Raw genomic sequence first — 162,450 nt, 5'->3', positions numbered from 1 at the left:
ATGTGCTCGGCCAGCCAGCCCTCGTCGCGGCCCATGGCCGAGGCGATGCGCAGGGCGAAGCACTTCTTGCCCAGCAACGCGTTCCCGCCGTAGCCGGAGCCGAAGGAGAAGATCTCCCGGCTCTCGGGGAAGTGGGCGATGTACTTCAGGTCGTTGCACGGCCAGTGCAGGTCCTCCCGCGTCGTCCCCTGGTCGTCGACGAGCGGGTAGCCCACGGAGTGGACGGCGGGGACCCACGCCGTCCCCGGCGTGATGGCCGCGAGGGCCTCAGCGCCCATGTGCGTCATGATCCGCATCGAGACCACCGCGTACGGGGAGTCGGTGACCTGCACCCCGAGCTGGGAGATCGGCCCGCCCACCGGTCCCATCGAGAACGGGACCACGTACATCGTGCGGCCCCGCATCGACCCGGCGAACACCCCCGCGAGTTCCTCGCGCAGCGCGGTGGGTTCGCGCCAGTTGTTCGTCGGACCTGCGTCCTCGCGGCGGTGCGAGGCGATGAACGTGCGCGACTCCACCCGGGCGACGTCGGTCGTCGAGGAGCGGGCCAGGAACGAGCCGGGCCGCAGGTCCTCGTTGAGCCGGATCAGCGTGCCGGCCTCCACCATCTCCGAGGTCAGCCGGTCGAACTCCTCCTGGGACCCGTCGCACCAGACCACGGCGTCCGGTTCGGTGAGGGCCGCGACCTTGCGGACCCACGCCACGACGGAGGCGTCGGCGTGCGGGTGGTGGGCGCGGAGCCGCCCCGGTCGCTGCGGCTGCGTCGGCAGCAGCACGGGCGTGCCGGTCGGGCGCAGGGCCTCCGTCGGCTGGACGGGGACGTCACGCGTCAACTCGATGGTCACGTCGGCGTGCCTCCTTCGGGAGCGGTGTCGGGTGCGGTTCGTCTTCCGAGCATGTGGTCGACGCAACCCCCGGACAACGGTCGGAGGGGGTGAAGATCGGGCGTTCTTCACCTACCGTGAACCGCATGGCTCCGCTGCGCGTCGCTGCGCTCGAACCGCTGACCGATCCGGCGCTCGCCCCGCCGGTCCCGGAGACGGGTCTGGACGCCCTCACGGTGGGACGCCGGATCCGGCACCACCGGCAGGCCAAGGGGTGGACGCTGGCCCAGCTCGGGGAGGAGGTCGGCGCCGCGCAGAGCCAGCTCTCGCAGGTGGAGAACGGCAAGCGCGAACCCCGGTTGTCCCTCATCACGGCCGTCGCGCGGGCGCTCGGGGTGACGCCCTCGGACCTGCTCGACCCGGCCCCGCCGCCCAGCCGCCGCGCCGCGCTGGAGATCGAGCTCGACCACGCCCAGCGGTCCCCGCTCGCCCGCACGCTCGGACTGCCGGAGGTGCGGTCCAGCCGCAAGCTGCCGACCGACGCCCTCGAGGCGCTCGTCGAGCTGCACCGGGAACTCGCCCGCCGGCACGACGCGTCCAACGCCACCCCGGAGGAGGCGCGGCGCGCGAACACCGAGATCCGGATGCTCATGCGGGCCGTCGACAACCACCTGCCCGAGATCGAGGAACTCGCCGAGGACCTCGTCCGCGCGGCCGGGTACACCGTCGGCGCCCTCACCCACCGGCAGGTGGCGCGGATGGCGGGTGACCTGGGGTTCAGCATCATCCACGTCGAGGACCTGCCGCACTCCACGCGCACCGTCACCGACCTCGCGCACGGGCGCATCTACCTGCCGCCCGCCTCGATCCCGGGCGGTCACGGGCTGCGGTCCCTGGCGCTGCAGGCGATCGCCCACCGGGTGCTGGAGCACGAACGGCCCGCGAGCTACACGCAGTTCCTGCGCCAGCGGCTCGAGATCAACTACTTCGCGGCCTGCTGCCTGCTGCCCCGCAGCGCGGCCGTGGAGTTCCTGTCGGCGGCCAAGGCCGACAAGGACCTCGCCGTGGAGGACTTCCGCGACGCGTTCGGCGTCACGCACGAGGCGGCCGCGCACCGGCTGACGAACCTGCTCACGTCCCACCTGGGCATCCCCGTGCACTTCCTGCGCGTCGGCGACGACGGCGCCCTGTACCGCGGCTACGAGAACGACGGCGTGCCGTTCCCCGAGGACTCCTCCGGGGCCATCGAGGGACAACCCGTGTGCCGCCGGTGGACCGCCCGCACGGTGTTCGACGTCCGGAACCGGACGACCGAGAACTACCAGTACACCGACACCCCGGCGGGCACGTTCTGGTGCTCGAGCCAGACGGGCTCGAGCGACGACGGGGGTTTCTCCATCACCGTCGGCGTCCCCTACGCGCACGCGAAGTGGTTCCGCGGCCGCGACACCCGGGTCCGGACCAAGAGCACGTGCCCCGAGGCGGCGTGCTGCCGCCGGCCTCCGGAGGGTGTCGCGGAACGGTGGGCGGACCAGGCCTGGCCCAGCGCGCGCCTGCACGCCCAGACGCTGGCGCCGCTGCCGTCCGGGCGGTTCCCCGGCGTCGACGACCTCGAGGTGTACTCCTTCCTCGACTCCCACGCGCCGCGGACGCAAGGCCCCCCGGACGCCTGAGCTCCCGCGCGTGCGGGGGTCAGGGGTGCGTGCGAGGGTGCTGGGGAGGCCAGTTCCTGGCCCCACGCCGACCCGCGGTCCACCAGGACCGGTCCGGACCTGGAAGGGGCTCGCACCACCGTGTCGCTCACCGTCCCGCACACCCCCGCACCCGTCGTCACCGTCACACCGTCGGCGGGCACCGAACCCGCCTCGCCCGACGCCCTGCGCGCCCACGTCGCCGCGGCCGCTCTGCGTCCCTCCGGGACCGGGACGGTCGGCCTGGAACTCGAACGCCACGTGGTCGACCTGGCCGCCCCGCGACGCCGGGTGGGCTGGGACCGGCTCACCTCCCTCGTCGCCGGGTTCACCCCGCCCGCCGGTTCGCGCCTGACCCTGGAACCCGGCGGGCAGGTGGAGCTGTCCACCCCGCCCGGCGACCTCGTCGGCACCGTCGGCGCGCTCGAACGGGACGTCGCGGCCACGGACGCCCTGCTCGCCTCCGACGGCCTCGTCGCGCTCGCCGTCGGTCTGGACCCCGTCCGCCCGCCGGCCCGCGTGCACCCCGGGTCGCGCTACCGGGCCATGGAGGCGCACTTCGACGCCGTCGGCCACGGCCTCGACGGCGCGGCGATGATGGCGTCGACGGCGTCGCTGCAGGTCAACCTCGACGCCGGGCCCGCGGCGGGCTGGGCCGCGCGGCTGCAGCACGTGCGGCGGCTCACGCCGGTCCTCGTCGCCCTCGCCGCGACCTCCCCGCTGCGGGCAGGGGCGGCGACCGGCGCGGTGTGCGGGCGGCAGGACGTCTGGGGCCGGCTGGAACCGGGACGCTGCCGGGCCCCCGGCGCCGGCACGGACCCCGTCGAGGACTGGACGGAGTTCACGGTCGCCGCCCCCGTCATGTTCGTCCGGGCGCGGGCGACGGGGGAGTTCGTCCCCGTCCGCGGCACCGTCGCGTTCCGGGACTGGGCGGACGGGACCGTGCTCCTCGACGGCCGGCGGCCCGGCACCGACGACGTCGAGACCCACCTCACGACGCTGTGGCCGCCCGTCCGGCTGCGCGGTTTCGCGGAACTGCGCTTCCTCGACGCCGTCCCCGCCGCGTGGCGACCGGGGCTGGCGGCCGTCGTCGCGACGGTCGTCGACGACCCCGCCGCGGCGGACGCGGCAGCGGCAGCGGCCGACCCGGTGGCCGGTCGCGGCGCCGAGGCCGTCCGGCTCGGGCTGGGTGATCCCGCCCTGCGGCGGGCCGCGCTCGGCGTGGTCGAGGTGGCCGCCGCCCGGGTCGACCCCGCGCTCCGGCCCGCCGTGGAGGCGTGGGCCGACCTGCTCCGCGCGGGTCGCAGCCCCGTCGACCTCGTCCTGGACCGCTACCGCGCCGACGGCCCGGACGCCTGCCTGACCGCGGAGGAGCTCCGGTGAACACCCTCGACACGACCGACACGACCGACGCCACGCTCGCGGCCGCCGTCGCCGGGCTGGAGACCGCGCGGCGCACCACGACGCGGCTGACGGACGCCGTGGACGGCGAGCTCACCGTCCAGCACTCCCCGCTCATGAGCCCCCTCGTCTGGGACCTCGCGCACATCGGGCAGCAGGAGGAGCTGTGGCTCCTGCAGCAGGGGACCGGCGCCGCGCGGACGCCCGTCTTCCACCCGACGATCGCGTGCCTCTACGACGCCGCCGAGCACCCCCGGTCGATGCGGACGCAGCTGCCGCTGCTGGACCCGCGGGAGTCCCGCCGGGCCGTCGCCGACGTCCGCAACCGCGTGCTCGACCGGATCGCGCGCGTCCGCGCCGACGACCCCCGCGAGGCCGCGTTCGCGGTGGCGATGGTCGCGCAGCACGAGCACCAGCACGACGAGACGATGTTCGCGACGCACAGCCTGCGCTCGGGCGACCCCCTGCTCGCGCCCGCCGCGACCCCGCGGGGGCGGATCGTCCCGGCCGAGCCGGTCCTCGTCCCCGCGGGGGAGTTCCTGCTCGGCGTCGACCCCGCCGAGGAACCCTGGGCGCTCGACAACGAGCACCCGCAGCACCGCGTGCACGTGCCGGCCTTCCGGATCGGTCGCGTCCCGGTGACGAACGGGGAGTGGGCCGCGTTCGTCGACGACGGCGGCTACGACGACCCGCGGCACTGGACGCGCGAGGGCTGGGCCCACCGGCGGGCCGAGGGGATCACGACACCCCTGGGCTGGGCGCGGGACGGGGCGGGCGGCTGGACGCAGCGCCGGTTCGCGGTCGAGACGGCCCTGGACCCCACGACGCCCGTGCAGCACGTCGACGCCCACGAGGCGGAGGCCTACGCGCGGTGGGCGGGCGCGCGCCTACCGACCGAGGTCGAGTGGGAGAAGGCCTGCGCCTGGGACCCGGCGCTCGGGCGGCGCCGCCGCTGGCCCTGGGGGGAGCAGGCCCCCACCCCGGAGCACGCGAACCTCGGCGGGGACGCGCTGGGACCGGCACCGGTCGGCGCGTACCCGGCGGGGGCCAGCGCCTACGGCGTCGAGCAGACGATCGGTGACGTCTGGGAGTGGACGTCGTCGGAGTTCGCGCCGTGGCCGGGGTTCTCGCCCATGCTCTACGCCACGTACTCGGCGCCGTTCTTCGGCGGCGGTTACCGGGTGCTGCGGGGCGGGTCGTGGGCCAGCACCGCGCTGTCGGTGCGGCCGTCCTTCCGGAACTGGGACTGGCCCGTGCGGCGGCAGATCTTCACGGGCCTGCGCCTGGCCTGGGACGCCTGAGGTGTGCCGGCACACGGCGTGGCTCGGGACGCCCGCGAGCCTGGCCGGGCTGCTGCTCGACCGGCCGCACGGTCTGCTGCAGCAGAGCTGGGCCCCGCGACGGCAGCGGCACGGCACGGTCAACGCCGACGGCTGGGGCGCCGCCTGGTGGACGGGGGCGCGGGCCGAACCCGCCCGCTGGCGCCGCGCGGCCCCGCTGTGGGCCGACGCGTCGCTGGCCTCCGTGGCCCCGCACGTCGCCGCGGGGTGCGTCCTGGCGGCCGTGCGGGACGCGACCGTCGGGATGCCCGCGGACGAGACCGCCTGCGCGCCCTTCGTCCGCGGGGGCTGGGCCCTGTCGCACAACGGGCGCGTCGACCGGTCCGTCCTGCCCGCGAGCGCCTGGCCGGACGCCGAGTCGGTGTGCGACTCCGCCGTCCTCGCGTCCTGGCTGCTCGCGGCCCCCGACGAGATCGGCCCGCGCGTGCGGGTCGCGGGGGAGGCCGACCCCTCGGCCCGGCTCAACGTCCTGGCCGCGGACGGTGCGCGCCTCGTCGCGACGGTGTGGGGGGACACCCTCAGCGTCCTGCGGACCGGGGACGGGGTCGTCGTGGCGAGCGAACCCCACGACGACGACCCGCGGTGGGAGGACGTCCCGGACCGCTCGCTCGTCGAGGTCGACGCGGCGGGGGTCCGCGTCAGCCCGCTGTAGGGGACCTCAGGCGAAGCGGACGACGTCCTTGGGGGCCAGTCGCGGCATCCGGGGACGGAACGCGTCCTGCGCCGCCGGGTAGCCGATGTTGACCACGAGCTCGGACTTCCACGGCGTCCCCGCGAAGAACTCCGCGTCGACCCCGGCCTTGTCGAACCCGGCCATCGGGCCGGCGGCCAGACCCAGCGCGCGGACGGCGAGGATGAGGTACCCCGCCTGCAGCGCAGCGCTGTAGCCGCCCATCTCCGCCCGCATCCCGTCGTTCTCCTCCAGCACCGGCTGCAGCCCGGACAGGTAGGGCGCCACGTGCGGGATGGCGTCGTGGAAGCGGTCGTCACGGGCCAGGACGGCGGTGACGGGGGCCGTCGCGGCGCGGTCGCGGTTCTGCTCGGCGAGCAGGGGCAGCAGGCGCTCGCGGCCCTGCGCGGAGCGGACGAACAGCAGGCGCAGGGGCTGCAGGTTCGCCGCGGTCGGCGCCCAGCGCGCGAGGTCCCAGAGTTCGGTGAGCTGGGCGTCGGTCACGGGGGTGGGGGCGAAGCGTTGCACGGTGTGCGCGTCGGTGAACAGGGCGGCGCGGGCGTCGGCGTCCAGCACCAGGGGGCGGTCGTCCAGAGCGGTCATGCTCGTCTCCTCGAATCCACTACGGTCAGCGGGGCTGCTTCGAAAAAAAGAGTAGCAGCGGTACGTGAAGCGTCAAGGGGTAGACTCGAGGTCGTGGAGCACAGCGCGAAGTCCTGCGACGGAGCCCTCGCGCGCGCCTTCGGCTTCCTCGGCAAGCGCTGGAACGGGATCCTGCTCGCCACCCTCGGCAACGGCCCGGCCGGCTTCTCCGACCTGCGCCGCAGCGTCGGCGGGATCAGCGACTCGGTGCTGTCCGACCGGCTCGCCGAACTCGCCCGTGCCGGCCTCGTCCAGCGCACCGTCCACGAGGGACCGCCCGTCGCGGTCGTCTACGACCTCACCGACGCGGGGCGGGCCCTCGCTCCGGCGCTGGCCGAACTCACGTCCTGGGCACGGGACAACCTGCCCGAGGAGGAGTGCCGACGCGGGGCGTGACGCCCCCGGGCTCAGTCCTCGAACGTGTTGAGCATGCTGTGCGCCGCGCGGTCGAGGTAGTCCCACAGGACACCTTCCTGCGCGGGCGGCAGCGCGAGGGACTCCACCGCCGCGCGCATGTGCGTCAGCCACCGGTCGCGGGCGTCCGGGTTGACCTTGAACGGGGCGTGCCGCATCCGCAGCCGCGGGTGACCGCGCTGCTCGGAGTAGGTCGTCGGGCCGCCCCAGTACTGCTCGAGGAACAGCAGCAACCGCTCCTTGGCGGGCCCGAGGTCGGCCTCGGGGTACATCGGGCGCAGCACCTCGTCGGCCGCGACTCCGTCGTAGAACGCGTCGACGAGGCGGACGAACGTCGCGTGCCCGCCCACCTCGTCGAAGAACGTCCGGGGGCCGCCGTCCGGTCCCGCGGGCGTGCGCCCGATGAGGTTCTGCGGGCGGACGAACGGCAGGTCGGGGCTCACCGCACCAGTGTCGCCTCCGGACGGACGTCGACCGACGCGGGGGCGTCGCCGGTGCTCCGGGCCTCCTCGCGGGCCATCGACTCCGCGGCCTTCTTGACGTTCTCCTGCATCCCGCCGAAGACGACGCCGTGGAACGGGCTGATCGCCGCCCAGTACGCCTGGCCCGCGAGCCCCCGGGGGTGGAACAGTGCCCGCTGCTGGAAGAGCGTGCGGCCCACCGGGTCCCGGCTCACCCGCAGGTCCAGCCAGGCCAGTCCGGGCAGCTTCATCTCCGCCCGCAGGCGCAGCAGCTCGTCCTCCTGCCGCTCCTCCACGCGCCACCAGTCGACGGCGTCGCCGACCATGAGGTGCCGCGGGTCCCGGCGGCCCCGGCGCAGGCCCGGCCCACCCGAGAAGCGGTCCATGACCCCGCGCACGGCCCACGCCATGGGCCAGGAGTACCAGCCCTGCTCGCCGCCGATGCCCTCCAGCACGCGCCACAGCTCGTGCGGGGAGGCGTCGACGACCGTCGTCCGCTCGTCGACGTAGAGGTTCCCGCCCGCCCAGTCCGGATCGGTCGGGAGCGGGTCGCTCGGGGCTCCCGGCACCGACGCCGAGCTCCAGCGCGTCGTGACGTCGGCCTCCTGGATGCGCTTGAGGGCCAGCTCCACCGCGCGGCGGAACGGCGTCAGACCCTCCGGCGGGTCCGGGACGTACCGTTCGACGTCCTTCTCCTTGCACACGACCTCGTGCACGAGGCTCTCCACGAGGGGGCGGGCGATGGACCCGGGGACGGGCGTGATCGTGCCGACCCAGTGGCTCGACAGTCGCGGCGACATGACCTTCACCGGGAGCACGTGGCGCTTGGGCAGCCCCGCGGCGTCGGCGTAGCCACGCATCATGTCCAGGTAGGTCATGACGTCCGGACCGCCCACGTCGAACGTGCGGTTCACGTCGTCGGGCATCGAGGCGGAGCCGACGAGGTAGCGCAGGACGTCCCGCACCGCGATGGGCTGGATGCGGTTGTAGACCCAGGCGGGGCAGACCATGACGGGCAGCCGCTCGGTGAGGTACCGCATCATCTCGAAGCTCGCCGACCCCGACCCGAGGATGACCGCGGCCTGCAGCACCGTCGCCGGCACGGGGGCGTCGAGCAGGATCTCCCCGACCTCCCGGCGCGACTCCAGGTGCGTCGACAGCTCCTCGTCCTCCGGGTGCAGGCCCCCGAGGTAGACGATGCGCCGCACCCCCTGGTCCGCCGCGGCGCGGGCGAACGTCCGGGCCGTGCGGCGGTCCTTGGCCGCGAACGACGAGCCCCCGCTCATGGCGTGGATGAGGTAGTAGGCGACGTCCACGCCCTCCAGAGCCGCGGTCACCTGGTCGCGGTCGGAGGCGTCGGCGCCGACGACCTCGACCTGGTCGATCCACGGGCGGTCGCGCAACTGCTCGGGCCGCCGGGCCAGCGCCCGCACCCGGAACCCCGCCTCGAGCAGTTCGGGCACGAGGCGGCCCCCGATGTACCCCGTCACCCCCGTGACGAGGGCGAGCCGGCCGTTCCCGGCCAGGACTTCGTCGAGGGCCCCGTGGGGGGCGTCGGTCGTGGACTCGCTCATGCCGTCCAGTCTCGGAGCGGGCACGCCGCCGCGCGAGCCGACCGCTCACAGCCCCCGGTTGACGCGGGACGGGTCGGCGGCCGCGGCGTCCTGCGCGGCGACGTCGGCCTCGCTCGGCGGCGGCGGTTGCGGGGCGACGACGGCGTTGGGGTCCCGCAGCGGACGAGCCTGCCGGGGTCCGTCGTCGTGCCGCAGGAACACCCGCTGCGCGAGCGGGAACTCGATGCCCTCGGCGTCGAACGCCGCCTTGATGCGCCGCCGCAGTTCGCGCTGGACCGCCCACTGCTGCATCGGCGCCGTCTTGACGACGAGCCGCAGGACGATGCCGTCGGTCGTCATCTGCTCCACGCCCCACACCTCGGGCTCGTCCAGGACGAGGGGTTTCCACTCCTCCTCCGCGACGAGGTGGTCGGCGAGGCGCTGCAGCACCTCCTGCGCCCGGGACAGGTTCTCCCCGTAGGCCACCGACACGTCGACGACCGCCCGGGCCCAGCCCTGGCTCTGGTTCCCCACGCGCAGGATCTCGCCGTTGCGCACGTACCAGACCGTGCCCTTGACGTCCCGCAACCGCGTGACCCGCAGTCCCACGGCCTCCACGGTGCCGGACGCGTCCCCGAGGTCGACCGAGTCACCGACGCCGTACTGGTCCTCGGCGAGCATGAAGATGCCGGACAGGAAGTCCTTGACGAGGGCCTGCGCCCCGAACCCCAGCGCCACCCCGGCGATCCCGGCCGAGGCCAGGAAGGGGGCGATGGCGATGCCGACGGTGTCGAGCACCATGAGGATCGCGAGCATCCCCAGCACGAACGTCACCGTGCTCTTGAGCACCGAGGCCAGCGTCTCGGCCCGCTGCTGACGGCGTTCGTTGAGCAGGGGGGAGGACTCCAGCAAGCCGCCCCGCCGGCCGCCGCCGAGCTTGCCCGCCCCCGTGGAGATGCCCGTCGCGATCCGGCCGATGAGCCGCATCGCCAGGTACCGGGCGATCCAGCACACGAGCAGGATGACGACGACCTTGAGGGGTTTGTCGAGCAGGAAGCCCACGACGTCCTGGGCGCCGGCCTGAGCCTGCGCCGAGTCCACGCCGTCGAGGGCCTGCGTGATCGAGTCGAGCACGGTGTGGGGTGTCTCCTTGTTCCGTCAGGGCCGGTCGTCTCGATCCGTCAGGACCGGTCGTCGAGGTGGTCCAGCGACAGTCCCGTCGCCCGCGCCGCGAACGCCAGGGTGTCGCGGACCAGCCCTGCGCTGCGCGACACCGACCGCGCGCCGTGGCCGACGTCCTTCTCCCGCCGCAGCAGCACGGGGCGCTGCGCCGGGTCGCTGGACGTCGCGTGCTGCAGGGCGGCGCAGAGCTTGCGCGCGTGGAGGGGGTCGACGCGGCTGTCGCCGTCGAAGACGGTGAAGAGCACCGCGGGGTAGGCCGTCCCCTCCACGACCCGGTGGTAGGGGGAGTAGGCGTGCAGCCAGCCGAACTCCTCGGCGTCGGCCGCCGTCCCGTACTCGTCGTTCCACGTCGCGCCCAGGCCGTGCAGCTCGTAGCGCACCATGTCCAGCAGCGGCGCCGAGCACACCACCCCGGCGAAGAGCGAGGGTTCCTGGGTGGCGGCCGCGCCCACGAGGAGGCCCCCGTTCGACCCGCCGTGCACGCACAGCTGCGCCGGGGTCGTCCAGCCGCCGGCGACGAGGAAGCGGGCCGCGGCGTGGAAGTCGTCGAAGACGTTCTGCTTGCGTCCCCGCATCCCGGCCCGGTGCCAGTCCTCGCCCTCCTCGCCGCCGCCGCGCAGGTTCGCCACGGCGTACACGCCGCCGGCCTCCACCCACGCGAGGGCGTCGGGGGCGTAATGCGGGGACAGGCTGATGCCGAACCCGCCGTAGCCGTACAGGACGGTCGGCGCCGGGGTGCGCGGGACCCCGTCCCCGTCCAGCAGGTCGGCGCGCGCCGTCACCTGCAGCCGGACGACGGTGCCGTCCAGGCTCGGGTACTCCAGCAGCCGGCTCACCACGGCGGGCACCTCGACGGCCCCCGGCGGCGCGGCCTCGACGGTCAGCGCGCGGGTCCGGGCGTCGAGGTGCCACACGTGCGACGGCGTCGTGGTGTCGGTGTAGCCGAACCACAGCTCGTGCCCGCCCTCGGGACGGCCGACGAGCCCGCCGATGGCACCCGTCCCCGGCAGGTCGATGCGACCCGCCGCGCCCTCGAGCCGCCGGCCCGTCGCGAGGTCGTGCACCGTCACGGAGCTGACGGCGTGCTCGGTCCAGCCGACGACGAGCAGCGGGTCGGGCAGCTCGGGGCCGTCGAGGACGGCGACGTCGTCGAGCAGGGCGTCGGCCTGCGGGACGAGGTCCGTCCAGTGCTCCACCTCCGGCGTCGCCGGGTCGGTGACGGCGAGGCGGCCGCGCGGGGCGTCGAGGTCGGTGAACACGTACAGCCGGCCGTCGCGGCCGACCCAGGCGCTCGTGCTCGCGTCGCGCCCCTCGACCACGGTCCGGAACCGCGGCCGGGCCGGGTCGCCGTCGGCGAGGTCGGCGATCCACACGTCGTTGCGGGGGGCGGTGCCCGCGGCGGCCGTCACGACGAGCCAGCGGCCGTCGCGGGAGGTCCAGACCCCGTAGTAGTTCGTCATCGCGCGGCCGGCCCCGAAGACCTCCACGTCGGTGTCGGGGTCGGTGCCGACGACGTGCAGGTGGACGCGGCGGTGGTACTGCTGCTCGTCCTCGGGCACGGACTCCGGGGGCTCGCGGCGCACGTAGTAGAAGGAGCGGCGGCCCTCACGGGCCGGCAGCCACGCGACGGGGGAGTAGCGGGCCCGGTCGATCGGTCCGTCGACGACCTCGCCCGTCGTCGCGTCCAGGACGCGCAGGACGCTCTCCTCGCTGCCGCCCTCCGACAGCTGGTAGGCGACGAGGTCGCCCTCGACGTCCGGGCGCCACGCGTCGAGCGTCGTCGTCCCCGAGGGGTCCAGGGCGACCGGGTCGACGAGCACGCGCGGCGGCGCTCCCGGGTCGGTGACGGTGAGCACGCCGTGCTCGGCGTCGGGGTCGCGGTGGGTGCGGAAGACCCGGTCGCCCCGGTGGACGGGGGTGCCCACCGACCCGGTCGCCATGAGCTCACGGACCCGACGCTCCAGGCCCGCGCGCCCGGGCAGCTGCGCGGCCCAGCGCTCCCACGCCTCGTCCTGCCACGCCGACCACGCCTCGGTCCGCGGGTCGGAGGCGTCCTCCAGCCAGCGGTACGGGTCGGCGACCCGGACGCCGTGCAGCTCCTCGACGAGGTCGAGGCGGGGGGCGACGTCGGTGCCCGGCCCCGCGGCGGGACGGTCCGGGGACGGCTGGGTGTCCATGGACGACCACCCTAGGTCGGGGCCCCGACACGGCGGGCGCGCCCCGCCACGCTCCGCCGCCGGCCCGCCCGGACCCTCCACGGCTCCCGCGCGGTGCCCGCGCGAGGTCCCCGTGTGACGTCCACGTGAACCCTGCGTCTCGGACGCGCCAGGGGGCAGCGGGTCTGGCAGAGTCGCCGGGTGGCCACCGATTCCTCGACCGCCGAGCTCGGCGCCGAGCTCACCGACCTCGCGACGGCCTGCGGGGTCGCCACCACCTTCACGGACTGGCAGGGCCGGGCCACCACCGTCCCGGCTTCGACCGTGACGGCCGTCCTGACGGCGATGGGGCTGGACGTCTCCTCGCGCGAGGCCGTCCGGGACGCGCTGCACGAGGTGAAGCAGCGGCCCTGGCGACGCGTGCTGCCCCCCGTCGTCGTGGCCCGCGAGGGGCGCCTGCACCCCGTGCCGGTGCACGTCGCCCACGGCGACCCCGTCGACGTGACCGTCGAGCTCGAGGACGACCAGGGCTGGGCGCCGCTGCGCCAGCTGGACCGCTGGGTCGACCCCGTCCGCATCGACGGCCGGCTCACCGGCCGCGCCACCTTCGAGCTGCCCGACGACCTCCCGCTGGGTTGGCACGTGCTGACGGCCCGCACCCCGGACGGGGTGACCCGGTGCCCCGTCGTCGTCACCCCCGACGTGCTGGAACTGCCGACGACGTTGCGCACGGGCCGCAGCTGGGGCTACCAGGCCCAGCTCTACTCGGTCCGATCGTCCCGGTCGTGGGGGGTGGGCGACCTGGCCGACCTCGCCGAGCTCGCCGCCGTCGCCGCTGGTCAGGGGGCCGGCTGGGTCCTGGTGAACCCGCTCGCCGCGGCGCAGCCCGTGGCGCCCATGGAGCCGTCGCCCTACCTGCCGACGACGCGCCGCTTCGTCAACCCGGTCTACCTGCGCGTCGAGGACGTGCACGAGGTCGCGTACCTGTCCCCGGGCGACCGCGCCCTCGTCGAGCGCTTCGCCGACCAGGTCCGGCCCGCCGACCACGACAGCTCCGAGATCGACCGCGACGCCGCGTGGGCGGCCAAGCGGCAGGCCCTCGAGGTCGTGTACGCCCACGGCCGCACCCTGTCCCGCGAGGCCGCCTTCCGCCGGTACGTCGCCGACGAGGACCCCGGCCTGACGGGGTTCGCCACGTGGTGCGCGCTCGCCGAACGCTTCGGGCTGCCCGCGGCCGACTGGCCCGCCGCGGCCGCGGACCCCGAGGCCGCACGCGCCAGCGGGCTCGTGGAAGAGCTCGCCGACCGCATCGAGTTCCACCGCTGGCTGCAGTGGCAGTGCGACGAGCAGCTGCGCACGGCACAGGACGCCGCGACGGCGCCCGGCACGGGGCCGGGCATCGTCCACGACCTCGCCGTCGGCGTGCACCCCGACGGCGCCGACGTCTGGTCGCTCGGCGACGCCCTCGCCCACGGCGTGACCGTCGGCGCCCCGCCGGACGCGTTCAACCAGCAGGGCCAGGACTGGAGCCAGCCGCCGTGGCGGCCCGACCAGCTCGCGGAGGTCGCCTACGCCCCGTTCCGCGACATGGTCCGCACGATCCTGCGGCACGCCGGCGGCCTGCGGATCGACCACGTCATCGGGTTGTTCCGGCTCTGGTGGATCCCTCAGGACGCGGCGCCGTCGGCGGGGACCTACGTCCGGTACGACCACGACGCCCTCATCGGGATCCTGGCCCTGGAGGCCCAGCGCGCCGGAGCCGTCCTCGTCGGCGAGGACCTCGGCACCGTCGAGCCGTGGGTGCGGGACTACCTCGCCGACCGCGGCATCCTCGGCAGCGCGGTCCTGTGGTTCGAGTACGACGGGGAGCGGCCGAAGGCCCCCGAGGCCTACCGCGAGCTGGCCCTGGCGAGCGTCACGGTCCACGACCTGCCGCCCACCGCGGGCTACCTCGCCCAGGAGCACGTCGCGCTGCGCGACCGGCTCGGACTGCTCACGCGACCCGTCGCCGAGGAGCGCGCCCAGGACGCGGCCGAGCAGGAACGCATCCTCGGTCTCGTCCGCGACCGCGGGCTGCTGGCCGAGGGTGCCGACGAGCAGGCGACCGTCGAGGCGCTGCACCGCTACCTGGCGCTCTCGCCCTCGCTCATGGTCGGCGTCTCCCTCGTCGACGCCGTCGGCGACCGCCGCACCCAGAACCAGCCCGGCACGTCCGACGAGTACCCGAACTGGCGGATGCCGTTGACGGGGCCGGACGGCAAGGTCGTCCTGCTCGACGACCTCGCGGACGACGTGCGGGCGCAGTCGCTGGCCCGGGCCGTCGACGAGGCCCTGCGCTCCTGAACCGGGGACGTCTCCTCGTCGCCGTGACCTCCCAGCGCGAGATCACCCGCGGTAGAGGGGGTTCGTGGTAGGCGTCCGTGGCCGACGCGACGGCCGGTCGGCGTTCTCGCGCGCAGGCTCGTGCCAGGCCGAGATCGACGCCGGGTGGGTCACGTGAGGCGCACCGCCACCGAGGCCCGCGTCGTTCCCGCCCCGCCCCGGGAGGTCACCGGGCACCCCGCAGCAGGCGATGACCGCGTGCGGCAGGCCGCGAACGCCGACGATCACGAAGGGGACAGCAGTCGGTGGTGCACCTGCTCCCGCAGAGCGGTCGGGAGGCGGGCGAGGGTGCTCATCGGGCACGGGTGGCTGCGCAGCGCCTGGGACACCACCTCGATCAGGACGTCGAGGTGGACGGCGTCGGCGTAGACGAGGAACCCGTGGGCGCGCCCTTCCTGGTCGTCGGCAGCCAGCGCGTCCTGCGTCAAGGTCAGCCAGGGGTCGGGGCTGGGTGGGAGCTCGTCACCCCACACGTCGCCCAGGAAGGCGCGGACCGCCAACGCACGATTGGCCGGCGGGGCCCCACGGGTGCTGGGGGCGGGGCGTGAGAGGTCAGGTGTCTCGGGGACGGTGGCGCGACGTGAGGCGCACGTCTCGCGAACCCTCTGGGCCTGACGGCGGACGAGCCGAGCGTGTTCTCGGGCGAGCTGGGCCCTGACGATCGTCTCCACCGCCGGGGAGGCCCCGCTCGATGCACTGGCGCCAGTGCGAGCGGTGGTGTCCGAGGTGGGGGGTGCGGGAGGGGCGGGGCGCTGAGTCATGACGGCTCCGGTGGGACGCGGTCTGTTCAGGTCTGCCCCGAGGAGGGGCAGGTGGTGCGAGTCGGTGCTGGCCCGCGCCCCTGTGCAGCTCTGCTGCGGGGGAGGGCCGCCTGCCCTGACCTGGACCGGCGAGAGGTGTCGTCACCGGCTGGCGCACCGGTGTCCTCCACCACCTGACTACACAGTCGACGGCGCAGAGGCAACGTGAACGGCGTCGTCGGCGGCGGGCTGCCTCGATCCTCGGTGGAAAGGATGACGTCCCCTGGAGTGGTGTAACTCCTCGCGCGTGAAGCGCTGCGTTTCGGACTATGCCGTGAGCGCGGTAGTCGTGTCGAGCGTGGCAGTCATGTCGGGGTTCGTGGCGCCCGCAGTGGCGGGCAGGGCAGTTGGCTCTGGCGGGCTCAGCGGCGCCATCGAGGCCTCGGAGAGGTAGCGCCGTTCCCCGGACTGCCACTCGTCGTGGGCTTCGATCAGGACGCAGCCGGCGAGGCGGAGCAGGGCCTTCGCGTTGGGGAAGATGCCCACCACGTCGGTGCGGCGCTTGACCTCCCGGTTCAACCGTTCCAGCGGATTCGTCGACCAGATCTTGCGCCAATGCGCCTCGGGGAACACCGCGAAGGCCGTGACGTCGGGGCCGGCCTCATCGAGCATGTCGGCGACGACCGGGAACTTGCTGCGCAGGCTGTCGGCGACGACGCGGACCTGCTCGGTGACAGCGGTCGGGGACGGTTGGACGAAGATGGTGCGGACCATCGCCGCGACCGCATCCGCCTGCCCCTTGGTGACTTTCGCGAGGACGTTGCGCATGAAGTGGACCCGGCATCTCTGCCAGCTGGCGCCGGCCATGGACTGTTCGATTGCCGAGACCAGGCCGCGGTGCTGGTCGGAGATCACCAACTGGACCCCGTGCAGGCCGCGGTCGCGCAGCCTTCCAGAAGTCGAGGGTCTCAGCGTCACCAACGTTGCAGCCCAGCACCTCGCGGTGACCGTCGGCGGTCACCCCGGTGGCGATGACGACCGCCTGAGACACCACCCGACCGCCGATGCGGGCCTTGCAGTACGTCGCGTCCAGGAACACGTAAGGCGTGGCCTGGGCGTCCAGCGGCCGGGTGCGGAACGCCTCGACCTCGGTGTCGAGGTCGACGCAGATCCGGGAGACCTCCGACTTGCTGATGCCGGACTCGACGCCCAGAGCCTCGACGAGGTCGTCGACCTTCCGCGTCGAGACGCCATGGATGTAGGCCTCCATGACCACTGCGTGCAGGGCGCGGTCGATGCGTCGACGCGGGTGCAGCAGGGTCGGGAAGAACGAGCCGGTGCGGGTCTTGGGGATCTTCACCGCCAGGTCCCCGGCGGCGGTGGCGACGAGGCGGTCACGGGCGCCGTTGCGCTGGGTCGTGCGCGTTGCTGAGCGCTCGTGCGGGGCGGCGCCGATGTGGTGCTCGGCTTCGGCGTCGATGAGGGCTTGCAGGGCGCCTTGCAGGATCCGACGCATGAGCTGGCCGTCGTCGGCCGTAGTGAGTGAGTCGGTGAGGGTGGACAGGGCAGACTGGGCCTCGAGGGCCATCGCGTTGATCTCCTTCTACGGGTTCCTTGGCGGGTACTCGCAGAGCTTCACGCGGTGGTCCTCACCTGCTGTCCGGGACACGCCGGTCCGGTCAGGCTGGTGGGGCCGAAATACACCACTCCAGGGGACTCACCCGTGGAAAGGCTCGCGCAGCAGAGCTGCATTCCCCGTCCGACCCCTGGAGGGCGGGCCCGGAACCCGATGCGCCACCCGAAGCGGTCCTGCCGCGGAGCAGGACGCGGGATTCCCGGTGCCGCGGGAGCCGAGGAACGCCGTGGTGCGCCGGCCGTTGACGGACTGACGGCCCGGTTCCCAGACATGGTGAGGCGTTGTCCACGCACTCCTGGGGAGTCGCTGGCCTGCGGCGAAGGTGGTGGACGGCAAGCGGTGGGGTGTCTGCGGTCGTGCAGGTCTGCCGCGTCGAAGCCGGTCTACCCGGTCGTCTCGGGTTTCGTCCCGCCCAGGAGGACGCTGATGGCGCCCGTCGGTTGAGGACGGCCCAGGTGGTAGCCCTGCAGCAGGTGCACCCCTGCCCCGGTCAGGTACGCGCGTTGCTCCTCGGTCTCCACCCCCTCACCGATGACGCGGAGGTCCAGACCGGCGGCGACGACGAGGACCGCGTCGACCAGGGCCCTGGACCGGGTGTCCTCCGGCAGGCCCGCGACGAAGCTGCGGTCGATCTTCGCGTAGGCCACAGGGAACCCCACGAGACGGGACAGCGAGGAGTACCCGGTGCCGAAGTCGTCCACAGCGATGGGGTGCCCCTGGGCGGAGTAGGTTCCCAGGGCCGACAACAGCAGGGGATCGGAGAAGGCCTCCTCCAGGATCTCCAACCCCAGGTCCCCCGGCTGAAGACCGTGGACGGCGAGGCTGGCGGTCAGAGCGGTGAGGGTGTCGGGGTCGGAGAGTTCGCGCGGGCGCACGTTGCAGAACACCCGCTGCGGCGCGCGCCCGTCGAGGTCACGTCGCCACACCGCGAGCTGGGCGCAGGCGGTCTCCACGACCCAGTGCCCGAGGCGCGGCAGCAGACCGCTGGCTTCGGCGCGGTCGATGAAGTCGATGGCCGGCAACAGGCCGAACTCGGGGTGTTGCCAGCGCAGGAGGGCCTCTACCGCCTCGATGCGTCCGGTGCGGGCGTCGATGATCGGCTGGTAGTGCAGGCGCAGCTGTCGCCCTTCGAGGGCGGAGGCGAGGTCACGTTCCAGGCGGCGGCCGAAACCGTGGACGTCGCCGAAGACGTGGTCACGGATGATCACTCGCCCCCGCCCGGCCTCCTTCGCCGCGTACATCGCGGTGTCGGCGTCGTGGAGCAACGCGTCGGCGTCGGGGGCGTCGTGGGCGGTGGTGACTCCGATGCTGGCCGAGACGAGGAGGTCGATGCCGTCGACTCGCACAGGCTGTGCGAGGGCGGCGCGCAGGCGGGAGGTGATGAGGGTGAGGGTGCGGTGCAGTTGCGTCGCGTCGCTGGGGAGCTCCTCGCACAGCAGGACGAACTCGTCCCCGGCCAGACGCCCCAGGGTGTCCCCGGAGCGCAGCGTGGCGTACATCCGGCGGGTCACCTCGGTCAAGACCTGGTCCCCGGCGCCGTGGCCGAACGTGTCGTTGATGTTCTTGAAGCGGTCCAGGTCGATGAACACCAGGGCGATCGTGGCGGAGCGGCGTCGGGCGGTGAGCAGGGCGTGCTCGATGCGGTCGTAGAGGAGGCCCCGGTTGGGCAGCCCGGTGAGCTGATCGTGCATCGAGCGGTGCTCCAGCTCCCGCTGGGAGGCGCGGGCCTGATCTCGGTCGTGCGCCATCACCAAGTAGGAGACCGCCACGTCGGCCAGGAGCGAGGCGGCGGTGAGGATGGACTGCTCCCACTCCCCGGGTTCGCGACGGTAGAGGTCCAGACTGCCCCAGGAGACGCCGCGGCTGCGGAGCGGCAACGCCACCACCGCCGCCATCTGCGAGGCCAACGCGGCGACGGTGAAGTCGTCCCAACGACCCCGCTGGATGCGCAGGTCGGTGATCACCACGGGAGCGCCGGAGTCCATCGCGTCCCGGCACGGGCCTAGCTGCAGGGTGTCCTGCAGCATCTCGACCTCGAAGGTGGAGGTGTCGGAGTGCACGAAACGGCCCCGGCGTCGCAAGCCGTCCCCATCGCTCACGCCCATCACCCCGACGCTGTCCACGGCCAAGGCGGCACCGGCGGCCTCGCACAGTTCCCGCAGCATGGCGTCCACGGTGAATTCGCCCGTGGCTGCCCGTGCCAGGCGCGCCACCGCGTGGACGAGGGCCTCGGGAACGGTTCCGGGGTGGTGGGAGACATCGTGGTCGGATCCATCGTGCTCGGTCATGGTGCGTCCCGTCCGCGACGCACGACGACCTGACCCTGCCCACGACGCCCACCCTCTTCCGGCGAGGAGGGACGGACGGCGGTGGGTCGTCCGCCAGCCGGATCGACGTGGAGGAGAACCATCCGAGGCTTAGACGCGGGTTGCGGTCGTTCGGGCGTCGCCGTCCATCAGCGCGTCCAGAAGACGTCAACCGGGAACGGCGCTTCCTCGGGGAGTGACAGCGCGCGAGTAGCCCTCGGTGAACTGCACACTACGCCGATGGACCCTCCGCCACCCGACGGACGCTTCGTGGTCCTCTCCACGCTCTTCCGCGGGAGCATCGTGGGCAGCTGCACGGCACCTCCACCACCGGGTAGGACGTGGCGGGAGTGGCGGCGGACATGAACCAGCTGGCGGCAGGCATCCGTTGGTGCTCAGTCCGCGTCCGGCCACGGGGACACCCTCCGCGTCTCGGACTGAACTCGCGCTGGCGTCCTGCACGCGTCAGCGAGTCGGTGCGAGTTCCGAGGTGGCGGCGGTCCGTCGAGCGTCGGGCTGCTCAGGCGGTCACGCGACTCGTCGGGTTGCGTCCCGCAGCGTCCCGTGGGGCACCGGCTCCTCTCCGAGGCGATCGGCAAGGTGGCCGCTCCCACTGCAGACGGGGCCGTCACGACGAAGGGGATGGCGGTGGCGCCTGTGCGCCCGCTCACCAGGTCGCCGGTCCAACGCACCAGCTGACGAGTCGGGATCCGTGGTGTCGTCGGCCGAGCCGACAGAGGCGAACGGTCCTGCTGCAACGGGCTGGGACGCCGTCCCGGGTGGGATGCCCCCCGGGACGGCGTCGCGGACCGCACCTACTGCTGCGCGTCGCGCTCCTGCGCCCGCAGCGCGCGGGCGACCCCGTCGCGGTTCTCCAGCACGAGCCGGCGCAGCGCGGGCGGCGCGTCCGGTTCGGCCTCGAGCCAGGCGTCGGTGCGCTCGACGAGGGCGTGGTCGGCGAGCTCCAGCGGGTAGAGGCCGGTGACGATCTGCTGGGCCATCTCGTGGGTCCGCTCGGTCCACACCGTGCGCAGGGCGGCGAAGTACGGCTCGACGAACGGCCGCAGCAGTTCCTCGTCGTGGGCGCGGGAGAACCCGCCGATGACGGAGGCCTGCACCGCGTTCGGCAGGTCGCCGCGCTCGACGACGTCCGCCCACGCCTGCTGCTTGGCCTGCGGGGTGGGGATCGCGGCGCGGGCCGCGGCCGCCGAGCGCTGACCCGTCGCCGTCGCGTCCCGCGCGACCTCGGCGTCGATGGCCGCGGCGTCCCGGACGCTGCCGGCCACGAGCGCGGTGAGCAGCGCCCACCGCATGTCCGCGTCGACCTCGAGGCCCTCGATCACCTCGGACCCGTCGTACAGGCCCGCGACGACCTCCAGGTGCTCCTCGCTGCGGGCCGCCGAGGCGAACGCCCGCGCGAACTGCAGCTGCGTGTCGCTGCCGGGGGCGGCCGCGCGCAGGAGCTCCAGCAGGGTGGTCGCGGTGCGGGCCCGCACCTCCTCGCGGTGCCCGGGCGCGGTGTACAGCTCCACCGTCGTCGTCAGCTGCCGCAGCAGCACCAGGGCGACCGTCGAGTCGGCCCGCGCCGCGTCGCCGGGCAGCAGCGTCGTCAGCAGCAGGTCGGCGTAGGCGCGGGCGGGGGACTCCCCGTCGCGCGTCATGTCCCACAGCGCCGCGGCGACGAGGGACCGCGGCAGGGAGTCGCGGAACGCGTCCAGGTGCTGCAGCGCCGTGGCGAGGGAGACGTCGTCGAGCCGGATCTTGGCGTACGCGAGGTCGTCGTCGTTCACCAGCAGCAGGTCCGGGCGCTTGCGGCCGACGAGCTGGGGCAGGTCGGTGCTCGCGCCCGCGGCGTCCAGCTCGACGCGGTGGGTGCGCTCGAAGCTGCCGTCGACGAGGTCGTAGCAGCCCAGGGCGATGCGGTGGGCCCGCAGGTGCGGGTGCGCCGCCGGGGCCTCCTGCAGCAGTCGGGCCGCGGTGATGGTGCCGTCCGCGTCGGTCTCCAGGACCGGGCGCAGGGTGGCGACGCCGGCGGTCTCCAGCCACTCGCGCGACCAGGCGGACAGGTCGCGGCCCGACGTCGCCTCCAGCTCGCGGAGCAGGTCGACGAGTTCGGTGTTCCCGAAGGCGTGGCGCGCGAAGTAGGCCCGCACCCCGGACAGGAACTCCTCGCGGCCGACGTACGCCACGAGCTGCTTGAGGACGCTGGCGCCCTTGGCGTAGGTGATGCCGTCGAAGTTGACGGCGACGTCCTCGAGGTCGTTGATCTCGGCGACGATGGGGTGGGTCGTCGGGAGCTGGTCCTGCCGGTAGGCCCACGACTTCTCGAGGGAGTTGAAGGTGGTCCAGGACCCCTTCCACTCGGTGGCCTCGGCGGCCGCCAGGGTCGAGGCGAACTCCGCGAAGGACTCGTTCAGCCAGAGGTCGTTCCACCAGCGCATGGTCACGAGGTCGCCGAACCACATGTGCGCCAGCTCGTGCAGCACCGTGACGACGCGCCGCTCGACGGTCGCCTGGGGGACCTTGGAGCGGAAGACGTAGCTCTCGACGAACGTGACCGCCCCGGCGTTCTCCATGGCCCCGGCGTTGAACTCCGGCACGAAGACCTGGTCGTACTTGGCGAACGGGTAGGCCCGGTCGAACTCGCGCTCGAAGAACTCGAAGCCCTGCTGGGTGGCGCGGACGACGTTGTGGGCGTCGAGGTGCTCGACGAGGGACTTGCGGCAGTAGACGCCCAGGGGGATCGTCCGCCCGTCGGCGGAGACGAGGGAGTCCTCGGACCCCTCGTAGGGCCCGGCGATGACCGCCGTGACGTAGGACGACAGCCGCGGTGTGCGCTCGAACGTCCAACGCGTCCCCGCCTCGACCGGGTGGCGGTGCTCGACGGGGGAGTTCGAGATGACCCGCCAGTGCTCGGGCGCGGTGATGGTGAACGTGAACTCGGCCTTGAGGTCGGGCTGCTCGAACACCGCGTAGACGCGGCGGGAGTCGGCGACCTCGAACTGGGAGTAGAGGTAGACCTCGTCGTCGACGGGGTCGACGAAGCGGTGCAGGCCCTCGCCGGTGTTCATGTACCGGCAGTCGGCGACGACGAGGAGTTCGTTCTCGGCGGCCAGGCCGTCGAGCTGGACGCGGGCCCCGTCGGCGACCACGGCCGCGTCCAGGACGGTGCCGTTGAGGACGACCTCGTGCACGGCGGCGCTGACGAGGTCGATGAACGTCGAGGCGCCGGGGGTGGCCGTGAAGTGCACCGTCGTGGTCGACCGGAACGTCTCCGCCCCCGTCGTCAGGTCCAGGTCCACGTCGTAGTGCTCGACCTGCACCAGACCGGCCCGGGTGCGGGCCTCCTCGCGCGTCAGGTTCTCGCCAGGCACTGCACGTCCTCTCCTCGAGCCACCCAGGGCACTCGCTCCGTCCCGGCCGCCCGCGGCGGCCGGTGTCGCGGACGACTCTGCCACGGCGCTCCGACACGGACCCCCGCAGCCGGGTGTCGGACCCCGGGCGCACCATGAGGGCATGACCGAGCAGACCAGCCCGCAGACCACCCCGCAGGACGGCAGCCCCCAGGACGCGCCCCGCAGCGGGGCCCAGGCCGACTTCTGGTTCGACCCGCTGTGCCCCTGGGCCTGGATGACCTCGCGCTGGATGCTCGAGGTCGAGGAGGTGCGCGACATCTCGGTGCGCTGGCACGTCATGAGCCTGTCGGTCCTCAACGAGGGCCGGGACCTGCCCGAGGAGTACCGCGAGCTCATGACCAAGGGCTGGGGTCCCGTGCGCGTCGTGACGGCCGCCCGCGTCCTGCACGGCGAGGACGTCGTCCTGCCGCTCTACACGGCGATGGGCACCCGCATCCACCCCGGCGGGAACAAGGACTTCGACGCGGTCATCGCCGAGTCACTGGCCGAGGTCGGCCTGCCCGCCGACCTGGCCGCGGCCGCCCACTCCTCGACCTACGACGCGGAGCTGCGGGCCTCGCACACCGAGGGCATCACCAAGGTCGGTGAGGACGTCGGGACGCCGGTCGTGGCCTTCGACGACGTCGCCTTCTTCGGGCCCGTCGTGACGCCCACGCCCCGGGGCGAGGCCGCGGGCCGGCTGTGGGACGGTTGCCTGCTCGTGGCGGGCGTGCCCGGGTTCTTCGAGCTCAAGCGCACCCGCACGCAGGGCCCCGTCTTCGACTGAGCCCCCCGGGGCCCGTCGCGTCAGACGACGATGCGCATCGGCAGCCCGCGCTCGTCCTCGTCCCCGCCGAGGACGGTCGCGGGCCCTGCCGGCCGGCCCTGCCCCGACCAGCGCAGCGCGGACCACGCGCACGCGGCCGCGTCGAGGTGGTCGTCGCCGGGTGGCGCGGGCGGTCCGTCCAGCCACGCGGCGAGCGCCCGCACGCGCGCCGCCCGGCCTTCGGGCGTCTTCTTCGACGGCAGGACACCGCCGGTCATCGCGGCGAAGGACAACTCCGGGTGCGTCTCCACGACGAGCCCGCGGGCGGGCGGGTGCTCCGCCAGGGCGTCGTCGACGGCCAGCACGGGACCGCGCAGACCCCACGTCTGGGCCGACAGGCCGCGCCCGCCCAGCAGGTGCCGGCACCTCGCCCGGGCGCCGGCGTAGTCCGGGGCGCGCAGGACCTCGCGCGGCGGGACGAGGAAGACGCGCGGGTGGGCGCGGCCGAGGGTGCGCTTGGCCAGCAGGTCGACGGGCCGCCAGTCGTGCGCCGGCAGACCCACCGGCACGTCGAGCCCCACCACGCGGGCGCCGTACCGGTGCGCGAGGTCGAGGACGGGGCCGGCGTCCTGCCCGGGCAGCGTGAGCCAGGTGAGCACGCGGGCGCGGTCCGGTCGGCCCTCCACGACGGCGACGGCCCAGCCCCCGCGGCGGCCGTCGACGCCGAGCACCACGGGGCCCGGACCGGTGACCGACGACGCGCGTGACCCCACGGCGCGATCGTCGCACCGGGCTGCCAAGCTGAGGCCATGCGCGTCCACATCGGCACCGACCACGCCGGTTTCGAGCTCAAGGAGCACCTCGTCGCCCACCTGCGCGAGCAGGGGCACGACGTCGTCGACCACGGGGCTCCCACCTACGACGGGCAGGACGACTACCCGCCGTTCATCCTGCGCGCGGCCCAGGGGGTCGCCGGCGACCCCGGCAGCCTCGGCATCGTCATCGGCGGTTCGGGCAACGGCGAGCAGATCGCCGCGAACTTCGTGCCCGGCATCCGCTGCGCGCTGGCCTGGTCGGTCGAGACGGCGCGACTGGCGCGTGAGCACAACGACGCGCAGTGCGTCGGCATCGGGGCCCGGATGCACACGCTCGAGGAGGCGACGGTGCTCGCCGACACGTTCCTCGCGACGCCGTTCTCCCAGGACCCGCGCCACGTGCGGCGCATCGAGATGCTCGACGAGTACGCGCGCACGGGCGAGCTCCCGCCGCTGCCCGGCGCCTGAGCCCGGGCGGTGCCCGAGGGTCACACCGTCCGGCGCGACGCCCGCCGCCTGGGGGAGCGCTTCGCGGGCTCGCCCGTCGTCGTGAGCAGCCCGCAGGGGCGCTTCGAGGAAGGGGCGGCCCTGCTCGACGGCCGGACGATGGTCGCGACGGACGCGCACGGCAAGCACCTGCTGGCCGACTTCGACGACGGCCGCACGCTGCACGTGCACCTCGGCCTCTACGGCAAGTGGACGACGGGCGACGGCGTGCCCGAGGCGCCCCGGGGCCAGGTCCGCCTCCGGCTCGAGGGGGAGCGCGGCTGGGCCGACCTGCGCGGGCCGACGGCCTGCGAGGTGCTCGACCCCGAGGGGGTCGACGCGCTGCACGCCCGCCTCGGCGAGGACCCGCTGCGCGCGGACGCCGACCCGGCGGTCGCCTGGGCCCGTGTCCACCGCAGCCGGTCGAGCACGGCCGGGCTGCTCATGCAGCAGGAGGTCGTGGCCGGCGTCGGCGTCGTGTACCGGGCGGAGGTCCTCTTCCGTGCGGGCATCAACCCCTACCGGCCCGGCCGCGAGCTGCAGGAGGGCGAGTGGGACGCGCTCTGGTCCGACCTCGTGACGCTCATGGCGGCCGGGGTCAGGGCGGGGCGGATCGTCACCACCCGGCCCGAGCACCGGACCCGCCGCAGCGGGCGTCCGACGCGGGCGGACGCGTTCTACGTGTACCGGCGCCAGGGGCAGCCGTGCCGGGTGTGCGGGACGGAGATCGCCTACGCGCAGCTGGCGGCGCGCAACCTCACGTGGTGCCCGTCCTGCCAGCCCGAGTGACCTCACGCGATGTGATTGGTCCAATACGGTCCGTCACTCGTAGGATGCGGGGGTGCAGCGGTCCGTCCCGCGCCGACCGCTCCGGTCCCGGGCGTTCGGCCTGAGCCCCGGTCGTCGGGCCGCGGTCCGACGGCTGTTGGCACGCCCTCCGCAGCGCGCAACGGCGACCGTCCTCGTCGTGCTCGTCCTCGCGGTCGGGCTCACCTCGGCGCGCACGGGCAGCGTCCCGCTCACCTCGGTCGTCCCGCTGGTGCTCGTCGGGGCTCTGCTCCTGCGCCTCGCGCCGATGCTCGTGCTGGCCGTCGCCACGGTCCTCGCCCTCGTCGCCTCGATGGTCCTGCGCGCCGAGCAGCGCTCGCCCGTGACCCCCAGCCTCGTCGTCGTCATCGTGCTCACGACGCTCATGGCGGTGCAGTTCGCCCGGGGCCGCGAGCGGCTCGGGCTGACCGGCTACCTCGGGGAGGCGATGCTCGTCGACCTGCGCGACCGGCTGCTCGACCAGGGCCGGCTCCCGCAGCTGCCACCGGGCTGGCACGCCGAAGGGCTCGTCCGCCCCGCCCACGGCGACGCCTTCTCCGGTGACGTCCTGCTGTCCTGCCTGAGCGGGCAGCGGCTCGAGGTCGCGCTCGTCGACGTCTCGGGGAAGGGACAGGACGCAGGCAGCCGCGGTCTGCTGCTGTCCGGCGCCTTCGGCGGTCTGCTCGGGGCCGTGGCCCCGCACGAGTTCCTGGCCGCGGCCAACCGCCACGTCCTGCGCCTGGGCTGGTACGAGGGCTTCGCCACCGCCGTGCACGTGGCCGTCGACCTCTCCTCGGGCAAGGTCGCGGTCTCCTCCGCCGGGCACCCGCCCGCCGTGCACGCCCACGGCGCCGCCGAGGCCGAGCTCCTGGAGACGACCACGGGACCGCCGCTGGGGCTGGTCCCCGACGCCGAGTTCCCCGCCGTGACGGCGACGCTCGAGCGGGGTGACGCCCTGCTCGTGTACTCCGACGGCGTCGTGGAGCAGCGCGACGTCGACCTCGGCGAGGGGATCGGCGCGCTCGTCGCACGGCTGCTCTCCCTCGCCCCGGGAGCGCGGGCGGGAGCCCTGGCCGGGCTCGTCGACGACGTCGCGCCGGGGGAGGCCGACGACCGGACCGCGCTGCTGCTGTGGCGGGACGCCTGAGCGCTGCGGGACGCCACCGGAGTCAGGTGCGGGCCGGACCCTGCGCGGTCCAGGACGCCGCGACCCGGGCCCCGTGCTCGGCGCCGAGGGCGGTGGCCAGCTCGGCCAGCAGCCTCCGGGCGTCGCGGACGCACACCCGCGGGTCCGGCTCGAGGTCGGTGAGCGCCCTCGCGTCGGCGAAACCCGCTGCGCGCCAGCGGTCCTCCGGCAGCGTCCGGCGGCCGCTGACGACGACCACGGGAGCGGGGACGCGCGCTGCGGCGGCGGCGACCCCGACGGGCGTCTTCCCGCCGAGGGTCTGCTCGTCGAAGCTGCCCTCGCCCGTGATGACCAGCGAGGCGTCCTGCGTCCGGTGCTCCCACCCCGCGAGGTCCAGCACCACCTCCACCCCCGGCCGGCGCCGCGCCCCGAGCAGTCCCAGGGCGAGGAACCCGACGCCGCCGGCCGCGCCCGCGCCGGGCTGGTCGCGCGCGTCGGTGCCCGTGGCCTCGGCCAGCGCGTCGGCGAAGCGGGCGAGGGCCCGGTCCAGCAGCTCGACGTCGTCGGCGGTCGCCCCCTTCTGCGGCCCGAAGACGGCCGCGGCACCACGGGGCCCGAGCAGCGGGTTGTCGACGTCGGCCGCGAGGGTCCAGAACCGGCGGCGCACCAGCGGGTCCAGCCCGGACAGGTCGACGCGGTCCAGGTCGAGCAGGGCCGCCCCGCCGTCGGGCAGGTCGTTCCCGGCGGCGTCCAGCAGTCGTCCGCCCAGGGCTGTGAGGATCCCGGCCCCGCCGTCGGTGCTCGCGCTGCCGCCGACGGCGAGGACGACGTCGCGGACCCCGGCGTCCAGGGCGTGGCGCACGAGCTCGCCCGTGCCGCGGCTGGTGGCGGTCAGCGGGGCGCGGACGCCACCGGGCAGCCGGTCCAGCCCGGAGGCCTGCGCCATCTCGACGATCGCGGTGTCCCCGTCGCGGGCGTACGTCGCCTCCACGCGGTCGCCGGTGGGGCCGGTGACGTCGACGGTCACGGCACCGAAGCCCGCCGAGCGGATCGCGGCCTCGACGGTGCCCTCCCCGCCGTCGGCGACGGGCAGTTCAGTGGCGACAACCGCCCAGCCGGTGGTGTCGAACCCGCGGTCCCGTGCACCGGCCGACAGGACGCGGAGGAAGCTCTCGCGGAAGGGCCCGGCGATCGTGTGGGCCACCTCGGTGGCCGTCAGCGAGCCCTTGAACTTGTCCGGCGCCACGACGACGTGGAAGGCCACCTTCTCGGGCATGCGCGGACCCTACCGGGGGAGAGCCCCGCAACGACGCAGCGGCCGGCCCCCTCGGGGGACCGGCCGCTGCGGTGGAGCGGGCGACGGGAATCGAACCCGCGTAGCTAGTTTGGAAGACTAGGGCTCTACCATTGAGCTACGCCCGCACGTGCTTTCACCGACGAGCCACCCGCTGCGGGGTGGCTCGGGGAACAGCGTAGCGGGTCGTGAGCGGTAGCCTGCTGCCTGTGCCACCCGTGCGGTGGTGCGCGGGGTGTGGCGCAGCTTGGTAGCGCGTCCGCTTTGGGAGCGGAAGGCCCCCGGTTCGAATCCGGGTACCCCGACGGACACGCGTCCGTCCGCAGTGCGGACGGTCGCGCAGTGATGGGCTCCGACGCGGACGGCTAGGCTTTCGCGGTGCGTCGGGGCTGACCCGGCGTGCCGCACGCCTGACCACGACCTCCGCCCCGCGTGGAGAGACCCCAGGAGACCCCTGCTGTGAAGAGCGACGTCGAGACCCTCAACGCGACCCGGGTGAAGTTCACCGTCGAGGTCGGCTACGACGAGCTGAAGCCCAGTCTCGACAAGGCGTACAAGTCCATCGCGGGTCAGGTGCAGGTGCCGGGCTTCCGCAAGGGCAAGGTCCCCGCGCGCGTCATCGACCAGCGCTTCGGCCGGGCCGTCGTGCTCGAGGAGGCCGTCAACGACGCGCTGCCGAAGTTCTACCAGCAGGCCGTCGAGGCCTCGGACTTCCTGCCCCTGGGCCAGCCGACGGTCGACGTCTCCCAGGCGCCCGACCCGGCCACCGGTGGCGACCTGAAGTTCTCCGTCGAGGTGGACGTCCGCCCGACCCTCGAGCTGCCCGACCTGTCGACCATCGAGGTCACGGTCGACGACCTGCAGGTCCCCGAGGAGGAGGTCGAGACCCGCCTCACCGCGCTGCGCGAGCGCTTCGGCACCCTCACCGGCGTCGACCGCGCCGCCGCGGACGGCGACTTCGTCTCCATCGACCTGCTCGCCGAGATCGACGGCGAGGAGATCGAGAGCGCCAAGGGGATCAGCTACCGCATCGGCCAGGGCAACATGATCGACGGCCTGGACGAGGCGCTCACCGGTGTCGCCGCCGAGGGCACCACCACCTTCACCGCGCCGCTGGCCGGCGGGGACCGCAAGGGCGAGGACGCCAGCATCACCGTCACCGTGCAGTCGGTGAAGAAGCGCGTCCTGCCCGAGGCCGACGACGACTTCGCCCAGCTGGCGAGCGAGTTCGACACCCTCGAGGAGCTCAAGGCCGACCTGCTCCAGCAGGTCGAGCAGTCCAAGAAGTTCGAGCAGGGCCTGCAGGCGCGCGACAAGGTCCTCGAGAAGCTCCTCGAGGTCGTCGACGTGCCGGTCCCGGCCTCCCTCGTCGAGGCCGAGATCCACGCCCACCTCGAGCGCGAGAACCGCCTCGAGGACGCCGAGCACCGCGCCGAGATCACCGAGTCCACCGAGCAGGCCATCCGCAGCCAGCTCCTGCTGGACGCGCTCGCCGAGCGCGAGGAGATCGGCGTCGAGCAGGGCGAGCTCATCGAGTACCTGGTCGGCCAGGCCCAGCAGTACGGCATGGACCCGAACCAGTTCGTCCAGATGGTCGACGGCGCCGGCCAGGTGCCCTCGATGGTCTCCGAGGTCCGCCGCCGCAAGGCGCTCGCGGTCGCCATGGAGAAGGCCACCGTGACCGACGCGTCCGGCAACACGGTCGACCTCGAGGAGCTCGTGGGCGGCGACGACGAGGACGAGACCACCGAGGCGAGCGGGGACGAGACCGTCGAGAGCCCCGCCACCGAGGCCGGCGAGACCGTCGACCCCACGGGTGAGGACGAGCAGGCCGCGGCCGAGCAGGTCGCGTCGCCGGACTCCGCCGAGGACTCCGCCAAGAGCTGATCCCCGCCGCTGTGGGCGCACCGGTGACGGTGCGCCCACAGCGAAAAGGGCCCGGTCCCGACATGGTCGTCGGAGCCTGCGCGTTAGGGTCGAACGAGATCGGCGGAGCATCCGCCGGACCCTCCCGGACACGTCCGGGGTGGGTGGTCGACGCCAGGAGAGGGCCAGGGAACAGCGTGAGCGAGATCTTGAGCGCACCGGGACTGGTGACGCCGCAGCAGGCCCGGACGGGCCAGCCGGGCATGGGCCTGGACGACAACGTCTACCAGCGGCTGCTGCAGCAGCGGATCATCTGGCTCGGGACCGAGGTCCGGGACGACATGGCCAACGCCATCTGCGCGCAGCTGCTGCTGCTGGCGGCGGAGGACCCGGACGCGGACATCTTCATGTACATCAACTCGCCGGGCGGCTCCGTGTCCGCCGGCATGTCGATCTACGACACCATGCAGTACATCAAGCCGGACGTGGCCACGATCGCCACGGGCATGGCGGCCTCGATGGGCCAGTTCCTGCTGTGCGCGGGGGCCGCGGGCAAGCGCTCGGCGCTGCCGCACGCGAAGATCATGATGCACCAGCCGCTCGGCGGCCTGGGTGGTTCGGCCTCGGACATCAAGATCCTGGCCGAGCAGATCATCGCCACGAAGAAGCAGATGGCCGAGCTCATCGCGCAGCACTCCGGCCAGACCTTCGAGACCATCACCCGCGACTCCGACCGGGACCGCTGGTTCTCGGCGCAGGAGGCGAAGGACTACGGCCTCATCGACCACGTCGTCGGCCACACCAGCGAGGTCGAGGGCGGGGGCGGCACCGGTGCCTGAGCTGTTCCGCCCGCCGTTCACGACCGCCTCGAGGGGAGACCGCCCGATGAACCCGCACACGAACCCGCGCACCAACCCGGTGGGCCGGCTGAACCCGGCGTACGACCAGTCCGCCCGCTACGTGCTGCCGCAGTTCGAGGAGCGCACGTCCTACGGGATGAAGCGCTCGGACCCGTACACCAAGCTCTTCGAGGACCGCATCATCTTCCTCGGCGTCCAGGTGGACGACGCCTCGGCCGACGACATCATCGCCCAGCTCATCGTGCTGGAGTCCCAGGACACCGAGCGCGACATCATCATGTACATCAACTCCCCGGGCGGGTCCTTCACGGCCCTCACGGCGATCTACGACACGATGATGTACATCCGCCCGGACATCCAGACGTACTGCATGGGCCAGGCGGCCTCGGCCGCCGCCGTCCTGCTGGCCGCCGGTGCCCCGGGCAAGCGCTTCGCGCTGCCGAACTCGCGCATCCTCATCCACCAGCCGGCCATGGCCGGCGGCGACTACGGTCAGGCCTCCGACCTGGAGATCCAGGCCAACGAGATCCTGCGCATGCGCTCCTGGCTGGAGAGCACGCTCGCGTTCCACTCGAACCGGACGGCCGACCAGGTCCGCGAGGACATCGAGCGCGACAAGTTCCTCACGGCGAAGGAGGCCGTCGAGTACGGCCTCATCGACGAGGTGCTGGAGAGCCGGAAGGCGTCCGCCCCCTCTCTGTGAGCACCCAAAGTCACTCACGTGCAGCAGTGAGTGACATGACGCCGAGCTTCCGGGGGGCCGGTCTGGCACCGTGTCCCCCGGGAGCGTCTAATGAGTCGGGCGCGGTGGACCCGGCAGGTACCGTGGGTCCGACCGGCGGGACGCACGGTCCCGGGCGACCGGACCCTGTGCCGGCCGTCGGGACACCCCGCACGTCGAGGAGAGGAATCGTCGGTGGCACGCATCGGTGACGGTGGCGATCTGCTGAAGTGCTCGTTCTGCGGCAAGAGCCAGAAGCAGGTCAAGAAGCTCATCGCGGGCCCAGGTGTCTACATCTGCGACGAGTGCATCGACCTCTGCAACGAGATCATCGAGGAGGAGCTCGCCGAGGCCAACGACCTGGGCCTGGTGGAGCTGCCGAAGCCGAAGGAGATCTTCGACTTCCTCGACCAGTACGTCATCGGCCAGTCCTCGGCGAAGAAGTCCCTCGCCGTGGCCGTCTACAACCACTACAAGCGCATCCAGGTCGGCGAGGCCGCGGGCAGCGGGAAGACGCGCGGCGAGGACGCCGTCGAGATCTCCAAGTCCAACATCCTGCTCATCGGGCCGACGGGCTGCGGCAAGACCTACCTCGCGCAGACGCTCGCCAAGATGCTCAACGTCCCCTTCGCCATCGCCGACGCGACGGCCCTGACCGAGGCCGGCTACGTCGGCGAGGACGTCGAGAACATCCTCCTCAAGCTCATCCAGGCCGCCGACTACGACGTCAAGAAGGCCGAGACGGGCATCATCTACATCGACGAGGTCGACAAGATCGCCCGCAAGTCCGAGAACCCCTCGATCACGCGGGACGTCTCCGGTGAGGGCGTGCAGCAGGCGCTGCTGAAGATCCTCGAGGGGACGACGGCCTCCGTGCCGCCGCAGGGCGGGCGCAAGCACCCCCACCAGGAGTTCATCCAGATCGACACGACGAACGTCCTGTTCATCGTGGGTGGTGCCTTCGCCGGGCTGGACCGCATCATCGAGGCCCGTTCGGGCAAGCAGGGCCTCGGCTTCGGCGCCCAGCTGCGCTCGACGACGGAGAAGAAGGCCGAGCCGTCCTTCGCGGACGTCATGCCCGAGGACCTCATGAAGTTCGGGCTCATCCCCGAGTTCATCGGGCGCCTGCCCGTCATCACGAGCGTCGAGAACCTCGACCAGGAAGCCCTGATCCAGATCCTCACGAAGCCTCGCAACGCCCTGGCCAAGCAGTACCAACGGATGTTCGAACTGGACGGCGTGGAGCTGGAGTTCACCGACGACGCGCTCGAGGCCGTCGCCGACCAGGCCATCCTCCGCGGCACGGGCGCCCGCGGGCTGCGCGCCATCATCGAGGAGGTCCTCCTCCCCGTGATGTTCGACGTGCCCAGCCGCGACGACATCGCGCGCGTCGTGGTGACCCGTGAGGTCGTCCTCAAGAACGTCAACCCGACGCTCGTCCCGCGCGAGGCCCCGGCCCGCAAGACGCCGCGCGAGCGCCGCGACAAGTCGGCCTGACCCACCCGCCCGACCCGCCCCACCCGACCCGAGAGCCCCGCCCCGACCCCGGCGCGGGGCTCTCGTGCGTTCCGACGCCGCCCCTCCCGCGGGGGCGGACTCGGGGCCGGGAGCACGCCGTCCGCCCGCTCGCCGGGACCGGGCCGGACGCAGCAGAGCCCCGCACCGTCCGGTGCGGGGCTCTGCTGCCAGGGGTCGCGACGCCTACTGCTGCAGGACGGCCTCGACGTCGATCTGGACCTTCAGCGTGGTGCCGAAGACGGCCACGCCGATGCCGACGGCCTGGTTCCAGTTCATCTTGAAGTCGTCGCGGTGCAGTTCGGTCGTCGCGGAGAACGCCGCGCGGGTGCCACCCCACGGGTCCGGGCCCGACCCCGCGTAGGACAGCTGCAGCTGCACCGGGCGGGTGGTGGCCAGGAGCGTCAGGTCGCCGGCCAGGACCCACCCGTCGGCACCGCGCTGGACACCCGTCGCCGTGAAGCTGAGCGTCGGGTAGCGGTCGGTGTCGAGGAAGTCCGCGGAGCGCAGGTGCTCGTCGCGCATGGCGTTGCCGGTGTCGATCGAGCGGGCGTCGATCTCGACCTGCACGCTGGCCCGCGAGACGTCCTCGGGGACGGTGATGACCCCGGAGAAGTCCAGGAAGCGGCCGTGCACCGCGGCCAGGCCCAGGTGGTGGGCCCGCGCCGAGATGGTCGAGTGCGTGACGTCGATCGCCCAGACGCCGGGGGGCGGCACGTCGCTGCCGCCCTGCCGACGCAAACGGACCTCGCCGATGCGCCAGGCCCCGTCGGCGGGGGCGACGACGCTCGTGGCGCGCGGTTCGTGGGCGGCGGCCGCGACGAGCATGGTCGCCGCCCCCGCGGGCACGCCCAGGAGCGCGAAGCCGCCGTCGCCGCCGGTGACCGCGCGGGCGACCTGGGAGCCGTCGGCCCCCAGCAGGGTCACCGAAGCGCCCGTGACGGGCCACCCCTCCCGGTCCAGGACACGGCCCTCACCGGTCACCCCCGACACGGTGCCGGCCGGGGCGCCCGCGAGGTGCGAGGGCGCCGGCTCCGGGCTCACCGCTGCTCCGAGCGCGACTCGAACCGGGTCAGGTCCAGCGTGGCGCCGGCGTCGTGGACGCCGAGCGTGATCTGGGCGGCGGACACGGTGTCCTCCTCGACGTCGACGGACGTGGCGACCGGGGCGTACCCGGCGGCGGTCAGCGTGTAGTGACCCCCGGCGAGGTCCTCGAAGGAGTAGCTGCCGTCGGACCCGGTGAGGACCGAACCGACGACCTCGCCGTCGGCGTCCACCAGCGTGACCGAGGCCTCCCGCAGGACGCGGCCGTCGCTCGCGGCGACGACGGTGCCCGTGAGCCGGCCGCCGCCGGTGAGGACGAGGTCGCAGGCGAGGGCCCCGGAGTCGGGGACCTCGATGCTGCGGGCCAGCGGCCGGTGCGCCTCGCTCTGGGCCGTGAGCACGTAGGTGCCGCCCATGAGCTGGTCGAAGGAGTAGCCGCCGCCGCCGTCGCTGCGGGTGGAGCCGACGACCTCACCCGTGACGTCGGTGAGGGTCACGAGGGCCCCGTCGACGCCGGTGGTCCGGCCGTCGTGCCCCGAGGGCCCGTCGAGGGCGTCGGGCAGCGCGTGGGTCAGGACGCGGCCGGTGATGGCCGAGCGGCCGGACAGGACGACGTCGCGGGTGACGGAGGAGTCCCCGACACCGACGAGGGTGGCCGAGGGCGCCACGTGCGCGGCGGCGACGATGAGCAGGTAGGTGCCGCCGGTGGGCAGCGCCAGGGCGTAGGCGCCGTCCTGGTCGGTGCTGGTGCGGGCGACCTGCTGCCCGGACTGGTCGGCGAGGGTCACCACCGCGCCCGCCAGCGGACGGCGGTCGTGGTGGCGGACCCGGCCGGACACCGTGAGGCCGGCGTCGGTGCGCGGGGACTGGGCGGGCACGCTGGGGATCTCCTCCCGGACGGGGTGCGGCTGGCCGTTCGACGGGCCGGCGGCGGGGTCGTGGGCGGTCGTGCCGATCTTCGCACTGCCCACGCCCTCCTGGCCCGTCGTGGCGACGACGGCGGTCGCGGCGGTGCGGGTCGTGGCGTCCGGCGTGGCGTCCGTCGTGTCGTCGCCGGTGCGCAGCGCGCGCTCCTTGAAGAAGAGCGTGATGACGAACGCGACGAGCGCGAACGGCGCGGCGACGAGGAAGACGTCCGCGATCGAGGACCCGTAGGCCGACTGCACGATCGAGCGCACCGGCTCGGGGATCGCGGACAGGTTCGGCACCCCGGTCGAGGAGCCCATCGAGGCGAGCGCCTTGGCCGGGTCGATGCGGGCCGCCGTCAGACCCTCCTGGAGGTGGTGGGTGACGCGGTTGCCGAGGAGGGCGCCGAGCGCGGAGACGCCGATGGCCCCACCGAGGCTGCGGCAGAAGGCGACGAAGGAGCTGGCCGAGCCGAGGTCACGCGGTTCGACGACGTTCTGCACCGCCAGCACGAGGTTCTGCATCGTCATGCCGACGCCCAGGCCGATGAGGGCCATGAACGGGGCGATGACCCAGTAGTTCGTGTCGTACTCGATGGTGCTCATGAGGCCGAGGCCGGCGGTCAGCAGGACGCCGCCGGTGACGAGCCAGCCCTTCCAGCGGCCGGTGCGGGTGATGAACTGCCCGGCGACCGTGGAGGCGATGAACAGACCGAGGATCATCGGGATGGTCATGACCCCGGCCATGGTCGGGGTCTCGCCGCGGGCCAGCTGGAAGTACTGGCCGAGGAAGATGGTGGCGCCGAACAGGGCCACGCCGACGAAGAGGCTGGCGGCGGCGGACAGGGCGATCGTCGGGTTGCGGAAGAACTTCAGCGGGACGATCGGCTCCTTGGCGCGGTGCTCGGCGAGCACGGCCAGGGCCAGCAGGACGACACCGGCGGCGACGAGGCCGACGGTCCACCAGGACGCCCAGTCGAACTGCGTGCCGGCCAGGGAGACCCACACGAGCAGGGCGGAGATGCCGCCGGCCAGCAGGATGGCGCCGAGGTAGTCGATGGAGACCTCGCGCTTGGGCTGCTCGGGCAGCTTCAGCCGGGTCTGCAGGACGATGAACGCCAGGACGGCGAAGGGGATGCCGACGTAGAAGCACCAGTGCCAGGACAGGTGCTGGGTGAGGACCCCGCCGATGAGCGGGCCGCCGACGGTCGCGAGCGCGAACGTCGCACCGAGGTAGCCGGAGTACCGGCCGCGCTCCCGCGGGCTGACCATCGAGGCGAGGATGACCTGCGCGAGGGCGAGCAGACCGCCACCGCCGATCCCCTGGAAGACGCGCAGCGTGATGAGCATTCCCATGCTCGTCGACAGCCCGGCGATGGCCGAGGCGATGACGAAGATGACGAGCGCGATCTGGACGAGCAGCTTCTTGGAGAAGAGGTCGGACAGCTTGCCCCAGATGGGCGTCGAGATCGTCGTGGCCAGCAGGGCCGCGGTGACGACCCACGTGTAGCCCGACTCGGTCCCCTTGAGGTCGCTCACGATCCTCGGCAGCGCGTTCGAGACGACCGTCGAGGACAGGATGGCGACGAACATGCCCAGCAGCAGCCCCGAGAGCGCCTCGAGGATCTGGGCGTGGGTCATCTGGGGGGTGCCACCGGGTCCGGTGGCCGTGCTGGACGTCGCGTGGACGTCGGTCGTGGTGCTCATGCGTTCCCCTGCAACTGCAAATCGTGGCTGGACGGGCTGGACGGGTGCTGGGTCAGGTCGACGGTCCCCGCGGCGCGGGCGGCGGCGACCTCGGTGGTGCCGACGAGGCGACCGAGGAGGTGCGTGAGGGTCTCGACCTCGTCGTCCCCCCAGTCGTCGAGGTGGTCGACGAGGCGGCCGACGACGGCGCGGCGGACCCTCCGCAGCTCCTCCACCCCGGCCGGGGTGACGTTCAGCCGCTGGGAGCGGCCGTCGACGGGGTCGGGGGAGGAGGCGAGGAGTCCGCGCTGCTTGAGGTGGCTGATCTGCCGGCTCACGGTCGACAGGTCCAGCGACAGGTGTTCGGCGACCTCGCTGATGCGCAGCGGGCCGTGCTGGACCACCACGGCGAGCGCGGCGATCGCGGGCACGTGGTGGGTGCCCACCAGCGCCCGACGGGCCCGGAGGAGGTCCGGGAAGACGTCGACGAGCGCGGAGCACGCGTGGGGTGTGGCCATGACGACCTCTGACTAGCTCGGTTGGTGTGCGCAAGCAACCATAAGAGAATTGGTTGCTCCATGCAACCCGAGAGTCGTCCACGCAGGGCGAGCCCGCACCCGGAGGTCGGGGCGGGCTCGCGGCGGGGGTCTCAGATGACGGAGTTGAGGCGGTGCAGGAGCTCGGCCAGGGCACCCATGTCGCCCTCGGGCCAGCCTTCGAGGCGCGTGTGCAACCGCTGCCGGCGCGCCGACCGCGCGGCGTGGACCTTCTCGAGCCCGTCGGGGGACAGGGTCAGCTTCACGGCACGACCGTCCGTGGGGTCGGCCTCCCGGCTCACCAGGCCGAGGCGCTCGAGCAGCTGGACCTGGCGGGACAGGGTCGGTTTGCCGATGCCGAAGAACGTCGCCAGGTCCGACGGTCGCGACTCGCCGACGTCGTCGAGGCGCACCAGCAGGCTGTACGCCTCCGGTTCGAGGTCGGGGTGCACGCTGCGCGCGGTCTCCCGGTTGATCGCGCGAGAGCGTCGCAACAGCACGGCGAGTTCGCGTTCCAGCGCTTCAGCGGGGCCACTGACCATCCCCGGAACCTACCGGCCCCCGCGCCCGGCGGACGAACGCCCCGCGACACGCCGGTCCGACCCGGTTGTCGGGATCCGGCCGGACCCCCTACTGTCCCGAACTGATGCATCGAACCGATGCATCGAAGGATCAATTCGAACCGACGGGGGACGGGACGTGGTCCGCAAGCGCGGTGACGTGGTGCTGCTGGCGGTCCTGGCGCTGCTGGCCGACGGTCCGCTGCACGGCTACGAGGTGCGCAAGCGCCTCGACCAGCGGCTGGGGGTCTTCCGCGCCCTCAGCTACGGGACGCTCTACCCCGCGCTGCGCGCCCTGCAGGCCGGCGGGTGCATCACCGAGACGACGCAGGAGCGGCTCCCCGGCACCATCAGCCCCAAGCGGGCCCGGGTCGTGTACGAGATCACGGCGCACGGCCGCGACCGCCTCGGCGCGCTGCTCGAGGAGTCCGGGCCGGAGGCGTGGGAGGACGACGCGTTCGGCGTCCACTTCGCCCTCTTCGGCAAGGTCGCCCCGCGCACCCGGCTGCGCATCCTCGAGGGCCGCCGCGCGCGGCTCCTCGAACGGCTCGAGCAGATGAACCGCTCCATCGAGCGCACCCAGGCCCAGCTCGACGTCTACGCCCTGGAGGCCCAGCGGCACGGGGTGGAGACCGTGCGCAGCGAGGTCGACTGGCTCGAACGCCTCATCACCGCCGAACACCACCCCACCACCTCACCCACCCCCACCCCCACCCCGAAGGAGACCCCCTGATGGCCGGTCCCATCCGTGTCGCGATCGTCGGCGTCGGCAACTGCGCCGCCTCGCTCGTCCAGGGCGTGCACTACTACCGCGACGCCGACCCGACGCAGTCCGTCCCCGGGCTCATGCACGTGCAGTTCGGCGAGTACCACGTGCGCGACGTGGAGTTCGTCGCCGCCTTCGACGTCGACGACAAGAAGGTCGGTCTCGACCTCGCCGACGCCATCGGTGCGTCGGAGAACAACACGATCAAGATCTGCGACGTCCCCGCCACGGGCGTGACGGTGCAGCGGGGCCACACCCTCGACGGCCTCGGCAAGTACTACCGCGAGACCATCAGCGAGTCGGCCGCCGACCCGGTCGACGTCGTCGCCGCCCTGCGCGAGGCGCGGGCCGACGTCCTCGTCTGCTACCTGCCCGTGGGCTCCGAGGACGCCGCGATGTTCTACGCGCAGTGCGCGATCGACGCCAAGGTCGCCTTCGTCAACGCGCTGCCGGTCTTCATCGCGGGCACCCCCGAGTGGGCGCAGAAGTTCACCGACGCAGGTGTCCCGATCGTCGGTGACGACATCAAGTCCCAGGTCGGCGCGACCATCACCCACCGGGTCCTGGCCAAGCTGCTCGAGGACCGCGGGATCAAGCTGGAGCGGACGTACCAGCTGAACGTCGGCGGGAACATGGACTTCAAGAACATGCTCGAGCGCGACCGCCTGGAGTCCAAGAAGATCTCCAAGACCCAGGCCGTCACCTCGAACGTCGAGGCCGACTTCGGCACCCGCAACGTCCACATCGGCCCGAGCGACTACGTCCAGTGGCTCGACGACCGCAAGTGGGCCTACGTCCGCCTGGAGGGCAAGGCCTTCGGGGACGTCCCGCTGAACCTGGAGTACAAGCTCGAGGTCTGGGACTCCCCGAACTCCGCCGGCGTCATCATCGACGCCGTGCGCGCCGCCAAGATCGGCCTGGACCGCGGCATCGGCGGCCCGCTGCTGTCCCCGTCGGCGTACTTCATGAAGTCCCCGCCGGAGCAGCGCGACGACGAGCGCGGTCGGGCCGAGCTCGAGGCGTTCATCGCGGGCACCGTGGAGCGCTGACCGCACACCGGACCGCGGCCCCGCCCTCCTGCCGGGAGGGCGGGGCCGCGGTGCCTCAGCCCTCGGTCGGGGCGATCTGCGCGACGGCGGTGAGGCCCTCGGCCCCCTCGACGACGACCCACTCGATGGACGCGGCGCGCGACGCGGCCTGGATGTCCGCCTCCGCGCGCCGCCCCGCCTCGACGAGGTGGGCCGGGCCGGAGACCGTGGCCGCCGTGAGCGGCGTCTTCTGGGAGACCTTCGCCTCGCTCTTGACCTTGCGCAGCGCCGAGAGCGCCTGCCCCGCAGCGGGGAGCACGAGCGTCGTGCCCGCGTCCACCGCACCCAGCTCACCCGTCGTGGGCCACGGCGCGGTGTGGACGGACCCGTCCTGCCACCACGACCAGACCTCCTCGGCCGCGTAGGGCAGGAACGGCGCGAAGAGGCGGAGCAGGGTCCGCAGGGCCAGCGCCGCCGTCGCCCGCGCCGACGCGGCCGGACCCTCACCGCGCGAACCGTAGGCGCGGTCCTTGACCAGTTCCACCCAGTCGTCGCAGAAGTTCCAGAAGAACTTCTCCGTGACGTCGAGGGCGGTGGCGTGGTCGTACCGCCCGAAGGCCTCCGTCGCCTGGCCGACGACGGTCACCAGCTGGGCCAGGACGCCCGCGTCGATCGGTTCGGTCACCGCGGCGGGGTCGGCCGCCGTGCCGCGCTCGACGCCGAGGCCCAGGACGAACTTCGAGGCGTTGAGCAGCTTCATGGCCAGCCGGCGGCCGATCTTCATCTGACCCGTGTCGAAGGTGGCGTCCGTGCCGAGCCGCGACGAGGCGGCCCAGTACCGCACCGCGTCGGAGCCGAACTCCTCCAGCAGCGCCAGCGGCGTGACGACGTTGCCCTTGGACTTCGACATCTTCTTGCGGTCGGGGTCGAGGATCCAGCCCGACAGCGCGGTCCGCTTCCACGGCAGCCCGTCGAACTCCAGGTGCGAGCGCACGACGGTCGAGAACAGCCAGGTGCGGATGATGTCCTGGCCCTGCGGGCGCAGGTCCATCGGGTAGACGCGGGAGAACAGGTCCTCGTCACGTTCCCAGCCGCCGGCCAGCAGCGGGGTCAGCGACGACGTCGCCCACGTGTCCATGACGTCGGGGTCGGCCGCGAAACCGCCGGGCACCCCGCGCTGGTCCTCGGTGTACCCCGGGGCCGGCTCGGCCGCCGGGTCGACGGGCAGCGCGGCCTCGTCGGGCACGACGGGGGAGTCGTAGACGGGTTCGCCGTCGGCGTCCAACGGGTACCAGACGGGGAACGGCACACCGAAGAACCGCTGCCGGGAGATGAGCCAGTCGCCGTTGAGGCCGGAGACCCAGTGGTCGTACCGGTGCTTCATGTGCTCGGGGTGCCAGGCGAGTTCGCCGCCGCGGGCGAGCAGCGCGGAGCGCAGCTGGGAGTCGCGGCCGCCGTTGCGCAGGTACCACTGGCGCGTGGAGACGATCTCGAGCGGCCGGTCGCCCTTCTCGTAGAACTTCACCGGGTGCGTGATCTTCTTCGGCTCCCCGACCATGTCGCCGGAGGCCTGCAGGGCCTCGACGACCGCCTTCTGCGCCGAGAACACCGTCTGGCCGGCCAGCGTCGCGTAGAACTCCGCCCCCGCGCCGGACAGCCACGCCGGCGTCTCGCGCAGCAGCCGCCCGTCGCGGCCGATGACGGCGCGGTTGGGCAGGTCCAGCTCGCGCCACCACGTGATGTCGGTCGTGTCGCCGAAGGTGCAGATCATCGCGATGCCGGACCCCTTCTCGGGGTCGGCCAGCTTGTGGGCCACGACCGGCACCTCGACGCCGAACAGCGGCGTGCGCACCGTCGTGCCGAACAGCGGCTGGTACCGCTCGTCGTCCGGGTGCGCCACGAGCGCCACGCAGGCCGGCAGCAGGACGGGCCGGGTCGTCTCGATGAAGACGGGCTCCCCGCCGGCGGTCGGTGCGAAGCCGAGGCGGTGGTAGGCGCCCTCGGTGTCCTTGTCCTCCAGCTCGGCCTGCGCGACGGCGGTGCGGAACGTGGTGTCCCAGAGCGTCGGCGCCTGCTGGGAGTAGGCCTCACCGCGTGCGAGGTTGCGCAGGAAGGCGCGCTGGGCCGTGGCCCGCGAGGTCGCCGAGATCGTCGAGTAGGTGTGGGACCAGTCGACCGACAGGCCCAGGCGGCGCCACAGCGACTCGAAGACCTGCTCGTCCTCGGCCGTCAGCCGGTCGCACAGCTCGACGAAGTTGCGGCGCGAGACCTGCACGAAGTCGCGGTCGTTCTTCGGCGCCTTCTCCGGCGGCACGAACGACGCGTCGTAGGGCAGCGTCGGGTCGCACCGCACGCCGTAGTAGTTCTGCACCCGGCGCTCGGTGGGCAGGCCGTTGTCGTCCCAGCCCATCGGGTAGAAGACCGACTTGCCGCGCATCCGCTGGAAGCGGGCGACGACATCGGTGTGGGTGTAGCTGAAGACGTGCCCCACGTGCAGCGACCCGGACACGGTCGGCGGCGGGGTGTCGATGGAGAAGACGTCGTCGCGTCGCGCGGAGCGGTCGAAGGCGTAGGTGCCCTGGTCCTGCCACGCGGGCGCCCAGCGCTCCTCCAGGCCGTCGACCGTCGGACGGTCGGGTACCTCGACGCCGGGAGCGGTGGTCGCGCGGAACGGCGCCGGTGCGGGGGCGGCGCCGTCGGTGGTCGGGGTGCTGGCGTCGGACATGCCCCCATCATCCCGCACCCGAGCAGGCACTCCGCAGGCCGTCCTCGGGCCGTCCGGTGACCCCCGGACGGCCCAGTCAGGCCCACCCCCGTGACAGCCGATGTTCCCTCGGTGAGCCACCGCCTGCGCCGTCCGCCCCTGTGGGTGGGCTTCCTCCTGCTCGGCGGGGCGGTGGCGGTGGCCTGCCTGCTGGCGAGCGGCACCCTGCACGACGCGCTCCTGGCCGTCGTGTCCTGCAGCTGCGCCGTCGCCATCGCCGTCGGCGTCCGCGTCCACCGGCCCGTCCAGCCGCGGGCCTGGTGGGCCATGGCGGCGGGGATGGGGTGCTGGGGCGTCGGCGACGCCTCGTACGTCCTCGTCTACGACGTCCTGGGCTCCCAGGCCTACCCGGCCCCGCCGGACGTGGCGTACCTGCTGGCGTACCCGCTGCTGGGCCTGTCGCTGCTCGGGCTGGCCCGCAAGGCCCGGCCCGGCCGGGACGTCGAGGGCGTCATCGACGCGACGATCCTGGCCGTCGGTGCAGGGCTGCTGAGCTGGGTCTTCCTGCTCGCCCCCGCGCTGCGGGTGCTGTCCGAAGACCCGCTCGGCGGGGCCGTGTCGGCGGCCTACCCCGTCGCGGACGTGTTCGTGCTCGCGATGCTCGTCCGCCTCACGTCGGCGGCGGGCGCCCGCTCGCCGAGCTTCGCGATGCTGTGCGCCGCGGCCGTCAGCATGCTGGTGGCCGACGGGTCCTACCAGGCCGCCTACGCGGCGTCCGGGTACGCGGGCAACGCCTTCGACCCCGCCTGGCTCGTGGCGTACCTGCTCTGGGGCGCCAGCGCCCTGCACCCGTCGATGCGCCGGCTGTCGGACCCCGCCCCGGGTGACACCCGCCGCGACCTCGGCGGCGGCCGGCTCCTGCTGCTGGCCGGGGCCAGCCTCCTGGCCCCGGCGACGCTCACGCTGCAGCTGCTCCTGCAGCAGCACCCCGCCTCGTGGGCCGTGGCGATCACGTCGGCGGTGCTGTTCCTGCTCGTCGTGGCCCGCATGTGGACGCTGCTGCGCCGGTTGCGGGTGCAGGCCGAGCAGCTGAGCGCGCTCGCCCGCACTGACCCCCTCACGGGTCTGCTGAACCGCCGCAGCGCCGACGCCGTCCTGCAGCGCACGTGGACCCGTTGCGCCCAGGACGGTCTCGGCCTCGTCGTCGTGCTCCTCGACCTCGACCACTTCAAGGCCTACAACGACACCCACGGCCACCCCGCGGGGGACCAGCTGCTCGTGGGGGCCGCCCGCGGCTGGGGCGAGGTCCTCGCGGGCACCGGCGCGCACCTGGCCCGCTGGGGCGGGGAGGAGTTCCTCGTCGTGCTCTCCGGGGTGGACCCGTCGACCGTCGACGCGCTCCTGGAGCGGATGCGCGCGGTCGTGCCCGACGGCCGCACGTTCTCGGCCGGTGCGGCCGCGTGGAACCCCCGCACGGGTGCCGACGGGGACCCCGCCGCCGTCGTCGCGGCCGCGGACGAGGCCCTCTACGCCGCCAAGGCCGGCGGCCGGGACCGCACCTGCTGGGCCCCGCAGGCGCCCGGTCCGCAGCTCGCCCCGCCGGTCTCGGCAGCTCTCGCGGTCCCCGCCGTCCCCGCCGTTCCCGCCGCACCGGTGCGCCGATCGGCGGAACCTGCCCCGAGGAGCTGAAGCCGCTCCCCGCGGACGCCGATCGCTGACCGTGGAGTGGTGGCGGCGGAGCGTGCGGGGACTGCGGTCGCCCTGGCGCGCCTACGCGGTCCTCGGCGGGCTCGTCGCCCTCGTCGTGCAGGTCTTTCCGCAGGGCCCCGTCCACGACGGCCTCTTCGTCGTGCTGAGCTGCGGAGCACCGGTCGCCACGGCCGTCGGCGCCCGGCTGCACCGACCGCAGCGCGCCTCGGCGTGGTGGCTGCTCGCCGCCGGCCTGGCGGCGTGGGCGCTCGGCGACGTCAGCTACTGGCTGTGCTGGTGGGTCCTGGACCTGCGGGGCTTCCCCGCGCCCCCCGACGCCTTCTACGTCCTCGCCTACCCCCTGCTGGCCGCGGCGCTGCTGCGGCTGGCCCGGCAGGCCCGTCCCGACCGGGACGTGGAGGGCAGCATCGACGCCGCCATCCTCGTCGTCGGCTGCGGCCTGCTCTCCTGGACGTTCCTCATCGCCCCGACCCTCGCCGGTTTCGGCGCGGACCCCGCGGGCGCCGCGGTCTCCCTCGCCTACCCCCTCGGCGACATCGTGGTCCTCGGCGCCCTCGTCCGGGTCTTCGCCGCCGCCGGCCACCGCTCCGCCGCGTTCCGGCTGCTGGCCGGGGCGGCCGTCGTCATGCTCGTGGCCGACTCCTTCTACCAGTACGCCACCTCCTTCGGGTCCTACGACGGCTCCGGGTTCGACTGGCTCTGGCAGGTGTCCTACGTCCTGTGGGGCTGCGCCGCGCTGCACCCCTCGATGCGGCGCCTGTCCGACCCCGCCCCGACGTCCGGGTCCACGGAGTTCTCCGCCGGACGGCTGCTCGTCCTCACGGGGGCCAGCCTGCTGGCGCCCGCCACGCTCGCGCTGCAGCTGCTGCTCGGCCAGACCCCGCAGGGCTGGGCCGTCGTCGCCGGTTCGACCGTCCTGTTCCTGCTCGTGGTCCTGCGGATGCACGCCCTGGTCCGCCGCGTCCGCGCCCAGGCCGTCCTGCTCGAGGACCTCGCGCGCACGGACCCGCTGACCGGCCTGCTCAACCGGCGCAGCGCCGACGCCGAGCTGCGCCGCCTGCGCGACCGGGCCGAGCTCGACGGGACGGACCTCGTCGTCGCCCTGCTCGACCTCGACCGGTTCAAGGTCTACAACGACACCCACGGCCACCCCGCGGGGGACCGCCTGCTCGTGGGGGCGGCCACGGCCTGGCGGACGGCGCTCGCCGGCACGGGCGCCGCGCTGGCCCGGTGGGGAGGGGAGGAGTTCGCCGTCCTGGCGGCCGGCCTCCCGCCCGCCGCGGTGGTCGACCTGCTCGCGGACCTGCGCGCCGTCGTCCCCGCGGGGCAGTCGTTCTCGGCGGGTCTGGCGGTGTGGGACGGCGTCGAGACGCCGGACGCGCTGCTGGCCCGCGCCGACACCGCCCTCTACGCGGCCAAGCACGCCGGCCGCGCGTGCACCCGGACGGCCGACCGCGGCGCGGGGTCGGTGCACCCCACCGCCTGACGTGTGCGAAGCTGCACGAAACCAGCGACGACGACGTCCGCAGGAGTCCAGATGCACAGCTTCGCCAGCGTCCTCACCGAGCACGCACGGTCCCGCCCCGACGAGGTCGCCGTCCGCCTCGACGACCACGTCCTCACCTGGCGCGCCCTCGACGACGCCACCGCCCGCGTCGCAGCCCTGCTGCGCGCCCAGGGTGTCCAGCGGGGGGACCGGGTGGCCCTCATCGCCCCCAACGTCCCGCACTTCCCGGTGCTGTACCACGGCATCCTGCGCGCCGGCGGGGTCGTGGTGCCGATGAACCCGCTCCTGCGGGGCCGGGAGGTGAACCACCACTTCACCGACTCCGGGGCCGTCCTGGCCCTCGTCTGGCACGCCGTCTCCGAGGCCGCGCACGCCGGGGCGGTGGGCACCCCGACGCGGGTCGTGGAGGTCGAACCGTCGGCGACGTCGGCGCTGCTCGCCGGGGTGGAACCCGACCCCGCCGCCGACGTCGACCCCGACCCGCAGGACACCGCGGTCATCCTCTACACCTCGGGGACGACGGGGGCTCCCAAGGGCGCCGAGCTGACCCACCACAACCTCCTCAGCAACGCGGTGACGTCGCAGGAGTCCCTCGTGAAGATGGGGGAGGGCGACGTCATCCTCGGCGCGCTCCCGCTGTTCCACGCCTTCGGCCAGACGTGCGCCATGAACACCGCGCTCGTGGCGGGGCGGACCATGACCCTGCTGCCGCGGTTCACCGCCGAGGCGGCGCTCGCCGTCGTCGAACGCGACCGCGTCACCCACTTCGCGGGCGTCCCGACCATGTACGTGGCGATGCTCAACGAACCCACCGCGGCGCAGCGGGACCTGTCCTCGTGGCGGTCCAGCGTCTCCGGCGGGGCGTCGCTGCCCGTGGAGGTGCTGCGGGGTTTCGAGGAGAAGTACGGCGTGGTCATCCTCGAGGGCTACGGGCTGAGCGAGACCTCACCCGTCGCCTCCTTCAACCTCCCGGACGTGCCGCGCAAACCCGGCACGATCGGCGTCCCCGTCCGCGGGTGCGAGATGGACCTGCGCTCCGCCGACGGTTCCCCCGTCGCGCCGGGGGAGGTCGGCGAGATCGTCATCAAGGGCGAGAACGTCATGAAGGGCTACTGGCGCAACGAGGCCGCGACGGCGCAGGCGATCACCGACGGCTGGTTCCGCAGCGGCGACCTCGCCACCCGCGACGCCGACGGCTACTACACGATCGTCGACCGCGCCAAGGACATGATCGACCGCGGCGGGTACAACGTGTACCCCCGCGAGGTCGAGGAGGTCCTCTACGAGCACCCGGCCGTCGAGCAGGCGGCCGTCGTGGGTTTCCCCGACCCCCTCGTGGGCGAGGAGATCGGGGCGGCGGTGGTCCTCAAGCAGGGGGCGAGCGCCACTCCGGAGGAACTGCAGCAGCACGTCAAGGCACAGCTCGCCGCGTACAAGTACCCGCGGCGGGTCTGGATCGTGTCGGAACTCCCCAAGGGTCCCACCGGCAAGATCCTCAAACGAGAGATCACACCCCCTGCACGGACGGAGGACACCCCGGCATGAGCACCCCCCAGCACGCGAGCACGAGCACGAGCAGCGACAAGGTCCCCACGGGCGTCGACTACTACGAGATCGCCGCGGACCTGACCGACGCCGAACGCGAGGTGTGGGCCACCGTCCGCTCCTTCGTCGACGAGAAGGTGATCCCCGTCGCCGGCGGCTACTGGGAACGCGCCGAGATGCCCATGGAACTGCTCAAGGAGTACGGGCAGCTCAACCTCGTGGGCGACGGCCTGGAGGGTCCCGGCGTCCCGCGCCTGAGCCACACCGCCGCCGGCCTCGTGACCATGGAGCTGTCCCGCGGCGACGGCAGCTTCGCCACCATGCTGGGGGTCCAGGCCGGTCTGGCCATGCGCTCCATCGAGTTCCTGGGGTCGCAGGAGCAGAAGGAGCGGTGGCTGCCGCCGATGGCTCGCCTGGAGGTCCTCGGCGCGTTCGGGCTCACAGAACCCGACCACGGCTCCGACGCCGTCGCGCTGGGCACGACGGCCCGCAAGGACGGCGACGAGTACGTCCTGGACGGCGCCAAGCGCTGGATCGGCTTCGGGACCGTCTGCGACGTGTGCGTGGTCTGGGCCCGCGGCGAGGACGGTCAGGTGCAGGGGTTCCTCGTCGAACGCGGCACCCCCGGGTACGAGGCCACCGTCATCGAGGGCAAGGCGTCCCTGCGCGCCATCCACAACGCCGCCATCACGCTGACCGGCGTCCGGGTGCCCGCGGAGAACAAGCTGCCCGCTGCGCGCAGCTTCCGTGACACCGGCCGCGTCCTGTCCGCGACCCGCGCCGGCATCGCCTGGGGCGCGCTCGGGCACGCGACGGCCGCCTACGAGACGGCGCTGGCCTACTCCCTGGAGCGCAAGCAGTTCGGGCAGCCGCTGGCGAGCTTCCAGCTCGTCCAGGACAAGCTCGTCCAGATGCTCGCCGAGGTCACGGCCATGCAGCTGTTCTGCCTGCGGGTGGGCAAGCTCGCCGACGCCGGCCGCCTCACCGACACCCAGGCCTCCCTGGCCAAGGTCAACGCGACCCGCAAGGCTCGCGCCGTGACGGCGATGGCCCGCGACCTGCTGGGCGGCAACGGGATCCTGCTGGAGCACCGCGTCGCGCGGCACATGGCCGACGTCGAGGCGCTGCACACCTACGAGGGCACGGAGTCGATCCAGACCCTCATCGTGGGACGCCACCTCACCGGGGTCTCCAGCTTCACCTGACCCCCTCCCGGGCCGCCCGCACCCCGCGCGGAAAACACTCTTTCCGCCCTCGGAACACGTGTTCCGAGGGCGGAAAGAGTGTTTTCCGCCCCGGGGGAGGGGCGGCAGGAACGGGCGGGACCGGCTGCGCGGGAGAGGTGCCACCGCGCAGCCGGCCGTCGGGGGTCGGGCCCGGTGGGGCCTCAGTGGAAGCGGCGTCCGGTGACCCGCTCGCTCGCGCCGACCCGGTCCAGGTACGGCGTGACCCCGCCCGTGAACAGCGGGTGCCCGGTCCCCAGGACGAGGCACACGTCGACGTCCTCCGGACCGGCGACGACGCCCTCGTCCAGCACGCGGCGGATCTCGTCGGCCAAGGCGTCCTGCACGCGGTGCAGGACCTCCTCGCGCGTCAGGGGGGAGTTCCCCCCCTGGAACAGGCCCTCGTGGGCGCCGGTCAGCGCGACCGGCCCCTTGGGGGTGACGAGTTCCGGTCCGCTCGCCTCGACCCAGCGCCGCAGGTTGTCCGAGACCGTGTAGCGGTCGGGGAACGCGGCGGCCAGCGTCTCGTGCACGTGGAGCATGACGGCCGGGCCGACGAAGTGCCCGAGGCGGAACGGCGTCATCGGCAGACCGAGCTCGTCGAGGCTGTGCTCGACGTCCAGCAGCGGGGTGCCCGCGTCGACGGCCTTGACGACCTCGTCGAACATCCGCGTCGAGATCCGGTTCACGACGAACGCCGGCGCGTCCTGCACCAGGACGCAGGTCTTCTTCAGCTTGCGGCCCACCGCGAACGCCGTCGCCAGCGCGACGTCGTCCGTCGTCGGGGTCCGCACCACCTCGACGAGGGGCAGGACGGCGACGGGGTTGAAGAAGTGGAACCCGACGAACCGCTCGGGGTTCTTCAGCACCGACGCCATCTCGGTGACCGACAGGGAACTGGTGTTCGTCGCGACGACGGCGTCCTCGCGCAGCAGGGGTTCCAGCTCCCGGAGCACCTCCTGCTTGACCGACAGCTCCTCGAAGACGGCCTCGATGACGAAGTCGCAGTCGGCCAGCGCGGACTTCTCCACCGACCCCGACACCGACGCCGACAGGCGGTTGGCCGTGTCGGAGGTGATGCGGCCCTTGGCGAGGAGGTCCTGGACGCCCTGGCGGACGACAGCGACGCCCTTCTCGACCCGCTCGGCCGAGACGTCGGTGAGGACGACGGGCACCTGCAGGCGGTGCAGGAACAGCAGGGCCAGCTGGGAGGCCATGAGCCCTGCGCCGACGACCCCGACGGAGGTGACCTTGCGCGGGTCCACCTGCGGGGCGCCGGTCGGCTTGCGGCCGTAGCGCTGCACGAGGTCGAAGGCGTACAGCCCGGCCTTGAGCTCGGGGGAGATCCCGAGGTCGGCCAGCGCCTGGTCCTCGGCGGTGAAGTGGGTGTCCCGGTCGTTCGTCCGCGCGGCCTCGAGGAGGTCGAGCGTCCGGTACGGCGCGGGGGCGGCCCCGTGCACGCGGGCGTCGGCCACGGCCCGGCCCCGGGCGACGGCCGCGGTCCAGGTGGCCTCGTCGGCCGGTTCGGCGCGGTCCACGCTCGCCTCACCCGCGAGGACCGTCCCGGCCCAGCGCAGCGACTGCACGAGGAAGTCGGCCGGGGCGAAGAGGGCGTCGGCGATCCCGGCCTCGAAGGCCTGCGGACCGGACAGCGTCTTGTTGCTCGCCAGCGCGTTCTCGATCGCGACCTTCACCGCGACGTCCGGACCGGCGAGCCGGGGGAGCAGGTAGGTGCCGCCCCAGCCGGGGACCAGGCCGAGGTAGGCCTCGGGCAGGCCGATGCCGCGCACGGCGACGGAGATCGTCCGGTACGAGCAGTGCAGCGCCGTCTCCAGCCCGCCGCCGAGGGCGAGGCCGTTGACGAACGCGAACGTCGGGACGCCCACGTCGGCGAACCGGCGCAGGACGCGGTGGCCGAGGGCACCGACGGCGCGGCTGTCCTCGAGGTCGCCGATGTTCGCGACGGCCTTGAGGTCGGCGCCGGCGCAGAACACGTGGTTCACCCCGGTGACGCCGATCGCGACGACACCCTCCTCGCGGACGAGGCGCTCGGCGACGTCGAGCGCCGCGTCGAGGTCGCCCAGCCCGGGCTGGCCGAGGACGAACGGCCGGCGCGGGTCACCGGAGTCGAGCGTGAGCAGCGCCATCGTGCCGGGCTTCGTGCCACCGGGGGTGCGGGGCAGGTCCAGGGTGCGGACGTGGACGGTCATCGGGCAGCCGTCCCCTCGTGCGCGAAACCTTCCCAGGCCGGGTTCTCCCAGACGACCGAACCGCCCTGGCCCAGCCCCACGCACATCGCGGTGAGGCCGTAGCGGACCTCGGGGTGCTCGGAGAACTGGCGCGCGAGCTGCGTCATGAGGCGCACCCCCGACGCCGCGAGCGGGTGGCCGATCGCGATGGCGCCGCCGTAGAGGTTCACGCGCGGGTCGTCGTCGGCGATGCCGAAGTGGTCCAGGAAGCTGAGGACCTGGACGGCGAACGCCTCGTTGAGCTCGAACAGGCCGATGTCGTCGATGGTCAACCCGCTGCGCTGCAGCACCTTCTCGGTGGAGGGGATCGGGCCCAGGCCCATGACCTCCGGTTCGACACCGGCGAAGCCGAAGCCGACGAGCCGCATCTTCGGGGTGAGCCCGAGCTCGGCGGCGACGTCCTCGGCGGCCAGGACGCACGCGGTGGCGCCGTCGGTCAGCGGCGAGGCGTTGCCGGCCGTGACGCGCCCGTGCGGGCGGAACGGCGTGCGCAGGTTCGCCAGCCCCTCCAGCGTCGTACCGGGCCGGGCGAGCTCGTCCGCCGTCGCCAGGCCCCAGCCGAGCTCGGCGCTCGCGGACGCCACGGGGACCAGGTCGGCCTCGACCTGCCCGTTCGCGACGGCCTTGGCGAACTTCTCCTGGCTCGCGACGGCGAACGCGTCGGCGCGTTCCTTCGTCAGCTCCGGGAACCGGTCGTGCAGGGCCTCGGCCGTCTTGCCCATGTCGAGGGCGTCGGGGGAGACGATGCGCTCGGTGAGGAAGCGCGGGTTGGGGTCCATGCCGGCCCCGAGCGGGTGGTGGCCCATGTGCTCGACCCCGCCCGCCAGGGCGACGTCGAGGGCTCCGACGGCGATGGAGGCGGCGCTCGTCGTCACGGCCGTCATCGCGCCGGCGCACCAGCGGTCGATGGCGTACCCGGGCGTCGTCACCGGCAGGCCGGCGAGCAGGGCTGCGCTGCGGCCGAGGACCAGGCCCTGGTCGCCGGACTGGGTGGCCGCCGCGACGGCGACCTCCTCGATCCGCTCCGGCGGCAGGGACGGGTTGCGGCGCAGCAGCTCGCGCAGGCAGGCGACCACGAGGTCGTCGGCCCGGGTCTGGGCGTGGATGCCGTCGGGACGGGCCTTGCCGAACGGGGTGCGGACGCCGTCGGCGAAGACGACGCTCCGTCCGGGGGCGGGCGTGTGGACCACAGGACCTCCTCGTCGCGGGTGTGTACGACGACACCGTACGCGCCACCGGAGGTAAGCGGTACCGCCGGTGCCGGGTACTCACCCGCAGGGGTCACCGCGGCCCGCCCCGCCCGGGTGGACCACCCGGGCGGGGGAGGGCTCCGTCGGCGAGTCGATCAGGAGGGGTCGCCGAAGTCCGGCACGGGCAGCCGGACCCCGCCCTGCTTCGCCGACTCGTTCGCGACGATCCCCGGGACGGTGAAGCGGGCCGCGACCCAGGCGTTGACCGGCGGGTGGACGCCGTCCCGGACCGCCACGACGAAGTCGTCGGCCAGGAAGTGGTGCGCGCCCTCGTGACCGTTGGGCGCCCCCTCGAACTCCTTCGGCAGCCGGCTGCGGTCGTGCACCTTGGCGGTGCCGGAGCGGAAGCTGCTCAGCAGGCCGGGGTCGATGTCCGAGAGGTCCTCGGCCGCCTCGGCGAGCTCCCCGGCCCGGACCTCGTCGCTGATGTCGACGGTCCGGCCCTTGTGGTAGTCCTCGCCGTCGGTCTTGAGCGTGACGACCGTGCTCGTCACGGACTGCTCCATGACCTGCTCGGTGCCGTAGAACCGGAACCGCGACTCCGGCCCGCTCCAGTACCCGACCCGGCGGAACTCGTTCGTCCGCATGACGCCGCCGTCGGCCAGTTCGAACAACGCCGACATGTTGGAGAAGTCGTTGCCCCAGCGGGAGACGGCCGTGTCGAAGACCCCGTCGCCACGGGTGTCGCTGATCCCGGTGCAGCTCACGCTCACGGCGTGCGTCGGCCAGGCGCCCAGCACGCCGCCGATGGCGTGGGTCGGGTAGAGCATGGGCGGGTAGCTGGCGGTCTCCTTCCAGTCCTCCCCGCCGCTGTACTGGTAGGCGGCGTAGAACCCGTTGTCCATGTCGTGGACGTAGTCGCCCTCGCCGTAGAACACGCGGCCGAACTCACCCGTGGCGATGTGGTCGCGGGCCCAGACGGTGACGGGGTTGTAGTAGCTCGTCTCGCCCATCATGTAGGTGAGCCCGGTCTCGCGGACCTTCGCGACGATGGCCTCGACCTCGTCGACGGCGCTCGCCATCGGGACGGCGGAGTACACGTGCTTGCCGGCCTCGAGCGCCTGCAGCACCAGGGGGCCGTGCGACCAGCGCTGCGTCATGATCGCGACGGCGTCCACGTCGGAGGCCAGGGCGTCCTCGAAGCTGTCGAAGGACCCCGCCAGGCCGTGGTTCTCGACGTGCTGCCGGGCCCGTTCGGGGACGAGGTCGGTGACCCAGACCTCCTCGACGTCGGGGTGCAGCTGCCACAGGGTGATGAAGCTGCGGGCGAACTGGCCGGTGCCGATGACAGCGATCTTCACGGGACTCTCCTGCGAGTCGAGGGTGCGACGGGGGGACTTCACCAGAAATCTACACGAGTCAACTCGTCCGCGCCGGGTCCACCGGGCCCGGGACGCAGGACGGCCCGGACCTCGCGGGAGGTCCGGGCCGTCGTGTGTCGTGCGGTGTGTCGTGCGGTGTGTCGTGCGGTGGGTCAGGCGGTGGGTCAGGCGGTGGGTCAGGCGGTGGGTCAGGCGGTGAGCCCGCGGGTCGGGCGGAGCAGCTTGATGACGAGCAGGGCGCTCGCGACGATCGTCATGAAGGCGAGCGAGCGCCAGCCGACGGTGAGCACGACGCGCTGGAACTCGACACTGGCCTGCGTCAGCCAGTACCAGGCGCCGACCGAGGAGACGACGACCGAACCGACGATCGTGCCGAGCAGGGCGCCGGCGCCGCCGCCGGAACGCTTGCCCGCCTCGGCCGCGGCCTGGGCGGCCCACAGGTCGCGACGGGTGCCGAGCAGGTGCGTCACCCAGGACTTGGCGGTGTTCCAGCCCGAGAACCACAGCCACGCCTCACCCGGCAGCCAGAGCGCGGCGAACAGGTAGTCGGCGCCGCGGCGGTGGGGGGACAGGTGCGCCATCTTCAGCTGGTAGAGCGCCGCGAGGGCGGTCGGGGTGATCCACCACCAGGACCACACGAACTGGTGGGTGGAGACCGAGGCGGCGAGCAGGGCGACGAAGGCCAGGCGCATGAAGACGTTCAGGCCCAGGCCGAGGTGCTGCAGCCAGAACGGCAGCGTGCGCTTGGACAGCGGCATGCTCGTCATGAGGGCGATGAGGCCGGCGTTCCACTTGGCGCGCTGACCGGACAGGGCGCGCACGGTCGGCATGGCGCCGACCTGGGCGCGGGCGGTGGCCGACATGACCGTCGTCCAGCCCATCTCCTGCAGCTCCAGGCCGAGCTGGGCGTCCTCGGTCGCGGTCTCGTTCGTCCAGGGGGCCGCACGGCGGTGGCGGCGGGTCACCTCGTCGATGGCCGAGAACCGGAACGCCGAGCACTGGCCGCCGACGATCGTGGTCCGGCGGGCGCGCTCGTTGGCGCGGACCTGGAACTGGGTGAAGTCCATCTTCTGCGCCCGGACGAGCTGGCGGTTGAACCAGCCGCCCTGGCCCTCGGCGAAGTGGTACTTGGCCGAGACGGCCGCGGCGCTGGGGGTCTTGAGCAGCTCGGCCTCGAGGTCGGCGAGGCAGTCGGGGTCCAGGACGACGTCGGCGTCCATGCTCACCATGACGTCGAACGCGCCGCCGGCGAGGAACTCTGCGTAGCCGGTGGCGAGGGCGCCGACCTTGGCGTCGGTGTTGCCCTCGGTCTCGATGACCTTGACCCCGCGGTAGCGACGGGCGATCTTCACGGTGTCGTCGGTGCAGTTGTCCGCGACCACGACGATGAGGTCGGGGGTGCGGGTCTGGGCCATGAGGGAGTCGAGGCAGGCCTCGATGTCCGACTCCTCGTTGTGCGCCGGCAGGAGGACGGCCATCTTCGCGATGCGTCGGGTGGCGGGGCGGTACCGCAGGCGGTGGATCGTGACCTCGAGCGCGCGGCGGGCGTTCACGGCCGTGTCGGCGAGCCGCTCGGCGAAGCCGGAGCGGGGGGCGGGGATGCTCGTCCGGGGCAGGACGGTCCCCTCGACGATGCGCGGCTCGGGCTGGACGAGGAGCGGGGCGAGGTCTTGAACGGCCATGGGGCTGCCTCCGTGGGCGGGGCTCGGGCTGGGCGGTGCGGTGCGGTGGGGCTTGTCAGTGACGTTAGGTAGCCGATTGCTCCCCCAACAGCTCCGTTCCGCCGCTAGGGGTAACGCTGTGCTCATCTACCGACCGAGTGGACCCGCCCTCATCACTCCCGGTGACGAAAGGTCACGGGGTTCGTCGCTCCCTGTCACGCAGCGTCGTCGTCCCTGACCGGGGCGCGTCGGGGTGCGGCGAACGGGGAAGCCCGGCGGGACGACGCCGGTTACCATGGGCGCACAGGCGTCGATCCGGCCATCACCGGTGAGCCTCCGGAAGAACGGGTGCCCCCGGGCGCCTCACTAGAACCGGACGGGTGCGGCCCGTGACAGCCGGACGAGAGCGGTCGCTCCGCTCTCCCCCGCGGGGGAGGGTGCGGGCGGCAAGCGGGGTGGTACCGCGGCACCGCCGGCCCCGGCGGGCGTCGTCCTCGCGGCTGGAGCAGTTCAGTCGAGGAGACACGGTGTCCGAGGACGTGACGGAAGCCCCCCAGACCGGCGAGGTCGCCGCAACCGCCGAGACGGCGAGCGGCCCCAGCTTCCCCGAGATCGAGCGCACCGTCCTCGACTCCTGGGCCCGCGACGACACCTTCCGCGCCAGCGTCGAGGCCCGCAAGGGCTCCGCGGCCGGGGAGTTCGTCTTCTACGACGGCCCGCCGTTCGCCAACGGCCTGCCGCACTACGGCCACCTGCTGACGGGGTACGTCAAGGACCTCGTGCCGCGCTACAAGACGATGCGCGGTCACCAGGTCGAGCGCCGCTTCGGCTGGGACACCCACGGCCTGCCCGCCGAGGTCGAGGCCGAGAAGCAGCTCGGCATCACCCACAAGTCCGAGATCGACGCCCTCGGCGTCGCGGCCTTCAACGACGCCTGCCGCACCTCCGTGCTCAAGTACACGAAGGAGTGGGAGGAGTACGTGACCCGGCAGGCGCGCTGGGTCGACTTCGACAACGACTACAAGACCCTCGACACCGACTACATGGAGTCGGTCATGTGGGCCTTCAAGACCTTGTGGGACAAGGGTCTGGTCTACGAGGGGTTCCGCGTCCTGGCGTACTGCTGGCGTTGCGAGACGCCGCTCAGCAACTCCGAGACGCGCCTGGACGACGTCTACCGCAACCGCCAGGACCCCGCCGTGACCGTCGGGTTCCGGTTCGCGGACGCCGGTGACGACCTCGACGGCGTCCTCGGGCTCGTCTGGACGACGACGCCGTGGACGCTGCCCAGCAACCTCGCGATGGCCGTCCACCCGGACCTGGAGTACGTCGTCGTCACGGGCACGGGCGACCACAAGGGCCGCAAGTTCCTGCTCGCCGCCGAGCGGCTGGGCCACTACGCCCGCGAACTGGGCGAGGACGCCGCCGACCGCGTCGTCGCCCGCCACCGCGGGGCCGACCTGCTCGGCCGGCGCTACGTCCCGCCGTTCGACTACTTCGAGGGCCGGGAGAACGCCCACCAGGTCCTCGCCGCCGACTACGTCACGACCGACTCCGGCACGGGGATGGTCCACATCGCCCCCGCGTTCGGTGAGGACGACAAGCTCGTCACCGACGCGGCCGGGATCGTCCCCGTCGTCCCCGTCGCCTCGAACGGGACGTTCACGAGCGAGGTCCGCGACTTCGCCGGGATGCACGTGTTCGACGCCAACAAGGAGATCAACCGCGCCCTGCGCGACGGCGTGCCCTCCGGTGCCCTGCTGCTGCGGCTGGAGACGTACGACCACTCCTACCCGCACTGCTGGCGGTGCGGGAACGCGCTCATCTACCGCGCCGTGTCGAGCTGGTTCGTCAAGGTCACGGCGATCCGCGACCGCATGGTCGAGCTCAACGAGCAGATCACGTGGGTTCCCGAGCACGTGCAGCACGGGTCCTTCGGCAAGTGGCTCGAAGGCGCCCGGGACTGGTCGATCAGCCGCAACCGCTACTGGGGCAGCCCGATCCCGGTGTGGACGTCGGACGACCCGGCGTACCCGCGCGTCGACGTCTACGGCTCCCTCGACGACCTCGAACGCGACTTCGGCGTGCGGCCGGCGGACCTGCACCGCCCGTTCGTCGACGAGCTGACGCGGCCCAACCCCGACGACCCGACGGGGCGCTCCACGATGCGCCGCGTCCCGGAGGTCCTCGACTGCTGGTTCGAGTCCGGCTCGATGCCGTTCGCGCAGGTGCACTACCCGTTCGAGAACACCGACTGGTTCGAGAGCCACTACCCGGGCGACTTCATCGTCGAGTACATCGGGCAGACGCGCGGCTGGTTCTACACGCTCCACGTCCTGGCCACGGCGCTGTTCGACCGGCCGGCGTTCCGCACGTGCGTCTCGCACGGGATCCTGCTCGGCGACGACGGCCGCAAGATGAGCAAGTCGCTGCGGAACTACCCGGACGTGTCCGAGGTGCTCGACCGCGACGGCTCGGACGCCATGCGCTGGTTCCTCATGAGTTCCCCCGTGCTGCGTGGCGGGAACCTCATCGTCACCGAGCAGGGCATCCGCGACTCGGTGCGCCAGGTGCTGCTGCCGCTGTGGAACACGTTCCAGTTCTTCCAGCTGTACTCCGGCACGTCCACCCACACCCCGCGGTGGCGCACGACGTCCACCGACGTCCTGGACCGGTACGTGCTGGCCAAGCTGCACGACACCGTCGTGCAGGTGACGGCGCAGCTCGACGGCTACGACATCGCCGGGGCGTGCGAGACCGCGCGGCAGTTCCTGGACTCCCTGACGAACTGGTACGTCCGCCGGTCCCGGTCGGCGTTCTGGGACGGGGAGTCCGACCGGGCCCGCGACGCCTTCGACACCCTCTACACGGTGCTGGAGACGACGACGCGGATGCTCGCGCCGCTGCTGCCGCTGTTCACCGAGGAGATCTGGCGGACGCTCACCGGGGGCCGCTCGGTGCACCTCACCGACTGGCCGGACCCGGTGGACCTGCCGAGCGACCCCGCGCTCGTGGCCGCCATGGACGAGGTGCGCGCCACGTGCTCCAGCGCCCTGGCGCTGCGCAAGGCCAACGGTCTGCGCGTCCGGCTGCCGCTGGAGAAGCTCGAGGTCCTCGTCGCCGACCCGGCCGCGCTGGAACCCTTCGCCCAGCTCGTCGCGGACGAGGTGAACGTGCGGCGGGTCGCCCTGGCGCCGATCGAGCGCGCCACCGAGTACGGCGTCGTCGCCAAGCTGACGGTCAACGCCCGCGCGGCCGGTCCTCGACTGGGCAAGCAGGTCCAGCAGGCCATCAAGGGGTCCAAGAGCGGGGACTGGAGCGAACGCCCCGACGGCACGGTCGTCGCGGGCGGGATCGAACTCGTCGAGGGCGAGTACGAGCTCACGACGACGGTCGAGGGGGCCGACACCGGCGTGGCGACGTCCGCGCTCGACGGCGGGGGTTTCGTCGTCCTCGACACCACGGTGACCCCGGAACTGGCGGCCGAGGGCATCGCCCGCGACGTCGTCCGCCTCGTCCAGCAGGCCCGTCGCGACGCGGGGCTGCACGTCAGCGACCGCATCCGGCTGACGGTGGCCGCGGACGGCCCCGTCTGGGAGGCGATCGTGACGCACCAGAACCTCGTCGTGACCGAGACGCTGGCCCAGCAGTTCGGGTCCAGCGGGTCGGCTTCGGCGGTGAGCCAGGAGGAGGCGACGCTCGTGGGGTCGGTCGAAGGGCACGAGGTGCGCATCGCTGTGCAGCGCGCCGACGAGGTCGGGGGTCAGCGGTGAACCTCCCCGGGGACGACCGGGACCGTGAGCTCGAGGAGCTCATGGGTCCCCTCGGCGACGGCGAGCGGGACGACGGGGACGACACGGGGGAGGCGTTCGGCACCGACGGGATGCGCCGCGGGCGCGTCCCGCAGGACCACCGCGTCCCCCGCGTCACCACCGAGGGTCGCCTGCTGCCGGCCGGGCCGGTCGAGGAGGACGACGAGCGGTTCGAGGCCGTCGTCGAGCTGATCCTCGACCGCAACCCCGAGCACCGGATCCACCCGACCCTGGACCGGGTGCGCGAGGCGTGCGGACTGCTGGGCGACCCGCAGCTGGCCTACCGCGTCGTGCACCTGGCCGGCACGAACGGCAAGACGTCGACGGCGCGCATGGTGGAACGGCTGGTCCGCGAGCACGACCTGCGGACCGGCCGGTTCACGAGCCCGCACCTCGTCGACATCACCGAACGCATCTCGATCGACGGCGACCCGATCTCGCACGCCGCGTTCGTGCGGGCGTGGGACGACGTCGAACCCGTCGTGAGCATCGTCGACGAACGGGCCGCCGAGCGCGGCGACCCGCGCTTGAGCTTCTTCGAGGTGCTGACGCTCATGGCGTTCGCGGCCTTCGCGGACGCCCCCGTCGACGTCGCCGTCATCGAGACCGGGCTCGGCGGGACGTGGGACACGACGAACGTCGTCCAGCCCGACGTCGCCGTCGTCACCCCGGTGTCGATGGACCACGAGACGTGGCTCGGCTCGACGCTGGAGGAGATCGCCGGTCAGAAGGCCGGGATCATCAAGCACGGCTCGACGGTCGTGCTCGGCAAGCAGGAGGAGGAGGCCGGCGCCGTGCTGCTGGCCAAGGCCGCCGCCGAACGCGTCACCGTCGTGCGCGAGGGGTTCGACTTCGGGGTCGAGGAGCGGACCCTCGCCGTCGGGGGGCAGCAGGTCTCGCTGCGCACCCGCGGTGGGGTCTACACGGACGTGTTCCTGCCGTTGCACGGCGCGCACCAGGCGGAGAACGCCGCCGTCGCGTTGCAGACGGCCGAGGCGCTCCTGGCGCTGCCGGGCGGAACGCTGACGCCCGGGCTCGTCGAGACCGCGTTCGGGGACGTCACCTCGCCCGGCCGGCTGGAGGTCCTGCGCACCTCGCCGCTCGTCCTGGCCGACGCCGCGCACAACCCGGCGGGGGCGCAGGCCCTGGCCGCGGCCATCGCCGAGGCGTTCACGCTGAGCCGGCTGGTCGGCGTCGTGGCCGTCATGGGGGACAAGGACGTCGAGGGCGTCCTGCTCGCCCTCGAACCCGTCCTCGCGGAGGTCGTCGTCACCCGCTCGAGCTCCTCGCGCGGGATGGAACCCGGTGAACTGGCCGAGGTGGCCGAGGACGTGTTCGGCGAGGACCGCGTGCACGTCGTCGAACGGCTCGACGAGGCCATCGCCACGGCCGTCGACCTCGCCGAGGCCGAGGCGGGCACGGGCGGTGGCATCGGGGGGTCCGGCGCCGGGGTGGTCATCGCGGGATCGGTCGTCCTCGCCGGCGACGCCCGCGCGTTGCTGGGGAAGGGCAAGCAGTGAGGAACCCGAAGCGGCTCATGGCCGCCACGACCCTCGGCAGCGAGGCGCTGGTCGTGTTCTTCGCGACGCTCGTGGCCTACGGGCTCGTGCCGATGGAGCAGCGCAGTTCCACCTACCTCGTCGTGGGCGGCGTGCTGGTCCTGCTGTGCCTGCTCGCGGCGGGGATGCTGCGTCGCCGCGGCGGGTACGCCCTCGGCTGGGTCCTGCAGGTGGTCATCGTGGCCGGGGGTTTCGTCGTGCCCCTGATGTTCGCCGTCGGCGGGGTGTTCGCCGTCATCTGGATCTGCTCGATCGTCATCGGGACGCGCATCGAGCGGGAGCAGGCCGAGGTGGCCCGGAGGATGGCCCAGGAGTGAGGGGCCGCCCGTGATCGTCCGGGACGTCGTGCCGGCGGACGTCGTCGCCGTGGCCGAGTTCCAGACCCGGACGTGGGACGAGTGCTACGCAGGGCTCGTCCCGGACGCGTACCTGCAGTCCCGACGGGTGCCCGAGCGGGTGGCGGCCTGGACGCAGACGCTGCGGACGGGCGCCCGGGGGTGCGCGCTCGCGCAGGACCCCGGGTCCGGGGAGGTCGTCGGGGTCGTGAGCTGGGTCCCGGGCGACCCGCGCTGGGAACTGCGCAGCCTCTACGTGGCGGCCGAGCACCGCGGCACGGGCGTCGCGGACGCCCTGCTGCTGCGGGCGGTGGGGGACCGGCCCGCCGAGTTGCGGGTGTTCCGCGACAACCTCCGGGCCCGCAGGTTCTACGCTCGGCACGGGTTCACCGTCGTGCCCGGCAGCGATGAGGTCGACGCCGGGACGGGGGTTCCCGAGGTCCGGATGTCCCGGTTCTGACGACGTCCTGGAGGAACCCGCCGTGCGCATCGCCGTCGACCCCACCGCGGCCCAGCCCGCCGAACTCCTCGACCACGACGTGTTCACGTCCTTCGACGTGGCGGTCCCCGCCGGCACGTCCGTGCGCGACCTGGCCGCCGTCCTCGGCCCGGTGGGGGAGCTGGACGCCCCGGGGGACGACGTCGCCGCCGCGCACGTCCGCGTGTCCGTGGCGTGGCTGCGCCGAACCGCGCACGCCGAGGGTGCGGACGCCGGCTGGGACGCGCAGTTCCAGGGGATGCTCGCGTTCGCGCAGAAGCAGGGGTGGGTCGCCGGGGACGGCCCGGACCGGACGGTCAGGGCGCACGTCGTCGTGGAGTAGAAGCCCTCAGCGAAGGACGGGGAACGCCTCGCGGAGTCCTGGGTGCCGCAAGGCCTCGGTGCCGGTGAGCTCGACGCGCCCGGTCCCGGCGAGGACGACCGTTGCGTCGTCCCAGTCCGCGGGAACCGTTGCGGCCGTGAGGTCCTCGACCGTGCGCCGGGCCAGGCGGAGCGCGCTCGCCGCGGGCGGGTCGGCGATGAGCTCGAGGTCGAGGTGGTGCACGGCGAGTTCGACGGCCCAGCTGCCGAGGAAGTCGCCGGTCGAGAACGTCATGTCCTGGAACGCGATGCGCCCATCGGGGACACGTTCGACGCCGCGGATCAGGCCACGGACGGTCGCGGCGACGTGCCCCGTGAGCGCGTCGGGCCGCGAGTACGCGTCGGCGACGGCCGCCAGCAACCGCGCCTCCCGTTCCCGAGTTCGGTCGTCCGCTTCGAGCCCGGGGTAGCGGGTCCAGTAGCCGGCGGCGTCCACCGTGACGGGACCAGGCCCGTCCGGCGCGAGCAGATCCAGAGCCATGGACTGCAGACCCCAGTGCACGTGCACCAAGACCTGCCCGCACGTCCATCCGGAGCACCGGCTCGGCGCGTCGAGCTCGTCGAACGCGTCCAGCAGCCGGTCCCACTCCGCCAGTTCGTCGAGGAGGGCCTCCCGGCCCTCCTCGAACGTGAGGTGGAGAGTCATCCCCACGTCACCGGACGGTGGCCGCGGGTGCTTCCTCGTCCATGTCCTCGAGTTCGCGTCCCTTGGTCTCCCGGACGGCCTTGCGGACGAAGACGAACGACAGCAGCGCGATGAGTGCGTAGAGGCCGTAGGCGAACTGCAGCCCGAGCCCGGCCAGGGCGGGGAAGCTCGTGGAGATGGCGAAGTTCGCCAGCCACTGCGCGGCCGCCGCGACGGCGAGCCCGGCGGCGCGGATCTTGTTGGGGAACATCTCCCCGAGCAGGACCCATACCACGGGACCCCAGGTGGCGCCGAAGGAGATGACGTAGACGTTCGCCGCGATGACGGCGATCGTCCCCCACGGGTCGGGGAGGCTCGGTTCCTTGACCGAGCCGGTCGCCTGCGCGAACGCGATCGCCATGACGGTGAGCGAGACGAACATGCCGGCCGACCCCACGGTCAGCAGCGGTTTGCGGCCGATCTTGTCGACGAGGGCGATGGCGATGAACGTCACGACGACGTTCGTGACGGCCGTGATGACCGACGTCGTGAAGGCGTCGGACTCGTCGAAACCGACGGCCTGCCACAGGGTCGTGGAGTAGTAGAAGATCACGTTGATCCCGACGCCCTGCTGGAGGACGGACAGGAGGATGCCGACCCACACGACGGGTTGGAGTCCGAGCCGGGGACCCCGCAGGTCCCGCAGGCTCGGGTCGTGTTCGCGGCGCATCGACATCTTGATCTCGGAGACCTTGCGCTGCACCGCCGCCATGTTCCGGGTGCCGAGCACCTGGCGGAGGACTTCGCCGGCCCGCTCGGTCTGGTTCTTGGCGATGAGGTAGCGAGGGGACTCCGGGACGCCCAGGGCGAGCACGGCCCAGACCACCGACGGGATGACGCCGACGAGGAACATCCACCGCCAGGCCTCCCAGCCCAGCCAGGTGGAGTTCTCCGCACCCCCGGCCGAGTCCGCGATGACCTTGTCGGACAGCAGGGCGACGAAGATGCCGACGGTGATGGCGAGCTGCTGCAGCGAGGCGAGACGCCCCCGGATGCGTGCGGGGGCGACCTCGGCGATGTAGGTCGGCGCGATCACCGAGGCGACCCCCACCCCGAGCCCGCCGACGACGCGCCAGAGGATGAGGTCCCAGACGGCGAACGCGAACGCCGATCCGATGGCGCTGACGGCGAAGAGCAAGCCGCCGACGACCATGACGGACTTGCGTCCGAACCGGTCGGCGATGCGTCCTGCGAACCAGGCGCCGACGGCCGCGCCGAGGAGGGCGCAGGACACCGCGAACCCGGACAGCCCGTCGGACAGCGAGAACTGGTTGGTGACGGCCTTGACGGCCCCGTTGATGACGGAGGTGTCGAACCCGAAGAGGAAGCCGCCGATGGCCGCCACGATCGAGATCATCACCACCTTGATGGTGGTGTGGCGTTCGTCGTCCTCGGCGTCGTTGGTGCGCCCCGGCGCGCTGTCCGAACTCATGCGGTTCTCCCTCGGTGCACGGACCCCGAGCCCGGAGCCCGCCCACGATGGTCCGCCCAGGACACGATCACCGCACGTCGAAGCCTCACAGCCGCCACCCAGCCCGCGCGGAAAACACTCTTTCCGCCCTTCCAGGCCACTCTCCGGGGCCGAGAGCACACCTTCCGCCCCGACGCGGTGGGCTGCCAGGGTGGTCGCCATGGGCGGCGACGTGGTGGTGCGAGCAGCATCGGTGGACGACGTGGCCGAGGTGGCACGGCTCTTCGCCGCGTACCTCGTCTTCTACGAGTGCCCCCGTGAGCCCGCCGAGGTGACCGCGTACCTGACGGCGCGCCTCGCGAACGGCGAGAGCGTCGTCCTGCTCGCCGAGGTCGAGGGGACCGCCGTCGGGTTCGCGCAGTGCTACCCCACCTGGGCCTCCCTGGAGCTGGCCCCTGCCTGGGTGCTCTACGACCTCTTCGTCGACCCGTCCGCCCGGGGTCGCGGCGTCGGTCGGACGCTGTTGCGCGCCGTCGCCGACCGCGCGCGGGCCGCGGGCGCGACGACGGCCGTCCTGGAGACGGCGCACACGAACACCACCGCGCAGGCCCTCTACGAGAGCGAGGGCTGGGTGCTCGACACCACCTACCGGACGTACGCCCTCACGCTCTGAACCGCCCACGTCGGGGCGGACGTCGTGCTCCGCGCCCCCGAACTCCCCGTCGGAGGGCGGAAGGAGTGTCCTCCGCCCCCGGGAGGGGGAGCGCGTCAGGCGTCCTCGCCGCGCGCGGTGGCGAGGTCGAGGGCGGCGATGTCGACGGCCTCCTCGGCGCGGCGGGCCGCGTCGACGAGCCCCGCGAGCGCGGAACCGTCGGGCACGCGGGCGGTGCGGCCCGCGTAGGCCTTGGACAGCGACCTCGCCTCGGCGGCGAGCTCGGCGAGGACCTGCGCGGCCTCGTCGCGGGCGGCGCGCAGCGCCTGTTCCTGGGCGGTGGTGTCCTCGCGGTCGTGACGCACCCGCACATCCTGGCGCACCGCGCCCGCGGGGTGTCCGATGCGTGCAAGACGTGGGGCCTCCGGTCACGGCACCCTCGGACGCATGACCGACCCCACGCCCTCACCCCGCCTCGACCTCGTCGGCCTCGTCGTCGCCGACATGGCCGCCTCGCTGGCCTTCTACCGCCGCCTCGGACTCGACCTGCCCCCCGACGCCGACGGCGCCCCGCACGTCGAGACGACCCTGCCCGGCGGACTGCGCCTGGCCTGGGACACCGAGGAGACGATCCGGTCCTTCGACCCCTCGTACACGCGGGAGGCCGCCGGCAACCGGACGAGCCTCGCGTTCCTCTGCGCGGGGCCGGCGCACGTCGACGCCCTCTTCACCGAGCTCACGGACGCCGGGGCGCGCGTCCACCTCGCCCCGTTCGACGCCGTGTGGGGGCAGCGCTACGCGACGGTGCTCGACCCCGACGGCGGTGCCGTCGACCTCTTCGCGCCGCTGCCGAGCTGAACCGCACCGGGGGTCGTCCCGCCGAACCGGCGCACCTCCCGCGTCAGGTGCGCCTGGTCGGTGAAACCGAGCCCGGCGGCCACCTCGACGGGCGGGCGGCCGGCCCGCAAGGCCGCCAGGGCGCGCCGGAAGCGCAGGACCCGCGCGAGCAGCTGGGGTGAGTACCCGAACGCGGCCAGGCTGCGCCGGTGCAGCGTCCGTTCGCTGACGTCGAGGTCGGCCGCGACGGCGGACACCGGACGGCCCGCGGCGAGGGCGCGGACGACGTGGTCCAGGGCCGCGTCGGGGGCGGGCCCCGTCCCGGCGACCGCTTCCAGGACGGTCCCCGGGGCGGCGCTCGCGGCCACCCGCGCGGTGAGCCGACGGACGCGGGTGGCGTCCCAGAGGTCGGCCAGGTCGACGCGGCGGTCCCGCAGCTCCTCGGCCCGCACACCGAGGACGGTGGGGGCGTGGCCGGGGGACAGGCGCAGTCCCGTCCAGCGGACCCCCGGCTCGCCCTCGGTCGACTGCGGGGCGGTGTCGGGCCCGGCGACGAGCAGGCGTTCGGTGTCGCTGCGCCACAACAGGTCCATGCAACCGTCGGGCAGCACGGGCCCGGTGTCGGCGCCGGTCGACGTGCTCGCCCACACGACGGCCCCGGGCACGACGGACGCGCGTTCGGTGTACGTCGTGGGGTGCGGGGCCGGGGGCACGCTCCCAGTCCACACCCGGACGCGATGCCGCGTCCCGCTAGGGTCGACGCCGTGACCGAGACCCCAGCCCAGCGCACCCTCGTCCTCGTCAAGCCCGACGGCGTTCGGCGCAACCTCTCGGGGGAGGTCCTGCGCCGCATCGAGGCCAAGGGCTACACCCTCGTCGCCGTCGAGCTGCGCACCGCCTCGCGCGAGCTGCTCGCCGGCCACTACGCCGAGCACGAGGGGAAGCCGTTCTACGAGCCCCTCGTCGAGTTCATGCTGTCCGGGCCGATCCTGGCGGCCGTCGTCGAGGGTCACCGCGTCATCGAGGGCTTCCGCTCGCTCGCCGGCACCACCGACCCGACGACGGCGGCGCCGGGCACGATCCGTGGCGACCTCGGCCGCGACTGGGGCCTGAAGGTCCAGCAGAACCTCGTCCACGGTTCGGACTCCGAGGAGTCCGCGGCCCGCGAGATCGGCCTGTGGTTCCCGAACCTCTGACCGACCGATGAGTTCTGCGGCAGGCTGAGGTCGAGAAGGGCAGGAGGGCCGGACCGCCGGCCCCGGACGCTGGGGAGCTCACCGTGCGCATGGTCTTCGTCAACCTGCCGGTCGCCGACAAGGAGGTCTCCAAGGCCTTCTTCACCGCGCTCGGCTTCAGCCTGAACCCGCAGTTCGAGGACGAGACAACGGCGTGCGTCGTGGTCGAGGAGAACATCATCGTCCTCGTCCACGAGCCGGTGAAGTGGAAGCAGTTCCTCCTCACCGAGGCCGCCCCGTCGGGGTCCAACGAGGTCATGGTCGCGCTGTCCTGCGCCGACCGCGCCGAGTGCGACGACCTGAAGGCGAAGGCCCTGGCGAACGGCGGTGCGGAGTACGCGCCGACGATGGACTTCGGCTGGATGTACGGCACGAGCTTCCTCGACCCGGACGGCCACATCTGGGAGACCAGCTGGATGGACGTCGCCGCGGCCGCCGAGGCCGGCGGGATCAACCCCGCCTGAACGCAGCGCGACGGCGGTGCAACGGTGGCTCCCCGGTGACGGTCGTCGTCAGCGGGGAGTCACCGTCGCGTCGGGCGCGAGGTCGGCGGGACTGCCGGCGGGACTGCCGGCGGGACTGTCAGCGGGACTGCACGTACTGCGCCCACGCCGCCTCGACGGCGGCGAGGGCCGTCTCGTCCTGCAGGGACGTGACGTCGCCACCGCCGCGACCGGCGGTCATGTCGGCCATGAGGCGGCGCATGATCTTCCCCGACCGCGTCTTCGGCAGGTCCGGCACGACGACGACGTCACGGGGTTTGGCGACGGGGCCGATCTGCTGGGCGACGTGCTCGCGCAGCTCGGCCGAGACGTCGTCGGGCCCCTGGCCGCGCAGGATGACGAACGCCACGATCCGCTGACCCGTCGTCGCGTCGGGGGCGCCGACGACGGCCGCCTCCGCGACCCGGGGGTGCGAGACGAGGGCGGACTCGAGTTCGATGCTCGACAACCGGTGCCCGGACACGTTGAGGACGTCGTCGATGCGCCCGCCGATCCAGACGTACCCGTCGGCGTCCTTCGTCGCGGCGTCACCGGCGAGGTAGTACCCCTGCGCCGCGTACGGTTCCCAGTAGCTCTTGACGAACCGCGCGTGGTCGCGCCACACCGTCCGCGCCATCCCGGGCCAGGGCCTCGTGATGACGAGGACGCCCTGCTCACCGGGCGCGACCTCGTTCCCGGCCTCGTCGACGACGGTGGCCGACAACCCCGGCAGCGGGACCGTGCCCGACCCGGGTTTCAGCGGCGTGACGCCCGGCAGGGGAGCGACGACGGCGGCGCCCGTCTCGGACTGCCACCACGTGTCGACGATGGGGCAGCGGCCGCCTCCCACGTTGCGGTGCAACCAGAGCCACGCCTCGGGGTTGATGGCCTCACCGACCGACCCGAGCAGCCGCAGCGACGACAGGTCGAAACCCGCGGGCAGTTCGGGCCCGTGCTTCATGAACGTCCGCACGAGGGTGGGGGCGGTGTAGTAGATCGTCACGCCGTACTTCTCGATGACCTCGAAGTGCCGGCCCGGGTGCGGCGTCAGCGGCGACCCCTCGTAGATCACCTGCGTCACACCGTTCGACAGCGGCCCGTACATCTCGTACGAGTGCGCCGTCACCCACGCCAGGTCCGCCTGGCACCAGTAGACGTCGTCGTCCTTGACGTCGAACACCGCCCAGTGCGACCACGACGTGTGGGTCAGGTACCCGCCGGAGGTGTGGACGAGACCCTTCGGCTTCCCCGTGGTCCCCGACGTGTAGATGATGAAGAGCGGGTTCTCGGCGTCGAAGCTCGGCGCGACGTGCTCGACCGGCTGCCGGTCGACGAGGTCGTGCCACCACACGTCGCGGCCCGGCGTCCACGGCACGTCCGGCGTCCGGTCCCCGGTGCGGCGCAGGACGAGGACGTGCTCGACGTGGTCCAGACCCTCGACCGCGGCGTCGGCCGCACCCTTGACGGCCACGGCCGTCCCGCGCCGGAACTGCCCGTCCGTGCAGACGAGGAGCTTGGCACCGGTGTCCTCGACGCGGAACCGCAGCGCCTCGGCCGAGAAACCCCCGAACACCAGCGAGACGACGGCGCCGATGCGGGCGCACGCCATCGTCGTGACGATCGTCTCCGGCAGGACCGGCAGGTACAGCACGACGCGGTCGCCGTGGCCCACGCCGAGTTCCTCGAGGGCGTTGGCGAGGCGGCACACCTCGTCCTGCAGCTGCGCGTAGGTGATCGCCCGGGAGTCGCCCGGTTCGCCCTCCCAGTGCAGCGCGACCTTGTCCCCGCGCCCGGCCGCCACGTGCCGGTCGACGCAGTTGACGGCCACGTTGAGCTTCCCGCCCGTGAACCACTGCGCCGTCGGCAGCGTCGAGCCGTCGAACACCGTGGTGAACGGCTCGTCCCACTGCAGGCGCCGGGCCTGCTCGGCCCACCACGCCTCCGAGTCGGCGGCGGCCCGTGCGTACTCGTCGGCGCCGACGTTGGCCTGGGCGGCGAAGTCCGCCGGGGGCGGGACGACGAGCTCGTCGGGCATGCAGGTGTCCTCCGGGATCGCAGGGGTGTCGCAGGTGGTGACGCACGGGTGAGCACGTCGGGGTGGCTTGGTCGTCAGCCTAGCCGCGCCGTACCGTGGAGCCGTGGAGCGGACCGGGAGCCAGGAGGTCGCCCGAGCGCGCCCCTTCGTGGCCGTCCAGCGGCGCCACGTGGACCTCTGCCGGACCCGCTCCGCGGTCTGTCGCTGACCCGCCCCGCCGCCCTCGGGACCCCGAGGCGGCCGCCGGCGCCCTCCCCGGGCCGACCGGCAGGTCACGACCACCCCAGGAGACCGCCGTGCCCTCCCGTCCCCCCGCCGCCCTGCGCTGGGCCGTCGAACTCGACGGCGCCGGCCGCCACCCGGCCGCCTGGCGCCTGCCCGGAGCCCGCCCGGAGGAGCTGTTCACCGCGGCGCACTGGCGCCGGCTCGCGGCGACCGTCGACGCCGCCGACGTCGACCTGCTCGTCGTCCCCGACGCCTACCGCCTGCAGTCGGCCGCCGAACGCGACCAGCGGGGCCGCCTCGACGCCGTCGCCGTCGCCGCCCACCTGGCCCCGCTGACCCGCCGCCCGGGGCTCGTGCCGGTCGTCACGACGACGCACACCGAGCCCTTCCACACGCAGAAGGCCATCGCCACGCTCGACCTCACGAGCCGCGGTCGCGCGGGCTGGCAGGTCGAGGTGTCGACGACGGCGCAGGAGGCGGACCTGTTCGGGCGCAAGGCCGCCGCCCCGGCCGAGGAGCTGTGGCGCGAGGCGGCCGAGACGGTCGACGTCGCCCGCCGCCTCTGGGACTCCTGGGAGGACGACGCGGTCGTGCGGGACGTCGCGACGGGCCGCTACGTCGACCGCGACAAGCTGCACCACGTCGACTTCTCCGGTGAGTTCTTCGCCGTGAAGGGACCCTCCATCACGCCCCGCTCCCCGCAGGGGCAGCCCCTCGTCGTCGTGCCCGTCCGCGACCAGCCCTCGCTCGAGCTGGCCGTCGCGCAGGCCGACGTCGCCCGTCTCGAGACGGCCGACGCCGGGCAGGCCGCCGGGTGGGCCGCGGCGCTGCCGACCGCGACGGTCCTGCTCGACGTGGAGGTGCTGCTGCGGCGGGACGCCGCCGAGGCGGCCGACGTCGCGGCGCAGCTGGACGCGTGGAGCCCCGGCCCCCCGCCGCGGTCGGTCCGGCACGTCGGGACGCCGGAGTCGTTCCTCGACCTCCTGACCGCGCTGCCCGCGGGTGTCGACGGCGTGGCGGTCGTCCCGCTCGACCTGCCGGTCACCCTCGACCTCCTCGCCTCCGACGTCCTGCCCCGAGTCACCCGTCCCGTCGTCCACGGCACGACCCTGCGGGAGCGCTTCGGGCTGCCCCGACCCGTCAGCCGCTACGTCGAGGAGGTGTCCGCGTGAGGACCCAGCCCCGCTCTCCCCGTCAGGTCCACCTGGGCGCCCACTTCCCGGGGGTCAACCAGACCACCGTGTGGCGCGACCCGCGGGCGGGCAGCCAGACCGACCCCTCCTCCTTCGAGCACCTCGCCCGCACGGCCGAGCGCGGGTTCATGGACTTCTTCTTCCTCGCCGAGGGGCTGCGCCTGCGGGAGCAGCGCGGACGGATCTACGACCTCGACGTCGTCGGCCGGCCCGACACCCTCACGGTGCTGAACTCCCTCGCGGCCGTGACGACGCACCTCGGTCTGGCCGGCACCATCAACGCGACCTTCAACGAGGCCGCGGAGGTCGCGCGGCAGTTCGCCTCCCTCGACCACCTCTCCGGCGGCCGGGCGGCCTGGAACGTCGTCACGAGCTCGGACGCGTTCACGGGTGAGAACTTCCGCCGCGGCGGGTACCTGGCCCACGCCGACCGCTACGTCCGGGCCCGCGAGGTCCTCGACGTGGCCCGGGAGTTCTGGGACTCCTGGGGCCCGGACGCCCTCGTCGCGGACCCCGTGAGCGGGGTGTTCGTGCGGGACGTCCACGAGGTCGAGCACCACGGACCCCAGTTCGACGTCCGCGGGCCCGGGCTGCTGCCGCGGAGCCCGCAGGGGCACCCGGTCCTCTTCCAGGCCGGCGACTCCGACGGGGGCCGCGACTTCGGCGCGGCCTACGCCGACGCGATCTTCACGATGCACGGCACGCTGGAGGCGGGGCAGCGGTTCACCGCCGACCTGCGCGCCCGTGCCGTGCGGCACGGCCGCGCGGGCGAGGACCTCCGGATCCTGCCCGGGGCGTCCTTCGTGCTGGGGGACACCGAAGCCGAGGCGCGGGAGAACGCGCGGGAGGTCCGGTTCCAGCAGGTCGGTCCCGAGCAGGCCGTCGCGTTCCTCGAACAGGCCTGGGGCCGTGACCTCACGGGGTTCGACCCCGAGGGACCGCTGCCGGCGCAGGAACCCGACCTCACCTCGACCATCGTGCAGGGACGGGCCCGGTCGGTCCAGGACCGGGCCGAGACCGTCCGGCAGTGGCGCGAGCTCGCGGCCGCCCACGGCTGGAGCGCCCGCGAACTCGTCGTCGAGGTCTCCGGCCGGCAGCAGTTCGTCGGCACCCCGGACCAGGTCGCCGCGGAGATCGACGCCTACGTCCAGGCCGACGCGTGCGACGGGTTCATCCTCGTCCCGCACCTGACGCCCACGGGCCTCGACGAGTTCGTCGACCGCGTCGTCCCGCTGCTGCAGGAGCGCGGGGTGTACCGCACGGAGTACACCGGGACGACGTTGCGCGAGCACCTCGGCCTGCGCCACCCGCACGACACGGCCCGCCGCACCGACGCACACCCTGCTCGACACCCTGCTCGACACCCTGCTCGACACACCGCTTGAGGAGCGACAGATGACCACCACGACGATCGACGCGGGGACCCTCGCGCACGCCCGCACCGCGTGGGAGGCCTGGCGCGCCGAGCGCACCGCGACCCTGTCGGCTCCGCACGGCTGGTTGAGCCTCACCGGCCTGCACTGGCTGGGCACCGACGTCGCGGAGGTCGACGGGCTGCCGGGTCGTTGGGCCTCGGTGGACGGCGCGGTCGAGGTCACGGCCACCGCGGCCGACGGGATCGTCCTCGACGGGGTGACCGTCGAGGGCACCGTCCGCGTCGAGACCCCCGAGGGGGCGCCGGGAACCCTCGTGGAGATCGGTGAACGGCGGGTGGAGGTCATGCAGCGCAGCGGGAACCACGCGCTGCGCGTGCGCGACCCGCAGGCCCCGACGCTCGCCGCGTTCACCGGCGTCCCGGTGTTCGAGTTCTCGCAGCGGTACGTGCTGCCCGCGGAGTTCGTCCCGCACGAGCAGGTCCAGGACGTCGTCGTCGGCGCCGTCGTGGAGGGTTTGCAGCACCACCACCGCGCGGTCGGCGTCGTCCGCTTCGAGCTGGACGGTCCGCAGCAGCTCACGGTGTTCGACGGCGGGACGGCCCTGTTCACCGACGCCACCTCCGGCGTGACGACGACGGGGACGACCCGCTCGGTCCCCGTCCCCACGACGCCCGGTCCGGTCGTGCTGGACCTCAACCGCGCCCAGAACCTGCCGTGCGCGTTCACCGACCACGCCACCTGCCCCTTGCCGCCGGCCGAGAACCGCCTCACCGTCCCCGTCGCGGCGGGGGAGAAGGACCCGCGGTGACGACGCTGCTCGAGGGTTTCTCCCCGGCGGAACTCTCCGCCCTGCGCGCGGACTTCCCGATCCTGTCGCGCACGACCCGGTCGGGCAAACCGCTGGTGTACCTGGACTCCGGGGCGACGTCGCAGAAACCGCGGTCCGTCCTGGACGCCGAACGCCGGTTCTACGAGACGCACAACGCGGCCGTGCACCGCGGCGCGCACCAGCTCGCCGAGGAGGCCACCGACGACTTCGAGGCGGCCCGTTCCGCGATCGCGGCGTTCGTCGGCGCCCCCGCCGACGAGGTCGTGTTCACGAAGAACGCCACGGAGTCGCTGAACCTCGTCGCCCACGCGTTCAGCACCACGACGGCCTACGCCGCCCGCGGTTCCGCACCGGCGGGGCAGGCCGTCGACCCGCGGTTCGTCCTCGCCGAGGGGGACGAGCTCCTCGTCACCGAAGCCGAGCACCACGCCAACCTCGTGCCGTGGCAGGAGCTCTGCGCGCGCACGGGTGCGGTCCTGCGGTGGATCCCCGTGACCGACGACGGCGTCCTCGACCTCTCCGGGCTCGACGCGCTCGTCACCGACCGGACGAAGGTCGTCGCGTTCGCGCACGCCTCCAACGTCCTCGGTGCGGTCGCGCCGGTCGCCGAGCTCGTCGCGGCCGCCCGCCGGGTGGGGGCCCTCGTCGTGCTCGACGCCTGCCAGTCCGTGCCGCACCTGCCCGTCGACCTGCCGTCCCTCGGCGTCGACCTCGCGGCGTTCTCCGGCCACAAGATGCTCGGCCCGTCGGGCGTCGGGGTCCTGTGGGGGCGCGCGGAAGTGCTCGCCGCCATGCCGCCGTTCCTCACCGGCGGGTCGATGATCGAACTCGTCCGGATGGAGCGGTCGACGTTCGCCCCCGCCCCGCAGAAGTTCGAGGCCGGCGTCCCGATGACGGCCCAGGCCGTCGGCCTGCACGCCGCGGTGGACTACCTGCGCGACCTCGGACCCGACGGGACCGGCATCGCGCGCGTCGAGGCCCACGAACGCTCCCTCACCGCGCTCCTCCTCGGGGAACTGGCGGAACTGCCGTGGGTCCGCGTGCTGGGGCCGCTGGACGCCGCCGCGCGGGTGGGTCTCGTCTCGTTCGTCGTCGAGGGACCCGACCTGCAGGTCCACGCCCACGACGTCGGCCAGCTCCTGGACGACGAGGGCGTCGCCGTCCGCGTCGGGCACCACTGCGCCTGGCCGCTGCACCGCCGGTTCGGGGTCGCGGCGACGACGCGCGTCAGCTTCGGGCCCTACAACCAGCCCTCCGACGTCGACGCCGTGCTCCGGGGCCTGCACCGGGTCCGCGACCTCTTCGGCTGAGCTCCCCGTGAGAACCTGACGCGCGTGGACCTGTACCAGCAGCTGATCATCGAGCACTCCAAGCGCCCCCACGGCGAGGGGTTGCGCGAGCCGTTCGCGGCGGAGGCTCACCACGTGAACCCGACGTGCGGGGACGAGATCACGCTGCGGGTGCAGGTCGAGGACGGCGCGGACGGGCCCCTCGTGCGGGACGTCTCCTACGACGCCCTCGGCTGCTCCATCAGCCGGGCCTCGGCCTCGGTGCTGCACGAGCTCGTCGTCGGCCGCCCCGTCACCGAGGTGGGGCAGGTCCGCGACGCCGTGCAGCACATGCTCACCAGCCGCGGCGAGGACCCCGGCGACGAGGAGGTCCTCGGCGACGCCATCGCGTTCGCAGGGGTGGCGAGGTACCCGGCGCGGGTGAAGTGCGCGCTGCTCAGCTGGTCGGCGCTCGCCGACGCGCTGCTGCGCGCCTGAGGCTCAGCGCCTGGCCGTCAGGAGCCAGAACCGTCCGGTCCGCCGGAAGGGCTCCCGGTCGCACAGGGCCAGTTCGAGCGCCAGCAGTCGAGCGAAGAACTCGGGGTCGCGCTTGCGGTCGTCGTCGGTGACGAGGTCCGTCACGCACCGCACCCCGTACCGCCCCGTCACCGTGAGACCACTGCGCTGCAGCGCCTCCTCGACCGTGGCGGACTCCAGCCGGTTCATCGGGTGGTCGAAGGTCTGGCCGTGGACCGTGCGCGCGTCGAGCAGCGCGAGGGCCTCGGCCGGGTCGAGGCGGCGGACGGCGGCCGCGAGCACGTCCATGGCAGGGGTGGGTGCCATGAGGGAGACCACGCCGCCGGGCGCGAGGAACGCGGTGAGACGGTCCACGGCCCCCGCCACGTCGTCGAGGTAGTGCAGGACGTTGTGGCACAGCACGACGTCGAAGGCGCCCTGCAGGTCGGCCGGCTCGTCGTCCAGGTCGGCGACGCGGGTGGCGAACCCGTGCTCCGCGGCCCGGCCCAGCAGGTCGGGTGAGCGGTCGAGCACGGTGACGCTGTGCCCGGCGGCCGCGAGGGGCACCCCGTCCTGTCCGTCGCCCCCGCCGACGTCGAGGACCCGCAGGCCCGTGCCGGTGACCGTGCGCCGCAGCACCTCGGCGACGACGGCGTAGCGCACCCGGCCCCACGGCTCGGCCTGCCACTGCGCCCACTGCGCCGACCGGTCCCCGAAGACGTCCGTCACTCTCCGCACGCTAGCCGCCGTTAGCCTGCCCGCCGTGGAGATCCGCGACTACGCCGACGCCGACTGGGCCGGCATCTGGCCCTTCTTCGACGAGATCGTCGCCGACGGGGAGACGTACGCGCTGCCGCAGGGGCTCACGTCGGACCGGGCCCGGGCAGAGTGGGTCGGCGCGCCGCCGTGGGGGACGTTCGTCGCCGTGGACGAGGAGGGGACGGTCCTCGGGACCGCCAAGTGCGGGCCGAACCGGCCCGGCGCCGGGTCGCACGTCTCGACCGCCAGCTTCATGGTGTCCCCGGCCGCGCGGGGACGCGGGGTGGGCCGGGCCCTCGGTGAGCACGTCCTGGTGTGGGCGCGAGACCGTGGCTTCCTGGCGATGCAGTTCAACGCCGTCGTGGAGACCAACGCCGCCGCCGTCGCCCTGTGGCAGTCCCTCGGCTTCGCGGTCCTCGGCACCGTGCCGCAGGCCTTCGACCACCCCGAGCACGGGTACGTCGGCCTGCACGTCATGCACCGCTTCCTCTGACCCGCGCCGACGGGGCCGGTAGCGTCCGGGGATGAGTGGTGCGCGGCCGGGCGCCGGTCCCGACGAAGCTGCCGAGGGCCGGTGCGGGACGTGGTTCCCGCCGCCGCCGTTCATCGACTCCTTCGTCCTGCCCCGGGTGGTCCTGCGGCGGACCGGTGCGGGGGAGGGGGACAGGGCCGGCGTCCTGGCCGCTCTCGTGGCCGCGTTGCCGGCGACGGGACCGGTGCAGGTGTGGACGGAACTGCCCCACGACCCCGCCGGCGCGTCGGAGGACCGGCTCGTCGCGGAGTTCACCCGGCTGCGGGACGGGATCGGGCCGCAGCACCACCAGAGCGTGCAGACCCGGCCCGACCCCGACGGCCGCAGCACGACGGTCGTCGTCGAGCACGACCCGTCGCCACGCCTGCTCGCCCGGCTCGCGGACAGCCCCGCCGTCGCGGCGGGAACGCTCCGGACGTGCCTGACCGACGAACGCTGCACGGTCTTCCTGCGACCGGTCGCCACCGGCGTCGAGGTGCTGGGCGCCGACGCCGCGCTTGTCGACCGCGTCGCCGCCGCGGCACCGCCCCCGTCGGTCGATGCCCTAGGCTGACCGGACCATCCAGAGCGGCCGAGAGACCTGGCTCGTCGACGCCGCAGCAACCCCGGGGACGGACCGCCGTCCCGGAGGGTGCTCATGCCAGGACCGATGGGAGGAACAGTGGGTTACGCCGGTGACCTCACCCCGCGTGAGGCCTTCGACCTGGTGCAGGACGACCCGGACGCCGTCCTCGTGGACGTGCGCACCGAGGCGGAGTGGCGGTTCGTGGGGGTTCCCAGCGGGCTCGAGCGCGAGCCCGTCCTCGTCTCCTGGTTGCCGGTCGACCCCGGCCGGTTCCTGGGCGAGCTCGCGGAGGCGGGCATCGTCCCCGGGACCGACCGGAAGGTCGTCTTCCTCTGCCGCTCGGGTCAGCGGTCCGTGGCGGCGGCCGAGACGGCGACCGCGGCGGGGATCGCGGTCAGCTACAACGTGCTCGAGGGGTTCGAGGGTCCGCTCGACGGCGAGGGCCACCGGGGCGGTTCCGGCTGGCGGGCGGCCGGTCTGCCCTGGCGGCAGTCGTGAACGACCCGCAGTGGCGGCCGGACACCACCGCCGTCCGCGGCGGCCTCGCCCGGTCGGGGTTCGAGGAGACGGCCGAGGCGCTGTACCTCACGTCCGGGTACGTGTACGAGAGCGCCGCCGCCGCGGAGGCCGCGTTCGCCGGTGACGTCGACCGGTACGTCTACTCGCGGTACGGCAACCCCACGGTGTCGGTGTTCACGGAGCGGCTGCGGCAGCTGGAGGGGGCGGAGGCCTGCTACGGCCTCGCCAGCGGCATGTCGGCGGTGTTCTACGCCCTCGCCGCGCTCCTCGGCGCGGGCGACCGGGTCGTGGCGGCCCGCAGCCTCTTCGGGTCCTGCTTCGTCGTGCTCGACGAGATCCTGCCCCGCTGGGGGGTCGAGACGGTGTTCGTCGACGGCGAGGACCTCGCGCAGTGGGAACAGGCCCTGGCCGACGGTGCGCAGGCCGTGTTCTTCGAGACCCCGGCCAACCCCATGCAGACCCTCGTCGACATCGCGGCCGTCACGGAACTCGCGCACGCCGCGGGCGCGACCGTCGTCGTCGACAACGCGTTCGCCTCGCCCGTCGGGCAGCGGCCGCTGCGGTTCGGTGCCGACGTCGTCGTGTACTCCGCGACCAAGCACATCGACGGTCAGGGCCGCGTGATGGGCGGAGCGGTCCTGGGCACCGAGGAGTTCCTCGGCGGCCGGTTCAAGGAACTCACCCGGCACACCGGGCCCACCCTCAGCCCGTTCAACGCCTGGACCCTGGCGAAGGGTCTGGAGACCCTGAGCCTGCGGGTCCGCCACTCCGCCGCGAACGCCCTGCGCATCGCCGAGCACCTCGAGGCGCAACCGGGCATCCGCTGGGTCCGGTACCCGTTGCTGGCCAGCCACCCGCAGGCCGAGCTCGCCCGGCGGCAGATGGACCTCGGCGGCACCGTCGTCACGTTCGCGCTCGACGCCCCCGAGGGGCGCGGCAAGGACCGTGCCTTCGAGGTGCTCGACGCGCTGCAGGTCGTCGACATCTCCAACAACCTCGGCGACGCCAAGTCCCTCGCCACCCACCCGGCCACGACGACGCACCGCCGGCTGGGGCCGGACGGTCGCGCCGCCATCGGCCTCACCGACGCCGTCCTGCGCCTGTCCGTCGGACTCGAGGACGTCGAGGACCTCCTCGAGGACCTCGACCGTGCCCTCGCCCGCGCCTGAACTCCCCCCGAACGGAGCACCACCCGTGACCAGGTCCGTCCCCGTCTCCCACGCCGGCAGCCTGCCGCGCACCCCCGAACTCATCGCCGCCAACGACGCGCGCACGATCGGCGCCGACGGTTTCACCCTCGAACGCACACCCGAGTTCGAGGCCCTGCTCACCGACGCCGTCGTCGACCTCGTGCGCCGCCAGCGCGACCTCGGGGTGACGATCGTCGGCGACGGCGAGTACGGCAAGGCCATGACGAGCGCCGTCGACTACGGCGCCTGGTGGTCGTACTCGTTCCAGCGCGTCGCCGGGCTCGAGGTCACGGGCGAGGACCTGTTCACCCAGCCCGTGGTCCGGTCCGAACCGGGGAACGTCCGGCTCACGAGCTTCCCCGACCGCCGCGACTGGACGATCTTCCGCGACGCCTACACCGACCCGACGTCGGGCATCTCCACGGGCAAGAACGCGACGGCGTTCCCCGCGACCACGGGGCCGCTCTCGTACACCGGTCACGCGGCGATCGCCTCCGACATCGCGAACCTCAAGGCCGGTCTCGCGGCGGCCGGCGTCGGGGAGGGTTTCATCACCTCGCTGTCCCCGGGCAGTGGTGCGCGCATCTCCAACCGGTACTACGCGACCGAGGAGGAGCACATCTGGGCGTGGGCGGACGTCCTGCGCGAGGAGTACCGCGCGATCGTCGACGCCGGGCTCACCGTCCAGGTCGACGACCCGTCGATCGCCGAGAACTGGGACCAGATCAACCCCGAACCCTCGGTGGAGGACTACCGCGCGTTCACGCGCATCCGCGTCGAGGCCCTCAACCACGCCCTGCGCGGCCTGCCGCCGGAGCAGGTGCGGTTCCACCTCTGCTGGGGCAGCTGGCACGGTCCGCACACCACCGACGTCGAGTTCCGCCACATCGTCGACCTCATGCTCGAGATCGACGCCGGTTCCTACTCCTTCGAGGCCGCCAACGTGCGGCACGAGCACGAGTGGAAGGTGTGGCGCGACGTGCAGCTGCCGGCGGGGAAGAAGATCGTGCCGGGCATCGTCAGCCACGCCACGAACGTCGTGGAGCACCCCGAACTCGTCGCCGACCGGATCGAACGGTTCGCCTCCGTCGTCGGGGCGGAGAACGTCGTCGCCTCGACCGACTGCGGTCTCGGCGGTCGCATCCACCCGCAGATCGCGGTGGCCAAGCTCGCGGCCCTGGGCGAAGGCGCCCGGATCGCCGGGTCCCGCCTCTTCGGGTGATCCGGGTGGACACGAGGTGAGGCCCACGAACGGGCCCGCGGGGGACGCGGCCTGGGCGTTGTGGCAGGACTCGCCGTGGGGACGGTTGCGGTACCACGTCGTCGCCCGGCTGTTGCGGGACTGGACCGCCGACCTCGGCGACGGGTTGCGCGTGCTGGACGCGGGAGGCGGGGACGGTCGCGACGCGTTGCCCTTCGCCCTCGCCGGGCACGACGTCACCGTCCTGGACCGCTCGCCGGAGATGCTGGCGCTGGCCCGGGCTGCGGCCGCGGCGGCGGGTGTCGCCGACCGGGTGCACACGGTGGCGGCCGACCTGGAGGACCTGACGGCACTGGCCGCGCTGACCCGGCACCGCGCGGGCGGGTCGGGGTCCTTCGACGTCGTCTTCTGCCACGACGTGCTGCAGCACAGGGCCTCGCACGCGCAGGTGCGGGCCGACGTCGCGACGCTCGTGTCGTCGGTCCGCCCCGGCGGCCTCGTGTCGCTGCTCGCCCCGAACCCGCCCGCGGACGTCCTCGCGACGGTGCTGGGGCAGGGGCCGGCGGCCGCGTGGGTGTCGCTCGACGCCGAGCGCGCGACCGATCCCGCGACGGGTCACACCGCGTTGCGGTTGTCCCCGGAGTTCGTGGAGGACGCCCTCGCCGACGCCGGCTGCGACGTCGTCGGCCGTGCGGGCGTGCTCGCCGTCACCGCCCTGCTGGAGGACGCCGAACGCGTCGACGACCGCGTCGCGGCCGACCTGGAGGAGCTCGAGGTGGACCTCAGCGGGCGGCCGGCGTTCGCCGGGACGGCGCGGTACTGGCTGCGCGCGGCGCGACGACGCTGACCTCCGGCGCCCGGGCGGGAGCCAGCGCGAGGAGCGCCCGCGCGACGCGGTCGTTGAGGCGGAAGAACCCCGCGTCCAGCCCGGGGCGCGCGAACGCGGCCGCCCAGCCGCCCCCGGCCACCCAGGGCCCGACGGCGAAACGCCGGGGGTGGACCGTGCCGTCGGCGTGCACGAGGCGCTGCTCGGGGTCGACGACGAGCTTCCCGCCACCGAGCTCCCGGAGTTCCTCGCGGTCGGACAGGTTGCGCAGCAAGGGGTCCGCGCTGGCGGTGACCCGGGCTTCGGGCAACCGGGCGTCGACGAGGACGGTGGCGCTCACGGCGTCGGGGGAGTTCGCCGGGCGCGCTGTCCAGCACCCGCCGACCTCGTCCGCCGTGAACCGCACGTCGCCGCCGAGGAAGCGCACGACCCCGGCGTCGGCGAGGGCGAGCAGTTCGGCCAGCCGCCGCGGCGGCGGTCCGGAGGCCAGGTAGCTGAACAGCCCGTGCCACCAGCCGTCGACCTCGGCGACCGAGACGTCGTCGAGCCGGCCGTCGTGGGCGAGACCGGCGACCGCGACGTAGGACGACAGCAGGGCGTGGAACACCGCCGCGTCCATGCTGAACCCGGCGTCGCCGCGGCGGGCCACGTCGGCGGCCACGTGCGCGCGCACGCGTTCGTGCACGCCCGCGCCGGACGGTGCCCACCACCCGTCGAGGGGCCGGTCCAGCCGGTGCAGGTCGAAGCGGTCCCCGGCGGCCGGGACGGCCTGCGCCACGAGGGTGTCGAGTTCCGGCGACCCCCACGCGGCGGCGGCGAACCGGGCGTCGAACTCCTCGCGGTCCAGCGACGTCCGCCCGGCGTGCGCGCGGAACAGTTCCGCGTAGTGCGCCCCGGCGAGTTCCTTGGCCACCAGGGGCCACACGTCGCGCCGCAGGTTCAGCACCCGGTCGGCGGGCAGCGAGTCCGCGGTGAGGAAGCGCGGCAGCGGCGGGCGCTCGTCCAGCACGTAGGTGATCTTCGACCGGTAGGGCACCCCGCGCCGGGACCCGACGTGCAGCACGGGTTCACGGCCGCTCGGGTGGTAGACCGGTCCGTCCGCGGTGTCCTCGAAGCGTCCGCCGCGGCCCTGGGTGAGCAGCACGAGCAGGTCGACGAAGGCGAGGCCCATGCCCGCGACGAGGACGTCCCGTCCCGGGGGCAGCGTGTCCTCGTCGTCGGTGAGGCCGAGGTCGCTCGTGTAGCCGGGGGCGACGTACCCCAGCCCGTGCCGGTCGGCGAACTCGCGCGCCGACCGTTCCCGCGGCCCCGGGACGACGTCGGGGTGCCCCTGGGCGAGCACGATCCCGTCGACGAGGAGCTCCGTCCCGTCCTCCAGGACGACGACCTGGAGCTCGGCGCCCCGCACGTCGGTGACCCGGGTGCGGTGCACGTGCAGGCGGACGGAGGGTGGGAGCTGTGCCACCACGCGGTCCCACGCCCAGCTGAGGTAGCGGCTGCCGAGGGCCCGGGAGACGAACGTCCCCTCCCGGACCGCGAGCACCTCGCGACGCAGTGCCTCCTCGCCGGTGCGGGCGAACCCGTCGGCGAGCTCGTCGCGGTGCGCGTCGATCCAGGCGAAGAGCGTCGGCCCCGTGCGGACCGGCCCGGCCAGGCGTGAGGAGGCGTCCGGGAGGACGGTGACGTCGGCCGCGCGGGAGTTCATCCAGAGCAACGGGTGCTGGTCGGCCCGCCAGATGCGTCCCGCGCCGGCGGGGTGCGGGTCGACGACGTGCACGTCCACGACGGCACCGGTCGCGGACGCGTGCGCGGACAACCGGTCGAGCACGCCCAGGGTGCGCGGACCGGCGCCGACGAAGAGCAGGGTGAGGCTCACGGGGGCTCCTGAGGAGGGGGCGGAGAGGGACTCCGGGGACGCTCCTCAGCGACACGTGGCGGTGTGCGTGCGGCACAGGTCGACGTGACGGCGGCGCACGAGCCGGCCGTTCGTCGTCCCAGGGATCCGCACGGACCCAGCGTAGGCGAGAGCGCGCCGCCCCACCCCCGCGCGCGACCGCCCACACCGCCTGGCGGATAGCACGCCTCCCGCCCTCACCCACCCCCGTCCCGCGCGGAAAACACTCTTTCCGCCCCTCGCGGGCGCTCCGGAGGGCGGAAAGAGTGTTTTCCGCGCGAGGGTCAGGAGGCGGTGGCGCGCCGGTTGCCGAGGACGAAGGTCTGGATCGCGGTGACGGCGGCGCCACGGGCCCACTCGGTGAACCCGGTCGGCTGCACCTCGAGGTCGAGGGGGCTCGCGTACCGGCTGCGGTGCTCCCGCAGGCCGCGGTGCAGGGCGTCCTCGCCGACGACGGCGAGCCGGATGCCCTCGCCCGAGAGGATGACCTTCTCGGGCATGGTCAGGTTGCCGATGGCGGCGACGAGCACGCCGAGGCCGTAGGCGGAGTCGTCGACGACGCGGCGCGCCAGCGGGTCACCGGCCGCGGCGAGGTCGAGGACCTCCTCGTACCGCACGGGCCGGCGCAGGGCCGAGGACGCGCGCGCCTCCACGGCCGCGACGGTGAGCAGCGCGTCGGCGCAGCCCTGGTGCCCGTCCGGGCACAGCGGGCCGCCGGGCAGCAGGGGGAAGTGGCCCAGCAGGCCGACACCGGCGTCGGGGCGGTCGAGCACCTCGTCGCGCACGACGAGGCCGTAGCCCAGGCCCTCGCCGATCGTGACGACGGCGAAGTGCCCGCAGCGCCGGGCCGACCCGAACCACTGCTCGGCGCGGGTGAAGGACAGGAGGTCGTTGTCGACGACGACGGGCAACCCCAGGTCCGCCTCGAGGTCGCGGCCGAGCGGCACGTCCTGCCAGCCGAGGAAGCTGGCGTTGAGCACGTGCCCGCCCTCGCCCACCAGCCCCCCGAGCGCGACGCCCACGGCCCGGACGTTCCCGGGGCCGGCCAGGCCGTGCTCGGCGACGACCGTGCGGACGAGCCCGGCGACGGTCTCGCGGACGGTGTCGGGGGAGGGGTCCGGCAGGACGGCCTCGGAGACGCCGAGGACGTTGGCGCGCAACGAGGTCAGCACGACGTGCACCGTCGTGGCGGTGAGCTTGACGCCGACGAACAGGTGCGAGTTCTCGTCGACGTCCATGGGGCGGGTCGGCCGTCCCGTCACGGGGTCGGGCGCCTCGCCGATCTCCTGCAGGAGACCGGAGTCGAGCAGCGGCCGGGACAACCGGGTGAGCGTGCCCGCGGACAGGTCCAGCCGGCGGGCGAGCTCGCTGCGCGGCAGGGGCCCGTCGAGCAGGACCTCCAGGGCGATGCTGTGGGCCGTGCCCGTCAGGGGTGTCCAGGCCACGGCCGTCGGTGCCGCGGGGCCGGATGCGAGAGCGTCGATGGTCCGCCTCCTTCGTCGAAGCCAGAGAGTACGCCTGGGAGTGTTGGTCCGGAACCTACTTGTGGAAGTTGGCCCCTCTGGAACCGTGACTCGGCCGTGATTGACGCCGTGGGAGTTTCAGCGTAGAACTCTCCCTGTCCCGTACATCGACGTGCCGACGGAGCCACCGTGATCCAGCACGACCCCACCCCCCTCGCCTCGCCCGACGGCCCCGTGGCCGCCGGCGCCGGCGCCGTGGAGGGGCGGACCCTGCACCTGCGGGCCGCGGGCGTGAGCCTCGTCGTCGACGTCCCCGCCACCTCGGTCCCCGTCGTCGTCCACTGGGGCGCCGACCTCGGCGACCTGTCCGCCCGGCACCTCGCCGACCTCGTGACGGCCGGCCGCACGGCACGCGCCAACAACGACCTCGACGAGCCGCAGCCCGTCCGCCTCCTGCCCGAGGCGTCCTGGGGCTGGAGCGGGCGGCCGGGCTTGTCCGGGCACCGCGCGGGCGCCGCCTGGTCGAGCCGCTTCGTGCCCACCGCGGTGGAGGTCGAGGAGGGGTCCGCCGGGGGTCGGCTGCTGGTGGAGTGCGCCGACGACGTCGCCGGGCTGAGGCTGGGGATCGAGCTGGAGCTGCTGCCGTCCGGTCTCCTGCGCCACCGCGCCACCCTGACCAACGCGGGGTCCGACACCTACGAGCTCGCCGACCTCGCCCTGAGCCTGCCCGTCCCCGAGGTGACCACCGAGGTCTTCGACCTCGCCGGTCGCTGGGCCAAGGAACGCATCCCGCAGCGACGTCCGCTGACCTTCGGGTCGCACGTGCGCGAGAACCGCCGCGGCCGCACCGGCCCGGACGCCCCGCTCGTCCTCGCCGTCGGGACCGCCGGTTTCGGCTTCCGTCAGGGGGAGGTGTGGGCCCAGCACACGGCCTTCAGCGGGAACCACCGTTCCGTCGTGGAACGCCTGAACAACGGCAGCACGACGTTGTCCGGCGGCGAACTGCTGCTGCCCGGCGAGGTCCGGCTGGCGGCGGGGGAGAGCTACCGCACCCCGTGGGTGTTCGGCGCCTGGTCCGACCGCGGTCTGGACGGGATCGCCGCGCGGTTCCACGAGCACCTGCGCTCCCGGCCCCACCACCCGAGTTCGCCGCGACCCGTCGTCGTGAACACCTGGGAGGCCGTGTACTTCGACCTCGACCTCGACAAGCTGCTGGAACTCGCGCGGGCCGCCGCCGAGGTCGGGGCCGAACGGTACGTCCTGGACGACGGGTGGTTCCGCCACCGCCGCTCCGACGACGCCGGCCTCGGTGACTGGTACGTCGACGAAGGGGTCTGGCCGCAGGGTCTGCATCCGCTCGTCGACGGTGTCCGGGCCCTCGGTCTGCAGTTCGGCCTGTGGGTCGAACCGGAGATGGTGAACCCCGACTCCGACCTCGCGCGGGCGCACCCCGACTGGATCCTGCGCGGCGGGGACCGGTTGCCGTTGCCGTCGCGGCAGCAGCAGGTCCTCGACCTCGGGAACCCGGACGCCTTCTCGCACGTGCTGGAACGCCTCGACGCGATCCTGTCGGAGTACGAGATCTCCTACCTCAAGTGGGACCACAACCGGGACCTCGTCGAGGCCGGGTCGGGTCCCGTGCGGGCCCCCGGGGTCCACGAGCAGACCCTCGCCGTCTACCGCCTGTTCGACGAGCTGCGGCGACGGCACCCCGGTGTGGAGATCGAGTCGTGCTCCTCGGGCGGGTTGCGGATCGACCTCGAGGTCCTCGAGCACACCGACCGCGTGTGGGCCAGCGACTGCATCGATCCCCTGGAGCGCCAGGACATCCAGCGCTGGACGATGCAACTGCTGCCGCCCGAACTCATCGGTTCGCACGTCGGCGCGTCCCCGTCGCACACGACGCACCGTTCGAGCGACCTGTCGTTCCGGGCCGGGACGGCGTTGTTCGCCTCCTTCGGCATCGAGACCGACCTCACCAGACTGTCCGCGGACGACCGTGAGGAACTGGCCCGCTGGGTCTCCCTCTACAAGGACGTCCGCGGTCTGCTGCACACCGGGACCCTCGTGCGGGCCGACGACGTCGACCCCTCGTTCCGGGTCCACGGCACCGTCGCGACCGACGGGTCCGACGCGTTGTTCGCGGTCGTGCAGACGGGAACCCCCGATGGTTCCGTTCCCGGCCGGGTGCGCCTGCCCGGCCTGCTGCCCCAGGTGGAGTACGAGGTCACCGCGCAGGAACCGGGGCACGACCCGGCCGTGCGCGGAGGACGGGACCTGCCGTGGCTCGTCTCGGGGGTGCGCCTCACCGGTCGCGCCCTCGGGGCGGTCGGGGTCGTCGCACCGGCGATGCAACCGCAGCAACTCCTGCTGCTGCGGGTGCGTCGTGTCTGACCCACCCGCCCCCGCGGGTGACCGAACCCACTGCGCGGCAGTCTTCCTACCGCGCGCAGGGTGAGTTCCACCAGTTCGTCCCCGGGGTTTCCCGGAACCGCTTGACAGTCGATGAACCCCCAGCACACGCTTGCAGGAACTGACCACCGTGATCACGGTCGGCAGCACTGCGCGCCGCGTCCCGGTCAGATCCGGACGCCGACGAAGGAGTCGCGATGAACCGCCCCGCCAACGAATCCGAGTACCTCGCCGGCCTCGTGCCCGCGTCCGCCGGCCGGCACGGCTTCAGCCGTCGCTCGATGCTGCGCGGTTCGCTCCTCGCCGCCGGGATCCCCGCCCTGCTCGCCGCCTGCGGCAACGGCGGCGGGTCCGGCAACGGCGGCGGCGGGGGAGGGGGCCAGGTCACCCTGGGCTCCAACTTCTCCGACGCGGTCCCGCTCAAGACCATGAACGCCATGGTCGCGGATGCCCAGAAGAAGAAGGGCATCTCGATCAAGCTCAACACGGTCGACCACACGACGTTCCAGAACAACATCAACAACTACCTCCAGGGCAGCCCGGACGACGTCTTCGCGTGGTTCGCTGGGTACCGCATGCAGTTCTTCGCGGCCCAGGGCCTGGCCTCGGACATCTCCGACGTCTGGAGCACGATCGGCGCCGACTACACGGACGCCTTCAAGAAGGCCTCCACCGGTGAGGACGGCAAGCAGTACTTCGTCCCCACCACGTACGGTCCGTGGGCGGTCTTCTACCGCAAGTCGCTGTGGCAGGAGAAGGGCTACCAGGCCCCCAAGACCCTCGACGAGATGAAGACCCTCTCGACGCAGATGCAGAAGGACGGCCTCGTCCCGCTCGCCTTCGCCGACAAGGAGGGCTGGCCGGCGATGGGCACCTTCGACCAGCTCAACATGCGCATCAACGGGTACCAGTTCCACATCGACCTCATGGCCGGCAAGGAGTCCTGGACCGACCAGAAGGTCAAGACGGTCTTCGACACCTGGAAGGGCCTGCTGCCGTTCCACCAGACCGACTCCCTCGGGCGCACCTGGCAGGAGGCGGCCACGGGCGTCGTCAACAAGACCTCCGGCATGATGGTCATCGGCTCCTTCATCGGCCAGCAGTTCGAGGCGGCCGACCAGGAGGACATCGACTTCTTCAACTTCCCCGAGGTCGACTCCGCCATCGGCGCCGACGCGGTCGAGGCCCCCATCGACGGCTTCATGATGTCCAAGCGCCCCCGCAACGAGGACGGCGCCAAGAAGCTGCTGGAGTACCTCGGCTCGCCCGACGACGGTGTCGTCCAGACGACCAACGACCCCTCGGGCATCGCGGCCAACACCAAGTCCGACAAGTCGCACTACACCGAGCTGCAGAAGAAGTGCGCCGACTTCGTCGCGAGCGCCAAGTCGATCTCGCAGTTCATGGACCGCGACACCCGTCCCGACTTCGCCTCGACGGTCATGATCCCCTCGCTGCAGTCGTTCATCCAGAACCCGAACGACATCGACGGGCTCTGCACCCAGATCGAGAACCAGAAGAAGAGCATCTTCACCTCCTGAAGGAGCGCCCGTGTCGTCCCCCGACCTGCCGCTCGTGGCCCCGCAGACGGCGCACCCCGCGCCGTCCGCGGGTTCCCACAAGGGCTCCGGCAAGAAGCAACGCGTCCGTCGGCTGACAGGCCGGGACCGCGTGGCCGTCATCCTCATGGTCGCCGTCCCGACCCTCGTGGTCGTCGGCCTCATCTGGCTGCCGGCCATCGCGTCCGTCCTGCTGTCGTTCACCAACTGGAACGGCGTCGGATCGCTGGCCGACGTGAAGGTCGTCGGTGTGGAGAACTACACCAACGTCTTCACGAACTACCCGCCCTTCAAACCGGCCGTCGAGCACAACCTGCTGTGGCTCGTCGTGATGTTCGTGGTGGCGACACCGCTCGGCATCCTCTTCGCGGTCCTCATCGACAAGGAGCTGAAGGGCAGCCGGTTCTACCAGACCGCGCTGTACCTGCCCGTCGTCCTGTCGCTGGCCCTCGTCGGCTTCATCTGGCAGCTCATGTACTCCCGCGACCAGGGCCTCATCAACGCGGTCCTCGGCACCCAGATCGACTTCTACGGCGACCCGAAGTGGAACATCTGGGCGGCGCTGTTCGCGACCTGCTGGAAGCAGGTCGGGTACGTCATGCTGCTGTACTTGGCCGGCCTCAAGGGCGTCGACGGCTCGCTCAAGGAAGCCGCCCAGATGGACGGCGCCAACCAGGTCCAGACGTTCTTCCGGATCGTCTTCCCGGTCATGCGCCCCATCAACATCATCGTCCTGGTCATCACGGTCATCGAGTCGCTGCGCGCCTTCGACCTGGTCTGGGTCATCAACCAGGGCCGCAACGGCCTCGAGCTCATCGCGACCCTGGTGACCGCGAACATCGTGGGTGAGGCCAGCCGCATCGGCTTCGGCTCCGCCCTGGCGACGATCATGCTCGTGATCTCGCTGGTGTTCATCAGCATCTACCTGTGGGTCGTCATGCGGGAGGACGAACGATGAGCACGAGCACCATCGGAGGCGTCGGGGGCCGCACGGCCTCCGGCGTCCCGCAGGCGGAGCGCCACACGTCGCCCGCCCGGATCGTCCTGTACGTCTTCCTCATCGGCGCGTCGATCCTGTGGCTCTTCCCGCTGCTGTGGGCGCTGTTCAACAGCTTCCGCGACTACGGGTACACCCAGGCCCACGGGTACGCCTCGTTCGGCGGCTTCACGCTGAAGAACTACTCGAACGCGTGGGAGCAGGGCGACTTCGGCCGCCACTTCCTCAACTCCGTCATCATCACGGTGCCGTCGGTCGTGCTCGCGCTGCTGCTGGCCTCGATGGTCGCGTTCGTCGTGGCCCGGTTCAACTTCAAGTTCAACCTGGCCCTCCTGGGCCTGTTCACGGCGGCCAACCTGCTGCCGCCGCAGGCCCTGCTCATCCCGCTGTACCGCCTCTTCCGCGCCATCGAGGTGCCCTACTGGTTCAGCTACTCCGGGACGCTGCTCGACAGCTACTGGGCGCTGATCATCGTCAACACGGCCTTCCAGACGGGCTTCTGCGCCTTCGTCCTCAGCAACTACATGAAGACGCTGCCGTACGAGCTGTACGAAGCCGCCCAGGTCGACGGCCTGAGCGTCTTCAAGCAGTACTGGAAGATCACGCTGCCGCTGTGCCGGCCGGCCCTGGCCGCGCTCGCGGTGCTCGAGATCACCTGGATCTACAACGAGTTCTTCTGGGCGACCGTCCTGCTGCAGTCGGGGGACAAGTTCCCGATCACGAGCTCGCTGAACAACCTCAAGGGCCAGTTCTTCACGGACTACAACCTGCTGTCCGCCGGTTCGGTGCTCGTCGCCCTCCCGGTGCTGGTCGTCTTCTTCGCACTGCAGAAGCAGTTCGTCTCCGGTCTGACGCTGGGAGCCACCAAGGGATGAACCACTGGTTCGAGGACTTCACGCCCGCGCGGGGTTCGCTCCCCGCGCGGGCGTGGGTGCGTTCGGACGCACCCACGCTCTCCCTCAACGGGGGCTGGCGCTTCCGGTACGCCGAGCACGCCGACACCCCCACCGACCTCACGGACCCGGGCCTGGACGACTCCGCCTGGGACCGCATCGAGGTCCCCGGGCACTGGCAGCTGCAGGGCTGGGGCGCCCCCGCCTACACCAACATCACCTACCCCTTCCCGGTCGAGCCGCCGTTCGTCCCGGACGAGAACCCGACGGGTGACCACCGCCGGAGCTTCGTGCTGCCGGACGGGTTCCTCGACGGCGGTGCCCGCGCGGTGCTGCGCTTCGAGGGGGTCGACTCCGCCTTCACGGCGTGGGTCGACGGCACCGAGGTCGGCCGCTCGGTCGGCTCCCGGCTGCCCGCGGAGTTCGACGTGACCGACGCGCTGCAGACGGACCGCGAGGAGCACGTGCTCGCCGTCCGCGTCCACCAGTGGTCGGCCGCGAGCTACCTCGAGGACCAGGACATGTGGTGGCTGTCGGGGATCTTCCGCGACGTCACCCTGCTGTCCCGGCCCGCCGGCGCCGTCGAGGACGTCTTCGTCCACGCCGGCTACGACCACACGACGGGGGCCGGGTCGCTGCGCGTCGACACCCCGTCCGCCGCGCGGCTGCTGGTCCCCGAACTGGGGATCGACGTCCCGTGCGGCCAGGACGTCGACGTGCCGGGTGTCGAGCCCTGGTCGGCCGAGGTCCCGCGCCTGTACGACGCGGAGGTCGTGAGCGGTGGCGAGCACCTCCGGCTGCGCATCGGCTTCCGGACGGTGGCGATCGTCGACGGCGTGTTCACCGTCAACGGGGTCCCCGTCAAGCTGCGCGGGGTCAACCGGCACGAGGTGTCCGCCGACCGCGGCCGCGCCGTGACCGACGCCGAGATGCTCGCTGACGTGCTGCTCATGAAGCGGCACAACGTCAACGCCGTCCGCACGAGCCACTACCCGCCGCACCCGCGCTTCCTCGACCTGTGCGACGAGCACGGCCTCTGGGTCGTCGACGAGTGCGACCTGGAGACGCACGGGTTCTGGCTGCTGGACTGGCGCGACAACCCCTCGGACGACCCGCGCTGGCGCGAGGCGTACCTGGACCGCGTGCGGCGCACGGTGGAGCGGGACAAGAACCACCCCAGCATCGTCCTGTGGTCCCTCGGGAACGAGAGCGGCACCGGGGAGAACCTCGCGGCCATGTCGGCGTGGGTCAAGGAGCGCGACTCCTCCCGCCCCGTGCACTACGAGCACGACTGGGCGGTGCCGTACGCCGACGTCTACTCGCGGATGTACGCCAGCCACGCCGAGGTCGAGGCCATCGGCGGACGGACCGAGGAACCCCTGGAGGACCCGGCCGCCGACGCGCGGCGGCGGGCCATGCCGTTCGTGCAGTGCGAGTACGCCCACGCCATGGGCAACGGACCGGGCGGCCTGGTCGAGTACCAGGACCTCTTCGAGTCCTCCGAGCGCTGCATGGGCGGGTTCGTCTGGGAGTGGATCGACCACGGGCTGCGCCAGACCGGCCCCGACGGCGTCGAGCGCTACGCCTACGGCGGGGACTTCGGTGAACCCGTGCACGACGGCGCCTTCGTCGCCGACGGCCTCGTGTTCCCCGACCGCACGCCCTCGCCGGGGCTGCTCGACTACGCGGCCGTCATCGCCCAGGTGCGGTTGCGCCCGGAGGAGACCCCGTCCGGTGGCCTGCTGCGGCTGACCAACCACTTCGACGTCGTCGACCTCGGCCACGTCGCGCTGCGCTGGTCCGTCGAGGACGACGGGGTCGAGGTGGCCGGCGGAACCCTGCCGACACCGGACCTCGCACCGCGGGCCTCGACCCTGCTCGACCTGCCCGACGAGGTCGCGGCGCTCGGTGCGGCCACGGGAGAGCGGTGGTTCACCGTGACCGCCCACCTCGCGGGGAGCACCTCGTGGGCCGAGACGGGCCACGTGCTCGGCCGCGGCCAGGTGCAGCTCGACCCGGGCACCGCTGCGGACCCTGCCCCCGAGGGGTCGCCGGTGCTGCGCGGGCCGGACCTGCTCGTCTCCTCCGCGGTCCTCGACGGCCGGACCGGTCGGGTGCGGCAGCTGGGGACCGTGCCGGTCGCGGTGGCCGAGCTCTCCCTGTGGCGCGCTCCCACCGACAACGACCGCGGCGACTTCGGCGAACCCCTCGCCCCGACGTGGCGTTCCCTCGGGTTGCAGCGGTTGCGCCACCGCACGGGGCACGTGGAGCGCACCGACACCGCGGTCGTCGTGGGCGGGCGCAGTGCACCGGCGGGGACCGACACCGGGTTCGCCACGACGTGGCGCTGGACGCCGCTGGCGGACGGGGCCGTGCACCTGCAGGTCGACGTCGCCCCCGAGACGCCCGGTGGTCTGGAGGTCCCGTTGCCGCGCATCGGGATCCGGCTGGCCCTCCCGCGCGAGCTGCGTCACCTGGCGTGGTTCGGGCAGGGACCGGGGGAGGCCTACCCCGACACGGGGTCGGCGACCTGGACGAGCCGGTTCGCGGCCTCCGTCGAGGACCTGCAGACGCCGTACGTCCGCCCGCAGGAGAACGGGCAGCGGGCCGGGGTCCGCTGGGCCGAACTCACCGACGGCTCCGGCCGGGGGCTGCGCGTGCGCAGCACGACCCCGTTCGGGGTGACGGTGCGGCCGTGGAGCACCGAGGCGCTGGACGCTGCGACGCACACGTCCGCGCTGCACGACGAGGGACGGGTCTGGCTGCACCTGGACCACGCCCAGCAGGGCATCGGGACCGGGTCGTGCGGGCCGGGCGCGCTGCCGCAGTACCGGCTCGAGGCGGGGCCGGTCAGCTTCGGGTTCGTCCTGGAACCCGTGGGCTGACGGACCAGCTGAGGGGACCGGCGGTCCGGGCGGACGTCAGCGGCGGGAGCCGAGGACGAACGTCCGGATCGCCGTCACCGCGGCCCCCCGGGCCCACTCCGAGAAACCGGTGAGCTGCACGTCCACGGGCAGGTCCGTGGCCAGGGGGTTGCGGCCGGCGCGAATCCCCGCCTCCAGCGCTGCCCGGCCGACCTCGGCCAGGCGTGCGTTCTCGCCCGAGACGACCACCCGTTCGGGCATCGTGAAGTTCCCGACGGCCGCGACCAGGGTGCCGAGCGCCAACGCGGCGTCGTCGACCACCCTGCGGGCCAACGGTTCCCCCTGCTCCGCGAGGTCCAGGACCTCCGCGACGGTGACCGGGCGGCGCAGAGCCAGTCCGGCCCGCGCCGTGAGCGCCCCCGTCGTGAGCACGGCGTCGGCGCACCCGACGTGCCCGGCCGGGCAGAGGGGGCCGTGCGGGTCCACGGGGTGGTGGCCCAGCAACCCGACGGCGGAGTCGGGCTGGTCGACGACCTGGTCGTGGACGACGAGGCCGTAGCCGATCCCCATGCCGACGACGACGACGGCGAAGTGCCCGCAGCGGCGCGCCGACCCGAACCACTGCTCGGCGCGCGTGAGCGAGAGGACGTCGTTGTCGACGACGACGGGGACGCCGAGCAGGTCCTCCATCGGACCCCCGAACGGAACGTCCTCCCAGCCGAGGTAGCGCGCGCTGTCGACGACGCCGCCGGCTCCCACCCTGCCGCCCAGGCCGACGCCCACGGCCCGCACCGGTCGGGGGTCGAGCGCGTCCAGTTCGCCGACGAGCGCCGCAACGGTCCGGCTCACGTGCCCGGGGGAGCGGTCGGCGAGGGGGACCTCGCGCTCGGCGACGACCTCGGCCCGCAGGGTCGTCAGCACCGCGTGGGCGGTGTCGGCCGTGAGCTTGACGCCGACGAAGGCGTCGCGGGTGTCGTCGACGTCGAGGGGGCGCGTGATGCGCCCGGACGCCGGGTCGCAGACCCCACGGGTCTCGACGAGGAGCCCGGAGTCCAGCAGGGGCTTCGACAACCGCGTGAGGCTGCCGGCCGACAGGTCCAGCCGGCGCGCCAGTTCGCTGCGGGGCAGCGGGCCGTCGAGCAGCACCTCGACCGCGATGCTGTGCGCCGCACCGGTCAGCGGCGTCCACGTCGACCGCTGCCGGGTCGCCGAGTCCAGGCTCACCCACGACCTCCCCGCCGGCGACGACCCCGTCGCTCCCTGCCCCGGAACGGTAGCCGACTTCCGTCCCGAAAGTCGTTGGTGCGGCAGATGCCCGGTCTCGAGCAGATCACGATGCGGTACTGGGTCCCGTGAGGCCGTTGACGACTCGCTGTGTATTGGCGTAGAACTCGGGGCACACGAAGAGCCCGGCCCACGACGACGTGACCACGGAGATCCAGTGCACCCCACCCTTGCCACGCCAGCCCGCCCCCGGACGGCCTGAGCCATGGCGCTCACGAGCAGGAACGCGCGGACGGGCAGGGTGTCGCTGTCCGGTCAGGAACTGCGCCCGGACGTCAACGGGTCGCGCCGCGAACGCCTGACGGCCATCGCCTTCATCGCGCCCGCGCTGCTGGGCTTCACCGTCTTCTACTTCTGGCCCACCCTGCGGGGGCTGTACTTCAGCTTCACGGAGTACGACGTCTTCAACCGGCCGGTCTTCGTCGGGCTGGACAACTACTCGAAGCTGCTGCAGGACGAGACCTTCTGGAACGCCATGAAGGTGACGGTCCAGTACGTCCTCATCAACATCGGCACTCAGACCGTGCTCGCCCTGCTGCTCGCCGTCCTGCTGCACCGGCTCACGCGCTCGATCGTGGTCCGCAGCATCATCGTGCTGCCCTACCTCATCTCCAACGTCGTCGTGGCCCTCGTCTTCTACTGGATGCTGGACGCCCAGATCGGCATCACCAACCAGGCGCTGCAGTTCCTGGGCCTGGACGCCATCCCGTTCTTCGGCGACCAGAACTGGGCCATCCCGACCATCGCCTTCGTCAACACGTGGCGGCACCTGGGGTACACGGCGCTGTTGCTGTTCGCCGGGATGCTCATGATCCCCGGCGACGTCTACGAGGCCGGCCGGGTCGACGGCGCGTCGGAGTGGAAGATGTTCTGGCGCATCACGTTGCCGTTGCTGCGACCGATCCTGGCGCTCGTCCTCGTCATCACCGTCATCGGCTCCTTCCAGGCCTTCGACACGGTCGCGGTGACGACGTCGGGCGGACCGGGTGACGCGACCCGGGTGATCCAGTACTACATCTTCGACCTCGCCTTCCAGCGCTACCAGTTCGGGTACGCCTCGGCGGTCTCGGTCGTCCTCTTCCTCATCCTCGCCGTCGTCGCCTTCGTCCAGCTCCGGCTGATGCGGGCCGACGAGTCCGACGTCGCCTGAGCGACCAGAGCGTTCTGAGAGACCAGGAGTCGTCATGGCCACCACCGCCACCACCTTCGACGAGGCCGTCGCGGTCTCGAACCCCGCGGGTCGAGCCCGCCGGGGACGGCCCGGGATCGGGCGGGTCCTCGCCTGGACCACCCTCGGGCTCATCATGCTCGTGACCCTCTTCCCCTTCTACTGGATGCTGCGGACGGCGTTCTCCAACGGCGCGTTCCTGGCGACCGAACCGACGAACCTGCTGCCGGTCGAACCCACCCTCGGGGCCTTCGAGCGTGTGCTGGGACTCGCGACCACGGCCGAGGCCCAGGCGCAGGCCGGGTCGGGGGCCTCGGTGAGCCTCTTCCGCTCGCTGCTCAACTCCGTCCTGACGGCCACGTTCATCACGTTCGGTCAGGTGTTCTTCGGGGCGATGGCCGCCTACGCCTTCTCGCGGTTGAAGTGGCCGGGCCGCAACGCGGTCTTCTTCCTCTTCCTCACCGCGCTCATGGTCCCGCCGATCTTCACCCAGCTGCCGAACTTCCTCCTGATGCGCGACCTCGGCCTGCTGAACAGCTACGCGGCGATCATCCTCCCGTTCTTCTTCATGACGCCGTTCGCCATCTTCTTCCTGCGCCAGTTCTTCCTCGGCATCCCGCGCGAGGTGGAGGAGGCCGCACGGCTCGACGGCGCCGGTGCGGTCGGACGGTTCTTCCGGGTCATCCTGCCGATGGCGTCGGGGCCGCTCGTGACCCTGACGATCCTGCAGTACATCCAGGCCTGGGGTGAGTACTTCTGGCCGCTGCTGGTCGCCTCCGACCGTGCCCACCGGACGCTGCAGGTGTCCCTCGGCATCTTCCGGTCGCAGACCCCCCAGGGCGCGCCGGACTGGGCCGGGCTCATGGCGGCGACGCTCCTGGCTGCCCTGCCCGTCATCGTCCTGTTCGCGGTGTTCAGCCGCAAGGTCGTGAACTCCATCGGTTTCTCCGGGATCAAGTGAGGTCGGCTGTGAAGCTCTCCAGAAGACTGCGCACGGCCGTGGCCGCCGCCGGCACCGCGGCGATGCTGACGGGCTGCGGCACCTACGGCGTCGACCCCGGCGCGGACGGCCAGACGGGCACCGTCACCTACTGGCTGTGGGAGTCGGCCCAGCTGCCGGCCTACCAGCAGTGCGCCAACACCTTCGAGACCGAGAACCCGGACATCGAGATCCAGATCGAGCAGTTCGGCTGGGACGACTACTGGAACAAGCTGTTCACGGGGTTCGTCGCCAACTCCGCCCCGGACGTCTTCGCCGACCACACCCAGCGCTACGGCGAGTTCGCCGAACGCGGCCTCATCGTGCCCATCGACCAGCAGGTGCAGGACGCGGGCATCGACCTCGACGCCTACGTCCCCGGCACGACCGACCTGTGGATCGGCCCGGACGGCAAGCGCTACGGCCTGCCCAAGGACTTCGACACGATCGGGCTCTTCTACAACGAGACCATGGCCAAGGACGCGGGCATCTCGGTCGAGGACATGAAGAACCTCACCTGGAACCCGCAGGACGGTGGCACCTACGAGAAGGTCATCGCCCACCTGACCGTGGACGAGAACGGCGTCCGCGGTGACGAACCGGGCTTCGACAAGTCGAAGGTGAAGACGTACGGGCTGGGTCTGGGCTCCTCCGGGGCACCCTTCGGCCAAGTCGAGTGGAGCTACCTCGCCATGACCACGGGGTGGACCTACGCCGACAAGGAGATGTGGGGCACGAAGTTCAACTACGACGACCCCCGGTTCCAGGAGACGTACTCCTGGTGGCGCGGGCTCATCGAGAAGGGCTACATGCCGCCGCTGGCCTTCACCGAGGGCGGGTCGCCGGACCAGCAGATGCAGGCGGGCCGGTACGCCATCGTCAGCGAGGGGTCCTGGCAGACGGCCAACTACGGCAAGCTCAAGGGTGTCGACCTGGCACTGGCACCGACCCCGATCGGGCCGTCGGGCAAGCGCTCGGCCATGCAGAACTCCCTCGCGGACTCGATCTCGACGTCGTCGAAGGTCAAGGGTGCGGCGTGGAAGTGGGTGAAGTACCTCGCCTCGGAGGAGTGCCAGTCCGAAGTGGCGAAGGCCGGGGTCGTCATGCCAGCCATCGCGAGCACCGTCGAGACGTCGAAGGCCTCGCTGGGCAAGACCGGCTTCGACATCAGCGCCTTCACCGACCAGGTCGAGCAGGGGACGACGTTCCCCTACCCGGCCGTCCTCAACGGGGCGGAGTTCCAGTCGATCATGTCGTCGGCCATGGACAACGTCATGGCCTTCAACGCCGACGTCGACAGCCTCACCGCGGCGAACGACAAGGTGAACGCCCTGTTCACCGCCCCGAAGCGGTGACCGCCGAGCCGACGGTCCGGGTGGCGCGGTAGGCGCCGGGGGAGCAGCCGCACGCCTTCGAGAAGTGGGCGTAGAGGCTGCTCCCCGACCCGAACCCGGCTGCATGGGCGACAGCCGCCGTCGTCATCGACGTCGTCAGCAGCAGGCGCTGCGCCTCGGCGATCCGGTGCCGCAGGAGCTGCTCGCCGAGGGTCACCCCGACGGTGGAGCGGAAGAGGGTCGTGGCGTAGTTCGGGTTGAGGTTCGCCGCCCGGGCGATGTCGGCCGGGGAGATCGCGGACCGGAAGTTCTCGGCCGTGAAACGGGCCATCCGCGCGACGGGCCGCAGGTCGGTGCGGGGCGCTGCGGGGGCCTCCGCCTCGACTTGCCCGTGTGCCAGGATCCTCAGCACCAGGGCGTGACCCTCCAGCAGGACCGTCCCCGGGTCCGCCCCCGACGCCAGGTCCCGTTGCCACGTGCCGAACTGGGGGACGACGTGGTCCCCGACGGCGCCCGTGGGGACGACCAGCACCCCGTGGGACAGGATGCGCGCCGCGGCGCCCTCGGGCAGCGTCCAGCGCAGCACCGCGGCCAACGGCAGGTGGATCCAGCAGATGTCGCTGTCCTGCGGCTCGCGCGGCGGGACGAGGCGGTGCGGGACGGCGGCCCAGAACATGGCCGTGTGCCCCTCGGGCACCGTGACTCGACGGCCCCCCAGCAGGTACTCCAGCGAACCCCGCACCGCCACGTTGACCTCGACGTCGTCGTGGCGGTGGAACTCGCGCATGGGGGGCGCGGATCCCCGGTGCACCCACAGGGCCGGCTCGGCGACGTCCATGGGGCCACGGTACCTGAGGATGCTGGAACTTCTCGTGGGCGCCACGGAGGCCCTGAGTGCGGTTCCGCACCTAGCCTGGGGACATGACGCAGAGCCCCAAGATCACCATCATCGGCGCCGGTGGTTTCGTCTTCCCGTTCCGCCTCATCGGCGACATCCTCAGCTTCCCGGCCCTGCAGTCGGCCCGGCTGTGCCTCATGGACGTCCGTCCCGACAAGCTCGGCCCGGTCGCCGACGCGGCCCGCAAGCTCGTCGCCCACCACGGGTTCGACGCCCAGGTCGAGGAGACGACCGACCGCCGGACCGCCCTCGACGGGGCGGACTTCGTCATCATCACGTTCCAGGTCGGCGGCGTGGAGGCGTACAAGGACGACGTCCTCATCCCGCGCCGGTACGGCATCGACCAGACCGTCGGCGACACGCTCGGCCCCGGAGGGGTCTTCCGGTTCCTGCGGTCCGTCCCGGCCTACGAGGCCATCGCGGCCGACGCGCTCGAGGTCTGCCCGGACGCCGTGTTCATCAACTACGCGAACCCGATGGCCATGGCCACGGCGTTCCTCAACGCCAAGGGTCTGAAGACCGTGGGGCTGTGCCACAGCGTGCAGGGGACCACCCGCATGCTGGCCCGCACGCTGGACGTCCCCTACGACGAGGTGAACTACCTGTCGGCCGGCATCAACCACCAGGCGTGGATCCTGAAGTTCCGCCGTGGCCAGGAGGACCTCTACCCGCGGCTGCGCGAGGTGATGAACGAGAAGCACGTCGCCGGTCGTGGCGCCCAGGAGCTGGCCGGCGACGACGGCGACCACAGCGAGGCCGCGCAGGCCGCCAGCACCTACGAGGGCGGCAACGAGCAGGTCCGCACGACGCTGATGAACGCCTTCGGGTACTTCGAGACCGAGTCGAGCCACCACGCCTCGGAGTACCTGCCGTACTTCCGCAAGACCCCCGAGATGGTCGAGCACTACATCCCCGAGCGCTGGGACTACTACGAGATCTGCGTGGGTCACGACGACCAGGGCGACATCGACACCCAGCTGGCCAAGCTCAAGGAGGAGCTCGCGCCGAGCGTGGAGTACGGCGCGTCCATCGTGAATTCCGTCGTGACGGGCGTCCCGAGCGTCGTCTACGGCAACGTGCCCAACGGCCCCGGTGTCATCGCCAACCTCCCGGCCGACGCGTGCGTCGAGGTGCCGTGCCTCGTCGACGAGAACGGGGTGCAGCCGACGTCGATCGGGGAGCTGCCGCTGCAGCTCGCCGCGCTGAACCGCACCAACGTCAACGTCCAGACGCTGGCCGTGCAGGCCGCGCTGACCGGGAACCGCGAGAACGTGTTCCACGCCGTGGCCCTGGACCCGCTGACGGCGGCCCTGCTCACCCTCGAGCAGATCCGGGCCATGACGGAGGAACTGCTCACCGCGCACGCCGAGCGGCTGCCGGAGGCTCTGCGCGCATGACCAGACCGCCGATGGGCTGGAACAGCTGGGACTGCTACGGCACCACGGTGACCGAGGCGGAGGTGCTCGCCAACGCGCGGTTCCTGGCCGAGCACCTCCTGCCGTTCGGGTGGGACACCGTCGTCGTGGACATCGACTGGTCCGACCCGACGGCCAAGGCCCACGGCTACAACGAGGGTGCACCCCTGTGCCTGGACGCCGCGGGCCGGCTCGTCCCCGACCCCGGCCGGTTCCCCAGCGCGGCCGGGGGCGCGGGGTTCGGCCCGCTCGCCGCGCAGGTGCACGCCCTGGGGTTGAAGTTCGGCATCCACGTCATGCGCGGCGTGCCCCGGCTCGCGGTGGACGCCCGGACCCCGTTCGCGGACCGCACCAACGTCTGCGAGTGGAACCCCGACATGCTCGGGCTCGACCACTCCCACCCCGGGGCGCAGGCGTACTACGACTCGGTGCTGGAGCTCTACGCCTCCTGGGGCGTCGACTTCGTCAAGGTCGACGACATGCTGTGGCCGTACCAGGCCGCCGAGGTCGAGGCGTTCGCGCGGGCCGTGCGCCGGTGCGGGCGGGACATCGCCGTGAGCCTGTCGCCGGGGCGGGACCTGTCGCTGTCCCGGCTCCCGCACCTGCGCCGGAACGCGACCATGTGGCGCATCTGCGACGACCTGTGGGACCGGTGGGAGGACGTCGAGGCGAACTTCGCGCGCTTCGCCCGGTGGGCCCCGCACGCCGGTCCCGAGGGCTGGCCGGACGGGGACATGCTGCCGCTCGGCCGGATCGGGTTGCGCGCCGAACGCGGGGAAGCGCGCGACGACCGCCTGACCCCGGCCGAGCGCCGGACCCTGCTGACGTTGTGGGTCGTGGCGCGCTCACCGCTGATGATCGGTGGCGACCTGCCCTCCTCCGACCCCGCGACCGTGGCGCTGTTCACGAACCCCGACGTGCTCGCGGTCCTGGAGGCCACCGGGAACCGCGAGGTGTTCCGCGAGGACCCGCTCGTCCTGTGGTCGGCGCAGGGCCCGGACGGGAAGGGTTTCGTGGCCGCCTTCAACCTCGGCTCCGAACCCCTCGACGTCGCCCTGGACAGCCAGGACGTCGACCTGCCGGCCCGGCTCGGAACGGTCCACGACGTCTGGACGGGTGAGGTCGTGCCGACCGTGGCCGTGACGGTCCAGGAGGACGCCACCCGCGGTGTCGCCCCCGGCAGCACGGCGGTCCCCGTCCACCTCGAGCCCCACGGCTGCGTCCTCCTCCGCCACGACCCTCGGTGATCCGAGGGGGCGGGTCGTCGGCGCGCAGGGACGGGCTCCCGGACCCGCGGATACCATCCGCCCATGGGGCACGCTGACGTGGTCGAGGGCGGCGGCTCGACCGTCGCCGGCGTGCTGGACGCCGCCGCGCGGGTGCCCGGGGTGAGGATCGACCGCGCCGGCTACCTCCGGTCCGCCCTCAAGCGGTACTGCACCGACGAGCAGATCGAGCGAGCGGTCGTCGTCGGGCCGGCGGCCGCAGGCGTTCCCCCCGAGGTCGTCGACGCCGCCGCCAGGACCTCCATCGCCTTCGAGACGACCAGGGTCACGGGCCTGTCGACCCTCGCGGGGCTGCCCGGTGGGCTGGCGGTGGTCGGAGCCGTTCCCGCGGACCTCGCCCAGTACGTGGGGCACATGCTGCGGGTCGCGCAGAAGCTCGCCTACCTCCACAGCTGGCCGGAACTCTTCGACGAGGACGCCGACGAGGTCGACGAGGCGACGCAGGGCATGCTGATCCTCTTCGTGGGGGTCATGGTCGGTGTGCACGTGGCGCAGAACGGCGTGGTCAGGGTCGCGGGGATGGTCGCGGCCAACGCGACGAAGCGGCTCCCGCGGCAGGCGCTCGCGCGGGGGGTCGTCTACCCCGTCGTCAAGAAGGTCGCCCGGCAGCTCGGCGTGCGGATGAGCAAGACCCTGTTCGCCCACGGCGTCGCCAAGGTCGTCCCGGTGGTCGGGGCCGTGCTGTCCGGGGGCCTGACCCTGGGGACCTTCCTGCCCATGTCGAGGAGGTTGCAGAAGCACCTCGCGAGCCTGGAGTTGACGAGGCCAGGCCCCCGCGGCCCGGGCGCAGGGGCCCCCGGCCCGGTGGCGGTGGCGGTCACGACGGATCGGGCAGCGCTGGACGCGGCCCCCCGTCACGGTGAGCCGCGCGTCGACGGCGACCTCCGCCCCACCTCCTAGCCCGCCCCACCCCAAATCGTCACGCCCCGTCGCCACCCGTCACAGGCCCGCGCGGAAAACACTCTCTCCGCCCTCCGAAAAGCATTTCGAAGGGCGGAAAGAGTGTTTTCCGCGCGGGGTGGGGGGCGGGGCGGGGCGGGGCGGGGTGGGGGCGTCGGGGTGGGGGTCAGGCGGGGAGGGCGCGCCAGGCGGTGCGGCGGCGGTGTTGCTCGTCGGGGTCGGTGACGGGGGCGGCGGCGACGAGGCGGCGCGTGTAGGGGTGCATCGGGCGGGTCAGCACGGCCTCGGCAGGACCCTCCTCGACGACGCGGCCGCGGTGCAGCACGGCGATGCGGTCGGCGACCTGGCCGACCACGGCGAGGTCGTGCGTGATGAAGAGGCACGCGAAGCCGAACCGCCCCCGCAGGTCGGCCAGCAGGTCCAGGACCCGCGCCTGCACCGACACGTCGAGCGCGCTCGTGGGTTCGTCGGCGATGAGCAGGTCCGGACCGAGGGCGATGGCGCGGGCGATGGCGACGCGCTGGCGCTGGCCGCCGGACAGCTCGTGCGGGAACCGGTCGCCGCTGCCCGCGGGCAGGGCGACGGCGTCGAGCAACCCCGCCACCCGGTCGCGGACCTCGCGGGGCGGGGCGTCGGTGTGCAGGAGGAGGGGTTCGGCGACGGAGTCGGCCACGCTCGCCCGCGGGTCCAGCGAGGAGTACGGGTTCTGGAAGACCACCCCGACACGGGCCCGCACCGCTCGCAACGCCTTGCCGCGCAGCGTTGTCGGGTCGACGCCGCTGATGCGCACCGACCCCTGGGTGGGTCGGACGAGTCCGTTGACGACCCCGGCGAGCGTGCTCTTGCCGGACCCCGACTCCCCGACGAGGCCCAGCACCCGGCCGGCGCCGATCCGCAGGTCCACACCGTCGAGGGCGCGCAGCCCCTCCTGCCGCCACCGACCGCCGTACGTCACGGAGACGCCCCGGACGTCCAGGACCGGGACCTCGATCCCGGGGTCGGTGCCGGGCAGGGAGGAGCGCGCCGGGTCGTCCGGGACCGCCCGGTGGTCGCGTTCTCCGGACACCACCTCCGTGTCGAGGTGAGCGGCGGGCAGCTGCGGCACGGCGGCCAGCAGTTCCCGCGTGTACTCCGCTCGCGGGGACCGGAGCACCTCGCGCACGGTCCCGGTCTCCACGACCTCGCCGTGGCGCAGGACGACGACGCGGTCGGCGAGGTCGGCCACCACCCCCATGTCGTGCGTGATGAGCACGACGGACGTCCCGCGCCTCACCGTGAGGTCCCGCAGCAGGTCGAGGACGTCGGCCTGCACCGTCACGTCGAGCGCCGTCGTGGGCTCGTCCGCGACGACCACAGCGGGTTCGTCGGCCAGCGCCATGGCGATCACGACGCGTTGCAGCTGCCCGCCGGACAGCTGGTGCGGGTAGGCGCGCACCCGCGACGCGGGGTCGGGCAGCCGCACGGTCTCGAGGAGGTCCAGGGCCCGGGCCCGCGCCGCCGCCCGGCTCGTGCCGGGCCGGTGGACGCGGACCGCTTCGGCGAGCTGGTCGCCGATCGTCAGGACCGGGTTGAGCGTGCTGCCGGGGTCCTGGAACACCATGGAGACCACCGCGCCGCGCAGTCGGCGCAACGGTTCACCCGACAGGGCGAAGAGGTCGCCGTGCCCGGCGAGGTCGGCGTGACCGGTGACGTGCGCCGAACGGGGCAACAACCCCAGCAGGGACAGCGCCGTGACGCTCTTGCCGGAGCCGGACTCGCCGACGACCGCCAGCACCTCGCCCCGGCCGAGGTCCCACGAGGCGCCGTCGACGGCGGTCGTCGCCGACGGACCCGCACCGAAGACGATCCGCAGGTCCCGGACCGAGAGCAGAGGTCCTCCCGCGGTGGGCGTCACGAGCTCACACCCACCGCCAGGTAGTTCGGGTACGCCGGGAAGGCGCCGATGAAGAAGTTCGTCACCTTCGACCCGCGCAGGAACGAGTTGCGGGTGTAGATGAGCGGCACGACGGGGGAGTCCGCCATGACGGCCTTGTCGACGGCCACCCAGGCCTTCGCCGCGGCGTCGGTGTCGACGGTCGCCTGCGCCGTCGCGATCGCGGCGTCGACGGACGGGCTGGAGTACCGGGCGGAGTTGTAGCCGCCGTTGCCGATGGCCGAGGTCGCGAACAGGGGCTGCAGGTTGGCGTTCGGGCTCGGGAAATCAGGCTGCCACGACGCCAGCGCCAGGTCGTACTCGTCGGCGTTCACCGTGTTGATCGCCGCGTAGTACGCGTCCTCGTCCAGGACCTGCAGGTCCACGCCGATGCCGGCCTTGGCCAGGGACGCCTGGACCGCCTGGGCCTGCGCGGGGCCGTTGTTGGACTGGCTGACGAGCAGCTTGAGCCCGGACAGGCCCTGCGGGTGGCCGGCCGCGGCGAGCAGTTCCTTCGCCTTGGCCGGGTCGCCCGACGGGTCGGTCGGGTAGAGGTCGAACTCCTCCCGGCCGGCGATGCCGTCGGTGATGAGCGTCGTCGCGACCTCGCCGGCCAGCGCGGCCGTGCCGGCCGTCGCCACCTGGAACGCCGCCTTGTCGACGGCGTACTGGAAGGCCTTGCGCACCTGCACGTCCTGCAGGGGCCCGCGCCGGGTGTTGAGCGCGAGGAACGCCAGCGCGCCGGACTCCGACGTGACGAGCCGACCCTTGGCCGAGGGGTTGCTGCTCACCTGGACCAGCTGGGCGGGGGAGACGAAACCCGCACCGAACGCGGTCTGGTCGGCGCTGGAGTCGGCGGCCAGGCGCTGCGAGACCACGTCGGTGGCCTGGCCGAGGGAGAACACCACCGAGTCCGGGTAGGCGGGACGCACGTCGTCGGTCGAGGCGCTCCAGTGCTCGTTGCGGGACATCTCGATCTTCACGCCCTGCTGCACGGCCGAGACGACGTAGGGCCCCGAGGCGAGGGGCTTCAGGCCGTAGTCGGCCTCGGCGCCCTTGCCCTCGGGGACGGGGGCGAACGCCGGGGTGCTCGCGACCCAGCCCCAGTCCCCGTACGGCCGGGCGAGGGTGAAGACGAGGGTCTTCTCGTCGGGGGTGGCGATCGAGGCGAGCCGTGCGCCCTCGAACGGTCCGGTGTAGCCGGCGGCCCCCGCCAGCAGGTCCTTGTGGTAGGTCAGGCCGCCGCTGAACGACGCCGCGAACGAGCGTTCCAGACCCCACTTCACGTCGGCCGCCCGGATCGGGGAGCCGTCGGAGAACATCAGCCCGTCCTTGAGCGTGAAGGTCCACGTCGTGCCGTCGTCGCTCGTCGTGCCGACGTCGGTGGCGAGGTCCGGGACGAGTTCGGCGGGTTTGCCGGACTCGACCTTCCAGGTCGTGAGGCGGCGGTGCACGAGCCCCAGGGAGGTGATGGCCAGGCTCTGGCTCTTGGCCGGGTCGAAGTTCGTGCTCGTCGAGGAGACGAGCACGGTCAGGGTCCCGCCCTTGGTCGGCGTCGATCCCGAGGACTGCCCGGAACCGGAACCCTGCCGCTCGTTGGCACCGCACGCGGCGAGGAAGGACGTCGCGCCGAGCCCGGCGAGGACGAGACGGCGGCTGGGGGAGGAGTGGGTGTTCACGGGAGACCTTCCAGGGGACGAGCGGTGGGTTCAGGTGAGGCGGGCGCGGGGGTCGAGGAACCCGTAGACGAGGTCGACGACGATGTTCGCGACGACGATGAGGAACGCCGCGAAGAGCGTCGTCCCCAGCAGCAGGGGGAGGTCGAGCTGGCCGACGGCGTCCAGGAGCAGGCTCCCGACGCCGGGCATGCCGAACGTCTTCTCGGTGATGACGGCGCCCCCGAGCAGCCCGCCGAGGTCGAGGCCGAAGAGCGTCACGAGCGGCAGCGTGACGTTGCGCAGGGCGTGCTTGCCGACGACCGTGCGCTCGCGCAGGCCCTTGGCCCGCGCGGTGCGGATGTAGTCCTCCGACAGCACCTCGAGCATCTGCCCGCGGGCCAGCCGCACGTAGACCGCCCCGTTGATGAGCGCGAGGACGATCCACGGCAGCACGAGGTGCCAGGCCCAGTCGAGCGGCGACTGCGTGAGCGCGACGTACCCGCTGACGGGGACGACGTCGAGGGTGAACCCCAGCAGGAGGATGCCGAGCAGCCCGAGCAGGTAGACGGGCGCCGAGACGCCGACGACCGACAGGCCGCCCAGCAGGTGGTCGACGGCCGTTCCGCGGCGCAGCGCCGCGACGACGCCGAGCGCGACGCCGACGACGAGCCACAGGACGGCCGCGCCCAGGGCCAGCGACACCGTCACCGGCAGCCGGTCGGCGATGAGCTGGACGACGGGCGCGGTCTCCTGGAACGAGTAGCCGAAGCACGGGGCCGGGCAGACGACGGCCGTCGCCCCGGTGCCGAACGTGCGGCCCGTGACGATGCCGGCGAGGAACTGCCCGAACTGCTGGTACCAGGGGTGGTCCAGCCCCATGAACCCCTTGGCCAGGGCGAGGTTCTCCGGCGTGCAGGGCCGGCCGCAGGACAGCTGCGCCGGGTCCGAGGGCAGCAGGTTGAAGACGGCGAACGTCACGAACGCCACGACGAGCAGGACACCGGCGCCGCTGGCGAGCCGGAGGAGGACGTACCGGGCGGAGGCCATCAGTGCGCCCCCTCCCGCGCGGTGCGCGGGTCCAGCGCGTCGCGCAGGCCGTCGCCGAGGAGGTTGAACGCCAGGGTCGCGCCGAACAGGGCCAGCCCCGGGAAGACCAGGAGCATCGGGTCGGTCTGCACCCAGGCGATGGCGTCGGAGATCGACCGTCCCCAGCTCGGGGTGGGTGGGCGCACGCCGACGCCGAGGAAGGACAGGGCCGCCTCGAGACCGATGCGCTCGGGGATCGACAGCGTCGCGACGACGACGACCGGCCCCCACAGGTTCGGCACGACGCGTCGCGTCAGCGTCCGCCAGGTCGGCGACCCCATGACCTGCGAGGCGCGGACGAAGTCGCGACGGGCCACGCCCAGCGTCGCCGACCGGACGACGCGGGCCACGCGGGGCCAGCCGAAGAACCCGATGGCGACGACCAGGAGCAGCGTCCGTGGCACCTGCGGGGGTGCGACGGCGCTGAGGGCGATCATGAACACGAGGTAGGGGAAACCGAAGATCACGTCACCGGTCCAGCCGACCACCCGGTCCCACCAGCCGCCCAGGTAGCCCGCGCTCGCGCCGATGACGACCCCGAGCACGACGGCGAGGGCCGTGGCGAGGACCCCGATGAGGAACGACGTCCTCGCCCCGTGCGCCACCATCGCGAACACGTCGCGGCCCGTGAGGGGTTCGACCCCGAACCAGTGCTCGGAACTGATCCCGCCCAGGGGCCCGGCCGGCAACCCGGTCGCGGGGTCGAGGGCGAACTTGTCGTAGGTGTACGGGTCCTGCCCGGTGATCCGCGAGATGAGCGGCGCCGCGAGCGCGAGCAGCACGAACCCCGCGATGAGCACGGCACCGACCGTCGCGGGCCGGCGTTCGACGACGGCCCGCACGAGCGCGGAACGTCGCCACCGGCCGCGCCGGGGGTCGGGGCCGGCCACGGCGCGGACCGGTGGGGGTGGGGGAGCGGTCACAGGTCACCTGGGGGGAGGCACGGGTCGGACGGTCGGGACCAGTGTGACTCAGGTGTAGAGCGTGAACTCCGGGTGGGCACCGGTGAGGAAGTGGTTGCCGACCTCGCGCGCCTTGTACTGCACCGGGTCGTGCAGCGTGTGGGTGCGGACGTTGCGCCAGAACCGGTCGAACCCGTACCTGTTCGACGACGCCCGCGCGCCGGTCACCTCGTAGATCGCCGACGTCGCCTCGACGGCCAGGTCGGAGGAGACGACCTTGAGGGCCGCGATCTCCTCGGCCACCTCGCCGCGTTCGGCCCACGTGAGGTCGGCGCCGCGCGCGTGGGCCTGCGAGAGGGACTCCCCGACGCTGCGACCGAGGGCCTCCGCCGCCCGCAACCGCGCGACGAGGCGGCCGTAGGTGGCGAGGACGTACGGGTCCTCGACGGCGTCCTGGACGTCCGACAGCAGCCACGGCCGGGACGTCGTGCGGGTGTACTCCGCCGCCGTCTCCAGCGCCCCGCGGGTCACCCCGAGGTAGAAGTGCCCGAACGCCGCCTGGATGGCCGGGGTGACGAGGGACCCGAAGGCCCCGCTCGTCGACGCCGAGCCCAGCACGGCGTCCGGGGCGATCCGCACGTCCTCGAACCGCACCGACCCCGACGCCGACAACCGCTGGCCGAGGTTGTCCCAGTCGCCGCCCTTGACGAACCCCGGCGTCTCGCGCGGGACCACGACGAGGAGGTCGCGGCCGTCGTCGGTCAGGCCGCCGACGACGGTGACGTCACCGACGCTCGCCCCGGTGGAGAAGTTCTTGGTGCCGGACAGGATCCAGCCGCCGTCGACCTCGGGGTCCGGCCGCAGCTGCAGGTCCGGGTCGACGGGGTTCACCGAGTCGCCCCACAGCCACTGCTGCTCGGCGGTCGGGACCCCCCACCGCTGCCGGCCCGCGTCGTCGGCCACCCAGACGAGGTTGTGCGCGTTGACGTAGTGGTACGCCAGGAGCTGGGCGATCGACCCGTCGGTGCGGGCGATCTCCTTCACGACGTCGAGCGCGACCGACCACGGCAGCCCCGCACCCCCGATGGACGTCGGGAGCAGGACGGCCGGCAACCCGGCCTTGCGCAGCAGTTCGGCCTCGGTGAAGGGCTCGGCGTTCGCGCGGTCGCGTTCGAGGGCGTCGAGGCCGAGGTGGTTCGCCACGCCGCGGGCGGCGTCCAACACTTCGTCGCGGGCGGCGTCGAGGGCCTGGTCGCGGGTGGTCATGCGGGTCTCCTGGGGTTCTCTGGTCGGGTCAGCGGTTCGAGGCGCGGAAGGCGGCCGCGGGGTGGTCGTCGCGCACGTGGACCTGTCCCTTGCCGTAGATCGTCTCGCGCAGCGTCTCGCCCTCGTACTCCGTCGGGTAGACGCCACGGCGCTGCAGTTCGGGGACGACGAGCTCGACGAGGTCCTCGAACGTCCCGGGCGTGATGGCGTAGGCGCAGTTGAACCCGTCGACGTCGCCGACCTCCATCCACCGCTGCAGCTCGTCGGCCACGGTGGACGGCGACCCGACGACGACCGCGCCCATCCCGCCGATGCCGACCCAGTTCGCGATGTCGCGCGGGGTCCACTTGCGGTCGGGGTCGGCGGTGGAGAACGCCTCGACGGCGCTGCGGACGGCCTGCGTCTCGGCGTACTCCAGCGGCTCGTCCGGCGGGTAGCTCGACAGGTCCAGGCCGCTCCAGCCGCCGTAGAGGTTGAGGGCGCCGTCGTAGGAGACGTACTGCGCGTACTCCTCGTACTTGGCGCGCGCCTCCTCGTCGGTGGGGGCGGTGATGATCGTGACGAGGGTGAAGACCTTGACGCTGCGCGGGTCGCGACCGGCTTGCGCGGCCTGGGCGCGCAACCGGTCGACCCACGGCCGCATGACCTCGGGGCGCGTGGCGGTGTTGAAGATCGCCTCCCCGTGGCGGGCGGCGAACCCGATCCCGCGCGGGGAGGCGCCGGCCTGGAAGATCACCGGGGTGCGCTGGGGCGAGGGGGCGGTCAACCCGATGCCGGGGACGTCGAAGAACTTCCCGTGGTGCTCGATCGGGTGGACCTTCGCGGGGTCGGTGAACACCCCGGCCTCGGCGTCGCGGACGACGGCGTCGTCCTCCCAGGAGCCCTCCCACAGCTTGTAGACGACCTCCATGAACTCCTCGCCGAGCTCGTAGCGCTCGTCGTGGGAGATCTGGGTCGACAGGCCCAGGTTCCTGGCCGCGGACTCCAGGTAGCTCGTCACCACGTTCCAGCCGACCCGGCCGTTCGTGTAGTGGTCCAGCGTCGCCATCTTGCGGGCGAAGGAGTACGGCTGCTCGTAGGTCAGCGACACCGTCACGCCGAACCCGAGGTGCTCGGTCACCGCGCCCATCGCCGAGACGGCGAGCATGGGGTCGCCGACGGGCACCTGGGTCGACTCGCGCAGCGCCGTCTCCGGGCCGCCCTGGTAGACGTCGTAGATCCCCAGGACGTCGGCGATGAAGAGGGAGTCGAACTTGCCGCGTTCGAGGAGCTTGGCGAGTTCCGTCCAGTAGCGGATGTCGTCGAACCGGTGGGACTCGTCGTCCGGGTGGCGCCACAGCCCGGGGGACTGGTGCCCGACGCAGGTCATGTCGAACGCGTTGAGGTGCACCCTGCGGGGTTCGGTCACGGGGGTCTCCATCTCGGGGCGGGTCATTTGACGGCGCCGGCGGACAGTCCGCCGACGAGCCACTTCTGGGCGAGCACGGCGAGCACGTACATCGGGACGATCCCGACGAGCGAGGCCGCCGCCTGCTGGCCGAACTGCACGGTGCGGTCGCCCTGGAACAGGGACAACCCGACCGGGAGGGTCTGGCTGTCGGTGCTCTGGGAGAACGACACGGCGAAGAGGAACTCGTTGTACGACAGGAACAGGCAGATGAGCAGCGCGGCCACCAGGCCCGGGGCGAGCAGCGGCAGCACGAGGCGCACGAGGCCGCCGGTGGTCGACAGCCCGTCCACCCAGCCGGCCTCCTCGATCTCCACCGGGATGCGCCGGACGAAACCGTCCAGCAGCCAGACGGCGACGGGCACGTTCGCCAGGCCGTTGACCAGGACGAGCCCGATGGCGGTGTTCGTCAGGTCCGCCTGCTTGAGCAGGTAGTACAGGGGCAGCACGGCGACGATCGGCGGCGCGCAGTAGCTCGCGAGCAGCACCGTCTGCAGCCGTTCCCCGCGCACCCCGGCGCGGGCCGTGACGTACGCGGCGGGGACCGCCACGAGCGAGGTCAGCACCGTCGCGCCGACGGCGACGACCCAGGAGTTCGCGAGCATCGTCGACAGCGGGACCGTCGAGAACGCCTTCGAGAAGTTCGACCACACGAAGACGCTGGGAAGCCAGCCGCCGTTGGCGATGTCGTCGACGCTGCGCAGCGACAGCGAGACGAGGAACAGCAGCGGCAGCAGCGCCACGAACGCGACGACCGCGAGGACGACGCGGATCCCCCCGCGGCGCAACGTCGCCGCCGGGGTCGTCGCACGCCGGGCGCTCGGAACCGTCGTCGCGCTCACTGGTCGGCCTTCACGGCGCGCGCCCGCAGCAGCGTGACGACGGTGGTCAGGACACCCACGACGAGGCCGAAGACGAGGGTCTCCGCCGCCGCCGTGCCGATCTCGTAGCTGCCGCGCATGCCCGTCCTGAAGATCTCGAAGCTGGAGACGATGGTGGAGACGCCCGGCCCGCCCTGGGTCACGACCGTCACGAGGTCGAACACCTTGAGCCCGATGACGAGTTCGAGCAGGAGCACCGAGAACACGTTCGGCGCGACGACGGGCCACACGACGTTCGTGAACGACCGGAACGCGCCGGCCCCGTCGAGGGCGGCCGCTTCGCGCAGTTCCTCGGGAACCCCGAGCAGTGCCGCGAACACGAGCAGCGTGACGAGCGGGGTCCACTGCCAGACGTGCATGACGACGAGGGCGCCGAACGCACCCACGCTGTCGCCCAACGGGTTCGCCCCGGGGAACCCCAGGGCGGAGAACAACCCGCCGAACGCGCCGCCGACGGGGGCGAGCATGAGCTTCCACGCCACCCCGACCATGACGGGCGGGGTGACGAGCGGTAGCAGGAGGACCGTCCCGACGACGCCGAAGCGCGTCCCGCGGGCGTGCAGCAGCAGGGCCAGCAGCACGCCGATCAGCGTGGCCGCGAGGGCGGCGACGACGGCGAACACGACCGACCGGACCAGGGAGCCGGCGAACGCGAGGGACCCCCACGCGTCCACGAAGTTCTCCGTCCCGGTGAACCGCTGCAGCGGTCGGGCCAGCGAGGACTTCGTCACCGCCAGCGCGACGACGAACAGCGTGGGGTAGACGAGCATGAGGGCGAGCCCGGCCAGGCTGGGCGCCGCCAGCCAGGTCGAGACGTGCCCGGGCCGGTGCCGGCCGGGGACCGCCCGCCGGCCTCCGGGAGCGGATCCGCGGCGGGGCCTCGGGACCCCGGCCCGCGTCCGTTCCCCGCGCTGTTCGTCGAGCTGCGTCATCCGAGTTCCTTCTCCCAGCTCTCCGCGGCCTTGTCGAGCGCGGCCTGCGGCGGCGTCTGCCCCTGGATCGCGAGCGCCAGCTGGTCGACGAGGTCCTGCAGCGCCTTCGGGGCGCCCTGCCGGCTCGGCCACGCCAGCGGCGTGCCGTCCAGGCCCTCGCGGATGACGTCGGTGGCCTTGCCGGCCGCCTGCGCGTACGAGTCCGCGTCGAGCACCGACTTGCGGGCCGGGTCGATGCCCGAACCGGCGGTCGAGGCGAGCAGGAGGTTGTTCTCCTTGTTCGTCGCCCACTCCACGAAGGCCGCCGCCTTGTCCTGCTGCTTCGAGGCGCTCGACACCCCGAGGCCGAAGCCCGCGTCGAGGGCCGTGCGCGGCGTCGTGTTCTTCCCGCCGACCGGCAGCGTGACGACGCCCCACTTGTCGACGATCTTCGAGCTCGACGGGTCCTGCGCCTTGAGGCCGAGGTCGGTCCAGGTGTCGAGCATGGCGCCCTGCCCGGACAGGAAGGCCGAGTTGGCCTGGTCGAAGCCCGTCTGCAGCGGCGTCGGCAGGGCGGAGGGGGAGACGTCGATGAGGTGCTGCAGCGCCGCGAGGCCCTCCTCGCCCGCGAAGGCGGGCTTGCCGTCGGAGTCCACGAGCGTCCCGCCGTAGCCCGCGAGACGGTTGATGAAGGAGCAGCCCAGGATCATCGGGACCTGCTGCCCCTCGACGATGGCGCCGTAGACCGCGCCGCCGGAGTCCTTGGTGATCTTCTCGGCGGCCGCGTCGTACTCGTCCCAGGTCTTCGGCGGCTCCACGCCGTACCGCTCGAAGACCTCGGCGTTGTAGTAGAGGACGTGGGTGTCGCCGTCGAAGGGCAGGCCGTACCGCTTGCCGTCGATGAGCGTGTACGGGTCGTAGATCGACGGGAGGAAGTCGTCCGTGCCGATCTCGCCGTTGGCGCCGATCCACTCGGTGAGGTCGACGAGGGCGTCGGCGTTCACCAGCTCGCCCAGGCCGAAGTAGAAGTAGTCGAAGACGTCGAACTCGCCGTCGCCGCCCTGCACGTCGAGGATCTGCTTGCTCGTCAGCTGGTCGTAGGGGACGGCCGTGACATCGAGCTTGCCGCCGAACTCGTCGGCGAACTTCTTCCCGAGCAGGTCCGTGAAGGCCAGCACGTGCGGCTGGTTGACCATGAGCTTGAGCGTCGCGCCCTTGAGGTCGACGGCCTTCTGCGCGGCCAGACCCGACGCGGCGGACCCCTCGCCGCAGGCCGCGAGGGTGCCGGTGGCGGCCAGGGCGCCGACCCCGAGGGCGCCGGACAGGATGCGGCGGCGGCTGGCGACGAGGCGGGCGGCGGCCGACGGGGCGGGCTGGGGCAGGGGGGTGCGACGGGGCGCGGACATGGCGGTGCTCCGGGGGTAGGCGGACGGGACGTCCGTCGGGGGGTGCGCGCGGAACGGCGCGCTCGTGCGGTGCGGGGAGGGCGGGGCGATGGCCCCGGGGACGTGCGGCGGCCGGTCAGGCTGCGGCTGACGTCCCCTGGTGCGCCGAGGAGCCCGGGCGACAGACCATCGAGGCCGTGCGCGCGAGGTCGACGTGGTAACGCCGGGTCAGACGGGTACGGCTGTGCATCGCGAGTCCTCCATCGTCCCTGGCGGGAGCACCTGCCGCTCACGCGGTGGTTGCTGTGGCGTCGTCGAGCCAGGACTCTCGGCCACTCTGGATGGTGTTGGTCGCAGCGTAGCGGACCCCCTGCCCTTCCGGGAACGTTCCGAGAGGCGCCGGCGGTGGGCGCGAGTGCGCAGGGTCACGGCGGGCGGGCTGTGCGGCACCGGGCTGTGCCACACTGAAGACGGTCGCGCGTTCCCCGACACCGGGCGGGCGGCCCGCCGTCGAGACCGTCGCCTGGTGCGTGGGTCCCGGGCAGCGCCGCGGTCTGGTGGAAGGACCTCGCTGGCGCCCCGGCCCGTTCCCCTGACGACGACCGCCGGCGGCTCCGGGGGGAGCACGCGTCGCGCGACCCCTCCGGTGCACCAGGACTTCCGTCGGGTGCGGGTCGACCCGCCCGGCGATTCCGACAAGGACGCCCGAGCGTCCGCGGGGGACGACCGGTGGCGCGGAAGCTGCGGGCGAAGCGGAGCACACCCGTGACCAGCACACCCGACGAGAACACGACGACCGACGGCGCGACGACCGCGTCCGCGACGGGCACCGGGGCGACGCGGCCCCGCCGCCGTCGCGCCGCGAGCAGGCCGGCCGGTCCGCCCGCCCACGTGGACGCGACCACCGACGAGACCACCGCCGAGAACACCAGTGACGGCGCAGCGGTCGCCGCCCCCGTGGCGGAGACCCCGGTCACCCCGGACGTCGCCAGCGAGCCCGCGCCCGAGGCGACCCCCGAGGTGACCCCGGACGCGGAGGCTCCCGCCCCGCGGCGACGGGCCCGCCGCGCCGTCCGCAAGGTCGCGGCGCCCGAGACGCCCGCCGCCGAAGCGCGCACCGAGACCCCGGCAGTCGCGGAGACCCCGGCAGTCGCGGAGACCCCGGCAGTCGCGGAGATCCCGGCAGTCGCGGAGACCGGTGCCGTCGCCGCCCCTGCCGACACCCCCGCCGAGGACGTCCCGGTGGAGGTCACCGCGCCCCCGCGTCGGCGTCGTGCGCGCAAGTCGGCCGGCACGCCGGCCCCCGTGGAGACCCCCGCCGCGGAACCCGCCGTGGAGCCGGTCGTCGCGGCCGCCGCCGACGCGCCCGTGGAGGAAGCCCCCGTCGAGGCCCCCCTCGAGGCCCCCGTCGACGCCCCGGTCGAGACCCCCGCGGAGGCGCCGACCGAGCCCTCCGACCTCATGGACGACCCGGTCCTGGTGCGCGCGGCCGGCTTCGCCCGCGGCGCCCGCCGCCGGGACGCGGTCGCCGAGACCACCCCCGAGCGGACCACCGACGCCGCGGCCCGCGCGACGGCTCTCTTCTTCCAGGCCCCGGACGCCGAGACCCCCTCGCGTCGCCGTCGCGCCTCCGCCCCCGCGGGCCCGCCGCCCGCGGCCCGTGCGGACGAGCACGGCGACCAGGTCGACGAGGTCGACGACCTCGAGGACACCACCCACGACGTGCGCTCGCGCGACGACGAGGTGCTCGACAGCCTGCGCGACCTGCGTCGTTCCCGTGGTGTGCGCCGCCCGCAGACCGAGGACGCCGACGAGGCGGACGACGACGAGGACGCCGAGGACCAGAACGAGGACGACGAGTCCGACGAGGACGACGACGACACGCGCGACGAGGACGGTGGCGCACCGCGCCGTCGTCGTCGCCGCGGGGGCCGCGGCCGTCGCAGCCGCGGCCGCGACGGCGGGGACGAGCGCGACGACCCGGACGCCGAGGACTCCACCACCGACGGCGGCTCCGCCGAGGACGACGAGGACTCCGACGACGCGGCCGAAGGCTCCGAGGACGGCGACGAGCAGTCCGGCTCCTCGCGCCGCCGTCGCCGTCGTCGCCGTCGCGGGGGCTCCGGCGAGTCCGAGGACGTCGCCGGCGACGACCCGCCGAACACCGTCACCCGCGTCCGCGAACCGCGCCGTCCGCGCAGCACGGCCGCCGCGAGCACTCCTGGCACGGGCGAGGACGAGATCACCGCGCTGCGCGGCTCGACCCGGCTCGAGGCCAAGAAGCAGCGCCGCCGCGAGGGCCGCGAGGCCGGCCGCAAGCGCGCCATCCTCACCGAGGCCGAGTTCCTCGCGCGCCGCGAGGCCGTCGAACGGGTCATGGTCGTGCGCCAGCAGGACGACCGCACCCAGATCGGCGTCCTCGAGGACGGCATCCTCGTCGAGCACTACGGCGCCAAGCAGGCGCAGACGACCATGGTCGGCAACGTGTACCTCGGCCGCGTCCAGAACGTGCTGCCGAGCATGGAGGCCGCGTTCGTCGACGTCGGCAAGGGCCGCAACGCCGTCCTGTACGCCGGTGAGGTCAACTGGGACGCAGCCGGGCTCGAGGGGCAGCCGCGGCGCATCGAGGCCGCGCTGAAGTCGGGCGACCCCGTCCTCGTCCAGGTCACCAAGGACCCGGTGGGGCACAAGGGGGCCCGTCTGACGAGCCAGGTCTCGCTGCCCGGTCGCTACCTGGTCTACGTCCCGCGCGGGTCGATGACCGGGATCTCCCGCAAGCTGCCCGACACCGAGCGTGCGCGGCTGAAGAAGGTCCTCAAGGAGGTCGTGCCGCAGGGCGCGGGCGTCATCGTCCGCACCGCGGCCGAGGGCGTCCACGAGGACGAGCTGCGCGCCGACGTCCAGCGCCTGCAGGCGACCTGGGAGGCCATCCAGGCCAAGTCCCAGAGCAAGAACGCGCCGCTGCTGCTGCACGGCGAGCCGGACCTCACGGTCCGCGTCGTCCGCGACGTGTTCAACGAGGACTTCACCAAGGTCGTCGTCTCCGGCGAGCAGGCCTGGGACGCCGTCCACGGGTACGTCGCCGACGTCGCCCCGGACCTCGGCGAGCGCCTCGAGCGCTGGGAGGGGTCGCAGGACGTCTTCGCGGCCCACCGGATCGACGAGCAGCTGCAGAAGGCGCTGGGCCGCAAGGTCTGGCTGCCCTCGGGCGGTTCCCTCGTCATCGACCCGACCGAGGCCATGCACGTCATCGACGTGAACACCGGGAAGTTCACCGGGGCCGGCGGGACGCTCGAGGAGACCGTCACGCGGAACAACCTCGAGGCCGCGGAGGAGATCGTCCGGCAGCTGCGGCTGCGGGACATCGGCGGGATCATCGTCATCGACTTCATCGACATGGTCCTGGAGTCCAACCGCGACCTCGTCCTGCGCCGGCTCGTGGAGTGCCTGGGCCGGGACCGGACCAAGCACCAGGTCGCCGAGGTGACGTCGCTGGGCCTCGTCCAGATGACGCGCAAGCGCACCGGTCAGGGCCTGGCCGCCGTCCTGGAGGAGCTCGACGCGGCCGCCGACGCGAACCCCGCGCCGCAGCCGCAGCCCGTCTCCTCGGGCGGCGGGAACAGCGGCGGCGGTGGCACCGGCGGCGGGAACAACGGCGGGGGCACCGGCGGTGCTGCGAACGGCAGCGGGAACGGCTCGGGCAAGTCCCGTCGCCGCCGCGGTCGCGACCGCTCCACCGAGGACGCGGGCCGTCCCGAGGGGGCCGAGGCGGCCGAGGGCGGCCCCGAGGGCAAGGGCGAGGAGCCGCCCAAGGACTCCGCCGTGCTCGCCGCCATCGCCGCCGTCGCGGCGGCCGGCCGGCGGGAACGGGACACCTCCGCCCCCGAGCCGGCCTCGCCGGCGGGGGAGTGAGGGCGTCGTTTTGACCCCGGGGGCAGGCGTTCCGTACGCTTACCCCTTGGTGCGCCGTCGTGCGCGAGCCTCGGACTGCGTGTGCGGTCCGGTGGCGTTCCAGTTCGTGACGAGAGAAACGGGTTCGTTGTGGTGTACGCCATCGTCCGCGCCGGCGGCCGGCAGGAGAAGGTCTCGGTCGGCGACGTGCTGACCATCGACCGGGTCCCCGTGGCCAGCGGGGAGACGCTGCAGCTGCAGCCCTTGCTCCTCGTCGACGGCGAGACCGTCACTCACGACGCTTCGGCGCTCGCGGGTGTCAAGGTCGTCGCCGAGGTGGTCGAGGAGGCCAAGGGCCCCAAGATCACCATCCTCAAGTACAAGAACAAGACCGGGTACCGCAAGCGTCAGGGTCACCGCGCGAAGCTCACCCGCGTCAAGATCACCAGCATCGGGGCGTGACGTCAGATGGCACACAAGAAGGGCGCGAGCTCCTCGCGCAACGGTCGTGACTCCGCCGCGCAGCGCCTCGGTGTGAAGCGCTTCGGCGGCCAGGTCGTCAGCGCGGGCGAGATCATCGTCCGCCAGCGCGGCACCCACTTCCACCCCGGTGCGGGTGTGGGCCGCGGTGGCGACGACACGCTGTTCGCGCTGATCCCGGGGGCCGTCGAGTTCGGCACCCGTCGTGGTCGCAAGGTCGTCAACATCGTCGCTGGCGAGTGACGACGCACGAGTCGTGAACACGAGGGGCGGACCGGAGTGATCCGGTCCGCCCTTCGTGCGTTCCACCCGCACGTCCCCCCAGTTCGAGGAGAAGAACACCATGTCGACGCACTTCGTCGATCGCGTCGTGCTGCACGCGTCCGGCGGTGACGGCGGCAACGGGTGCGCCTCGGTGCACCGCGAGAAGTTCAAGCCCCTCGGCGGGCCCGACGGCGGCAACGGGGGCCGCGGCGGTGACGTCGTCCTCGAGGTCGACCCGCAGGTGACGACGCTGCTGGACCTGCACCGCCGCCCGCACCGCAGCGCGCCCGACGGCCGGTTCGGCATGGGCAGCCACCGCAGCGGGGCCGAGGGCGACGACCTCGTCATCGGCGTCCCGGACGGGACGATCGTCCGGTCGTCCTCGGGGGAGCTGCTGGCCGACATGGTCGGTCCCGGCACCCGCTACGTCGTGGCGCCCGGCGGCCGCGGCGGCCTGGGCAACGCGGCGCTCGCGACGACCAAGCGCAAGGCGCCCGGGTTCGCGCTGCTCGGCGAGCCGGGTGAGGCCGCCGACGTCGTGCTCGAGCTCAAGACGCTCGCCGACGTCGCCCTCGTGGGCTTCCCGAGCGCGGGCAAGTCCAGCCTCGTCGCGGCCATGTCCGCAGCGCGACCCAAGATCGCCGACTACCCCTTCACGACGCTCGTCCCGAACCTCGGCGTCGTCGAGGCCGGGTCGACCCGCTTCACGGTCGCCGACGTCCCCGGGCTCATCCCCGGCGCGAGCGAGGGTCGCGGCCTCGGGCTCGACTTCCTGCGCCACGTGGAGCGTTGCGTGGCGCTCGTCCACGTCCTGGACGGGGCGACGCTGGAGTCCGACCGCGACCCGGTGAGCGACCTCGAGGCGATCGAGAAGGAACTCGCGGCCTACACCGTCGACGACGGCACGGTGCCGCTGCAGGACCGCCCGCGCATCGTCGTCATCAACAAGGCCGACGTGCCGGACGCGGTCGACATGGCCGAGATCGTTCGCGAGGACCTCGAGAAGCGCGGCGCCCCCGTCTTCGTCGTGTCCGCCGTCGCCCGCACGGGACTGCGCGAGCTGTCGTTCGCCATGGCCGAGCTCGTCGCCGCCTCCCGCGCGGCCACCCCCGAGGCGGTGCCCACCCGGATCGTCCTCAACCCGCCCGCCGTCGACGCCTCCGGCTTCACGGTCACGCGCGAGGAGTACGGCGACCCCGAGAACCTGCAGGTCCGGTTCCGCGTGCGCGGTGAGAAGCCGCGCCGCTGGGTGCGCCAGACGGACTTCAACAACGACGAGGCCGTCGGATACCTCGCCGACCGCCTCGCGCGCCTCGGCGTCGAGGACGAGCTCTTCAAGAAGGGCGCGACCCCGGGCGCCGAGGTGGTCATCGGCGACGACGCGAACGCGGTCGTCTTCGACTGGGAGCCGACGATGGTCGCGGGTGCCGAGGTGCTCGGGCAGCGCGGGTCGGACCTGCGCCTGGAGGACCAGTCGCGGCCCACCCGTTCGGCCAAGCGCGAGGAGGAGCGCGAACGGCGCGCCGCCAAGGCCGCCGCCCGCGGCGAGCTCGAGACCGAGCGCCTCGCCGGGCACTGGACCGCCGACGACGAGGACTGAGGGACGCGGCGTGGGCGGATCCACCACGGCCGCGTCCGCGGCCCCGGGGTCCTCGTCGGTCGTCCGCCGGCAGGACCTGGCGGGGGCGCGCCGCGTCGTCGTCAAGGTGGGCTCGTCCTCGCTGACGAGCGCGGCCGGTGGGCTGGACGCGACCCGGCTCGACGCCCTCGTCGACGTCCTGGCTCGCCGCCGGGTGGGCGGTGGTGACGTCGTCCTCGTCTCCTCCGGGGCCATCGCGGCCGGTCTCGCGCCCCTGGGGCTGCGCAAGCGCCCGCGCGACCTCGCCAGCCAGCAGGCCGCCGCCAGCGTCGGCCAGGGGCTGCTGCTCGCCGAGTACGCGCGCGCCTTCGGGCACGCCGGGCTGACGGTCGGGCAGGTCCTGCTGACGGCCGAGGACGTCGTGCGCCGCACCCACTACGGCAACGCCCAGCGCACGCTGGAACGGTTGCTGAGCCTGGGGGTCGTACCGGTCGTCAACGAGAACGACACCGTGGCCACCCACGAGATCCGCTTCGGCGACAACGACCGGCTCGCCGCGCTCGTCGCGCACCTCGTGCGGGCCGACGCCCTCGTGCTGCTCTCCGATGTCGACGCCCTCTACGATGCCCCGCCCTCGCAGCCGGGGGCGCGGCGCATCGCGCACGTGCGCGGGCCCGAGGACCTGGCCGACGTGACGGTCGGGTCGGCGGGTGCGGCGGGCGTCGGCACAGGGGGCATGACGACGAAGGTCGAGGCCGCGGGCATCGCCACGTCCGCGGGGGTCCCGACCCTCGTGACGTCGGCCGCGCTGGCCGCGCAGGCCCTCGGCGGCGACGACGTCGGGACGTGGTTCTCGGTGCCGGCCTCGCGGGCGGCCCGGCGCAGCACACGTCAGCTGTGGCTCGCGCACGCGGCCGCCCCGGCGGGGCGGCTCGTCCTGGACGACGGGGCCGTGCGCGCGGTGCGGTCGAACCGGTCCTCGCTGCTGCCCGCGGGGGTCGTCGGCCTGTCCGGACGGTTCCGTGCGGGTGATCCGGTCGACCTCGTCGACGGAAACGGCCACGCCGTGGCGCGCGGGCTGGTGAACTACTCCTCGGAGGAGTTGCCGGACCTGCTCGGGCGCACGACGCGCGAACTGGCTCGGCAGTGGGGTCCGGCGTACGAGCGCGAGGTCGTGCACCGGGACCACCTGGTCCTCCTGGGACGCTGAGGCAGACCGGCGGCCGGTGCGAACGGAAGGGACCGTGGTGGGCGAGTCGATGCCCTTGTGGTCGGTGACGCTGACGGTGGCCGGGCACGCGACCGACGTGGCGGAGGTGCGGTCCGCCCTGGACCGGCTGCTGACCGAGCACCCCTTCCTCTCGAGCGTGCGGTACAGCGCGACGCGCGCCGAGCTGCGCTACTGGGACGAGGCCCGCGACGTGGACGACGCGGCCGCCATGGCGCTGCGCTTGTGGCCCGAGCACCGGGTGAGCGCGGGGCTGCCGAACTGGTCGGTCGCGGGCATCGAGGTCGTCGACCGCGCGACGGTGGAGCACCGCGTCGAGGCCCAGGCCGCCTCCCGGCACCGCCGCCCCGCGCGCCGGGCCCGCTCCCTCGACCTCATCGGTGACATCGCGCCCTGGTGACCCCGGGACGGTCCGGCTCACGACGAGGTGTTGCCCGGGCGGTGCGCCAGACCCTGACCACGTCGGACTCGGCAGCTGGGGGAGTCGTGTGTGGACGGGTGGGCGCTGGGTCGGTGACGACGAGGACCTGCTGCTGACCTCCAGTGCTGATCGCAGAACGCGGGATGACCGCGCAATCGTCGTGCTCACGGGCCCGGGCTCGTCACACCGAGACGATCTCGATGAGCTGGTCTGCGCCTTTGAGGTCTGCGGCGTTGCGGGTGTAGAGCCGAGCGTCGTGTGCGTGGGCCGTTGCGGCGATGAGCAGGTCCATCGTTCGAGCGCGCGGTTGCCGGCCCGCTGCGACAACCGCAGCGGCCAGGTGCCCGTAGCTGGCGGCGACGGCTTCGTCCAAGGGCAGGGCGTCGAACCGTCGTTGCAGGAGGGACAGGCGTCGCAACCGTTCAGCTCTGACCGCCGGGTCGGTCGTGACCAGGACGCCGAAGTGCAGTTCGGCCAGCGTCGCGGAGCTGATGGCCAGTTCTCCGGGGAGGGGACCGATGTCGCGGGCGATGACGACACTGGTGTCCATGACCGCTCTCACCGCGGCTCCCAAGGGTCGCGAATCTCGGAGTCGATGAGGTCTCGGTCCTGCTCCCACGTCGGGTCCGCGGGGCCGGAGAAGAGCTCTTCGATGTCGCTCCAGGTGCGCCAGGACCGTGCGTTGGCGGGGACGAGTCGAGCGCTGGCTCGGCCGGCCACGGTGATGGTGACCTCTTCGCCTGCTTCGACGCGACGGACGAGGTCGGAGGCTTGTTGGCGCAGCTCGCGAAGGCCGACGACTGTCATGGAGCCAAGGTAGCACTTGTGCTACATCGTGGGGTTGGGTCGTGACTGGGATCCAGCATGCGACGGATCGCGGGATGACCGTGCGCTTCGCGCGCACCGCGAGATGACCGTGAGGTGGCGCCGGCATGGGCTGAGCTGCCGGAGCTGCCACCGTGGTCAGGTGAAGTGGCCGTGGAAGCGACAGCCGGGCCTTACCCCTACTCCGGAGGAACCCGTGACGACGACCGCGCTGGCGGCTGCCGGCGAGCTCGTCGCGGTGCTAGGGCGGTTTCATCTGGACCCGGCGGATGCGTCTGACGACTACGGCGCCCTGTTCGCCTACCCGCGCACCGACGAAGGCGAGGAGGACGTGCTGGTGTGCCACTTCGGGCACCTGGTCGAGGTCGACGCCTCTCTGTACTCGTTGCCGACTCTCCGCCCCGGTGACGTCTTGGTGCGAGCGCATGAGGAGGCGCGCTGGGTGCGGTGGCGCTTCCGGACGGCGGCCGATTTGGAGGCGTGGATGGCTGACCCGGTCGGCTGGGGCCTGGAAGGGACAGCGCACTGAGTGCGGGATGACCGTGACGTCGACCGCAGCCGGGATGAGCGGTCAGTCGGTGGGGTCGCCGACGCCCCTGGCGAACTCGCCGATGCGCCGCAGCGGTAGCCGCCGCTGCCACCAGTAGCCGCTGAAGCCTCTGATCTGCAGTGCGTTGTCGACGTCCTCGCGTGTAGCAGCACGGAAGCGTGTGTCCAACGTCTCGAGCTCAAGCTGATGAGCAGTGCGGACGCGCTCGGTGAGCAGTGGCCAGGCCTTCTCGATCCAGTCCCTGCACATGTTGTCGTTGATGTACTCGAAGACGTTGTCCGTGTAGCCCCTCTCCACGGCTCCGACGAACCACGTCCACTTCCGCATCATTTCGTCCAGGGTGAAGACCGTTCTCCAACCTTGTCGGTGGAGCTCCTGACCTGCGCGGCGGATGGAGTCGTGGTCCTCAGCATTCAGCTCGTCCATGGTCCGACCACCTTCCCTCAGTCGATGACTGAACTCGCTCTTCGCCATGTGCGGACGGTCGACGACCTGCTGGTCTGCGGGATGACCGTGAAGCCGCGGCACACCATGATCGCGTCTGAACATCGTCAAGAGCGATGGATCGGCGACATGTGCGAGACGTCGTCGCGATACGGCTGACCTGGCGCTGGCCACTACCTTGGCCGCTGTGGCCACATCGACCGACAAGACGTTGAGCGCTGCGGAGAGCAGGCTTCAGGACGCCCTGCGGGCGGGTGATGTGACGGCCTTGGACGCGCTCCTGCACTCCGACGTCGTCTTCGTGGGGCCAGATGGCGCTGAGGTGGGCAAAGAAGCCGACCTGGAGGCTCACCGTTCTGGCGCGCTCCGCCTGCGTGAGGTCATCGAGATCGACCGGTCGGTCACGGACCTGGGTGATGTCGGGCTCACCCGCGTTCGGCTCCACCTGAGGGGTGAAGCCTGGGGTTCGAGGCTGGATGCGGTTATGGCGTACACGCGGACGTGGGTGCGGGAGGAAGGGGCGTGGCGAGTCCTGCAGGCTCAGGGTGTCGTGGTCCAGTGAGCTGTGGGCTCCGGCGTGGGCTTGCGGTGTGGCCTTCCGCGGGGGCGGCTGTCGGTGAGGGCGCTCGGGTCGCGGCACGAGGGCGCCTCCGCGCGACCAGCAGGATGACCGTGCGCTGCGCACCGCGCGGGTCGCGTGAAGTGCGCCATCGGGCTAGAGGCGACGCCTGATCCAAAGCCACCAGGCGACGATGGTCGCAGCGCTGATCGCGCCCCACACCAGACCGCGCGTGACAGGTGACCAAGTCCACCTCTCGCCGGCCAGCCCTGCGATCAGACCGCCGCCGAACGTGCCGAGACCGATGACTGCGAAGGTGGCACCCAAGATGAGTCGTCTGCGTCTCTGCGAGATGTTCTGCACGGCAGAATGATCGCGCACAATGCGGGATGACCGTGAGGTGGCGGCTCAGGAGCAAGTCAGGATCGCCAGTCGCCGCAGCCAGCGTCTGGGCTCGTGCAGTGAGGTGACGAAGAAGGCGAAGAAGACGGCGGTGCCGATGAGCCACCACCGCGACCACCACGTGCTTGCCGCTGCGTAGCCCATCGTGCCCAGCCCGAAGATCAACAGCTGTCGCCGCTGCCCTCGCAACGTCAACGCCAGACGCTGCTCGGCAATGTGGACGGCGACCTGCCGAACGGCCGGATCGGTGGGGGCAGGACCACGTCGGGCGGCGCGCATCCCGGCTGCGCGCTGCTTAGGGGAAGCCGCTGGCAGGCCGGTGAGCATGTCCTGGCGCAGGCGGGCGCTCTTGGGGCCCATGAGGGCACCGAAGATGACCCCGGCGATGAGGGAGGCGGGCAGAGCAGAGCCGAATGGTCGTTGCTCGGTCAAGGCGGTGCCGGCGGCGAAGATGATGGTGAACAGGGCGCCTTGGGCAAGGGAGAGCACCCACCATGGCGCTTGGAGCCAGCGTTGCGTCAGCACGACTGAAGTGTGGTGAGGACACCATCGCCCGGCTTGTCGAACCGGGCACCGTCACCCGATCAGCCCTAGCCGCGGGATGACCGTGCGCTTCGCGCGCACCGCGGGATGACCGCGAGGTCGTTCCATATGGACCTCACCTCGCTAGCTATTGCTTTTCGATAGGTAGCGGCTGATCATCAATAGGTGAACGCCAACGTCATCAGCGCCGTACGCCTCTGCCTGGTCCTCCTCGGCGCCGGTGCCGCGTTCGGGCAGGTGGTCTACGCCCCGGTCGCCGCGTCGCAGTCAGCGCAGATGTACCCCGAGCTGGCCCACCTGGCGGTGCCGTACACGATCGCGGTGATCGTGGTCCTAGCGTGCGTGCAGGCCGCGCTGGTCGCGGTGTGGAAGCTGCTGGCGATGGTCGACCAGGGGTGGATCTTCGACCCGGCGGCGCTGCGGTGGGTGGACGTCATCGTCGCCGCCGCAGCGGTGGGGACCGTCGTCACGGTGGGCACCGTGACGCACCTGGTCAGCTGGGTCGGGGTCGGGGGCCCGTTCGCGCTGGTCGTCCAAGCCGCCTCCCTGGTCGGTGGAGCGTGCTTCGTCCTGCTGATGCTGGTCATGCGCGGGCTGCTGGTCTCGGCAACGGTGCTGCAGCGCGAGATGGCCGAGGTCGTCTGATGGCGGTGGTCGTCGACCTGGACGTGATGCTGGCCCGGCGCAAGATGTCGGTGGGTGAGTTCTCCCGCCGCATCGGCCTGACGCCGGCGAACGTGGCGGTGCTGAAGAACGGACGGGCCAAGGCGGTGCGGTTCTCGACCCTGGACGCGATCTGCCGGGTGCTGGAGTGCCAGCCGGGCGATGTGCTGCGCTGGGTCCCGGACGGAGCGGCGGAGGTCTCCCATCCACTGCCGGTCGCCTGAAGGCGACCGCTGCTGAGCGATCGACCGTACCCACTCGACAGCCGAAGTAACACTCGCAACTCGTCATGTCGGCGACGTCGGTGCCAGCTCGAGACCGCGCACCACGCGGGATGACCGTGCGCACTGCGGGAGGACCGTGGAGTCCTGGGAAGACGCCGCGACCATCGCCGAGTGCGACACCGGGTCCGGTCGGCCTGAGTCATCCGGTCCAGGCGGCGGAGATGCTGCGGTCGACGACTCGACGCCAGCCGTCCGGAGCGGCGGGGTCGTGGCTCGCCATTCCTGCCATCCACAACAAGGCCATGAGGTCATCGGGGGTGAAGTCCGGCGCGAGCACGCCGGCGGAGTGGGCGTTCTCGACGAGCTCTGCCCCGAGGGCCATGGAGCGCTCACGGGCGTTGATGAGGAGCACGGCGTCGGGGTAGCGCCGCAGCATGGCGTCGTTCATGGCCGGGTCGCTGAGCTGCAGGTCGATCATCTCGCGGATGAACGTCTCCAGCCGTGCGCGGGGCGAGTCCCGGCTCAGCGTCCGCTCCCTGAGCGTGCGGAGCTTCTCGCCGGCGATGTCGTCCACCACGGCGTCGATGAGTTCCTCTCGGGACCCGACGCGGTTGTAGAGGGTTCCGATGCTCACCCCGGCTTCGCGGGCGATGTCCTCCAGAGGAGCGGACAGTCCCCGCTGCGAGAACACCGCCAGGGCCGCCACGCGAAGCTTCTCGAGGTTCGCCTGTGCGTCTCGACGTAGGCCAGGCGGGGGGGGCACGGCGACTCCAGTGGAAAGTGAGGCCGGTCTCAAGTTAAGCTCGGCGGAGTTGAGAACGGTCTCAACTTACCGCACCCGAACGCACCCGGCCCTGCGGTGGCCACGGAAGGACGCACCATGCCCCTCATCACCATCATCGGAGCCGGTCCGGGTCTGGGCCTGGAGATCGCCCGGGCCTTCGGACGAAAGGGCTTCGACGTCGCCCTCGTGGCTCGCGACCAAGCCAAGCTCGACACCCTCGCCCAGACCCTCGCCGGCGAGGGGATCCAGGCTCGCGGGTTCGCTGCTGACGTCAGCGAGCCCGACACGGTACGGAGCGCGATCAGGTCCATCCGGGAGACGCTGGGCCGAATCGACGTACTGGAGTTCTCCCCGGCGGACCGGACGCTGGAGTCCGTCGACGCCCTGGACGTGACGATGGAGAACCTGCAGCCGCAGATCGACTTCTACCTGGGGGGCGCCCTCGCCGCCATCGGCGCGGTCCTGCCGGACATGATCGCCGCCAAGGCCGGAACGGTCCTCGTCACCACCGGTGGCGGCTCTCTCGCTCCGACGCCTGTGCGCGGCAACGTCAACATCGCCGCAGCGGGACTGCGGAACTGGACACTCAACCTCCACGCCGCGCTCGCGGAGCAGGGGGTCTACGTCGCGTTCGTCGCCATCACCGCTCTGATCGGTGGTGGTCGCCCTGACGCCGAGCCCGCGGTCATCGCCCAGTCGTACGTGAAGCTGCACGAGGAACGAGAAGACGCAGAGCTGCACTACGTCGCCTACGACGGCTGACGTGCCTCCCGTCCGGGGCCTTCGGTTCCGGACGGGACAGTGCCGCAGCACCCCGTGATCCCGGCCCCGCAGGGTTCAGGCGGCAGCGGCAGCGGCAGCGGCAGCGAGCGTGCGGAGCGTCGCGACCTGCGCGGCGGTGCTCGGCGGGGAGTCGGCCATCTGCCACGTGGACACCAGTGCCACCATCCCGCCGATCGCGAAGATCCGCGCGTCACCGGTGAGGGCGATGTCCGGGCGATGATGATCGCGATCCGACTCCGTCAACCAGGTGGTGACGGCTGCTGCGATGACCTCGCCGACACGCTCGCCGCGGGGGACGGCGCGGAGCTTGTCGAAGAACTCGCGATCGGCTCGTCCTGCGCTGAGCAGGGGTTCGATCCCGCGCTGCGCGACGGCGTCGGTGAGGGCCTGAGCGAGGTTCGCGGCGCTCTCCTCGAGGGGCAGCTGGTTCTCCAGCAGGCGACTGATCCACAGATCCGTCGCGAGGTCGCCCACGTTGGCGTAGTGGTTGTGCAGGGCCTGCCGGCTCAGGCCTGCCCGCTGCGCGACCGCGCTCATCGAGATCGCTTCACCTCTCGGCGACTCAGACACCAGTGCCGCCAACGCGCGGATGAGGGCGGCGCGGGTCCGGGTGACGCGTGGATCCACCCGGTGCGCCTCGGGCGGCAGTGTGTTCGTGGCCTGCGACATGGGCGCATCTTGCCAGAGCCTGACCACTAATGTACGTTTGTCATCTACTGGACAATCGTAAAGGACATCATGACGCACGTGATCGAGTCGACACCTCGGCGGGCAGAGTCTGCGCAGCACCCGGGATCGGCCCACCACTACCGGAACCTGATCCTCGGCGCGGTCGCGATCCTGTTCCTCGCGATGGCGATGCTGACGAGCTACTCGAGCGCGTTCGGCAACCCGACACCCAACAACGTCCACCTCGCGGTCACCGGTGACGCCAACGCGATCGTCGCGCTCGAGCAGCAGGGCTCACTCGAGCTCACGGTCGTCACCTCTGCTGCGAACGCGCGCGATGCAGTGCTCGACCGAGACGTGGACGGCGCACTCGTCCTGCCCGCTCCGGGAGAGAACGCCGTGGTGAGCACCTACATCGCCAGCGGTGGGGGCCGTGGCCTCGGCCAGGCGATCTCCGGCATCGGCACCTCCATCGCAGCGAAACTGTCCGCCACCAACACGACCACCGACCTCGCCCCCCTACCGGCGAAGGACCCGGTCGGATCGGTGGAGTTCTACGCGATCCTCTTCGTGGGCCTGGGCGCAGCGCTCGGCGCGACGGTGTTCGGGCGCATCCTCGGCACGGTCGACACGGCGGCGACCTTCGTCGAGCGCAGCGTCGTCCTCGTGCTCTACACGGGAGTCCTCGCCGGACTGATCACCGTGTGGATCGACTCCGCTCTGGGCGCGGTGACCGTCGAGCCCGGGGCGGTGTTCGCGGTCCTGTGGATGACGGGCGTGGCCATCGGGGGAGCCGTCACGGGAGTCGCTGCTCTCGGGGGGATGAACGCGGCGCTGGTCATGACCCTCGCTCTGGTGATCCTCGGCAACACCTCTTCCGGAGGCCCGCTCGGCATCCACGTCCTCAACGATTTCTTCCAGGCTCTCTACTACGTCTTCCCCCAGGGCGGCGCTCTGGACCTCCTCCGCTCGGTTCAGTACTTCGACGGCGCAGCCGTCTCGGCTCCCATCATCCGGCTGGGGATCTGGGCAGCGGCGGGCATCCTGTTCACGTTGGCCGCCATGCTCCTGCGGAAGCGACGTGAGGCTGCGACTCGACCGAAGGGTGGCGCCGGCGCCGAGCTCGGCCACTTCACGCCCGCAGCACCGACGAACTCCGCCCCGCAGCGCGCAGAACTCACCACCACTTCGGCGTTCATTCCTCTGACCCCATCTCCCTGAGGCACAGGTGCGAGACCGGCGCCGACGACTTCCCCCACGTGGTGAAACACGGGGCCACTCTTAACGCGCACACCGCGGGATGACCGGAAGGTGCCCTTCGCCCGACGGGAGGAGTGCAGGCTGCTGCTCCTCGCGCAGCCCTCCTCGCCCTGGCAAGGTCGGCCGACGTGACCGGGAAGGCAGGAGAGCAACGCCGCGAGCAGGTGTCGTTGACGGACGTCGTGCAGCAGGCGTTTCCGGCGTCGATGAATCCGGCTGTGGCGCAGGTTGCGGAGGTGCTCAACGACCAGCATCCCCGCCGTTGGCGAGAGGTCTTCGTCGACGGCGAGCTGCTGCGCATCCCTGACCGCATCTACGAGTCCGCCCCTCCGATGGAACTGATCGCCACCTACGAGGCGGACGCGCGCCTCATGGCGCACTGCGCCCTCACTCGCCACCACGACGGGTTCGTCCGTCAAGCGCACCTGCAGCAGATCATCGACGTCGATCGGTCGTGGGTGGCCCCTTACGTGTTGGCACTGCTGGGTGAGTACGTCCTGGAGATCGTCCACGACGTGCACGCGGGGTTGAGGGAGGTGGCGGCTCCCGGATCGTGGCAGCGGGCGCGGTACGTCCGGTGTGCCCGCGAGAACCCCGGGTTCATGGAGTTGAACCGGCAGCGGGCCATGAGCTACTGGGACTGCTACCACCGCGGTCGTTACCGCACCTTCGCGGACTACCCCGCTGCGCAGACCCTGGAGATGCTGCAGGAGGTGAGCTCCGAGAGCGGTTGACGACCACGTCACCGTGGCGGCCGGTCCACCCGGCACCAACGACCATCGACTGCTCGGTTCGCGGGATCACCGTGAAGTCGTGGGGCGAGAGCTCATGACCACACTCGAATCGTTGGGCGCCCGGACGTGGGTCAGTCCGGCTGCGACCAGTCTGCGATGGCCGTGATCAGCCAGCGAGCTGCCAGAACGCTGCAGAAGACGGCGAAGAACAGGTGGAATGCCCGCTGGCGGACGTCGGTCACGAGCAGGAACCACGCGATGAGGGCCGCTCCGCTCATGAGGCAACCCGAGAAGAGAGAGCGTCCGGGCGTGTCAGCCGACTTCCGCCAAGGTCGCTTGCTCACTGGAGGCGTGTCGCGGGTCCCGCCGTGTTCGTTGCTCACGACAACAGAGCGCCGCTCACCAGACTGCTGACGCAGCCTTCATCTGGACAGCTGCCCTCGCGTCAGGTGTTGCGTCGACCCCTTGAACTCAGGGCAGATGAGTGGGTCGGAACGTGCCACTCCAACGGACGGTGCCGCCGCGGCCATCGACAGGGGCGTGACGTCGGCGGTGGGGGTGAGCCGCGACGGCTCCGGGGGGCCGCTCGCCCGCCCGTGGTCGCTCGTGGCCGCCCGTCCCTGCTCACGGTTCGCCTGGCGCAGGTGAGGTCCCCTCCGTGGTGGCCGGCGAGTGCCACAGGCTGGGGCCGGAGAGCTGGGAAGTGGTGCCACCTCGACGATCGGAGGTGTCGCCGACGTCGTGAGGCGCGACGCCGGGGAAACATTGTTGAACAATCAGGGTCCGCGGCTAGGCTGGTCGGCATGACCGTCGCCGCGACCCCCGACACCTCGCTGCAGGACGCCGTCCTGGCCGTCTGCCGTCGCGCCAAGATCGCCTCCCGACCGCTGCGGGTCGCCACGCGTGCCACCAAGGACGCTGCGCTGCAAGCCATCGCGGACGCGCTCGAGGCGGCGACGGACCGCATCGTGGCGGCCAACCAGCTCGACCTCGCCCGTGGTCGCGCGGAGGGGACCTCCGAGCACCTGCTCGACCGCCTGGCCCTCGACCCCGCGCGCATCGCCGCCATCGCCGCCGCCGTCCGCGAGGTCGCCGCGCTGCCCGACCCCGTGGGCGAGGTCGTGCGCGGCTCGACGCTGCCCAACGGGCTGCGGGTGCGCCAGCTGCGCGTGCCGATGGGCGTGCTCGGCGTCGTCTACGAGGCCCGGCCCAACGTGACGGTCGACGTGGCCGTCCTCGCGCTCAAGAGCGGCAACGCCGTCGTCCTGCGCGGCGGGTCGGCGGCCCTGGAGAGCAACACCGTCCTCGTCGACGTCGTCCGCGGGGCCCTGGAGTCCGCTGGTCTGCCCGCCGACGCCGTCACCAGCATCGACGAGCACGGCCGCGACGGCGTCGGGGTCCTGCTCACGGCGCGCGGGCTCGTCGACCTGCTCGTCCCGCGCGGGGGAGCGGACCTCATCCAGCGCGTCGTGCGCGAGGCGACGGTGCCCGTCATCGAGACCGGGGTGGGCAACTGCCACGTCTACGTCGACGCCTCGGCGGACCTGCGGCAGGCGGTCGACGTCGTCCTCAACGCCAAGACCTCCCGGCCCAGCGTGTGCAACGCCGCCGAGACGGTCCTCGTCCACGCGGCCCTGACGACCGACTTCCTCCCGACGCTGCTCACCGCGCTGCACGAGGCGGGTGTCGTCCTGCACGCCGACGAGCGCTCGACCACGGCCGCGCGCGCCGCCGGGGTCCCCGTGCAGCCCGTGAGCGACGCCGACTGGGCGGCGGAGTTCCACGGCCTGGAGATCGCGGTCGGTGTCGTCGACTCGGTCCAGGACGCCGTGGAGCACATCGGGCGCTGGAGCTCGGCGCACACCGAGGCCGTCCTGGCCACCGACGTCCGCGTCACCGACTACTTCTGCGCGGCCGTCGACTCCGCCGTGGTGGCCGTCAACGCCTCCACCCGCTTCACCGACGGCGGCGAGTTCGGCCTCGGGGCCGAGGTCGGCATCTCCACGCAGAAGCTGCACGCCCGCGGCCCGATGGGCCTGGCCGAGCTCACGACGACGACGTGGCAGGTCCTCGGCGACGGGCACGTGCGCGTCTGAGCGTCCTCACGAGCCCGGGTCGTCGAGGGAGTCGCTCGCGACGAGGTACGTGGGTCGCTGCTGCAGCTGGACGTACAGCCGGCCCACGTACTCGCCCAGCACGCCGAGGCACAGCAGCTGCAGCGTCCCGACCCCGGCGACGACGGCGAGCGTCGACGTCCACCCCGGGACGGTCTGGCCGAGGCCGAACGACACCAGCGCGTAGAGCAGCAGCAGGGACGTCAGCAGCGCCCCGCCGAGGCCGAAGAACGAGGCCAGCCGCAGCGGGGCCGTGGACGACCCCGTGATGGCGTCCAGGGACAGCCGCAGCATCCGCGTCAGCGGGTACTTGGTGCGGCCCGCGCTGCGGGCCTCGCGGGCGTAGCCGACCGTGGTGGAGCTGAACCCGAGCTCGGGGATCACGAGCCGCAGCACGCGGTGCGCCTCGGGCAGCTGCAGCACGGTGTCCACGACCGTGCGGTGGGTGAAGCGGAAGTCGCCGGCCTGCTCGGGGGCGCGGCCGCCCAGCGTGCGCACGAGCCGGTAGAACGCCGCCGCGCTCACGCGCTTGAGGCGGGAGTCCACGGAACGGTCCTCGCGGACGGCGTAGACGACGTCGTGCCCGCGGCCGGCGGCCGCCAGCAGGCGGGGGAGCACCTCGGGCGGGTCCTGCAGGTCGGCGTCCATCGTCACGACGCCCGCCCGGGCGCGGGCGCGCGCGAGCCCGGCCGACAGCGCGGCCTGGTGCCCGGAGTTGGCGCGCAGCCGCACGACGCGCAGCTGCGGCCACTCGCGGCGCAGCCGGGCGAGCACGACGGGGGTGGCGTCGGTGCTGCCGTCGTCGACGACGAGGACCTCGTAGCCGCCGAGGCCCTCGGCGAGCAGATCGTCGAGGACGGGCCGCAACCGGGCCGCGAAGACCGGGAGCACCTCGGCCTCGTCGAAGGCGGGCACGACGACGCTCAGCGCCGGGGCGGGGGAGGGTGCGTCGGACACGGGCCGATCCTGCCGCAGCGTCCGGGTGGGGGACGTGCCAGACTGGCGGACGATCTCGTCGTTCGTACCCGCAGGAGGACCGACCATGCTGCACGCGCTCGTCGCCCAGGCCGCTCAGCAGACCGAGGAGACCCACGGCGCGGGGCTCCCCTCGCCCTACGTCTTCGCGGTCGTCGCCGTCTGCGTCCTGGCCTCGCTGCTCATCGTGACGATGGCCTTCCGCAGCGTCGGGACCCGTCACTGACCTCGGTCCGGCAGGACGTGCCCGGTCCCACCGCCTCGCGGCGGCCCCGTCTCGGGGTCATGGGCGGCACGTTCGACCCGATCCACCACGGCCACCTGGTCGCGGCCAGCGAGGTGGCGGCCCGGTTCGACCTCGACGAGGTCGTCTTCGTCCCGACGGGACGGCCGTGGCAAAAGTCGCGCGAGGACATCGCGCCCGCCGAACACCGCTACCTCATGACGGTCATCGCGACGGCGTCGAACCCGCGGTTCACCGTCTCGCGGGTCGACATCGACCGCGGCGGCTTCACGTACACGATCGACACCCTGCGCGAACTGCGCGACCTGCGCCCCGAGGCCGACCTCTTCTTCATCACCGGGGCGGACGCCCTGGCGCAGATCCTGCAGTGGAAGGACGTCGCCGAGCTCTGGTCGCTCGCGCACTTCGTCGGCGTCAGCCGCCCCGGGCACGCCCTCACCGACGACGGCCTGCCCATGGACGGGGTGAGCCTGCTGGAGGTGCCCGCCCTGTCGATCTCCTCCACCGACTGCCGCCGCCGCGTGGCCGGCGGTCTGCCCGTCTGGTACCTCGTGCCCGACGGTGTGGTGCAGCACATCTCCAAGCACCGGCTCTACGCCCCGACGGCGGTGGACGGTCCGGCCGTGCCCGTCGTGGGAGAATCGTCGGGCTGAACCCGTCTCGACCGCTTTCCCCGAGGAGTCCCGTGCCCGCATCCGACCGTTCTCTCGAGCTCGTGCACGCTGCGGCGGTAGCGGCGTCCGACAAGCTCGCGACCGACGTGATGGCGCTGGACGTCTCGGACCAGCTGTTCATCACCGACGCCTTCCTGCTCGCCTCGGCGCCCAACGAGCGCCAGGTCCGTGCCATCGCCGAGGCCGTGGAGGAGAAGCTCCTCCCGCTGGGCTCCGAGCCGGTGCGCCGCGAGGGTGAGCGCGAGGGCCGCTGGGTCCTCCTGGACTTCGTCGACGTCGTCGTCCACGTCCAGCACGTCGAGGAGCGCGAGTACTACGCCCTCGAGCGGCTGTGGAAGGACTGCCCGTTGCTGGAGCTCCCGGAGCCGGCGACGAGCGACCAGCAGGCGTGAGCGCGCGCCGCGTCGTCCTCTGGCGGCACGGCCGCACCGCCTCCAACGCCCAGAACCGCTTCCAGGGCCAGCTCGACGTCCCGCTCGACGACGTCGGGCGGGCCCAGGCGGCCGACGCCGCCGCGCACCTGAACGCGACGACGGACGTGGCCGCCGTCGTCGCCTCCGACCTGTCCCGCGCGGTGGACACCGCGCGCGCCTTCACGGCGCTCACCGGTCACGAGCTCGCGCAGGACCCAGCGCTGCGCGAGGTGGACGCCGGGCAGTGGCAGGGCCTGCTGGGTGAGGAGATCGCGCAGCGCTGGCCCGAGGAGCACGCCGCGTGGCGCCGCGGTGAGGACGTCCGGATGGGCGGCGGGGAGAACCGCACCGAACTCGGGCAGCGGGTCGCCGCCGCCGTCGAACGCCACGCCGCGGCCGTCGAGGGCACCCTCCTCGTCGCCTCGCACGGGGCGGCGCTCAAGGCCGCCGTGCTGCGTCTCGTCGGGCTGCCCGTGACGGCGGGCGGAGCCCTCGCCGGGTTCCGCAACTGCCACTGGGCGGTGCTCGTGCGGCGCGGCGACGGCTGGGTGCTCGAGGAGTACAACGCGGGTCCCGTCGGGGCTGGCGTCGGCGCCGAGGGCTGAGCGCGGGACCGTCGCACGCAGCCACGGGTGGTCACGACCACCGGCGTTCGTGCGGTAGTGTTGTCCTCGTTGCCGGGGGAAACCCGGGCGGCGAGAGCAAGGGGCTGTGGCGCAGCTGGTAGCGCACCTCCATGGCATGGAGGGGGTCAGGGGTTCGAATCCCCTCAGCTCCACCCCTGGTGAAGGGCCCGGACGTGAGTCCGGGCCCTTCGTCGTTCCCGGCCCCCTCCGGCCGCCCCACTACGATCACGGGGTGACGCAGCAGGACGCGACCCCGCCCGCGCGGGACGCCGAGCGGACGCGCCGCGAACTCCTCGACGTGGCCACCGAGGTGTTCGCGCAGGACGGTTTCGCCGGGGCCCGCGTCGACGAGATCGCGCGCCGGACCCGCACGACGAAGCGGATGATCTACTACTACTTCGGCAGCAAGGACGGCCTCTACTCGGCGGTCCTGGAGCGCGCCTACCTGGGCATCCGCGAGGCCGAGCAGCGCCTGGACGTGGGGGACCTCGCCCCGCAGGAGGCCATGCGGCGGCTGGCGGCGTTGACGTTCGACCACCACGTGGCCCACGAGGCGTTCATCCGGCTCGTCGCGATCGAGAACATCCACCGCGGGGAGTTCGTCAAGCGCCTCGACTCGGTCCGCACGGCCTCGGCGCCCGCGCGCGACCTCGTCGCCGAGATCCTCGCGCGGGGGGAGGCCGCGGGCGTCTTCCGCGGGGACGTCGACGCCCTGGACGTCCACATGCTCATCAGCGCCTTCTGCGTCTTCCAGGTCGCGAACAAGCACACCTTCGGGCACCTGTTCGACGTCGACCTGGCCGCCCCGGACCGGCTCGACCGGTCGCGGCGCGTCCTCGGGGACGTCGTCGTGGGATGGCTCGCGGCGCGCTGACGGACGGTTGACCGACGCTGGGGCGTCTGCTCTACTTCCTGAACGTACCGGTTAGTACAAACCGCGAGCCGCTCGAGGGAGAGCCCGGCCATGTCCGACACGCTGATCGACGCACCGGTCGTCACGACCGCTGCGACCCCAGCTCCCGCAACGGGTCCGGAGTCCTCGCGGCCCTTCCTCGTGGGGCTCGTGGGCACCGGGGTCGGCCCCTCGCTGACCCCGCCCCTGCACATGGCCGAGGCCGAGGCGCTCGGGCTCGGCTACGTCTACCGCACGGTCGACCTCACCGAACGGGGCATCGACCCCGCCCGGATCGGGGAGGTGCTGCGCTGGGCCCGCGACCTCGGTTTCGACGCCCTCAACGTCACCCACCCCTGCAAGCAGCTCGTCCTGCCCCACCTCGACGCCGTCGACCCCGTCGCGGCGGCGTTGGGGGCCGTCAACACGGTGCTGTTCACCCCGCAGGGGACGGTCGGCCACAACACCGACACCACGGGGTTCGAGGCGGCCCTGCGCAGCGAGCTCGACGACGCCCCGCGCGGACGCGTCGTGCTCGTCGGCGCCGGGGGAGCGGGGTCCGCCGTCGCCGACGCGCTGCTGCGCTGCGGCACCGCACTGCTCACCGTCGTCGACGTCGACGCCGGCCGCGCCCAGGACCTCGCCGGGGCCCTCGCGCGGCGGCACGGACGTGCCGTCGACGCCGCGTCGTCGGCCGCCCTGACCGACCTCGTCCCGGCCGCCGACGGCGTCGTGCACTGCACCCCCGTCGGGATGGCCGAGCACCCCGGCACCGCGTTCGACGTCGCCCTGCTGCGGCCCACGACGTGGGTCGCCGACGTCGTCTACCGGCCGCTGGAGACCGAGCTCCTGCTCGGGGCCCGCGCCGCCGGCTGCCGCACGCTCGACGGCGGGCACATGGCCGTGCACCAGGCGGTCGGCGCCTTCGAGCTCATCACCGGGCACCGCCCGGACGCCGCACGGATGCTCGCGCACCTGCGCGCACTCGTCCGCACCCCCTGACCCGCACCCCCTGACCCGCACCGCCTGACCCGCACCCTCGGCACCGGCGCCGAAACCCCGCCGGCCACACCCACCCGTTCCGTGTCCGTACCGTCGGAGGTCACCGTGGACAGCACCCCACCCGTCGTGGGACAGGTCGAGAAGACCCCCCGCAAGGCGGCGCTCGCGAGTTTCATGGGCAGCGCCGTGGAGTACTACGACTTCTTCCTCTTCGGCTCCGCCGCCGCCCTCATCTTCCCCACGGTGTTCTTCCCCGACGCGGGGAACGCGGCCCTCGTGCTGTCGTTCGCGACGTTCGGGGTGGCGTACGTGGCCCGGCCGCTGGGCGCGGTCGTCCTGGGGCACTTCGGGGACCGCGTCGGGCGGCAGAAGGTCCTCATGTTCACCCTCGTGCTCATGGGGGTTTCGACGTTCGTCATCGGCTGCCTGCCCTCGCACGACCAGATCGGCTGGCTCGCACCGGCTCTGCTCGTCGCCTGCCGGATCCTTCAGGGCCTGTCGGCCGCCGGGGAGCAGGCGGGGGCGTCGTCGCTGACGCTCGAGCACGCCCCCGACGACCGGCGCTCGTTCTTCACCTCCTGGACCCTCACGGGGACCCAGGGCGGGCAGATCCTCGCCGCGCTCGTCTTCATCCCCGTCGTGGCGCTGCCCGACGACGTGAAGTTCAGCTGGGGCTGGCGCGTCCCGTTCTGGCTGAGCGCGCTCGTCGTCCTCGTCGCGTACCTCATCCGCCGGTCGCTGCACGAGACCCCTCAGTTCCAGCAGGCCAAGGCGGCGGGCGAGATCGCGCGGATGCCGCTCGCCGTCCTCGTCCGCGAGCACTGGCGCGACGTCCTGCGCGTCGTCGGCTGCGCCACGGTCGCGGCCGTCTCGACGGTGTTCGGGAACCTCGCGATCGCCTACGGCAAGGAGGTCGGCGTGAACGCCGCCATCACGTTGTGGCTGGTCGTCGTGGCGAACGCGGTCGCGCTGCTGACGCAGCCCCTGTTCGGCCGGCTCGCCGACCGGATCGGCCGCAAACCCGTCTTCGTCTACGGCGCGCTGTCCTCGGCGGTCCTCATGCCGTTCTACCTGCTGTCCATGGGGGCGGGGTCGGACCTGGTGACGTTCGTCCTGGCGGTGGCGACGTTCTCCTGCGGGTACTGCGCCGCCAACGCCGTCTGGCCCTCGTTCTACGGGGAGATGTTCGACGTGCGGGTCCGCTTCTCCGGCATGGCGATCGGGACGCAGCTCGGGTTCCTGCTGGCCGGGTTCGCGCCGACGATCGTCACCGCGCTCGGCGGAGTGCGCGAGGGGGGCTGGGTCGTCATCAGCCTGTTCACCGCGGCCGTCGCGGTCGTCGCCTCGCTGTCGGCGCTCACGGCGCGGGAGACGCGGGCGGTGCCGACGGCCGAGCTGGGTCGCCGCGTCGCACGGACCGTGCCGGGCGACGTCCACGTCTGAACCCCACCGAGCAGCCTCACCAGGTCGAGTCGAGACCGCGCAGCAGCGTCTCGACGACCCGGGTGACCGCCGCCCGCGAGCCGTCCTGGGCGGGCTGACCGGCCCGGACCGTCGCGGCCACGAGCACACCCCGCCGCCCTCGTCGGGCCGTCCCGACGAGGGCGGCGGTGCCGTACCGGCCGCTGGCGACGGCGTGGGTGAGGGACCAGCCGCCCCGCACCCGCACCGTGGGCAGGAGGTCCGCGAACCGGTACCGGGCCGCCGGGGGCAGGGCCTCCCCGAGCAGCAGCGTCCCCCAGCCGAGCGCGAGGGCCCGCGTCGTCGTCGTGTCGCGGGGGTCCCACGGGGCGGCGGTGCAGGAGTCGGGGGCGCGGCGGTCGATGCGGGTGCGCCGGTCGCCGATCGCCCGGCAGAACCCCGTGACGGCGGCCGCGCCTCCTGCGCGCAGGACGAGCAGGTTGGTGGCGGTCGCGTCCCCGCGGCGCAGCGCGGCGTCACCGAGCCCCGCGACCGTCATGCCGGTCTGCAGGTGCCAGCCGCAGACGGGGGTGGACCCGACGAGGTCGCCGGCGTCGTAGCGGACGCGTTCGTCGAGCACGCCCGTCCCGCGCTCGCGCAGCAGCGCGGCCAGCGCCGGTCCCGCCGGCAGGGTGAGGACGGGGCGGGGCAGGTCGGGGCGGTGCCCCGTGACGCGGCCGGACAGCAGGTCGACGGCCCACGAGGTCACCTCGTCGGGTGGCCAGCCGAAGGCCGCCAGGACGCCCGTCCCGGCTCCGGCGGCCGTGAACGACCGGCGGGACACCTCCACGTGCTCACCTCCCCACCCGCCCCTGCGCGACGGGACGCGAGGGGTCCAGGGTGCGCCCGCCGGGGCCGGAGCACCAGACCCCGGCGGGCCCGCGGTCAGCGCGCGGGCTGCCACCCCAGGGCCGGGGCCACGTGCTCGACGATCGAGCGCATGAGGTGGGTGTTGTAGTCCACTCCGAGGGCGTTCGGGATCGTCACGAGCAGCGTGTCCGCCTCGCGGACGGCCGCGTCCTTGGCGAGGTCCTCCGCGACCTGGTCGGGGTCGCCGGCGTAGGTCCTGCCGAAGCGCGCCAGGCCCGGTTCGCCGAGCGAGCCGACCTGGTCGGTGGAGGCCCGGTCGCGGCCGAAGTAGGCCTCGTCGAGGTCGTCGGTGATCGGCAGGACGCTGCGGCTGACGGAGACCCGCGGTTCGCGCTCCCAGCCGGACTCCTTCCACACCTGCCGGAACAGGGCGATCTGCTCGGCCTGCAGCTCGTCGAAGGGGATGCCGGTGTCCTCGGTGAGCAGGGTCGAGCTCATGAGGTTCATGCCCTGCTCGGCCGTCCAGCGCGCGGTGGCGCGGGTGCCCGACCCCCACCAGATGCGCTCGGACAGCCCGGGGGACTGCGGCAGCACCGGCAGCTGGACGCTGCGGCCGGTCATCCGCGGGTTCGACTCCGCGACCCCGGCCCCGGCGACGGCGCGCCGGAACAGGTCGGTGTGCCGGCGGGCCATGTCGGCCTCGGTCTCGCCCTCGGCCGGGACGTACCCGAACGTGGCGGGGCCGTGCAGGGCGGCCTCGGGTGATCCCCGGCTCACGCCGAGCTGCAGCCGGCCGTCGGAGATGAGGTCGGTCTGCGCGGCCTCCTCGGCCATGTAGAGGGGGTTCTCGTACCGCATGTCGATGACGCCGGTGCCCAGCTCGATGCGGCTGGTGCGGGCGGCCATCGCGGCGAGGACCGGGAACGGCGCGGCCTGCTGGCGGGCGAAGTGGTGCACCCGCACGTAGGCGCCGTCGAAGCCGAGCTCCTCGGCGGCGACCGCCAGCTCGACGGTCTGGACGAGGGCCTCGCGCGCGGTCCGTGCGGCCGAGCCGGGGACCGGTTGGTAGTGCCCGAAGGACAGGAAACCGATGCGCTTCACATCGTCATTGAACCATCAACAACCCCGTCCTGTTCCACAATGGGCCCGTGACCTCCGCAGCGACCTCCCGCGAACTCCCCGACCGGATCACCAAGGACACCCGGCTCTGCCTGTCGCTGTCGGGCCGGCCGAGCAACCTGGGCACCCGCTTCCACAACTTCCTCTACGCCGAGCTGGGCCTCGACTTCGTCTACAAGGCGTTCACCACCGACGACCTGCCCGCCGCGGTCGCTGGCATCCGGGCCCTCGGCGTCCGTGGTGCCGGGATCTCGATGCCCTTCAAGGAGGCCGTCATCCCCCTCGTCGACGAGCTCGAGGCCTCCGCCGCCGCCATCGACTCGGTGAACACGATCGTCAACACGCCCCGCGAGGGCCGCTCGCACCTCGTCGCGTACAACACCGACTACCTCGCCGTCGCGGGCCTGCTCGACCAGCACGGCGTCACCCCCGCCAGCACCCCCGGACCGGCCGCGGTCCTCGGCAGCGGCGGGATGGCCAAGGCGTCCCTCGCCGCGCTGCGCGACGCCGGTTTCGGCGACCTGCTCGTCGTGGCCCGCAACGAGGCCACCGGCGCCCCCCTCGCCGCCCAGTACGGCGCCCGCTGGCTGCCCGAGCTCGGCGACGTCCGGCCCGCCCTGCTGCTCAACGCGACCCCCGTCGGCATGGCCGGCGGCCCCGCGGCGGGCGACCTGCCCGTGCCCCGGGAGGCCGTCGAGGCCGCGACCGCCGTCGTCGAGGTCGTCGCGGTGCCCGAGGGCACCCCCCTCGTCCGGCTCGCCCGCGAGCTCGGCCGGCCCCTCGTCACCGGGACCGAGGTCGCCGCGTGGCAGGCGGCCGAGCAGTTCGCGCTGTACACCGGCGTCCGACCCAGCGCCGACCAGGTCCGCCGAGCGGGTGAGTTCTCCCGGCGCGCCGTGTGAACCGCACGCCGTCGGGCCGCGCGGGCGGGTCGGCGACCGCATGATCGAGTCATGTCGTCACCCGCTCGCCGTCTCCAGCCCGGCTCCGACGGTGCCGAGGGGGAGAGGGTGACCTCTGCGCCCGGACCCGCCGCCGCCGACCCCGGCGACCCCGGCGCGCCCTCCTCGGACCCCGCACCGCCCGAGCAGCGCCCCGGCACCGCGACGCAGTCCACCGACCGTCGCGGCACGGGCGGTCTCGACGGCCGCGGCCGCACGACCGCCCTCGTCCTCGTGCCCGTCACGGGGGCCGTCGCGGTCGCCGTCGCCGCGGCCGTCGCCTCCCCCTCCGTCGTGCTCGTCGTGGCCCTCGTCGCCGTCGGTGCCCTCGCCGCGGCGCTCGCGGTCGCGCTCGCCGTGACCGTGCGCGCCCACCGCGAGGCCGAGCGCTCGGCGGGGTCGCTGCTCGCCGCGCTCGAGGCGGCCCGCGACGAGACCGTGCAGGACACCGTGACGGGTCTGCTCAACCGCCGTGGCCTCGTCCTCGTCGGGCACCAGGTGCTGGAGTCGGCCCGCCGGTCCAGCGGCGCCGTGCACGCCTGCGTCGTCGAGGTCACGCCCGGCGTGCAGCTGGGCGGGGTCGGCCGCTCGCCCGAGGAGGTCCGCGCGCAGCGCGAGGCCGAGTGGGCCGCCGCGGCGAGCGCCCTGCGCGGGGCCACCCGCACGTCCGACGTCGTCGCCCGCGAGAGCGAGGGCCGCTTCGTCGTCCTCGGCCCGGGCGCCGGCCTGCACGCCCAGGAGCTCGAGCGGCGGGTGCGCGTGGGCCTGGCCCAGGGCCGCCTCGCGGGCGGTGGCGAACGCGCCCCGCGGTTGGCCGTCGAAGCCGGGGCCGCCGTCCTCGCGCCGTGGGACGAGGGGGGCGTCAGCGACCTCCTCGTGCGCGCCGAGCAGGCCCTCGCCCAGCGGCGCGCCCTGCGCCGCAGCGTCCCCCAGCACGGCTGGGGCCGTCGTCGCAGCGACCGCAGCGCGCGTCCGGAACGCCCCGGGGCCTGATCCCGGCGGCACGCCCGTCCGGCCGGCGGTGCTCACGGAGTAGGCTGTTCCCGTGTCCTCCCGCCGACTTCCCAGCCGGTGCTGAGCTGCTGCGACCTCGCAGGTGCTCGCACCGAGACCCCTCCTGCGCGAGGGGTCTTCCGCTGTCAGGGGCAGGTCGCAGGTGCGGGACGCACACGAGCACCGGGAGGACGGGATGACGGACGTGTCGGTTGACCAGGCCGAGGGTCGCGACGAGGGTCAGGACGAGCGCTACGACCCGTTCGTGCTGCAGGACAAGTGGTTGCCCGTCTGGGACGACCTCAAGCCGTTCCGCAGCGGGGAACCGGGCGATGAGCGCCCGAAGAAGTACGTCCTCGACATGTTCCCGTACCCCTCCGGCGACCTGCACATGGGTCACGCCGAGGCGTACGCCCTGGGCGACGTCATCGCGCGGTACTGGATGCAGCGCGGGTTCGACGTCATGCACCCCATCGGCTGGGACGCCTTCGGCCTGCCCGCCGAGAACGCGGCCATCAAGCGCGGGCTGGACCCGCGGCAGTGGACGTACGACAACATCGCCCAGCAGCGCGCCTCGATGCGCCGCTACGCCTGCTCCTTCGACTGGGACCGCGTGCTGCACACGTCGGACCCGGAGTACTACAAGTGGAACCAGTGGCTGTTCCTCAAGCTGTACGAGAAGGGCCTGGCCTACCGCAAGGACTCCCTCGTCAACTGGGACCCGGTCGACCAGACCGTCCTGGCCAACGAGCAGGTCCTGCCCGACGGCACCTCCGAGCGCTCCGGCGCCAAGGTCGTCAAGAAGAAGCTGACCCAGTGGTACTTCCGGATCACCGAGTACGCCGACCGGCTGCTGGACGACCTGGACCGCCTCGAGGGGCAGTGGCCGTCCAAGGTCATCTCGATGCAGCGCAACTGGATCGGCCGCTCCACCGGTGCCGAGGTCGAGTTCGCCATCGAGGGCCGCGACGAGCCCGTGACGGTCTACACGACGCGTCCGGACACCCTGCACGGCGCGACGTTCATGGTCGTCGCCGCCGACTCCGACCTGGCCGAGGAACTGGCCGCGGGATCGGCGCCGGACGTGCGCGCGGCGTTCGAGGCGTACCGCACCACGGTGCAGGAGACCTCGGACATGGACCGGCTGGCGTCCGAGCGCGAGAAGACCGGCGTGGACCTGGGCCGGTTCGCGGTGAACCCCGTCAACGGGGAACGGCTGCCGATCTGGGCCGCGGACTACGTCCTGGCCGACTACGGCACGGGCGCCATCATGGCCGTCCCCGCGCACGACCAGCGCGACCTCGACTTCGCCCGCGCCTTCGGCCTGCCCGTGCGCGTGGTCGTCGACGTCCGTGACGCGGACGGGAACCCGCTGCCCGACCCCGCCGCGTCCGGTGAGGCGACGGCCGGCGACGGCGTGCTGGTGAACTCCGGTCCGCTGGACGGCCTGGACAAGAAGGCCGGCATCGCCAAGGCCGTCGAGGTGCTGCAGGCCGAGGGCAAGGGCCGGCCGGCGAAGAACTACCGGCTGCGCGACTGGCTGATCTCCCGCCAGCGGTACTGGGGCACCCCGATCCCGATCGTGCACACCGAGTCCGGTGAGGTCCCCGTCCCCGAGGACCAGCTGCCCGTGCTGCTGCCGCCGTCGGAGGGTCTGAACCTCACCCCGAAGGGCACGAGCCCGCTGGGTGCGGCGGAGGACTGGGTCAACGTGCCGAGCCCGGTCGACGGGTCCCCGGCGCGCCGCGACCCCGACACGATGGACACGTTCGTCGACTCGTCCTGGTACTACCTGCGGTTCGTCTCCCCGGACGACGACACCAAGCCGTTCGACACCGACCTCATCGCGCAGTGGGGTCCCATCGACCAGTACGTCGGCGGGGTGACCCACGCGATCCTGCACCTGCTCTACGCGCGGTTCATCACCAAGGTGCTGCACGACCTGGGGTACCTGCCGTTCGACGAACCGTTCACGCGCCTGCTGAACCAGGGCATGGTGCAGATGGACGGCTCGGCCATGAGCAAGTCCAAGGGGAACCTCGTCCGGCTGTCCGAGCAGCTGGAGGAGCACGGCGTCGACGCCATCCGGTTGACGATGGCGTTCGCGGGTCCGCCCGAGGACGACATCGACTGGGCCGACGTGTCCCCGTCGGGGTCCTCGAAGTTCCTGGGCCGCGCCTGGCGGCTGGCCCGCGACGTGACGTCCCCCGTCGGGGTGGACGTCACGACCGGGGACGTCGCCCTGCGCCGGGTGACGCACCGGACGCTGCACGACGTGGCCCAGCACGTCGAGGCGTTCCGCTTCAACGTCGCCGTCGCGCGCGTCATGGAACTCGTCAACGCGACCCGCAAGGCCATCGACTCCGGTCCGGGCGCGGCTGACCCCGCCGTCCGCGAGGCCACCGAGGTCGTCGCGCTCGTGCTGTCGCTCTTCGCGCCGTACGTCGCGGAGGACATGTGGGCCCGGCTCGGCCACGAACCCGCCGTCGCGCGTGCGGGGTGGCCGGCGGTGGACGAGTCGCTGCTCGTCGAGGACACCGTGACGTGCGTCGTGCAGGTCAAGGGCAAGGTCCGCGACCGCCTCGAGGTGGCCCCGGACATCACGCAGGAGGCGTTGCAGGAGCTGGCGATGGCTTCGGAGAAGGTGCAGGCCGCGTTGGCCGGTGCGGGGATCCGGACGGTCGTCGTCCGGGCGCCCAAGCTGGTCAACATCGTCCCGGCCTGATGCCGGACCTGCTGCCGGACCTCTTGCCCCCGTCCACGCCGCGGCTGCTGCTGCGGCGCTGGACGGAGGGTGACGCCGAACCCTTCGCGGCGATGAACGCCGACCCGGAGGTCACCCGGTTCGTGTCCGCGGTGGCCGACCGGGCCGCGTCGGACCGGCTCGCGGACTACGCCGACGGGTGCTTCGACCGGCTCGGGTTCGGGTTGTCCGCCCTCGAACGCCGGGACACCGGGGAGTTCATCGGGTTCACGGGGCTGCACCGCATGCGCTGGTACCCCGAGGACGTCGAGATCGGCTGGCGCCTGGCGCGGTCGGCGTGGGGTCAGGGGTTCGCGACCGAGGCCGCCCGGGCGTGGGTCGAGCACGCCCGGGGGCTCGGTCTGCCGCGCATCATCTCGATCGTCGACCCGGGCAACGCCGCGAGCCTCGCCGTCACCCGCAAGCTCGGCATGGTCGAGGGCTGGCGGGGTGAGCAGGAGGGGCGGCCGCACGTCGTCATGCTGCTGACGTTCTGACGGCCGCCCCCGCGCTCAGGCCGGGAGGAGTCCGGGCAGGTCCGTCTCGGCGATCGGGAACCCCGGGAAGCGGGTCAGCCGCAGCAACGGGATCGCCCGCATCATGGCGCCGTGCTGCGGGTCGAACAGCATGCCCGCCCACGGGGTGCCGTCGACGCGTTCGCGGACCACCGGTCCCGCGTCCGGGTGCTGCAACCAGACCTCGAGCTCGGAGTCGAGCTGCAGCGGCACGGTCACCCCGTCCCCCTCCAGCGTCACCGTCGTGGCGAGGCGGACGTCGCGCGAGGACGCGCCGACGCGGATCCCGAACTCCCCGCCCTCGACGACCCACCGGCCGGTCGCGCTGTGCCAGAACGAGAACGCCCGCTCGTCGAGCGTCACGACCACCTCACGCGCTTCGCCGGGTTCCAGGCTGACGCGCGTGAACCCCTTCAGTTCGGCGTCGGGTCGGAACACCGTCGCGTCGATGTCGGCGACGTAGACCTGCACGACCTCGCTGCCGGCGACGTCGCCGGTGTTCGTGATCGTCACGTGGACGTCGACGTCCTTGCCGCGCTGTTCCACCCGCAGGTCGGAGTACTCGAACGTCGTGTAGGACAGGCCGTGCCCGAAGGCCGCCGCGACGGGCAGGGAGTGCGCGTCGTACCAGCGGTAGCCGATGAGCAGTCCCTCGCCGTACCGGACGTGACCGTGCTCGCCGGGGAAGTTCCCCACCGTGGGGTTGTCGCGGTAGTGGACGGGGATCGTCTCGGCCAGCCGGCCCGAGGGGTTCGCGACGCCGGACAGCAGGTCGGCGACGGCACCGCCGCCGGCCTGGCCGCCGAGCCAGCCCTCGAGGACGGCCGGGACGGTGTGCTGCCAGGGTTCGAGGTTCACGACCGAGCCGTTGGCCAGCACGACGACGGTCCGCGGGTTCGCGGCCACCACGGCGTCGAGGAGGTCGAGCTGCTCCGGCGGCAGGTTCGTGTGCTCGCGGTCGTAGCCCTCGGACTCGTAGGACGCGGGCAGGCCGAGGAACAGGACGACGACGTCGGCCGCCCGTGCGGCGTCGACGGCCTCGGCGACGAGAGCGCGCGCCGCCTCACCGGTCGTGTCGTCCGGGTCGGCCTCGGGGACGTAGCCGGCGGCGAACGTCACCGCGCGGGAACCCTCGAACTGGGCGCGCAGGGCGGTGAGCGCGTCGTCGAGGCGCGTCGGGTTCACCTGCGAACTCCCCGCTCCCTGGTAACGGGGGGTGCGGGCGAACTCGCCGACGACGGCGACGGTCCCGCCCGTGGCGGCCAGCGGCAGGATGCCGTCCTCGTTCTTCAGCAGGACCGCGCTCTGGAGTGCGGCCTCGCGGGCGAGGGCGTGGTGGGCGTCGGCGTCGAACGTGCCGGGGTCGGCGAGCGCGGGCCGGGCCTTCTCGACGAGTTCCAGGACACGCAGGACGGCACGGTCGAGGTCCTCGGTGGCGAGGGTTCCGGTGCTGACCGCTTCGAGGATCCGCTGGGTGCCGGCGCCGGAGGAGGAGGGCATCTCGAGGTCGAGACCCGCGCGGACCCCGTCCTCACGGACGTTGACGGCGCCCCAGTCGGAGACGACGAGACCCTCGAAGCCCCACTCGCCGCGCAGGACGTCGGTGAGCAGCCAGGGGTCCTCGGAGGCGTAGACGCCGTTGATGCGGTTGTAGGAGCACATGACCGTCCACGGCTGGGCGGTGCGGACGACGCGCTCGAACGCGGTGAGGTAGACCTCGCGCAGCGTACGTTCGTCGACGTCGGCGGAGATCGTCATCCGCTGCGTCTCCTGGTTGTTCGCGGCGAAGTGCTTGAGCGAGGTCCCGACGCCCTGGCTCTGCACGCCCTGGACGAGGGCCGCGGCGAGGTCGCCGGCGAGGACGGGGTCCTCGGAGAAGTACTCGAAGTTCCGCCCGCACAGCGGCGAACGCTTCATGTTGACGCCGGGCCCGAGCAGGACGGCCACGCCTTCGGCGCGCGTCTCGCGGCCCAGGGCCTCCCCGACGCGGCGCAGCAGGTCGACGTCCCACGAGGAGGCCAGGCCCGCGGCGGGCGGGAAGCAGGTGGCCGGCACGGAGTTCGCGAGCCCGAGGTGGTCGCCACCCTCGGCCTGCTTGCGCAGCCCGTGCGGGCCGTCGGTGACCATGAGCGCCGGGACGCCGAGGCGTTCGACGGGCTCGGTGTGCCAGAAGTCGGAGCCGTCGAGGAGGGCGGCCTTCTCCTCCACGGTGAGTTCCGCCAGCAGTTCGGCCGGGGTCCGGGTGACGTCGGTGTCGGTCATGGCCGCAGGCTACGCCCAACACCTACCAGGTGGAAGGTATTGGTGGTAGGGATGTCCTGTGGCCGCGCGCGGGGAGTACGCCAAGGGCAGGGCCCGCCGGGAGCAGATCCTCGGCGAAGCCGTCGGGCTCTTCGCCGAGGCCGGGTACCGGGCCGCGTCCCTGCGCGACCTCGCCGCCCGGTGCGGGCTGACGCACGCCGGGCTGCTGCACCACGTCGGCAGCAAGGAGGCGCTGCTGCTCGCCGTGCTCGAGCAGCGCGACGTCGAGGACGCCGCGCTCGTGGGGCCCGACGTCCCGCCGCCGGGGGAGCAGCAGCTCGCCGCGCTGCTGGACGTCGTGCGGCGCAACACCTCCCGCCGGGGTGTCGTCGAGCTGTTCTGCGTGCTGTCGGCCGAGGCGACCTCCCCCGACCACCCCGCCCACGCGTTCTTCGACCAGCGGTACCGGCGCGTCGTCGCCGCGCTCACGGGCGCCTTCGCCGACGCCGGGCACCCCGCGGCCGCGTCGGCGGCACGGCGGCTCGTCGCCGTCATGGACGGGTTGCAGGTGCAGTGGCTGCTGCACCCCGACGACGTCGACATGGTCGAGGAGGTCCGCTCGCAGGTGGAGCAGGAGCTCGCGGGCGTCGGGGTCCTCCGAACCACGTCCGGGACCGAGTCGCTCTAGGGTCGTGGGAAGACCACGGAACGACGCGGAGCGAGCCTCGATGACCAGCAGCAGCACTCCGGTCCCGCGCGGTGCGGCCGGCCCGGACCTCGCAGTGCCGCGCCCCGGGGACGTCACGTCGTGGCGTTGACCCTCGTCCCCGGGGCGAACACCGCGCTCGCCACGGGCACGTTCGAGGTGGCCCTCACGTGGCGGGGCCGCGAGGACGCGGACGCCGACCTGTCCGCGCTCGTGTGCTCGGGACGGCGGGTGCGCAGCGACGCCGACTTCGTCTTCTTCAACCAGCGGGTCCACGGCAGCGGCGCGGTGCGGCACGAGGGGAAGAGCGCCGCGTCGGGCACCGTCACCGACGTCTTGCGGGTGGACCTCGCCGGGGTGGAACCGGACGTCGACCTGCTCGTGGTCGTCGCCAGCCTCGACGCCGGCCCGGGGGCCGGGTTCGGCCTGCTGGCCGCGGCGGGGCTGCGCCTGACGGTGCGGGACGGGCCGGGCGGTGACGTCGCCGTGGTCGACCTGTCCGGACTCGAGCGTCAGACGGCGGTCGTCGCCGCGGAGTTCTACCGCCGCGACGGCGGCTGGAAGCTGCGGGCGGTCGGGCAGGGGTGGGACGACGGTCTGGCCGGACTGGCCCGGGACTTCGGGGTCGACGTCGAGGCGCCGGACGAGGGTCCCCCCGCGCCGCCGGTCCCGTCGTTCGACTGGCGCGACCCGCCCGTCCCCGCCGGCTACGGCCGCTGAGACCCGTGCCGCACCGCACCACCGATCGCGAGGAGACGCCGTGGGGTTCCGCTTCAGCAAGTCCATCAAGGTGATCCCCGGTGTGCGGCTCAACGTCTCGTCGCGGGGCGTCGGGGTGAGCGCCGGGGTGCGCGGTGCGCGCGTCACCGTGGGCCCCGGCGGCCGGGTCACCCGCACCCTCTCGATCCCCGGGACGGGGTTGTCGCACACCAGCACGGTGTCGAGGCCGCGCGGTGGCGGCGGCGGTGGTGGTCGTGGTGGTGGGCAGTCCCGGCGTCCGGCGCCGCCACCGGTGCCCCGCCCGCCCGCGCCCCCGAAACCCGGGTTCCTCGCCCCCGCGGCCGAGAAGGAGTTCTTCGCGGCCGTGTCCGCCGGCGGTGCGGGCGTCGCGGTGGACGACGCCGCACGGCCGCTCCACGGGTTGGCGGACGTCGCGCGTCGACACGGCGGCGGGGACGCGCAGCTGCCGCTGCTCTGCGCCGCGCTGGAGGGGTTGTGGCACGTCAGCCGTCTCGACCTCGACGACGAGGCGACCCGGCAGCGCCTCACCGCGCCGCCGCCGGTCGACGTCCCCCGGACCCCGGACGCGGCACGCGCCCGTCACCTGCTGGCGTGGGTGGTCGCCGCCCAGACCGCGGCGTCGGCGGCCGGTCCGGCGCGGGGGCTCGCGGAGCACCCCTACGCGCAGAAGTACCTGCAGGGCACGGCCTGGGGCGTCGAGATCACCCACGGGGTCAGCGCGAGCCTCGGGCTGGGCGAGGACGTCGTGCACCTGGCGGCCGCCGAACTCCACCAGGCCGCCGGCGACCTGGACACGGCGATCTGGACGGTCGAGGGGGTCACAGGCGCGGGAACCCCGGCCGCGCTGTCGCTGGCCGAGCTCTACAGCGACGCGGGTCGGCACGCCGAGGTGCGGGACCTGACGAACGGCGTCGAGAACGTGGACGACGCGACGGCCCTGCTGCTGGTGTTCCGAGCCCGCGCCCTCGCGGGCCTGGGGTACCTGGACGCCGCCCGCGAGTGCCTGCGGGACGCGATGAAGGCCCGTTCGCGCTCCTCCGCCGTGCGGCACCGGGCCTTGCTGGAGCGGGCGGAGGTGAACCTCGCGTCCGGTCGCAAGGCCGCCGCGCGCAAGGACCTCGAGACGGTGCTCGCCGACGACGCGGACTACCCGGGGTTGCGGGAGGCGCTCGACAGGCTGCCGTGAGCGGCCTGGCGAAACCGCGGCCCCGGCCCTGAGGACGGCGGGGGTGCCGTGTCGTCCCGGTCTCCACAGGCGCGTCGACGACCTCCCCGTCCACAGGTCCCCGTGACGTCCGGACCACGGGTCGAGGTGTCTGCCTAGGTTTCCCGGGTGTCCACGCCCCTGTCCCGTCGCGCCGCGGCGGCCCGTGCCCGCGAACTGGCGGTGCGGCAGTTCCGGGTGGCGGGGGAGAACCCGTCCGACGACCTCGCGGACCTGTTCGACGAGGAGTTCGAGGAGGAGGATCCGCCGGCGGCCCCCGCCCGTCCCGGTGTGGTGGGGGAGGTGTCCCGGCGGATCGCCGACCGCACCCCGCCGGGGTTGCGCGTGGTGCGGTTGCGGGTGGGGCCGGGCGCGGTCGCCGGGGCGGTTCTCGTGTGCGTGCTCGTGGCGGCGGGACTGGGATTCGCCGCGTGGCGGTCGTGGCCTGCACCGGCTGTGGCACAGGGGGAGGCGCTGCCGGCCCGGACGGCCCCGGTCGCCTCGGCGAGCCGTCTGAGCACGTCTTCCCCGACGGGGAGTTCGGCGTCGGTCGTCGTGCACGTCGCCGGGCACGTGGTCCGGCCGGGGGTCGTCACGCTGCCGGTGGGGAGCCGGGTCGCCGACGCCCTCACTGCGGCGGGTGGTCCCGCGCCGGACGCCGACCTCGACGCCCTGAACCTCGCGCGCGTGCTCCAGGACGGTGAACAGGTCCTCGTCACCGCGCCCGGGCAGCCGGCTGCGGCGGCCCCACCGTCGGCGGGGGCGGCGGCCGGTTCCACGCAGCGGGTGGACCTGAACTCCGCCACGGCCGCCGACCTCGACGCGTTGCCGGGGGTGGGGGAGGTCCTCGCCGGCCGGATCGTCGCGTGGCGGGAGGAGAACGGGCGGTTCACGTCCGTCGACGACCTCGGCGAGGTCCAGGGCATCGGCCCCAAGGTCCTCGACGGGCTGCGGGACCTGGTGACGGTGTGAGTGTGGCTGACGGCGGGACCGTCCCGACGTCCCGGATGGTCGGTGCGCCACCCGTCCCGCTGGACCTGCGGTTGGCCGCGGCGGCGCTCGTGGCGTGGGGTGCGGCGTTCACCGCGACGGGCCGTCCGGACAGGGCGTGGTGGGCGGTCGCCGGTTCCGTGGCGCTGCTCGCGGTCGTTCTCGGTGTCCTGCGGCGGACCGGCCGCGGCGCTCGCGTCGCGCTGGTCCTCGTGGCGGCGACGCTCGTCCTCGTCTCGGTCGGGCTGCAGCACAGCCGGTCCACCGCGGGTGGGGTCGAGGACCTCGCCGACGGCCGGGTGTCGGGGGAGTTCTCGGCCGTCGTCACCGCGGACCCGCACGCCCTTCCCGCCCGCCGGGACGGGGAACCACCGCGGGTGGTGCTCGACGTGCGGATCACCGCGCTCGACGCGCGCGGAACGACGCGGGGCCTCGCGACCCCGGCGACGGTGTTCGCCCCCGCGGACCGGTGGCGGGACGTGCGGTGGGGGGACCGGCTGGAGTTCCGTGGTCGCCTCGCCCGGGCCGATCCCGGGAAACGTTCGGTGGTCGTCGTCAGCGCAGGGAACCTGCTCCGCAGCGACCGCCCCACCGGTGTGCTCGAGGTCTCCGAAACCCTGCGGAAGGGGTTGCGGCACGCCGTGTCCGGTCGCTCCGCCGACGTCCGCGGACTGCTGCCCGGGCTCGTCGTGGGCGACACCTCGGCGTTGCCGCCGGACCTCGAGGCGGCCATGCGCGCCGTCGGGCTCACTCACCTCACGGCCGTCAGCGGCTCCAACACGACGCTCGTCGTGGGTTTCCTCGTCCTCGCGGCCTCGTGGGTGGGGTGCGGACGGCGGACCCGGCTCGTCGTGGCCGGGGTGGGGCTCGTGGGGTTCGTCGTCCTGGCGCGCCCGGAACCGAGCGTCCTGCGGGCGGCCGTCATGGGCGGCGTCGGCATGGTCGGGCTGGCCGTGGGGCGTCCGGTGCGCGGGATCCCCGTCGTCGCGACGGCCGCGCTGGTGCTGCTGGTGGCCGATCCGTGGCTGGCGCGGGAGTTCGGGTTCGTCCTCTCGGTCCTGGCGACGACGGCCCTCGTCCTCTGGGCCCGGCCGTGGGCGGACCGGCTCGCGACGTCCGGGGTTCCGCGCGTGCTGGCCTACGCGCTCGCGGTTCCGGTGGCGGCGCAGGCCGTGTGCGGTCCCGTGGTCGCCCTGCTGCAACCGGCGGTGAACGTCGTCTCGGTGCCGGCGAACGTGCTCGTCGCCCCGGCGGTCGGACCGGCCACCGTGCTGGGCCTGGTCGCGACGCTCGTCTCCCCGGTGTGGCCGGCGGGGGCCGCCGTCCTCGCCTGGCCCGCCGGTTGGTGCGCGGCGTGGATCGCGCTGGTCGCCCGGACCGCCGCGCGGGCTCCGACGTCGGTGGCGGTGCCCCCGGGGGTGGCCGGCGCGCTCGTCGTGGCGTTGCTGACGGCGCTCGTCCTGGGGGCGGTGGGGGCGGGTCTGCGGTGGCGGCGCGGGGCCGGGCGCCGCTGGCCGGCGCTGGTCGTCGTGCTGGTGCTGTCGGCGGGGCTGCTCGTGCGGTGCGCGCCGCGGTGGGGCGGTCCGGCCGGACCGTGGCCGCCGCCGGACTGGCTGGTCGTCGGCTGCGACGTCGGCCAGGGCGACGCGGTGGTGCTGCGGTCGGGGGCCTCGTCGGCGGTCCTCGTGGACGCCGGACCGGACGACGTCCTCGTCGACGGGTGCCTGGACCGGCTCGGCGTGGACCGGCTCGACGCCGTCGTGCTGACGCACTTCCACGCCGACCACGTCGGAGGTCTCGCCGGTGCCCTGGCCGGTCGGGACGTCGGGGGCGTCCACGTCTCCCCGCTCGCGGTCGACCCGGCGGCGACCCGGGTGCGCGAGCAGGCCGGGTCCAGGCCCGTGGGACCGCTCGTCGCGGGGGAGACCGGCGGGGCGGGTCGGGTGACGTGGACGGTGCTGGCGCCGGACCCCGAGGTGGCGCGCGTGCGGGCCCCGGACTCCGCGCAGGTCAACGACTCCAGCGTCGTGCTGCTGGCCGAGGTGGAGGGTGTCCGGGTGCTGCTGACCGGTGACGCCGAACTCGCCGAGCAGCGTGACGTGCTGTCCCGGTGGCCGACCGGTCAGGTCGTCGACGTCGTCAAGGTCGCCCACCACGGGTCGCCGACGCAGGTGCCGCAGCTGTACTCCACGGTCCGGCCGCGGGTGGCGCTCGTGGAGGTCGGGGCGGTCAACGACTACGGCCACCCGGCCGCCTCGACGCTCGACGTGCTGGCCGCGACGGGAGCACGGGTGCTGCGGACGGACACCGGCGGCGACGTCGCGGTCGCCGGGACGGCGGAGGCGTTGCGGACGCTGGAACGCGGCCCGGACCCGCGGGAGGCCGAGCGGCGCGCCCGGTACGGCAGCGGGTGAACCCGGTGGAGCAGTTCCCGCCCGGGGTCGGCACGATGTCCGGACAGTCCCACCGACAGGAGGTCCCCGTGCTCGTCCTGCACGACGTGCGACGTCTCGACGGCGGGGGTGACGTCGTCGACGTGGTCCTCGACGGCGGCCGCGTCGTCGCGGTCGGTGCCGGTCTCGCGGCCACCCCGCCCTGGTCGGCCGCCGGACGCCTCGACGCCGGCGGGGCGGTGCTCCTACCCGGGTTCGTCGACAGCCACGTCCACCTGACGCAGTGGGCCGCCGCGCGGCGTCGCATCGACGTCCTGGCCGCCCGGTCGGCCGCCGAGGCGGCGGACCTGCTGCGCGCGGGGGCGGCGCCCGGCGACGACCTCGTGGTGGGGCACGGGTTCCGCGACGCCCTGTGGCCCGCACCGCCGCACCGGGACGTCCTCGACGCCCGGTTCGGCGAGCGGCCCGTGGTCGTCGTCAGCGCGGACCTGCACGCCGTCTGGGTGAACTCGGCCGCGGCCCGGCGGTTCGGTGTTGACGAACCGTCGGGGGTGCTCGTCGAGGCGCCGGCGATGGAGTTGACGACGCGGGCGGGCACGGTCGGCGACGCCGTCCAGGACCGCTGGATCGCCGAGGCCACGCAGGCCGCGGCCGCCCGGGGGGTCACGGGTCTGGTCGACCTGGAGTACGCGCCGGTCGACGGCTGGACCCGGCGCGCGGAGCCCGCGGTCCGGATCGCCGCGGGCGTCTGGCCGGACTGGTTGGAGGAGACCATCGCCGCCGGACGGCGGACCGGCGACGTCCTGGCCGGTGACCGGGTCCGCGTCGGCCCGGTGAAGTTCGTCGTCGACGGGTCCCTCGGGACCCGGACGGCGTTCTGCCACGAGGAGTACCCGACCGGTGGCCACGGCGTCCTGCGCATCCCGCCGGCCGAGCTCGAGGCCTCGCTGCGGCGCGCCACGTCGAACGGCCTGCACGTGGCCGTCCACGCCATCGGCGACGACGCCGTCCGCGTCACGCTCGACGCGTTCGCCGCCGTCGGCTGCCGCGGCAGCCTCGAGCACGCCCAGCAGGTCCACCCCGACGACGTGCCGCGGTTCGCCCGGCTCGGCGTCGTCGCGAGCGTCCAGCCGCGGCACGCCGTCGACGACCGTGATCTCGTCGGCGCCCACTGGCCGCAGGGGGCGGCCCGGGCCTACCGGTACGCCGACCTGCACGCCGCGGGCGCCGACCTCCGCCTCGGCTCCGACGCCCCCGTCGCCCCGCTCGACCCGTGGGACGCCCTCGCCAGCGCGGTACACCGCACCGTCGACGACCGCGACCCCTGGCACCCCGACCAGCACCTGCCCTTCGACGTCGCCCTCACCGCCGCGTGCGGGGGCCGGCGCGGGGTGTTCGTCGGCGACGTCGCCGACCTCGTGCTCGTCCCCGACGACCCGACGCGGACGTTCGCCACCGGGGGAGCGGAGGCGTTGCGGCGCAGCGAGGTCGTGGCCACGCTCGTCGGTGGGGTGCTCACGCACCGCGCGGGCTGAGCACCCGGCCTCGAGTGTCCGACGTCCGTGCGACAGTGACGCCGTGCCCGCCGCCAAGAAGACCGCTGTGAAGACTGCCGCGAAGAAGCCGGCGAGCGCCGCCCCCGGGATCCCGCCGCAGGACCTGGCCCCGGCCCCCGTCGTGCTCCTCGCGGGGTCGGAGGAGGCGCTCGCGGACCGCGCGCTGACCGCCCTGCTGACCCGCATGCGCGACCTCGACCCCTCCTTCGAGCGCACCGACGTCGCCGCCGCCGGCTACCAGAAGGGCCAGCTCGCGACGTGGACGTCCCCCTCGCTCTTCGACGAGCGCTCCCTCGTCCTCGTCGACGGCGTCGACGCCGCGAGCGAGGCCTTCGTCGAGGACGTCCTGGAGTACCTGAAGACGCCGTCCGAGACCGTCGTCCTCGTGCTGCGGCACCGCGGCGGCAACCGCGCCAAGAAGGTCCTCGACGTGGCGCGCACGGTCCCGGGGGTCGCGGAGGTGTCCTGCCAGCCGCTGAAGCGGGACCAGGACAAGGTCGACTTCGTCGTGTCCGACGTGCGGCGGGCCCGGCGCTCGATCGACGTCGAGGCCGCGCGGGCGCTGGTGGCCGCGCTCGGCAGCGACCTCGGCGAGCTGGCCGCGGCGGTGGACCAGCTGCTGACGGACACCGAGGGTCCGGTGACGGAGGACGCCGTCCACCGGTACCACGGGGGCCGCCGCGAGGCGACGGGCTTCGAGGTGGCCGACGCCGCCGTCGAGGGGCGGGAGGGTCAGGCCCTCGTCCTCCTGCGCCACGCGGAGGCGACGGGGGTGCCGGCCGTCGTCGTCGTGGCGGCGCTGGCGTCGCGGCTGCGGCAGCTGGCCCGGGTGGCCGGGGCGGGGCGCGGACGACCCGCCGACCTGGCCCGCGACCTGGGGATGGCGCCGTGGCTCGTGGAGAAGGCCCAGCGCGAGGTCCGCAACCTGTCCCCGGACGGGATGGCCGAGGCGATCCTCGCCGTCGCCGCGGCCGACCACGCCGTCAAGGGCGGGGGAGCGCACGCCGAGCACGCGCTCGAGAGGGCCGTCCGGGTGGTGGCCGCCGCCCGCCGCTGACGGGCCGGGGTCGCTCGGGCGGACGCGTCCGGAACGCACGGAGGGCCGGCCCCGAGCGGGGACCGGCCCTCCGTGAGGGATCCGAGGATCAGGCCTTGGCGGCCGACTTGGCGATGGACGACTTGCGGTTCGCCGCCTGGTTCTTGTGGATGACGCCCTTGCTGACGGCCTTGTCGAGCTTGCGGCTCGCGACCTTCAGCGTGGCCTGCGCCTTCTCGGCGTCGCCGGAGGCGAGCGCCTCGCGGAACGCGCGCACGGCGGTGCGCAGCTCCGACTTGACGGCCTTGTTGCGCAGGCGCGCCTTCTCGTTCGTGAGGATGCGCTTCTTCTGCGACTTGATGTTCGCCACGTGCTCCGTCTTCCTGTTGGTCTGATCGGTGTCAGAGGGCGGTCGCCACGTCGGGGACTCCGGCGTGGGGACACCGGGAGGGACGGCGGGCGGCCGTGACCTCCGCACGGAGCGAAGGCGTCTTCGAGGTTACCAGCGTGGGCGCCCGACCGAGGACAGCCGGGCTCCGGGGCCCCGCGACACACCGAGGAAACGGCCCGGCAACTCGCGAGAAACGTGGACTTCCCTAGGGTGCGGCCATGGGCGACGTCTTCGAGGGCTACCACGACTCCCCGGCGGGTGCCGCCGGGAGCAGGGCGGCCGATGAGATGTTCGACCGCGACGGCCTGCCGCGACCGGAGTGGCAGGCCCTCGCCGCGACCCTCGCCGACCTGCCGGCCGCCGAGCTGCGCGCCCGCGCCGACCAGCTCGCCAGCACCTTCCTGGACCGCGGCGTCACCTTCGACTACGCGGGGGAGGAGCGGCCCTTCCCCCTCGACGTCGTCCCGCGGATCATCGACGCGGCGCAGTGGGCGCGGGTCGAGAAGGGCGTGGCCCAGCGGGTGCGGGTCCTGGAGGCCTTCCTCGCCGACGTCTACGGACCGATGCAGGTCGTCAAGGACGGGGTGGTGCCGCGCCGCGTCATCACGTCCTCCAACCACTTCCACCGGGCGGCCGTGGGCGTCGAGCCGGCGGGGGGTGTGCGCATCCACGTCGCCGGCATCGACCTCGTCCGCGACGAGCACGGCGACTTCCGCGTCCTGGAGGACAACGTCCGCGTCCCCAGCGGCGTCAGTTACGTCCTGGAGAACCGGCAGGCCCTGACCCAGGTGCTGCCCGAGGCCCTGCAGTCCCACCGCGTCCAGCCCGTCGCCGACTACCCGCAGAACCTCCTCGCGGCCCTGCGGGCCGCGGCCCCCAGCGGCGTCGACGACCCGGTCGTGGTCGTCCTGACCCCCGGGGTCTACAACTCCGCGTACTTCGAGCACTCGCTGCTGGCGCGGGCCATGGGCGTCGAGCTCGTCGAGGGTCGCGACCTCGTCTGCCGCGGCAACCGCGTCTACATGCGCACGACGAACGGCGACCGGCGCGTCGACGTCGTCTACCGGCGAGTCGACGACGACTTCCTCGACCCCGTCCACTTCCGCCGCGACTCCGTCCTGGGCTGCGCGGGCATCCTCAACGCCGCGCGCGCCGGGGGCGTGAGCATCGCCAACGCCGTCGGCAACGGTGTGGCCGACGACAAGCTCGTCTACACCTACGTCCCCGAGCTCACGAAGTACTACCTCGGCGAGGAGCTCGTCCTGGGCAACGTGCCCACGTACCGCCTCGAGATCCCCGCCGAACGCGAGGAGGCGCTGGACCGGTTGCACGAGCTCGTCGTCAAACCCGTCGACGGCTCGGGGGGCAAGGGTCTGGTCGTCTGCCCGGACGCCTCCGCCGAGCAGGTCGAGGAGCTGCGCCGACGGGTGCTGGCCGACCCGCGCGGCTGGATCGCCCAGCCCGTCGTGGCCCTGTCCACCGTGCCGACGCTGGCGGGCACCCAGATGCGCCCCCGGCACGTGGACCTGCGGCCCTTCGCCGTCAACGACGGCCGGTCCGTCCGGGTCCTGCGCGGCGGGCTGACCCGGGTCGCGCTGCGCGAGGGGTCCCTCGTCGTGAACTCCAGCCAGGGCGGTGGCTCCAAGGACACGTGGGTGCTCGCCGGGGAGGACGCCGAGCCCGAACCCACCCCGGTGGTCCCCGTCCCGGTCGCGCCCCCGGCGCCGGTGCCGGCGCCCGACGACCAGCACCGCGCGACCGACCCCGGCCCGGGTGGCGGCTCCGAACAGGCCCAACAGCAACAGCAGCAGCGCTCGTCCGTCGACCGAACCCCGGAGGGGTGACCCCGTGCTCAGCCGCATCGCCGAGTCGCTGTTCTGGATCGGCCGCTACGTCGAGCGGGCCGACTCCACGGCCCGCATCCTCGACGTCCACGTCGAGCGCACGCTGGCCGACCCGTGGATCGACGAGAGCGCCGTCTCCACCTCCCTGCTGGCCGTCATGGGGTCGTCCGTCGACCCGCAGCGACTCACCGGCCGCCGGGACCTGCTGGAGCTGCTGGCCTACGACCCCGTGAGCCCCAGCTCGATCACCGGCGCTCTCGGGGCCGCGCGGGAGAACGCGCGCCGCGCCCGAGAAACCGTCTCCAGCGACATGTGGGAGTCCCTCAACACCACCTGGAACGCCCTGGCGTCGGGGCGGTGGCGGGCCGCGAGCCCGCACCGGTTCTTCTCCTGGATCCGGGAGCGCACCGCGGTGATCTCCGGTCTCGTCGACGCGACGATGAGCCGTGACGACTCCTGGCAGTTCTTCGTCCTGGGCCGGTCGCTGGAACGCGCCGACATGACGGCCCGCCTCGTCGACACCCGAGCTGTCTCCGGGTCGGGCAGCCAGTGGCCGCTGCTCCTGCGCTCGACGGGGGCCTACGAGGCCTTCCTGCGGGCCTACCACGGCTCGAGCACCGGGGCGGCGGGGGAACTGCACGCGGTGGAGTTCCTGCTGCTGGACCGGTTGTTCCCGCGGTCGGTCGTCAACGCGCTGGAGACCGCGGAGGCCTGCCTCGACTCCATCGACCCGGCGTCGCGGCGGATCGGGTACACCGAGGACGCCCGGCGGGTGGTCGGGATGGCGCGGACCCGGCTGGAGTTCCAGACCCCGGAGGACATCCTGGGCGACCTGCACCACCAGATGCGGCTCGTCACCGAGGCGTGCTCCGCGGCGTCCCACGCGGTGGCGATGCGGTTCTTCCCCATGGCGGGGGCGGTTTCCTGGACGGCGGGGAGGTCCTGATGCGACTGCGCATCGTGCACACGACGACGCACACCTACCAGGGCGAGGTCATCGTCAGCTTCAACGAGGCGCGGATGACGCCGTTGACGCTGCCGGACCAGACCGCCCTCGACACCCGGGTGGAGATCAGCCCGACCGCATCGGTCTCGCGGTACTGGGACTACTGGGGGACCCACGTCACCTCGTTCGACCTGCACGCGCGCCACGACCGGCTCGTGACGACCGCGACCTCGCTCGTCGAGACCGACCGGCGGACGGGACACGACCCGCGGCGGTCGGCGACGTGGGAGGACCTCGCCGCCGACGACGTGCGCGACGCCCTCGCCGAGTACCTCGCGCCCACCCCGCGGACCACCGCCCCCGGGGAGGGGTTCGCCGAGGTGGTGCGCGACCTCGTCGCCGGCGCCGACCCCCGCGAGGCGGCGCACCGCGTCTGCAGCTGGATCCACGACGAGGTGAACTACGTCCCCGGGGCCACGGGCGTCCACGCGACGGCGGAGGAGTCCTGGGTGCAGCGCAGCGGCGTCTGCCAGGACCTCGCCCACCTCGCCCTGGCGGGGCTGCGGACCCTGGGGATCCCCTGCCGCTACGTCTCGGGCTACCTGCACCCGCGGCGCGAACCCGAGGTGGGCATGGAGGTCGCGGGGGAGAGCCACGCGTGGATCGACTTCTACGACGGCGCCTGGACGGCCTGGGACCCGACGAACGACATCCCCGTCGGTGACCGCCACGTCGTCGTCGCCCGCGCCCGCGACTACTCCGACGTCTCGCCGCTGCAGGGCGTCTACTCCGGGCCGAAGTCCACGGTGGCTGCGCAGGTGCTCGTCACGCGGGTCGCCTGAGGCGCCGGTTGCGCCTCAGCGGGCGGTGAGCAGCCCGGCGTCCGCGACGAGGTCGAGGGCGGCACGGGGACCGCGGCGCGTCAGGAGCAGTGCCGGGAGGTCCCCGGTCGCCCGAGGGACGACCCACGAGAGCCGGACGACCCCGGAGCGGTCGACCTGCACCCCCACGTCGGAGTCGTCCACGCGCACCACGGTGTGGTCACCGCCACCCGCGTCGGACCGCTGGCCGACGCGGTCGGTCCACGGCGGGAGCGGGAGGTGACTCAGGTCCTCGGTCCACACGTCGAGGACGGAGGCCCCCTGCGCCAGTGCCGGCCAGCGCAGCGCCCGCTCCCACGGGAGGTCCTGGGGGAGCCAGCACGTCCGCAGGTGCAGCGCCAGGTGACCGGCCGCCAGCGGGTCGCGCAGCGCTGCGTGGGGCGACCGGTGATGGGTGGTCACCCGTGCACCGGTACGTTCCGACCCACCCACGGACCTGAGCGGGGCGCAACGTTCCGGTCGGCCGCCGCGACGTCCTGCGGGGCGCAGGGTCGAGGACCCGCCCCGACGTGTCGACCACCCGTGGGCTGACGACCTCGGCCGCCGGCCGGACCCCGCCCTCCTCCGACCCGCTCGTTCCGGCATCCTGTGGCGAAAAAGCGTTGCCGCGCAACGGCCCAGCCCTCTCACACTGAGGGCGTACGTGTCGATGGAGGAACCGGACGATGCGGTGCACGGCGTGCCGCTGAAACGATGGAGGACGGGTCTCGATGCCGGCACGTGTGCGCGATCTGAAGGTCTCCGCGAAGTTGTTCGCCGGGTTCGGTCTGGTGACCGTCCTCCTGGTCGTCATCGCCGTCCTCGGGATCGTGCGCCTGGGGCAGGCGCAGGAGAAGATGGACTACCTCTCCTCCTCCGGTGTCGCGTCGGTGGACGGCATCGACAAGGTCCAGACGGCCTACCTGCAGGTCCGCAAGGACCTCAGCGACATCGCCGTCGCCCAGGACCCGGCCACCGTGACGTCCCTGACCGACCAGTTCACCCAGGACCAGGCCACGCTCGACGAGCGGTGGACGACGTACCTCGCCTCGGACCCGGCCAGCAGCCCCGCCGACCAGCAGAAGTACACCCAGGGCCTGGCCCAGTGGCGCGAGGCGGCGAAGGCGCTGATCCCGCTCGCCGTCGCCAACGACCTGCCTGCCTTCGTGCAGCAGCGCTCGACCACGACCACCGCGGTGGGCAAGGAGATCAACGCCGCCCTCGACGCCATGAACGGTGCCGAGGCCGCCTCCGCCAAGCGCATCGCCGCCGACAGCCAGGCGGCCTACCACCAGGCCGTCACCGTCCTGCTCGCGTGCACGGTCCTCGCGGTGCTCTTGGCGATCGCCGTCTCGGTCACGATCGCCCGCTCGATCGCGAAGCCGCTGGAGCGGGTCGTGGCCGTCGTGGAGGGTCTGGCGCAGGGCCGGCTGGACCAGCGCGTGGACTACGCGAGCAAGGACGAGGTCGGTCGGCTGGCGTCGGCCACCAACGCCTCCTTGGAGTCGCTGTCCACGGTGATGCGTGACGTCACCGAGAACGCCACGACGCTGGCCGCCTCCAGCGAGGAGCTGACGGCGGTCGCCAGCCAGCTCTCCTCCGGCGCCGAGGAGTCCGCGACGCAGTCGCAGGTGGTCTCGGCCGCCACCGAGCAGATCAGCGCCAGCATCGGCACGGTCGCGGCCGCGGGTGAGGAGATGACCGCGGCGATCAACGAGATCGCCGCCTCCACGGCCGAGGCCTCGAGCACGGCGGCGACAGCGGTGGCCGCCGCCGGTGACGCGGGGGCCACCATCGAGCGTCTGGGGCGTTCGAGCCGGGAGATCGGTGACGTCGTCAAGCTCATCACCTCCATCGCCGAGCAGACCAACCTGCTGGCCCTGAACGCGACGATCGAGGCGGCGCGGGCCGGGGAGATGGGCAAGGGGTTCGCCGTCGTGGCCGGTGAGGTCAAGGAGCTGGCGCAGCAGACGGCGCGGGCGACGGAGGAGATCGTGGCGAAGGTGAGTGCGACGCAGGCCGACGTGAACGCCGCGACGGACGTCATCTCCCAGATCGGTGAGGTCATCTCCCGGATCGACGCGCTGCAGTCGACGATCGCCGCGGCGGTGGAGGAGCAGTCGGCGACGACGAGTGAGATGGTCCGCAACGTCACCGAGGTGTCGACGGGGTCGCAGGAGATCTCCGCGAACATCGCCGGCATCGCCGCTGCCGCGACGGAGACGACGAGCAGCGCCACGCACACCGCGACGACCGCGGCGGAGGTCTCCGGCGCGGCCGCGCGGCTGCACGGGCTGGTCGGGCGCTTCACCGTCTGAGCGGGGCGAGCCCCGGGCCGGGGCTCACCCGAAGGCGACCGCCCCCGTCGCCACCGTGAGGACGGCGGTCCCGCGGGCGAACTGCTGACGGACCTCCCCGCCGCTCTCGGGCCGGGGTTCCTCCACGGGGAAACCCCACCGCTCCGGACCCCCGGCCGCGCGCAACGCGTCGCGGACGGGGGTCGGGACGCGGTGGGCCCCCGTCCCGGCGGAGGCGTAGACCGCGCCCCGTTCGAAGTCCTGGGCCGACCCGGACGCCACCGGCACCTCGTCGGTCGTGGGCAGCCCCAGAGGTCCTGTCTCCCAGCCGGTGTCCCGCCAGCGGTCCCGCACGCCCCCCCGCACGGCGTGCGCTCCCGTCGCGGGGGAGGCGTACACCGAACCACCCTGGAAGTGCGCGTACTCGGCGCGGCCGTCGGGGGTGCGGGTCTGGGTCGTCACGGGGTAGCCGAGCGGACCGCGTTCCCACCCCGTGGCCGTCCACGCGTCGCGGACGGCCCCGGACACGGCGTGCGCGCCCGTCTGGGGGGTCCAGTAGACCGAGCCGCGCTCGAAGTGGTTGAACCGGCCGCGGCCGTCGGGGGTGGCGAGTTCGTCGGTCAGCGGGAACCCCAGGGGGCCGGTCTCCCAGCCGGTCGCCTTCCACTCCTCACGGATGGCACCGATCACGGCGTGGGCACCGGTCTGGGTCGTCCAGTAGACGGAACCGCGCTCGAAGTGGTTGAAGCGGCCCCGTCCGTCGGGGGTCGCGAGTTCGTCGGTCAGCGGGTACCCCAGGGGCCCCGCCTCCCAGCCCAGGGCCTTCCACGTCTCGCGGACCGCCCCCAGCACGGCGGCCGCACCCGTCTGCGGCGTCCAGTACACGGCGAGTTCAACCAGTCGATGCAACACCAGACTGATTCACCGATCGTAGCTGCTCCTCGAATACCTCCGCCGGGGTCCTCCACCCCAGCACCTTC

General features: G+C 73.0%; 138 protein-coding genes, 3 tRNA genes, 3 pseudogenes and 2 riboswitches. Of the genes and pseudogenes, 89 read left to right on the top strand and 55 right to left on the bottom strand.

Going from position 1 to position 162,450, the window contains the following annotated elements; translation table 11 throughout:
* Positions 1 to 704 (bottom strand): annotated as a pseudogene (locus AB0637_RS07985) (phosphoenolpyruvate carboxykinase); the annotation flags it as partial.
* A gap of 266 nt (positions 705 to 970) precedes the next feature.
* Here AB0637_RS07985 and AB0637_RS07980 point away from each other — a divergent pair.
* The 4 genes from AB0637_RS07980 (at position 971) to egtC (ending at position 5,908) form a co-directional block, all read left to right on the top strand.
* Positions 971 to 2,497: a helix-turn-helix domain-containing protein gene (locus AB0637_RS07980; RefSeq protein ID WP_366171077.1), complete on the top strand. Its 1,527-nt coding sequence runs from the start codon at positions 971 to 973 to the stop codon at positions 2,495 to 2,497.
* A gap of 120 nt (positions 2,498 to 2,617) precedes the next feature.
* Positions 2,618 to 3,898, top strand: coding sequence for a glutamate-cysteine ligase family protein (locus tag AB0637_RS07975; protein ID WP_366171075.1), 1,281 nt, complete (start codon positions 2,618 to 2,620; stop codon positions 3,896 to 3,898).
* Between the two features lie 56 nt (positions 3,899 to 3,954).
* Entirely contained in the window at positions 3,955 to 5,217 is a 1,263-nt protein-coding gene (gene egtB / locus AB0637_RS07970; protein WP_366171099.1) for an ergothioneine biosynthesis protein EgtB, read from the top strand.
* Between the two features lies 1 nt (position 5,218).
* Positions 5,219 to 5,908 (top strand): ergothioneine biosynthesis protein EgtC, encoded by a 690-nt coding sequence (egtC, locus tag AB0637_RS07965; protein WP_366171073.1) that lies wholly within the window; start codon positions 5,219 to 5,221, stop codon positions 5,906 to 5,908.
* Between the two features lie 6 nt (positions 5,909 to 5,914).
* Here egtC and AB0637_RS07960 read toward each other — a convergent pair whose 3' ends face one another.
* On the bottom strand, positions 5,915 to 6,529 hold the full coding sequence (locus AB0637_RS07960) for a malonic semialdehyde reductase (protein WP_366171072.1): 615 nt from the start codon (positions 6,527 to 6,529) through the stop codon (positions 5,915 to 5,917).
* A 93-nt stretch (positions 6,530 to 6,622) separates the two neighbouring features.
* Between AB0637_RS07960 and AB0637_RS07955 the strand changes: the two genes are divergently transcribed.
* A complete protein-coding gene (locus AB0637_RS07955; RefSeq protein ID WP_366171071.1) occupies positions 6,623 to 6,964 on the top strand; it encodes a helix-turn-helix domain-containing protein in 342 nt (113 codons plus the stop codon).
* Between the two features lie 11 nt (positions 6,965 to 6,975).
* On the opposite strand, the gene AB0637_RS07950 is transcribed toward AB0637_RS07955, so the two are convergent.
* The 4 genes from AB0637_RS07950 to AB0637_RS07935 are packed head-to-tail and all read right to left on the bottom strand — an operon-like array spanning position 6,976 to position 12,355.
* On the bottom strand, positions 6,976 to 7,386 hold the full coding sequence (locus AB0637_RS07950; protein ID WP_366171097.1) for a globin: 411 nt from the start codon (positions 7,384 to 7,386) through the stop codon (positions 6,976 to 6,978).
* Positions 7,387 to 7,421: 35 nt separating this feature from the next.
* Positions 7,422 to 9,017, bottom strand: a complete 1,596-nt coding sequence (locus AB0637_RS07945) for an SDR family oxidoreductase (protein ID WP_366171070.1) — start codon at positions 9,015 to 9,017, stop codon at positions 7,422 to 7,424.
* Positions 9,018 to 9,062: 45 nt separating this feature from the next.
* The gene (locus AB0637_RS07940; RefSeq protein WP_366171068.1) at positions 9,063 to 10,130 is read right to left on the bottom strand and encodes a mechanosensitive ion channel family protein; all 1,068 of its coding nucleotides are present in this window, start codon (positions 10,128 to 10,130) and stop codon (positions 9,063 to 9,065) included.
* 47 nt (positions 10,131 to 10,177) lie between these two features.
* Positions 10,178 to 12,355 carry a prolyl oligopeptidase family serine peptidase gene (locus tag AB0637_RS07935; protein ID WP_366171066.1) on the bottom strand — a complete coding sequence of 726 codons (2,178 nt, stop codon included), beginning with the start codon at positions 12,353 to 12,355 and terminating at the stop codon, positions 10,178 to 10,180.
* 180 nt (positions 12,356 to 12,535) lie between these two features.
* On the opposite strand from AB0637_RS07935, the gene malQ reads away from it, so the two are divergent.
* Positions 12,536 to 14,677 (top strand): 4-alpha-glucanotransferase, encoded by a 2,142-nt coding sequence (gene malQ, locus AB0637_RS07930; RefSeq protein WP_366171064.1) that lies wholly within the window; start codon positions 12,536 to 12,538, stop codon positions 14,675 to 14,677.
* A gap of 263 nt (positions 14,678 to 14,940) precedes the next feature.
* Here the strand turns inward: malQ and AB0637_RS07925 are convergent, their stop codons facing one another.
* The 4 genes and pseudogenes from AB0637_RS07925 to pepN all read right to left on the bottom strand — a co-directional run bounded on the left by AB0637_RS07925 (position 14,941) and on the right by pepN (position 22,772).
* The gene (locus AB0637_RS07925; protein WP_366171062.1) at positions 14,941 to 15,216 is read right to left on the bottom strand and encodes a hypothetical protein; all 276 of its coding nucleotides are present in this window, start codon (positions 15,214 to 15,216) and stop codon (positions 14,941 to 14,943) included.
* Positions 15,217 to 15,783: 567 nt separating this feature from the next.
* Positions 15,784 to 16,972 (bottom strand): annotated as a pseudogene (locus AB0637_RS07920) (IS256 family transposase).
* Between the two features lie 503 nt (positions 16,973 to 17,475).
* The gene (locus tag AB0637_RS07915) at positions 17,476 to 19,380 is read right to left on the bottom strand and encodes an EAL domain-containing protein (protein WP_366171060.1); all 1,905 of its coding nucleotides are present in this window, start codon (positions 19,378 to 19,380) and stop codon (positions 17,476 to 17,478) included.
* Positions 19,381 to 20,213: 833 nt separating this feature from the next.
* Positions 20,214 to 22,772: an aminopeptidase N gene (gene pepN, locus AB0637_RS07910; protein WP_366171058.1), complete on the bottom strand. Its 2,559-nt coding sequence runs from the start codon at positions 22,770 to 22,772 to the stop codon at positions 20,214 to 20,216.
* Positions 22,773 to 22,914: 142 nt separating this feature from the next.
* Here pepN and AB0637_RS07905 point away from each other — a divergent pair, with 142 nt between their 5' ends.
* A complete protein-coding gene (locus tag AB0637_RS07905; RefSeq protein ID WP_366171056.1) occupies positions 22,915 to 23,580 on the top strand; it encodes a DsbA family protein in 666 nt (221 codons plus the stop codon).
* A 20-nt stretch (positions 23,581 to 23,600) separates the two neighbouring features.
* Here AB0637_RS07905 and AB0637_RS07900 read toward each other — a convergent pair whose 3' ends face one another.
* Complete coding sequence (locus AB0637_RS07900; RefSeq protein ID WP_366171054.1) at positions 23,601 to 24,332, bottom strand: DUF429 domain-containing protein; 732 nt, start codon at positions 24,330 to 24,332, stop codon at positions 23,601 to 23,603.
* 36 nt (positions 24,333 to 24,368) lie between these two features.
* Here AB0637_RS07900 and AB0637_RS07895 point away from each other — a divergent pair, with 36 nt between their 5' ends.
* From AB0637_RS07895 to AB0637_RS07885, 3 genes are all read left to right on the top strand, one after another.
* Positions 24,369 to 24,842 (top strand): ribose-5-phosphate isomerase, encoded by a 474-nt coding sequence (locus AB0637_RS07895; protein WP_366171052.1) that lies wholly within the window; start codon positions 24,369 to 24,371, stop codon positions 24,840 to 24,842.
* Between the two features lie 9 nt (positions 24,843 to 24,851).
* A complete protein-coding gene (locus AB0637_RS07890; protein ID WP_366171050.1) occupies positions 24,852 to 25,649 on the top strand; it encodes a DNA-formamidopyrimidine glycosylase family protein in 798 nt (265 codons plus the stop codon).
* A gap of 178 nt (positions 25,650 to 25,827) precedes the next feature.
* Positions 25,828 to 26,814 (top strand): SpoIIE family protein phosphatase, encoded by a 987-nt coding sequence (locus tag AB0637_RS07885; RefSeq protein WP_366171048.1) that lies wholly within the window; start codon positions 25,828 to 25,830, stop codon positions 26,812 to 26,814.
* A 22-nt stretch (positions 26,815 to 26,836) separates the two neighbouring features.
* On the opposite strand, the gene AB0637_RS07880 is transcribed toward AB0637_RS07885, so the two are convergent.
* Both AB0637_RS07880 and AB0637_RS07875 read right to left on the bottom strand, forming a co-directional pair.
* Positions 26,837 to 28,069, bottom strand: coding sequence for a glycerate kinase (locus tag AB0637_RS07880; RefSeq protein WP_366171046.1), 1,233 nt, complete (start codon positions 28,067 to 28,069; stop codon positions 26,837 to 26,839).
* Between the two features lie 72 nt (positions 28,070 to 28,141).
* Positions 28,142 to 28,215: transfer RNA gene (locus AB0637_RS07875), tRNA-Gly, on the bottom strand.
* A 103-nt stretch (positions 28,216 to 28,318) separates the two neighbouring features.
* On the opposite strand from AB0637_RS07875, the gene AB0637_RS07870 reads away from it, so the two are divergent.
* From AB0637_RS07870 to clpX, 5 genes are all read left to right on the top strand, one after another.
* Positions 28,319 to 28,392, top strand: a tRNA-Pro gene (locus AB0637_RS07870).
* A gap of 154 nt (positions 28,393 to 28,546) precedes the next feature.
* Positions 28,547 to 29,974: a trigger factor gene (gene tig, locus AB0637_RS07865; RefSeq protein ID WP_366171044.1), complete on the top strand. Its 1,428-nt coding sequence runs from the start codon at positions 28,547 to 28,549 to the stop codon at positions 29,972 to 29,974.
* 242 nt (positions 29,975 to 30,216) lie between these two features.
* On the top strand, positions 30,217 to 30,792 hold the full coding sequence (locus AB0637_RS07860; protein WP_366171095.1) for an ATP-dependent Clp protease proteolytic subunit: 576 nt from the start codon (positions 30,217 to 30,219) through the stop codon (positions 30,790 to 30,792).
* 46 nt (positions 30,793 to 30,838) lie between these two features.
* Positions 30,839 to 31,516: an ATP-dependent Clp protease proteolytic subunit gene (locus AB0637_RS07855; protein ID WP_366171042.1), complete on the top strand. Its 678-nt coding sequence runs from the start codon at positions 30,839 to 30,841 to the stop codon at positions 31,514 to 31,516.
* 213 nt (positions 31,517 to 31,729) lie between these two features.
* A complete protein-coding gene (gene clpX / locus AB0637_RS07850; RefSeq protein WP_366171040.1) occupies positions 31,730 to 33,031 on the top strand; it encodes an ATP-dependent Clp protease ATP-binding subunit ClpX in 1,302 nt (433 codons plus the stop codon).
* Positions 33,032 to 33,235: 204 nt separating this feature from the next.
* Here clpX and AB0637_RS07845 read toward each other — a convergent pair whose 3' ends face one another.
* From AB0637_RS07845 to AB0637_RS07830, 4 genes are all read right to left on the bottom strand, one after another.
* The gene (locus AB0637_RS07845) at positions 33,236 to 34,093 is read right to left on the bottom strand and encodes a YceI family protein (protein WP_366171038.1); all 858 of its coding nucleotides are present in this window, start codon (positions 34,091 to 34,093) and stop codon (positions 33,236 to 33,238) included.
* A complete protein-coding gene (locus AB0637_RS07840) occupies positions 34,090 to 36,705 on the bottom strand; it encodes an MFS transporter (RefSeq protein WP_366171036.1) in 2,616 nt (871 codons plus the stop codon). The genes AB0637_RS07845 and AB0637_RS07840 overlap by 4 nt, the downstream gene beginning before the upstream one ends.
* Entirely contained in the window at positions 36,702 to 37,202 is a 501-nt protein-coding gene (locus AB0637_RS07835; RefSeq protein WP_366171034.1) for a MarR family winged helix-turn-helix transcriptional regulator, read from the bottom strand. The genes AB0637_RS07840 and AB0637_RS07835 overlap by 4 nt, the downstream gene beginning before the upstream one ends.
* 131 nt (positions 37,203 to 37,333) lie before the next feature.
* A complete protein-coding gene (locus tag AB0637_RS07830) occupies positions 37,334 to 37,762 on the bottom strand; it encodes a MarR family transcriptional regulator (protein WP_366171032.1) in 429 nt (142 codons plus the stop codon).
* 157 nt (positions 37,763 to 37,919) lie between these two features.
* On the opposite strand from AB0637_RS07830, the gene AB0637_RS07825 reads away from it, so the two are divergent.
* Together AB0637_RS07825 and AB0637_RS07820 are read left to right on the top strand one after the other, a co-directional pair.
* Positions 37,920 to 38,513: a PadR family transcriptional regulator gene (locus tag AB0637_RS07825; RefSeq protein ID WP_366171030.1), complete on the top strand. Its 594-nt coding sequence runs from the start codon at positions 37,920 to 37,922 to the stop codon at positions 38,511 to 38,513.
* The gene (locus tag AB0637_RS07820) at positions 38,513 to 39,595 is read left to right on the top strand and encodes an inositol-3-phosphate synthase (protein WP_366171028.1); all 1,083 of its coding nucleotides are present in this window, start codon (positions 38,513 to 38,515) and stop codon (positions 39,593 to 39,595) included. Before AB0637_RS07825 ends, AB0637_RS07820 begins: the two co-directional genes overlap by 1 nt.
* Before the next feature lie 55 nt (positions 39,596 to 39,650).
* Here AB0637_RS07820 and valS read toward each other — a convergent pair whose 3' ends face one another.
* The gene (valS, locus tag AB0637_RS07815; protein ID WP_366171026.1) at positions 39,651 to 42,299 is read right to left on the bottom strand and encodes a valine--tRNA ligase; all 2,649 of its coding nucleotides are present in this window, start codon (positions 42,297 to 42,299) and stop codon (positions 39,651 to 39,653) included.
* A gap of 111 nt (positions 42,300 to 42,410) precedes the next feature.
* On the opposite strand from valS, the gene AB0637_RS07810 reads away from it, so the two are divergent.
* Genes AB0637_RS07810 through AB0637_RS07795 form a run of 4 tightly spaced genes read left to right on the top strand, consistent with a single transcriptional unit; the run spans position 42,411 to position 48,245 of the window.
* Positions 42,411 to 43,967 carry a GGDEF domain-containing protein gene (locus tag AB0637_RS07810; protein WP_366171024.1) on the top strand — a complete coding sequence of 519 codons (1,557 nt, stop codon included), beginning with the start codon at positions 42,411 to 42,413 and terminating at the stop codon, positions 43,965 to 43,967.
* A 52-nt stretch (positions 43,968 to 44,019) separates the two neighbouring features.
* Positions 44,020 to 45,474: a GGDEF domain-containing protein gene (locus tag AB0637_RS07805; protein ID WP_366171022.1), complete on the top strand. Its 1,455-nt coding sequence runs from the start codon at positions 44,020 to 44,022 to the stop codon at positions 45,472 to 45,474.
* A 51-nt stretch (positions 45,475 to 45,525) separates the two neighbouring features.
* The gene (locus AB0637_RS07800) at positions 45,526 to 47,040 is read left to right on the top strand and encodes a long-chain fatty acid--CoA ligase (protein ID WP_366171020.1); all 1,515 of its coding nucleotides are present in this window, start codon (positions 45,526 to 45,528) and stop codon (positions 47,038 to 47,040) included.
* A complete protein-coding gene (locus AB0637_RS07795; protein ID WP_366171018.1) occupies positions 47,037 to 48,245 on the top strand; it encodes an acyl-CoA dehydrogenase family protein in 1,209 nt (402 codons plus the stop codon). The genes AB0637_RS07800 and AB0637_RS07795 overlap by 4 nt, the downstream gene beginning before the upstream one ends.
* Positions 48,246 to 48,427: 182 nt before the next feature.
* Here the strand turns inward: AB0637_RS07795 and AB0637_RS07790 are convergent, their stop codons facing one another.
* The 4 genes from AB0637_RS07790 to AB0637_RS07775 form a co-directional block, all read right to left on the bottom strand.
* Positions 48,428 to 50,473, bottom strand: a complete 2,046-nt coding sequence (locus AB0637_RS07790) for a 3-hydroxyacyl-CoA dehydrogenase NAD-binding domain-containing protein (RefSeq protein WP_366171016.1) — start codon at positions 50,471 to 50,473, stop codon at positions 48,428 to 48,430.
* On the bottom strand, positions 50,470 to 51,702 hold the full coding sequence (locus AB0637_RS07785) for a thiolase family protein (RefSeq protein WP_366171014.1): 1,233 nt from the start codon (positions 51,700 to 51,702) through the stop codon (positions 50,470 to 50,472). Before AB0637_RS07785 ends, AB0637_RS07790 begins: the two co-directional genes overlap by 4 nt.
* 155 nt (positions 51,703 to 51,857) lie before the next feature.
* The gene (locus tag AB0637_RS07780; protein WP_366171012.1) at positions 51,858 to 53,063 is read right to left on the bottom strand and encodes a Gfo/Idh/MocA family oxidoreductase; all 1,206 of its coding nucleotides are present in this window, start codon (positions 53,061 to 53,063) and stop codon (positions 51,858 to 51,860) included.
* Positions 53,064 to 53,272: 209 nt separating this feature from the next.
* Positions 53,273 to 54,766 (bottom strand): glycosyltransferase family 2 protein, encoded by a 1,494-nt coding sequence (locus tag AB0637_RS07775; protein WP_366171010.1) that lies wholly within the window; start codon positions 54,764 to 54,766, stop codon positions 53,273 to 53,275.
* A 518-nt stretch (positions 54,767 to 55,284) separates the two neighbouring features.
* Between AB0637_RS07775 and ileS the strand changes: the two genes are divergently transcribed.
* The 5 genes from ileS to AB0637_RS07750 are packed head-to-tail and all read left to right on the top strand — an operon-like array spanning position 55,285 to position 61,272.
* A complete protein-coding gene (gene ileS, locus AB0637_RS07770) occupies positions 55,285 to 58,518 on the top strand; it encodes an isoleucine--tRNA ligase (protein ID WP_366171093.1) in 3,234 nt (1,077 codons plus the stop codon).
* A 41-nt stretch (positions 58,519 to 58,559) separates the two neighbouring features.
* Positions 58,560 to 60,077, top strand: a complete 1,518-nt coding sequence (locus AB0637_RS07765) for a folylpolyglutamate synthase/dihydrofolate synthase family protein (RefSeq protein ID WP_366171091.1) — start codon at positions 58,560 to 58,562, stop codon at positions 60,075 to 60,077.
* The gene (locus tag AB0637_RS07760; RefSeq protein ID WP_366171008.1) at positions 60,074 to 60,433 is read left to right on the top strand and encodes a DUF4233 domain-containing protein; all 360 of its coding nucleotides are present in this window, start codon (positions 60,074 to 60,076) and stop codon (positions 60,431 to 60,433) included. The genes AB0637_RS07765 and AB0637_RS07760 overlap by 4 nt, the downstream gene beginning before the upstream one ends.
* A 10-nt stretch (positions 60,434 to 60,443) precedes the next feature.
* Positions 60,444 to 60,911: a GNAT family N-acetyltransferase gene (locus AB0637_RS07755; RefSeq protein WP_366171006.1), complete on the top strand. Its 468-nt coding sequence runs from the start codon at positions 60,444 to 60,446 to the stop codon at positions 60,909 to 60,911.
* A 22-nt stretch (positions 60,912 to 60,933) separates the two neighbouring features.
* Positions 60,934 to 61,272 carry a hypothetical protein gene (locus AB0637_RS07750; protein WP_366171004.1) on the top strand — a complete coding sequence of 113 codons (339 nt, stop codon included), beginning with the start codon at positions 60,934 to 60,936 and terminating at the stop codon, positions 61,270 to 61,272.
* A gap of 6 nt (positions 61,273 to 61,278) precedes the next feature.
* Here AB0637_RS07750 and AB0637_RS07745 read toward each other — a convergent pair whose 3' ends face one another.
* A complete protein-coding gene (locus tag AB0637_RS07745; protein ID WP_366171002.1) occupies positions 61,279 to 61,956 on the bottom strand; it encodes a maleylpyruvate isomerase N-terminal domain-containing protein in 678 nt (225 codons plus the stop codon).
* Between the two features lie 7 nt (positions 61,957 to 61,963).
* On the bottom strand, positions 61,964 to 63,427 hold the full coding sequence (locus tag AB0637_RS07740; protein ID WP_366171000.1) for a sugar porter family MFS transporter: 1,464 nt from the start codon (positions 63,425 to 63,427) through the stop codon (positions 61,964 to 61,966).
* Positions 63,428 to 63,626: 199 nt separating this feature from the next.
* On the opposite strand from AB0637_RS07740, the gene AB0637_RS07735 reads away from it, so the two are divergent.
* On the top strand, positions 63,627 to 64,079 hold the full coding sequence (locus tag AB0637_RS07735; protein ID WP_366170998.1) for a GNAT family N-acetyltransferase: 453 nt from the start codon (positions 63,627 to 63,629) through the stop codon (positions 64,077 to 64,079).
* A gap of 95 nt (positions 64,080 to 64,174) precedes the next feature.
* On the opposite strand, the gene AB0637_RS07730 is transcribed toward AB0637_RS07735, so the two are convergent.
* Positions 64,175 to 64,423, bottom strand: a complete 249-nt coding sequence (locus tag AB0637_RS07730; protein WP_366170996.1) for a hypothetical protein — start codon at positions 64,421 to 64,423, stop codon at positions 64,175 to 64,177.
* Positions 64,424 to 64,505: 82 nt separating this feature from the next.
* Between AB0637_RS07730 and AB0637_RS07725 the strand changes: the two genes are divergently transcribed.
* Positions 64,506 to 64,916 (top strand): VOC family protein, encoded by a 411-nt coding sequence (locus AB0637_RS07725; protein ID WP_366170994.1) that lies wholly within the window; start codon positions 64,506 to 64,508, stop codon positions 64,914 to 64,916.
* Here the strand turns inward: AB0637_RS07725 and AB0637_RS07720 are convergent.
* Positions 64,853 to 65,608: an AraC family transcriptional regulator gene (locus AB0637_RS07720; RefSeq protein ID WP_366170992.1), complete on the bottom strand. Its 756-nt coding sequence runs from the start codon at positions 65,606 to 65,608 to the stop codon at positions 64,853 to 64,855. The two genes, AB0637_RS07725 and AB0637_RS07720, sit on opposite strands and share 64 nt — an antisense overlap.
* Before the next feature lie 24 nt (positions 65,609 to 65,632).
* Here AB0637_RS07720 and ndk point away from each other — a divergent pair, with 24 nt between their 5' ends.
* Entirely contained in the window at positions 65,633 to 66,091 is a 459-nt protein-coding gene (gene ndk / locus AB0637_RS07715; RefSeq protein WP_366170990.1) for a nucleoside-diphosphate kinase, read from the top strand.
* 83 nt (positions 66,092 to 66,174) lie between these two features.
* Positions 66,175 to 66,594 carry a VOC family protein gene (locus AB0637_RS07710; protein ID WP_366170988.1) on the top strand — a complete coding sequence of 140 codons (420 nt, stop codon included), beginning with the start codon at positions 66,175 to 66,177 and terminating at the stop codon, positions 66,592 to 66,594.
* Between the two features lie 118 nt (positions 66,595 to 66,712).
* On the opposite strand, the gene acs is transcribed toward AB0637_RS07710, so the two are convergent.
* On the bottom strand, positions 66,713 to 68,647 hold the full coding sequence (gene acs / locus AB0637_RS07705) for an acetate--CoA ligase (RefSeq protein ID WP_366170986.1): 1,935 nt from the start codon (positions 68,645 to 68,647) through the stop codon (positions 66,713 to 66,715).
* A gap of 296 nt (positions 68,648 to 68,943) precedes the next feature.
* On the opposite strand from acs, the gene AB0637_RS07700 reads away from it, so the two are divergent.
* Genes AB0637_RS07700 through sufU form a run of 5 tightly spaced genes read left to right on the top strand, consistent with a single transcriptional unit; the run spans position 68,944 to position 74,036 of the window.
* Positions 68,944 to 70,044: an LLM class flavin-dependent oxidoreductase gene (locus AB0637_RS07700; RefSeq protein WP_366170984.1), complete on the top strand. Its 1,101-nt coding sequence runs from the start codon at positions 68,944 to 68,946 to the stop codon at positions 70,042 to 70,044.
* On the top strand, positions 70,041 to 71,450 hold the full coding sequence (locus tag AB0637_RS07695) for an NtaA/DmoA family FMN-dependent monooxygenase (protein ID WP_366170982.1): 1,410 nt from the start codon (positions 70,041 to 70,043) through the stop codon (positions 71,448 to 71,450). Before AB0637_RS07700 ends, AB0637_RS07695 begins: the two co-directional genes overlap by 4 nt.
* Before the next feature lie 10 nt (positions 71,451 to 71,460).
* A complete protein-coding gene (locus AB0637_RS07690) occupies positions 71,461 to 72,249 on the top strand; it encodes a DUF1684 domain-containing protein (protein ID WP_366170980.1) in 789 nt (262 codons plus the stop codon).
* Positions 72,246 to 73,580 (top strand): SufS family cysteine desulfurase, encoded by a 1,335-nt coding sequence (locus tag AB0637_RS07685; protein ID WP_366170978.1) that lies wholly within the window; start codon positions 72,246 to 72,248, stop codon positions 73,578 to 73,580. The genes AB0637_RS07690 and AB0637_RS07685 overlap by 4 nt, the downstream gene beginning before the upstream one ends.
* A 24-nt stretch (positions 73,581 to 73,604) precedes the next feature.
* Complete coding sequence (sufU, locus tag AB0637_RS07680; RefSeq protein WP_366170976.1) at positions 73,605 to 74,036, top strand: Fe-S cluster assembly sulfur transfer protein SufU; 432 nt, start codon at positions 73,605 to 73,607, stop codon at positions 74,034 to 74,036.
* A gap of 3 nt (positions 74,037 to 74,039) precedes the next feature.
* On the opposite strand, the gene AB0637_RS07675 is transcribed toward sufU, so the two are convergent.
* On the bottom strand, positions 74,040 to 74,783 hold the full coding sequence (locus tag AB0637_RS07675; protein WP_366170974.1) for a methyltransferase domain-containing protein: 744 nt from the start codon (positions 74,781 to 74,783) through the stop codon (positions 74,040 to 74,042).
* 34 nt (positions 74,784 to 74,817) lie between these two features.
* Between AB0637_RS07675 and AB0637_RS07670 the strand changes: the two genes are divergently transcribed.
* The 6 genes from AB0637_RS07670 to AB0637_RS07645 all read left to right on the top strand — a co-directional run bounded on the left by AB0637_RS07670 (position 74,818) and on the right by AB0637_RS07645 (position 79,667).
* Positions 74,818 to 75,306 (top strand): GNAT family N-acetyltransferase, encoded by a 489-nt coding sequence (locus AB0637_RS07670; RefSeq protein ID WP_366170972.1) that lies wholly within the window; start codon positions 74,818 to 74,820, stop codon positions 75,304 to 75,306.
* Positions 75,307 to 75,337: 31 nt separating this feature from the next.
* Positions 75,338 to 75,898: a hypothetical protein gene (locus AB0637_RS07665; protein WP_366170970.1), complete on the top strand. Its 561-nt coding sequence runs from the start codon at positions 75,338 to 75,340 to the stop codon at positions 75,896 to 75,898.
* A 2-nt stretch (positions 75,899 to 75,900) separates the two neighbouring features.
* Positions 75,901 to 76,001, top strand: a riboswitch (SAM riboswitch).
* Positions 76,002 to 76,006: 5 nt separating this feature from the next.
* Positions 76,007 to 76,408, top strand: coding sequence for a rhodanese-like domain-containing protein (locus tag AB0637_RS07660; protein WP_366170968.1), 402 nt, complete (start codon positions 76,007 to 76,009; stop codon positions 76,406 to 76,408).
* Positions 76,405 to 77,598, top strand: a complete 1,194-nt coding sequence (locus tag AB0637_RS07655; protein ID WP_366170966.1) for an O-succinylhomoserine sulfhydrylase — start codon at positions 76,405 to 76,407, stop codon at positions 77,596 to 77,598. The genes AB0637_RS07660 and AB0637_RS07655 overlap by 4 nt, the downstream gene beginning before the upstream one ends.
* Positions 77,599 to 77,623: 25 nt before the next feature.
* The gene (locus AB0637_RS07650) at positions 77,624 to 78,841 is read left to right on the top strand and encodes a cobalamin-independent methionine synthase II family protein (protein WP_366170964.1); all 1,218 of its coding nucleotides are present in this window, start codon (positions 77,624 to 77,626) and stop codon (positions 78,839 to 78,841) included.
* Positions 78,842 to 78,857: 16 nt separating this feature from the next.
* A complete protein-coding gene (locus AB0637_RS07645) occupies positions 78,858 to 79,667 on the top strand; it encodes a methyltransferase domain-containing protein (protein WP_366170962.1) in 810 nt (269 codons plus the stop codon).
* On the opposite strand, the gene AB0637_RS07640 is transcribed toward AB0637_RS07645, so the two are convergent.
* Both AB0637_RS07640 and AB0637_RS07635 read right to left on the bottom strand, forming a co-directional pair.
* Positions 79,603 to 81,522 (bottom strand): FAD/NAD(P)-binding protein, encoded by a 1,920-nt coding sequence (locus AB0637_RS07640; RefSeq protein ID WP_366170960.1) that lies wholly within the window; start codon positions 81,520 to 81,522, stop codon positions 79,603 to 79,605. The genes AB0637_RS07645 and AB0637_RS07640 overlap by 65 nt on opposite strands.
* Before the next feature lie 302 nt (positions 81,523 to 81,824).
* On the bottom strand, positions 81,825 to 82,985 hold the full coding sequence (locus AB0637_RS07635) for an ROK family transcriptional regulator (protein ID WP_366170958.1): 1,161 nt from the start codon (positions 82,983 to 82,985) through the stop codon (positions 81,825 to 81,827).
* Positions 82,986 to 83,237: 252 nt separating this feature from the next.
* Between AB0637_RS07635 and AB0637_RS07630 the strand changes: the two genes are divergently transcribed.
* The 5 genes from AB0637_RS07630 to AB0637_RS07610 all read left to right on the top strand — a co-directional run bounded on the left by AB0637_RS07630 (position 83,238) and on the right by AB0637_RS07610 (position 91,749).
* Complete coding sequence (locus tag AB0637_RS07630) at positions 83,238 to 85,397, top strand: alpha-galactosidase (protein WP_366171089.1); 2,160 nt, start codon at positions 83,238 to 83,240, stop codon at positions 85,395 to 85,397.
* Positions 85,398 to 85,612: 215 nt separating this feature from the next.
* The gene (locus AB0637_RS07625) at positions 85,613 to 86,956 is read left to right on the top strand and encodes an ABC transporter substrate-binding protein (RefSeq protein ID WP_366170956.1); all 1,344 of its coding nucleotides are present in this window, start codon (positions 85,613 to 85,615) and stop codon (positions 86,954 to 86,956) included.
* 10 nt (positions 86,957 to 86,966) lie between these two features.
* Complete coding sequence (locus AB0637_RS07620) at positions 86,967 to 87,932, top strand: sugar ABC transporter permease (RefSeq protein WP_366170954.1); 966 nt, start codon at positions 86,967 to 86,969, stop codon at positions 87,930 to 87,932.
* Positions 87,929 to 88,846 carry a carbohydrate ABC transporter permease gene (locus AB0637_RS07615; protein WP_366170952.1) on the top strand — a complete coding sequence of 306 codons (918 nt, stop codon included), beginning with the start codon at positions 87,929 to 87,931 and terminating at the stop codon, positions 88,844 to 88,846. Before AB0637_RS07620 ends, AB0637_RS07615 begins: the two co-directional genes overlap by 4 nt.
* A complete protein-coding gene (locus AB0637_RS07610; RefSeq protein WP_366170950.1) occupies positions 88,843 to 91,749 on the top strand; it encodes a glycoside hydrolase family 2 TIM barrel-domain containing protein in 2,907 nt (968 codons plus the stop codon). The genes AB0637_RS07615 and AB0637_RS07610 overlap by 4 nt, the downstream gene beginning before the upstream one ends.
* A 36-nt stretch (positions 91,750 to 91,785) precedes the next feature.
* Here AB0637_RS07610 and AB0637_RS07605 read toward each other — a convergent pair whose 3' ends face one another.
* The gene (locus AB0637_RS07605) at positions 91,786 to 92,952 is read right to left on the bottom strand and encodes an ROK family transcriptional regulator (RefSeq protein ID WP_366170948.1); all 1,167 of its coding nucleotides are present in this window, start codon (positions 92,950 to 92,952) and stop codon (positions 91,786 to 91,788) included.
* A gap of 301 nt (positions 92,953 to 93,253) precedes the next feature.
* On the opposite strand from AB0637_RS07605, the gene AB0637_RS07600 reads away from it, so the two are divergent.
* From AB0637_RS07600 to AB0637_RS07590, 3 genes are all read left to right on the top strand, one after another.
* A complete protein-coding gene (locus AB0637_RS07600) occupies positions 93,254 to 94,162 on the top strand; it encodes a sugar ABC transporter permease (RefSeq protein ID WP_366170946.1) in 909 nt (302 codons plus the stop codon).
* Between the two features lie 154 nt (positions 94,163 to 94,316).
* Entirely contained in the window at positions 94,317 to 95,141 is an 825-nt protein-coding gene (locus tag AB0637_RS07595; protein ID WP_366171087.1) for a carbohydrate ABC transporter permease, read from the top strand.
* Positions 95,142 to 95,149: 8 nt separating this feature from the next.
* Complete coding sequence (locus tag AB0637_RS07590) at positions 95,150 to 96,514, top strand: sugar ABC transporter substrate-binding protein (protein WP_366170944.1); 1,365 nt, start codon at positions 95,150 to 95,152, stop codon at positions 96,512 to 96,514.
* Here AB0637_RS07590 and AB0637_RS07585 read toward each other — a convergent pair.
* Positions 96,495 to 97,331, bottom strand: coding sequence for a helix-turn-helix domain-containing protein (locus tag AB0637_RS07585; protein WP_366170942.1), 837 nt, complete (start codon positions 97,329 to 97,331; stop codon positions 96,495 to 96,497). The two genes, AB0637_RS07590 and AB0637_RS07585, sit on opposite strands and share 20 nt — an antisense overlap.
* 83 nt (positions 97,332 to 97,414) lie before the next feature.
* Between AB0637_RS07585 and AB0637_RS07580 the strand changes: the two genes are divergently transcribed.
* The 3 genes from AB0637_RS07580 (at position 97,415) to AB0637_RS07570 (ending at position 100,992) form a co-directional block, all read left to right on the top strand.
* Positions 97,415 to 98,788 (top strand): alpha-glucosidase/alpha-galactosidase, encoded by a 1,374-nt coding sequence (locus tag AB0637_RS07580; RefSeq protein WP_366170940.1) that lies wholly within the window; start codon positions 97,415 to 97,417, stop codon positions 98,786 to 98,788.
* A complete protein-coding gene (locus tag AB0637_RS07575; RefSeq protein WP_366170938.1) occupies positions 98,785 to 100,053 on the top strand; it encodes a glycoside hydrolase family 27 protein in 1,269 nt (422 codons plus the stop codon). Before AB0637_RS07580 ends, AB0637_RS07575 begins: the two co-directional genes overlap by 4 nt.
* Positions 100,054 to 100,116: 63 nt before the next feature.
* Positions 100,117 to 100,992, top strand: a complete 876-nt coding sequence (locus AB0637_RS07570) for a hypothetical protein (RefSeq protein ID WP_366170936.1) — start codon at positions 100,117 to 100,119, stop codon at positions 100,990 to 100,992.
* A 166-nt stretch (positions 100,993 to 101,158) separates the two neighbouring features.
* On the opposite strand, the gene AB0637_RS07565 is transcribed toward AB0637_RS07570, so the two are convergent.
* The 9 genes from AB0637_RS07565 to AB0637_RS07525 form a co-directional block, all read right to left on the bottom strand.
* The gene (locus AB0637_RS07565; protein WP_366170934.1) at positions 101,159 to 102,886 is read right to left on the bottom strand and encodes an ABC transporter ATP-binding protein; all 1,728 of its coding nucleotides are present in this window, start codon (positions 102,884 to 102,886) and stop codon (positions 101,159 to 101,161) included.
* Positions 102,883 to 104,583, bottom strand: coding sequence for an ABC transporter substrate-binding protein (locus AB0637_RS07560; protein WP_366170932.1), 1,701 nt, complete (start codon positions 104,581 to 104,583; stop codon positions 102,883 to 102,885). The genes AB0637_RS07565 and AB0637_RS07560 overlap by 4 nt, the downstream gene beginning before the upstream one ends.
* Before the next feature lie 30 nt (positions 104,584 to 104,613).
* The gene (locus AB0637_RS07555) at positions 104,614 to 105,609 is read right to left on the bottom strand and encodes an ABC transporter permease (RefSeq protein WP_366170930.1); all 996 of its coding nucleotides are present in this window, start codon (positions 105,607 to 105,609) and stop codon (positions 104,614 to 104,616) included.
* Positions 105,609 to 106,490, bottom strand: coding sequence for an ABC transporter permease (locus AB0637_RS07550; RefSeq protein WP_366171085.1), 882 nt, complete (start codon positions 106,488 to 106,490; stop codon positions 105,609 to 105,611). The genes AB0637_RS07555 and AB0637_RS07550 overlap by 1 nt, the downstream gene beginning before the upstream one ends.
* A gap of 129 nt (positions 106,491 to 106,619) precedes the next feature.
* Entirely contained in the window at positions 106,620 to 107,816 is a 1,197-nt protein-coding gene (locus tag AB0637_RS07545) for an acyl-CoA dehydrogenase family protein (RefSeq protein WP_366170928.1), read from the bottom strand.
* 28 nt (positions 107,817 to 107,844) lie between these two features.
* Positions 107,845 to 109,224, bottom strand: a complete 1,380-nt coding sequence (locus tag AB0637_RS07540) for an LLM class flavin-dependent oxidoreductase (RefSeq protein ID WP_366170926.1) — start codon at positions 109,222 to 109,224, stop codon at positions 107,845 to 107,847.
* Between the two features lie 23 nt (positions 109,225 to 109,247).
* On the bottom strand, positions 109,248 to 110,105 hold the full coding sequence (locus AB0637_RS07535) for a carbohydrate ABC transporter permease (RefSeq protein ID WP_366170924.1): 858 nt from the start codon (positions 110,103 to 110,105) through the stop codon (positions 109,248 to 109,250).
* Positions 110,102 to 111,076: a sugar ABC transporter permease gene (locus AB0637_RS07530; protein ID WP_366170922.1), complete on the bottom strand. Its 975-nt coding sequence runs from the start codon at positions 111,074 to 111,076 to the stop codon at positions 110,102 to 110,104. Before AB0637_RS07530 ends, AB0637_RS07535 begins: the two co-directional genes overlap by 4 nt.
* The gene (locus AB0637_RS07525) at positions 111,073 to 112,461 is read right to left on the bottom strand and encodes a sugar ABC transporter substrate-binding protein (protein WP_366170920.1); all 1,389 of its coding nucleotides are present in this window, start codon (positions 112,459 to 112,461) and stop codon (positions 111,073 to 111,075) included. Before AB0637_RS07525 ends, AB0637_RS07530 begins: the two co-directional genes overlap by 4 nt.
* A gap of 236 nt (positions 112,462 to 112,697) precedes the next feature.
* Positions 112,698 to 112,788: riboswitch (SAM riboswitch) on the bottom strand.
* A gap of 417 nt (positions 112,789 to 113,205) precedes the next feature.
* Here AB0637_RS07525 and AB0637_RS07520 point away from each other — a divergent pair.
* The 6 genes from AB0637_RS07520 to AB0637_RS07495 all read left to right on the top strand — a co-directional run bounded on the left by AB0637_RS07520 (position 113,206) and on the right by AB0637_RS07495 (position 120,282).
* On the top strand, positions 113,206 to 116,352 hold the full coding sequence (locus AB0637_RS07520) for an Rne/Rng family ribonuclease (protein WP_366170918.1): 3,147 nt from the start codon (positions 113,206 to 113,208) through the stop codon (positions 116,350 to 116,352).
* A 129-nt stretch (positions 116,353 to 116,481) separates the two neighbouring features.
* Positions 116,482 to 116,793: a 50S ribosomal protein L21 gene (gene rplU / locus AB0637_RS07515; RefSeq protein WP_179749490.1), complete on the top strand. Its 312-nt coding sequence runs from the start codon at positions 116,482 to 116,484 to the stop codon at positions 116,791 to 116,793.
* 6 nt (positions 116,794 to 116,799) lie between these two features.
* The gene (rpmA, locus tag AB0637_RS07510; protein ID WP_366170916.1) at positions 116,800 to 117,054 is read left to right on the top strand and encodes a 50S ribosomal protein L27; all 255 of its coding nucleotides are present in this window, start codon (positions 116,800 to 116,802) and stop codon (positions 117,052 to 117,054) included.
* 100 nt (positions 117,055 to 117,154) lie between these two features.
* Entirely contained in the window at positions 117,155 to 118,675 is a 1,521-nt protein-coding gene (gene obgE, locus AB0637_RS07505) for a GTPase ObgE (RefSeq protein ID WP_366171083.1), read from the top strand.
* Positions 118,676 to 118,751: 76 nt separating this feature from the next.
* Entirely contained in the window at positions 118,752 to 119,864 is a 1,113-nt protein-coding gene (proB, locus tag AB0637_RS07500) for a glutamate 5-kinase (RefSeq protein WP_366171081.1), read from the top strand.
* Between the two features lie 37 nt (positions 119,865 to 119,901).
* On the top strand, positions 119,902 to 120,282 hold the full coding sequence (locus tag AB0637_RS07495) for a hypothetical protein (RefSeq protein WP_366170914.1): 381 nt from the start codon (positions 119,902 to 119,904) through the stop codon (positions 120,280 to 120,282).
* Between the two features lie 202 nt (positions 120,283 to 120,484).
* Here the strand turns inward: AB0637_RS07495 and AB0637_RS07490 are convergent, their stop codons facing one another.
* Complete coding sequence (locus tag AB0637_RS07490; RefSeq protein ID WP_366170912.1) at positions 120,485 to 120,853, bottom strand: PIN domain-containing protein; 369 nt, start codon at positions 120,851 to 120,853, stop codon at positions 120,485 to 120,487.
* An 8-nt stretch (positions 120,854 to 120,861) separates the two neighbouring features.
* Entirely contained in the window at positions 120,862 to 121,110 is a 249-nt protein-coding gene (locus AB0637_RS07485; RefSeq protein WP_366170910.1) for a type II toxin-antitoxin system prevent-host-death family antitoxin, read from the bottom strand.
* A 214-nt stretch (positions 121,111 to 121,324) separates the two neighbouring features.
* Here AB0637_RS07485 and AB0637_RS07480 point away from each other — a divergent pair, with 214 nt between their 5' ends.
* Positions 121,325 to 121,657, top strand: coding sequence for a hypothetical protein (locus AB0637_RS07480; RefSeq protein WP_366170908.1), 333 nt, complete (start codon positions 121,325 to 121,327; stop codon positions 121,655 to 121,657).
* A 42-nt stretch (positions 121,658 to 121,699) separates the two neighbouring features.
* On the opposite strand, the gene AB0637_RS07475 is transcribed toward AB0637_RS07480, so the two are convergent.
* On the bottom strand, positions 121,700 to 122,152 hold the full coding sequence (locus AB0637_RS07475) for a hypothetical protein (RefSeq protein WP_366170906.1): 453 nt from the start codon (positions 122,150 to 122,152) through the stop codon (positions 121,700 to 121,702).
* Between the two features lie 157 nt (positions 122,153 to 122,309).
* Here AB0637_RS07475 and AB0637_RS07470 point away from each other — a divergent pair, with 157 nt between their 5' ends.
* Positions 122,310 to 122,684, top strand: a complete 375-nt coding sequence (locus AB0637_RS07470) for a nuclear transport factor 2 family protein (protein ID WP_366170904.1) — start codon at positions 122,310 to 122,312, stop codon at positions 122,682 to 122,684.
* Positions 122,685 to 123,089: 405 nt separating this feature from the next.
* Here AB0637_RS07470 and AB0637_RS07465 read toward each other — a convergent pair whose 3' ends face one another.
* A complete protein-coding gene (locus AB0637_RS07465; RefSeq protein ID WP_366170902.1) occupies positions 123,090 to 123,608 on the bottom strand; it encodes a hypothetical protein in 519 nt (172 codons plus the stop codon).
* 183 nt (positions 123,609 to 123,791) lie between these two features.
* On the opposite strand from AB0637_RS07465, the gene AB0637_RS07460 reads away from it, so the two are divergent.
* Both AB0637_RS07460 and AB0637_RS07455 read left to right on the top strand, forming a co-directional pair.
* A complete protein-coding gene (locus AB0637_RS07460) occupies positions 123,792 to 124,271 on the top strand; it encodes a DUF2975 domain-containing protein (RefSeq protein ID WP_366170900.1) in 480 nt (159 codons plus the stop codon).
* Positions 124,271 to 124,513 carry a helix-turn-helix transcriptional regulator gene (locus AB0637_RS07455; RefSeq protein ID WP_366170898.1) on the top strand — a complete coding sequence of 81 codons (243 nt, stop codon included), beginning with the start codon at positions 124,271 to 124,273 and terminating at the stop codon, positions 124,511 to 124,513. Before AB0637_RS07460 ends, AB0637_RS07455 begins: the two co-directional genes overlap by 1 nt.
* 199 nt (positions 124,514 to 124,712) lie before the next feature.
* Here the strand turns inward: AB0637_RS07455 and AB0637_RS07450 are convergent, their stop codons facing one another.
* Positions 124,713 to 125,219 carry a helix-turn-helix domain-containing protein gene (locus AB0637_RS07450; RefSeq protein ID WP_366170896.1) on the bottom strand — a complete coding sequence of 169 codons (507 nt, stop codon included), beginning with the start codon at positions 125,217 to 125,219 and terminating at the stop codon, positions 124,713 to 124,715.
* A 174-nt stretch (positions 125,220 to 125,393) separates the two neighbouring features.
* Between AB0637_RS07450 and AB0637_RS07445 the strand changes: the two genes are divergently transcribed.
* A complete protein-coding gene (locus tag AB0637_RS07445; protein WP_366170894.1) occupies positions 125,394 to 126,059 on the top strand; it encodes an SDR family NAD(P)-dependent oxidoreductase in 666 nt (221 codons plus the stop codon).
* A gap of 75 nt (positions 126,060 to 126,134) precedes the next feature.
* On the opposite strand, the gene AB0637_RS07440 is transcribed toward AB0637_RS07445, so the two are convergent.
* Positions 126,135 to 126,749 (bottom strand): hypothetical protein, encoded by a 615-nt coding sequence (locus AB0637_RS07440; RefSeq protein WP_366170892.1) that lies wholly within the window; start codon positions 126,747 to 126,749, stop codon positions 126,135 to 126,137.
* 69 nt (positions 126,750 to 126,818) lie between these two features.
* Here AB0637_RS07440 and AB0637_RS07435 point away from each other — a divergent pair, with 69 nt between their 5' ends.
* Positions 126,819 to 127,970, top strand: a complete 1,152-nt coding sequence (locus tag AB0637_RS07435; RefSeq protein ID WP_366170890.1) for a hypothetical protein — start codon at positions 126,819 to 126,821, stop codon at positions 127,968 to 127,970.
* 209 nt (positions 127,971 to 128,179) lie between these two features.
* Entirely contained in the window at positions 128,180 to 128,743 is a 564-nt protein-coding gene (locus AB0637_RS07430; protein ID WP_366170888.1) for a hypothetical protein, read from the top strand.
* 131 nt (positions 128,744 to 128,874) lie between these two features.
* On the opposite strand, the gene AB0637_RS07425 is transcribed toward AB0637_RS07430, so the two are convergent.
* Positions 128,875 to 129,021 (bottom strand): hypothetical protein, encoded by a 147-nt coding sequence (locus AB0637_RS07425; protein ID WP_366170886.1) that lies wholly within the window; start codon positions 129,019 to 129,021, stop codon positions 128,875 to 128,877.
* Positions 129,022 to 129,546: 525 nt separating this feature from the next.
* On the opposite strand from AB0637_RS07425, the gene AB0637_RS07420 reads away from it, so the two are divergent.
* Positions 129,547 to 130,839 (top strand): glutamate-5-semialdehyde dehydrogenase, encoded by a 1,293-nt coding sequence (locus tag AB0637_RS07420; RefSeq protein ID WP_366170884.1) that lies wholly within the window; start codon positions 129,547 to 129,549, stop codon positions 130,837 to 130,839.
* Positions 130,840 to 130,845: 6 nt separating this feature from the next.
* On the opposite strand, the gene AB0637_RS07415 is transcribed toward AB0637_RS07420, so the two are convergent.
* Complete coding sequence (locus tag AB0637_RS07415) at positions 130,846 to 131,814, bottom strand: glycosyltransferase family 2 protein (RefSeq protein WP_366170882.1); 969 nt, start codon at positions 131,812 to 131,814, stop codon at positions 130,846 to 130,848.
* An 85-nt stretch (positions 131,815 to 131,899) separates the two neighbouring features.
* Here AB0637_RS07415 and AB0637_RS07410 point away from each other — a divergent pair, with 85 nt between their 5' ends.
* The 8 genes from AB0637_RS07410 (at position 131,900) to AB0637_RS07375 (ending at position 137,126) form a co-directional block, all read left to right on the top strand.
* Positions 131,900 to 132,058 (top strand): hypothetical protein, encoded by a 159-nt coding sequence (locus tag AB0637_RS07410; RefSeq protein WP_366170880.1) that lies wholly within the window; start codon positions 131,900 to 131,902, stop codon positions 132,056 to 132,058.
* Between the two features lie 17 nt (positions 132,059 to 132,075).
* Positions 132,076 to 132,729 carry a nicotinate-nucleotide adenylyltransferase gene (gene nadD, locus AB0637_RS07405; RefSeq protein ID WP_366170878.1) on the top strand — a complete coding sequence of 218 codons (654 nt, stop codon included), beginning with the start codon at positions 132,076 to 132,078 and terminating at the stop codon, positions 132,727 to 132,729.
* A 32-nt stretch (positions 132,730 to 132,761) separates the two neighbouring features.
* Positions 132,762 to 133,142 carry a ribosome silencing factor gene (gene rsfS, locus AB0637_RS07400; protein ID WP_366170876.1) on the top strand — a complete coding sequence of 127 codons (381 nt, stop codon included), beginning with the start codon at positions 132,762 to 132,764 and terminating at the stop codon, positions 133,140 to 133,142.
* Positions 133,139 to 133,768 (top strand): histidine phosphatase family protein, encoded by a 630-nt coding sequence (locus AB0637_RS07395; protein ID WP_366170874.1) that lies wholly within the window; start codon positions 133,139 to 133,141, stop codon positions 133,766 to 133,768. Before rsfS ends, AB0637_RS07395 begins: the two co-directional genes overlap by 4 nt.
* 100 nt (positions 133,769 to 133,868) lie before the next feature.
* Positions 133,869 to 133,941 (top strand) — tRNA-Ala (locus AB0637_RS07390).
* A gap of 80 nt (positions 133,942 to 134,021) precedes the next feature.
* Positions 134,022 to 134,663 carry a TetR/AcrR family transcriptional regulator gene (locus tag AB0637_RS07385; RefSeq protein WP_366170872.1) on the top strand — a complete coding sequence of 214 codons (642 nt, stop codon included), beginning with the start codon at positions 134,022 to 134,024 and terminating at the stop codon, positions 134,661 to 134,663.
* 90 nt (positions 134,664 to 134,753) lie between these two features.
* Positions 134,754 to 135,683 carry a shikimate dehydrogenase gene (locus tag AB0637_RS07380; RefSeq protein WP_366170870.1) on the top strand — a complete coding sequence of 310 codons (930 nt, stop codon included), beginning with the start codon at positions 134,754 to 134,756 and terminating at the stop codon, positions 135,681 to 135,683.
* A 174-nt stretch (positions 135,684 to 135,857) separates the two neighbouring features.
* Complete coding sequence (locus AB0637_RS07375; RefSeq protein ID WP_366171079.1) at positions 135,858 to 137,126, top strand: MFS transporter; 1,269 nt, start codon at positions 135,858 to 135,860, stop codon at positions 137,124 to 137,126.
* Between the two features lie 16 nt (positions 137,127 to 137,142).
* Here the strand turns inward: AB0637_RS07375 and AB0637_RS07370 are convergent, their stop codons facing one another.
* Positions 137,143 to 137,934: a serine hydrolase gene (locus AB0637_RS07370; RefSeq protein WP_366170868.1), complete on the bottom strand. Its 792-nt coding sequence runs from the start codon at positions 137,932 to 137,934 to the stop codon at positions 137,143 to 137,145.
* Between the two features lie 95 nt (positions 137,935 to 138,029).
* A complete protein-coding gene (locus AB0637_RS07365) occupies positions 138,030 to 139,055 on the bottom strand; it encodes an LLM class flavin-dependent oxidoreductase (protein WP_366170866.1) in 1,026 nt (341 codons plus the stop codon).
* Positions 139,056 to 139,102: 47 nt separating this feature from the next.
* Here AB0637_RS07365 and AB0637_RS07360 point away from each other — a divergent pair, with 47 nt between their 5' ends.
* The 4 genes from AB0637_RS07360 (at position 139,103) to AB0637_RS07345 (ending at position 144,247) form a co-directional block, all read left to right on the top strand.
* Positions 139,103 to 139,975, top strand: coding sequence for a shikimate 5-dehydrogenase (locus tag AB0637_RS07360; RefSeq protein ID WP_366170864.1), 873 nt, complete (start codon positions 139,103 to 139,105; stop codon positions 139,973 to 139,975).
* Positions 139,976 to 140,083: 108 nt separating this feature from the next.
* Complete coding sequence (locus tag AB0637_RS07355) at positions 140,084 to 141,007, top strand: diguanylate cyclase (protein ID WP_366170862.1); 924 nt, start codon at positions 140,084 to 140,086, stop codon at positions 141,005 to 141,007.
* Positions 141,008 to 141,203: 196 nt separating this feature from the next.
* Positions 141,204 to 143,732 (top strand): leucine--tRNA ligase, encoded by a 2,529-nt coding sequence (gene leuS / locus AB0637_RS07350; protein ID WP_366170860.1) that lies wholly within the window; start codon positions 141,204 to 141,206, stop codon positions 143,730 to 143,732.
* Positions 143,732 to 144,247 (top strand): GNAT family N-acetyltransferase, encoded by a 516-nt coding sequence (locus AB0637_RS07345; protein WP_366170858.1) that lies wholly within the window; start codon positions 143,732 to 143,734, stop codon positions 144,245 to 144,247. The genes leuS and AB0637_RS07345 overlap by 1 nt, the downstream gene beginning before the upstream one ends.
* A gap of 15 nt (positions 144,248 to 144,262) precedes the next feature.
* Here the strand turns inward: AB0637_RS07345 and AB0637_RS07340 are convergent, their stop codons facing one another.
* A complete protein-coding gene (locus AB0637_RS07340; protein WP_366170856.1) occupies positions 144,263 to 146,527 on the bottom strand; it encodes a glycoside hydrolase family 3 C-terminal domain-containing protein in 2,265 nt (754 codons plus the stop codon).
* 58 nt (positions 146,528 to 146,585) lie between these two features.
* Here AB0637_RS07340 and AB0637_RS07335 point away from each other — a divergent pair, with 58 nt between their 5' ends.
* The 7 genes and pseudogenes from AB0637_RS07335 (at position 146,586) to holA (ending at position 155,153) form a co-directional block, all read left to right on the top strand.
* A complete protein-coding gene (locus AB0637_RS07335; protein WP_366170854.1) occupies positions 146,586 to 147,194 on the top strand; it encodes a TetR/AcrR family transcriptional regulator in 609 nt (202 codons plus the stop codon).
* A gap of 120 nt (positions 147,195 to 147,314) precedes the next feature.
* Positions 147,315 to 147,932 carry a TerD family protein gene (locus tag AB0637_RS07330; protein WP_366170852.1) on the top strand — a complete coding sequence of 206 codons (618 nt, stop codon included), beginning with the start codon at positions 147,315 to 147,317 and terminating at the stop codon, positions 147,930 to 147,932.
* Between the two features lie 40 nt (positions 147,933 to 147,972).
* Positions 147,973 to 148,140, top strand: a pseudogene (locus AB0637_RS07325) (DUF4236 domain-containing protein); the annotation flags it as partial.
* A gap of 1,146 nt (positions 148,141 to 149,286) precedes the next feature.
* The gene (locus AB0637_RS07320) at positions 149,287 to 150,129 is read left to right on the top strand and encodes a ComEA family DNA-binding protein (protein ID WP_366170850.1); all 843 of its coding nucleotides are present in this window, start codon (positions 149,287 to 149,289) and stop codon (positions 150,127 to 150,129) included.
* A 2-nt stretch (positions 150,130 to 150,131) separates the two neighbouring features.
* Positions 150,132 to 152,561, top strand: a complete 2,430-nt coding sequence (locus AB0637_RS07315; RefSeq protein ID WP_366170848.1) for a ComEC/Rec2 family competence protein — start codon at positions 150,132 to 150,134, stop codon at positions 152,559 to 152,561.
* Between the two features lie 35 nt (positions 152,562 to 152,596).
* Positions 152,597 to 154,075 carry an amidohydrolase family protein gene (locus AB0637_RS07310; protein ID WP_366170846.1) on the top strand — a complete coding sequence of 493 codons (1,479 nt, stop codon included), beginning with the start codon at positions 152,597 to 152,599 and terminating at the stop codon, positions 154,073 to 154,075.
* Between the two features lie 43 nt (positions 154,076 to 154,118).
* The gene (gene holA / locus AB0637_RS07305) at positions 154,119 to 155,153 is read left to right on the top strand and encodes a DNA polymerase III subunit delta (RefSeq protein ID WP_366170844.1); all 1,035 of its coding nucleotides are present in this window, start codon (positions 154,119 to 154,121) and stop codon (positions 155,151 to 155,153) included.
* Between the two features lie 88 nt (positions 155,154 to 155,241).
* Here holA and rpsT read toward each other — a convergent pair whose 3' ends face one another.
* Complete coding sequence (gene rpsT / locus AB0637_RS07300) at positions 155,242 to 155,502, bottom strand: 30S ribosomal protein S20 (protein ID WP_366170842.1); 261 nt, start codon at positions 155,500 to 155,502, stop codon at positions 155,242 to 155,244.
* A gap of 239 nt (positions 155,503 to 155,741) precedes the next feature.
* Between rpsT and AB0637_RS07295 the strand changes: the two genes are divergently transcribed.
* From AB0637_RS07295 to AB0637_RS07285, 3 genes are read left to right on the top strand one after another with little or no spacing between them, the layout of a single operon-like run.
* A complete protein-coding gene (locus AB0637_RS07295; protein ID WP_366170840.1) occupies positions 155,742 to 157,367 on the top strand; it encodes a circularly permuted type 2 ATP-grasp protein in 1,626 nt (541 codons plus the stop codon).
* Between the two features lie 4 nt (positions 157,368 to 157,371).
* Positions 157,372 to 158,313 carry an alpha-E domain-containing protein gene (locus tag AB0637_RS07290; protein ID WP_366170838.1) on the top strand — a complete coding sequence of 314 codons (942 nt, stop codon included), beginning with the start codon at positions 157,372 to 157,374 and terminating at the stop codon, positions 158,311 to 158,313.
* Positions 158,313 to 159,155, top strand: a complete 843-nt coding sequence (locus AB0637_RS07285) for a transglutaminase family protein (protein ID WP_366170836.1) — start codon at positions 158,313 to 158,315, stop codon at positions 159,153 to 159,155. The genes AB0637_RS07290 and AB0637_RS07285 overlap by 1 nt, the downstream gene beginning before the upstream one ends.
* A 15-nt stretch (positions 159,156 to 159,170) precedes the next feature.
* On the opposite strand, the gene AB0637_RS07280 is transcribed toward AB0637_RS07285, so the two are convergent.
* On the bottom strand, positions 159,171 to 159,596 hold the full coding sequence (locus tag AB0637_RS07280) for a hypothetical protein (protein WP_366170834.1): 426 nt from the start codon (positions 159,594 to 159,596) through the stop codon (positions 159,171 to 159,173).
* A gap of 320 nt (positions 159,597 to 159,916) precedes the next feature.
* Here AB0637_RS07280 and AB0637_RS07275 point away from each other — a divergent pair, with 320 nt between their 5' ends.
* Positions 159,917 to 161,491, top strand: coding sequence for a methyl-accepting chemotaxis protein (locus tag AB0637_RS07275; RefSeq protein WP_366170832.1), 1,575 nt, complete (start codon positions 159,917 to 159,919; stop codon positions 161,489 to 161,491).
* Between the two features lie 24 nt (positions 161,492 to 161,515).
* Here AB0637_RS07275 and AB0637_RS07270 read toward each other — a convergent pair whose 3' ends face one another.
* Positions 161,516 to 162,355, bottom strand: coding sequence for a hypothetical protein (locus AB0637_RS07270; RefSeq protein ID WP_366170830.1), 840 nt, complete (start codon positions 162,353 to 162,355; stop codon positions 161,516 to 161,518).
* Positions 162,356 to 162,450 lie beyond the last annotated feature (95 nt).

Origin of the sequence: Kineococcus sp. NPDC059986 (genome assembly GCF_040702905.1) — a bacterium.
Classification (GTDB): domain Bacteria; phylum Actinomycetota; class Actinomycetes; order Actinomycetales; family Kineococcaceae; genus Kineococcus.
Note: the sequence above shows the minus strand (reverse complement) of the source record. Positions and strands in the feature narration are given on the sequence as shown.

Coding starts and splice junctions, on each gene's coding strand:
- AB0637_RS07905 (WP_366171056.1), top strand. CDS start 22,915: ATGACCGAGCAGACCAGCCCGCAGACCACCCCGCAGGACGGCAGCCCC.
- AB0637_RS07340 (WP_366170856.1), bottom strand. CDS start 146,527: ATGACCGACACCGACGTCACCCGGACCCCGGCCGAACTGCTGGCGGAA.
- AB0637_RS07490 (WP_366170912.1), bottom strand. CDS start 120,853: ATGGACACCAGTGTCGTCATCGCCCGCGACATCGGTCCCCTCCCCGGA.
- AB0637_RS07610 (WP_366170950.1), top strand. CDS start 88,843: ATGAACCACTGGTTCGAGGACTTCACGCCCGCGCGGGGTTCGCTCCCC.
- AB0637_RS07530 (WP_366170922.1), bottom strand. CDS start 111,076: ATGACGCAGCTCGACGAACAGCGCGGGGAACGGACGCGGGCCGGGGTC.
- AB0637_RS07740 (WP_366171000.1), bottom strand. CDS start 63,427: ATGAGTTCGGACAGCGCGCCGGGGCGCACCAACGACGCCGAGGACGAC.
- AB0637_RS07960 (WP_366171072.1), bottom strand. CDS start 6,529: ATGACCGCTCTGGACGACCGCCCCCTGGTGCTGGACGCCGACGCCCGC.
- AB0637_RS07595 (WP_366171087.1), top strand. CDS start 94,317: ATGCTCGTGACCCTCTTCCCCTTCTACTGGATGCTGCGGACGGCGTTC.
- leuS (WP_366170860.1), top strand. CDS start 141,204: ATGACGGACGTGTCGGTTGACCAGGCCGAGGGTCGCGACGAGGGTCAG.
- AB0637_RS07420 (WP_366170884.1), top strand. CDS start 129,547: ATGACCGTCGCCGCGACCCCCGACACCTCGCTGCAGGACGCCGTCCTG.
- AB0637_RS07860 (WP_366171095.1), top strand. CDS start 30,217: ATGGGCCTGGACGACAACGTCTACCAGCGGCTGCTGCAGCAGCGGATC.
- AB0637_RS07615 (WP_366170952.1), top strand. CDS start 87,929: ATGAGCACGAGCACCATCGGAGGCGTCGGGGGCCGCACGGCCTCCGGC.
- AB0637_RS07935 (WP_366171066.1), bottom strand. CDS start 12,355: ATGGACACCCAGCCGTCCCCGGACCGTCCCGCCGCGGGGCCGGGCACC.
- AB0637_RS07840 (WP_366171036.1), bottom strand. CDS start 36,705: ATGAGCACCACGACCGACGTCCACGCGACGTCCAGCACGGCCACCGGA.
- AB0637_RS07795 (WP_366171018.1), top strand. CDS start 47,037: ATGAGCACCCCCCAGCACGCGAGCACGAGCACGAGCAGCGACAAGGTC.
- AB0637_RS07375 (WP_366171079.1), top strand. CDS start 135,858: ATGGGCAGCGCCGTGGAGTACTACGACTTCTTCCTCTTCGGCTCCGCC.
- AB0637_RS07310 (WP_366170846.1), top strand. CDS start 152,597: ATGTCCGGACAGTCCCACCGACAGGAGGTCCCCGTGCTCGTCCTGCAC.
- AB0637_RS07525 (WP_366170920.1), bottom strand. CDS start 112,461: ATGTCCGCGCCCCGTCGCACCCCCCTGCCCCAGCCCGCCCCGTCGGCC.
- AB0637_RS07765 (WP_366171091.1), top strand. CDS start 58,560: ATGGGTCCCCTCGGCGACGGCGAGCGGGACGACGGGGACGACACGGGG.
- AB0637_RS07790 (WP_366171016.1), bottom strand. CDS start 50,473: ATGACCGTCCACGTCCGCACCCTGGACCTGCCCCGCACCCCCGGTGGC.
- AB0637_RS07435 (WP_366170890.1), top strand. CDS start 126,819: ATGACGCACGTGATCGAGTCGACACCTCGGCGGGCAGAGTCTGCGCAG.
- AB0637_RS07945 (WP_366171070.1), bottom strand. CDS start 9,017: ATGAGCGAGTCCACGACCGACGCCCCCCACGGGGCCCTCGACGAAGTC.
- AB0637_RS07440 (WP_366170892.1), bottom strand. CDS start 126,749: ATGTCGCAGGCCACGAACACACTGCCGCCCGAGGCGCACCGGGTGGAT.
- AB0637_RS07835 (WP_366171034.1), bottom strand. CDS start 37,202: ATGGCCACACCCCACGCGTGCTCCGCGCTCGTCGACGTCTTCCCGGAC.
- AB0637_RS07475 (WP_366170906.1), bottom strand. CDS start 122,152: ATGGCGAAGAGCGAGTTCAGTCATCGACTGAGGGAAGGTGGTCGGACC.
- AB0637_RS07425 (WP_366170886.1), bottom strand. CDS start 129,021: ATGAGCGGAGCGGCCCTCATCGCGTGGTTCCTGCTCGTGACCGACGTC.
- AB0637_RS07725 (WP_366170994.1), top strand. CDS start 64,506: ATGACCGACCCCACGCCCTCACCCCGCCTCGACCTCGTCGGCCTCGTC.
- AB0637_RS07665 (WP_366170970.1), top strand. CDS start 75,338: ATGAGTGGTGCGCGGCCGGGCGCCGGTCCCGACGAAGCTGCCGAGGGC.
- AB0637_RS07555 (WP_366170930.1), bottom strand. CDS start 105,609: ATGGCCTCCGCCCGGTACGTCCTCCTCCGGCTCGCCAGCGGCGCCGGT.
- AB0637_RS07380 (WP_366170870.1), top strand. CDS start 134,754: ATGTCCGACACGCTGATCGACGCACCGGTCGTCACGACCGCTGCGACC.
- AB0637_RS07410 (WP_366170880.1), top strand. CDS start 131,900: ATGCTGCACGCGCTCGTCGCCCAGGCCGCTCAGCAGACCGAGGAGACC.
- AB0637_RS07575 (WP_366170938.1), top strand. CDS start 98,785: ATGACCAGACCGCCGATGGGCTGGAACAGCTGGGACTGCTACGGCACC.
- AB0637_RS07580 (WP_366170940.1), top strand. CDS start 97,415: ATGACGCAGAGCCCCAAGATCACCATCATCGGCGCCGGTGGTTTCGTC.
- acs (WP_366170986.1), bottom strand. CDS start 68,647: ATGCCCGACGAGCTCGTCGTCCCGCCCCCGGCGGACTTCGCCGCCCAG.
- AB0637_RS07745 (WP_366171002.1), bottom strand. CDS start 61,956: ATGACTCTCCACCTCACGTTCGAGGAGGGCCGGGAGGCCCTCCTCGAC.
- valS (WP_366171026.1), bottom strand. CDS start 42,299: ATGTCCGACGCCAGCACCCCGACCACCGACGGCGCCGCCCCCGCACCG.
- AB0637_RS07345 (WP_366170858.1), top strand. CDS start 143,732: ATGCCGGACCTGCTGCCGGACCTCTTGCCCCCGTCCACGCCGCGGCTG.
- obgE (WP_366171083.1), top strand. CDS start 117,155: ATGTCGACGCACTTCGTCGATCGCGTCGTGCTGCACGCGTCCGGCGGT.
- AB0637_RS07445 (WP_366170894.1), top strand. CDS start 125,394: ATGCCCCTCATCACCATCATCGGAGCCGGTCCGGGTCTGGGCCTGGAG.
- AB0637_RS07915 (WP_366171060.1), bottom strand. CDS start 19,380: ATGACCGAGCACGATGGATCCGACCACGATGTCTCCCACCACCCCGGA.
- AB0637_RS07570 (WP_366170936.1), top strand. CDS start 100,117: ATGGGGCACGCTGACGTGGTCGAGGGCGGCGGCTCGACCGTCGCCGGC.
- AB0637_RS07295 (WP_366170840.1), top strand. CDS start 155,742: ATGGGCGACGTCTTCGAGGGCTACCACGACTCCCCGGCGGGTGCCGCC.
- AB0637_RS07585 (WP_366170942.1), bottom strand. CDS start 97,331: ATGGACGTCGCCGAGCCGGCCCTGTGGGTGCACCGGGGATCCGCGCCC.
- AB0637_RS07690 (WP_366170980.1), top strand. CDS start 71,461: ATGACCACCACGACGATCGACGCGGGGACCCTCGCGCACGCCCGCACC.
- AB0637_RS07800 (WP_366171020.1), top strand. CDS start 45,526: ATGCACAGCTTCGCCAGCGTCCTCACCGAGCACGCACGGTCCCGCCCC.
- AB0637_RS07545 (WP_366170928.1), bottom strand. CDS start 107,816: ATGACCACCCGCGACCAGGCCCTCGACGCCGCCCGCGACGAAGTGTTG.
- AB0637_RS07455 (WP_366170898.1), top strand. CDS start 124,271: ATGGCGGTGGTCGTCGACCTGGACGTGATGCTGGCCCGGCGCAAGATG.
- AB0637_RS07830 (WP_366171032.1), bottom strand. CDS start 37,762: ATGGTCAGTGGCCCCGCTGAAGCGCTGGAACGCGAACTCGCCGTGCTG.
- AB0637_RS07485 (WP_366170910.1), bottom strand. CDS start 121,110: ATGACAGTCGTCGGCCTTCGCGAGCTGCGCCAACAAGCCTCCGACCTC.
- AB0637_RS07735 (WP_366170998.1), top strand. CDS start 63,627: ATGGGCGGCGACGTGGTGGTGCGAGCAGCATCGGTGGACGACGTGGCC.
- AB0637_RS07285 (WP_366170836.1), top strand. CDS start 158,313: ATGCGACTGCGCATCGTGCACACGACGACGCACACCTACCAGGGCGAG.
- AB0637_RS07895 (WP_366171052.1), top strand. CDS start 24,369: ATGCGCGTCCACATCGGCACCGACCACGCCGGTTTCGAGCTCAAGGAG.
- AB0637_RS07855 (WP_366171042.1), top strand. CDS start 30,839: ATGAACCCGCACACGAACCCGCGCACCAACCCGGTGGGCCGGCTGAAC.
- AB0637_RS07775 (WP_366171010.1), bottom strand. CDS start 54,766: ATGGCCGTTCAAGACCTCGCCCCGCTCCTCGTCCAGCCCGAGCCGCGC.
- rpmA (WP_366170916.1), top strand. CDS start 116,800: ATGGCACACAAGAAGGGCGCGAGCTCCTCGCGCAACGGTCGTGACTCC.
- AB0637_RS07625 (WP_366170956.1), top strand. CDS start 85,613: ATGAACCGCCCCGCCAACGAATCCGAGTACCTCGCCGGCCTCGTGCCC.
- AB0637_RS07980 (WP_366171077.1), top strand. CDS start 971: ATGGCTCCGCTGCGCGTCGCTGCGCTCGAACCGCTGACCGATCCGGCG.
- AB0637_RS07880 (WP_366171046.1), bottom strand. CDS start 28,069: ATGCCCGAGAAGGTGGCCTTCCACGTCGTCGTGGCGCCGGACAAGTTC.
- ndk (WP_366170990.1), top strand. CDS start 65,633: ATGCCGCGTCCCGCTAGGGTCGACGCCGTGACCGAGACCCCAGCCCAG.
- AB0637_RS07820 (WP_366171028.1), top strand. CDS start 38,513: ATGGCCGGTCCCATCCGTGTCGCGATCGTCGGCGTCGGCAACTGCGCC.